We start from the raw sequence: 191,372 nt of genomic DNA, 5'->3' as shown, positions 1-191,372 counted from the left end.
AGAGTCACGGTTGTGTCACGCGTGACATCAGTGTGACTCTCTTTACCTTTCTTAGCATTCTCGCGTGACTTCCGTTTCCTTTCCTTGTTCTTTTCTCGATTGTCCACCAGACGTCCCGCATAATCGAACCAATCGTGAATAGTGACACACCGTTCCACTCTATCGATAAACTCAGCATCCTCAAGGGCTTGCAAGAGTTTGTCTGCGTTTTCTATGGGCCACTCTATTGCTTCCGCAATGTCCTCTGGATCATAGTCGGATATATTGCCGTCTTGGGCATAATCAACAGCCCACCACCACAACATATGTAAATGACCGATAGCTGCCGGGACGCTAACGCCTAGCTTTCGTGACAAACGCTTTGTTTTCGGATGCCTTGCTAGTTCTTGATGACTCTCTATCCATGCCAAAAACTCCCACTCCTTTCCTTGCTGGCTCGATTTCGTTTTAATACCTCATTAACCTCCGAGGCTTGCAGAGGAATGGATGCACCGTCAGAATCGCGTTTAAAGGTCATAAACGGTCTAGCTCGTCCCCATAACTCGATGACGATTCCTGTTTCACCCGAAGATAAACGAACCGAATCATCCTTTAACACAATCATCCGTGCACCTTCCCCCTGTGTTGATACCTACTTGCTCTGCATCGTCGGAAGCCCCCAGCTAACGCTCAGGACACCCGACGATAAAGGCAATCGCCTAAATCGTCTAACTCTTACAATCTCTCAGACTGTCTCTTGTGGATGTGCTATAATAGACAAAACGAGATTCCTTAGTCGGGTCCGTAACTATGTCCGTCCTAGCCGACGGGCATTTTTCATTTCTTGATACCTTGATTAGATTTCTGACAATAACCTCATGCTGCAGCGGACTTCTGTCAAACCATATCCTCGCCATTGCCTCAAGCGTCATAACAACTCACCTCTCCGATTAAGCTGCTCCCGAAATTTGTAGAACTGTTTGTAAAATGGATGCTGGATCGACTCCATACAGGAATGCTATCCCCGCCTCTGCTTGGTTTGTAATTTTGGTCCAATCCCTAAACGTATGTATGTCCCATGTCTTCTGATCTTTTTCAAGTTTGCTTATGCATGACTGTGTACGGTTTAGGAGTCTAGCAAGCTTTACTTGGCTAATCCCTGCTTGCTCACGGCAAATTTTCATAAATGTTCCGGCTGTCATTTAATATTCACCCCCATCTATTCCGATTTAGAATATATTCCATATTAGAATCTCAGAATGATGACGTGGCATTACAATACAGATATACCGTTACTGTTTGCCTTGCCAACGTTCCCCTCAACTAGCCCGACATCAGCGCACCCGATGTCGGGAAATTTTTTAACTGGCAACATTTTTAAAAATTTGATTAAATCTTTTATCAAGGAACTCAGCCATTTTCGAAGCCTGGAAGCTCCATGTTTGACCTTTAACCTTTGGATAAAATACAAAACCGCCCTGATCTACGTCTAAAAACTTTCTAAACTTTGAAGGGAAAAGAATATTTTCTTTAATCCATTCGCTTTTGCGATTTATGCGAGCTTCAATATCTTTCATTGTCCAATACACACCAGATAGTTCCGTTTTCTTGAGTTCGTCCAACTCAACTTTACTAATCAAGACGGAGTCGGACGGAATAGGTATTGTGATCTGAACATTAAGTCGTTGTTCCATTTTCATCTCTCCTTCCAGCTAAATACGGATACTTACTATCACAAAATTTTCAAGCACCCTTGTCTGTGATCACTATGTTCATATTTCGAACATCTTTTTCAAAAAAAATCGAATCCGTACCTATACCAAGATGTTTTGATATAGATTGCGCTACTTTTAGCGAAGGATCGTGTTCACCCCGCTCGATATTAGCAAGATATGCTCGTGAAATACCTACCATTTCTGAAAGATCGCTTTGGGTGTATCCCTTGTTTTTTCTAGCTTTTATGAGTTCTATTCGTTTGATTTTCATATCTTGCACCACCTCCAATGCTCGTTTTACGAACGTTATATCCACATTATATGTTCATATTATGAGCGTGTCAATACAAAATGTTCGTTTATTGAACGTTTATTTTACGAACATTTTCTATTATCATTAATGTAGGTGGTGATACCGTGAATTTTCAAGAAAGATTGAAGAAACTAAGGTTACAAAAGGGTCTTACGCAGGATCAATTAGCAAGTGCCCTTGATATTCCTGCAACTACTATTCGAAGATTAGAAACAGTAGATTCGCTTCCTAGAAGAGAACGGTTAGATAGAATCGCGGATTTTTTTAATGTGAGTATCGATTATTTAACAGGTCGAACAGATGAACCTGAGCCTTCTGTACGAAATCATCATGTTCCAGACAGTGAAATTTATATTGCTTATTTAGGCGGCCCACCTGAAGAAATCAACGAAGAAGAAGCCGAACATCTGAAGCAACAACTTGAAATGTTCCGACTACATAAAGAGAAACGTAAGAAAGAACGTGAACAAGAAAAAGATAATAAAAAATAATAGCCTCTTCTCGGGCTATATTTTTTACCCTATAATACGAACATACATTCTCATTTTAGGAGTGGTACATTGCATCTTTTTAACCTGACACTATACAAGCCTACAGATTTGGAAATACGGATTTCAAATATTTATAGAGAAAATGGAATACTATCCGCTTCTGATTTGGACCTGGATGTAATCGCTTCGTTATTCGATGCCTATATTGTCTATGCTGACGGGAACACAAAAGTAATTTTCGATGATGATGGCGACTGTCTCATGTTCCTCAATATCCATGATAACGAGCCTGAACAACGCGAAGATTTTTTCCATGAACTTGGTCACCTAACAAGACATGTAGGTAATCAACGTAAGCTGCCACCTTCATTTGTGGACCTGCAGGAGGCTCAGGCGACACTTTTTCAAATGTACTCGGCAATGCCTGCTTACATGTTGGAAGAATTTAATGTTAATCAATATCAATCAAACTATCTTAAAGTGCTGTCAGAGGCCTTCAGATTGACCCAGGAACTCGTTAATCGCAGAATTGACCAAATATACGGGCGGATTAAACAAGAACGTTATGACCGCAATCTGCGCGCTAGAACGACACCTAGACCAACAATATACAGCTATTCTGACTCCACGATGAAAATTCTGGATCAATTAAATCGTCAAGTTGCTGAAAGGAAGGTATAGTAACATGTTGAACGTCAAGGTCGTGTATGAAGAATCAGGAGAGGACAGACGAATGACACCTATTTGGATGATCGTTGACAGCTCATTCTATGATTGGGAAAAAATCTTATTTATTGATATTCAAGCTCCGTTCGAACGGTTAACTTTTGATGAGATGTATTCTGAGCGTGAAGCAGTTACTGTCCCGGATATTGCTTATACTCGACATATAGACAATGAGCATTTGCTCGGGATCTCACTCTCAATTGTTCGAGAAGCTGTTATGAATTCTATCCAACCAAAACCAACCTCTCTAGACCTCTCAAGCATCCAACGCATTGTTCTACGTATTTGCGATATTGAGGATACATTACAATATAGTCTTCGTGGATTTCTGACTTATTAAATAGCGAGGAGGATTCTTATGGCTAGTTTCGTGAAGCGCGGAAAGACCTGGCAATACACTATCAGTCGGATGATTAAAGGCGATTCTAAACCAATACGCAAGGGTGGTTTCAATACTAAAAAAGAAGCACAGGTAGCAGCTGCCGAGATCGAAAACAAGCTCAGGAAAGGAATTACTCCTCATCTACGTTTAGAGCCCTTTGACCAATATTTTGAAGAGTGGCTAAAAGTATATAAACCTAACATTGCTAATAACACGAGGGAGCGTTATTTAAATACGCTCAAAACAATTCAAGAACAGTTTGGCGGTATACCTATTCAAAATATAACCAAACGCTCCTATCAGGCATTTTTGAACGAGTACGGGGCTAGTAGGGCTAAGGACACCACAAGGAAGATCAACACTCATATACGAGCTTGTGTTAAAGAAGCAATAGACGAAGGCATTATTCATTCGGATTTTACTCGTAGAGTGACTTTTTCAGGATCTGTTCCGTCAAAACGTCCCGAAGAAAAACATTTGAACTATTTCGACAGCAAACGTCTGCTAAAGGAGTTAACTGATAATCTTAATACACTTACTAATTATTTGATCTTATTAGGTCTTACATCTGGGATGAGATTCGGTGAACTAGTCGGTCTGACAAGGTCATCCTTCTCTTTTAAAACGAATGAAATTATTATTAATAAGACTTGGGGTTACACCAATAAGATGCATGAGGGATTCGGACCTACAAAAAATGAACAGTCTAATCGAACGATTACAATGGACAAAAAAACCATGGACTTGTTTATGGAGCTCTTCGAGCGTACACCGGAAAATATTCATGGACTGGTATTTCACAGCCCTCAATCAAAATATAAAGTAATTAGTAACAACGGAGCTAACAAAGCATTAGGTTTGTTGCTTGAAAAGCTCAAAATTGATCCAATAACTGTTCACGGCTTGAGACATACGCATGCTAGTATATTGTTGTACAAAGGGGTTTCAATTTATTACGTCAGCGAGAGGCTAGGTCACGGCGACATAGAGACAACTATGCAATATTATGCACATATCGTCAAAGAACTTCGTGAGCGCGATGTACAAAGCACAATTAAGACATTTGAGAATATGGTCGTATGACTTCAGTTGTACTCAGGATCATTAAACTAACGGGCAGTATTTCTAAACAAATCTGTCCATTGATAAAGACACCATTCTTGAGAAATCCTACACGAATAAACGCATGCGGGGTGCTAATGGTGGTTCTGAAAAAACTAGTCCTAATTTTGTTCTTAACAACAATATCGTTGTTAAATCCTATAATTGCTTTTGTTTGAGCAACTACCGCAGCTCGATGATCCGAAAAATTCGGAAGCGTTGGATCGTCAGCTTCCGTGGTCGGTGACGTTACCGTTAACCTGCCGAGTGTTTATATCTTAATACCAGTATAGCTTAATCCCGAGTAGGTCAGGATAAACCGTGTTAAATGGTAGTACCAGCGAAGTTGACAACACCCGCAATAGTTATTCCATACTTACATGGACCTGAAAATTCACTTTTAACTTAGGATAATATTCTTCTCTCCAGTCTTTTAGTTCATGATATGGAATCTGATGACGGAAATGTTGGCCAAAGCCGAAAATATCCGTTTTGTTTCTTTGGGCTTGTTCGAACATATCGTTAAACCGCTTTTCCATTAGCTTCTCGAGTTCCTTTAATATCCGGCTATTCGTCACGCCCTCTTCTCTCTCTAAAATGTCTATTTTTACATTTAAATCGCTTGAAACCAGCGGTTCATTATTTTTCATTGACGGTCTAATTTGCAAAGAGCTGTTTATTACCCTGATGCTGGCAAAGCCCAGACTCTCATTCTGTCCTCGTGCATTACGATTTTGAAACAAATTAACTAATAGATTTTCGCTTGGGCTGATTCTTCCCGTTATTTTTCCATTTTTCAAAACTGCCAAATCCTCGAAGATAAAAACGGTATCCTTTCCGGATTTAACGACCGGAACGGCTATATCTTTCGTATAGGAAAACAAACTCCGATAAACTTCCCATACGCGGGTAATCGAGAACTCCGGTGCCCAACCGGCCCCTTTATAAAAATAGTCATATATAGAGGTTGCACGGAAACCCTTTTTTTCGTTAATAATCGCAAACATTTTCTCAATATCGTCTTCTGTAATGGCTAGCAACGCGATTGACGGTATTTCCCTTGATTTCATTAAATACTTAATCAATTTACTCCATTCTTGATTGTTATTTGCCAAATGGTTTTGGATGACAATAAATTGTATTTTTGAGTAGTCCAAGGCACCTTCAGAGTTTGTCCGCATTCGTCCCAGAACGCTTGAAACGGATTCACCTTTTTCCGTTACAATTCTTGTTTTGCCTTCTACCGATGTTACTGGAATATACAGTGTCACTTTGAATTCTTCCTCGTTTTCCTTGGAAATCCCGATGGCCAAAGGAAGGGCACGCTGATTGATTTCATTAACATTCCAACACCCGCAGAGAAAGGTTAAAAACATAAGTACAACAATAATTTTTATAAGATTAATTTTTTTCATAACCCGCCATCCTCCTTCTAATTAAAACACCATAGATAAAAATGGCAGATGGAAGGATAATGATAAAATAAACGTTAGCACCGTTACTCCACTCGAGGAGTTTTACAATCCAGGAACGGTTCGGGACAGTTACTGCGAATATAAATGCGATAAGAGAGAAAGCACTGATCCAATAAGAGGCTTTGCTTCTCTGCCATTTGAGCGTTTTCTGCATGATTTGTCCGATCATCCATAGCAAAACGGCATTTAATATGATCGTAAACCCGATCAACGACAGCCCGAAGAACATCGTTTGCCGGCTGAACACAAACCACCTCATGTCGACTGTATCCGCTGCTTCTCTTGCAGGAAAATGAATCGTAACGACTGTTTCTTGTCCAAATATTAAAAGCGGCACATACACGGAAGTTAGAAAGGAGAATATCACATAAACCCATGCCGCAAATAGTCGACCGAACTTTAAATTGGTTTCGGCAGGTACGAATCCTAAAAAGATAATCGCCGAATATCCCATAAGATAGAAAAAATTGTCTTTCAATAAGAAATTAAAAGAGGAAGGCCAAGCCGGCGCAGCGTTCTGAAAATCAAAATTTATAGTCGAGGAAGCAATGACTAACACCACCAAAAAATTAATGATGAAGAAAATAAATGCCGAGGAACGTAAAATCGTGCCTAAACCTTTAATAGCTGTATAAGTTGAAATGAAGAAGAGAAGGACCAATACCGCCCAATAAGGCGTCCGAATCAAAAAAACTGAAACAACGTCTTCAGAATGGGCGCGAAGAGTGATCGCAACAAACACAGTCAGATTGATAACATAGGGGATAAAAAAAATGAATGCTGCCCATCTTCCCATTTGCAAACAAATATCGATAACATCTTTTTTTGGAAAATAATCTAATCCTTTCTTGAAGATCATCATTAGAATCAGTTGCAGCAATCCGTAAGAAAGAACCACTGCCCAATGACCGGAATTCGATAACGTATATATGAGATGAGGATACATCAAAAAACCGAAGCCCATATTCATGATGATAAAAACTAACCAAATCTGTAGCCTTTGAGTCACTTTGTGTCTCCCTTTCCTTTCATGCGAAATGTCATATAAGGAATATCGCATGTCGTTAAACTCGCCAAATATATGCATATTAATATTAATCCGGTAAATAAACCCACAATACCGTAAACAGATGCCAAAATTAAAACAGGGTATTTTAGGACACGAAGGTACATGGAATTTTGCACTCCTATTACGACAGAACTTCCAATCAACATTATTGTTGTCACGATGACTAATAAATTACTGACTAATTTCGCTTCAACCATCGCTTGGCCAAGTATGACTCCGCCAACCATTGTAACGGTAGGGCCTACGCTTTTAGGGAGTCTCACGATCGCTTCAGTTATTAAATCAACCAATCCGACCATTACAATCGTTTCAAGTATGGATGTTAATGGAACGCCTTCTCTGCTTTCTGCGATAAACAAGGCGAGATCTGTTTTTAATATTTCAGGGTTAACTGACGTTAAGGCAACATATAAAGCGGGAAGGATAAGTGTGACCAAAGCTCCTAATCCCCTTAGGGTTCGAATCATGAGTGACAACCCAATAGGGAAATTTCGATCGTTTGCAGTACTCAACATATCCCCAAAAAGGTGAGGAAAAACAAACGCGAAGGGATAATTGTCCAAAAAAAGAACGATTCTGTTCTTTTTTAACGAATCGACAGCTTGAATCGGAATCTCAGTTGAGAATAGATGACTGACAGGATTGAATTTACGATGACCAAAATGCTTATTCAGGTCATCAATCGTATCGATGTCCGATTCAATTTGTTTTAATTGCCGGTCAACTTTTTCAATAAGAACACTTGAAGCTTTTCCTTTAATATAAAGCATTGAGATCTTTCGGCTTGTTAACTCCCCAACTTGGTATGAACAATGGCACAGTCGTTCAGTGTCCAGTCTCTTTCGGATGAGCCCTATGTTAATATCTATATCCTCTCCAAAGGCGTCCAAAGGACCATGAATGGGACTTTCATTTTGGGGCTCACCAATGCTTCGCCTCAGGTTGCTGTGGACGGGTTCCACAATAGCGTTACGTTTGCTTTCTGAGACAACCACTAATTTGCCTTCTAAAATGGCTTTTTTGATCTGTTCAGCATTAACGTCAAGCTGGTCGCTAAGGTTTATTAATAGTTCATTAACTGAAGCAGATACTTGAGCCATTTGTCGAACATATAAATTTGTCTTTGTAAAATCAATAAGCGTGTCAAATCCTATAAGATAAATGGCTGTTTGATCAAATTGCTCTTCATGAATGAAAAAATCATCATGATCAGCGAACGTGGTTTTCATTTCCTGGACTAAATTATCCATATGAATTTGCCCCTTATAATTGATGTAATTATTATTAGCGGCATATGGAATTTATATACTGTTCAAAAGGCTTGATGAAAAGCTAATCCTTTGAAGCAATCCTATAATTGCAAGCAAGTGTAGTGCCGCTATAAAACTCTGGACTTAACGGCAGAAAGACAACGAATTGACAGTAGATGCTAGCGCCAAAAAATGGAAGGTTATTTTGCCAAGATCGTTGATGGGCTGGCAGGTTGAAGGCGCGAGGTACTCGGAGGACCGGCTGATCATCCGTTTTGGCAAACAGGATTTGACTGAACGGGAAAGGGGAAAAGATCAATGAGAGGAGCGCGCGAGACATGATGTTGGAAAATTTGGCTTCGCGGAACTGCTGCAGATAAAAATCTAAGTCATTTTACACTCGTTTTACACAATTCTAATTAAAATCGTTGATGTATAAAGGATTTCTCCTTGAAACCTACGTCCTTCCGGGACGCCATTAAGAATTACCTAGATCATTTTAATGATTTACATAAACCCGCTAAAACCTTGGTTAACAAGGATTTAGCGGGTTTTTTTTGTTTTGCTGATCGCGAGAATACGACAGTTAATATCCATAAACGGAATTTTGATCATATTCCCATAATTTACTACATGAACCGACTTTGTTCGCAAGTCCATCTTCGTTATTCCTCCTTGTACTGTTTGACCCTAATTCCACACAGTTACTATCAAGTCTGGATGCATTAAACTTCATTGTTGAGTGTTATTATTAAAAACTACTAATATACCTATTTTTTTATAGTCCCTGGGACAGATGCACTTACCTCTAATAGATAAAAGACATAGTATACAAAAATTTATTTGGAGGTGCTTTACTTTTGAATTGTCCTAAACCCCATCGAAAAACAAAAGTTTCTAAAAAAGAAACAGACGTTTGTAAAAACGAAACAAAAATATTTAACTCTAACCAAACTAGCATTATTATCGTCAATAGAAAAATGAAAAAGAAAGTTAGATGTAGACCGAGACGATTGCTTAAATGGTACGATTTTATAGAAGTTCCTAACCCTATGATTCCTGGAGGCCCGGCTATTACAACATTTCCGCTTCCAACCCCGCCTGACAGTTTCGGTTCAGAACTTCCTATAGATGGATTATTCATCACCTTAAGTCGTATTGATAGAAATGACCGCGAAGAGTTAAAAGCGACAATCGTTTGGAATTTTGGCGTTACAACCATTAATCCAGGACCTGAAATCACGATTTTTTCGCAAAAAATGCAATTTAGTATTTGGCGTGATGCCCCGTTAACCGGAACTCGCCTTTGTACAGTCGTTGATTCCGGTCATATAACAGAGTTGTCAGAGACTGCACCTGCTGGTACTCTAATGACTAATACAGTGACAACATCTTTTGCATGTACGGATACAAAAATTTTTGGTAAAACACACCGATATTTTTTAACTGGTGCAGCAGGAGTGGCTAATGGTTTTTTTGTAGCGGCAGGCGATGGAGACGATGGACCAACCCCTATAACAACCTTCATCAACCCAACAGTTACCGAAGTTCATTTTAGCGGTTCAGTTATTGACCGAAACTAAGCTTAATTAATAGACCCTTTCATCATGTTACAGCTGCTGACCCACATTCATTACACACTGTGGGTCTTTTTATATGTTCAGACAAATTTACAAGTAATGTTTAGCACAGCATAATCCTAATTCGACAATATTTGCTAATTTATTCACACAAGATGCGACAAATATTTTCACCCAATGAGCATATAATACTCCCTATATATTATTTCATTAGGAGAGACAAAGATGCCCAACTACTATTTCAAAGAAATATGGTCTCCCTTGAAATTGATCGGGATCCGTTTTTACCGTGATGACGAAGATCAAGTGTGGATCAAAATGTGGTCTAAGGCAAGACGACGTCTTAAACGAGATTAGTTGACCATGTTATCCAATCTACGCATGTAAAATGCGAAACACTAAACGGAGCAGAACGAGTCCTTCCGGGACGCCATATGATTATCCATTAACGCCGCCTAATCAGGTGGTTTTTTATTTTATACTCATAAATTCAAACAAGGCCGATCCCGGTAATTACCATTTGGATCAGCCTTGTTTTTATTTCTCTGACTTTAAAATTGCTGTTTTGGTCGCTAATAGCTTCCGATAACCATATGCGGAAATCGCAATCAGCACCGCTCCAAGCAGTACCGGGGTAAACAAATAGGACCAGCCAGCGCCGCTGAGCATTACAACGAGCGGATCAGCACCTGCAGGAGGATACACCGTCCGCGTAAGCTGCATTAGTAGGATGGATAATCCAACAGAGAGTGCGATTGACCAAGTAGAATCACCGAATATGTGCAGCATCACTAAACCAACTCCCGTACTAATAAGGTGGCCTCCAACAACATTCCTTGCTTTAGCAAGCGGACTATCCGGCAAGACGAATACGATAACGCAGCTCGCCCCAAACGGAGCCATCATCAGCGTAATCGACATTTTATCCCCCATCATTAGCAGCAGTGCTATAACGATTGTTCCTCCTGCCGCTGCTGCCAGCGGCTTCCAGCTTACATTTTTCAGCATCTCTCATCCCCCGTTTTTCTATGAATGACATTATGCTATCATAAGAGAAGCCATTCGAGAATTGAATGTTTACGATGTAATCCATTTCAAATGGTGATATCAAAGGAGGACTACCATGCTGGAGGCTTGGGAAGGACGTTTTTTCATTACATTTGCTGCCGTGCTGGAGGAGAAAAGCTTCAGCGGCGCCGCGGATCGACTCGGCTACGTGCAATCGACGGTAACCTCTCATATTCGACATTTGGAAACAACGAGCGGCAAGAAGCTGTTTCACCGTTTGCCGCGTGGCGTAGAACCAACGGAAGCAGGCTTGCAGTTAGCTCCCTATGCATATCAATTTATCCAGCTCGGGCAATCTCTCCAGGATGCGCTTTCGACATCCGACATGCCGTCCGGTATCGTTCGAATTGGAGCTTTGGAGTCGTTTGCCATCTCTCATTTACCGCATTTTTTAACCGGCTTCCTAAAACAATTTACTAAGATTAAGCTGCATTTAAATCCCGGCCTGCAACATGATATTACTGCGCAAATCGTGAATCATCGCGCTGACTTAGGCATCGTGCCTCAGGCACCAGAACGCGATGACCTTCTATTCACGCCTCTAATAGAAGAGAGTCTCGTGCTGATCTGTGCTCCTGCTTTGCAAGAGCGATTTGAGCGATTAGGATGGCAATCCTTACACGAGTGCGCCTTCATCAGCTTCGGAGACCAATGCATCTATCACACGTACGGACGCGATGTACTGAGAGAATTCGATGTTGAGCTTGCCGATCAGCTGTCATTTTCCAGCATCGAGCTTATAAAGCAGACGGTCGCGTGCGGCATGGGCATCGCCTTCGTACCGGAATCGAATGTAACGCAAGAGGTAGCTGCGGGCACATTGCTGTCACTGCCCTTGAAGCAAGAGTTAACAATGACACATGGCATTATTACACATAAATCACGTGAGCCTAAGGCAGCGGCACAAGCTTTTATCCAGCATTTGAAGTCCTTCTATGCAAAGGTATAATTAAATCCTTACAAATAAAAAGGCGGCATCAACGGTTATTTACCGTTTGAAGCCGCCTTTGCTTATTTAAATGTTTTCAAACCCGACCGTATTAGACCGAAAAGGATGCCTGCTTTTCATTAACGAATTGGAATAATTGCTCTGATTTCTCGTCTGTAAGCTCTCCACTATTATCAAACACAAGAATCGAGGAGCTTGGAATGTCCCAATTGATTTGCGGTACAAATTCAATACGCTTCTCAAAATCGCCCCAGTTGTTCAGTTTCCACTGGTCGCGTTCCGTTTGACGACCAACGATACGATTTTTTTGCAACTCCATATCCAGCAGTGTTACGACAACAACTTTAATGTCTACTTCACTCATCGTTAATCCAGCTGCTTCAACAACCTCTTCAATCCACTGTTTGTTTTTCAGCTCTGCTGTAAACGGTGAAATCATAAATACGTTTTGTCCTGCTGCCAAATTTTCGATACATACGTCCTTTGCAGTATCATATTCCAGATCACGCAAATGCTTTTTGTAGTAATCAGAATCTCGATCTCTTTTATCCAACCCGTTTATCTCCAAAATAGCCTCAACAAATCGACCGCCAATTGTATCACGGTCAAGAAAAGCAGCTGGAATGCGAGCAGCTAGCTTTCTAGCTACCGTTGTTTTACCCGTCCCTGCTACTCCGACAAAAAAAACTAACTTTTGCAAAACGAAAACCCTCCACTATTTTTTGTAGAAGTATATCATTTTTTGTACCAACATAATAGAATTGATTGCTCAAAAACAGCGATATAATAGGAAAAAACATTCTTATTTCATTTTTTCAGTATCATCTATGTTATTTTCTGTACAATTATCGATCTTTTATAAAATAAAACAGGATGTTGCAGCAGCTATTACGCTTCTGCAACATCCTGTTTACTGTGCCTAGCAATACTCATCCCGCTCATTAAAAAAACTGCATTGATTCGATATGCTGCTTAGTCGTGTCCGTTCCGAACTCATACAATTGCCTGTAGATTCGCTCAATCAACTCATCATAACCAGCATTGATTTCGCTGTCGCTTGCTGAACCAAACGGACTGTGCGAGAAATGAAGCATTTCCGCTTCATCCATGCTTGATAGCTCATCAAACAGCTCTCTAAGCTTCGTATGCTCATGCTCATTCACTATTATCTCAAGCTCATACGCAGCTGCTTGCGGATCCTCTAATATTTGTCCCGCCTGAACCGAAACGTAATAATGTTTGCGTTCTTCATTTCCGGCTTTCTGTTCAACCATCAATCGCACACTCCTTCCTGCGTTTAAAACTTTTCACAGCCACCTCTAGCATCCCCCGTCGGACAGACATTTTATCCCTTATTCTGCATATAACTGATATTATCGCTACATTGAGAACAGCAAAAGAGAGGAATGAGATCGATGTGTGGAATTACCGGCTGGATCGACTGGAACCGTGATCTGACTAAGCAAAGTGAAAGCTTAGAGAAGATGACAGACACCCTTGCACCGCGCGGTCCCGACGCTTCCGGTACGTGGATATCAGCGCATTGCGCTTTAGGCCATCGACGTTTATCCGTCATTGATCCGGAGAACGGGGCACAGCCAATGATTCGCCATACCGGCGATGACAAATATGTGGTTGTCTATAACGGGGAATTGTATAATGCACCAGAACTTCGCAAGGAATTGGAAAGCAGGGGCAGAAACTTTACAACAAATTGTGACACTGAAGTGCTTCTGGTCGCTTTTATGGAATGGGGCAAGGCTTGTGTAGAGCGTTTTAATGGAATATTTGCATTTGCAATATGGAATGTGGCAGAGCAAGAGCTCTTCTTAGCTCGTGATCGGCTTGGCGTTAAACCGCTGTTCTATAGCACACAGGACGGTTTATTTATTTTTGGCTCCGAACAAAAATGTATATTGGCACACCCTGCTGTACTGCCAGAAGTTGGCGCGGAAGGTCTTGCTGAAATTTTCATTTTAGGACCAGCACGCACTCCAGGCCATGGTGTATATAAACAAATCAGCGAGCTTAGACCTGGTCGGTGTATGACGGTCAACCATGCAGGCGTAAAGACAATTACGTACTGGCAGCTAGAGAGCAGTCCTCATGGGCAAAATGTAGATGAAACCGCAGAACATGTGGGAGGGCTGCTAAAGGATACGGTTGAGCGTCAGCTCGTTTCCGACGTTCCTGTATGCACCTTGTTATCTGGCGGCCTCGATTCCAGTGCGCTAACTACACTTGCCGTCAATTATTACAACGAAAACGGGCAAGGGAATGTCCATACGTACTCTGTGGATTACGCAGATAACGATAAACATTTTAAGGCGCATGCCTTCCAGCCTAATAGTGATGCTCCATGGATCGAGAGAATGACGTCGCATCTGGGTACAATCCATCATCCCATACAGTTCGATACGCCAGATTTAGTCGGCGCTTTAAAAGCGGCTACCTTCGCTCGCGATCTACCGGGCATGGCCGATGTTGATGCTTCACTTCTGCTGTTTTGCCATGAAATTAAAAAAGATGCAACCGTAGCGATATCTGGCGAAGCTGCCGATGAAATTTTTGGCGGCTATCCTTGGTTTCATCGCGAAGAAGCTTTGAATGCAAATACCTTTCCATGGTCGCTTGCTTCCACTATGCGTGCCGATTTGCTCGCACCTGACGTTGCCGCATGGATTAAACCGCTCGATTACATCGGGGACCGTTATTCACAAGCGATAGCGGAGGTGCCTCATCTGGATGGGGAATCTGAGCAGCTGCGCAAGATGCGGCAAATGTCTTATTTGAATATTACCCGCTTCATGCCAACGCTTCTAGACCGCAAGGATCGAATGAGTATGGCAGCAGGCTTAGAGGTTCGTGTCCCTTTCTGCGATCATCGGCTAGTCGAGTATGTGTGGAACATTCCGTGGGAGATCAAGACATCCGGTGATCGGGAAAAAGGAATATTGCGCAAGTCGCTGCGCGGTATATTACCTGAAGACGTATTGACTCGCAAAAAAAGCCCGTATCCTAAAACGCATAATCCAAACTATTTGGCCGCCGTCAAAGGACTGTTGCTCGATGTACTGAATGATTCCAGCTCTCCGCTCCTTCCGTTAATCAATGTGGAAAAGATCAGAGCGCTAACCGAGTCGGAATCCGCGAGCTCGAATACGCCTTGGTTTGGTCAGCTGATGTCTGGTCCGCAGCTGTTCGCTTATTTATATCAGGTAAATTTATGGTTAAAGCAATATAAAGTTGTTATAAGCTGACCAAACTTATGTACTTCTCCTCATCACAAAAAAAAAAGCACCCCTAACTGCTTGAAGCCAATGCAATCGGCTGCTTGCGGATGGGGGTGCTTTTTTAAAATTATTGCCCTTGCTCAAGCAGCGGAAGCAGCTTTCTTAATGCGTCACCGCGATGACTGATTTGCTGCTTCTCTTCCTGTGACAACTCAGCCATTCCGCGATTCAAGCTTGGAAGCCAAAACAACGGATCATAACCAAAACCGCCAATTCCGTGAGGCGTATCTGTAATGAAACCATCTACAGTGCCTTCCGCTTCCAAAAACAAGCCGGTTGCTGGATCATACAGCGCTAACGCGCATACGAACTGCGCCTTGCTCATGATTTGTGAGCCATCAGTCAAATGCCCTAAATCTTCTCGTTCAACATTATCCCCAAGTCGCTGAAGCTCCTGAATGAGCTTGGCATTGTTTTCACCGTCAGTCGCATCCTCACCTGCATAACGTGCCGAATAGACACCTGGATCGCCATTCAACGCTGTAACGCGCAAGCCCGAATCATCAGCCAGTACAGGAACGCCTAGCGCGTCTCCCGTCGTCTTTGCTTTGATTCGTGCATTAGCGGCGAAAGTATCGCCATCTTCCACGATATCTGGAATTTGCGGATAATCCAGCAGGCTTTCAACCGATTTATCAAGCTTCTGGAGCGCATGTGCGAATTCCTTCACCTTGCCGGCATTTTTGGTAGCTATAACAATAACGTCATGATTTAAAATGGAATGTCTCATCCGAATTATTAACCTCCGATACGCGCCGCCAAAGGACCGAGAACATCCTTTTGCTTGCTGATCAACTCGAGAATACCCTCTTCTCCGAGTGCCAGCAATTGATTAAGTTCTTCACGTGAAAACGGAGCTTCCTCGCCTGTTCCCTGCACTTCAACAAACTTGCCGCTGCCTGTCATAACAACGTTCATATCAACCTTTGCCTTGGAATCTTCCTCGTAATTCAGATCAAGCAGCGCTCTCTCTTGAATGACGCCTACACTTACCGAAGCCAAGAAATCTGTAATCGGGTATTTGGCAAACTGCACCTTCTCCGAAATTTTATTGATTGCAATTGAAAGCGCAATAAACGCACCTGTAATTGATGTCGTGCGCGTACCGCCATCAGCTTGAATGACATCGCAATCAAGCGTTATCGTCCGCTCACCTAATGCTTGCAAATCAATGACTGATCGTAATGCACGGCCAATAAGGCGCTGTATCTCCATCGTCCGGCCTGTCAGCTTCCCTTTAGCGGCTTCACGAATATTGCGTGTATGTGTTGCGCGCGGCAGCATGGCATATTCAGCTGTAATCCAGCCTTTGCCTTGTCCCTTCATGAATGGAGGTACTCTGTCCTCTACACTCGCCGTACAAATGACCTTCGTCTCTCCGACCTCGATGAGAACCGATCCTTCTGCGTATTTATTGACACCTGTCGTTATGGTTACCGGCCGAAGCTGGTTCGGTTGCCGACCATCGTTTCTCATGCTAATTTCCTCCTGAGTGTTGCGTTTTACGATTAGAAAACAAATGTATCCTATCCTGCAATCTTTCCTATTTTAACAAAGTAACCTGTGAATTGCATCCGCCGCTCGTGAAAAAGAAAACTGTAGCGATTGTACATGTACTCCTTCGCTCAAGATTAGGAACAATTTAGTATGCCGGCTTCTTTATAACTTGATCGGTTCAGACATTATAAATGCACAAAAGAGGCCTTTCAAAAAGCATTCGCTTTTGAGCAGCCTCTTCGTACACACCATAGTTATTTATTATGACTTCATTGCATTGACGTGATGCGGTCTGCCCACAGGCTCGCTGTATGAGTTGTTGGCATCGTCCACAACATTAGTTTCTCCGTTCAACTTGATTTGAACGGTTGCTGCGTCCGTATTTTCCGTGACAGAAAGTACGAGTGCTTGGAGCATTTCAGACGGAAGCTTTTGACCCTTTTGATAAGCTTCATCCTGCAAATCGACAGTAACTACATCACCTTCCTGCACAACGTTTTTCACTTGTACATCTGGAAGGATTACACTCGTCAATTCTTTTTTGTTAAGCGGACCCGAAATGAGCTGTTCAAGTGCCGCTTGAGCTGGAGACTCCGAACGAGCGACTAGTCTTGTAACTGGAACGTAATATTGTTCGTCGTTTAACGTTTGAGCGGAGAAGTAGAGCGTTACAGGTGTCGATTGCGCATAATTCACACCATCAGCCGCCTCAATATTAATGCCGACCGACCTTGTCAGCTTGTTGTCAAGCGGGAAGCCGTCTTGAGGCATTTCCGGCAGTTTGGCGCCTTCGTACCAGATTTCAACCCCTTCAATTCCAGGCATAGCTGTCAAAGTCCAAGTGATGGCTTCAACAATCGTGCGCTCGTCCTGCGGGTTGTAATCACTGAACGGTTCAGAAAACTCTACCGTTGCAAGCTTTTGCTCTTTATCATATTTATACGATTTAATTTGAGTGCCTTGCGGGATAACAGCGCGGAAGTCCTCTGGCAGTTGATTCGCATACGTGCCATTCTCAACCATCATCTCGAGTGCCTTTTGTGCGGCTGCTTCATTTTTGCCAAGGGTAGTTTGAAGTGAGATTGGAGCCAAATAACCGTTACGATCTTCGAGATATACCGTCATTTGTGTGCCGTCACCTTCTCCGACTGCCTGTCCAGTTTCTGCACCTTCTACCCCGTCCTTAACTTCCACCTGTGGCGGATCGATTGGCTTGCTTGTCTGCTGGGAAAACAGACCACAACCCGAAGTAAGAATGGGCAACACGAGAACCCCCGAAAGTACAGCACCCCTAATCCATCTTTTTTGAATCATATTGACCTTTCCTCCCTAATCAAGTTTTGCCTAGCGGCTTTGTACAACTCCTTATTTGTAGTACTATGTATACGAGCCCTTCCCTTTTTTAGACCAGTTTTGTCCATAAAATCATAAGGGGGAACAAAAACATGTCCAATCCCGAAATTTATAGCCTCAATAGCCGCAAAGTGGCTGAAGCTACAGACGAATGGCTCCTCAAACGCGGAGTAACAAAGATGGCGATTGCCGAGCTTGTGCATTTTTTGCAAAAAGACTATTTCCCAGGCTTAACGCCTGAGGATTGCATTGTCCATATTGATGCCGTCCTATCGAAGCGCGAAGTACAAAATGCTGTTCTGACCGGGATACAGCTCGATATTCTCGCTGAGGAAGGCAAGTTGATGCCCCCGCTGCAGGATATGATCAAGCATGACGAGAGTCTTTATGGATGCGATGAAATTTTGGCACTGTCAATTGTCAACGTATATGGGAGCATCGGCTTTACGAATTTCGGTTATGTCGATAAGCTGAAGCCCGGTATTCTGGTCAAGCTCAACGACAAAAGCGACGGAGAAATCCATACGTTCTTAGATGATATCGTCGGGGCTATCGCAGCATCAGCAGCAAGTCGGATGGCCCACCGCAGACAAGCAGAGCGTGAAGGTGTCACACAGCCTCCACTCGACTAAACAGAGATTACGAAGCGAGGTTTTGCATTTGCAAAACCTTTCTTGCTTACGAAGCAGGATTTTGCGCTCGCAAAACCTAAGTCTGTGCTTACGAAGTAGATTTTGCGCTCGCAAAACCTAAGTCTGTGCTTACGAAGTATATTTTACTTTCGCAAAACCTAGGTCTATGCTTGCTAAGTTGATTTTGCTTTCGCAAAATCTAAGTCCATGCTTACGAAGTATGTTTTGCGCTCGCAAAACCTAAGTCAATGCTTACGAAGTAAGTTTTGCGCTCGTACAATCTAAGTCATTGCTTACGAAGTAAGTTTTGCGCTCGTACAATCTAAGTCATTGCTTACGAAGTAGATTTTGCTTTCGCAAAATCTTTAGGGAGGTTAATTCATGAACTATGATATTTTTTATAAAGGCGCATTTGCTATGCTGAAGGTAAAGCTCAATCCGGGTGAGAGCGTAAAAGCCGAAATGGGCGCTATGGTGTCCATGTCCCCGAGCATTGATCTTAAAGGGACAACCGACGGCGGGTTTATGCGAGGACTCGGAAGAATGTTAAGCGGAGAGACGTTCTTTTTCCAAGAGATGACCGCGAATCGAGGTCAAGGTGAAGTCCACCTTGCCCCTCCTTCTCTTGGCGATATTGAAGCGATTGAACTCGACGGTTCTTATAAGCTGTATGTGCAAAAGGATGGTTTCTTAGCTGGAACCAGCGGCATAGAGGTCAATACAAAAATGCAAAACCTAGGCAAAGGACTGTTGTCCGGCGAAGGTTTCTTTATTGTAGAAATCAGCGGCAGAGGCACCGTGTTTCTCTCCTCCTATGGTGCGATCCATGCGCTGAACCTGAGCCATGGCGAAGAAGTCATCATAGATAACGGTCATTTAGTTGCTTGGCCTGGTTATATGAATTATACAATTGAAAAAGCATCAAAGGGCTGGTTATCCAGCATTACGAGCGGCGAGGGTCTCGTATGCCGCTTCCGCGGTGAAGGTGTTGTTCTTATCCAAACCCGCAATCCAGCAAGCTTTGGAGCTTGGTTGAAAAAGTTTATTCCAGGCGGCAACTAACTACCAGAGTAACGACATTCGCACTTTTACTCAGCTATGGAAATCATTTTAACGAAGCAACTCCTTCTAATGTGTGAACATTTACAATCAGATGAAGTATTCAGCAAAAGCTGCTACCACTCAGGAAAATTTATCAAAAAAACTCCATCTCATCTCATGAGTGTTGGACTTTACACCGGTTTACATGAAAAAACTCCCGCTAATTCGTCATCATTTACTCTAATGGAGTAGATATGCTCAAATTAACGGGAGTTTTTCCAGTTATATGCCCCTATCACTCCCAGTTTATTAAAAATAGCAGGAGTTTTTCCTGTTCACTAACAAATTCTGCGTTTGACGGGTATAGGATTGAACCTAACGGACATAGAAGCCGCTATTATGATGATTAAAGCTCAAACTAGATTCTAACGGACACCAAATACGCTATTGAGGTAAAATGGCGACCAATTTGAACACTTGAAGCCATATAAAGGCCTCTATGTCCGTTAGATCTTCAAATGAGGCTAATTGTGGTGAATACGGGCTCTGATGTCCGTTACGTGTAAACTAATGCAAAATTAGCGCTTAACGGCTTTAGGCTTGAAGCCCTAACGGACTTAGAAGCCGCTATTACGATGATTCAAGCTCAAACTGGATTCTAACGGACACCAAATACGCTATTGAGGTAAAATGGCGACCAATTTGAACACTTGAAGCTACATAAGAGCCTCTATGTCCATTAGATCTTCAAAAGAGGCTTATTGTAGTGAATAAGGGCTCTGGTGTCCGTTACGTGTAAACTATTGCAAAATTAGCGCTTAACGGGTTTAGGCTTTAGGCTTGTAGCCCTTACGGACATAGAAGCCGCTATTACGATGATTCAAGCTCAAACTGGTTTCTAACGGACACCAAATACGCTATTGAGGTAAAATGGCGACCAATTTGAACACTTGAAGACATATAAGGGCCTCTATGTCCGTTAGATCTTCAAAAGAGGCTTATTGTAGTGAATAAGGGCTCTGGTGTCCGTTACGTGTAAACTATTGCAATGGAGGCAATTGTTTATTTATGATTATTTAAAAATGTTTTATTTGGTAAATAGTGCATAGCGCGCACGAAACGGATCGTTTTGGTCTTAGCACGCATCACGATGGAATGTGTCTCTGCCCTCTCGTCAGGAAAATACTGAACTCCGCCCAAAAACTCACCTGGCGTTACGCCTGTTGCTGCAAAATAGACATCACCCGTTCCAATCATATCCTCCATCGTAAGCACCCGATATGGATCTGCAATGCCCATTTGAACACAGCGATTGTATTCATTGCTATCCGCCGGCATCAACCTTGCTTGCAGCTCGCCACCTAAACATTTCAACGCTGCCGCGGCTAATACGCCCTCCGGTGCGCCTCCAGAACCCACATATAAATCAATGCCTGCCTCAGGAAAAGCAGGTGCCATCGCGCCTGCAACGTCACCATCTGACAAAAACTTTATGCGCACACCCACCCTGCGCAGCACCTTGACGATTGCTTCATGACGCGTCCTATCCAAAATCATAACGGTTAAATCAGAAACCTTCTTGTTTAAAGCGTCTGCCGCTTTGCGTAGCGTTACATCCATCGGGTCAGTTATCGACAGCTTGCCAACAAGCGCTGGACCAAAAGCAAGCTTCTCCATGTACATATCAGGAGCATGCAGTAGCTGGCCTTTCCCTGCTACTGCAAGCACGGACATCGCATTGTTAAGTCCTTTGGCTACAATTTCCGTACCTTCCAGCGGATCAACAGCTACGTCAACCTCAGGACCATTCAAGCTGCCTACTTCCTCACCAATGTATAACATCGGCGCTTCATCCATTTCCCCTTCGCCTATGACGACAGTACCGCGAATGGACACCGAATCAAACATTGAGCGCATCGCAGAGGTTGCCGCTCCATCAGCACTGTTCTTATCGCCTCTCCCCATCCAAGGCGCGGATGCGAGCGCAGCCAACTCCGTTACACGTACAAGCTCTAATGCTAATTCTCTCTCCATAATCCAGTCTCCCTTTGCTTTCATATGACGGAATAAATAATTAGAACACATGTTGAGGTCATTTCCGTTATTTAATATGTATCATATATTTATATATGTCGCAATATATATTTATATCCCTTCATTAAATCATCATTAATAATTGAAACATTATTTTGATATCAACTATTTTTCGTTAAGACAACAAAAGAGCATACCTTCACAGGTGTTACCTGTAAAAGTACGCTCTATTGATCAATCTAAAAGAATAGCAACAAATGAAAGCAGTTATTCATAAAGCTCGATTTCAAAAAGCGAAGGACCATATGGCGGCAAGCCTTTATCTGTCACCCATATACGTACATACCTAGCTTCAGTTATTTCATCAAAGTGTTCAAGGATAGTTATGGCATTACCCCGCAGGAATTTCGCGATCGTTAAGCGATGATTGCAGAATAATAATAAATGCCTTCTCTTTCATCTGATGAGATTCGAGCTTGACGTTCTAAATATACCAAATGCGCTAGCGTCTCCGACATCGCGAATCTCAATTGATGTGCATTCCCATTCAGTCGATTGCCGAATAGAGCCTCGCACATGCCAAAGGCGGTGAGGGGCTCTTCTTCGAGCATCCTAACCATCTTGTCCAATCTGCGAATATGATGCTGCTGAAGCTCCAAGATCCTGCCTTGGAAATCACTAAAAGGATCACGATGTCCAGGAAAAGCTAATTGAACCTCATAATTTGCGAGCTCCTGCAAGCTGCCCAGAAAAGCATCCAACGGATCACCGTCCTCACCAGGCACGATACTTACATTCGGGGTAATATGAGGCATGACCTGATCACCGCACACCATCCATTTCCGTTCCTTCTGATAAAAGCAAAGTTGTCCGTTTGCATGACCAGGCGCGTCTAATAAGAGCCAGCTCATACCGCCGATCATAATTTGATCTCCCGCTTCGAAATAGGTTACCTCTGGCTGCGGAGACACCATATCCACAAATGTTTCAAGATTTAGCGCAATTGCCTCTCTATGCTGGGTTGGCATGCCATGCATCGCATAAAGAGCTTGCAGTTGCTCGGCGAATTGGCTTTCCTTTCCCCAGAGCCTAATCGCGTAGTCATGTGCCCTGCGTGACATAAACACTGGCGCGCCGCTTTTCTCCTGCACATAACCAGCCAGCCCATAATGATCGGGATGCTGATGCGTCAGGATGATTCGTGAAATATTATGCCACTCAAGGCCATGATAATGTAAGACCTTATCCCACACCTGAATAGCCTCGTCCGTTCGTAGTCCCGGATCAATGAGTGTATATCCATGTTCTTCAGGTATAAGATAGCTGTTTACCCACTTCAGCGAAAAGGGAACAGGCACCTTTACCTGCAGCCATTCTTCCTGCAATGAAACCGTATGTATAGACGCTTCTTCTTTTGTATGCGGCAAGCTGCTTAACTCATCCTTGTTATCAAACATTGTCATTTCGCCCTCCCTGTCATAATCATACGAGGAGAAGCTTCTGGATCATATTTTGAGCCATCATAATTCCCATACAACTTTTCTAATCTAAGACTGCAAGCTCCAAGATTATGTTCAAACCAATCCAGCTTGTACAATCTAACTTGCTCTAAGTATTGTCTTGGCTTCTCCTCTCTTCGCGGATTGAAAATGGAAATCCCCTTCTGTACCCATCCATTTGTAATGGAACGTGCCTCTTGTATAAGCAAGCCTGTCTCCTCATCTAAACGCTCCGATCGGGGCACTAAGGTTTGAGCCACATATATAGGATTAAGGAAATCTATAAGAAAAGAACCGTCTGGACGCAGCACCCTCCGAATATGCCGAAGCACATTCACATTATCTTCCTCCACTGTGAAATAGCCAAATGAGGTAAATAAATTGACCGTTGCATCAAAACACTCCGCTTCAAACGGCAGCTCGCGCATATCCCCTTTAACCCATTCAACAAGCCCGTCTTCATCATGACGATGAGCCTCATGAAGCAATATATCAGATAAATCCATACCGGTTACGGAATACCCTAAGTTTGCTAAGGCAAGTGAATGCCTTCCCATTCCACATCCTATATCTAGTACATGAGAACCTTCCGTCAGCTCCAGCCAAGCGATCATTTTGGAAGCTTCTTTATTTGCATTTTCCCAATCGCGATGTTTGTAGACAAGCATATAATCGGAGCCAAAGCTCTGTTCGTACCATGGTTTCATTTTAATGCTCTCCTTCATAAAGGTCATGCGAATTGCCTGCTAAATATGATCACTTCATTGTACTTTAATTCCAACATACTGGCAAAAACCGATTCCAATAAGCATAATTTTCATTTATACGTGCAAACTATGGAAGCTTATCCAGATTTTTTATTTACTTATGAGCAGCTTAAGAAAGGGGGAAGACGTATGAATGACCGTATCCGCTTATTATTTGCAGAAGCAATCGATATTAAATTAGAAATTTTGAAAAATAGCGAAATGACAATAGAAATTGCCTATATCGTTCCTTTATGCGAAGAAGTGAAAATAAGTGATTTCATTATCGTCCCTTTTACAAAAGAGGAATATTCTTTTCAATCCCAGTTGGATACAAATCCCGATTACGAAATACTTGAAGATGTCGCTAAATGGCAGGATCTTCTGCTGCGTGGCCATGTGCTGATTGAGGCAAATGGCATCATATATTCATTCAAAGCTGAACGCATTATATGTATTGAAAATTCACAAACACAAGTGGAAAGCGCTATTCAAGGCCCACAAATCGCGTTAAGCGAAAATATATATATATCGCTCAACCTTATCCGCAGCATGTATCCGTCTCCAGATCTCTCTGTGGAAGAGCATACGATTGGCTCATTGTCCAAAACACCTGTTTTCGCCTTATTCGACCAGCGGCGTGTAGATCCCTCAGTACTCGACAACGTACGTACAAAGTTAGCAACAATTAACGTGGAAATGCTTCATTCCTCAGGTGAGCTTGAGAAGCTCTTGGTCGGCAATCGCAAGCATTTGTTCCCTACTGTCCTTATCACAGAACGTCCTGACCGCATTACTAGTGCGATCTCCAAAGGGAAAATAATCATTCTCCTAAAGGGAAACATGTTCGCTATTATTTTGCCGTCAACCTTTTTTGACTTCATGCATGCGGTAGAGGATGATTACGACTCCTATTGGATGACTCGTTTTCTTATCTTCCTTCGGTATATGTCAACTTTGCTGACGATCACCTTGCCTGCTCTCTATATTTCCGTCGTCTCCTACAATCCAGAGCTGTTTCGCGTACAGCTTGCTTTCTCGATTGCAGGCAGCCGTTCTGCTGTCCCTTACCCATCGTTCATCGAGGTATTTATTATGCTCTTTATGATCGAAACACTAATTGAGGCAAGCATACGCTTACCTCGTTACATCGGTTCTACAGCTACGACTGTCGGAGGGCTTATTCTCGGACAAGCCGCGCAACAGGCCGGTCTCGTAAGCAGCATTATGATTATCGTTACGTCCGTAGTAGCCATTTCAAATTTTGTTATTCCTGTCAATTCGTTGTCATTTGCAGTCCGCTTCTTAAAGTATCCACTAATTGGAATCTCTATTTTCTTTGGCGTCACCGGCGTTGCCGTTGGTATGTTTATGTATGTCACGTATTTATGCAGCCTAAGGAGCTTCGGAAAGCCGTACATGCGTATTTTCGGAAAATTAAGACCGTTAGAAGGCGATGTTGGGCAGGTGAAGATTGAGTGAACCGTTATTTTTTTTACAACTTTACACTTGCCAGCTTCATTAATTTGATGCTGTATGTCCCGCATATACTCATACAGTTTCGCTATACGGGTGCGGTATCGTCCATGCTGGTAGGCATTGTTATCGGTACGATACTCGTCTATATGTACACAAGCGCAATGGCCCGTTTTCCCGGTAAGGGCTTGCCAGAAATATTAAAGCTGTATTGCCCGCAATGGCTCGTAACGATCTCCATGCTGTTTTTTACAATTTTGTGGTGGTTTGCAACTACGATTGTTGTTGTTGCTTACGCCATACTTATCAATCGTTTTTTCAATCCGGATGCAAATGCGATAGTTATTTTGACAATGCTCGTAATTGCCTGCGGTTATGCCGCCACACGCTCCACGCTCTCGGTAATGTTCATCATTGAAATCGGCTTTATCGTAAATGCTCCAATCATCATCTTTATATTGTTTAAGGCGGTGCGAAGCACACAGCTTAATTGGGATGCGATTCATGTCATAGCCAATTACGTAACGGAAATGCCTACCTTGGCCTGCGTAGCAGCCTCTACCCTTATTTTTACCGGTTACATCAATCTCTCGTTGTTCAATCGGCTCTTCCCGCCAAATTTCCGCTTTAAATTCCGCTTCGTATATCCGATATTCGGAGCCGTCATATTATTGATTACGTTTTTTGTGCCGATTGGCTTTCATGGAACGGAAGGAGTGAACCAATACGTCTATATTTGGAGCCAAACCGCAGACTCCCTGCTTATGCAATACGGTTTTATTGAGCGTGTGTTGTTTCTATTTTTAATTGTTTTCTTGAATCTGACTCTTGTGTACACGATGTCCGGATGGCATCAAGCGATGGAGTTTTTGAAAGCTTGCTTCCCGAACTATAAGCCGGAGTTCGACAGTCTCAAAACGCCGATATCCAACTACGTCATCGTCGGTATTTTTGCATTGCTCACCATCTTGTATCTCTTGGTGACGAATGAAAAGATGAACATGTACATCACTACCTATTGGCTCATTATCCGATTGTTCGTTGAGATTTTAATCGTCGTTTGGGTATTCGTGCTTAGCAAAAGGAGGTCCAAGGCCGTATGAGCATAACCCTTCGAGTCTTTTTGTTAATCCTTACTCTTGGTTTACTCGGCGGCTGCGGGTTCAAGGATATTGACAAACGATTCTTCGTGGTCGCCTTAGGCATAGATGCATCGGAAAATGAGAAAAAACCTTATCGTCTCACACTACTGCTTGCTGTTCCTTCTCCAAAGATCGAGCCTGGTGCTTCAAAAACGCAAATCGAAAGCATTGATACTGAATCGATCGCAGAAGGGGTTCGCATGTTGAAAGCCTACGTCGATAAGGAGCTTGATTTCGGACATTGCAAAGTGTTTCTGATTGGCGAGAAAATTGCCCGCCAAAATTATAAGGACATTTTGCAATGGATGTCTAGGAGAAGAGATATTCAGAGCGTGGCCGACATTGCAATTGGTAAACCAGACGCTGAAACAATCCTCAATGTAAAGCCTGTATCAGAGCGTTATCCTGGCAACACACTTTTTTTGAGTTTCGGAGCAGATGGAACCGAGTCATCCTATACATACGTAGAATCTTTGTCGGACTTTGCTAGGCGTGCCTCGGAGAAAGGTCTTGATCCGTTGATGCCTGTAATCATTAAAGATAGCAAGGAGAGCTTCATTATCAACCGAACAGCTCTGCTTGATAAAAAAAGGGTAAAGCTTATTTTATCACCGGCTGAATCACAGCTTTATAATCAAATCGCTGAAGATTTCACGAAATCTTCCATGCATGGTATGTTTCAAGGTTTGGATTTAGTCGTTGCCATTACTGAGATGCACTCCAAATTTCATCTTGGCAAGGAGAACGGTCAAGATACGATTATACTGGATATCATGATTAAAGTCGTATTTGAGGAGGCGCCTAAAGGCATTTATGAAGACCAGTGGTTGCCTATCGAGCAGGAATTAAATAAGGAATATGCTAAAACCTGCCTTGCCCTTCTCAAAAAAATCCAAAAGGCTAACGTTGATCCTATGGGTTTCGGGTTGCGTTATCGTGCCACCCATCCCGGAAACGATGCTTGGAAGCAGTGGCAGTCCATCTATCCCACTATTAAATTTGTGGTCAATCCTAATATCCAAATAGAAGGTACAGGTATTATCAAATAAAGGTCTCACTGCGCAGCAAAAAAGAGGTGACCTAGAAGCAAAAATATCGCTTCGGGTCACCTCTTTTTTAAATTACTATTTTATTTAAGGATTAATCGATTCGTTTGACTCAGCTCATTGATGGTTCCAACACCAATTCCAAACATCGCGGTACGCAGTTCAAATTCAATACGCTCGAATTGCTGCAGCAATTGTTCCTGTGAAATTTGGTTGCTGCTGTTAGCCGCTTGTGGCAGCAATACACGTCCAAAGCCTGCAAGATTCGCGCCAAGTGCGATTGCTTTCGCCGCATCAATGCCTGTTCGTAATCCACCGCTTGCAATAATATTAGCGTGGGGAAGCATTGCACGGATTTCCGTAACACTATCAGCGGTAGGTATTCCCCAATCGGCGAATGACTCGGCAGCTTGCCTTCTCAGATCATCCGTGGAACGAAACTTCTCGACCTGACTCCATGACGTACCACCCGCACCAGCAGCATCAATAAACGAAACGCCTACCCCTGCAAGCGCTGCTGCTGTCTCTGCATCAATGCCCCAGCCAACTTCCTTTACGCCTACTGGGACATCAAGCGACTTACAAACCTGCTCAATCGCAGACAATAAATTGCGAAAATCTGTATCTCCCTCAGGTTGGAACACCTCTTGCATGCTGTTGAGATGAAGGACTAGCGCATCCGCTTCAGCAATATGTACCGCTCTGCGGCAGGATTCCACTCCAAAACCATAGTTCAGCTGAACCGCACCAATGTTAGCAATGACTGGTACGGTAGGTGCATCTTTTCGAATGGAAAAAGAAGCTGCAAGTTGTTCGTTTTCTATTGCTGCACGCATGGAGCCTAGACCAATCGCCCAGCCTCTCGTCTCTGCAACAACCGCCAATCGACGATTAATGGCCCCTGCTTCATCCGTTCCACCCGTCATGGAGCTAACGAGAAGTGGTGCGCCTAGTTTTTTGCCGAACCATTCCGTATTCAAACTTACTTCAGCGAAGGAAAGTTCAGGCAGCGCATTATGCTTAAAGCGGTATCGCTCCAAGCCCGTTTCAATGCCAACGCTGTTTACTTGCTCCTGCAAGCAAATACGTATATGCTCTCCTTTGCGCTTTGCAGTTGCTGCTTGCTGATCTACTGACATGCTTGTTCCTCCCAAGCTTAAACGGCTAACGCCTTCTATAGCAACGCAGCTCACGTTTCGCTTCTCTATCTTCTTCATTCGTTTACGACTTGCTAAATTCCTCAGCAATATGCTGAACATATATGTAAGGATTATGTCTGCTTGTACAATACGAACCATAACCATTTCAGCTAAGTGACTACGTACTAGTTTAGCATAATTTTTTGATTCACGCTCTCAACTCCACGACATTGACACATAAGAAAAACCCATCGACAAAAAATAAGCGGGTTGCCCCTAATATTGGATAAATGCAACATTAAACTTTTAAAATTGAGCCGGTAAATCAGCTAGGTTTCAAATGGTACGAATCGGATCTCTGTGCTTTCCGCCTAGAATAGTTCTTCTAATAAATGTGGCATGATAAAGAAAAGTGTCCCCCTTCAAACAAATATGAGCCTAACTTGTTAGTTAGAAGTCACTGATCTCATATTAGACAAATGATTTTTACAATCATTTAATTGAATTTTACAATCATTTTATCTTGTTAAACCGTCGAAACTCATATAAAATATAACTAACAAAAGCCTTATAGGGGGAATAAACATGGAAATGATTATATTTGATACACAACAGGAATTAGATGCTTATGCAGCAGAGCTATTTGTAGGTATCGTTAACGAGAAACCAGACGCCGTACTAGGCCTTGCTACAGGATCGACACCCATTGGAATTTATGACAAAATAGTAGAGCTATACAATCAAAAAAAGGTTAGCTTCAAAGATGTGACAACGTTCAATTTGGATGAATATGTCGGAGTAAAACCTGATAACGACCAAAGCTACGCCTACTACATGAACCAGCATCTATTTTCGCACATCGATATTCCCGCAAACCAGATCCATTTGCCAAATGGCATGGCTTCGGATGTCGAGCGAGAATCCAATTCTTATGATGCAATGCTAGAAGCTAGTCCGGTAGATGTTCAGTTGCTTGGTCTGGGCCACAACGGTCATATTGGATTCAATGAACCTGATGTTAACCTTTCGGGCGGAACTCACGTTGTTAAGCTAAAAGAGGAAACGCGTGAAGCAAACGCTCGTTTCTTCGATTCTATGGATGAAGTACCTGAGTATGCGATTACGATGGGTGTTGGCTCCATTTTGAAAGCTAATACGATTGTGCTTGCTGTTCGTGGTGCTGATAAAGCGGAAATTGTAAAAGAAGCATTGACTGGTCCGATTACGACTAATGTGCCGGCTTCATTGCTGCAAACACATCCGCGCGTCATTGTTCTACTAGATCGCGAGGCAGGAAGGATGTTGAGTTAAATGACCACAAACTCTGCAAACTGGTTCATCCACAACGTAAATATCGTGCTTGAAGACGGGGTAGTTAACGGCAGTGTTTTCGTACAAGATGGAAAGATTACAAAGATTATCACTCAAGGTGACAATGAAGCAGCAGAGGCTTCGGATGCACAATCCGCGATAGACGGACAAGGAGGTTGGCTTCTTCCTGGCTTTATTGATGTGCATGTTCACGGCGGTTTCGGAGCTGATTTTATGGATGCCAACCGTGAGAGTTTCGACAAGATAACCAAATTCCACGCCTCGCAAGGCACAACAGGCATGCTGGCTACAACGATGACGGCTTCCAAGGAAGCGATCGAAGACGTATTGCATGCCGTAGCTGATTATCGCATCAGCGAAATGCCTTACGCAGCTTTATATGGTGTGCATTTGGAGGGGCCTTTCATAAGTGAGGTATGGCCTGGCGCTCAGAACCCTGCCTATATCAAGACCCCGCAGCTAGAGTGGATGCAGCATTGGCATGCCAAATGGCCCGATCTTCTTCGGCAGCTTACACTAGCTCCTGAGAAAAGCGGTGCAATCGAGACCATTTCATGGCTAGCTGAGCAAGGGATCAACACAGCTTGCGGGCATACGGATGCAGTCTATGATGAGGTGATCGCTGCGGCAGATGCCGGCCTCTCGCAAGCTGTCCATACGTACAATGCTATGCGTGGTCTCCATCACCGCGAGCCAGGTACACTTGGTGCTGTACTGACCGATGACCGTATTGTGGCCGAGCTTATAGCGGACGGCATACATGTGCATCCCGCAGCTATCCGACTGGTGCTCGCTGCTAAGCCTTCAGACAAAGTGATACTGATCACGGATGCGATGGCCGCAGCCGGCATGCCGGAAGGCGAGTATAGTCTTGGCGGCTTAGCCGTTATCGTTAAGGACGGCGAAGCAAGATTGCGCGAAGGCAATGCCCTTGCAGGCAGTTGTTTAACGATGATTGGTGCAGTACGCTTTATGCTTGAACAAACTAAGTTATCACTACCAGAGATTAGTCGTTTGGCAAGCGGCAATGCAGCGAAACAGCTTGGCATTATCGACCGTACCGGTACAATAGCAAGCGGCAAGCAAGCAGATCTTGTATGGGTTGACTCGCAAATGCAAGTACAGCAGACATGGGTACAAGGCCGTTCTGTATATGAAGCTCAGCGCTCATAAAATAAATACAACCAAAATAGAGGTTCCGTCTCAAAAGGTATATAACCTTTTGAAGCGGAACCTCTTTTGAATATCATGTTAATCCGTTACATGCACAGAAATGCCAAGCTGCTTCATTTCAGCCGCAAGCTCTTCGGTGAGCGGGACATCTGTAATGACACCCCGCAGCTCGGATAAGGAAGCAATGGAAAATAACGAGGTACGATCTGTCTTCGTATGATCGAATACGGCATATGCCGCTTGTGAACGCTTAATGAGTGCTTTAGCGATTTGCGCTTCTTGCTCGGAGTAGGTCGTAATACCGCCAGCGGCAGAGATACCATCGACACCGATGAACATCTTTCCGATATGCAAATGTGCTACCATACCCTCGCCTAAAGGACCACACAGCTCAAAGCTGTTATGCCTCATGATGCCGCCGGTAACGACAACCTGAATATCGCTGCCCGCCAGCTCCATCGCGATATTAACCGCATTGGTCACTACCGTGATGCCTCGTCTGGACTTTAACATCTTGGCAATAAGGAAGTTGGTCGTACCGCCGGAGAGACCGATCACATCGCCTTCCAAAATTAATGAGGCTGCTAATTCCGCGATATGTTCTTTCTCCAGGATCGACAGCCCTTCCTTCTCCGAGAAAGGTAAATCCCTTACCGAGTTCATTCCATCGTACATCGCCCCGCCAATCGTCCGAATGACCGGATAATCGGCTTCCATTTGCTCAAGATCACGACGTGCCGTCGCTTCTGAGCAGCCGAAGCGCTCAACCATTTCCAAGATCGTCACCCGTCCCTGCTGCTTCAATAGCTGCAGTAGCGCTTCACGGCGACGCTGCCCCTTGTTTCCGATCAATTCTGCCATTGTCAGCGCTCCACCCAAGCCTTGGCGGACATCCGCTGCTGGACGACACTCCATTCCGGCAATGCTTCCCAGTCGCCACGCATTTGCACGACTAATGATCCGTTAATGCTCGCAAGGCGTACCGCTTCTACAGGGGATAAGCCCTTCATAATTCCTGCCAAGAACCCGGCGCAAAAACCGTCTCCCGCACCTACTGTATCCACTACCTGCTCGGCTGGATAGAAAGGCAAGCTTTCTTCCTGCCCTTTGTTCAGAACGATCGTCGTATCGCCTCTGCCTTTAATGATTGACACCGCTTTTAGCTCATTCAGCTGACCTTTAATATGCTCGTAATCATCTGTATCGTACAATAATTTAAGCTCGTCCCATCCTGGCAAAAAGTAATCCGCATCTGCCGCAAGCGGCAGCAGTGTTGCGCGTGCTTCTTCAATTGACCACAGCTTAAGCCGCAAGTTCGGATCAAAGCTGACAAGCACACCAGCTTCCTTCGCAATATCTATAGCGCGGCGAATCGTTTTGCGGCAATCTTCGCTGAGCGCTGCTGTGATACCGGTTACATGAAGCAGTTTAGCACCGCGAATGTAATTCTCATCAAGCTGCTCAGGCAGCATCCGACTAGCAGCCGAATGCTTTCTGAAATAATGTACTGCCGTTCTACCAGCTACATGCTCACGAAACATCATGCCAGTAGGAGCTTCCGAGCTAAGCTGAGCGCGAGATACGTCTACACCCTCTCCACGCAGCGTTTTCAAAATAATTTTGCCAAACGGGTCGTCGCCGAGAGCACCGAACCAGCCAACAGAGGAGCCTAGACGTGCAAGTCCAATTGCGACATTGCTTTCCGCTCCGCCAAAGCTTTGTTCCAGCGTAGCGGCGCGTTCGATTGACTTATGCTCCTGCGGCATAAACAAAGCCATTGATTCGCCAAACGTTACAATTTGCGGCGATGATTCTAACACGTAAAAATCCCCCTATAGCGTTATATATTCGGCGTTATCAATATTAGCCTTCAATCATCGGAAACTTCATGAAGTAAATAATAGCGATATAAAGCACCAATACGATGATGCTCATCACGCGAGCTTTGTTAATATGCGCGGTTGCACTTTTGCCTTCTTGAATGGAAGCAACAACAAGCTTAAGCGGCTTGGAAATAATTCCGCCTAATGCAGCTATGCCTAAGAATAGCAAAACAATAAGAACCATCCATGTTACGGTGTAATCAGCTTGAGACATCAAATATCCGCCTGTTAGCAACTGCAAAACTAGAAAATACTGTGCAATTCGATTCGCCGAACGCAAGCCGTCAGCTAGTCCGCCTTGTCCGACTCCAGCAAGCTTAGTAGCTCTTCCCAGCATGATTGGAAGAACGATATAAAAACCCATCCCTACTGCACCAATCACGTGCAAAAATAACATTACTTTAAACATTTTAACTCCTCCTGTTTTGGTAAAGCGTAATCAACGATTCGCAATTGCCAAAATTGATTCTATGAATAGTTTATCAGAAACGAGATTTTTTTCAAATGACTATGCTCCTGAACCGAAGCTTTATACACTTTTTTGTTGAATTAGTTCTTAATCGTTCCCGAAATTTTCACACATTAATAAGAAAGCCAACTCCTATCGAATGTCTCTCGGATTTAAGATTTGAAGCCATATTTACTCATAACCCCATGAATTGCAAAATAAGTAACTTCCTCAGGCAAAGCATCCTTTATGGGACGCAGCTTATCAATCCCTTGCTCGCCAATCGCTTGGACGATCAATTGTTCATATTCTGCCGGGATGATTCTGCTCCAATCTATTTCTTCGCCTTCATCCGCGCAGCGAATGATATGTCCTTCAACCGTTACTTTGCTTAATCCGCGTTCCTTCGCTATTTCACCCGGCTCCAACCCCGTTTGAAACAATTTGAGCGTAGCGAAGTGACTCGGCTGCTCATCACTAGATTCAATCTTCTTGGCAGCTAAAGGACCTCTAGCCGCAGTTGTAACCATTCCTTCGGTTTGACTCTCGCCTGCGAACGAATGAATAATGGAGAGCAAATCTTCTCCGTATTTCTCCGCCTTCGCTGAACCAATCCCTTTCACGCTAAGCAGTTGATCTTCGTTTTGCGGACGAGCCATTGCGATTTCCCGCAGTGTTGCATCAAAGAACAACATAAATGGAGGAACACCTTCTGTTGCTGCTTTCTCTTTACGCCATTGCTTGAGCGCATCGAATAAAGGTGAAGAAGCTGCCGTATCATTGGAGGCTGCCTGACGAACGATTGCCCTAACTCTCTGCATGATTAATTCACGGCCTTCCAGTACCGGCAGCGCGTTCGCAGTTAGGGAGACAACTGGATATTGCCCTTCGCTGAGTTTTAAGAATCCTTCAGCAACGAGCCAATATAGCCAATCTGCAATTTCTTTCTCGGGCAAATGACGCATTAAACCGTAGGTAGATAAACGATCGAGCCCAAATTCGAGCAAACGTTTATCACGTGATCCCTTCAATACTTTGGCAGCCATCGTTACGCCAAATCGACCTTTCATTCGACCAACGCAGGAGAGCGCCATCTTCGCTTCCTCCGTCCGATTAACTGGCTCACTCTTATCGAGACAGCTGCTGCATTTTCCGCATGCTACAACGTCCGTCTCACCGAAATAATCGACGATAAACTGTTGTAAGCAACGCTGCGTCCGACTGTAGTTCATCATGGTATGAAGCTTAGAGAGCTGAATCGACTTACGCTCTGAGTCCCCAGTGCCTTGTTCAATCAGGAAGCGTTGTACCTGCATATCAGCAGGCTCGAACAAAAGGATGCATTCGCTCTCCTCACCGTCACGGCCAGCACGTCCCGCTTCTTGGTAGTAGGATTCAATATCGCTTGTCATTTGCCAATGCAGCACATAACGAACGTTTGGTTTATCGATGCCCATTCCAAAAGCGTTCGTTGCGACCATCACACGAATCTCATCGAATCGAAACTTCTCCTGTGTGTCGGCACGCTCAACATCCGACAATCCTCCGTGGTACTTGCCTGCTTGAATGCCTCTGCGCGTTAGCTGCTCATATACATTCTCGACTTCTTTTCTAGTTGCTGCATATATAATGCCTGATTGCTCCTTGCGCCCCGCAATAAAGCTCTCAAGAAACTTTTTCTTATCCACACCTGTAACGACGGAGAGAGACAGATTCGGTCTGGCAAAGCCGGTAACAAAGATACTTGGGTCACGCAGCTTGAGCATTTCTGAAATATCAAGCGCTACCTCTGTTGTAGCCGTAGCCGTAAACGCCGCAACGAGCGGCCGATCCTTCATTCGAGCAATCCATCCTGCAAGCTGACGATAGCTTGGACGGAAATCATGCCCCCACTGCGATACGCAGTGAGCTTCGTCTATCGCAATGAGCGGGATAGAGAGTGCCTCAGATAAGGATTGGAACATAGGCGCATCAAGGCGTTCAGGCGCAACATACAGCAGCTTATACTCTCCCATCATCGCGTTTCGCATCACATCTCGATATTCAGCTGCTCCTAACGAGCTGTTAAGAAACGCTGCTGATACCCCAACCCGCCTAAGCGCATCAACCTGATCCTTCATGAGCGAGATGAGCGGCGAAATAACTAGAGACGTTCCCGGCAGGAGCATGGATGGAATTTGATAACATATCGACTTTCCGCCGCCGGTTGGCAAAATAGCAAGTGTATCTTGTCCATTCATAATTCCCGATATAATGTCTTCTTGTCCTTTGCGGAAAGAGTCATAGCCATATACCTGTTTCAAGGTTTGTCTCGCTTGTTCGATCAACCTGTACCCCTCCCAAAGTATTTTTTGCCTTAAACATAAACAGGAGGACCCTGGCAGCATTCTGTCAGGGTCCTCCCAAACGCATTCATTTATAAAAGCAGCAATTTAGCTTGCTTACTCGCCTGTTACTACTTGGATAACGTTGCGTACGGACTGAGCGGATTTATCAAGAGCAGCCTTCTCATCAGCAGTCAAATCAAGTTCAAGCACTTTCTCTATGCCGTCGCCGCCAATGATTGTTGGCACACCCATAAACAAGTTTTCATAACCATATTCGCCTTCAAGCAAAGCGATAACCGGAATAATCCGTTTTTTGTCCTTTAGGATGGCTTCTGTCATTTGAACTAGCGAAGCTGCTGGCGCATAATACGCGCTGCCGTTGCCTAGCAGGTTCACGATTTCGCCGCCGCCAAAGCGAGCGCGTTGTACGATTGCTTCAATACGTTCTGCAGAAATAAGCTTCTCGATTGGAATGCCTCCAACGTTCGAGTAACGAACGAGTGGAACCATATCGTCACCGTGTCCGCCAAGCACGAAGCCGCGAACATCTTCAACGGATACGTTAAGCTCTTGCGCAATAAATGTGCAATAACGAGCGGTATCAAGAACACCTGATTGACCGATTACACGGTTCTTAGGGAAACCAAGCGTTTGGAATGCAGCATAAGTCATTGCATCCACCGGGTTGCTTAAAATAATTACATAAGCATTTTGGCTTGTTTTTTTGATGTTTTCACAAACAGATCTTACGATGCCAGCGTTCGTGCTAACAAGGTCGTCACGGCTCATGCCTGGTTTACGAGCGATACCAGCCGTGATGATTACAACATCTGAATCTTTTGTATCTTCATAGTTGGCAGTACCGATAATGTTTGCATCTACTCCAAGTACAGGAGTTGCTTCAAGCATATCAAGTGCTTTACCTTTAGTCGGGTTTTCAAGCGGTTCGATATCAACAAGAACAACATCGCCTAGTTCTTTTTGAGCTAGCATAAGTGCAGTAGTAGCGCCTGTGAAGCCCGCTCCTACTACGGTAATTTTTTTACGCTTAATCGCCATTTGTAAAACCTCCCGTAAAACTTATTTTGAAGGAGAGACCCTGAAGGGGAGACCCCTTTGACCCCCATTTTCACTTTACAGCCTCTCAAGTGCGTTTTCGAACCCACCTAAATCCTCCCTTCCAAGGGAGGACCCCAAGGCGCTGCGCCCTCTGGACACCTGCGAATTAGACTAACGTAGGAGGGGCAGAGGACGCACCTTAGCAACTGTTGAGCGTGGCTCGCTTTCGTCCCTGCGGGACACGCTCAACAGTTGCTCGCATGGGGAATGTGTCCCTGCAGGACGCCATTCACGGTGCGAAGAACAAATGAATATAAGATGAGGGGGGCAAATGCCCCCCTTATGTTTGGGAAAAAGACTACATGTTTTTGATGATTTCGTCTGCGAAAGCGGAACATTTTACTTCTGTTGCGCCTTCCATCAAGCGAGCGAAGTCATAAGTTACTGTTTTGTTGTTGATCGATGCTTCCATACCTTTATAGATAAGGTCAGCCGCTTCTTGCCAGCCTAGGTGCTCAAGAAGCATTACGCCGGAAAGGATCACGGAACCTGGGTTTACTACGTCAAGGTCAGCGTATTTCGGAGCTGTACCGTGAGTTGCTTCGAAAATTGCGTGTCCAGTCAAGTAGTTGATGTTCGCGCCCGGAGCAATACCGATACCGCCAACTTGTGCTGCAAGAGCATCGGACAAGTAGTCGCCGTTCAAGTTCAATGTAGCGATAACATCAAAGTCAGTCGGACGAGTAAGTACTTGTTGCAAAGCGATATCCGCAATTGCGTCTTTAACGATTAGCTTGCCAGCTGCTTCTGCATCTTTTTGTGCTTTGTTTGCAGCGTCAGTGCCTTCTGCTTCTTTAATGCGGTCATATTGACCCCATGTGAAAGTCTCGTTAGCGAATTCTTCTTCAGCCACTTCGTAGCCCCAGTTTTTGAACGCGCCTTCTGTGTATTTCATGATGTTGCCTTTGTGTACAAGAGTAACTGATTTTTTGCTATGTTTGATCGCATACTCGATAGCTGCGCGAACAAGACGTTTAGAACCTTCTTTCGATACTGGCTTAATGCCGATACCGGAAGTTTCTGGGAAGCGGATTTTGTTAGCTCCCATTTCGTTTTGCAGGAATTCGATTACTTTCTTCACTTCTGCAGAACCTTCTTGGTACTCGATGCCTGCATAGATATCTTCTGTATTTTCACGGAAAATAACCATATCAACAAGCTCAGGACGTTTTACTGGTGAAGGTACGCCAGTGAAGTAACGAACAGGACGCAAGCAAGTATAAAGGTCAAGTTCTTGACGTAGTGCAACGTTCAATGAACGAATGCCGCCGCCGATAGGCGTAGTCAATGGTCCTTTAATTGCAACGATATATTCGCGGATTGCTGTCAATGTATCAGCAGGCAACCACTCACCGTATGCATTGAATGCTTTTTCGCCAGCAAATACTTCGTACCAAGCGATTTTTTTCTCGCCGTTATAAGCTTTTTCTACCGCTGCATCAAGTGCGCGTTTTGAAGCTTTCCAAATGTCGCGGCCAGTACCGTCGCCTTCGATGAAAGGAATAATTGGGTTGTTAGGAACTTGAAGAACACCGTTGTCAATTGTGATTTGTTCGCCTTCTGTTGGAAGCGCGAATTTTTCGAACTTAGCCATGAATAAAATCCTCCTTAGAATTGTACTTGCTTAATAGCAAGTATGAGTTGATATGATGTCGTTTTGAAATATAATCTTGGTTGTAAAAGTAGACTTCCAACTGATTATATTTAGAGAACAGAGAGCGACGAGCTTGTTCGCTCTCTTTCCATTGTAACTTATTTCACGAATTAACGCTTTTCAATCGGAATGTACTTCGCATTAACCGGACCCACATAGTCAGCACGTGGACGAATCAAGCGGTTATCTTGATACTGCTCAAGGATATGTGCACTCCATCCGGATACCCGGCTGATCGCAAAAATTGGTGTAAACAAGTCACGTGGAATTTCAAGCGTTGTGTAGACAGATGCGGAGTAGAAGTCAACGTTTGGCTTCAAGCCCTTTTGTCCAGTTACCAACTCTTCAATTTTAACAGACATTTCGTAAAGCTCCATATTGCCTGTCAGCTTGCCAAGCTCGCGGGACATTTTTTGCAAATGTTTCGCACGTGGATCGCCGTTTTTGTATACGCGGTGACCAAAGCCCATAATTTTGTGTTTGTTCGCAAGCGCGTTGTTAATAAAGCTTTCAACGTTAGCAGTTGAACCGATTTCTTCAAGCATAACCATAACTGCCTCGTTCGCGCCGCCATGAAGAGGACCTTTCAAAGCGCCAATCGCGGACGTTACGCCCGAATAAATGTCAGACAAAGTTGCTACCGTTACACGAGCAGCAAATGTCGACGCATTCAATTCGTGGTCAGCATGAAGAACGAGCGCTTGATCAAGTGCCTTAACAGCAACTTCAGCCGGCTCGTTTCCAGTAAGCATATATAAGAAATTATAAGCAATAGATACACCTTGCTTTGGAGCTACAGGCTCTTGTCCCAGGCGGATACGTGCAAATGCAGCAATAATAGTTGGCAGTTGCGCCTGCAATTTAATTGCTTTCAATTGATTCGCTTCAGGTGACATATCGTTTGCAGAGTCATCGTACAATGCTAGGCTAGATACTGCCGTACGAAGCGCAGCCATCGAGTTTGTGTTTTTTGGATATAGCTTGATTTGATTAAGCACGCCTTCTGGAAGCGCTGCAAATTGATCCAATTGCTTTTGCAGTCCATCAAGCTCAGAACGATTAGGTAGTTTACCGTACCATAGCAGGTAGGCAACCTCTTCAAAAGTAGCGTTTTCCGCAAGATCGTCAATATCTATACCGCGGTATGTCAATACGCCATCAATAATTGAGCTGATGGAGGACGCCGCTGCGACAATTCCTTCCAGACCTTTAGTTGCTGTCATCGTTCTCTCTCCTTTAACGTGGTTATCGTAAACAATAAAAGGGGTTCGTTTTTTGTACCATCGCCTTTAATCATAAATGATTTTGGCAACTATGTGAACAAATACGGACATAAAAATGCTTTATCAGCATCATTAATATTTTTTTCGCTTATTATTTCACCGCTTCACGTCGTATGCTCAAACTGCATTTTTCCCTATTCGCACCATTTTTAGCCGCTGCATAAACTATTTTTACAGAATCGGATAAAGTGGTAAAATGTCAAAAAGAGAACTTACGGAGCAAAATTTGCCGTATTGGAGGCGCTACATGACAGGACAACGCATCGGAATTATTGACATAGGCTCCAACTCTGTCCGTCTCGTTGTTTATGAGAGGACTGCAAATGGCGCTCATCGTGTGGCGGATAGCAGTAAACGGCCTGCGAGACTAAGCGAACGTATCGATGAAGACGGATGTCTTCCAGGTACAGCGATCGACGAACTAATCGACACGCTGAATCATTTTACCATGATTTGCACACATAATCATACTAGCCATATTCGTGCAGTCGCAACTGCGGCTATTCGAAATGCAAATAATCGTTCAGAAATCCTTAATCGTATTAAAACGGACACAGGTTTGTCCATCGAATTGCTCACCGGGGAGGATGAAGCCTCGTACGGTTTTCTCGGCATGATTAATTCGCTCAATATACGCGACGGCCTTCTTATTGATATTGGCGGCGGAAGTACCGAACTGTCTTTATTTCGCAACCGCGTACTCGTTCATTCTGTATCCTTCCCTTTTGGATGCGTAAGCTTCAACAAACGTTTCGGTACAAAAGGCATGCTCCAAGATGATGACCTGAAGGCGCTTGAAGCCATCGTTGCTGATGCTGCTAGAAACGAGACCTGGATTGGAGAAACAACAGGATTACCGCTTGTTGGTGTCGGAGGAACGGTGCGTGCGCTAGGAAAAATGCATCAAGCGGCACTTAAATACCCATTTCCGCAAACGCATAATTATCCGGTTACGAGCGAGCACGTCGATGAGCTTTTTCATCAAATGCGCAAGCTTCCACTTGATAAAAGACGCAAACTTCCAGGCTTGTCCAAAGACCGAGCCGATGTCGTTGTGCCCGGTGTAGCTATTTTACGCGTATTATTCCGTGCAACAAAGGCATCTTATTATCGCGTTTGCGGTGCTGGCCTGCGTGATGGCTTGTTCCATGCGACGAGGTTCCCTAATCGTCCAAAACTCGATGATGTGCTTAAATATAGCCTAACGAACTTAAGTGCCCTGCACCCGGAAGCGCCAAAGCAGCATGTGCAGCAGGTCAATCGAATTTCGCTCGAGATCTATGACGTCCTGAACTATGTCCATCCATTGACGCCTCAATCAAGAGTGCTGCTTGATACGGCATCTCAGTTGTTCCGAATCGGCGCATCCATCGATTATTACGAATATGCGAGACATTCCTTCTACCTCATTATCAATTCCCAGTTGAATGGGTTGACACATCGTGAAATGATTATGACAGCGGCTATCGCATCATACAAAAGCAAAGGCCGGGCTCGTCAGCACATTTCCGAATATAAGGAGCTGCTTAACGAAACCGACCTTGATGTTATATATAAGCTTGGCGCATTGCTGCAGCTATCGACCGCGCTTGATCGAGGGGAAACGCAGGCCATTGCTCAGCTAAATGTTCTATTATCCGGCACTCAGCTGCTGCTCCGGCCAATCCAGCCGCGCAGCACGCTTGCTGTTGAGCGCCGTGAAGTAGAAGAGTTCGCCGGCGAATTCAAGAAACTTTGGGGATTCACACCGAGTCTTGACTATTCGGCTACGCAAGTCCCTTCCAAGACGCTATAACCTTAGCCTCGAATTGACTGCGGAACGGCTGCTTATCAACACTAGAAATGTGTTCGTAAGTACCGTTCGGCTGCAATTCGCGAGCTTTTACATTATCATCGATATTGAGCTGAAGCATTTTGATTAATATTTGTCTGAGCGTCGGATCAAATACTGGACACATGAGCTCGATCCTTCTTGTAAGGTTACGGGTCATCCAATCCGCACTCGACAAGTACACCTCTTCTTCCCCGCCGTTATAGAAGTACATAATCCGCGCATGCTCCAGAAAACGGTCAACGATGCTAATAACCTGAATATTTTCACTTCGTCCAGGAACACCCGGCCGCAAACAGCATACCCCGCGGACGATTAGAATGATTTTCACCCCGGCTTGAGAGGCTTCATAAAGCTTATCAATCATTTCTTGATTCGATAATGAGTTCATTTTGGCAATAATGCGTGCTGGCTTTCCAGCTACTGCATTCAGTCTTTCTCGATCGATTAGCCGATATAGCTTTTCCTTCAAATCAGAAGGTGCAACTCCAAATGCTTTCCACTCATAAGGTGATGAATAACCCGTAACTTCGTTGAACAATGCTGAAGCATCGCCGCCGATTATCGGGTGAGATGTAAAAAGTCCAATATCCGTATATAAAGTTGCCGTGCTGTCATTGTAATTTCCTGTTCCTACATGCACGTAACGACGCAGTGTACCTTGCTCACGCCTTACGACTAACAAAATTTTTGCATGTGTTTTCAGACCAACAAGCCCATAAACAACATGACAACCAGCTTTCTCCAGCTGGCGTGCCCAAGCGATATTCCGCTCCTCATCAAACCTCGCCTTTAGCTCTACAACGACCGTTACCTGTTTTCCAGCTTCACCTGCCTTTGCAAGTGCTTGAACGAGCGCAGACTGGCCGCTCACACGGTATAACGTCATTTTTATCGCAAGCACGTCGGGATCATATGCAGCCTGCATGACAAAGTCATTAACGGCGTCAAATGATTCATAAGGATGGTACATCAATACATCCCGCTGACGGATGACCTCAAACATATCGTCGGTGTGGTCAAACTCTCTTGGATAAATAGGCTCAAGCTTCTCGTACCGCAAATTATCATTGCCCGGTACTGCACCTGCAAACTTCATCAAAAAACTTAGATCAAGCGGACCGTCGATTTCAAATAAATTATCTTCGATTTCGAGCTCTTCCGTAAGCATTTCGAGCGCATAAGGATGCATCCCCTTGGAAACCTCTAGCCTAACAGGAATTCCCCAGCGACGGCGACGCAGCTCCTTCTCGATTTCCTCAAGCAGATCCTCTGCATCCTCCTCATTGAGCGTAATATCTGCATCCCTTGTTAGACGGAACGGATTAACGGAGAACGGGATATATCCATTAAATAAGGTATCTATGAACTGTTCAATTAAATCCTCAAGAAGCACAAACTCCGTTTTCTTGCTGTTAATCCGTCCAGGAACGGGTACGAATCTTGGCAAAATAGAAGGTACCTGCACAATCGCAAATAATGGCTCTTCTTCAGCAGGATCTCCCTCTTGCCTTAAAAGCACTGCTAAATACAGCTCTTTTGTATGAACGAGTGGGAACGGTCTGCTCTGATCAACAGCCATAGGAGTAAGAACTGGAAATACGATTTCATGAAAATAATCCGAGACTGCCTTCGTCTGCGTTACATTAAGCTCATCAAGCGAACGAATAAAAATTCCCTCACGGCTCAAACTGCGGAATACTTCCCTGTATGTACGGTATTGATCGTGTACCATTTGAGTAGCACGCTTAATTAGCCTTTTCCATAGTCCTGAAGGCGTATAGCCCGTAAAATCAATTTTGGACAAGCCAGCTCTCATCTGCATCTGTATGCCAGCAACACGCACGCTCATAAATTCATCCAAATTGCTTGAGACGATGGCCAAAAACTTTGCTCTCTCAAGCAGCGGATTGCTCGGGTCCTGCGCCTCTTGAAGAACTCTTCGGTTGAATTCGATCCAACTTAAGTCACGATTTACATAGTTGGACAAAAGCTTGGTCATTTCTCACGCCTCCTGAGTAATTTTGCAAAATAAACCTGATTTTTTTTAGCTTATTCTTCCTATTGCATATCAAGAATACTAATATTAACGACAGGAAACGACTTGTGTCTATGTCATTATGACGCATGACTATTATTGCCATGTTAACCTTTTGTAAATGTCACGTAAAAATTAGAATCTTCCGATCTTGAAGTTGCCGTTTCGTATTCTTTTTTCTATTTCACGCAGCATGATTTGTCTATAAAAGACTCTTGTGAACGGAATGAGCAATGAAATGCCTAAGATGTCAGATAAAAACCCTGGCATCAGCAGCAAAATGCCTCCTGCCAGCACACATAATCCATCTAAAAGCGACTGTCCTGGAATTTGTCCGGCTTGCATTTGACGTTGGGCCTCTCCCCATACTCTACGGCCTTCCATTCGAGCCAAATAAGCACCTGCCAAACCCATGAGGATCAGTATAAAAAAAGTGTTCCAGCCCCCGATCCAGCTGCTCACCTGAAAGATACCCCACAGCTCAACTAAAGGAACAACAATAAAAACCGCCAACAGCCATTTATACATGATTGGACCTCCTCCAAAGTTTGCGTTGCAAACTTACTTCGTAAGCACAAGCTTGGTTTGCGTAGCAAACTTACTTCGTAAGCATAAGCTTGGTTCGCGTAGCAAACTTACTTCGTAAGCATAAGCTTGGTTTGCATTGCAAACTTACTTTGTACGCAGCAATTCGTATAACTCAGGCATTACTTTGTTTAAGCGCGCTGGGTGCCACGCCTCGTTGACCCATACATGCTTTGTTCCGCCCTCTACGAGCAGCTCGCCAGGCAGTGATTCACCTTCTAATCGTACTGAGGCATGGAAATCATCCAGCGTTACCCTTCTAACTTGCGATTCAAAGGATACGCGTAATGGAGTGCAATCAGCAATTCGAGTACAAACGACTACAGTATCGTCATAACGGGCTGGCTGTACATATCGGCATTGCAAATCTATAACCGGCAGCAGCAACCCTTTTTCTTCGATCGTTTTATAGTCATAACCCGCATTTCTTATCCATTCAGTACGTCCAATCTCGAACCAAGTTACATAATTCCCATGAAATACAACACTCATTTGATCGGTTTCCTGATAACGAACACGCAGCGGATGCAGATACCAAGTGGAAGCTGAAATCATAAATGTCCCCCCAAGTCTTTTACAACTAACTTGCTATGACTAACAGATTAGCAAAAAGCGACGGTGAGATCACCATCGCTTTTTGTTTTTGTACTATATTGTTGTTAAGAAAGGCACTGTTTTATTACAGTACTTTTGATTGGCCGTGATAGATAACGCCAGTTTCGCCATAGATGGTTACTTCCATGCCATCTTGCAGCAATTCAGTCGCATTTTCAATTCCAAGAATAACTGGGATTCCAAGATTAAGGCCAACCACAGCAGCATGACTAGTAATTCCGCCTTGCTCTGTAATAACCGCGCCAGCTTTCTCAAATGCAGGCATATATTCTTTATCTGTGGAGATCGTTACCAAGATAGAACCTTGAGTTGTTTTTGCGATTGCTTCTTGTGGTGTACGTGCTACAACAATTTTACCGATAGCAGTTTGGCTGCCGATACCTTGTCCTTGTGCCAAAAGCTCACCAATGTGGTGGATTTTGATAAGATTTGTAGTGCCCGCACGACCAACTGGAACGCCAGCCGTAATAACAACTGTATCTCCCAAGCTTAGGAAACCAGTGCTCATGCCGCCTTTTACAGCATTTTCGAACATTTCATCCGTTGTATCCGCATCTGGACCAAGTACTGCAAATACGCCCCAAATGAGAGATAGACGACGCAATACCTTCTCATCAGTTGTTACAGCAATGATTGGAGCTTTAGGCTTGTACTTCGAAACCATGCGAGCCGTAAAGCCGCTTTGTGTCGATGTGATGATCGCTTTTGCACCAAGATCAAGAGCCGAGTTAGCAACAGCTTGGCTGATTGCTTCCGTAACGGAAACTTGTTGTGCATTGGCTTGTTTTGTGAAAATTTCACGGTATTCCAAAGCTGCTTCAGCACGCTCAGCAATACGAGCCATTGTTTGTACCGATTCAGTTGGATATCTACCAGCAGCTGTTTCGCCGGAAAGCATAATCGCATCTGTACCGTCAAAAATCGCATTTGCAACGTCACTCGCTTCTGCGCGAGTTGGACGTGGATTGCGCTGCATGGAATCGAGCATTTGTGTTGCTGTAATGACAGGCTTACCTACACGGTTACCTTTTTTAATCATATTTTTTTGTACGAGTGGAACTTCTTCAGCTGGAATTTCAACGCCGAGGTCGCCACGCGCTACCATAAGACCGTCTGAAACCTCAAGAATCTCATCGAGATTGTCTACGCCTTCTTGGTTTTCGATTTTGGAGATGATTTGAATGTGACCAGCATTGTGACGCTCAAGCAATTCACGAATTTCAAGCACGTCGCTTGCTTTACGTACAAAAGATGCTGCAATGAAGTCTACGCCTTGCTCGATACCGAATACGATATCATTTGCATCCTTCTCCGTAATACCAGGCAATGAAATTTTCACGCCAGGAACGTTAACGCCTTTTTTACTTTTAATTGGACCGCTGTTTACGATGCGGCAAACAATTTCGGTGCCATTAACCTCTTCAACTGTCAATCCGATCAAACCATCATCAATTAGGATAGTCGAACCGATTGTTACATCGTTTGGAAGGTTGTTGTAAGTAATTGGAACACGGTTGCGATCACCCAAAATTTCTTCTGTAGTAAGCGTAACGAGTTCGCCTTGATTAAGTTCAATAGGCTCTTCTTTCAGCTTGCCAAGACGAATTTCCGGACCCTTCGTATCTAGCAAAACCGCTACCGAAGTACCAAGTTCTGCATTTGCAATGCGGATGTTTTTAATACGGTTGCCGTGCTCTTCAAAATCTCCGTGTGAGAAGTTAAGACGGGCAACGTTCATCCCTGCATTGATTAGTTTTTTTGTATTTTCCAGTGATTCGCTGGATGGACCGATAGTACAAACAATTTTCGTTTTACGCATGTTAAGTTTCCTCCGTATACTGCCTGATATTCTTTACTATACTGACATGACAACCCACTGCTTGTACAGTGAAATAATCATTTTTACATATTATTCACTATTGAACGGTCGGAGTTGCTTCCGGCGCTTGTTCCTGAGAAACATTTACCGCGTCCGCTTTTATACCGATATTCGTATCAGCAACTGCTCCGTTCGCCACATCTCCGGGCTCTTCAACTATCTTGAATTGACCGACTTTACGGAATTTATTATACCGATCTTCGATAAGCTGCTCAGCACTCATTTTCATAAGTTCTTGTAAATGCTGCCACAGCTTTTCCTTAATTTGCTCCGCTTGAAATGCCAAGTCCTTATGTGCGCCGCCCTGCGGCTCCGGAACAATGTCCTCAATTACACCAAATTCTAACAAGTCTTTGGCTGTAATCTTCATTGCTTCAGCTGCTTGATCTGCCCTGGAAGCATCTTTCCACAAGATGGATGCAGCTCCATTTGGCGAGATTGCACTGTAAATCGCATTTTCCAACATTAATACACGGTTTCCTACGCCTAAAGCGAGTGCTCCCCCGCTGCCGCCTTCACCAATAACGATACAAATAATAGGCACGCCGAAGCCGGCCATTTCCCGCAGGTTGCGCGCAATCGCTTCCGATTGACCTCGCTCCTCGGCGGTTTTGCCCGGATAAGCACCCTTCGTATCAATAAAAGTAATGATTGGCCGCTTGAATTTGTTCGCTTGCTCCATTAGTCGAAGCGCCTTGCGGAAGCCCTCAGGATGAGGACTGCCGAAGAAACGAGCAATATTCTCACGAGTATCCTTGCCGCGCTGGTGTCCAATAACAGTAACTGGAACACCGTTTATCTTAGCTAGGCCACCAACGATGGCAAGATCATCTGCAAACAGACGATCTCCATGAAGCTCCATATAATCGGTAAATACCGTTTGAATGAAGTCTAACGATGTCGGACGCTGATGATGGCGCGCCATATGCATCTTTTGAGCCGGAGTCAGCTCACTATACAATTCTTCTTCCAGCTGCTTGCACTTAAGCTCAAGACCTCGAATTTCTTCCGTGAAGTCGATACCCTTCTCCACGCTTAAGGTCTTAAGCTCAGTTACCTTCTGCCGTAAGTCGTTCAACGGTTTTTCAAAAGGCAGCTCACCCGCCATAGGATGTTTCCTCCCTTACGCAATGCATATCGAGCAGCTTTGCTAACGTAGGTTTCATATCTTTGCGGTGTACGACTTTATCCAATTGGCCATGCTGCAAGTTAAACTCAGCCGTCTGGAAGTCATCAGGCAACTTCTGGCGAATCGTTTGTTCGATAACAATTCGTCCGGCAAAACCGATCAACGCGCCAGGCTCGGCCAAATTGTAATCGCCCAAGCTCGCAAAGCTAGCCGAAACCCCGCCCGTAGTAGGATCGGTAAAAATCGAAATAAACAAACCCCCGGCACCTTGAAACTTTGAAAGGGCCGCGCTCGTTTTGGCCATCTGCATTAAGCTTAAAATACTTTCCTGCATCCGGGCACCGCCGGATGTAGAGAAAATAAGAAGCGGCAGTTGCTTCGCATGAGCCGCTTCGATCGCTCTTGTAATTTTCTCTCCAACTACGGATCCCATACTGCCAGTGAAAAAATCAAAGCTCATGACTGCTACGACGACAGGAAAACCACCAATCGTACCTTCTCCTGTTACAACAGCTTCGCGAAGACTCGACTTGCTCTTCTGCTGCTCTAGCTTGCTCGCGTAACCTGGAAAGTTTAGAGGATCGATGGATTCCATATTGGCATCGTATTCTACCAGATGCCCTTCATCGAGCGTTAATGCAATACGCTCCAATGCGCTTAGCCGGTAATGATGGCCGCAGGAGGAGCATACCTTTAAATTCTTTTCCAACTCTTTGCTATACTGAATCGTGCCGCATTTGGAGCACTTATTCATCAAGCCCTCAGGAACTTCACGCTTGCGTGGTTCCGAAGGTATCGTTGCATATTTTTTCTTAGTAAATAAATCTTTTATTTGCACGTGTGACACCTCTCAAGGCGCAATAGTATAGAGCAGTCCATCATAAAGGCCGCATAATGGAGTTGAACACTTCTTGAACTTCCTCCAACTCACCTGACGGAACTAGTATCTCGTATTGCTGTTTGGACAGATTGACGGAGCGGATTTTCACCAAAAACCCTTCATCCGTTAGCCGCTTCTGGATGTTATCTGCAATTTTTGCTGTTGGTGCGATATAAATGACCGTCCACATCATGGTACCTCCTGAAAACTTTGCTTCCGCAAAGCTCACTTACTAAGCATAGCTATCCCGGTAACAGGCCATATGATGTCACAATGATACCATAGTCAAGGGGAATCCGGCAAATCATATTGGATCGCTTTCGGGTCTTGATGTGCAATTCGAGCAGATGCAGCAGCGGCTAATCCAGCAACCAGGTCATCCAAAAAGACATGAATACGTGCGCCCTTTATATTTAATTGACGAATAATACCGGGTTTTACTTTATCCAAATATCCGAAGCTCGTCAATCCAATCATGCCGTAAACATTCGTTATGCCGAGTGCAAGCGTTTCATCAACGCCGTAAAGCGACTCATCATTTTCCATAATGGATTGTAAAGGCTCAGGCAATAATTTCTGCTCCGCTAGTTCATCAAGGGCTATGCCTGTATACATTACGTATTGGACCTCTCGCTTTTCAAGCACTGCTCTTACGCTTTCCTCGCACTCTTCCATCGTCAAATCACCGTTATAGGGACGCTGCAGTGTATAAACGATTTCTGTTACATCGTCGATAGAAACCCCACGTTTTAAGAGCCATTTCTCGATTCCTGTCATCGGACTCATCCCTCCCGTAACTGCTTGTACGTTTAACTTGGAAACATAAGCGTGAGCAGACGACAATGTCCTCAGGCGGCGCTCGTACTCCACGAGCTCCTTAGCCATCTTCACATGTATCTCTAAACATATGCACATATAAGGGCTGACGTGCATACGAAATGCTGTAGTTTGCAAGATATTGCGGGAGGGTCGAAAACCAAATCAACTACGATTGATTGTGCAAGACATAAAAATCATTTTTCTCTCTTTTTTTTGCAGAATCTCACTATCATCTAACGACGATCGAACCGTCGCCCATGAGCTGCTCGACCGCGGCAATAAGCTGAGCAGACGGATTAACACGATAACTATCACTAAGAGCAATCGATTTTTGTCCTTGTACATAAAATAACACGGTATCTAGCTGACCAGAATGTTTGGCTAGAATCATTTTAAGCTGTTCAAGAACAGCAGGCTGTTCATTTTCTGAAATGATTTTTATATACACGCGCTGCGGCTTAAGCTTATCTACGGCGGGCAAAACCGGGTTGCTTTCGGGTTGTACACTGGGTCTGCCGCTATTTTTATCCGAAGGATATTTTGCCTGGTACGTTGGCTTTTTGCTTGATGCAGTCGTTCGTTGATCTTGGCCTTGCGTTTTCTGAGAGCTTCCTTGAGCAGCAAAGCTGCTGCCCCCGGTACGTACTGCACGTGCCCTCGCCTGCTTCTGCAGCCGTCCTACGTGATCCGCAAGCTCCATATCCGCATGCTCAATCGGCACACAATCCTCAACGATGAGCTTATAATCATCATCCTGCTGCTGAACGGTTGCTTGTATAATCGCTAAGCCGCCCTTTTTGAGCTTGCTTTCAATTCGCTTCCAGATCGTTGGAAACACGACTGCTTCCACACGCATTATGCGATCCTCAAGTTCTAGGAAACCCATGGAGAGACCTTTTTTATTCGTGAAAGGTTTGATTGATACGATCATGATGCCAATAATGGCAATCGCGCCATCCTGCGCATCCGTCAGCTCAACCAACCGATCAAGACCTAACGTTGCGAGCTGCTGCTCGGCAGCATCCAGCGGATGACCGGATAAATAAAGCCCAAGCAGGTCTCTTTCGAAATCGAGCTGTTGCCCGGTCGTATACGGTCGAATGTCGGGCAGCTCAACATCCCAGTTCTGTACCTCATCTAACCCAAACATTTCAATTTGCAGCTCTTCACGTTCCTTGCGCCATTTGACTGCTGTCTCCACCGTCTCCTCTAGTGCAGCAAGCAGTTGAGCTCGATGTCCCGGCAAAGAATCCATAGCACCCGCTTGAATAAGCGACTCCAGCACCCGCTTGTTCACGACGCGCAGGTCTACTCGTTGGCAGAGATCAAGAAGACTATCGAAGGAACGCTCCTTGCGCTCTTTCAAGAGCGCTTCGATGGCTTGTGTGCCGACGTTTTTGATAGCCGCAAGCCCGAATCGTACCGATTTCTCAACAGGTGTAAAGGATACGCTGCTTTCATTCACATCAGGCGGCAGCACAGCAATGCCCATTCGCCGACATTCATCCACGTATTCCGCTGTCTTCCGTTGATTGCCTGTAACCGATGCGAGCATCGATGCCATAAACGGTACGGGATAGTTGGCCTTGAGCCACGCGGTCTGAAAGGCGAGCACTCCGTATGCTGCCGCATGTGCCCGTGGGAACCCATAATCGGCAAACCGAACGATCATGTCATAGACATGATTGGCATCCGTATCGGAGTACCCCTGCGCAAGACTTCCCTTCACAAAATGGGCCCGTTCTTCGTCAAGCACTTCACGTTTCTTCTTGGATACAGCACGGCGGAGCAAATCCGCTTCTCCAAGCGAGAAACCCGCCATTAATGATGCAATTTGCATAATTTGCTCTTGATAGACAATGATGCCGTACGTATCAGAGAGAATAGGCTCAAGGGACGCATGCGGATATTCGACGGATACGAGCCCGTGTTTACCTTGAATGTATTTCGGAATAAACTCCATCGGACCGGGACGGTAGAGTGCAAGGACGGAGACGATATCCTCGAATTCTGTTGGCTTCATTTCTTTCAGCACCCGCCGCACACCTGCAGACTCCAGCTGAAAAATACCTGTCGTATCGCCGCGGCTTAACATTGCGTACGTTGCCGGATCATTATCGCTAATCGTATGAAAGTCGATCACTTTGCCGTGCTGCTCCTTCACAGCATGCAGCGCCCGCTCTAGTATTGAGAGTGTTCGAAGGCCTAGGAAATCCATTTTCAGAAGCCCGATCGCTTCTAAATGCTCCATTGAATATTGGGTGAGCGGTATTCGCTCGCTTCCTGTCTGTATAGGCGTATAGTGCGTCAGCGGCTCTTGCGAAATCACGACACCCGCAGCGTGAGTGGAAGCATGCCTCGGCATGCCCTCTACCTTCAAGGCCATATTCAGCATAGCTGCCGTCTTCGGCTGACGCCCACTCGCTTCGCGCAGCTCATTGCTCATGCGTAGCGCTTCCTCAATCGTGATGCCCAGCTGGTTTGGTATAAGCTTCGCCGCACGATCGACCTCTTGAAACGGAACATTCATGGCTCTTCCTACATCCCGAACAGCAGCCTTGGCAGCCATGGTACCGAATGTAATAATTTGTGCAACATGATCTTCACCATATTTGGCTGCGACGTAAGCAATTACCTCATCACGCCGCTCGTCATTAAAGTCAATATCAATATCGGGCATAGAAATCCGCTCAGGGTTCAGGAAACGCTCGAACAATAGCTTATATTTCAGCGGATCCACATCCGTTATTCGAAGCGTATACGCAACCAAACTGCCCGCGGACGAGCCCCTTCCCGGCCCTGTTCTAATACCGGATTCATGTGCAAAGCGAACAAAATCCCAAACGATCAAAAAGTAGTCGCTGAAGCCCATCTTCTCAATGACAGCTAGCTCATATTCGAGACGTTGTTCTGCCTTTTGTCTGTAATCAGCATCCGCGACCCATTCTGGAAGTCCGCCATATCTAGCGACTAAACCATCTCGACATAATGTAATCAAGTAGTCGGCAGAACTCATACCAGAGGGTACCGGACGAAAAACGGGAAGCGCGGCGCGGCCGAGCGTCAGCTCAAGATTGCATTTATCCGCGATCTCAACTGTATTCGCAAGCGCTTCCGGTACATGTCTGTACAAAAGGGCCATCTCATCCGCGCTCTTCAGATACATCTGATCTGTCAGCATGCGCAAGCGATCCGTATCATCGGTCGTTTTGCCCGTTCCGATGCATATGAGCACATCCTGCATGGCAGCGTCTTCCGCCTGCAAGTAATGAACATCATTTGTAGCAACTAACTTAATACCCGTTTCATTTGCAAGCTTTATCATATCAACAGCTACTTTTTTCTGGTCAAGAAGACCATGATCCTGCAGCTCTAAGTAAAAATCATCTCCGAAAATATCTTTATAACGCAATGCGCTGCTTCGCGCTTGCTCTATGCGGTCATATAGCAAATGCTGAGAAATCTCACTACCCAAACACGAGCTTAAACATATCAGCCCTTCAGAGTACTCTCGCAGCATCTCCAAATCAACGCGGGGCTTATAGTGAAAACCTTCTAGATGTGCTATGGAACATAGCTTCATTAGGTTTCGATAACCCGTTTCGTTTTTGGCAAGCACAATTAAATGATAAATCGGGTTTTCCTTGCGCGCCCCCTTCTCAAAGCGAGATCCTGTCGTCATATAAAGCTCGCACCCAATAATAGGTTTTATGCCTTGGGCACGGCATGCCCGGTAGAACGGAATAGCTCCGTACATGACTCCATGATCGGTGAGCGCAAGTGCCTTCATGCCGAGGTTCGCAGCTTTAACCGTAAGGTCTTTAATTCTGGCGGCGCCGTCGAGCAGGCTATATTCACTGTGGACGTGCAAATGCACGAAAGATTGTTCGTTATGGCCGCTCATCGCATCGGTTCCTTTCCGCTTCGTCCAAAATAAGATAATTCTATTTTATCATAATAGCGATGGACACGCCCATAGAATGGTAGCAGGGCATACAAGCTTGCGACGCTAATCTATAAGATTATATATTTGGAGGGATACAGGTGAGCTACTTTTTGTCCAAAGCAGGACTTGATTTCTTTATTGCGTTTGGCGTTGTGTTAGGGGGATCTACGCTTGCGGGAGTTGGATCGGTGTTTATGCTGATGCCGCCTGCACATACAATGCTCGATACAGCCATGAGGCTGAAAATATGGGCGATCGTAGCAGCGATCGGAGGATCGATTGATCCCGTTCGAGTCATTGAAAGCAATATTATGGACGGTCAATTATCGCCCGCAGCGCAGCAAATTTGTTTTATTATTATCGCTTTTCTGGGTGCTCATTTAGGGACAGAGCTGGTCCGGCTTATCTGCAAGGGGGCCACCTAAGCGATGCGTATGCCGCCGTTTAGCCGATTCACGAGAGGACTGCAAATGGTTGGGGTATTGACACTCGGGATGATCATTGGCGCAATCGTGTACAATTCGCTCTATTTGGCGCAGTTTGAGGCTTTAATAACCTTAAAGAGTGAGCTGGAGGTTAAACTGGAGCAATACGAAACGGATCTAAAGCATTTAAATGAATTCAAGGATCAACATACCGTTATAAAAAGCATCCTGCCCCGTGTTGAGAAAGAAGCCGGCCAAAATACGGGAAGACCCCATCTTGATCAAGTTACAGAGGCGTTGATTATCAAGCGGATTAAAGGGGATTTGAGCGTCTTCCTTGGGCAAAGCATTTATGAAATTGACTCTGACGCAAAATTCGCACGCAACCTCCTCGAGAAGAAGGTCTATATGGATGTGTATAACAAGGACTATACCATTGAGGTTAAGACCATTCTCGTCGTTGATAACGTACTGCATGTCTGGATTAAGGTACGCGATTATGCAAAGCCTCCTTCTTAAGCATACAGCTACGATTCGTGATACAATAGAGCCTGTCTATTCACGAGATCGAAGCTGTACCTACATAATTTAAAGGAGTTGCTTTTTTATGGATCAACTGATGCAATGGCTGCTCATGCCGGGCATCCTTGTTACACTCGTGCTTTCGGCTGTATTCAGCTTTAAATCACGCCGCTCCTCTGATACGAGAACTAGGGGCCTCTTCACAGCTAGAATGAATATTAGCATGGGAGCAATGCTGTTGTTTATCGCTCTCGTTCAGTTGTTTTTGTCCGGAGAATCTACGCTTCGTATCGTTATTGGAGCTATATTCCTAGTGATCGGCGTATTCAACGTGTTTGCCGGTCTTCGCAATCTGAGCGCGTATAGCTCGACAAGAAATTAAATCCGCTATTAATAGGGATCAATCATTTGGGCCGTCAGCATCGCTTTGGCGGCCAAACCTTGTTTGTCCTTAACTTCGATTTCCAGCTTCGTGAACTTTCGGCTCATCTCAAGCGCCCTAGGAATAATCGTAACCTCGCTATCAATTTGAACCGGCCTAACAAAAAAAGTCGTCATGCTCTCTAACAAATAATCTCGCTTGGCCGTTTCTCGAATCATTCGGCGCGCCGCTTGTGTCATTAAAGTTGAAAGCAGTCCTTCCGAAACCATTCCCAGCGCACCTGACATTTGAGGTGTAATGATTCCTTTGTAAGCAATGCCCAGCTCATCCTGTCCCATTGCGTTTACGTTTGCCGTAGCCATAAAGCCCGTCCACATCAAATCCTCGAAGGTCTCTCCCGATTCAGGCTGCTTCCCTGCAAATCGCATGGCATCAAGCACTTCCTGCCTCGTTACGACGCCTAACAGTTTGCGATGTCTATCAACAATAGGCAACAAATCAATGCCCTCTGCAGCCATCGTATGAGCAGCAGAAGTGACGGTGATATTCGGAGCCGCCGTAATCGGATTTTTCGTCATTACTTTGTCTACCGTACTATCCTCGGGAGATCCAACCGCATCCTTGGTTGTCATCATACCAACGACCTTGCCCCTCACATCTACAACCGGAAATCTGGAATAGCCTGTTTCACTCGATATTTTATGGAAGTCCAAAACGGTTTGTCCGATTCGCAGCACATCAGCAGGTTTACTGAAAGTCACAATGTCTTCAATCAGCATGATTTTCCGCTTAATAAGCCTGTCGTACATGGCACGGTTGATCATTGATGCGACTGTAAACGTATCATGACGCGAAGAAATAATGGGGAGAACGCGCTCGTCAGCGAGCTTAATTACTTCCGCGCTCGGTTCAAATCCACCGGTAATCAAAACGCCAGCTCCCTCCTCAAGCGCACAGCGATGTGCCCCGATTCGGTTACCTACAATCAATAAACTACCCTCGTCAATATAGCGCAGCATCGCGTCCAGCTCCATCGCGCCAATAACAAATTTATGCAGCGATTTATCAAGGCCAGCTGCACCGCCGAAAAGTTTTCCTTCTACGATTTCGGCAACCTCGCCGAAAGTAAGCTGGTCAAGCGCCTCTCGCCGTTTCCGATCAATTCGCACCGTTCCGATGCGCTCCTTTGTGCTGACCAGACCTGAGCTTTCCGCTTCTTTAAATGCTTTATAAACCGTGCCTTCGCTGACACCTAATTCCTTGGCAATCGCGCGAACTGATATTTTTGTTCCAATCTTTAAGCTCTGTATATAAATCAATATTTGTTCATGCTTCGTGCTAGTCTCGTTCCCTCGTCCGATTGGAGCCACTTCATATCCTCCGTCCACTTACCATTGTTTCTCCCTATTATAGGAGAAAGCGAGGAACAAGTCATGCCCACCCAAGATTGGGGTCTCTTCTAGAGCTGCCACTGCAGTAGTACCTGATTCGTCCGCAGTCTGCCATCTACCAGCTGACCCTCCAAGCCCTTGAACCGCCACTTTTTGAACAGTTGCTGCACCGTTTGCACGTTAATGGCATCCTCTGCGCCAGACATAATAAACGCTTGCCAGTCATAATCAATCGGAAGCGGATAGCGCAGTGATTGGATGAGGAATTGATTCATTTCTATTACTTGTGCTGGAATTTCATCGTATATGCTAGAGAACAAAAACGAGCTTTGCTCGCTGTGCGGCCGAGAGATGGGGTCTGATTTTAAGTCAAGCACATATTCAACGATTTGGGTATGCGGATTAACCCGACAGCTAAATGAGCCACGAGCAGCCAAAGCCTTATCGACACGGTGAGACAAGCGGTATGTGAACTGAACAAGGAATGGAACATTGTTATAATAAGCACGAACTTTTCTGAAAAATTCGAATTCGTCAACCACTTTGCATCCTCCTCGTGTCCACTATTTTTGCCCTTATACATCCTACCACTTTTATTTAAAATGGTAAATTGATCCTTTAAAGGCAATGATAATAATAGAATGATACTTTTTTACACAATTATAGTAAAGAGACCATCTATTAGTCAATGACTATAGTCGCTTTTTTTAATACGCTCTATAGAATGTTGTTGATAGGCTAGTAAAGTTTTATCGTTAGGCTGAGGTGAACCAATGAGTGGGATTGCAGGACTTGTGGGAGAGAACATTCGACTGCTGCGCAAAAAAAGAGGGCTTAGTCAAGAACAGCTTGCTCTTCGCGCTGATATAAATGCTTCCTATATGGGACAGGTTGAGCGTGGAGAAAAAAATCCAACGATTGACGTGCTAAGTAAAATCGCGATTGCGCTTCAAACGCCGCTCGAGAGAATCGTGAACGTTGTTTCCAGCCCTCATGCTGCAGTTGATACTGACGATGAAGGCTATGCCTCTAAAGTTGCCCATCAAATGAATGGCTTAAGCTTGAAGGAGCAGGAAGCTGTATATAAATTCGTTAAGCAGCTTGTTCAATTTAAAGAAATTCAATAAGAGAGCATCGCCCCATATGCTTATAAACAAGAAAAAGATCCGTAGGTATAGTACCTACGGATCTTTTTTTCTATTGGACATCAATAATTAGAATCGCAATGAATCCTAACCTCGAGCCCTTCGAGAAGCTGTCGCCTTCTGCATAAGCTTCTGCTCCCATAGCACCGCCTTCGCTCTCTTAATGCGAGCCAGCTCCTTGCGTCTCTCGTCTTTCATAAAAAGCGCGTTGACATGTGACGTTATGATGATTAACGAGAACAAAATCCAAACTAATCCAAATACACTCATCAAGCTCCACGGCGCATTCAGCTCGAGACGCGGCAACGCATATATGAGCATCGCTAGCGCAATAAGCAAATACAATACATGACGGCCTTTTCCGGCTAACATTCCCTTCAGCTCCTTCACACGGTCATAAGCGGTTTATGATCTTGTCCGCATAATCATTCTATGAGGGAGGGACAGGGTATATGTCTCCAATTAGTCTACAATGGACTTCAGTACATCGGACATAATGCGGTTAACGTCCTCAAACACGACTGCAAACCGGCGCTCCGCTTCGAGCAGCTTGCCAATCAACGGATTGAGCGTAATTACTTCATAGAGCTTGCTCATTTTTTCCATATCTTCCGCAGAAGGCTCTTCTCCAGCCATCATTTTTTGCTGCAAAAAGTTTTGCCGCTCGCGAAAATCATCCAGCATCGCCTTTGCATCTGGATCAGCATCAGCCTCCTGCTTCGCTGCCTTCAATAGCATGGCTTCTTCGCTTTCCTTAAGCGCCTTCGCTAATTCATAAGCTTTGTCATAAATATTCATTCGTCTCTCTCCTATTCATCTAGCACTCATTTGTTATTCTATATGTCCAATAATACCCCTAATTTAGAACAAGAACCAACCCCTTGATGGAAAAGCATGCAAAACAACACAAGCTTCAAGTTCGTTTCTGATTCACAAAGGGATAGATGTCCTCATATGCTGAAGTAATTCGTGTAAAACACCTTTAGGCCGCTAACCTCTTATCGTCATCCTCCTGCTTGGAAGGAGATTTATGATGTTCAAATCGAAAGTAGCCGTACAGGTGATCAGCTCCGGCATGCTTCCGGAGGATACGCTCATGCTTGGCGAAGCACAAGTAAAGCAGTGGAAAATCCCTCAAGGCCAGCACATCCTCGTAAAGTTCGGTGCTTTTCGGCAGCATGTAAAGGTTATTCCTGTCGCGAAGTACGACGGAATGAGGATGAGTCAAAGCTTAGCCAGACAGATGGGATTAACAAATGGCACATCAATCCGTCTGCAATACAAAGCCGGCACTGCCACACTCGTTTTTGGACCTTTAATCGGCGTTCTCATAAGCCGTGATTATCCGCATATGCCGGATAAACCATTCGGATCCATTACTATGTTTTGCAGGGAGCTTGTTGAAGCCTGTACTGCGCAAGGCGCGTACGTTTATTTTTTCACACCTAATCATATCGGCACAAGTATTGACAACATTGATGGCTGGATCTATTCAGATGGCTGGCGTAAGGTCACTATGCCTGTTCCTGACGTCGTCAATAACCGTTTAACCTCACGGAAATTGGAGAACAGACCCAGCGTACAAGATTTCATGAAAGAAGTAAAACTACACCATAAGACGACCGTTTTCAACGAAAAGTTTTTGGATAAAACCGAGGTTTTCGACGCGCTTAAGAAAGATGAAAGCTTGGTTCGTTATTTGCCTGAGTCGCACTCGCTGCGCAACTATACGATGCTGAAATCAATGTGCTCACGGTATAGCAGTGTTTTTCTCAAGCCCGTTCGCGGCAGCTTAGGCAAAGGAATCATTTGTATCACTCATCTGGAATCCAACAACTATCAAGTGATGTACGCGACTTCGGCAGGCACTCGCAGGCAGCAGTTTACGAGCTTAGTAAAGCTCTTCTCAACGATATCCACGAAGATGAAAACCGTGAGGTACCAAATTCAACAGGGATTGCAGCTCATAGAAATCCAGAAGCGGCCAGTCGACTTTCGCGCACTCGTCCAAAAAAATGCAAGCGGCAAATGGGCGATTACGTCCATTGTAGCCCGGACGGCAGGAAACCATCATTTTGTTTCAAACTTAGCGCGCGGCGGCACGCTCAGCACGGTTGGAGAAGCTGTTGCAAAGTCAAATCTGCAGGCAGGGGTTAGCAGGCAAGAAGCAGCGCAGCGGCTCCAACAGGCAGCGCTAAATATCGCACGCGGCGTAGATGCACAAATTCCAGCACATTTTGGTGAGCTAGGCATCGATCTTGCAATGGATACGGCAGGTCGTGTATGGCTGCTGGAGGTCAATTCAAAACCATCCAAAAACGACAACACACCACTAAATGACAATAAGATACGTCCATCCGTCCGCATGATGATTCAATATTCCCGTTTTTTAGCGGGCATTTAATGGAGGCTCCTATGCAGACTCAAAAGGTCAAACTTGGAATCCTCGTTGCTTCAATTAACCATAATGCCATGGATAGCGCATTTATGCCGGTATTGCCAGAGCCATCCTTCTATCGTGCGCTTTGCATTGCCGGCAGCAAGTTTGGCATTGACGTCTATGTATTCACTGCGGATGGCTTTCAGCAGCATTCGGAGTCACTCTTTGGCTATCGATTGGAGCACGAGCACTTTGTTAGACAACTCGTTCCATTGCCGGACATCATCTATGACCGCTGTTTTTTCACAGAAGCCAATCAGCGAATAAACTGCCGCCGCATGCTCAGTTACCTTGCTCTAGCCAAACCTTTCCAGCTGCTGAATGGAAAGCTGCCTGGAAAGCTTGATGTTTATGAAGCGCTCAAAGAAGACCATATGCTGAGCAGCTATTTGCCCCTCACGTTTTCTTTGCAAACTTCACACCAGCCTCTTGAACTAGCCGATCGATTCAGAGGAGGCATCATCCTGAAGCCCTCCTCTGGCATGCAAGGCAGAGGCATCCTACATGTGAAGCGCTGCGCGTCCCAGCAATCACTGCAAGTAAAGGGTCGAACCCGTAATAACCGCTCTTTTACGGCCGCTTTTAAGGAGGATCTAGCTTTTGAGCAATGGATCGATCGCTTTATTAAACGAACCTCCTATTTGGTACAGCCATATTTAGAGCTTAGCGGTCATGACGACAAACCATTTGATTTACGAGTACTCATCCAAAAGGATGAGAAGAGCAGATGGTCGATCTCGGGAGTCGCTATTCGCACAGGGCAAGCGGGCTCCTTAACGTCCAATCTACACGGCGGCGGCGGCGCCTCTCCGGCAGTGATGCAGCTTTCAGCCAAATTTGGGGAGCCAAAAGCCGAACGTTTGCTAGAAATGATCCATACAATAAGCAAGCAAACGGCAGAACGACTGGAAAGCAAATTCGGCAGACTTGCCGAGCTTGGGTTAGATTATGGCATTGATCAGAGCGGCCGAATATGGCTGCTCGAAGCGAATTCGAAGCCTGGCCGCTCTTCCTTTCGAATCATTAGCGACCATGAGGCCGAGCGGCTTTCCATTGAAAGACCGCTTATATATGCACGAATGCTGTCTAGGCGACTATCACCGTCCTTTGTAGCCAATGAATTCGCAAATGGCCGTCGTCATCATTCAAGTTCCAACAACCAAATACGGCCTTTCAACGTTCAGGAGGTACATCGATGAGTTTGACAACTTGTAACGTACATTTCTCACAGCAATCGAATAAAATCGTATATTTATCTAGCCCTCTGTTAAAACAGCTCAAGCTCTCCGGCAAAAAATCAGTTCACTTCAAGCTAGGAAATGAGGTCATCGTAGCTGAAATCAAGCAATTGAAGCGGCCGGGCAATCATTTGTACTTGTCAACTGCCATCCGCCAATCGATTAGAGTACCGAAATCCGGCAACATTTTAGTGCTTAATTCTGGTGAAAATGAAGTTCAACTCGGACCGCTGGTCGGCATATTAAGTGACAATCCGACACATTCCGAAAGTAACCCTTTCGGTGCGCGAACCGGTTTTATCAAGCAAGTCATTCGGACAGGTGAACATAAAGCTTACCTATTCGGCTTTACACCAAGCGACATCAACTGGCAGCAAGAAACAATCAATGGCTATTTCCTTAACCCGCAGGGGGGCTGGTATCGTAAAATCGTGCCACTCCCGGACGTCATATACAATCGCCTTCCTAGCCGCAAAGCGGAGACATCCGCCTCCATTAATGCGCTGCGCGAACGCTTCGTGCGCCGCAAAATCCCTTTTTTCAATTGGAGCTTCTTCAACAAGGCCGATGTCTACAAGCTTCTCGATAATGACCCTGAAGCGCTAACCCATTTGCCAGAATCGGTCTCCGATCCTTCTGCGGAAAAAATTAAGGAAATGCTGGAGAAACATCAGTTTCTTTATTACAAACCTACCGCTGGAAGCCTTGGAGCAGGCATCTATCGGCTGACCTATCACCCGAATCGCGGGTATTTCGCACGCTATCGCAAGGGCAGCCAAAACGTGCTGCTTCGATTTAAGCAATTCAGCAGTCTAATGCGGTTGCTTCAGGCAAAGCATGGCAGCAGCTTAAATCACTATGTCGTTCAGCAGGGTATTCGCTTAGTTGAGATCGACAGCTGTCCGCTCGATTTCCGTTTCCACATGCATAAGAACGGCAATAACGAATGGGTTCCCGCGGGCATAGGAGCCAAAAAAGCAGGTCGGGGTAGTGTAACGACTCATGTAAAAAACGGCGGCTCACTTATGACGCCTGAGCAAGCACTTGGCAAAACGTTCGGTGCGCAAGCGGATGCCGTTCTTGAAAAAGCGAAACTAGCAGCGATCAAGTTATCGGAAGCGATTGAACGCAACTACCCTCATAGGCTTGGTGAACTGGGTCTGGATCTCGGCATTGATAAGGATGGAGATGTATGGATGTTCGAAGCCAATGCCAAGCCCGGCCGATCTATCTTCAAGCATCCGGCTCTTCGCTCTGAGGGGAAAGCCTCGCTTTCTTACATTTTAGATCATTGCATGTATCTCAGCCGCTTCCAAGATCAGGGAGGTAATAGCTGATGGACAGCATACTTCCCGATAAACCAGAATTTAGAGGGCAGCGTGCTGGTAGAACCGTACTGGCTATTTTGACAATCGAAGATGAGCTTCAGCTTTTTCGCGGCAATCGAAGCAACTTTGCCGATTTGATCAGAACAGGTCAATCCATGGGTTTTATCGTCTATGTCCTCACCGTAAAAAACCTGCTGCTCACAAGGAGCAGTTTAAAAGGATACGTCTTAAATGAGGCTGAAGACAGTTGGCAGCAACGATTGCTGCCGTTTCCAGACGTTATTTATAATCGAATTCCGTTGCGGGAGGATGAAATTCAACCGTCTGTAAGGCAAAAGATTAATGCCTGTCGTAAGCACCCGCGTGTCACGCTGTTTAACCCGTCCTTCTTCAACAAGTGGGATTTATTTGAATGGCTTCGTTTATCGAAATCGACCAAACCTTTTATTCCAACAACACGTAAGCTCGAATCGGTGATGGGCCTTGAACGCATGATGCGGAAGCATTCTTATCTCTATTTAAAGCCAGAGAGCGGTAAAGCGGGAAAAGGCATTATGACAATTAAGGTCAATGCTGAGAAACAGCTCCCTTATCGGCTAAAAATACAAGAAAACAAAAAAAGCACTACCTACAATTGCTCTAGCCTTAATAAGCTTTGGAGTCATATTCAGAAACAAAGCGGCAACGAAGCCTATATCGCTCAGCAAGGCATCAAGCTCGCCTCCTTCAACGAGCGAAGATTTGACCTCCGCGCGCTTGTTCAAAAAAACCAGCGAGGTCAATGGGATATTACCGGAATAGGCGCTCGAATAGCCGGAGCTTCTAGCATTACGACACATGTTCCGCGCGGAGGTATGATCGAAGACCCTGAGAAGCTGCTCATTAATTCATTTAATCAGCAGCAGGCGCGTAAACTTCTAATAAAAGCAAAAAATGCGGCCGTTCTAATAGCCAAGCAGATTGAACGCGCCTCCGGGCAGTTACTTGGCGAAATGTCGATGGATATTGGCGTAGATAGTACTGGGAACATGTGGTTCTTTGAAGCTAATTCAAAGCCTATGAAATTCGATGAGCCTCATATTCGGCAAAAATCGTTAGAGCGCGTATTTCATTATGGAGCTTATTTAGCTAAAACCAAATTAGAAAAAGCAGGAGGCGCGTAGCGTGGAACTAGAGTTGCTTACACCGGAAGTATGGTTAGCGGAACAAAAAAGACTCATCGGCTTTGCCATTCGCTTCGGGGATAAGCGACTTGCAGTATCGACTATACATGCGCTTAGAAAGCTCGATGCCTCATTATTACAAGAAGGAGTGAACCGCCTATGCAGCGCGGTCGCAGTTGTCGCCAAGCAGGGAAGCCGCGTCGTCGGCTTTGGCTTTGCAGAAGACGGAGGCGAAGCCGCTTGCATGGTCGTCGTTCATCCCGAAGCTAGAAGCCTCGGGATTGGCAGTTCACTCGTCAAAGCCATGATTCAGCGTTTAGGCAAGCTCACTTGCAATGTGGCAACGGACAACACCGCAAGCATGGCATTATGTTTTCGTTTAGGAATGACTGCGGTATCCATGCATAGAGGTCCTACAGGCAAACCGACGCTACGCTTTGAAAGGAGAACCACAAATGAAACAGCCTGTCCTAGGCATCCTGACTCTATACCTCAATGAAGCCGGCTTACTGGAGGAACGTTCCATTTATCAGAAAATGACTTCCGCTGGACGAAACCTGGGACTAAGCGTCTTTGTGTTTACGCCAAAGGACGTCAACTATAAAGATAATAAAATTCATGCACAGTTCTACAATCTTGACACAAAAACGTGGTCACGAAGATGGACATCGTTTCCAAATATGATTTATGATCGCTGCCGTATTCAACGAACCTACCGCTTTGAGCAGCTCAAGAAGTTTCGCGAACACTATGGGCATCTTACGTTTCTTAATCGCCCACTTCGTAACAAATGGACGATCCACAGCATATTAACGAAAGATTCTCGTTATAAGAGCTATCTGCCTGCCACGAAGTATGTGAACGACAATCAAGAGATTACCGACATGATCAAGAAATACACTCGCGTGTACCTCAAACCCATCAATGGAACCGGCGGCAGAGGTATCTTGCGAATCGAGAAAGGCAAGGACGGACAGCTTCACATTCAGGGCCGCGACCAATCCAGGCGCATTATAAGGCCGCAATTTATTTCGACTGCAGAATTAAACAGCTATTTGGAACCTTGGAATTTGAAAGGCAAACGCTATATTGCCCAGCAGGGCATTCAAATAAAGCTTGCTAGCGGACGTGTGCATGATTATCGGATGCTGGTTCAAAAAAACAGAGAAGGCAATTGGGAAGTCACCGGATGTGCAGGAAGAATCGGAGCAGCAGGCAGCATTACTTCTAATTTACATGGCGGCGGCCATGCAGCTACAATGAGCGCCTTGCTAAAGGAATGGCTACGTGATGAGAGCAAAGCAAAGCAGGTCAAGGAAGAAGCGGAGAAGATCGGGGTCGGCATTGCCGCTTATTTAGAGCAAAATTGTGGAAGACTTTGTGAACTAGCTCTCGATTTGGCGATTGATCGAAAAGGCGGTATTTGGCTGCTCGAGGTTAATCCGAAGCCAGCTAGGGAAGTATTTGCACAGGCGGGAGAGAAGGAGGTTTATCGCAAAGCGATTATTCGGCCTCTGGAATATGCACTCTGGCTTTATAACCAGAAGAAGCGAAGGAACGGAAAAGAGGTTCATGTTACCGCAGCGGATATGGAGTAATGATATGGCCGAACGTTTGAAAATCATAGCAGCAAAGCTCACACCTGCAAGGGACTGCGCCTACAAGAGGCCTCCCCTAACAGGTGTTTTTTTGCTATACATAAGCTTTAACTCAGAAAAACCGATCGTTATTGTACCAGCAAAGGAAGAAGCTCGCGGAAATCGCTAATCAGCACATCTGCTCCCTCGATCTCGGAAGCACGTCCATATGTCGCATACGCACACCCGATCGTTTGGAGACCGTTACCTTTTCCCGCTTCTACATCGGAAGATCGGTCTCCTACCATCCATGCCGATTTAATATTGTGATCTTTAAGCAAGCGTGCTACTAAATCGACTTTGCTTGAAGTCTCATATTCTCCTGCACTATATAAACCATCAAACAGAGGTGCAATACCTTTAAACTCAGCGACACCCTTCACATATTCCTCAAGTCCATTGCTCGCCACAAACAGCTTGATCCCACGCGTATGCAGCTCACGCAGCGTTTCCTCTACGAATGGGTAAAGCTGACCTTCACCTTTTTCCAAACCTTCGAGCTCGTATTGTAGCAGCAAGTCATCTGCACGCTTCCGCGCTGCCTCTGTGCTATCCGGCATTACCTGCCGCCAAATATCTTCCAGCAGCATGCCTAAGCAACTAAGCAGACGCTCCACTGGCGGCATCTCATGCTCATAGAGGCCTTCTTTCCTAAGCGTCTCGAAAACGCGGTGATGAACAGGTACTAGCAATTTATCCGTTTCAAACAATGTTCCATCCATATCAAAAATGACAGCTTCAGGCTTACGCAAATTATGTTCACTCATCGCTTTATCCTCCTTCAAAGTCTGCTCTTATCATAACGGAATTCAGGAAATGATCGCAAGACTTGATGAGTCTTAATGACGTGCTTCGTCTACCTCGGAAGCTCGTTCGTCATTTCCGACTAAACATAGAAGCAGGCAGCAACGCTATTCTCGCTAGCGCATAGGGGCCAAGATAGGCGCCGCTGGTCAAAAAAAACATATTTTCGAGCACACGATGCACCTCCGTCATAAACACCGTATCATCAATGAGAGTTTGTGCAATGGCATCCGCTGCTGTTACAAAAAATAAAAATATGGCCGCTACCGCAAGCCCATCCAAAATACGGCTTACTGTGACACTCATTCGACTCAACCAGCCAATGAGGACTGCTCCAACTGCTAATGCAGCACCAATTAAAATGATCATTCGTCATCACCTCATGTGTTAGGTTCGGTCATTTGTTGTGCTCTTAAACCTCGCATTGACTGTTGGAATAAGAATAAGGCGAATTGGCATCTTAACGGCAGCAGCCATCGGCATTTGGGTTCAAACATGGAAAGGAAAGCAGTTGCATATTGAAAAATAGAACCGGATATGTCACACTGTGTGGTGGGTGTGAGGATGAATACCTCCTTGCAGGAAAGGACGTGACAGTTCACGTATGATAAAATGGCTGCTTCGTTCCATGACAGAATTAAGCTCGCGCAAATGGATATCCCGCATATCCGGAAGATTCGCGCAATCGGCTGCCAGCCGTCGATTTATTGCCCGTTTCGCTGCGACATACGGCATAAAGATAGAGGAAGCAGAAAAACCTCTAGCCCAATATAAAACGTTAAACGAGTTTTTTACAAGGCGATTAAAACCTGGGCTGCGTGATGTGCATGCAGATGAAGACTCACTAGTCAGCCCTGTTGATGCCCTCATTACTGGAGTGGGTGCGATAAACAGCGGCACGATTGTTAACGTAAAGGGGCAGGACTATACGATCGAGGAGCTCCTTAACCGATCTCCACGAACTGCGAATTATATGAACGGCTATTATATCGTTCTTTATTTGAGTCCGACAGATTACCATCGCATACATACGCCAGTCAGCGGGCGTGTAGTGGAGCGCGAGCATATCGTCGGCAAGGTTTATCCAGTCAATGACTTTGGCCTCCGGCATATGCGCAGAGTGCTTAGTCGCAACGAGCGGCTAATTACCTATATGCAGCATCATGCAGGGGAAACAGCCGTCGTCAAAGTCGGTGCAATGAATGTAAGCAGCATTCAATATGTACAGCCACTCAAGGAGGAACTGTTCAAGGGAGAAGAGCTCGCTTACTTTGAGTTCGGCTCTACCGTTGTGCTGCTGCTTGAAGATGGAACCTTTACACCGCGTGACAACAACTTGCTTGGCACAAAGGTGCGTATGGGTGAGAAGCTCGGCTCGCTCCACGAAAGCTAGCCGAAGCAGACTAGCTTCAAACCAAAAACCCCGAATTCCTCAGCGATGAGTGAATTCGGGGTTTTTGGTTAATAAGCCTATCTTATCTCCGAGGGGCTTCGTCCCGTATATTGTTTAAATTGCCTGCTGAAAAAAAAGATATCCCGATAGCCCAGCGCATCCGCTACCTCGGTCACATTCATACCCGCGTGCATAAGCAAATGCTGTGCCCGTTCAATTCTCGTGCGAATCATGTAGGTTTGCACAGACATGCCGATCAGCTCTTTGAATTTCATTGAAAAATATCGCGGTGACAGCTGTGCCCGCATCGCTAAATCCTCTACACGATGCGCAATACTTGGATTTTGCCGAACAAAGTTGGCCACCTCATGAATAGCCTCAGTCAATTGGTTGCTTGCCTTCTTCTCAACTGGCAGCTGCTTGTCCTCTCTAAGCAAATGAATCATCAGCTGCTTAAGAACGAGCTGCGCTTCCTCTTCCGCTGCATAAGTCTTCACAAGAAACAGCCTTACATATCGTGAGAGCATATATTCAAAGTCGACCGTGTCATTCAATTGCCTATATCGACTCGGCACAGCATCTATCGTTTCGTTAATCGCAAAATGAATATAGGATAAAACGAGCGGCCGTTGCGGGATATGAGTGGCGCTTGTGTAATCGCCCGGACGAAACAGGAAGCAGCTTCCGGGTCCTACGTCATAGTGAGTACCGTTGACTTCGACTTCCCCTTCTCCGCTCCAAACATAAAATAAATCAAAATTGGCCATCGGCTTCTCGCGTCTCGCCCATCTCCAACCTGGCTCGCATACGATTTTGGCAAACGCAGGTAACAGGATGAACGAATTAGGCGAAATGTGCAGCATAAGGAAACCTCCTGTACAAATCTATGCCGTCATCATACAACAGGGAGAAACTATTGCGCAAGCCAGATAATGTTACGAAAAAATTTGCTTTGTGAATGGTTTCCATCTCTAAAAAAATGTTATAATAGCACCCGACAAGCGTAAACGGCTAACGCCTAATTATACTAAATTCAAATGAATGATTTCGGAAGGATGGAATAAAGTCCATGAACCCACTTGCTCAGCAATTAAACGAGACGTTACAAGCAGAAAGCCCTAACGTCTATGCGATGTTGTCAGACTTAGGCAAAGCGATTTATTTCCCGAAGGAGGGCATTCTCAGCCAGTCCGCCGAAGCAAAAACGAAAGCAACGAAATTTAACGCTACTATCGGAATAGCAACAGAAGGCGGACAACCGATGCACCTTAAGGTCATCCAAGATACCCTCTCTGCTTACAATCCGAAAGATATATATGAATACGCGCCTCCTGGCGGTAAGCCAGAGCTTCGCGCTGCTTGGCGTACCAAGATGATCAAAGACAATCCTTCTCTTGAATCAAAGGGTTTTGGCACGCCAGTCGTTACGAATGCATTGACGCATGGTCTTAGCATCGTGGCTGATCTATTCGCTAACGCTGGTGACGCTGTAATTATTCCCAACAAAAACTGGGAAAACTACGAGTTGACATTCGGTATCCGCCGCGGTGCTGAAATTGTAGAATACCCGCTTTACAATGATCAAACACGTTTCAACAGCGCTGGCCTTCGCGAAGCGTTGCTTGCTCAGAAGGATAAAGGGAAAGCCATCGTAGTACTGAACTTCCCGAATAATCCTACTGGCTATACGCCTGGTCCACAGGAAGGCGAAGAAATCATCGCTGCCATTCGCGATGGTGCGGAAGCTGGAATCAATGTAGTCGTCGTAACAGACGATGCTTATTTTGGTTTGTTTTTCGAAGATTCGTTGCAAGAATCGTTGTTCTCCAAACTCGCTGATCTGCATCCGCGCGTGCTTGCTGTTAAAGTTGACGGGGCAACAAAGGAAGAATATGTATGGGGCTTCCGCGTAGGCTTCATTACTTATGGCTCAACTTCCGCGCCTACATTAAACGCGTTGGAGCAAAAAACGATCGGGATTATTCGTGCGACCATTTCCAGCGGCCCTCATCCATCACAAACGTTCGTATTGCGCGCCTTGACGTCGCCTGAATTCGAAGCTCAAAAAGCAGAGAAATACGATATTATGAAACGCCGCGCTAATCGCGTGAAATCATTGCTCGACAGCGGCCGTTATGGCGATGTTTGGGGGTATTACCCGTTCAACTCCGGCTACTTTATGTGCCTGACCCTAAGTGGTGTTACGGCTGAGTCCGTACGTGTACACTTGTTGAACCAATACGGAATCGGTACGATTGCTCTAGGAGAAACGGATCTACGCGTTGCTTTCTCTTGCATCGAGGAAGAAAATCTTGAAGAGCTGTTCGATACGATTTTCAAAGCGGTTAACGATTTGATTGCTCAAAAAGTATAATAAACACTCGCACTTCATTCGCGAATAATTGCAAAAAGAACCCCTGAGTCAGCATTTCTTTACGAATGCTTCTCTCAGGAGTTCTTTTTTGTATTCAGTCTGCTCTGCTTAGTCTTCATCCTCATCTATCGCAAGCTTCTTGCGCAAACGGGCTGGACGAATGCCGATATACATGACGGCAAGAACAATAGCTATGAGCGAAGGGACGTATACGCCGCCCGCCAAAGCCAGCGGCAAAGCAACAAACAGCCACAGCAGCAGCGTGCACAGCACCATCGCCAAACGATCGATTTTCAAATATTGCTCGATTCGCTGTTTTTCCGGCAATGGGTACACATGCTTCCAAACCGAATAACGATGGATATGACGCAAGCCGCCTAATTGAACAGCAATGAGTCCCATAAAAATAAAAAATACGAGAACACTGCCATAACCAGATAGCGATACGGCTTCAGCAAACCAATAGGTGATGAGGCAGCCGAGAATAAGCAGCCTTAGTATAATTCCGCCCATCTCGGTTCTAAGCATAGATGCCGTATAGAGATAAACGAATGTATTGCAATTCGAATACGGTATCGTACGCAGAATCCAACTTAAATAAGATCTTCTTGCTATACTCGATGGGAGTGTAGGTACATCGATAAACAATCCAAAAAAAACATAATACCGTTTGCGTGTCCTTGCTTCCTCTTCAATCAGCCTTTCCCAAGGAAAAGGATGTTTTGTTGGAAGACGATAAAGTAGCATAGACAATATACCGATGAGCAGTGTAAACCCTGCAGCCTGCCAAGCGGTACAAGTAAGCCAAGCAGCCAGCGTCAATGCTGTCATTGCCCAGCGCAGCACACGCATTAGACGTCGCATGCCAGCCCAAGTCATTCGGCGCTCTTTCCATGCTCCCCATACATTACCCGCCTTCAGAGCGGCAGCTACGACTGCAAGAAGCAATGCGCCGTTAATGGCTGGGCCTTGGTTATAGATCGGCAAATAAAGAAGAAACACAATGGCAGCTAGTATCGAACAAGCAATTGAAGTATGACGGAACGATAAGCGCAAATAACCGGCCATCTCTGCCTCACGCGGCATCATAAAGACGACGTCTCCGGCCCCAAGCCACGTACGAAGGGGACTCCAACATAACACCAGAGTTAATGCAATAACACCGACCGTCGCAAAGGGAAAGCTGGCTGGCATATGACGAATTAAATTTATGTATCCAATCGTGGAGGAGATCAAGATTAAAGACATAAAAGCTGGGAAGCCGCTTTGCCCCATATACCGAAAATAAGGCAGCGTTTCCCCTCGGAATGCCTTTGCTCTTTGCTGCCACATCATCTCCAGCTTGCGAACATGACTCATCAAACGTTGCCCCCAGTAACTAGCTTATAGAAGGCATCCTCCAGAGAACCACCGCGCATCTCCAAGCCTGCAGCTTGTCTGATATCATCGAGTGTGCCTATAGCGACGATTTTACCGTGATGCATGACGATAAACCGGTCACAATATGCTTCGACTGTGGACAGGATATGCGAGCTCATAAGAATGGCCGCTCCCTTTTGTTTCACTTCAACCAGCCGCTCGAGCAAAGAGCGTATACCAAGCGGGTCAAGCCCTAGAAAAGGCTCATCGATGATGTACAGCGGCGGCTCTGCAAGCAGCGCATTCATGATCATGACCTTTTGTTTCATGCCTTTGGATAAGTGAGCCGCAAAGGCTTTACGCTTTGGCGCCATCTGGAATTGCTTCAGCAGCTCTTCCTCGCGTTCCTCATAATGCTTATCCTTTACGCTGTAGGCCATACCCGTTAAGCGTAAATGCTCCTCAACTGTCAGCTCATCAAATAGTACAGGCGTCTCCGGTACATAAGCAAATGCACTTCTATATCGCTCTGTTTCTTCCTCCAGCGTAACGCCATCAACCTTTACTTCTCCAACCTGCGGCTTCATTAAACCTAAAATATGTTTGATAGTCGTGCTCTTTCCAGCACCATTCAGACCGATTAAACCTACCATCTCACCGGCTTTCACCTCAAAGGAGATGTCATGCAGTACGGGTCTTCTCGGGCTATAACCGCCGATTAATCCACTCACCTGTAAAATAGACTCCATCCTATCACCTTCAACCATACAAATTAGTTTATCTAGTAAACAGCATACCGAATTATCGGACTAATATCAAAGAAAGCAATGATTTGTGTTCGAATGGATCATTCTCCAAAACGAAGAAATGGGCAGCCAGAGGCTGCCCATTTCTTTACTGTTGGGATGAATACTACTTTGAAAGCAGATTATACAATACTTGTGCCACTTGAGCTCTTGTGGACACATCCTTAGGACTCAGCTTCGAATTGCTTCCAGTAATAATGCCGCCTTCAAGCAGTACCTTGAACGCATCGCCTGCATAACTTGCGATCTGACTTGCATCACTGAAGTTCGATACAGAATCATTGGTTTGTGCTTTAGGTAGTTCACCAAGCACTTCAAGCGCACGATATAGAAGTGTGAATAAGTCTTGACGTGTAATTTTGCTGTCAGGCTCAAATTTATTGCCTTCTACACCTTTCGTTATACCAAGGCGCTTCGCAGCTCCCAAGTAATTCGTGTAGTAGGTATCGCCTGCATCATCAAAATTAGCTGTCTCTGTTTCATTAGGCGCGATGCCGTATGCTTTCAATAACAAGACGATGAATTGTCCTCTCGTTACTGTCGCATTCGGGCTGTAATGGTTCTCGTCTGTACCTGTTGTAATGCTTCTTGCTGCAAGGAATCCAACTGCATCCTTATACCAAGCGGCACCCGATACATCCGTAAAGTTTACTTTATTGTATCCTACAATGTACTGGGAGAAATGTGTCGTAACAAAGTTTACCGTTCCTGTGCCCGCGTTGTATTTCCCGCGGATCGTTTCCAAGCTGCCGGAATCCGTTACATAGTAGACCACTACAGCATTTGGATCTTCTCCGGCTTTTAAAGTATAAGGCACACTAACTTGCACATTGCTGCCGCCAAAGCTTGTAAGCTGGGTAGTTCCTGCGAATACGGAGAAATCATAAACCGGTCTGTCACCCAAAGCTTCCTTGCCCTCGTCAGTCAGCTCTACTTTCGTAATAATAATGCTGATGTCACCCGCTTCAGCCGAATTGCTGATGCTTTCAATTGCTTTTGCGTCAAAAACGACAGTGCCAACGCCAAGATTGACCTTCACACCCGCATTTGTGCTTGAAGCTACTTCATTAAACGATTTTCTAGGAATGCTCAGCTCTACAGATTTAGTTTTAGCTGTAGCTTCAACCTTAAGCTCAACGACAGAGGTTTTGCCTGCTGCTTCCGCTTTCTTAGCAAGCTCAACCAGGCTTGTAATAGAAGCTGCGGTTGCTTTCGCTACGGTTGCTCCTGTCGCAGCATCGGTTGTTGCTGTTATCGTTGCTGTTGGTGCTGTACCATCATTATCTCCGCCTGCTGGAGGTGTAGGTGTTGGCGTTGGATTTGGGCCATTGTTTCCACCACTTGGAGGGGATACATAATTAGGTACAATGACATCTAGCACTGCGCCGGCATTATAGCCTTCTTTAGCCGCAAACCTCACGTTGTAAGTGCCTGATGATAAACCAGTAATAGATGGCGCTGTAGCCGCTTGATAGGACTCAGCTCCTGACAGCTTGTATTCAAGTGCTGTCGTTGTTCCTGTAATTTGTCCATCATTATTAGCTGAAGAGGTAGGAGCTACACCCGTCAAGCCAGATGGTTCTAGCTGCTCTTGTAGAGCAAACGCTTTGATAACGATATCAATTGCTGGGCTTGCACTGAATCCAGGTTTAGCTGCAAATCTGATATTGTAGGTGCCTGCTGCGAGACCAGTGATCGCTGGTTCTGTTGCCGCTTGATAAGTATCCGTTCCATCTAATCTGTATTCTAGAGCTGCAGTCGTTCCTGTAATTTGTCCATCGTTATTAGCAATCGTTGTCGGTGATACGCCTGTTAAGCCAGTCGGCGCTTCTTGCGCTTCCTCGCCATAAGCCGGAATAACAACCTCAACTCTAGGACTTGGGCGATATCCCTCTTTTGCCGCATAACGAACATCATAAGTACCGTAAACAAGATCTGTAACAGACGGTTCTGTTGCACGAATATAATCGGATAACGAATTAGACAACTTGTATTCAAGCGCTGTCGTCGTTCCAGTAATTTTACCGTCATTGTTAGCTGCCGTCGTTGGTGCAACGCCTGCCAGCCCTGTTGGTGCAGCTTGGTCTTGAATAAAGGATGGAACCACTACGTTTACAGCTTCGCCCGCTTTGTACGAAACAGCTGCGGGAATTCCTGCTGTATGAGGACCATTGTATCCAAGCTTGGATGCATATCTAACATTGTAAGTACCTGGCACTAAGTTAGTTATTGCATCACCAGTTACAGCCTTGTAATCCGTTTCACTTTCAAGCTTGTATTCAAGCGCTTTACCTTTCGTTCCTGTAATTTGACCATCATTTTCATCGGATGAGGTTGGTTTAACCGCTGTCAGCCCTGTTGGTGTAGCCTCAACTCTTGCGAATAGGCTGTTCAAAGCATTCGTATAGTTATTGTAATTCACACCAGTAAGCCCGCTGCTTACATAATCAGGTTGAATATTGGTCCAAGAATACATCAATTCAATATGCCCAAGAATCGGAGCTCTGTTGCCATCAGCATCCTTGTTGTCTTTGTTATATTGAAAGAGGTAAGGAACCTGAGCTTTGCTTGCGATTACTTCTACGCCGTTCTCATTCGTATACTTTACATTGTTGCTTGCTTTTACATATTGTGTTTTGATATCAGGCAAATATTTGTTAATCAAATCTACATACAGATTGGCGTAAGGATGATTCGTATCTCTTGTTTGAAAGAATGTTCCGTTATGCGGGTCAGCGTTCTCGTCTTTATTAAGATCCAGAATCGAAATTCCTGAATCCAGCTTGGTGTCCCAAAAATAAACTTTATCAATATTATTTTTTTTCGCATACTCGTTAATAAACTTAATGGCTGCTTGCGTATTCGGGCACCAAGAGCCGCCGAATAAGATCGTATAATTCCCTTCGCTCTCGAGAATCTTCGTCAATTGGTGATAGGTTACATGTTCAAATACGAGCTCGCCATCCGATTCGTCAAAAATAACTGTTTCTTTTTTATTGATGATTGATCCGTTTCTAATGAAAGCTGCTTTGATAGAATTCGAACGGTTAATCGTATCAAATGAAGTGATTCCTTCAAATACTTGACTCACTTTTGCTTTGTAAGCATCTACTTTGCCCGTGTCCAAAACACCATTTGTTAAGTAATCGTTCCATACATTCGTTGAAGCCAAAGAGGAAACAATTTTCTTTTTGTTATACACAAACAGGAATGGTGCTTCAATTTTTTTCGCTGAGCCTTCTGAAATTACTGTGCCTTTATTGTCTTTTTTCGTATAGCTGACGATATCTCCTGCTGGAAGTACTTCATCGAGGTTCGTTAAATATTTTTTGACCAGCTCGACATATGCTTCTGCAAAATCAAAAGTGTTGCTGCCAACTTTGATTTCTTTCGTTTGCGTTTCAGCAATTTCTAGTGATTCGCCATCTAACCTCGTGTCAAAGTTATAAATGGTTTTCACGCCATATTGCTTCGCCACCTGATTAATAAATCCTATATTCGCTTGCATTTTATCGCTCCAAGCCCCGCCAAACAGAACAACATACGTCCCTTCGCTGTCAAAGAGATTAATAATATCTTCATAGGTTACGGTTTGAAGAATATGGTTCTCATCCTCCAAATGATCATACACATTATTAAAATAGTTATAATGGCTGGCGCCGCTATTTACTAGAGTTTCCGAAGCTGGATTGGCATTAACAATATTGGCAGCTGGCAAAATTAATAACGCAGCCAATATAAGGGCTAACCATCTTTTGGATGCATTTAATTGTAATTTCATGTTCATTCCTCGTTTTCATCAAATTTTGTCGTTGTGCCAAGTGTGAAATATGTATTCTCCACTAGTCGCTTCAAGATTTCGTGCAGGGTGCCGGTCATACGAGGCTGATCTTCCTCGTATGACCACCCCCATCTCATAACTCATGATACGTATTTCTTGTTTCTAGCAGATTTCTTCTTCCGTCGTCGATGGTGCTGACTGTTGACCTTCGGAAGACGAGGATGATGATGAAGAGGCTGGAGCCTCTGAGGATGAGGACGATGCTTTCGGCTGTACCGTATCTTTTTTCACGAATGAGACCGAATTAGATGATTTCTTTTCTTCTTTCGCAGCTGGCTCCGCTGGTTTCGATTGCGTTTCTTCTTTCACAACAGGTGCTGATGCTTTTGGTTCCTCTTTTACAACGGCTGCTGCTTTAGGCTGGCTTTCTTCTTTCACAGTCGTTGCTGCTTTAGGCTCGACAGCCTTTTTCGGCTGTGTTGCTTCTTTTTCTACCGATGTATTTGCTTTAGGTGCTGCCTCTTCCTTTACTGCTGCAGTTTTGGTTGCCGGCGCAACTTCCTTTTTATCTACAGCAAGGCTAACTTTTGGCTTATCCTCTTGTTTCGTTTCAGCTTTTTCTGCTTCCGGTTGACTAACCTCTATCGATTCCGCAGTACTTGCTTGCGGTTGTTTTTCACCTTCTGCTGCGCTTGTGCTTACCTCTGGTTTTTTCTCATCTGTCTCAGCAATAGTAATGATTTTGGATTGATTCTCTTCTGTTGCTACGGTAGTAATTGCAGGATTGTTCTTCACTGCAGGAGCACCTTGTGCCTGTTTGGCAGATACGACCACATAGGTCAAGGCTGAGAAGGCTATTGTTGCAGAAATTAATGTTAGTGTTAGTTTTTTCATGATTGTAAACATCCCTTTCGTTTCGCTCATTGAGCTTTTTTTGTTTTTTTTGGATAAAAAAAGGAGACCCAACAAGGCGCAGAACTGCGCTCCTATTGAATCTCTGGTGGTCCAGTAGATTATCTTCTTTTGTCATCCCACAAAATGGTTCTTCAACTCACTTTGAATATATTCCTATATTATTCCTCAAAAACAGCCCTGTCAACGATTTTTTAATTTTTCCCATCGTTTTTGTCGGAATTAATGATATTGATATTAAAACGTCTGATTCTTATTCATTATTTTAAATTCTGCCGTACGATCCTGCGTACTAATGAACTTTATAAGCAGTGAGATTTTATTGTCGACATTTATGTTGCTCCAGTAAAACTGAGCAGTTTCATCCATTGAATCAAATAAAGGCACCTCTAGCGGTTCTCCATCGAAAGGTCGAAGCACACCTTTTCCCTCACCTTTATAAGTGTGAAGGCAATGACCTGTTCCTTTTGTAAAAGGATTATAATGAAAGAAATGACGTATGCATACGGACGGATCATTTTGTCTAGTTTTCAAGATGGACAAAATGTATGTTTCCGATTGCGTGTCTATTACACCTGAAATACGAGGCGTATAATGGGGTGCATCCGGTTCAAACTCTCTGCTTTTCAACGAGTCTTCAAACGACTTTCCTTTGACATAACCTGCATAGATAGTGTCGGTCTGATCTCCATTGGAAATGATGTGCATCCCATTTATATTCTTTATAGGATAATAGATAATCAATGAAGGGTCTTCCATTTTCGCGGCATCATATGCTGTGTTTCTTACAAATTGCTGATCACGCTCGAAGATTCGGTTACGACTGTTCGCACTTCTTCCCATTATCCAATAAACTTGTACATAGTGTTTCCCTGATGGGCTCATCCCCACAATTATGGTCCTGCCAGGATACGGATCATCAAATAACTGATTTTCAAATGAATGCAATGTACTCACCTCAATTTTTTTTTTTTCAAAAAATACTAAAGCTTCTTTGAAAATAAAAAAAGCATCTGATCATAGATCAAATACTTTGCCCAGGCGTACGACATATGAAATATGTGCTCCCTCGTGGTCATCCACGTTTACGCCAGTTGCACACACCTAAAAAATTACATTTATTATAGTTCGATATAACAATTAAAATCAAGCTCTTTTTAGCAGCCTGTCTGTAAAAGCACTTTGTTCATATGTATCAAAATGAAGTAAAACTGAATATTTTGCTTGATTTCAAGTAAAAACAAAAAAGGCATCATCGCAGTGGATGATGCCCATCTTATTCAAAACTTATTTCACTTCAATTGATTTTACCGTTCCGTTGTCGCCTTTCACTTGTACAGATTGACCTACCTTCAGCTGAGAGGAATCACCCGTAATCGCTACGCTCGAATCAATGTTGAATTCCGAGACAACTGGATTTGAATTTTCATAACGAGTAATAAGAGAAACCTTCGTCAGTTTTGCCTCATTATTGAACGTTAATGTATTAATAATTCCAGTCGCCGAGAAAAATGTACTAACAGGAGCAGACTTTATGACTTCAATAAATACGATGCGATTGAGATACGTGCGAACGAGTACCTCGTCACCTGCTCGAAGGGCGCTTACAGGCGATTTCTTATCATCGCGGAAAATAAACACATTCGAGTCTAATGCTAGTGAAACCTCAGTGTTATCTCCTTTAACTACCGTCAGCTTACCATCAGCAGGAGCTGCTTTGAGCTTGCCAGTAATTGCTTGCGCATCATGATCAGGCATTTCAGTATCTGTACGATCTAGAAGCGCCGCTAGCTCTGCACGTGTCACAGGCTGATTAGGACGGAACGTTTTTCCATGCTTATCATCGTAGCCAGTAATAATACCTTTCTGCAAAGCAAGAGCAACGTAACCGACAGATCCTGCAGGAATCTCTTTTGCATCCTTGAAGTCAAGCTTCGTATTGTTAAGCGCCTTCGCTTCATCTTCCAGTTTAAGCGCTTTTACGAGAAGGATCGTGGACCATAATCTGGTTGCGTTCACTTCCGGTTTCACTTCTGATTCTGTCTCGGAGAATAGATCGTTCTCTAGCGCAACCGCAACGTAACCAACCGCCCACGGATATTTTTTTTCAATTTTATCAGCATCTTTAAATTGCAATTCTGTTTTCATTTCCTCTGCTGATTCCGCTTGTGCGCGTAGGCCCATCAATCTAACAGCAGCAGTCAACGTTTCAATCCGACTGATCTTCTTATTCGGCTGAAATGTACCATCCTCGTAGCCAGTAAATACACCCTTCGACGCAAGTCGCATAATGTACTCCATTGCCCATTTCAGATCGTCTTCATCTTTGAATTGCCATGTTACTTTATTTTTATCATCCTTGTCATTCTTATCATGCTTGTCCTCATTGCGACCCTTATCATCATCACGATCGCCTCCATGCCCTTTGCCTTTACCACCATCTGCAAAAGCTGACGTCGCACCGCCTGCAAGCATTAGCAGCGCAAGCGAAGAAATTGCTGTCTTTTTCCACACTGTTTGTTTCATCAAGAAAGCCACACTCCTTTTTCGATTGCGGGTTTTGCCGCATGTTTTACCTTCGCCCATACGTTTCGGGTAAGGTAACTCGATTTAAGAGGGTGGCTTTCAAAATAAATTTTTTATTGTTGTTCTTTCTCGGCCTCACGTTTAGCTTTCAACCACTTAGGAGCACCTTTGTTTTTGCCTTCTCGCTTGCGCTCCACTTTCTTAGGAGCAGGCTTCACCGCTGGCTTTGGTTTTGGCGGAGCAATGATCGCTTTCGTTTCTACAAGTTTCGTTTGCTTCTCTGCTGCTGGTTTACCTTTGCTCTCCACTGCCCGCTTCGACTGCAAAGACTCCGAGCGATCTGCAAGCTTAGCTTCATGACGAGCCGCAAACGGTTTTGTCGCTTCTCTTAGCTCTTCCTCGCTGAGCAGCTTTCCTCTAAACATCGTCCGCTCTGTCAATTCAATGCCCAGCTGCTTACGGAATTTCTCCATGATAAACAGTTCTTGCGGCGTAACAATGGAAACAACCGTACCAGCACGTCCCATACGACCCGTACGTCCTGCACGATGCACATAATGATCCGCATCAGATGCAGGATCAAGCTGAATAACGAGCGGCAGACCCTCAATATCAAGACCCCTCGCTGCAACATCCGTCGCTAGCAGCAACTGGCAACGACCCTCGCGAAAACGTGTCAACGTTGCTGCGCGGCGCTGTTTATCAGCATCACCATACAAAGCCTCGACAGTAAATCCTTCATAACTAAGCTTCGATTCCCAGTTGGAGATATTGTCAGTATCATTTAGGAAAAGCAGCGCTGATGATGGGTTCAGCAAGCGAACAAGCCTTCTCGCCGTATCTGTCTTATCACGCTTGTCGCTCACGATAAAATAGTTGTCGATCGTTTGTGATACGGTATGCTCCGGCGTAACTTGAATACGTTCTGGGTTTTTCATCCAGCGTCCTTCAAAACGAGCCATTTGATCAGGATAAGTCGCGGAGAAAAAAGCAATTTGGTGTTCTTTACCGACGCTGTGCAAAATGATCTCGACCTCTTTCGTCGAGCCAAGCTGAAATACTTGATCCGCTTCATCAACAACAACATTTTTCACATCATTCAACTTCAGCTTGCGCAGCTTTAGCAATTCATGAATGCGTCCTGGTGTTCCAATGACAAGTTGCGGGCGCAGCTTCAATTTCTCTACCTGCCGCTTTAACGCAGCGCCACCGATTAATTGCTGAACACGAATGTTCAGCGGCTCCGCATACACTTCCGCTACACGAACAATTTGCATAGCAAGTTCCTGCGTTGGAGCCAAAATAATCGCTTGAATCGCACTCGAATGCGAATTCAGCTTCTGCAGCAACGGCAACAAATAAGCGAGTGTTTTACCAGTGCCCGTCTGCGACCTCGCCGAAACATCGCTGCCTCCAAGCAAAATCGGTATCGTATTTGCCTGTACATCCGTTGGTTCAATAATTCCATTTGCTGTGAGCTTATTCGCCAGCAGTTCATTAATGCCTATTTCATACCATGTGTGCTTACTCATCTTTAATCCTCTCTCATTTAAACCTTTATTTTCGATTTAACATACCGCCGAATAGCCGATCGATCGTTCGCGGCAGTAATTGATACAGCTTTATACCTAAAGCCGCTGTATTTGGCAGGTCAAGCTCGGCTTTTCTCCGCTCGATTAAACGAATTATTTTTTTCACAACATATTCTGGCTTCATCATAAACCAATTGACATTTTTAACGTAAGAGCCGGAAGGATCAGCGAGCGAGAAAAAAGGAGTATCGATCGGACCTGGATTAACCGCAGATACTTGTATTCCCTGCTCGCGAAGCTCCATTCGAAGCGCGTTGGTAAAGCCGAGTACCGCATGCTTAGTAGCCGTATAGCTGGTTGATTTGGCAGTACCTATTTTGCCTGCTAAAGATGCTATGTTTACAATATGTCCGTTTCCTTGCTTCACCATATGAGGGACAACAGCCTTCGTACAGCGTACAATTCCCAAGTAGTTCGTATCCATCATTTGCTCAAAGCTTTCCACATTCATGCTCATAAAATTCTCGAATTTTCCGTAGCCAGCGTTGTTCAGCAATACATCTATTTTACCATATTCCGCTATGACAGCTTCCACTGTTCGCTTCACCTGTTCATTATCGGTCACATCCATCTGGTAGAACGAGCTTTTCCCTTTTATTGCAGCGGAAATCTCCTTCAACTTCGAGATGTTGCGTCCAGTCAATACAGGGATCGCACCTCGCTCAGCCAGCATTTTAGCCATTAAAGCTCCGATTCCACTTGATGCTCCGGAGATGAAAATCACTTTGCCTCTTAACATCCATCATCACCCATTTACAATTTTACTTGATTGGTATTGCAGACGCAAAAAAAGCTCCCTAAGGAGCCATTTCTATGCTAAGATGCGATTAAAACTTGGATGTCAAGCTCTCCAATGCCTTCCATTATAAGTGGAATCGTCAATGCTTTTTGTGCGGTGAAGCCTGCTGATTGAGCAGACTGGATAACCTTTGGCGGCGTAATGTCTACTCTTACCCCTTGATTAAACAGCATCGTACTTGCATTTCCGCTAATCATATTGCCAAGCTCAGAAATAGCACTCTTTACAATTTCGTCGATTTCAGAAATTACGTATCCGCCCATCATCGCAGAAACCATTTTCATAGCTACTTCTTCACTAAGCCCGAATACAATGTCACCGTTCATCTGTCCGTTGAGTCCGATTTGAATCCAAATATAGTTCTCAACAAACTTGATATCCTTGAGACCTAGTTCTCCAGTCGCTGGACGTATTTGAACGACTTGCTCAATCACGATTTTTGCGGATTCAAGAAACGGGTTAATGTACTCTGCCTTCATTATGAAGATACGCTCCTTCTCGACAAAATTCGCGGTTTGTCTTATTTATTTTATATTATACTTAATTCAATAGGACAAGTATACTATAAATAAAATATATGTACCCAAAGCACTATTTTTTAAAGCGAAAACTGTAGAATATTGATAGGAATGGAGGTCCCTCTTCTATGCCTAACGTATGGGCTCATTTCATATTTGGACAACTTGTATTAGAAAGGCTTGGCGAAAGTACGCTTATTGAATCAGACGAGAAAAAAAATATATTTAATATGGGATGCCAAGGACCTGACTTTTTGTTTTATCATCGTTTTTTCCCTTGGCAGCGTAGTATAGCCTTAAATCGTTTAGGAACTGAAATGCATAATCGCAATTGTGGTCCCGTGCTTGTCGAAATGCTGGATAGTGTCGTTGGCAGATCCGCCTGCCCGAATCGTCCTGATTCCTCTATCCTATACACGCTTGGATTTGTTTTGCATCACATTCTGGATCGAAATCTTCATCCTTATGTATTTAGCAAGTCTGGCTTTCGCAAATGGGACCATCAACGTTTTGAAATTATGATGGACACTTTAATTGCGCGTGAGCTATGGGGTATTGAAACGTGGAAAACCGCAGTCTGGAAGCATATTGATATGAAGGGAGCTTTTCCTCCTCCGATCGTAGACGCTTTCGAGTCGATTGTTGCCATCTATTATGAAGAGCTGGCTCCGCTCATTAAACGTGAGGATTGGAACCAGGCGTATCGTGATTTCACAGCAGCACAGCGCTTATTCCATGATCCGACTGGCATTCGTCAAAAACTAACATTTGGACAAATTGAGCCTTTCATTTATAAAAGAGGAGCAATGCCCTTTGATGTACTAAATCTACAGGAACAACCTTGGCTTGATCCTGTAGATGGCTCTACCTATCACTATGAGAGCGTATGGCAATTATGGGATCAAGCTATAGAAGATGCTATTGAAGTTGTAAGCGCTATCCTGACTTGGTTAAGGGCACATGAGAGTCCACAATTCACAAAGGAGGAGCGTTATCATGTACGTCTCCTGCGTGAAGACGCCATCGCCTTCATTGACAATCGTTCCTATGAAACGGGACTTCATTGCGATTCTGGTACAACGATCCGCTTTGCGGATACGGTTTGGGCTGACCAAATTGGGATTATGAAGGCTCCTTGAATTACAAGGAGCCTTTTCCATCTTTTTAATTCCTTTTTTTAACTATACCGCCTTGCTCGTCAAGCTTCTTCTAAAACGCAGCCTAATCAACCTCAAGCGCTCATAAAGCACATCAACAGGCCTATCCAACTGCGATGCTTCCAAAGTCCCATATACTTGCTGCAATACCGGCTTCAAGTATTTATCGCCGACGAGAGAAAGAGCTTCCCATACGAGCTGCTGCTCATCCTCTGGCATCTCTACCAGCTCCCTCGTTATTAGCGATTCCATATCATAGCCCTCTTGTTCTAATTGCTCGATTCGGTCCATTAATTCGCGCCTTGATAGCTCTAGTTCCGCGCCAAGCTGTTCAAGCGACCCGCCCTGCTGCACCATGTTCAAAATATGCTTTTTCGCCTTTTGACGATCCATCAGAGATTTATATCTTGATTCCTTTTGTTTGTACAGCCATTGTGTATAAGCCGCAGTGTCCAATTTATCGTTCACCCATTGCAGTGGAAATTCTGTTTCACGGTTAGCTTCACACGTAATCGCCAGAACCTCTAATCCATATGACATATGTTTTGCGCTGCCCCATCCAGGAATTTGAGTCAATTCCTCTGCTGTCATCGGAACAAAAGCACTGATCATCCATAACATACGATTGGTTGCGATAAGATAAGCGGAACGCTTCTCAGCAATCGCTTTCGTACGTCGCCATTCACGAAGCTGTTGGAAGAGCTCCTGATTGGCGTGGAGTTCACCGTAGCACTGAAGCATCGTTACGAAGCTGCCGGTTGTAGAGCGGCGATCGTCCAGCATGCCATCGAGAATTGGTGCGTACCCTTCCCCCATGACCCTTGCAATTCCGTGACGGAATGCCACGATCATTTCCTCCCACGACGTCCCTTCAAACCAAGTTATCGGATCTTCGCTTTCCTCATTCAACTCCACCCACAGCACTGCCCAAATGCCTTGACTCTCACAGATGGATAGCTGCGCGCTATCAATGTGCTGACCTTCACCAAGCTTCTCGAACGTGTTCAAAAATACGATTTGCATGTTTTCTCAATCCTCCAATAAATAGATGTGGTCACGAATCGGTTGAAGGCAAGGAAAGCGTCCGAACAAGAAAAGAGAATGTCGGAAAACAACAAAAAGCACCTCCTCTGCCTGTGGCAAAGGAGGTGCTTCCTCACGTTTAATGATTCGATTGCTTTCATGCTATCATAATGATTTCTTTATTACAAGCATTTTGTTGATGCATAATCACGCTTGATAAATAACTATTAACTAGGTTATCCAGTATCGTTTTAATCATTTGTTATTGTCCAATTTCTTAAGGCAGACTTTGTTAATAAGATCAGATCTTTAATAATTACAGTACTCTATAAACTTTATAGGGTAGGAACTCTGTAAGGTAAAAGGTAAAGTTTTGGTGAAGTCCATTTAACAATTTATCCATGCAATAGAAATTTTAATTAGGGGGAGCGAGTGGAGATGTCGGTTAAGCTTGGAACAGGCGCTTTTTTCACAGGAAAATACCGGAATCTGTTTAAGATGTACGGTTACAGCCAAGAAGAAATTTGGGGACGTGTCGAGGATACTTGGGAGAACATGTTCAACGGTAATGATGATACGCGGATCTATTTCGAGGCCGGCAGCGATATGGGCTATCTGTTAGATACCGGCAATCTCGATGTACGCACCGAAGGCATGTCCTATGGCATGATGATGGCCGTGCAGATGGACCGCAAGGATGTTTTTGACCGGATATGGAATTGGACGATGACCTACATGTACATGAGTGAAGGTGAAAATGCCGGTTATTTCGCTTGGTCATGCAATACCGATGGCACCAAAAGATCAAACGGTCCTGCGCCGGACGGCGAGGAATATTTCGCCCTTGCCCTCTTCTTCGCATCCCACCGATGGGGCGATGGTTCTGTTCCCTTTAATTACGCGGCTCAAGCACGGAATCTGCTCCACAGCTGTGTGCATAAGGGTGAACATAACGAAGGTTACCCGATGTGGGAACCTTCCAATAAATTGATCAAATTTATTCCTAATTGCAATTATTCTGACCCCTCCTACCATTTGCCGCACTTTTACGAGCTTTTTGCACTGTGGGCCAATCCGGAAGACCGTAATTTTTGGAAGGAAGCTGCTGCTGCGAGCAGAGATTATTTGAAGCTTTCATGTCATCCCATTACTGGACTGGCACCCGAGTACGCCTATTATGACGGCACTCCGAACAACGAACGGGGATATGGTCATTTTTACAGCGATTCGTACCGTGTGGCCGCTAATATTGGACTCGATACGGAATGGTTCGGCGTCGATGCGTGGCAGCATGTGGAAGCGAACCGGATTCAAGCGTTTTTCTCAGGTATTGATCCGTCTGATTACAGACGCTATACGATAGCTGGCGAGTCCTTTGAGGAAAAATCACTTCATCCCGTCGGGCTGCTTGCGACAAACGCGATGGCCTCGCTTGCCAATTTCGACGGACCGCATGCCAAAGCTTGTGTTGATTTGCTCTGGAACACACCGCTCCGCACCGGTGACCGCCGCTATTACGACAACTGTCTCTATCTTTTTGCTATGCTTGCGCTTAGCGGCAACTTTAAAATCTTTATGCCTGCTGAAGAGGGGACCTCCTCGGATTGACATTCCTTCCTGCAGCAGTCGCGTGAAACAAAGAACGGCCACCGCTCCTTCATGGCAGATGGCCGTTCTTTTCATTCCTTACGGATTAGCAGTTCACACTTTAACAAATATTTCGTCGTCAGTACCCGCACGAATTGAAAGCTTGAGCGATTCGTCAAACGCCATATCGGTTGCCTCCTATTTGCTTTCTCCACTTACCGTAATTTGATTGCTGCCGAATGCTGCAACGGAGTTTTTCTTCTCATAGAAGTGGGTCGCTGACGCCATGATTCCTTCCCGTGTATAAAATGGGCTGTCTGGACGTATAGGCAGCTCTACCGCAGCTCCTGTGCTGGATGCTTGATAAATGGCGGTTATAAGCTCAAGCGTTTTTCTTCCTTCCACCCCCGTTACGAGTACATCACCGCTGCCGTTCTCAATCGCGGTTATGACATTATCCAACTGACCTTTGTGCCCTACATAGGTTAAGGAAGCAACACCATCCGCAACAGCTGCAATTTGCTGCTCCAATTCCGGGTTTTCTATAGGAAAACCGTTTTCCTGCGCAGAAGAAGCTGTCACCTGCCATGGCATGGATACCCGCGCTTTCTCCCCTTGAAAAATGAGCTTCTGCTCCTGTCCGTGATGAACGACAGAGCTTGTGATTTGAGCGAGCGCTCGCGGGTAGGACAGAATGGCAACCGACAAATCCTCAACTTCCGCATTATCATGAGAAGTATTAGCCATAATTGCCGTAACTTTATCCGGCATTCCCATCATCCATTGGAACATATCGATATGGTGAACAGCATGGTTTAGTGTGCAGCCCCCGCCCTCCTTCTCCCAAGTTCCGCGCCACCATAAATCGTAATATGTATATCCTCGCCACCAAAAGGAATCAACCTGCGCATGCACAATTCGTCCTGCAAGCCCTGAATCAAGCACGCTCTTAAGCTTCATGATCGCATCGCCGAAACGATTCTGACTTATAACGGAAAGAATTTTTCCTGATGCTACAGCGGCTTCGTTCATTCTATCGCACTCAGCCAGCGAAGATGCCATTGGCTTCTCGACAATGACATGTTTTCCTGCTTGCAGGAAGTCTACCGAAAGATCGGAGTGTGTATACGGTGGTGTGCAAATTGAAACCAAATCGATATCATCACGAGAAAGCAAATCTTTGTAATCGTTTACAATTTCACTACTCAATTGAAACTTCGTTTTCTTGTCTTGCGCGCTTGCAGCATTAATATCGTATAATGCAACAATACTGCAGCGGTTTCCTAATGCCAGATAAGCATCGATATGAGCAGACGATATAGAGCCGGTTCCAATAATCGCAACACGAATCATATAATTCCATCTCCTTAGTCTTTTTCCTTAACTGATAATACTAGTATACAAATAAATCATATGAGTGCATATGACTATTTTTAATAGAAGTAATCACCCATGCTCACATAAGAATATGTACCACAAAATCAAAAAACAGCCGACACCTGCCGTAAGGTTGCCTGCCGTTTCATTGCACAATACTACTTAAAATACGCGGGATATTTCTCTTTCAACTCATCCTTCTCCAGCTGAAATCTATTCAAATGCTCATGCATAACTTTTTCCGCCGCGTCTGGATCCTTTTCCTTAATTGCTGTTACTATCGCACGGTGCTGACTCAGAATAATATGCCAATCATCGTTTGCAGCAAGGCGCAGCATCCTCACCCTCTGGTAATGGGCGCTTAGTTCTTGAAGCAGCTTCCATGTTCGGAGCTTCCCACATCCAATGATGATCGTTTTGTGAAACTCGTCGTCCAGCTCAAACAAACGCTTGTAGTTTTTCTCTTCGATACAGAGCTCTTGCAAGGCAATCAAATTTTGCAGCTGCAGCACTTGTTCAGCCTTCAGCTGCTCGCATGCCAGCCTGACGATCGTACTTTCCATCGTTTCCCGTACGAATCGAGACTCCTCCACCATATCTAGATCGATATGAGAAATAAATGAACCCCGCTGGGGAATCGTTTCAATAAGCCCCTCTTGTGAAAGCTTGACGAATGCCTCCCTGATGGGTGTTCTGCTCACCTTCAGCATCTCGATTATATCTTTCTCTGAGATAAAACGGCCCGGCTCCAGTTTCAAATCCAATATATCTGCTTTTAGTTTATCGTATACAAAGTCGCGGATTGATCCTTTTGCATCACGCGACGTTTCGGATTTGAAGTTCATATCATTGTACCCCTCCTGATGGCATGGCTCTGCTATTAATAATGTACCATAGCTCGTATAAACTGCAATAAGCCAAAGCAGAACATAATATTGTATAATGATTGTATTATTGAATTGGAGGCTATACCCTATGCTGTTGCCTGATTTTGATTTTATGTCTGATTCCACGGAAGAAACGTCTACCAGATACGTCACTTTTATCGGACCCAGCTTGAAGCGTTTCGATCTTGCTATTACCTCTACAAGCCGTTTTTACGGCAAGAAGCTGATAACTGACCTGCAGTTCGGCAAAACAGCGATTATCGGCCCTGATGACCTTGAAGAGGAAGGTTATCTTGAACATACGTTTAAGCTAACAGAAGAAGAAGCGGCTGAGCTCGCTCAGTTCTTATACTTTGTTGTCGGTACGGTGCATTTTACCGATTAATAAGGGTACACTGAAATGGTAATCCAATACCATTTGAGAGGAGTCTGCTGATGGATCGATTTATTCCTGAAAATCGTCAGCCCTATACAGATGTATCGACAGTTGAATCGCAACGTAACGATCTAATTCCGGAGGAGTTTCCAGATGGACCGTACGGCTCCGATCTGCTGATGGCATTTCTAGGAAAAAGTACGCCTTGGCGAATCGATCAGCGTTCATTGGGCAACTTTAATTATGAGAATCGAGCGCTCCATGCAGGATTGCCTCGTGACTATCCCGGTGAAGATGAGTATGACCATTCGTTCCCTGAAGTACACGATGAACCATAAACAAACAAAGCCCTTGGGTAAACACGTTATATCACGTGTTTGTCCAAGGGCTTTTTTCTAAGCTTCTACATTCATTGATTTATGCAGGATTAAGTTCTAGGTCATCTTCCTCACCACGGTTAAATGCTTCACGGTCGAATTCACCTTCAGAATTCGCAACAAGCAATGCTGTAACCGTAGTACCCGTTGCATTAACAGCCGTACGACCCATATCAATTAGTGATTCAACGGCAACAACTAGTGCAATACCTTCAAGTGGAAGTCCTACTGCTGTCAGTACAACTGTTGTCGAAATGGATGCTGGTCCTGGTACGCCTGCAACACCGATCGAAGAGATCACGCTAACAAGTACGATAAGTACATAATCTGTTGCAGTAAGCGATACGCCATAAACCTGAGAGATGAATACTGCTACCACTGCTGGCCAAATGCCGCCGCAGCCGTTAAAGTTCATTGTAGCGCCAAGTGGAGCTACAAAGCTGGCGATTTTCGGTGAAACGCGAAGGCGCTTCGTAATAACTTCAAGATTGACCGGAAGCGTTGCAAAGCTGCTGCGCGTTGTGAACGCTACTGCTACCGTAGGATATGCTTTTCTGAAAAATTTCAAAGGATTAACCTTTGCAACAAAAGATACTAGACCACCAAAGACGAATACAAAATGCAAAAGTAGTGCGATATAAGTTACAAGGATTAGCATGGCAAGTGGTTCAAGTGTTTCCCATCCGTATCTTGCAGCCATAACTGCAATCAAGGCATACACGCCATACGGTGTAAAGCGAAGAACAAACTTAACAACCTGATGCATAATAACAGTTGCAGATTGAATGAACGCTTTGAATGGTTGAACGGAATCCGGATTTTTTGCTCCTACCTTAACGATTGCAACAGCAATGAATAAAGCGAAGATAAGAATTGGCACTACTTTACCTTCTGCAGCATCGTTAATCGGATTAGAAGGCACTTGATCCAAGATTACTTTGAAAAAGCTAGGCACTTCACGTGCTTCAAAGTTTTCAGGTGTTTTCATTTCGAAGCCTGCACCAGGATTAATAGCGGATGCAACTAGAAGTCCGATAATTGCTGCTACCCCTGTCGTTGCCAAAAACCAACTGATGGTCTTAACGCTAAGCTTGCGTAGAAACTCAAGATTCGTGATCGAGATAATACTGTTAATAACGAGAACAAAAACGAGTGGAATAACGATCATCTTTATTAAATTAATATAGATGGATCCAATTGTACCTACGCCCTCAGTGTCTAGTTTAAAGTTGTTAAAAATAATACCTGCAACAAGGCCAAGCCCTAGTGCGACCAATACCCTCGTTCCGAAGCTTACACGTTTTTTGGCCATAAAATAAAGACCGCCAAGTATTATTGCTGATACAACTAAACTGATCCAGTTTGTTTCGATTGCTGTCAATAAATTATTTTCCATAATACATTAATCATCCCTTCTGTCTCTACACACCTATGATAAATAGCACAAATTAACTTTTAAAATTAATCGCACTTTAATTCCGATAAGAATACTCCACTTTGCAGAAACAATATATCATCGTTGTCAAACTTATGTCAATATGATTTTTCCATACCTGCCAAATAAATATTCGAATTACTTTTTCCGAGTTGCCTTACTATAAATATGTAGAGCGCTTCCAAGTATTACTTCTCACAAAAAAGAGACGCACATCAACCTTTTGAAGCCGGTTGTTATGCGTCTCGAACTGGCGTAACCTTAGAATAACGAGTTACTCCGTAATTTGAAATTTTGGTTTTACGTTGTTGAAGTCGACGTTTTCCCCGCTAACCATGAGGCCCATGCCCCAATCAAAATGAGTATTTTCCGTCGGTTTGTCTGCAGCATCACGATATTGAAACAATACATTTCTTCTTGTTCTGTCACTGCGGTTAACATCCGATCCATGAATCGTCAAGTAATTGAAGAACAGCACGTCCCCTGCCTTCGCAGGACAAAGCGTTCCAGATGAGATTGGATATTCCTTATGATTGAGATAATGCCTTCCCACATGATTCAGCGGTCCTTCCAAATGAGAACCAGGGATCACCGCTAAGCAGCCATTTTCTGCATCGGCATCGTCAAGATGAACGCTTGCAGCCAGCATCGAATGGTTGTGGTGAGGAAAATAAGGATAATCCTGATGCATAGGAAACGCTGCTCCATTAGCAGGCGGCTTCACAAGCATTTTCGAGTGATGGAGCTGAACATTGGGACCAATTATTCCGTTCAATACGGCAACCATATTCGGATGAATGACTGCCCTTGTAAATGATGCATCATGATAATGCACATCATGGAAGCCTTTCAGAACTAGCTTCTTAAGCTGCTCAGGCGGCAAAAAATCTCCTTGCCATGCGTGGTTATGATCAGCCTGAGCCAGTGCCGCTCGCTGAATGACACGCTCAACCGCAGCTCTCATCTCCACTACCTCTTCATTGTTAAACACGCCTCTAGCTAGAAAGTATCCATTTTCTTTATAAAATTGCACATCTTCGTTAGTGATCATGTTCATTCCCCTTATCGTATAATTAGTATGAATATGGTTTAATTATAGATAGGATATAGTGCTATCGTATTTACCTGTTAACGACATTTTTTTGCATTATTACGCCATAGGAGCTGATCGTTCAAATGTATGTTTGGTCAAAAAGCGAAGAACGCTTGAATCGATATGCAAGATTACTGCAGGGGGAGAGCTTGACCATCCATGTCTATTACTGGGGAGCGGTGCCAAAGCTAGTCGCAAATGCTGTTCATAAGCATTCTTTTTTTGAGGTATGCTACGTGGCTGGAGGTACGGGTATTTATGAGGAGGGCGGAACGGCTTATCCTTTGCATGAAGGTGTGCTCTTTTGCTCGCGGCCAAATGTCCGCCATCAAATTAGAGACGTAGACCAATTGGATTTATTATATGTTGCCTACGAACTTGATGAGAAGCTTTCGAAGCCTGATGAATTCGAATATTATAATCAGTCTTTAAACAGCGGTCCTATATGGATGGAAAACCAGCATCATTCTCCTACTGCTCAAATTTGGCGATCACTGCTCATTCCAAGCGATGAAATCTTCGCTGTGCCGATTTCATTATTGAATCAACTTGCGCATGCCCTGATCCTTACCTTTCCTATCATTGTAGGCGGGAGGAACAAAAACACTGAAATCATTTTGCCCGCTTCAAATGCTGCTATTCTCATCAGCCGCGCCAAGCTTTACATACGCGATAATTTAGGCGCCAATTTGAGCCTGTCAGAGGTTGCCCGCTACATTAATGTATCCGAGCGCCATCTATCCAGACTGTTTGCGCAAAGCGTGCATGAGTCCTTCTCCATGCTCGTTAGAAACGAGCGAGTCCGAGTTGCAGAGCAGTTGCTATCGCAAACATCAACGCCGATTAAGACCATTGCTGAGCGCTGCGGATTCTCGTCTGTACATTATTTCTCTCGAACCTTTGCCGATGCCAAAGGTATTCCTCCAGCTGCCTTTCGAGAGGCAAGCCGCAGAAATACCGAAGTTGACTAGCTCCTGCCATAGATTTATAGGTCATGAATCGTTATTTCACTTCTGACCATAAACCTTGCGTTAACGCCTGCTTGACCGATACCTTTGGAAATATAGAAGGTGCCATCCTGATTGTTATGAAGGCCTTTGTAGATCCCTTTCACGGAAAGTGGACCTTTTGGCTTTAATGCAAAAAAGAACGGCACGTTCAGCTGCTTTCCATGCAGATGACCAGCCATCAAATAATGATAAGGGTGATTAATTTTCAGAACGACATTCGGATCATGCGTCATAATGACGATGGGCTTGTTGTTTTCAATTCCTCTGAACGACGGCCTGATGCGGCTATGATGAGAGCAGTCATCATCGATTCCAATAAGTTGAAAATCATCGAGCACGACATTTTCGTTGCGGAGCACTTGAATGCCATACACATGAAATAGATCAAGCAGATTCTTTAAACGCGGAAGCTCATAATCATGGTTTCCAAGCACCGCATAGACGGGTATTCCGCTATCTGAAATAGCCTTTAAGTAATAGCCTACCCGCGGAAGATAGTGTTCTTTATAGGTATAGTCGCCAGTCAGAAAAATGTAGTCAGGCTTCGCAGAAGCAATGATATTCTGAATTCGCTTTGCGCTTATGCGCAGCCTGTCTACATGCAAATCACTAATTTGCAATATGCGTTTGTTAATGCCGATTGGGTGGGTTATCTTTTCGATTTTTAGCCACTGGGTTGGGAGGATAAAGAACAGGTACAAGAGAAGCACGGATATTGAGAGCGTTATTATAATAGCCAAATATGTCCTCCTAATCACTGAAACAATGTCTGAATTAATCTATCCCATAACAGTATAGTAAAGTTTCGTCTATAAAGCTACTTGCAGCTGATTGCCTAGCAAACGGCTGAACAGTCCTTTCTTGTCCTCGGCGAGCATCATGAAATGGCCTGTTTGTACGATTTTCCCATTTTCTAATACAATAACCTGATCTGCATTCCGAATGGTCGATAGTCGATGAGCCACCACGATAACGGTCATTTTCCCCTTTAGTCGCTCAATGGCTTCTTGAATTTTCGTTTCGTTTAAGCTGTCCAGTGCGCTCGTAGCCTCGTCTAATATAAGAATTGATGGCTGCCTGAGTATAGCTCTAGCTAAAACAAGTCTCTGGCGCTCCCCGCCCGATAACCGAATACCCCGATCACCGATAATCGTATCTATTCCTTGTGGGAGTTTTCGAACAAATTCAGCTGCAGATGAGAACTCCAACGCTTCCCATATTTGCTCTTCCGTTGCATTAGGATCGATTAGTATCAAATTGTCTCTAATTGTACCATGGAAAAGAAATGGTTCCTGCGGGACATAACTGATGGATCTTCTTAATGATAATAAATCTTCATCCGTAAGCGTCTTCCCGTCAATGAGCACAGAACCTTGATCAGGCTTCATAAGCCCCATCATCAAATCAATTAAGGTGCTCTTTCCAGCGCCTGATTGTCCAACAATTGCTGTCATGCCATTAGCAGGGATGCGCAAATTAATAGCTTCCAGCGTAAACTCTGGCTGCTGCTGATCATAGCGGAAATAGACTTGGCGGCATTCGAGCTGATGGTTGAGCTTAAGTGGCAGGATAAAATCTCCGCCCAAGCTCTCGGCTTCCTGCAGTTCCCTGTGGCTTAAACATTGTTCTTGAAGTTCCATCAACGTTTTGAAGGCAGGCAGAGCTGAAGCTATTTGCTCAATATTTGATTGGATTCCTGTAAAACGCGGCCATAATCGCGAGAAAATGACCATGATCAGCAATAAATAGCCCCCTTGGCTCTGAAACAGCATCACCGAACCAAATACAAAACCGGCGATCATGATAGCCGAGAACAGCTTGTAAAAAAGCTGCGAGTTGCTTCGCACTTTTGAGCTTTCATACCTTTCCTGCGCAATCTTCTCCGACCAGCCGAGCAGCCAGCGATAACGTGAGGCTTCGAGCAAATTGCTTTTAATATCCTTCATCCCATTAAAATGATCGGTGATGCCGGCCATATAGCTTTGAGCTAGCTCCGTTGTTGCGGCTCCAATCATCCTGGATTGCTTGATAAATCTTCTGGAGAGAAACGCAATAACTAATCCGCAACCCAGAACAAACAATGTCATTTTGACAGAAACAAACAAAGCAATTCCAACTTGAATAACCGTAAATACAGAGGACGCGATAAGTTGAAGAGAAAGAAAAGCGCCGTTAGTCACACGTCCCAGCTCGCCTGTCAACGAATTGATAAGATCCGTCTTTCTCTTCTTTAAAAATAACCCCCAATTCGCTTGCAGAAGCGCTCGGTAAAGCTCCAAACGTATATTATTCACAAAACCTGTATGTATCCGAATTTCCCTAAGACTTAAATTACGTCCGATTATTCCCTGTAAAGCAACAAGCCCAACATAAAATAATAAGATAATGAAAAGAGCTCTCTCTTTCGGAAGCTCTTGCAGTGACGACAGCCATGCAATATCGGGGAATGATGACAGCGGAATATTGACGATACCGATAACGCTAAGCAAAGGCGCTAACAGCAATATACTTGCTCCGTCAAGTAATCCGACAAGCATCATCCCGAAGAGATTCAAGTAAAGCACCTTGCCGCCGTATGCATGCAGTTTTTTGGAGAAATACATGAGATGATTCATCGCTTCATCACTTTCCGTAACTAATAATAGGTTGCTTGGGCAAACATGCCCGTGACCGTAAACCGATGCATTTCTTCGGCTCCGCTTACATAGAAGGAACCGCTTCGCAGCCAAGCATGCGCGATCAGTTTACCCACTTCGTCCTTTGTCGTTCCTAAGTACAGCGTACTGCTTATACCCCGCCTTTTCAGCATTTGCATGCCTGTCATGGCTCGGGCAAGACATTTGCTATCCCAAGGAGTATGTCTGCTGGCCAAATGGATAACAGTCCTAATATCAACCAAGATTTCTCTGTGCTCCGCCGATGATTCAGTCACGGTCTCTTTCATATATTCCCCTAGCGAAGGAGCTATTTTGCCAAATGGCTGATAACGTATGCGAAGTCGTGCCAAGCCCAGTAAAAGGGTCGCTTCTATTAATAAAAGTATCGTCTTGAAATCCAGTGAGAGCAGCACTTTCAATCTCATCAGCTTTCCCATCATATCACCGCTTAACTAAGCTTTAATATGAACGAGTCGTTCTTCCAGCAGATGGGACAAAAAGGAGAGCACCTGCTCCTCGCACACTTCTTTAGCTACTTCAAATTGCTCCAGCAATGCCTCTACGACAACTGAAATCACGACAGGCTCTTTTATCAAATCCCAAATTTGGCTTCCCATCATTCCGAGATTATAATATTTGCCGTTCTCTATGCTCAAAATCACTTTTTCCCCACCCATATCGCTAACGATGTTGTTGCTGTCTTGTACAATGAGTTGCTCCAATAATAAAGTATGAATGGTAATCGCTTGGCTCTTTGTCATCTTCTAATCCCCCGTAGAAATCGTATTTATAATGAGATCGACCAGCTCCGGTGCCGTAAAACCCGACGTCGGTCTCTGCAGCTGATACATATGCAAATCCATCGCAAGGGCGGCTGAGCGTTTAAAATGCCAACGCGTTAAATCAAGCTTTTGTACCAAAAATTGCCGATATGTATGCTGAAACAGAATATCCAGACGAGCAAGCTTTGGAATAGAACAAATACTCACCTGCGTTAAATCGGTCTTTGTAAGCTCAAACACCCCTGCAAGTGGCAAAGCCATAGAGCAAAAGTCGGCTTCGACAGGAATGCAAAATTTAGTTTCTCTGCCATAAATCGTCCTGAGCTTATCGTTGCTAAGCCCAAAAGCATCCAAGCTTTGCTGCCACAGCTTCTGCTGGGGATACGCTGGAATAACAAGCGGTACAGGATCTGCTGCAGACTGCGAAACGGCAATAACATCATCGCTTAAAAGCTCGTAGCCTTTTTTAATGAAGGCGGATGCCAGCGTTGATTTACCTGCACCTGAGTGGCCAACGAATGCGTATGCTTTGCCATCAATTGCAATGGCACTGCCGTGGAGAGGATAAATGCCGCGCTGCAACAGCAAGGCACCAATACAGGTTCCGAGCACGTAGAGCCGAATCAAATCCTCGTCTGCGCCTTCATTGGGAGCAAGGATAATTCTGTCGCCGTTTTCAATCCGAAAAATTCCCGCATCCGGCATGTTTACGGTTACGATCTGATTCTCAACAACAAAGTCATAAGGCACTAAATCCTTTTTCTTCGATAGAGAACAGTCGATTACGATCTGAATATCGATATACTCGCTTTCTCCAGAAATACAGGACAGCTCCGGCAGCGCAAGCTCGCTAGCTATCGTTAGACCAAATGCTTTGTACACCATCTTAGTTTCTGTTAGTAACAATGTCCTCACTCCGTCAATTCCTTGATAATAGCTAGAAAGCCCATATACACCAAATGTATAAGGGCTTTCTTTTTCATAACATTCATAATGCCTTAGCTAGTGAAACGAGGATCTTCGGAATATTCACCCGGCACGTATGCCTCATCAGTATAAGGACCGGTTTTAGTGGAAGCCGCGGTCATATGTACATGAAGGACTTCTAGTTCAGGTTTGTTCCATTGTTTTTTCACTTGCATTGATTGTCACCTCCCTTCAAATCATTTTTTTAAGAAATCGATAAACAATTAGGGTTCGCATAAGCAATCTAAAGTTCGGATCAATGGCATGCATTGGCTGAGCGCCTTTCAGTAAATGTGAAAGCGATGTTCGCAGAACTCTGACGTCTACGAACGTCATGAACGCTCGATCCTCGCTCATTTGTCGCAGCTCATCGGTGAACGCTTGCCACTTCGGTAGCATACGATGTACCCAATCTGCCCCTTGTACTCCTCTAGTACGCTGGTTTAGCCTTACCTGATCGGGTAAAAGCTTATCGGTTGCACGCCTAACCAGCGCGCGATCCATTCCGTTCTGAACGTATTGACTCTCCGGAAGAGACAAACAAAACCGAATCACCCTTATATCATTGGTCGGATCGCGTTTCCATAAAGAGTGTCTTAATGAAAGCTTTGTCGATAATGTATTGCCGGCATTCCAATGAAAGACTTCGTCAAAATGGCTTCTTCTTTCTTCGTATACATTTTTGGCTGCAAACCATCCCGTTCCATCAAAACCGTGCTCTCTAAGGCGATGAAACACATCCGTTCGTTTAGCGAACTCAGGATCAATAATAGTCGGATAATGATATAACTCTCTATGAGGTCGAAGCTGCTCAATGATCGGAAATGCGGCACGGCGGACGTTTGAAAATACATGCGCGCGACCTGAACCAATATTCAAACTGTACTGACGCATTTCGCGAAGCAGCTTGATCCATTTCATTTTTTTCAACAGTGTTGCGTAATAAGGAATGGCGGCTCCCCATGAAATAGATAAATTCCCTCTGCCCCCATTAAGCAGTACGCCCACGCCCTGCTCCTCGGCCTTCTCGAACATCCCTTTCATCCAGAAAGAGTTCTCAAAAAACTTGTAGGGCATTTCCATAATCTCTAGAAAATCGTCAATCTCGGAATAAGAGTCTCTCCCATGAAAATCCAGATAGTGATCCTCAATACCCCCAACGTACTTAACTGTTGACTCAATATAGGGTCTTTCATTTGGTATCATGTTTTTTGATGTGTAATCAACGAAATCACTTGTTGGTACAAAGCTAAACGTATGCAGCTTTTTATTATTCGGAAGTAATGCCTTTGATGCGAAACTTACGATAGCTCCAGAGTCTAAACCTCCACTAAGTTGTGCCCCGACATGCCGATATGTCCTTAGTCTTGAAGCCACAGCTTGCTGAAACACATCTTGGAACGCTTCAACATATTCATTATTCGATTTGAAACGAATGCGCTCATCAGCTTTAAGCTGGTGATATCTTTCAAGTGTGATTCGCTCTGCTTTTATTGTAATTGTATGAGAGGGGGGAAGCTGCTCGATATTTCTATATGCCGTTTGTGAAGCATCCGCAACGTCTACCATCCCGGAAATTGCTAGAAACTCGGCAAGCCATTGCTCATTTAACATTCTTTTATTTCCAGATAATGAAAGGAGTGGCTCAATCGTCGTGCAAAAGGCGAACCGTTCAGCATTCCGATGATAATACAAAGTGCGACCGCCAGAGAAATCTCTTGCACCAAACAGCTGACGATTTCTTCGATCCCAGATTATAAATGCAAAATCGCCTACCAAATATTTAGGAGTTTCATTGCCCCACTTATCATAAGCGAGCAGAATCAACTCACTATCCGACATTCGCCCTCTTAACTGGTGTTCTACCAGCAGTTGGTTAAACAACTCTTCACGGTTATCAATAATAGCATCTGCGGTTATGACAAGGTCTCTTTTGGAATCAAAATAAGGGTTGCGCTCGCCAATTGACTCTGGTGTAATCCACTGGTTATGGCAGCCTAGAAAAATATCATCCTCATGCCAAGCCTGTGCTGTATCACAAGGATAATGAGATAAAGCTTCCATCAATCCGCTGCCTTGCTTACAAGCATTACTTCCTTTGTCAGTTTGTAAAACTCCTGCGATAGCGCTCATTATTTCCTCCGTTGGGACATCAAATACCGTTCTACATAATGAACAATATTCAAAATCATTTATTCACCAATCAGTTCTTAATAAAGAACATAACTGCATATTACATCGTAATTTCGCCTTTGTCAACAACTCCGAAACGTTTTTCGCAAAATATTCAATGTTTTTTGTTCTTTATAAAAAACAACAGACCAAAATACCCACTTATTGTTAATAATAAACGGTTTCTATTTTCTGTATAAAAATTAATGTGAGTTATAACATACAAGCTTTCGCAATTAAGAATTATTCGTTATAATAGAAATTGTCTACAACGATGTGATAACGGAGGAGTTTGTTATGATCGGAGAACGCATTCAAATGCTGCGCAAGAGAAAAGGCCTATCTCTCACTGAGTTGTCTCAACGAGCGGGCGTCGCAAAATCTTACTTAAGCTCCATTGAACGAGGGCTCCAGCAAAATCCTTCGATTCAATTTCTCGAAAAGGTAGGCACCGTCTTGAATGTAACGGTTGAAGAGTTTCTCAATAACGACGAAAAAACTGATCGCAAGCCTGACCATTTAGACACTGAATGGGCTGAGTTAGTAAGAGAAGCCATGGCATCTGGCGTGAGCAAGGATCAGTTTAAAGAGTTTTTAGAATTTAATAAATGGAAAATTAAGCGCGAGTAGCGCTTTTTTTTACTTTTATATGGCAGTTTCTTGGATATCGTCTTTCTTGCTTTCCTCAAGGCATAGCAATACCTTTCGCACATCTTCCTTGCTAAACCCCAAAGAACGTGCATTCATGATTAATGCTACCCACTCCATATCCAAGTCCTGATTGTCTTCTGATTTTACAAGTACCATTTTCCCATGTCCCCCATTCATTTTGGGACGGTTGCACCACTGACTCCATGCGTTTAAGGTGCCCAGATACTAAACGCATTTCAACGTCTCCCTATGCTTGTCATTCGTTTATATGTATTATAGACCATTAAAAATGCGCATGCTGTCGCTTCATGTCTCACAAATATGATAGATAAATACAATTTTTGTCGAATTTCTTTAATCATTGTTAAATATAGAAAGATCGAACTAATACTTGATTTACCTTCAAGCACTCGAACCAGAGGGGAAAATACGAACATAAGTAGTAATTCCGTTTATCAAAAATTTGGGAAGAGTTCTGTTATCGGATTGAAAATTGAATTTTTGACATGATACGATTAAGCTTCCATGCAAAATAATGACTTTTTTTAATATGATGGCCATCAACTGCGATTAACCATTGATGATCATTAAGTTTTATTTGATCAATATGGTGCATTCCATCTTTTCTCCAATCGTTATCCATATTTGAGCCTTCAAGAACTGTATTCACTTTCTCCTCTTCGAAATGTTCCTCTGACAGCTTGGTTATTTTGAACAAACTCACCGAATGTCCATAGTACGGCAGACCTTCTTGCGTATATCTGTAAATAAGATCGTCATCTACAATTATTCTGCCTCCAGGTCTAGTTATATGGATATTATTTCGAATAAGCGGACTTTGCTTATGCTCCGTCCAATTCTCTTGAAGATTGTTCGCATAAAACAGATGCAATTGCCCATCTGTTGCAGCAAACATCCACCACTTGTCTTTGTATTGAAATATGGATGGATCTACGTATTTACCGCTTAATAGCTCCTGGGCAATCTCCCATTGATAAGGAAAGTTTTTGGCTTTATACAAAAGAACCTTATTAGCGCCAATAGATTCTGGTATCATATAAAATTCATTTTGAAATTTAAACACTTGAGGATAAGATAAATGAAATTTCTCAGTTAAAATTATTTTTTGATAGCTCCAATTCTCACCATCTCCGCTAGTCGCTAAGCCTATTTCCCCTTTTTCTGTAACCTTATTGTAAATTTCAAAAAACAAGTAGTAGTCCGACCCTTCAATGAATAGAAATGGATCCGCAACAAGTTCAGCAATGACATCAGTTATGTCCGAAGCCTGCAAGGTTGGTTTAATAAAGATACTATCATTAGGGACTTCATGAATAAAAGTATTATGGCTAAATACCCTGATAGACCACAAAAATGAATCCATTTTTTTGTTGTATCTCATATTAATTAATAGCAACATTGCAATAAGAATAGCTATAATTAAAATAATCTCCACTCTACATACCCCTTTATGTTCTTATAAAGACATCCACGCAATCCTTGCGGAGCTAAGTCTCTCTTAAAAAACTAAAAAAATCATAATTGTGCCGGTATTTTATACGAAGTCTCTGCCTGTTCGGATTTTAAATATGATTCCTCCTCATAGCCGTTCGGATTTGAATTTTGCCACCGCCAGGAGTCCCTGCACATCTCTTCAATTCCCCTTGTCGCAGCCCAATTCAGTTCTTCATTCGCCTTAAGCGTATCCGCATAACAAATAGCAATATCGCCTGGTCTTCGATTAGAGATTGCATATGGAATGCTGCGCTCCGAAACCTTTTCAAATGCAGCGATCATTTCTAGCACGCTATAACCGCGTCCGGTACCAAGATTATATATATCCACGCCTGATTTATTCATGATTTTCTCTAATGCCCGCAAATGCCCGAGCGCAAGATCCACGACATGGATATAATCTCTTACGCCAGTGCCATCTAGAGTAGGATAATCGCTGCCAAAAACGTTTACCTGCTTGAGCTTGCCTACAGCTACCTGCGATATGTAAGGCATCAGATTATTCGGAATACCACTGGGATTCTCACCAATTCTACCACTTTTATGCGCGCCAATTGGGTTAAAGTAACGTAAAATGGATATCCCCCACCTCTCGTTCGAATGGGCTAAATCCTCCAAAATTTGCTCCATCATGAGCTTCGTCCTTCCGTAAGGATTCGTAGCTCCAAGTGGAGAGCCTTCTGCAATCGGTATCTGCTCAGGCGTGCCATATACGGTTGCCGAGGAACTGAATACAAGCTTATGTACTCCAAATTTCTTCATGACCTCACATAGTATTAAGGAACTTGTAATATTCGTATGATAATAAGACAACGGCAGTTGTACAGATTCGCCAACAGCCTTTAGACCTGCGAAGTGTATAACCGCATCAATCGGATGTCTAGCAAAAACACCCTCCAGCCCGTTTCGATCCAAAAGGTCCATTTTGTAAAACGTAAATGTTTTGTTCGTAATTTCCGCTACTCTTTCTAAAGAGATATGACTGCTGTTTGACAAATTATCGACGATAACTACCTCATACCCCGCATCAAGAAGCTCTACACATGTATGACTCCCGATATAACCGGCACCGCCTGTAATTAAGATCGCCATTCCATTAACTCCTCTCCAGATATTCATTATATGAAACGTTTTTATTCTTTATTAAGAACATTATATCAAATAAATTCCCTGCAGCGTAATTTATCTCCAGGGATGTATTATTTTTTTAAAAATTCATTTATTAAACGCTTCCTAAGTCCGTATTTTCTATCAGTCTTACATATGGAGCAGTACCGGCTACCGTGACTCCTCTGAATACAGACTTCGTTATGGTGACAGATTGATTTTGGCGCAGCCAATAGAAGTTCATTTTACTGTTGTCAAAGTAAGACTGAGAAATAAATGCTTTTTTTGCATTGTCTGCTTTTACAACGGAAGCATTTATAAATGTCGTTCCGGTTACCAGTGAATTTCCGTCCAACACAAGTCCCAGGTTGTGAAATAACCCATTCCGAAACGTAACCTGCCTCGTATACTGGGTATCATTTGAGCCAAGCTGAATATCGGTATTGCCTAAAAGAGGGGTCTTTGTTCTAAGAAATTCACTATCACTTATATGGCAACCTTCAAATTTAGCGGTACCTTCGATTAGGGTGAGTCCATCTACTATGTTCGGGCGACCAGCATAATCTTGAGGAACCAGCACGGACACATCATAATTTTTAACGGTTACATTTTTAATAACAGCACCTGCAGCCAAAATATTAAAGTTTGGTGTCAGCGCATTATCCGAACGCCAATCTCGCTCCACGGTAATATGATCTAGATAGCACCTGCCGTAATTGTACCTTCCAATATTGAATCCCAGCACCCCAGCATCGCTAATAATTAACGGCGCACCTCCCAGAGACTCTGAAACCTGAAAACCAAGCGAAGAAACATTTACGGTGTAATACAATTTATCTGCACTGATTCCAGTCGGAATCTTACCGATCCATTGCTCAAACGATACTTTGGCACCGTTGCCCATTCCATGCGCCGTTTTAAACGTAAAGGTACCAGAAGAAACATTTACAGCAGGTGATCCAAAATAGCCATACACGCTTGAACCATAGACCGAGCCATTTTTCACCTGACAATTTTGAACGACTGCTCCTCTTACATCTAAAAGCTTTAAATTCCCATTCTGGAAAACAGCTCCATTGACAAAGTTATCTCCTTGAACCCATAGCTCGCACCCATTGAATGTATTATTCGTAAATTTCACGTTCGGGAAATTTGGGTTTGAGCTCACTCCTCCGACATTGGTTCCTTCAAAGGTATTTCCATCTAATACGATATGAGTACCGTCAGAATTAACAAAATGACCTCTTACGTTTTTATAAATATAATTATCCGATATATAAATTCGGTAGTTTAGCTCCAATCCATTTGGACGTTCTTCTGTTTTATAAGGAATATTTGTTTCACCATACATGGATTCGATATCAATACCAAACATTGGAGGCGTACCGTTTCTGAAATTCATTGTTACCCCATCATCATCATAGCCAATATGATGAATTTTGTTTCTGTAAATATGAGTGTCGTTTGAAGCACAGATCGAAATCCCTTGCCGTCTGCAATGATGAATATGACAATCATGAATAAGGACATCCTGCCCCATCTGCTCTTGCGTGTATGATGCTGGATCTATCTGGTACTTCTCCCACCCCGTTAAGATTCCATCCCCAATGCAATCTAATATTTCGATTTTGCTTATTTCTATATAATTTGAGCCAAATGATCCAATTCCGTACCCGTTTTCATGAGTATAAAATGAATTATCGACCTTAGCCCTAATATCAGCAATTTGATTGTCTGTTAGAGGGGCTGCAAGCGATATCGCAAATATCATTTTATTATTTTTACCTAAGTCATTCTCTTCATTAAGAAACCATCCTCTTCCTGCTGAGCTAGCAGGTGCGAAGATACCATTCGTCCGAGAACCTGCAAGTGTTTCTTTTGATATAGTGTCTTTATATTGATAGAACTGATAAGAAGTCGCACTCACGCCCGGTATACTCCAGAGCCTAAAATTTGCAAGAAGTCCTGGATTGGCATAACGGTCAATAACTTCGCTGCGAATCCAGTTGGGATTATTGTTTGGCGTACCGTCAGCGTTCACACCGCCTCTGACAAACTTTATAAAAACCTCGTATACATGCTCTTTCTTGTCTCCAATTAGCTTGCCACCAGTTATTTTGGCGTGGCTAATCCCTCTCATTTCAATGATAGAATAATTTGGAGATGAATTGCCCTCTAGCTTGATCACACATCCTTGATCAAGCTCTAAATGAATACCGCTCCGCATATGGATTGCGACTAGAGAACTTGGATCAATCCTGACATTATAGGAACCCTTTGGTAGAATAATATGGACATAACCTAGAGATTTAGCCCAATTAATAGCATCATTGATTCCTTTTGTCGTCTCCGCTGCATTCATACCTGTATTGCTGATATTAAAACGATCTAGTTCTATTCGGTAAGACCCTTGTTGATTCATAGCCGTCACCTTCCTTTTACTCTCATCGTATGTAGCTTGTCAGTAAAAGGTTACTTATTTCCACCCGTTTCCAGTCTATGATTGCGCTTAAATGCCTTCCCGAAAATTGTACCTCCAGGTAACTTGTTTAATAGGTTTCGAATAATACCGAGCAAATATTTGAATTGTTCCGTTCTCTGGAACACACCAATATAGATTACGTTTACTAGTACGAGACAGATGATCCCTTTGAGTACTAACCATAATAAATTGCCTGAAGGCAGAAAATGATTAACAAAGCCTACAATTCCACAGGTTACTATTCCAATTACGGTATAAAGCATGTAACTGATGAAATAATGTCGAACAGGCTGAAGGAACACTTTTCGGTAAACAAGCATGGGAGTATACCAAAAAGGAACCACTAATGCGCTAACCAATGTTCCTATGAATATGCCTGCAATGCCCATATATTGCACTAAAACCAGTGATATCCCAAGATTAATTACAGCCTGACCTAATGGAGCAAAACGATCTTCGTGAAAAATTCCAGCAGTCGTTTTCACCGCGCTTAAGGAGTTGCGCATACCTCTTTCATAGAATGATATGACCAGAATAAGCAGCACAGCATTCGTCATTTTAAACTCTGAACCTATCCAAATATCTATCAAAGGCTCAATTAATAAATAAAGACCAATCGATAATAGAGAATATAACCAAAAGTTAAGAAGATACGTAACCTTAAATATGCGATAGACAGCCTCAGGACTTTCCTTGGCCACTAAATTCCCTAAGCTGTGATACATATTGGCAAATACCTGGTTAAGGAATGTTCGGCATATATCAATAAGCATTTTATAATTGGAATACAAGCCTACGGCCGCTATGCTTACAAATGAAGAAATAAGAATACTGTCCACTCCAAAAATAAAATAATTTCCGACATTTTGAAGAATTATTGCTTTCATATTCTTTATAAAATTAGCTTTGACTTCGGGATCCAGCTTGCTGTTTATCTTCTGTTTCAGGTAAGGATAAAGCCTATCTGCAATAATGGCTAAAATAATCGATGTCATAACGGAAAGCGCGCTCTCTACAGCAAGATATAAAAGGTAATTTTCTGTGTAATGCAGAATTGCGATCTTCATGCAGGTGGAGATAATGGCGGAGATTGAAAATACAGCTGTTATTATGTAATTTTTTTGGCTTACATTTAGAAAAGATTGTTTGGAAACAAATAAATAGGGAGCAGCTGTATTAATAAGAAATAGAATGTATATTAAATTGAGGTTTTCAACACTGGTTTCCTTGATGAATAAATCCAAAAAAGGCATAAGAACTAACCCTAGCAGCAGCACCACTCCTGCTATGACATAATAAGCTTTTTTGTATAGCTCCATTAGAGCCATTATTTTAGGCCGATCATTATCGGCGACAGGCTTATATAGATTATAGATAATGCTTGAACCAATTCCGGCCTCAGCCAACGTGAGCATAGCAAGTATGCTAGTGAATAATCCATTAATACCTAAGTATTCCATTCCTAAGCTGTTGATAAAGACAGTCCTTGAAATAAAACTTAAAATCGTTATAATGAGTTGATTACCAAGACCCACAGTAATATTCAGTATAGAGCTTTTTACTCGCATGCTAATCTCCTATCTATATAGAATGAGCTTAAGAATTTCTCTTGAGGTGCCTTGCGTAACTTCAGAGAAGGTTTGAACTTCCGACTGCTACTGTATTCAGATTTCTTTTATTATTCCGCCCTTCTCGGTAAAAATCCAAAGACAAATGCGGTCGCATTCGCTCCTCTAGTTCCAAAACTCCCCTTTATCCCTTTTACCCTTATGTTCGTTTCTATTCTTCAAGATGGGATATTATTTATATAAATGAAAATGGCTTTTCTTACTCGTCATAACCAAAATCAGAATCTAGTTCTTTTTTTATTAATTCAATCTGATCCTTTGTCTTATAAGGCCAATATGTATCATAAACAGGCTTTTCATTCAAAAAAACTCTATGTTTTTCAATATAATCCTTAGTATTCCCAATAATTTTAGCAGGATTTCCAGCAACAATAGAATTATCGGGTATATCCCTCGTAACAATAGAACCTGCTGCAACAATTACATCATTTCCTATTCGCACATTGCACAGTATTAAGCTGTTATAACCTATAAATACTCTATGTCCGATCTTGACCCTTCCAATCTTTGATTTTCCAAAGTGTAATTTAGTGCTGGCATCATGTGCTAGTATCGTGCTATTCGTTATCGTAACATCATCTCCAATTTCAACTAACCAACAATGCCCGTAGTCGATATGGCTATTAAAAAAATTAAAATTTTTCCCATAAATTAATCCTCTTTCTTTTAATATCTCCAGCTCAGTTTTTGGATTCAATTTGTTTTTTATTCGAACTGATAAAGAATTTATAATTCTTTTTATCATCTAATTATCACCTTCCTATTGCTTTGTGTTGAAATTCGCTATTCGAATGCAAAAACCTTGAGTGAAAGGAAGGATATTAAATAACATTGAATATACGCCTATATCCTTTGTATCTCCTTGTGAAAAATCAACCGCACCGCTTCTTCTTGTTACCTTCATAAGATATTGGACAGCCCGCTCTGCTCCTTCTGAGCATTCCTCTGCAAGCTCTTCTATCTGAGAAGCTTGAAGCAAAAACCAGCCTAAAGTAGCTGTCGTAGACGAATCAGCCCTAGTCTCATTTCGTGTAACCGTCCAATTCCAATTCCCTTCTGGTCTTTGAAATACTAAGACAGCCTGTGCGAATTTCTTCATAAACTGCTCTAGCTTCGGCTTCAAATAATGCCCGTCTGGCAATTCTCGCCAAGCATCGCTAAGACCGATTGCCAGCCAACCCAATCCACGACCCCAGCCAAATAATCCTAATGGCAATGCATTTTCCATATGATAGGCATGGCTAGGTATATAATGGTCATCGAGCATACCGTATGTTTCATATTGTTCCAATTGCTTGGCTGCTAACTGTACGCATTCCTGTTTGTTATATTTTATTCCATACGCAACCAAAAACGGACATATAAAGCCTATCGTATCGACATATCGGTAATTTTTCATATACTTTCGATATTGAACGGTACCATCCTCTCCGATATGTGATTGAATAAGCTCCCAGATGCTGTCAAGCGCTGGCTTATATTTCTCAATGTCTATCCGTTCAAGCTTCATGACTCCGTAGGCAAGAATAGCTGAATCGATATAAACAGGCAATTCTCTCCATTGCCCCTGTGCATCAAACTTTGTTTTTAGAAAGTGTTTGATTTGGTTTTCCATGTCTTTACTACCTTCATTTTTCAAACACTCGGACAATCCTAGTAACAAAGATGCTTCCTGCCAGTGCTGTATGACACTCTTAGAATAGTTACCTTTCAGCATGTCGATTGCCACCAGCCTCATATTGTCTGTTACTTTGATTTTGGGTGTATGATTAAGCCAATTAACGCCGATATGCGTAATCGATTGATTCCATTTTTGTTTGTCTCTATATCTCCCTATATGTATTCTACTGAGCCAATCCTTACTGATTGGCATAATATCAATGGAAATAATAATGATGACAACTCCCATAAAAATAGCAGCAAAAACTTCTAACATTTTATTCGCTCCTCCATGAACACTTAAATCAGTGCATATAACTTTTCAATTTCCGATTCGGTTCCAAAATGTTCATTAGAAAGCTGCTGCACAAAATAATCTCTAAGAGCTTCATCCTCTATCAACTGCTTAATTCCTTCGAATATCGCTGTTGCATTCATTTGAACAATCAACCCATTTTGGTTATGTACGATTTGATCCTTTGCCGTACTAAAATCAGTAATAATAATCGGCTTATTCAAGATCTTTGCCTCGTCAATTGCTATGGATTTCCCTTCGAACCGTGATGGTTGAACATAAATATCCGCCTCATGAATATAAGGATACGGGTTTTCTTTCATTCCAATTAAATGGAAATTTCCACTGAGCTTATACAGTTCGATTAGCTTCTCCAGCTTACTCCTTTCTTCTCCTTCACCTATTACATACCAATTTACGTCGTACCCTTCTTCCACTAAAGTTGCACATGCTTCTATTGCTAGTTCAAATCCTTTCTGGTAATTCAAACGGCCGATCGAAACAATAGTAGTACCCTTATTCTGAATTAGTTCTGCTTTCTCTTTTGACATTTTATGAATCATTGAAGGTGATACAATATTATGAATGACGCTAACCTTTTGTTTGTACTGCGGAAAACGTTGCTTTAATACCTCCCCACACCTGTCTGAAACGGTTATAAGATGATCCAATTGTTCAAAGTAGGGAGCATCAAGATTAGGATCCATCTCAAGCTTGTCATAATCATTATGAATAAATCCAAGCTTTTTAGCTGCATTCACCTTTTCAATGCTGAAATAAACCGGATTTTTTTCAAGAAACCCTATAACCGCATCATACCTTTTATCAAGCGCCGGAAAAGCTAAAGATAAATATTTCCAAACTTTTTGCTCGCGTATAGCTGGATTCTTCTCTGTATGAAAGATGTATCCCGCTCTCAGTCTAGCGTAAGCCAATTTTATACTTCCCTCTTTTAAGCACTGAATGATCGCTGATTTTATAGACATATCAAAGTAGTTATAGTGATGAACCTCATGAAGCACTGTCACCTCATTTGGAATTTGACTATAAAATATCCCCTCATGCTTGAACAAATACAGATCTACTTCAAATCTTGAATAATCAATGGTTTGAAAAATGGAAATCAGCGCTTTCTCTGCACCGCCGCAATTTAAATTACTGAGTACAAACAGTATTTTTTTTTTCATATTCTGCCACCTATGCAAGGAGTTGATATAGCTTGATTATTTCCTCTTCTGTCCCTAGCTTTTGCTTCGATAGTTGCTCTACCATCATTTGGCTTAAATTTTGATCAGTTATCAACTTCTCGATACCTGAGGCGACAGCTTCAGCGTTCATGTCTACAATAAGTCCATCTATCCCATCGTTTATTTGATCTTTTGCAGTATTAAAACACGTAACAACGATTGGCTTATTCAAAATTTTGGCTTCATCAATCGCAATTGATTTACCTTCAAATTTAGAGGTCTGCACATAAATATTGGCTTGTTTAATATAAGTGTAAGGATTGGTCTTTAGGCCTAAAAGCTTAAAATGATTAGCTAGTCCATTCTCAGCTATTAGACTTAACAACCCTTCTCTTTCTTTTCCTTCACCTATTATGTTCCATTGGACCCTAAAGCCACGTTCAACTAAAATCTTACAGGCTTCTATGGCCATTTCAAAGCCCTTCTCATGATTAAGCCTTCCGATGGATAAGATGACTACCTCATTACCGTTTCGTTCATATACATCCTTTTTCTCTTGGTCCGCCATTCTTTCAATAATAGAAGGAGAAACAATATTGTAAATGACATTAATCTTAGCTTCTTGCTCGGGGAATCTTCTTTTCAGAATATTCGAGCATTCCTCGGATACGGTTACGATATGATCCAACTTTTCAAAATAACTAAGATCAAATTTAGGATTCATTCCTAATTTGTCATAATCCGTATGGATCCAGCCGATTTTCTTAAGGGCATGAACCTTTTCTACACAAAAGTAGATGGATGTTTTTTCAAGAAAACCTATTGCTACATCATACTGTTTACTTAATCGCGGTAAGGATTTAGATAAATATTTCCAACTATACTGTTCTCCTAACGAATCATGCCTTACAATTCTATTCTTGACGCTGAACATGATTCTGCTTAAAGCGAGCAATAGATTTCCCCTACGTAAAAATTGTTGAACGGAAGCTGGGAGTTTTAGCACGAAGATATCAAATACGTCTGGCAATGGCAATAAATGAACCCGTTTAGGCAACAAATCCATAAATAATCCTTCATGATTCAGTAAAAACAAGTCCACATCATATTGGGTATAGTCGATCTGGCTTAACAAATTCACCAAACTTTTTTCTCCACCGCCCGAAGTTAGACTAGGAATAACGAAAAGTAATTTTTTTTTCATTCCGTCCTCCTAGGCCAACTCTTTAATATAATCAACTGCTCTATAAGACATTTTTTTTATGTCAGGAATGGATTGCTTGAGCAGCTTGATTAAAGCATCCTCTTCATTAATCATTTCAGTAAATTTCTCTATTAATCGTTTGCTATCTGATATTTCCTCAATACTCAAAACCAGCTTCTCTTCGCCAAAGATATCTTTCGCAATTCCTTTTGACTTAACGCTATAACCAAGCACCATGGTTGGCACAGAATTAGAGTAGGCCGCAATTGTCGCATGTGTACGTGCACCTATAAAAAATCGCATTCTGGCAATAAAGCCCTTGTATTGTATGGCTGTAAGGTTATCCGGCAATAGAATCACCCTGCCTGTATGCTTATGTCTCTCGTAGTAACTGCTTAATACCTCGTAATCATTATTACCGTTTATGATGACATGAGGAGTTAATGCAATCGTCATATCCGTTTTGCTTAAAATATGCAGAATCAATTCATCGACCGCAGCTTGAGATTGCTTATTCCGTTTCCACACCAAGGGACTAAAGTTAAGCCCGATCGTATTGCCTTCCTGCCATCCCTTAGGAAGCTCCAGTTCTTCCTTTTCCATCGTAAATGCCGGATCTGCGCAAAGCTTTACATTAGTAAGACCTTTGCTAAGAAGCATGTGATAGGTAAGTGATTCACGGGACAGAATCAGATCGAAAAGCTTAAGATCCTCCAGCTTTCTCTCGGTCATATCCTCTTCTCCAATAGAACATCCCCATAACACAAGCTTTTTCCCCTGTGCTTTAACACGCCTGTCTATTTCGTACCAACCAGGCTGCTCCCCATAGCAATAATTATCCCCGCCTATGGATAAACAAACGTCCATATCCTTAATATTTTTAATAATATTATGATGAATTTTTCCAAGTGCGAATGATTCGTCCTGGAATAGCTTTACTTTCATTGAGGATAAAAACCAATCAAAGGAGTATTTTTTTATGGTTAATGTTGAACCGTCATAGACGCCATCTAGTTTAGCGATGATTTTATCGCTTTCAGGCTGTGCTGACGCCAAATATACTTTTGCTCCATCAATCTTCTCTTTTAATATTGCCGTTGATGACCGAACGATTGCTTCGCAACCGCGATTTTGACTGCCTTCATGTGCAAACATCAAGATTCTCAAAGAAATGTCCTCCAATATGTTTAATTTCTAAACCGACTGTATGCCGTCATACAATATAGCCCCATCCAAGACCTTATGCTTATAAAATAAAGCATTAATCTTTGATAACGATTAAGTGTAAGCTCCATTTCCTTCTTATAGAGCGGAAGTGCAGCTTTAACTTCCTGGCATTCGATCATTGTACGTATGTATTTAATTTGTTTACTGACGCTCAAGCTATTTGTCGGTTTCAAATAAATATGGACATATGCGATTACGCTATGGATTAACTTGATTGCTTTTAAATGGATAATCATTTCTTCTTCTAATAAATCCTTATAATAGGCCGGAGGCTCCGTGCGATAAACTTCCAAGGCTCGGTGAAAATAATCTTTTCGAATAATATCCCTGGTTGCACTTCCACTTGTCTCACGATAGTGGTACCCCGTATAATCAATATATTTCAAGCTTGCTGCACGGCTGAATGCTTCCATATTGAAAAGCCCATCTTCGCCTAAGACTACATTTCTCGGAAATCTGATACCCGAATGCATAACAAGAGATTTACGGTACAGCTTGTTGCACGCCGTATTTAATTCGTCTGATTTAAGAAAGAACGGCAATACTGCCTGCGCAATGAAATCGTCATTGAGCAAAGCATTCACAGGAAACGGATACTTTGTTAGAACGTAATTGCCTTCAATTTCACTTTCAAAATTTGATAGAACAATATCACATTCATCTTTATTCGCCGCATCATAGAGTCGTTTATACATATCCGCTTCAATAAAGTCATCTGCGTCAACAAATCCAATGTATGCTCCCGAAGCAGCCTCCAATCCCTTGTTTCGAGCCATGCTTACGCCTTGGTTGGACTGCTGCAGCAAAATAATTCTTGAGTCTAATTGTCTGTACCTTTCAATAATAGAAGTGCTGCGATCCGTGGATCCGTCATTCACAAATATAAATTCGCATTCTCGGATCGTCTGGCTAAGCAAGGATTCAATACATAGTGCAATATAAGGCTCAGCATTGAATACAGGCACAATGACACTAACCTTTATATTCAATTTCGTAACTCCTCTCTAGTGCAATCAGCTCATACAACTTTTCGAGCTCATTACTATTGCTATAATCGGAGTTTTTACAATGAGTCGCCAGTCGTTCTCTCAGCTCGTGATCCTTGTATAGTCTCTCAATCCCATCGGCTACGCCTTTAACGGATAACTCTGTAATAAATCCATCCGTCATATGATCAACCTGACTTGGAGCCGTCGAATAATTGGTAATCACGATGGGTTTTCCCAATATTTTCGCTTCGGTAACGGTAACTGCCTTTCCCTCGTATCTAGATGGTTGAACATATAAGTCACATAAGCTTATATAAGGATATGGATTGGTTTGCTTACCCAATAAAATAAATTTCCCAGCCAGCTGATTTTGCTCAATTAGAGTTTTAAGCTTCTCTTCATCTCCGCCATAACCAACGATATACCATACGAGATCGTCGTACCCTTGCTCTACCAACTGCTTAAACGCCTTTATGGCATTGTCGAAGCCTTTCGCATGGCTTAATCTGCCTACTGAGAGCAGCTTGAAACGCGAATCATGAAGCATAGGATTATTGTCTATAAGCTCGCAGGCCATACTTTGAATAAAAATGGGAGACACGATATTTTCCATAATTACAACCTTTCCCCTTAGCACTTCGTAACGCTCAAGGAAAGAATCGCGGCAAGCTTCGGAAACGGCAACAATGTAATCAAACTTATTCCACATTTTCAAATCCAGCTTATGATCTGCGGAAATCGTTGAATAATCGGTATGAATCCATGCAATCTTCTTTTTAGCGGAAACCTTTTCAGCGACAAAGTCATGCGGCCATAGGTAGCTGATTGCAACATCATATTCATTTTTTAAAGCGGGCAGAAACGGCTTTGCGTACTTCCAAACCAGCTGCATTTGAATATAACCGGCTTCTTGAACTCCGTTCATTTTGCTTAAAACAGAAGAATGAAATTTCGCTACTAGGCGAGAAGCTCCGATAGGAAGCTGCTTATCTCTCAATGTTTCAAGAATAGACTTTCTGAAGGAAGTGTATTGCGGTATTTCCCGAAGCAAATTCACTTTGTCCGTCAAAAGACTCATAAAGTCACCTTTATGCCGATACAGCATCAAATCGATGTTATATTCGATAAAATTGAACTCATCCAGCATACTCGCCAGGCTTCTCTCAACCCCGCCGACCTCCATATCGTAAGAGGCTATCAATACTTTTTTCATTTTGCACTCCTAGTCAATTATAGGTTTCGTTATCTTTAAACGTTTTTCGAAGCTTTCTCCACCCCCATATGAATGGTCGAAGCGGAAAATAGAGAAAGTGCAGCGGTTTTGGAAGCGGCAGCGTCTTCGCATCTTCTGGATATGGATAAAGAAAGCTTGCGATAAACATAACCTTTTGTCTAAAGGTCAATAGACCAAATAAATACTTTCTATGATAGCGGTCGACTTCTTCCGATATAGGAGGACTATGAAGATTTATCATTCTATGTACGTAGAACATGGCATCCTCCGCCGACCATTCTGCTCTTCTATCGTTTAGTATCGGCTTCATTTCCTCACGCAAAGGAACTGCGAACAGTTTCGCTAATAATAGTAATGCCTGACCGCCGATATGTGTAAACTGATGCTTTCGAAGAAGAACAATCAGCTTGGGCCAATCTAACTTTTGATCCGACAGCTGCTTAATATCAAGTAACCAACGAAGTCTTGACCAGCCGTGACGAGCGCCATGAGAGACCAAAAACATAAATAAGTCTTCTCTCCCCAAATAATAGATAGGTCGTGTGATTAACGAGCTTTGTCTTCTTCTCTCCCATAGATCATCAAATCTCGGTTCCTTCGCCGGAGCAGGATTGAGTCTCCAATGAACCTCGACTTTGATTCCCTTTTCAGGGTGTATAAATGAAGTATGATGATGACGCCATTTCCAGTCGTTCAGTACGGAGACAATATATTCATCCTTTTCATACCCGCAAGAGAGGAGAAGGCTTTCCGTTCGCTCTAAGTCTTTCAGCGGAATAAGCAGATCCAAATCGCATGAAGTCCGAAGGGATACGTCACCGTAAAGATCTGCAGCAATGACTGGCCCCTTTAAAAACAAGGATCTTATACCGTTGTCAGAAAATAATTTAGCAATCTGCTCCATCTCGCCGCTTAAAGCAAGCATTTGCAGCGTATTCCGATAATAGTCGCGATGGAACATTTGGGATACAAACGTAGGAATCCCAATCGTTTTTAATTTTTGCATCTTGTGATTGAGCGAAGGAAAGACTCTATGGTGTCTCGCTAATTCAATAAACCGGTCCCAATCCGCGTGATGAATGAGTTCCTGTAAATCAAATGTGATCTCAGTCTTGTTATCCATGGCAAGAATGGAGAGCATTAGTCTCAATTCGTCAGATAAGTCTTCCTTATGGAGAGTGACATCGTTATTCATGAATATCTCCTTCATGCTAATTAGCCAATAACGAACAAATTATTTATTTTGTTCTATAAAACGAACACAAGTACAGGTTAACACCATACCTAATATCTGTCAATCATCATTCCATTTGTTCGCTATTCTTTTAGAAAAAAAGGATTCGATCTGCTAGAATGAATAAGTAATGTGAAACGTTGTTACGAATAAGGAGGGTTTAATCCTATGAAAAAAATAATCGTATACGGAGCCGGAGGCCATGCAAAGGCTGTTATAGATACAATTGAAAAAGCCGGTTTGTATCAAATCGCAGGCATCCTTGATGGTTATATGCCAATCGGCTCAACCTTTTACGGCTATGATATTTTAGGCGATGAAAGCTGGCTTACAGCCAATCTTTCAACCGTCAGCAGCGGCATAGTAGCCATTGGAGATAATTGGACCCGTGCATCTGTCGTCGCAAAAATGATAGAAGCACATCCTCATTTTACTTTTATCACTGCTATTCACCCAACTGCTTCTATCGCTAAGGGCGCACATATCGGCGTCGGAACAGTCATCATGGCAGGATGCGTCATTAATAGCGATACTCAGATCGGCGAGCACTGCATCATGTATACCCAATCTTCTGCTGATCATGACTCTAAGCTAGGCAGCTTCGTTACCTTTGCCCCAAAAGCCTGTACGGGAGGCAACGTAAGTTTTGGAGATTATTCCGTTCTATCTTTAGGTGCAAATGTTATTCATGGCAAAAAGATCGGCGAACACACTGTAATCGGTGCCGGCTCTACCGTTTTAACCGATATCCCTGCCTATACCATTTCTTACGGGACTCCAGCCAGAGTTGTACGATTAAGAGAACAAGGCGAGCGTTACCTTTAATTGACTTCCTAGGCCGATTGCGCGCTCTTTACTGCCGCTTTCTCGAACACATCGTTTATACAGTCCACGACTCTTACCTGATCAACAATGGTCATACTCGAACCCGAGGGCAAACAAATTCCGCTTTGAAATAAACGCTCACAAACGGATACATCGCTGGTGTGGGCATAGAAACGAGTACCTTCAAACAGCGGTTGCAAATGCAATGGCTTCCAAAGCGGGCGGGCTTCAATATTGGAGGCCGCCATCGCATCCAGCAGCTCCGTTATCGTTGTGTTCGTTTCGTTCTTGTCCATAACGAGCGTCGTCAACCAACGATTCGATCTGGTATTCTGTAGCTCAGGCATAAAATGAATACCAGGCCGAGCCGAGAATGCCCGTACATAGTTGTCATATACCGCCCTCCTAGCTGCAACCCGTTCGTCCAAGACCTCCAGCTGGGCTCTACCAACACCGGCTAAAATATTGCTCAATCGGTAATTAAAGCCCATACTGCTGTGCTGATAATGCGGAGCCGCATCCCTTGCCTGCGTTGCAAGAAAGCGTGCTTTGTTTAGAAGCTCCACATCGTCGGAAACGATCATGCCGCCGCCCGAGGTCGTAATGATTTTATTCCCGTTAAAAGAATAAATACCGAACTTCCCGAAGGAACCGCTCTGCTTTCCATTGTACGTGGACCCCAGCGATTCAGCAGCATCCTCGACTAAGGGAACCTCGTATTGCTCACACAAAGCAACGAGCTCATCCATCTTAGAAACCTGACCATACAGATGTACAACAATTACCGCTTTAGGGAGCTTTCCTTGGTGGTCGGCTTCCTCAAAAGCTCTTTGAAGTGCAATAGGCGACATATTCCACGTGTCCGGTTCAGAATCAATAAACACAGGCTCTGCACCGCAATAACGAATGGGATTGGCACTTGCTACGAATGTGAAGCTTGAGCAAAATACCGTATCCCCTGTGCCTACTCCAAGCAATTGCAAGGAAAGATGTATGGCAGCCGTACCGGAACTGACAGCAACCGCATCTGCAGTTCCCGTGTATGCTGCAATTTGTTTCTCAAAAGCATTTATATTGGGGCCTAACGGCGCGATCCAATTCGATTCAAAGGCATCATTAATATAACTGCGCTCCTTCCCGCTCATATGCGGAGGGGATAAATAAATTCTTTTCATATCACTTTCTGACAATTTGCCACACATCCTCTTCAAATATAATAAGCCACTCCTCAAGCAAATCTAATGCTTGAAAAATGGCTTTATCCCTCGCTATTGGTCGTCGTTCCTTGGAATACAGGCATCGTCACGTGATTGCCATTAGATACCCCTTCGGATTTCAGCACCTTTTTTACAGTCAGGAGCAATATTTTAATATCCAATAAGAGGCTTTGATTTTCTACATACCAAACATCATGCTCGAATCGGGATTCCCATGAAACTGCGTTCCGGCCGTGAATCTGTGCCCAACCCGTTATGCCGGGACGGACGAGATGGCGCTTCGCCTGCTGTTCATTATAAAGCGGTAAATACTCCATAAGCAGCGGCCGCGGTCCAATTAAGCTTAGCTCGCCCTTGATTACATTAATGAGCTGAAGAAGCTCATCAAGGCTGAACTTCCGCATTAGGCTTCCAAAAGCGGTCAGTCTCAAATGATCGGGCAGCAGCTTGCCCATACTGTCTCTCTCCGAGGTCATTGTGCGAAATTTATACATATAAAATGGAACACCATGCAAGCCTGGACGCTGCTGCTTGAATAAAATAGGCGACCCTAGCTTTAATCGAACTAAAATTGCGGTTACTGCAATAACGGGCGATAGTACAATCAATAACAAGCTGGAAATGGCCAGATCAAACATTCGTTTTATCATCCGTATGGGCTCCTGTAATTCATTTAACTGCATTTAGTTTGGAGATAGCAGCTTTCTTATTTTAGAAATGACAGTCGGGCCGACGACTCTGCTTGCAATTCTTTTCAGTTTACTATTCACTCGAACATGTAGAGGTAGCCATGATTTGGCAAAATGGTGAATGGTAAAACTATTTACTGTTATGTAATTCCCGCCGTTAATGTAGTCATATGGACTAAAGAAGGCTCTTGGATAAAAGGTCACGCCATTCGCCAATACCTGGTATTCTCCATTCAAAATCAGTCCGTGCTTCTTGCATAGATCCGTAATGACTGTCGTATTTGTAGTCAGGTCGTAAATGCCATCAGGCTGTAAGAAACTTCTGCTATCGTAATTTTCAAGCAGCTCCCTCATCCATGAATGCCCTTTAACCGCTCCCATTGTAGCCGACTGAAGATAGGTTTGATCCTCAAAACCGGAAAAAGCCTCATGATGCAAAAACGAATCAAGCGGCTTTAGTACTTCGACATCGGTATCCAAATAAATGCCTCCGTGATGATATAACGCGTGCAAACGTACATAATCACTAACAAAAGCAAATTTTCCGGCCAAATAAGCCTCTTTAACATAACGCTTTGAGTAGATGTCAAAATTATCCTCGTTCCATTCTATAATGGTATATTCGCTTAAATGCCTTTTCCAGCTATCCATGCATTTTTGAATCTTATTTGATTTTTCTCCGCGCCCAAACCAACAATAATGCAATATGCGAGGAATTTGATCGGTTGTACCCACAACTTCACCTCCCTTAGAGTGGCCAAACTAAATATTTACTTAAATATTGAATATCTAAAATAATGAAATTTTCATAAAAGAAATAAATTAAGTAGAAAGCTATCACAGTCAAATAAACAAACTTCTGATCTTTCTCACGAAATAGTTTAACGATCCATCCAAACAATAAAAGCTGATATAAACTGAAATAGATACTGAGACGTGCAAATATCCAGTTTTGTGTAGATATGATCATTAGCACTACTCCAAGAATAGAAAGATTGACTACTATATCACCATGTGGAAATATCTTTCTAAGATTCACCCTGCCAAAAAAGGCGATTACAACGGGAATTGCACTAATTATAACTCGTAAGTAATTAGCGCCGCCCTCTTGAAAGCTTTCATAATGCCCATACTGGGTATCCTTAATTGCAGAAAATAAGAGTTCTGAAAATTGATTGAAGCCCACCACGATAAGAACAGCCAGTGCAAGGAAAGTAAATGTCATCCCTGTCCATGCTTTCCTTCTCACGATAAAATAAATAGGGATCATAACGAGCGCGCTCTGATGAAAAACGGAAGCAAACAATACAACCGCTAAATACCTCTTCCAGCAACCTTCAAAAATATATTTGGTTGCAGCAAATACAACAGCTGCTGCCAAAAATTGTCTTATACCATTCATCGATACAATGAATGCTCCTGTTGTTATGTATAAATACATACTTAATTCGTAGAGTCTTGCATATTTAAACATCACGCCTGCAACAAGTAAATTCGTTGCTAATGCTGTCGTGAATATCAAAATTTGCGGGTCGTCTGATATCTGCTTCAGAAGCATTTGCAATATGTTGAATCCAATATCCTTTCCATGAATGATTGTCCCCCATGTAAAATCATCAATGAGATAGCTATGTTTATAAAAAAATGTATCACCGATGTTATCTCTAAGTCCTGAGACGATGACGAGGGACGAAGCTGCGAGAATTGCCAAAAACTTATTCGGGCTAATGAATAAAGGACCTTTTACTGTTGCAACAGAAAAATATCTGGCCATCCATGCCGTTATTGAAACAAGAACTAACGTAAACCAGAGGATCGTCATTTCTCTGTTCCTTTCTATTATTAATTCGATTGCTTCATTAAGGTAGGCCTACTCGTATTCTGTATATAGAGATAAAGCATGATTCCCATCGGAATAGCGAGAAGCGTTGTGAACTTGCGAGGAGATTCCAATAAAAACCTCCCATTCCTTAACATCATGCTGCTTGAGACATAATGAGTAGCCTCCCGAAGTCTATCTTTATAAGTAGGCGAATATGCCATAGCGGTTTTCCGAAAAAATGCGAAACCCTGCGGGTTCTTTCGGTATTGATTAATAATGTTTAAGCTTGAGCCATCAGCCAAATACTCAACAAAACAAAGCACATGATTCATGATGAGGAGCGGCTGTTCCTGATCGATCAGAACGTATTTATAGGACAACGGACAATATTTTTCTCCTGGAAATAGTGGGTAAGGCGCCACCTTTTGGGCCAGTTCAGTTCGATAGACAATTTTTTTATCGCCTTTAACATTATGCTTTACATATAGATCTGTGAATGGAGAGTCCTTCATATCACTTGGTAATAAAGTCCCAATGACGTCTCCATTATGGTAGGCATCTAAACCAATAATTCCAGCGTAGCGATTACTGCCTTCCTGCCTCCAGAAGGTCGTAATTTTTTCAACTGCATCATCCGCCAAATAATCATCCGAATCTATGCAGACATTAAGCTCCGTCTCAATATGTTCGTAAGCTGTGTTGTGTGCACCATGCATTCCTTGATTTTCTTGGTAAACATAACGAATTGGTATTTCCGCTTCATTTATCCAACTCTGTACCAATTCACTTGTATTGTCCGTTGAACCATCATCAACAATAAGCCACATAAAATCTTTGCACTTCTGCCTCTTCAAACTTTCATAGCAAAGGTGGAGTGTATAGGCCCGATTGTATGCAGGAGTAAATACAGTCAACATGGGCTTTAAACTTTCACTAACCGTTTTCCGTTCCAAGTTTTATTCCCCCTGTATTCTTTTTCCGTATCCAATTCATACCTAATAACATGAAATAGATGGCTGAAGAGAGTTTTAGCTTTGCACATAAAAAAAACGTCTTCCAAATAAATGGACAATAGTCCAATTGAAATCGCCTGAGCGAATAGCTTGTATTCTCATTGTTTAACAATTTTTTGATTAAGCGTAATCTTTCTCTCATGGATAAATTCGCTTGATGATTCATTATATTTAATCCTTGCCCTAGTACGTTCATACTAACTCGGTTGGTTAGCGCTAGTCCATAATCATTACTCAGACTTTTTTCTATCAAAAAACTTTGCATTGCAGCATATAGCTTTTCAAATTTCTCAACTAAAAACGGGTTGTACTGGGATGTAATGGAGGCGTCATTCGTGCGCCAATAATGATAAAAAGGACGATTAAGAAATACAAAAGACTTAGCATAATAAAAGACATGAATATTGAAGAGAGTATCCTCGTTGCTGCCTATAATGCTTAGATCTTTAAACTTCGCCTCATTCTCTTTCAGCAACGAAGCACGATAAAGCTTCGACCATACCGTCCCCCAAGCATCCAAAAACTCGGGATTCGCAACCTCTTCCTTTAATGGACCGACAAGCCGCCTAAGCATATGAGTTTGTACTTCATCCATAAGATACAATTGCTTATCAGGCATATTGAATCGTTTTTCCTTCGAGTGTGTCCCGAACTCTCGGATATATGTGCACATTACAATATCAACGTTTTCTTCCAATGCGCACTCGTACATTTCTTCATACATACTTACATTTACCCAATCATCCGGATCAACGAAGCCGATATACTCCCCATTTGCTGCCAGCACACCATCATTTCTGGCAGCTGACACACCTTCATTTTCCTTATTAATAACAATGATTCGTGAATCCCGCATTGTATATTCCTGAAGAATCTTTAGGCTGGCATCCGTAGAGCCATCGTTCACCGCAATAATCTCAATATCCGTTAAACTTTGTCCAAGCAAGCTTTTAAAGCATCTATCTAAGTAATCTTCCATATTATATATAGGCACTATGATACTGACTTTGGGATTCATTTTGTTCCCCCAACATAAAGGACTTGTAAATTTCTTTTAGCTCTTGCTTCACCTGAAGCAAACCATATTTCTGCACCATTTGCAGGCTTAACGTCCCCATCCGCTGCCTAAGCTCAAGCGATTCACTCAGCTTCCTTAATCGGTCAGCAAATAATTCCATATCGTCCGGCTCAAGAACATATCCGTTCTCGCCATCCATAACGAGCTCCGAATGTCCTCGATTCCGCGTTGCGACAATGGGCAGCCCGCAGGCCATTGCCTCCATTAAGTTGACCGGCAGCCCCTCACGCAAGCTGGATGCTACTGCAACGTCGCACATGGGCAGCAGCCGATCGATATCTGTCCGATAACCAAGAAAATGCACCATCGAACCAATACCTAACCGTTCTGCCAGCGCCTGGCTTTCCTCTAGCAGAGGGCCTTTTCCAGCAAGAAGAAGCCTCGCATGAGGCACTGCTTCTTTGATAGCGGCCAATGCGTGAATGAGCAGTTGGTGGTTTTTGTTTTTGTTAAATTCAGCGGCATAAAACATAAGGAAATCATCCGTGCGATAATCGTGCTCCTGACGCAGTCGCCATTTATCAATCTTTTGCAAAGGCTTGAAATGAGCCGTATTTACGCCAACGCCATGAACATGGGTGATCTGCTTTGCTTTGAATTCCTTGTTAACCGCAAGCTGATAATCCTCTTCATTGATCGTAATTAAACAGTCAGTTATGCTGGAAAGTCTCTTCTCGATTGGATAATAAAGCATCCAGTTCAGGAGCGAGCCTCCCTTGCAGAAATGGAAACCGTGTGCCGTATAAATGACCTTAGTTCCTTGTTTTCTAGCCGATTGTGCCGCAAGCCTCGCAAGCACGCCGCCCATTGGCGTATGACAATGAATGATACTATAATCCTGCTGCTTAATGATTGACTTCAGCTCTCGGTACGCTTTGACATTGTTAGAATGAATGGGTGAGCGCTCAATGGATATATTAAACTTCCGGTCAACAAAAGGGAGCTCCAGCTCGCCCTTCGCGGCGATATGGACCTCCCACCCTTGCTGCTTAAACCATTCCAGAACAGGCATATGAAATGACTTAAAATGATAATCAACCGTTGCGCAAAATAATATTTTATTTGGCATGCGTCTACCATCCTATACTAGAATTATTTTCTAGCAGATTCTTTTTCAACCATTTGAGATAAATAGTTTAATAGCTCATAACGCAAATCCTCGCGCTGAAGAGCAAATTCAATCGTTGTCTGAATAAAGCCCATTTTCTCACCAACATCATGACGCTTGCCTTCAAATTCATAGGCGTACACAGCTTCCATTAGGTTTAAGGCAGCTATCGCATCTGTCAGCTGTATTTCTCCGCCCGCTCCAGGTTTCTGATTGCCTAAAATGTCGAAAATAGCAGGGTTCAAAATGTACCTTCCCATAATCGCCATATTCGATGGCGCTAACTCTTTGGATGGCTTCTCAACCAAATGTCTAATACGGTGGAAAGAATCCTCCATAAGCGTGCCATCTACGATTCCGTAACGAGAAACAGCTTCATCCGCTACACGCTGTACGCCGATAATGGAAGTGTGATACTCTTCGTATTTTTCAATCATCTGCTTAATACAAGGCTTCTCCGCTGAGATAATATCATCGCCAAGTAATACAGCAAACGGCTCGTCGCCAATAAACTTGCGAGCACACCATATCGCATGCCCAAGCCCTTTTGGTTCCTTCTGGCGAATATAATGAATGTCCACCATATCAGCTGATTTGCGCACTTCACTTAATAAATCGTATTTATGTTTGGCGGTCAAAATTTGCTCTAGTTCAAGCGAATTGTCAAAATGATCTTCGATTGCCCGTTTTCCTTTACCCGTCACAATAATAATGTCCTCGATGCCTGATTCAATCGCTTCTTCCACAATGTATTGAATAGTCGGCTTATCGACGATGGGTAGCATTTCTTTTGGCATCGCTTTTGTTGCCGGAAGAAACCTAGTACCTAGACCGGCAGCTGGTATAATTGCTTTTCTAACCTTCATAACCTTAGCAACTCCTTCGTTTTTTAACCTGTTACAGATGCAAATCCAGGAAGTTCTACGACATTATTCGCTAGATCCAGCAGCCTAGTACGTAATTCTGCTTTGCTCATTCCGCCGTGAAGGGCAATGATTTCTTCAATATGGTCAAAATAAATCTCAGATGATTTGCCTATGTAAATTTTCGGATAAACCTGCTTTTCATTAATTTCTTCATCCTTAAGCATTTCTTCAAAGAGCTTCTCGCCTGGGCGAATACCCGTGTACTCAATGCCGATTTCCTCGACAGAGTAGCCTGACATCCGAATAACGTTTTGTGCGAGATCGGTAATATTGACGGGATCCCCCATGTCTAGGACGAATATTTCGCCTCCCCTAGCAAGTGCCCCTGCTTGAATGACTAACCGTGAAGCCTCAGGAATGGTCATAAAATAGCGAACCATATCCGGATGGGTAACCGTCACGGGTCCACCCTTCTCGATTTGCTTTTTAAACAGCGGAATGACGCTGCCGCGGCTGCCAAGTACATTGCCGAATCTTACCGCCACAAATTTGGTGTTGCTGAATCGATCCATATGCTGAATAACCATTTCCGCTATTCTTTTTGTCGCACCCATGACACTGGTTGGATTAACCGCCTTATCGGTTGATACCATGACAAACGTATCCACGCGAGCTTGGCTGGCTGCTCTAGCCGCATTCAATGTTCCCATCACATTGTTTTTGAATGCTTCTTCCGGATTTCTCTCCATCAATGGAACATGCTTATGAGCTGCCGCATGATAAACAACCTGTGGACGATGAGTCTGCATGACTGCCAGCATTTTAGCAGCGTCTTGCATATCTGCAATTTCAGTCACAAACTCTATTTTCGTATGTCCGTATAGCTCGTTAAGCTCCATCTCAATCGAGTAGATGCTGTTTTCTCCATGCCCAAGCAAAATAAGCTTTTCCGGCAAAAATCTCGAAATCTGCCGGCATACCTCAGATCCAATCGAGCCTCCGGCACCAGTAACCATAACGACCTTTTGGGTGACATAACCCGAAATACTCTCAATATCCAGCTCTACGGGCTCGCGTCCCAATAAGTCCTCCACCTGAACATCACGAAATTGACTAACCGACACTCTGCCCGTAGCCAAATCCTCAAGCATCGGAATGATTTGCGTTTTCGCTTTTGTTTTGGCGCATTCGCTAAAAATCGTGTTGAGCTGTTTTTTGCTGAGCGATGGTATCGCAATTACGATATTGTTAATTTCATGGTCAAGCGCAACCTTCGCAATGCTTGCAACGCCGCCCATGACCGGTATGCCCATAATATCTAGATTATGCTTGTTCACATCGTCATCTATAAACGCAGTCGGCATTAGCTCTGTATCACTGTTACTGAGGAGCTGACGGGCAAGCATCGTTCCGGCAGAACCTGCGCCGACAATTAACGTACGCTTACGCAATCCGGCGTTTTTCTGATAGCTCCCGCGAAATATTCGCCAGCAAAGCCTCGATCCTCCGATAAGCAGCATATGAATCATCCACGTCACCGCCAGCAGTCGAAAGAACACATCCTGCATCACAATTTGCTGAATAATGGCTGCCGCAAAGATCGAGAAGGTTACCGCCTTTGTAATAATCAGAAGCTCCCCAACACTCGCGTATTCCCATGCCTTCTTATACAAATTGTAATAAAAGGAAAAGAAATGATGACTTAATAACAGAGTAATCGAGCTGATTACAATCGGTAGAGTCACCACATCAAGTGAAGCGCTAAGTAATAACCTGCTAAAAAAGATGGCGGTAAAAACGATAATGGAGTCGATCAAAATCAATAAAGACAATCTTTGCCGATAAGTCAAAATGAGTTCACCCTTTCTTCAGACCTATGAACTAAACGAGAAATGAATGTAAAAATAAGCTTAAGAGAATCACACTTAGTGCTGCGACACTCTTAGAGTGTTTAACTAAAAGGCTTTTTTGCAAAACCATTTAGTTAAAGACTCTAATATAGAGTCTTGGGGCATCAAACCCCGCCTCACACCACACTCTTGACGACTCGCGTCTAAGGTTTTTCGTAACCCACAGTATGGCCGAGTGCCTCCATTGATAACGGTGAGGAGACATTACCGAATGAAATTGTCTTTACAAACACTTAACGTGCTTTATAAAGAACAATAGTCCGTAAAAAAAGCGCTATCCGATTGATATCATCAAACGCTCTACTTATTTAGTATGACACCCAAAATATTGGCTTTCGCAAACAACAATGCACGTTTCGCTTCGATCGCATGCTCCTGCTGCGTCTTCTCCTGTTTCAAAAGCAAGAGCACGCCATCGCATTTGCTGACAAGCGCATTCGTATCCGGCACACCAAGTACCGGAGGGCAATCCAGCAGTACCATGTCGTAATGCTCAGCAGCAAACGACATGACATCTACCATCAGCTGAGAATCAAGTAGTTCTGTCGAATTATAGAGTCGCTGCCCGTTAGGCAAAATATCGAGACCCTCGACCTCCGTATTATAAATCGCTTCTCGAATTTCCAACTGTTGTCCTAAAACATTCGACAAGCCTGGCGAGGTTTGTACATTAAAGATTTTGTTGATAATCGGATTTCGGAAATTCGCATCGATAATGAGGACCCTATCGCCACGCTGTGCCATACATACGGCCAGATTAACGGCTGCTGTCGATTTCCCTTCGCCCTCTGAGGGAGAAGTGACAAGTAATGAACGCACTTTGCTGCCGCCGGCTGCATAATGAATGTTGTTGCGAATGGTTCGATACTGTTCAGAAATCATGCCGTGCGGATTGATATAGGCGAGCAAGCTTTTGTTCACATAAGACTTTGACACCTTTTGACGTTCACGAACCAATCGTCTCACCTCTTACTGAAATGCTTTTTTGTTTCTTCAATCGTCTGCTTGCATAATCTTTACGTTTGATTTTATTGACTTGACCAAGCATCGTCAGGCCAAGCAGCTCTTCCACTTCGCGTTCTGATTTGATAGAATCATCAAGTGAATCTAGCAGGAAGACTAAGCCTACGCTCAAAATCATGCCAAGCAAGAAAGCAATGTACACGATGCGATTGCTTTTCTCATTAATAGGGAAAGGATTTTCTTCTGCCGTCGTTAACAGGCGAATGCTCGTTATGCCGAGCACTTCCGACGCTACCTGCCTGTAGGTCTCTACTGCCGTATTCGCAATCTCGGCCGCAAGCCTTGGATCGCTATCCACAACAGAGACTACTGTAACTAGTGAGCCATCCACACTGTCGACTCTAATTTGGCTTCGTAATGCTGCTGCAGAAAGATTAAGACCTAACTTTTCAATCACCTTGTTCAAGACGATTGGCTCGCGAACCAATACCCTCACTGTACCCATCATATCCGAGGAGGCAGCCACTATAATCCGCGTGCTTGATAAATACATTGGCGTTTCAGGTCTTGAATTGAACAAGCCGGCAACGAATGTAAAAAGGATAGTGATCAGCACGACTATCCACAATCGTTTTTTTACTGTGAGGTATAACGATTTTAGATTAATTTCCTTGATCTTCAATTTTTCGTGATCATGATGCGATGTTTGCGAATCCTCTTGCCGTTTACCTTCCATTTGCACACCTGCTTACTATGTTTGTTATAAAGAACAATAACACAATTTTAGTTCTTTATATAGAACATGTCAATACACTTTCCCTACTTTTTATTCAGCGTCAGTTATCGATATGAAGAATAATAATATTTGATGATTTCTTTTTGTCGGCAGAATAGACACTAGTATCGGTTCTGCTTTCCTTCCACATATTTGAACGGATCAAGTCTTTTAAAGCTTGGAAATCACCCTTGCTCATACCTTCATCAACCGCATTTTTAATAATGACTTGCCATTCCTCATCTAACGTTTCATCCATATGAATCTTTGGTAAATGCTCTTCTCCAAGTAAATATTCAATGTTTGAATCCAAAGGAGCTGCTATTTTTGCCATTACCTGAAGAGATGGGTTATTCTGCATATTGCGTTCAATGTAGCTCAAGTAGGACTTGGATACGCCCGCTAGGTCAGCAAGCTTCGTGATCGAGTAGCCCTTTTTTTCCCGTAGACTTTTAATCCGTTCCCCTATCATAATATTCTCCTTCGGCCAGTTTAGATCTAAACGTAAAGCTTAACAAAAACAACACAAAACAAAGACGTTATAACAGACAATATGTATATTTTAGTTCTTTAATGAGAACAGGTCAATAGCATTCCATTTTTTTCTATGCAATGGAGCAGCAAAGATGTACAATTTTTGCAAAAGAAAACCCTATAATGATTCGCTGAAAGGACGATTACTTATAATAAATTCGATAAAATCAATGGAATGGATGGCGAAAAATAAAATCATCGATCAAGACCTGATGTTGGTTTTCAGTTCTATTTATTGAACGCACTTTTTGATCGTGGATTAGCCGTGTCTAGGCCACTCGGTTGGGGGATTAACGCTAATAGCGAAAAGGTATTGTTTACATCGTTTGATGGAGAAGCCGTTAAGAAAGTAAATAAAAAGAAAGTGTCCGATCTTGCACTCCTACTATCAAGCATTCATCAAACTCCGATGGAAGAACTCCAACATGTACAGCTTCCAAAGTATGACTTCATCGACTATTTTTATCCTACGATAAAGGAACATTCTGATCTATTTCATGCATTAACGCATTTTTTAAGTAAAACTCAGATCAATCAAGAACAACTTATTCAAGGTGATTTCCATTTAGCAAATATACTCGAGGATAATGGGAAGTATACCGTCATTGATTGGACCAATGGGCAGTTAGGGGACAATAGATATGATTTTGCGTGGTCGTTCGTTTTAAAGAGCATTTATGTGTCTGAGCAGAATACTTCTGCATTTCGTACTGCTTACCTAAACACAAATCCGATTTCGCAAAATGACGTTCAGCTTTTTGAAGCAATCGCTTGCCTCAGATGGATTTTGCTCAGCAGATATGGCAATGTGCCCAAAGCGCCTAATACCAATGATAGAGCGCTAAGCTTAATCACTAGAAATCCTTATCTACGAGAGCTGGAATTGTACGATTTTTCAACGATTTAGAAAATAAGAAACCGTTATTTATTCCATTATAAGAAAGTATATCAGCTGCTCCTACTTATCTTATATTTCTCCGTCAAAAATGCATCAATTTAAAAGAAAAGATCTCCACACTACGGCAAATAACCGTAATAGGAGATCTCTTTCGCTTATCCAATAAGAGAGATTAAACTTTTAAACTCAAGCTCTTCAAACTTCAGCAATACGCTTTCGCGTTTATATGCCCAGCAGCAGCCATCCAGCTCGGCCGATACAGGTACATCACAGCGAATGGTCGCTAAATCACGGGATAGATGAAGCATATCGAGATCCGCTTCAATTTTGATCCGGATCGTTTTGGATACCGCCTCCAAATTAGCAAGCAAACCCTCGATGGAGCCATGCTCCTGAATGAGCTTATGAGCCGTTTTCTCTCCGATACCCTTCACGCCAGGGTAATTGTCCGCTGTATCTCCCATAAGCCCTTTGATATCGATAATTTGAATAGGCGTAAGCTGACGTTCTTCCATTAACGTTTCTGGGGTATACACCATGTAGTTTCCGATGCCCTTCTTCATGATCGCAACCGATACCCGGTCGTCCACCAATTGAAGCATGTCATGGTCACCCGTCACAACAAAAATTTGCGCTTGATCCTTGAGTGCAGCAGCGAGCGTTCCGATGCAGTCATCCGCCTCATAACCTGCTATTCCAATGTTCGGAACATCGAAGCTGGCTACAACCTCTTTCACAAGATCAAACTGTGGAATTAAATCCTCCGGCGCAGACGGACGGTTAGACTTGTAACCATCATACTGCTCCGTTCGAAATGTCGTGCTTCCCATGTCCCAGCAACAAACGACATGCGTTGGATTAAAAGTGTTGATTGCATCCATGAAGTAACGAACAAAACCATGTACCGCATTAACAGGTACGCCAGCGCTTGTTTTACGAACGCTTCCTCCGAATGAAGTAGCGAAATAAGCCCGAAATAAAATAGCCATACCATCAACCAACAGTAAACGTTGTTCACTCATCGTTATAAAACCCCTCTCAAACATAAAAACTCTTATTTACATTTATTGCCCGCGAATAAATATTCCAATCCGCTTAGCAGCTTCCTTCAAACGTTCTTCGCTTTCAACCAGCGCTATTCGCACATAACCTTCACCCTCGGAGCCAAAAGCTTCCCCAGGCACGACGGCAACTCCTGTTCGGCGAAGCATTTCCTGGGAAATTCGCCTTGATGTCCACGGCTCATCCAGCGACCACTCCATAGGAGGCAGCTGCGCCCAAACGAACATCGTTGCCCTCGGTGCTGCAACTCTCCAGCCTTCTGCTTGAAGTGCATGTAGGAACGTATTTCGCCGCTGCTCATAAAGCTTGCCCGCCTTTGGCAACTCCACATTCGCTATTGCTTCCTGCAGCGCAACCATTCCTGCCTCTTGAATAGGGTCAAACACACCATAGTCAATATTAGCTTTCAGCTCACGAAGAGCGGCCACTGCCGCTTTATTTCCAGCCAAAAAACCGATTCTGCAGCCGGCCATGTTGAAGCTCTTGGACAAGGAATGAAATTCAACTGCTTGATCGATTGCACCTGGCACCTCAAGAATGCTTGGAGGCTCGCAGCCATCGAAGCCCATCTCAGAGTAAGCCAGATCATGAACGACCAATACACCGTGACGCTTAGCCTTTTCAAGCAGTCGCTCAAAAAAGGCGATGTCCGCTACAGCTGAGATCGGGTTGTTCGGATAATTGAGCAAAATAAACGTTGCTCGATCCCACTCCGAATCCGGTATCGCCTCCAGATCGGGCATAAATTCATTTTCCTCGCGCAGCGGCATCAATACGGCCTCCACTCCCGCAAGCGCTAAAGATGCAGCATAAATGGGATACCCCGGGTTCGGCAGCAATACCATATCGCCTGGATCACAAAGCGCCATGGCAAGATGGGCAAGCCCGTCTTGTGAGCCAAGCAGCGTTACGATCTCATCCCCTGCATCAAGCTCCACGTTAAAACGATGCTTCATCCATTTCGCTGCATGCTCTCGAAAAGGCAAGCCGCTTTTTATTGCTGGATATGCATACATATCACTGCGCAATGCCGCTTCGCTAAGCGCCTGTCTAACGGCAGCCGAAGGCGGCTGGTCTGGGTTTCCGATACCCAGATCTATAATATCGAGACCGCTCTCCATGGCTGATCGCTTCCAGGCAGAAACTTCTGCAAATATGGATGAGCCTAGCTGCGACAGCCTCTTGGAACGCCATTTGGTTTGAGACATTCGTCCATTCACCCTTTTCCATTGTTCCAAACTTGCTTGTATTGTTCTTCCTTATATCCAACAGTAACCTTCTTGCCATCGGTTACGATAGGCCGCTTAATCAACATGCCATTCGAAGCAAGAAGATCATATTTTTCATCTTCTGACATGGCAGCCAGCTTGTCCTTCAAGCCAAGCTCTCTATACACATCGCCAGAAGTATTAAAAAACTTCTTCAGCTCCAGACCGCTGTTCTTTACAAGTTCCTTCAGCTCCGCAGCTGTTGGCGTTTGCTCAACAATGTGCCTGGACGCTACGTCATTTCCTTTGTTTTGCAGCGATTTTAGCGCAGATCGGCATGTTCCGCATTTTGGATATTGAATAATTGTTAATTCATTTCGTGTCGTCATCGTGTTGAATCCTCCAATATACGGGTAACTATATCCTTTTCATTCCGATAGATTCCGTTCTAACCATTCAAGTTCTGGTGGCAAATCCGCACGCCATTCCATCCATTTTTTTGTAATCGGATGAGTAAATCCCAGTATCTCAGCGTGGAGTGCTTGACGACCGACTGCGGCTTCCCACTTCTCCTCCACATCTTGCTCCGTTCCATACATTTTGTCTCCAATAAGCGGACAGCCAATATGCTTCATATGAACGCGAATTTGATGCGTCCGTCCCGTTTCCAGCTTCAAGCGAACAGCCGCTGCAGCAGGCTTGTCCGATGAAGAGCTAAAATGCACAAGCGTCTCATAATGCGTAACGGAAGGATAACCCTCAGGCGTTACGATTCGAACATGCGGCTGATCAGGGTCGCGGTCAATCGGCGCATCTACCGTTCCAGAAGCTGGCACAGGGCATCCATAAACATAAGCGCGATATAGCTTCAAAATACCGTTTGCCTGCATTTGTTCCGAAAGCTGTTGATGCACATATGAGGTTTTTGCAATAGCGACAAGTCCAGAAGTTTCTTCATCAAGGCGATGTACGGGACGGAAGCGTACCCGCTCTCCCATTGCTTGCCAATGATAGACGATACCATTAGCAAGCGTACCTGTGTAATGACCATGGGTTGGATGGACGATCATGCCCGCAGGTTTATTTACAATGAGCAGATCCTCATCCTCGAATACGATTTGCACAGGAATGGGCTGAGGCAAAATATCTTCTGAAATTTCCCGCGCCATGCGAACGCGAATAACATCGCCGGCTGCAACGGGAGCAGTCGTATAGGCACGACTTTCATTGACAGTCAGTCCATGCTCCGTTTGCTTCACTTGAGACAACAGCTTACGCGATACGCCCAGCTGACGCTCTAGAACCCGCCGGACAGTCATCCCATGCTCGGCCTCGCTAACGATAGCAACTAACGGTCGGTAATATAATAATTCTAGTCTATCCATCATTTTTTCGGCTTCCGAAACACTTCAGCGCTGCGTACATACTCCGTATCCGGTACGCCTAGTTTCGCGTTTGCAACTCTAGCAGCGGCGAAGAAAAAGTCGGACAAACGATTCAAATAAATTTGCACCTCAGAATTAATTGGGTGCTCCGCTGCAAGTGTTACAACGCGGCGCTCTGCCCGGCGGCATACCGTTCGACATACGTGCAAAAGCGCGGAAACCGAGCTGCCTCCCGGCAAAATAAATCTCGTAATATCCGGTGCTTCGGCCGTATACTGATCAATCCAACCTTCCAGCCTTTCAGACGGCTCAGCCGTTATTTTTAATGGAGCTCCTGGGGCTGCGTATGCAAGATCTGAGCCGCAGTCAAACAACTCCTGTTGAATATCAACAAGCCAAGCAGCCATTTCTGCAAGCTCATCGTGTTTAGCTGATTCAGCCGCTGCTTGCCCTACAAAACAATTCAATTCATCAATGGTTCCATATGCCTCAACCCGAATATCATCCTTGCGCACGCGACCGCCAATTAAAGATGTCTGCCCGCTATCGCCTGTTCTTGTATATAGTTTCATCGGCCTTGCCTCCTTTTTTCATCCGCTCATCTGTATTCATGCAAACAGCAGGTCGGATACGCTCCTGACCTGCTGTTTTTAAAGGCGCTAGATTACCCTTCTTGCTTCAATCGATGAACGAAGCCGCCTATACGTTCAAGCGCCTCAGTCAGGTTCGTGACAGAAGTCGCATAGGAGCAGCGAAGATGGCCTTCGCCTCCTAGACCGAATACATCGCCGGGAACGGCTGCAACATTCGCTTCATCGAGCAGACGCTGTGCGAACTCTTCACTCGTTAAGCCTGTGGATACTATCGAAGGAAATGCATAAAATGCACCCTGAGGCTCATGGCAATCAAGTCCGATCTCTCTAAAACCTTTTACAACAAGACGTCTACGCTGATTGTAAGCCTCCACCATGCGGTCCTTCTCTTCCAAACCATGTTGAAGTGCTTCCAGCGCCGCATATTGTGCCATAATCGGAGCACACATGACCGTATACTGGTGAATTTTCAGCATTGCTGCAATAAGATCGGGATGACCGCAAGCATAACCCATCCGCCAGCCTGTCATCGCGAAGGCTTTCGAGAAGCCGCTCACGAGAATGGTCCGATCCTTCATCCCCGGCATCGCTGCAAAACTTACATGCTTCGAGCCGTAAGTAAGCTCCGCATAGATCTCATCAGAAATAACAATCAGATCATTCTCTTCCACTAGCTTGGCGATAGGCAGCCAATCCTCATAAGTCATGGTGCCGCCTGTTGGGTTGCTTGGATAACATAAAATAAGTACTTTGGATTTTGGCGTAATTACCGCTTGAAGCGACTCGGCCTTCAGCTTAAACTCATCCTTGGCGAACGTTTCAATGCCAACAGGCTTTCCTCCCGTGAGCGCTGTAATCGGTGAATAGGAAATATAACAAGGCTCAGGAATCAATATTTCATCGCCTGGCGCAATAAACGCACGAAGTGCAAGATCGATTGCTTCACTGCCGCCAACCGTTACTAAAATTTCGTTCGCAGGGTTATAAGGCACGGCAAATTGATCGTTTAAGTATTGCCCGATTGCTTCGCGCAGCTCAGGCATACCTGCGTTTGACGTGTATTGCGTTTTCCCCATTTCAAGCGCATATACAGCAGCTTCCCGGACATGCCATGGCGTAACAAAATCGGGTTCGCCTACTCCTAATGTTATAACATCCTTGCGCGTGCTGACTAAATCAAAAAACCGACGGATTCCCGACGGTTTGATGCCCCGAACGAGCGGGGACAAATAATCAGCCATCGATTGACGCTGCACAGGTGTGGTGGGTTGTTTCTCTTCATCTTTAATCATTGCCATCACCCTTTTTTCACGGCGAAACCATCAACCGATGATCACCTTCATGCTCCTCGAAGATAATGCCGTCTTGTTTGTATTTTTTCAAAATAAAAAATGTTTTTGTCGATAATACTGCGTCAATCGGCGATAGTTTATTCGATACAAAAGAGGCAACCTCTTTCAAGGTTTTTCCTTCAACCTCAACGAGCAAATCGTACGCGCCGGACATCAGGTAAACTGATTTTACTTCTGGATATAAATAAATGCGCTCGGCGATTCCTTCGAATCCGCGACCGCGTTCTGGTGTAATTTGTACCTCAATAAGTGCAGTTACCTTCTGGTCGTCAATCTTGCTCCAGTTTACGACTGTCGCATACTTTACGATAATATGGTCTTTCTCAAGCTCGGCGATTGCTTGCTTCACTTCCTCGGTCGTTACGGCTAGCATGGTTGCAATTAGATCAGCATCCCTACGCGCGTCTTCCTGCAGTAGTTCAAGCACTTTCATCTGTAATTCGGTCATAGTATTGCTCCTTCCAGTACAACTGCAATTATAAAGAATATTTTACAACTTTTTTGAATCTCGCGCAATCAAAGTGTAAAAGGCCGAAGCCTTTATATGGACGGCTTCAGCTCTTCTGACGGTGAAATATTAGCATGATATGTAAATACTGCTCAACCTTCCTTTTCCTTATAAAAACGAAAGACCCCTAAGGGGTCTTTACATGTAATGCGTTTGTGAGCCTTGTTGATATTGGCCGGACTGCTGCATTTGCGGCGTATACATCGTTTGGCTTTGTTGCTGCCCTAGATTTTGCTGCAAAAACTGGTTCGTTTTTTGCTTGGTTTGTTGATATTGCTTCGCTTGCTTGTCGAGCTCCTGACGAAGCGCAGGCGATGATGTATTATACATATTCGCTTGATTCATCGCATTAAACAGCTGACCTTGAAGAGCCAATGTGCTGTCTGTTAATTTCGTAAATAGCTGGCGAATATCAGGACAAGTGGACTCCGTTGCCGCTGTTACATATTCGCGAACGACTCTTTTTAAATCAGCAAGGATCGTACCGGCCAAATCTTCCTCAGTCAATATCGACTGCTTTTGTTGTTGCTGATGCATAATGACTGACCTCCTAAACATTTTTTTATTTCCTACTGAATTTCATTATTGCTGCGGCTGTGTCGGAGCCATTTGCTGATGGTGCGAGATGGCATGCAGCAAAGAATCGTAATGCTGCTGATGTGTTTGAATCATTTGAGAACATAAATTTACGAGCGCTGGCGTAGTACCCGTAGCAACAAGCGTTGCACATTGCTTAATTAATAAATCCTCGTTAGACATGGAGTCCGCAATGTACTCCAGCTCTTTCGCCGTCATTGGCTGAATCATATGGTCTTCCTCCTCTTAACTTGGTTCGAAAGCACTATTTGGTCCATTTGTTTCGTGCCTAACGTATTATGAGCTAATTTCCCTTTATTTATGTGCCTATATTTAAATCGAAATTGCCGGTATGAATCAATTGAAAATCCACCTCTATTTTTAACTGATCCGGCTTTGGAAGCCAATTCGTTCCCTTACATGCCTGTTGCCAAAATGCTTGATGGTAACGATACAAATGATGCTCCAGATGGAAAAACCCTATTTTCTTCGTGAGCCCTATGCGAAATGTATTCTCGATCTCCTGCTTGATCCGCGTTTCAATTGATGAGACAATTTCTTGTTCCTGCATGCTGCCATCCATTTCAGCTACATTTCCTTCCAGACGCACCTTTAACGCAAAATAAGGCTTGCCTTCTTTAAAGCTTGCCTGCAATCGGCTTTTGGAAGAAGTGATGGATATTGCCGATTTCCCTTGTTTCCCTTCCGCTTTCAACATAAAATGCTTGAATTCAGGATCAACCCATCTGAGCCCAGAAGCTTCCGTCTCCGTGAGATAACCAAGATATTGGTGATCTTTGAATACGAATATCCCTTCTATTAACTGAATTTGCAGCGCCTGTTTCTTCCGCTTCCAATATTCTTGATTAGCATTCAAAGCAGGGAGAGTGGTTAACATGGCCGGCTCATTCAGAGTCTGTACAGCTAACTGCATAGCATAAGGACGAATGAAGCTCCTTTGACTGTCGAGAGGACCCGGCATATACATAATACTGTTAAGCGGAGATTGATCGAAAAAGGTATCGCTTGTAAAAATCTTTTCAATTGGCGCTTTTGTTCCGAAAATCAAAGAAGTATACCGGGATGCCCGTTGACGATTCAGCCCATCCATAATATCATTGATTTTGATCATCGCCCTCTCCTGCACGATAACCGTTTTCAGATGCTCCAAGCTCAAAATCGTTTGTCCAGACCGAGCTAGATCATTTACCGCAAGCAATACGGTATCTCCCTCCCCTTTTCCGATCCAAACCGGGTTTGGATCAGGTTGAAGAGATTCGGTTTTCGCAATGAGCCCAAATTTAATCGTTTGTCCATAAATCTCGTAATGGCCATCTATATAATCGATGCCGAATGCTGAAATATAGCTCACATCCTGCAAATTGACCTCATCCCAGCAGCCCTGCAGCAGTGCTGACATGACCAAAATACAAATCAGTGCTATACCCTTCCGCCATAGGCGACACCATCCTTCAAACCATGCAGCAACCATCATTTATTCCTCCGTGTACTCTTAAGCTTCCACGGCATCTGTATAAGCGCTGGCAGAAGTTCCTTAAAGCGCAGCGGCGCAAGCGGATATAAGTAAGAACGCCCAAATGATTCAAGAGTGCACATGTAAATGAGAACAGCAAAACTTCCGATAAAAAACCCAAAAATGCCTAGTACAGAAGAAAAAATGAGGATAAGGTAGCGAATTAAGCTGACCGAACCAGTTAATGACTGATTAACGAGAGTAAAAGTTGATACGGCTGTGACCGCGGCCATCACAAGCATAGTCGGCGAAGTCATTCCCGCACGGATGGCTGCATCCCCTACAATCAGTCCACCTACGACCGACACCGTTTGGCCTACTGCTCTCGGGAGCCTTATCCCAGCTTCGCGAAACAGCTCGAACATCGTTAACATCAGAAACATCTCCATCGTAGCTGACAGCGGCAGGCCGATTCGTGACATCGTAATGGTGGCTAGCAGTGTAAACGGAATTTGGTCCGTATTGAAAGCCGACAGTGCTATCCAGAAGCCCGGCAAACAAATGGACAATATTAGTCCAACTAGACGTAGCAGTCGTTCTAATGAAACATAATAATACGGTAAATGTGCATCCTCCGGCGATTTGATCAGCAGCAACAGATTTCCTGGAGCAATGATTGCAGAAGGTGATCCGTCGACCATTATCGTTATCCTACCTCGCAGCAAGGATTGAACGACATAATCTGGTCGTCCTACATATTCAACAAGCGGAAACAAGGATAAGCGCCGGTCGGATAAAAGCTCCTCCAGTTGGCTTCCTCCGACTAGAGCGGGGATATCAATGTTATCTAATCTCCTTTTCGCTTCCTTTATAAGCTTGGCGTCAGCTTTGCCTTCCATATAAATTAATGCAACATCCGTCAAAGATTCGGTACCGATCTTGCGATATTCCACATGCATATCTGGTGTTTTTAGCCGCATGCGAACTAACGCAACATTCGTTGAAAGCTGCTCAACGAATCCATCGCGCGGTCCCCTGATCGATACTTCCATCGTCGATTCTTCCGGACTCCTGCCCGGTTGGTTAGCTATATCAAATTCGAATAACCCTTCTATTTTGGCAAACGATAAAATGACGCTGCCCGAAAAAAGACGCGAATATAAGTAGTTGCCATTGTCTCCCGGCTGGACTTTACTAAATAGCATGCTCGGTTTATGTTTTTCACCTTGCTCCGTAGCTAGTGTCGATCTGAATTGCTCAGCCCATTTCTCCAACAGTGGCAGCAAGCCTAATTGCAATTGTTGATTGTCGATTAATCCATCGCAATAAAATAAAACAACTTCCATTGGTCCATCTACATTGAGTGTAAGCTTATATTCAATGACATCATGACAGTCTTTCAAATTTTTCCTTAACTGATCTAGCGAAATATCATTTTGATCTGTCTCTCCATTCCATTCATCATGAATCATGACTGCTCTGCCTCCTCGGAACCGATAATGGCTGCTCTTTTCTGATCTCCTTGTTTTTTTCTAAGTAACGACACGACCCAAATGATTATCGTTAAGACGATAACGACAACGCCCGTGTACTGAAAAGATGTATGTAATACGGTCCTTACCTCAAGCATATTTTTGATGCCAGCGCCCGAGATGACTAAAATGATCGCGCCCAGTACAGTCGGTGAAACCCATTTCCATTTTAGACGTCGCAATGGCCAAAACTCAGATAAAATGTGAATCGAAATGGCTAACCGAATAAGTGCGCCAGACATCCACTGGAAAATAGCGAAAAAATCAACATGTTCAAAATAATTTCCGATGGAGACTAGTCTCCATTGCGAAAAAGCAGGATAACGCATTTTATCTGCTTCTACTGGTCCAAATTCTACAATCGCACCCATTACAGGGCCAAGTGTCAGTAAGGATAAGAACAGTACAAGCACGATGAAATGCCATCTTTTGAATTTTCCGTGAATATGATGCTGAATAAACATGAATCCAAAAATCTCGCATGACGAGGTTAACACATAATAAATGCCTTTCATGACTGGGCTCATCCCGTTCTCAAACAGCGGCAGCAAATAGTGATAATCTTTGTGTGGCATGTTCGCAGACATAACAAAATCTCCTAACAGCACAACAATTGGCAATAGTATGCAGCTTACATAAGCAATCGTTCGAAGCCCAGAGACCGATGCAAACATGCAAAGTCCTAGAAACACCGTACAAACGACGATGGAGGGTGTATTGGGCAAATAGGTTGTCGCAGTCCAAGAAGCTGTAATAATAAGCGATTCAAAAGCAATAAAAAACTGTATTAGCAGAAAAATGCTCATCATAATCCAAACCAAAAATCGCGGTAGGAGCTGCAATAACCATTGATCAAGCGGTGTTCCGTCCATACGCGTTATTATTCCATAAATAGTAAAAAACGCCCATGGAAGAACAATTACAAGACCAAAAATCACACAAAGCCATGCATCACGCTTAGCAGCATCAAGCAGTAAAGGCACTACGAGAACATGATTAACAAGCCCAACTGACAACACCATCATTAACATAGAGGGTAAAATACCAAATGGTTTCACTTTCATATTCTTGTCACTTCCTTCCAAAGATAATGTTTCCAGATCCACGCATCTAAATGCATCCTGCCATTCATTTATTTAAAAGATTCAAAAAAAACTATGCTTAAGCCCTTTATTGGCTTAAAGCATAGTCATCTTTCTTACGGGATATGAACCGTCTTCACATGATCAAAATGCAAGAAAACGGGGTTACCACTTACAGTCGCAAGCTCAATCATACTTTGATCGACGTTTTTCAGAACGCCGATTTTGTTTGAATTTTCGCCTAGATCAAGCACGACGAATTCACCGATTAATTTGCGCAGTTGCTGATCAAAAGTTCTTGCTAAGGTTAACGGGGATGGCTTGAGGGGGAATTGTTCTGGCGTTAACGTGTACGGAGTTACATTTGGATTATACGGAATTAAATATTTCATATGATGAAGTGATATGATTACCGTATGATAGACAGGAGAATAGAAGACAAAGAAATCATTCATAACCGTTGTCAAATAGCCATGAATGGATTGATTCCCTGTAATGTAAACTTCAGAGAACATACCTTTCGCGTTCATTAATATTTTGCGGTACGAGATGGGCTCGTTATAGGGCTCGAAGGGCATATCTGGTACCTCGTACACTTCAGTTTCTTCTTCTCGCGATGAGATGCGAAGCTGCTGCAGGTGAATAAGCGGTATATACAAAAATTGTGTTCCATTATGCAGCACTAATATATCTTGACCAAATTCGATCAATTTACCACGTATAGGCGCTGCTTTCCCTGAAATCTCCAATTCGACCTGCCGATCCAGCAGCGGATGACGGTTTTTCAAGCGATCAACCTCCTTTCATCCGGATAGATAGTATAATCGGGCAAAAGCTCTAACCTTTGCCCGATAGGCCAAATAATCTTATTTCACTGAACTACGTGTTGCATTACCTCTGCCGCCGCTGCGATTGCCTTGTGTTTTGTTTTTGTTGTTGTTTTTGTTGTCGCTTTTGTTTTTGTTGTCGTTTTTGTTGTCGCTTTTGTTTTCATTTTTGTTGTTGTTTTTATTTTCGTTTTTGTTATTGTTGTTTCCGCCAGATTGGTTGCCCGCTGCTTTAATTGATTTGATGTGGAAGTTTTGGATTTGCATAACTTCTCTACCGTTTACGAGCAAAACTGAGCTATTACCCGCTTGTGCAAGAAAACCTTCCACTTTCTCTGGTCCGCCTGAGTTAAGTTGGACAAAGGTTTGATTTAACGCACGAATGACTCCATTAAAATTGTTCGCATTAACAATCCCAAGATTGCGGCCACCGCTTCTGTTGCCGTTTCCACTTTTGTTGCCGCCGCTTGTATTTTTACCTCCCACTTCAGTAACACTCTTAACATGGCTGTTTGCAATATAAACGACACCTTCATTTGTGACTAATACAAGATAGTCGCTTTTTACGGAGTGAAGCTTGCCTTGAAGTGATTCTGGACCGCCGCGATTAACCTTTACATTTTTACCTACCAAGCTTTGAACAAAGTTACTATCATTGCTTCCGCTTTTGTGGTGATTATAATCATTTGAACCAGATTGACCAGTAGAATAACGATTGTTATACCATAGACTCATAAAAAAATCCCTCCGATAATTTCATAGTTTGTTGTCTGTAGCCTGTCTTCAAATACGTCCTGACGACCTATTCATTTTCAGCACATTGTTTTGGTGCTTCGCATCCCTCCTTCAATCATTCACTCCATTTATCATGAGATACGAAATGTAATATATTTATATGTATACCGTATGGTAGTGGTACTAGATTGCTATCTATTTATAAAAGATTGAGCAATTAACCTTTACGATAATAGAGTATATTCATAGGCTGTTGAACCATTTTGCTAAAAAATGGAGTTTGTATTTGGAGTTTGGGTACAGAAAGCAGTCCTTACTAAATAATCGTGACCATCTGGGCATTTGCTGAATACAGTAAAAAGATCAAAACGCCTATCGTATAACGGTAGGCTTTATCTTTTGCTTCGGGAGATGGTTAGATGGATACTGAAGTCTTGCCGACACGTTCCATACGCATAAATGCGTCTGATTTCCAAGAGATTCAAGGCGACGCTTGGGGGCGGTCCTTCAAGCCAGCACAGCTCGAGATGGAGGGACAAACCTATACTGCTGAGTTTGGCTTGCGGGGAGGACATACGCGTAATTATTCCAAAAAATCATATGAGGTTCGACTTGAAGGCGGCAAAACGCTTCATTGGAATGCAGAGTATGACGATCCGTCTATGATGCGGAACGCGCTTTCCTTTTACTTTTTTAATAAAATAGGAGTTCCATCACCTCAAACCAACCACTTCTGGCTCATTATAAATGACGTGCCTAGGGGCGTTTATTTGGAAATTGAAGCGGTTGATCGACTTTTTTTCGAAAAAAGAGGCATCGGCTACCGTTCACTTCTATATGCGGTCAACGACAGTGCCGACTTCAGCTTAACGGACCCCATCTCAAAGTATACAAAAGCTTCGTTATTTGATGGTTATGAACTGATGATGGGAAAGTCGGGGACAAAAAAAAGGTTGGTATCGTTCGTTCGAAATATAAATCGATTGTCTGGAAGTAAACTGAGCGTACACAATGCAAAGCGCCTTGATGTATCTCAATATTTATTATGGCTTGCCGGGGCTGTATTGACTGGAAATTACGATGGATTTGATCAAAACTATGCACTGTATGAGCATCGTACAAATGGAAAATATCGAATCATTCCGTGGGATTACGAGGGAACTTGGGGCAGAAATTGTTATGGGAAACCTTGTGGGAGCGATCTCGTCCGTCTTCAGGGCTACAATAAGCTAACGGAGAAGCTTTTTACTTTTCCTTCATGCAGACGGAAATATCGCGCCATCATAAAGAAGCTTCTATTATCCGCATTTACCGTCGAGAAGCTGGAGCCCGTTATCTCGCAAATGCATTCGCGACTATCACCAGCCATACGTAACGATTACACGCGTAAGGCAAGCTATGACACCTTTTTAACAGAACCATCCTTTATCCATAACTATATTCATGAGAGACGAACCCTATTGCAGCAATCACTAAGGGAGTGGGTTTAACCCGCTCCCTTAGGCTGTTTAAAAAATATCCATGCTCATATACCGCTCGCCTGTATCTGGCGCAATGCACAAAACTCGCTTCCCAGCACCAAGACGCTTCGCGATTTCCATCGCTGCCCATACCGAAGCACCTGAGGATGGACCTAGCAGCAATCCTTCTTGAGTCGCTAAAGCTCGCATCGTCGTTAGTGCATGCTCATCAGACACCTGAATGATTTCATCATATATGGATGTATTAAGAATAGCGGGAACGAAGCCTGGACTCGTACCGACAAGCTTATGCGGCCCTGGTATTCCCCCAGATAATACGGGCGACCCTTGCGGCTCAACTACCGCTACATACAAATGAGGGAGCACTTCTTTAAGCGCTTCACCTGTTCCGGTAATCGTGCCGCCTGTTCCAGCCGTAGCAACAAATGCGTCAAGCTTGCCGCCTGTTTGCTCGATAATTTCAACCGCAGTCGTCATTCGGTGAATTTGCGGATTGGCATGATTCTCGAATTGATTCGGAATGTAGCTGCCCGGACGCTCAGCGCGAAGCTCCTCTGCTTTGCGGATTGCTCCCGGCATTCGCTCAGCAGCAGGTGTTAGCACAACCTCTGCTCCGTATGCTTGCAGCAGTTTAATCCGCTCAGCGGTCATGTTGTCAGGCATAACCAATATCATTTTGTAGCCCCTAGCTGCTGCATTCATCGCCAGACCTATGCCTGTATTTCCGCTTGTTGGTTCAATAATCGTATCGCCAGGCTTAATCAATCCACGCTGCTCTGCATCATTAATGAGCGAGAAAGCTGCACGATCCTTTACGCTGCCGCTTGGGTTAAAGCGCTCCAGCTTAACGCATACTTCAGCGCTGCCTTCCGCTGGAAGACGATTTAACGTAACGACCGGTGTATTCCCAATCAATTGCGTAATGTCTGTCACTATTCTCGGCATTCTTTCACTTCCTTTCTAAATTAGGTTTGAACTTTCTGTTCTGTAAGAAAAGGCTTCATAAACCACCAACCGACAATCGGAAAGATGCCAACTGCAAATAAGAGCCAAGTAATCGCAACTGCAGAATGATTCAGCGGCAATACAATTAAATATGATGACAAGCCAATGACTCTGCCCGTTACTAATCCCGCTTCACGAAGAACAATAAACTCCTCTCGTTCCCGTGCGCTTTCCTCGGATTGACCAATCAGGTCAAATACTCTGGAGGTCATAGGAATAATATAAAGCGGCATAAACAATGATGTTCCGATACCGAACATGAGCAAGGTAGCATAAGTCACTTTCCAGAATAGCGGTAATATTACAATTCCAATCATGATAACTCCGATTAGCATCGCTAGCTTGCGATTGTTTTTTTTGAGTATTTTGCCAACAATCCAGAAGCTAAATAAAGCGACTAAAGAAGTAATGAGTGAAAAGGTTCCTAGTTTACTTTCGTTTTGTGTAGCAACGTATACCGTTAGGCCAACAAGAAACATAAAAACGCCTTCTCGCACGCCCTGCGCCGCAATGGCTGGAAACATGCGACGCCACGGATTCCCTTTTTGCATAAGCTGCTGCAAGCCATGCTTCCAATTATAGCTGCCTTGACCATGCCGCTTCTTGAGCCAAAAGCTGAGCACAACACTTATAGAAAATATGACTAAAGATAGGGAGAAAATAAGCCGGTAGCCCTTTTCCCCTTGCATCGACGTGATAAGTAAACCTGAAACCCATGGCGCCACGATACCTGCCGCAGAACCGAGCAGGCCCGACCAGCCGTTGAATCGATCCCGGTTATCTGGATCTGTGATCTCGAAATAAATAACATTATAAGCGATCCAAAAAAAACCGAGCGCCATCCCATTTAAAAGGCCAAGCGGCAAATAATACACTTTCGCTTGAGTGCCAAGCAGCAATACTGTGCAATAAAACACGCCTGACAAAATGATGCCAATGCGCAGACTATTCATTTTGTTATGCTCTTTCACCCATTTTCCGACAACCCAGAAGGTTAATCCACTCATTACATATTGACCCATAGTAAACCATCCGATCAACATGTAGGACTGGCTTGCTTTCCACAAATATACGGGAACAAACGTCCCGGACAGCGCATTTGCTATCCCGTAAAGCGCCTGAACAATGAGTAAAAGGGCTGCTTGTCCATTTAAGGTTTTTGCCAAAACGATTCCTCCTGCCGCAGGTTAGAACATGCTATCTCATGTCTAACCTTTTACGTATCAGAATTACGTTTTGTAAGGTTCCCTTATTGGATGCAACCCATGCCCGTCCATTATTACCAGTTCTCTGTTACTCTTCTGGCGTTAGACGATTGATCATTTGCTCGCGATCACCTGAACTCAGCAAGGACGAGGTGTGATAGCAAGCCGGACAAACGTAAAGTGTAAGTTTAAAAGGAGTTGGGAGAACCGCTTTCCCTAAAGATGGAGCGATTCTAGACTCAAATTGCTGCTCTACTAACGTCTGCGTACCTGCTTCTATCATATACGCCCGACATGACGGACATTCTGGCACTTCATCTTGATCATCGAGTACACGCTGAACAGTCTCTTCAACTGCAAATCGTGCACTGTCCGCATTACGAAAGCCGTCACCCTGCTCAAGCCAGCGCTTATGATTCGGATCATTGGAATCGTCTTCTTCCGCTTCTTCCTCTAGTTCATCCTCTGCCCAATCGTCTTGCTGTGATTCTGAACCGTGCTGCTTCGTAGCTCTACGTGCATCATTGATTTTTAGCGCTTGAACGGATCTTTCATGCTCATCAGCTTCTACTTCCTCTTCATCGTAACCTAGCTCTATCGTACGATAAGCACTTAATTCATTGTCGCAATGTGGACAATGCGACTCCGCTCCAATTTCTTCATCCCATACAATTTCAGTCAAACACCACGGACATATCAAATGCTCTTCCATTCTTTTAACTTCCCCTCTAATGATTCATTAAATAAACGATACCAAAAGCAAAAAACAAAACAGCGACAACCGCTAGTATTCTCCATAAATATTTCATATGGCTACACCCCGTTTAAATAATTACAGTTGCTCCAATAACGTAAGATAAAGATACAGAAATAATCATCGCAATAAGCCCTACCGCGCGGTTATCACGAGCAATTTCGTCGTCAATTCGAAATACAGGCGTTAGAAATTCAAATAAAAAATACGCTGCCATTAAAATGACGAATCCGAATGCACCCCAGATAAGGCTTTGATACACAGAGTCATTCGACTCGATGGAAAACCTGAAAATATTACAAATACCGAATATTTTACCGCTTGTCGCCATAGCAACAGCAACGTTTCCTTTTTTAATTTCACTCCAGCATTTATATTTGGCTACGAGCTCAAAACAGGATAAAAAAACGATGAGAGACAGCACCGCAACCGACACATAAACAAGTGAAGCAGCGTACGGATTGCTAAGCAACTGATCGACTTCATTACTCATTTAAAGACCCCTCCATCATCTGCCGTATTCGATTGCGCATTTGCTGTTTGCTATTTAAGCTCCACAACCGTCACGCCAACGCCGCCCTCGCCATAATTGCCTAGTCGAAAGCTCTTCGCATGGCTGTGTCTACGCAAATATTGCTGTATCCCTGTACGAAGCACACCCGTGCCTTTGCCATGAATAATAGCAACTTGAGCTAAGCCTGATAAAAAGGCCTCATCAAGAAAACGGTCAACCTCAAGAATCGCTTCTTCCAAATTTTCTCCTCGAAGATCAAGCTCCATCTTAATATTTTCTTCTCTAGAACGTTGCAAGCTGGCTGCTTGCTTCGGCTGTTGTGCCTTAGCTGCATTTCCTGAGCTTCGCAGCTCCAAATCATCCAGCGCAACCTTCATTTTCATAATACCCAGCTGAACCGTAGCATCGGAACCATGAACTTCCACAACCGTGCCTTTCTGATTCAAGCTATATACAGTTACTTCGTCGCCAACTTCGATCTTGGCCTGCTTCGTTGCTGTTTTTGAAGCTCCTCGTTTGGACTTCTGAAGTTCAGGAGCCGCTTCATCCAGCTTACGACGTGCCTCAATGAGCTTATGCTCCTTGACCGAGGCACCCTCCTCCATAGCAAGCTTTCTTAAATCAGCAATAATTTGCTCGGCCTCGCGTTTTGCTTTGACGACAGCTTCGCGCGCCTCGTCTTGTGCTTTTTGCAGCAGCTTTTCTTTCTGCTCTTCAAAGCGCAAACGCTCTGCCTCATGGCGTGCTCGCAGCGTCTCCATCTCCCGGCGGAGCGACTCTGCCGTTTGACGTTCAGTTTCAGCGCCTAACCGATTCTCTTCAAGTGATGCGATCATGTTTTCAACACGTTGATCCTCTTCGCTTACTTCTCCTCTTGCATGGTCGATGATCGAACGAGCAAGACCTAAGCGCTCAGCGATGGCAAATGCATTGCTTCGTCCAGGAACGCCTACAAGTAATCGATAGGTTGGGCTTAATGTTGCAACATCAAACTCCATGCTCGCATTAATTACTCCCTTGCGATTATATGCATATGCTTTCAGCTCGCTATAATGCGTCGTCGCTACAATGCGGCTATCCATCGCATGAACATGCTCCAATATGGCAATCGCAAGCGCGGAGCCTTCGGCCGGATCTGTCCCAGCACCAAGCTCATCAAGCAGCACTAAGCTCTTGGAAGTCATTGAGCCTAATATGCGAATGATGTTTTTGAGATGACTGGAGAACGTACTGAGGCTCTGCTCAATGCTTTGCTCATCGCCGATATCGGCGTAGATCGCATCATATACACATAACTGACTTCCATCCTCTGCAGGTACAAATAAACCCGACATCGCCATCAAACTGAGTAATCCAATTGTTTTTAGGGATACGGTTTTACCACCTGTATTCGGTCCAGTGACAATAATCGCCGTATATTGATTGCCGAGCTCTACATCAAGGGGAACGACTTGTTCTGCAGCAATTAACGGATGACGACCACGCTTCAGCTTCAGAAAGCCACGGTCATTCATACGAGGCAGTGTAGCCTTCATGCCATGAGCAAGACGAGCTTTTGCATAAGCAAAGTCAATTTGGCCGAGCAGATCCAAGTTATAAATAAGATCTTCAACATAATCGGATGCCAAAGCGGTAAGCTTCTGCAAAATTTTCTCAATCTCCCGCAGCTCGCCTGCCTTCAGCTCCCGAAGCTTATTGTTCATAGCGACAATAGCTTCGGGTTCGATAAACAACGTTGCGCCAGATCCCGACTGATCATGCACGATACCGCCAAAGTGAGAACGGTACTCTTGCTTGACTGGAATAACATATCTATCGTTACGTAGTGTAACGATGGAATCCTGCAGCATTTTTTGGACGGACGAAGAGCGAATCATTTGATCCATTTTCTCCCGAATTCGTGATTCGCCATTTCTAAGCTCTCGCCGAATAGAAGCTAATTCAGCACTTGCACTGTCCATAACCTCTGCTTGATCATCAATGCAATCAAATATCGCATCCTCTAGCGGCTTATGTTCACTTATTTGATCTGCAATTTGCTGCAGCATAGGAATTGGATTATCTTCATGTAACAGGCTAATATGCTTCTTTACTCGTCTTCCGCCCCGTGCGGTATTCGCAATATCCAGAAGCTCAGCCGGATTAAGAGTGCCGCCAATGCGAGCACGATGAAGAGGCGACGAAATGTCGACTATTCCGCCAAATGGCGCACTGCCTTTCAAGCGATCAGCTGTGTAGGCTTCATCGGTAATTTGCAACGAATGTTTTACCGATTCCAAATCAGAAACCGGTTGCAGCGACTCTGCAATGGTTTTCCCAAGCGATGTTGCTGCATGCTGGGACAATCTATGTATGATTTTAGGATATTCAAGTGTCTTCAAAATTTTAGTGTCCAACAATTAACACTCCTCTCGCCTTCTTATTATAGCCGAATCACGACTTTGATGCACGAACTGAACCATGGTTACATACATAAATGATGCTCAATTGGTCACAATATAAACGAACGAGCCGTCTAACGACGCAATTTTTGCAATACCGTACGGAAAGTAACAAAAAAGAACTGCGGACGTAGGCGTTTATAAGTTACATGACGAAACAAAAAGCTCCAAACACGTTTTCCATTTGTAAAACTTAAGGGAGGTTTATCCAATGTCTTTTTTGGGACATGTCGTCAGGTTTGTCGTAGCCGCGCTAGTGCTAATGCTTGTTGGGTTTATCGTTCCACAATTCAGTGTCGGCGGATTTTGGAGCGCATTCTTCCTAGCGCTTGTCATTGCTGCACTTGGTTGGGTAATTGAAGGCATATTCGGCAAGAGGGTCACACCCTTTGGCCGCGGAATCGTCGGCTTCATTGCGAGCGCAGCCGTCATCTGGATTGCCCAGTTTATCGTAGGCGGCGTGACTGTAACCTTGCTTGGCGCTATATTGGCTGCTCTTGTCATCGGGATCATCGACCTGTTCATACCGGTCAGCACTCCTTATGAAGCAGGTAGAAGCGATCGCAATTAAATGTAGGCTTCGTGCAATACAAGCCCTTGATTGCCTAAGATGGCAGTCAAGGGCTGATTGTTGCGTTCTGCCAAGCATTCGCGAATACGCTTGTCTATTTAATTTCACAAGATAATTCATGAGTTTGTCATACGCTGTCACTGCAATTGAAAGCTGGTTAAGGTACAATAGATACAATTCAATTAAGTATACTTAAGTTGGATAATCGAAAGGGGACGCTTTACAAATGAAAAAATGGTTATTATTTGCAAGCGCAATGTGTTTAGTCGTTGTCATTGCAGCCTGTGGCACGAACACAGCCAAACCAGAAAATAAAGAAACAAATACAACGGTTGCCGATAGCGGAGCATCTTCATCCGACCTTGTCATGACAGCATCTAACTGGAAATTTGACAAGAAGGAATATAAAATCAAAGCCGGCGAGACGGTTAATCTCAAGCTTGATTCGGTTGACGGCATTCACGGCGTTCAGATCAAAAAAACCGATTACAAACTTGCAAATGGCGACACTATCGCTGTAAACATTAGCGAGCCGGGAAGCTATGAAATGATTTGTTCCGTTCCATGTGGAGCAGGACACAGAGAAATGAAAGCTGTTTTAGTCGTTGAATAAACGATTGAAATTTGCTGGGATCTTCTCCTGAAAATGAACAACCCTTAAAAACAGCCAAGCCAGATTGAATAAATCTGCTCTGCTGTTTTTCTTGTTTTCTGCTCTATTTTACTTTGGAAATAGATCATATAGCAGGTGAAACTTTCGTTATATTTATTTTCTACCTAATGAACATGCTAATTATGACCAAATTAAAGCAGGGAGCACCTTTGGGATAACCTCATTTATTTGCTCACTTAACGAAATTAAACTACATATATTTTTCTTTTATCGCATATATCATTTTTATTTAACAATCGGGTAAGAAAATCTGATGACCTACCTCTTTCCCCGCCCTGTTCCCTCTGATAAAATATTTACAAACGCATAGCGAAAGGAGAAATGGTGATGGGAATTTTACAAAATCGAGTCGCCATTATTAGCGGAGCTGGTACAGGACTTGGACGCGCAGCTTCAATCTCGTTTGCAGCGGAAGGCGCTGATGTCGTTCTGCTTGGGAGAAGACTAGCTAAGCTTGAGGAAACTGCTTCGATCGTAAAAGCAAAGACAGGGAAAGAAGCTTTGGTATCTCAAACGGATGTATCCGACGAGCAGCAAGTTCAGGACACGATTTCAGCAGTCCTCCAGCAATTTGGACACATCGATATTATATTGAATAATGCAGCGGTTCTGGAGGCAGGCAGTGTGCTCGAGCTAACCTCTGAAGAATGGCAAAATCAAATCGCAATCAACCTAACAGGACCATTTTTGCTGACAAAAGCTGTTTTGCCGACTATGCGAACAGCAAAATACGGACGAATCATTAATATCACCTCTGGACTATCTTGGAACGGAGCAGGCGGTTATGCAGCATATAGCGCTGCCAAGGCTGGACTGGAGTCGTTAACGCGTACCTTAGCGGATGAGGAGTATGAACATGGTATTTTAGCAAACCTCTATAATCCCGGTATGCTCCGTACAGAAATGCATGCTACAGGCAAAGATCCTGCAATCGTTACGCCGGACTTGATTCGATTAGCGAGCTTATCCGCCAGCGGACCTACAGGCACAATCGTTTCTTATGGTTAAGATAACTCTCGTGAATCTACAGCAACAATAGTAAACGACAAAATGAATCATTTATCCATAAAAAACCGCAGGAACAAACGTCGGCAAATTGCCTAAGCATGTTCCTGCGGTTTTTGCTATCTCTCTTCGGATTAGCTGTGCTCGATAAGCTCAATCCATTCGTTGTATTCGGTTTGCAGCTTCGAATATTCATTTTTCAGCTTATGATGCTGTTCTAGCAAATCAGCGTGATCCTCGGCAAGCTTCTCTGCAGAACGTGCCGCTTCATCGCGCTCATAAGCAAGTGACTCCAATGCGCTCGCTGCCTCATCACGCTCACCCGCTAATCGCGCTGCATGACGAGCTGCTTCGTCTCGCTCAACCGCAAGCTTAGATGAATGCTCACTAAGCTCTTCCTTCAACTCGGATGCCGCCGCTGCTTCGTGCATCGCTCTTTCTAGACGCTCGCGCAGTTCCTCTTCCGCTGATTCTCGCAACTGCTTCTCCAGCTCATACTGCTTCGCTTCAGCAGCCACCTGTTCCGCGTGTTGCTGCTGGGCTTGCAATCGTTCGCTAAGCTCCCGTTCGCGCGCTGATGCCGCTTCTAGCTGCTGCGCTGCAATTCGCTCTCTAGCTGCCGTCCATTCCAGCTGCTCAGTTAGCTCTTGCTCATTAGCTTGCATCTTCTCCAAATCAGCCTTGTAGACTTGCTCTCCAATTGCAGCAGATGCAGCTATTTTCTCGATTTTGTCCAGCTGCTCTTGCAGCTTCTGAATGGCCGTCTCGTAGTCGTGCTGTTGAAGCAGCAACAGCTCCTCTTGATCCGCAGTTAGCTGCTTCAATTGCTCGTCATGCTCAGCGGCCAATTGCTGCAAGCGATCGTCTCGTTCATTAACCAGCTGCCTGCGAACCTCATCCTGCTTCGCAGCAAGCTCGTTATATCGTTCTTCATATTGGTCAACCAGCTGCTCGGAAATGGATGCTTGCTCAATAGCGATCGCTTTGGACTGAGCTTCAAAATCAATGACCAGCTTATTATGATGATCTTCATATTGAATAGCTTGCTCTAGAAGCTTCTCTTCGTATTGATGAATAAGCTCGCTATACCTTGCTTCATACTCGGCTGCCTTTTGCTTAGCCTGCTCATTATAATCATGAACCATCTGCTTATTTTGCTCCTCATACTGCACAGCCTGCTCTAGCAGCTGTTCTTCATGATGTGAAGCCATTGTTCTGTTATTTGCTTCGTGCTCAGCCGCTTTTTGCTTGCTCCGCTCCTCATATTCAAGGACAAGCTGTTTGCTTTGCTCCTCATACAGCAGAGTCTGCTCCAGAAGCTGCTCTTCATGTTGATTAGCTTGCTCTTGAAGCTTTTCTTCATATTCTCTAGCAAGCTTCTTATTCTGTTCCTCATGGCTCGCTGCAAGGTCCGTGTAACGAGCATCTTTCTCGGCTGCCAGCTGCGCGTACCGCTCATTGCTTTCTGCGGTCATTTGTTTAAACAACTCATCATTTTCAGCTTCGACTACTCTCAGCTGATCTTCCTGCTCCTCACGCAGAGTCCTTGCAAGCTCACGCTTCTCGTCCTCAAGCATTTGTATTTTCTGCTCATGCTCTTCTTCCAGCAATTCCTTCTGATTTCCAAGCTCAATACGAAGCAGTTTATGATGTTCTTCTGTCTGTTGCTGACTCATCAACTCATACTCTTCCAGCTCAATCTGAAGCTTTAATAGCTGCTCTTCAACCTCATGCTGCTTCTGTTCCTGCTGCTGCTCGCGTTCAGCAGCTTCTTTCAAACGCATTTGCAACTCCGTTGCTCTCTTATCCGCAGCCGACACATGGCTGCGTTCATGAGCGAGCTTCTGCTCCAGCTCTTGAATTTGTGATAAGGACTGGCTGCTCTGTTCCTGCAGCTCTTCGATCTTGCTGCGGGTTTCACTCAAATCGTTTTGCAGCAGTTCCCATTCATTTTCTTTTTCACGGAGCTCCTGTTCCAGCTGCGCATAGGATGTGCGGAAGGACTCCTCCTGCTCCATGGCCTGAACAAGCTGCTCGTCAGCTGCATTTATGCGATTCTCAAATAATTCCTTGTCCTTCTTCCAGCCTTCTTGAAGCTCAGCAATCTGGGTTTGCAGTTTGCCCCGCTCCTCCAGCCAACCGTTTCTACGACGCTCAAGATCAGCTCGAAAAGCTTGTTCCGCTTTAACGGTTTCAGCCTTCCAAGACTGCTCACGCTCTTCACTCTGGCGGGCAATTTCTAGCTGTGAGGTTTCAGCATGAGCTAGCCAGCTCAATTCGCGCTCATCCCATTTGTTCTGCCAGCTTCCCTCAAGCTCAGTCAACTGTGACTCTTTCTCCGCCTTTATAGTTGAAAGCACTTCGTCATGCTCAGAGGCTAAAGCATTCAAATGAGCTTCTTTTTCTTGTCTTAGTGAAGCCAGTTCATCAGCCTTCGCACGTTCTAGCTTCAATCGCAGTTCTTCCTTCTCAAGCTCCAGCTCAAGCTGCTGATTGTCCTTGGCTAGGAGTAATTCAGCCAGCTCATCTTCTTTATGTTTTCTCAGAACTACCTGCTCCGCTAGTTCTGTTTCCTTTTGACTTGCCAGCTCAGCCAGCTCTGCTTCCTTCTGACTTGCAAGCTCAGCTAGCTCTACTTCTTTCTGATTTGTCAGCTCTGCCAGTTCTGCTTCCTTCTGATTTGTCAGCTCCGCTAGTTCTGTTTCCTTTTGACTTGCCAGCTCAGCCAGCTCTGCTTCCTTCTGACTTGCAAGCTCAGCTAGCTCTACTTCTTTCTGATTTGCCAGCTCAGCCAGCTCTGCTTCCTTCTGATTTGTCAGCTCCGCTAGTTCTGTTTCCTTCTGATTTGTCAGCTCCGCTAGTTCTGTTTCCTTCTGATTTGTCAGCTCCGCTAGTTCTGCTTCCTTCTGATTTGCAAGCTCTGCCAGTTCCGCAGTCTTCTTGCTGCTGAGCTCCTCTATTTTTGATTCCATGACGTGCTTCAACTCATTCAGCTCCGAATCCTTCCGAGCTTGGAGCTGCGCAAATTGCTCATCCTTCTTCGTTCTAAGCGCTGTAATCCGTTCCACATTTTCTTGTGTCAGACGGATAATCGTTTCCTCTTGCACCTTCATCGCTTCGGCTGCTGCAGCTTGCTGTGCTGTAGACTGCTCTGCGGCAAGTGCCAGCATTTCGGATAGCTCCGCTTCTGCTGCTGCTTTAGCCTTTTGCAATTGTTCGCTTGCCATGCGCTTGGTCTCAGCAAGCTCAGCTTGCAGCGAGACCGCTTGCTCACTGATTTGCTCCAGCTCTCTGATCAGGAGATTAAGCTTTGCTTCCTCCTCCAGAAGTCTTGTATTGTCGCGGCGCAATCTAAATACTTCCTCTGTTATTTGCACGGCAGAGAGAACGGCCAGCTTCGGCATATCGAGACGCGGATAACCCTTCGCTAGCTTCTTCATGCTCTCGTCAATAGCCGCTGCAACCCTTTTCATATATTCTACGTTGGAATGACCCTTAAGCTTATATTGAACTCCATATATATCAACCGTAACTACCGTTTGTTCAGCATCCATTAAGGCGAATCCTCCTATTATACAAGTAGAGCTAGCGTAAACGGCTGACATCATCCTTCGGGGGCATACGCTGTTTGCGTTCATAACCGCTGCCGTCCCGAAAAGAACTGCTTTCGTTTCGCCTAGAAATATAAGTGCATGATCGTTGAAAAAAAGTAATCATTCCTTATATTTACAAGGGAAAAGCCGCATCAATAGCTCACTAGGAACTATTTCGATGCGGCTTTGAAGGTTTCCTGCCTACTTGCGTAATTCTGCTGCAAAAGATTGTTCTAATTGTAAAACTACCTTGCCATGAAGCTCAGTTACTTCTTCATCCGTCAATGTACGCTCACCATGACGGTAAACAAGCGATAGTGCAACGCTCTTCTTGCCAGCTCCCAGCTTCTCTCCCGTGTAGACGTCAAAGACGCGCACGGACTCAAGCAATTCGCTTGCAATCTCCCATGCCACGCCAGTTAACTTGGCAGCGGCAACCTCTTGATCAACGACTACGGCAATATCGCGCTGCATAGCCGGATAACGAGGCAGCACCTTATATTCGATTGCCGAATCGGCTTGCTCATAGATCAGATCAAGTCCAATTTCCAGCACGTACGTATCAGCTAGATCCTCTTCCAATTGAAGAGCAGGATGCAGTTGACCGACATAACCAATCACTTCATTGCCTTTAGGCGTGTGAAGAAGAACGGCAGCCGTTCTGCCTGGATGGAAATGCTCAGGTTGAGCCGCTTCGTACGATACGCTGGCTGTTAAGCCAAGAACAGCAAAAACGGTTTCCAAAATGCCCTTCGCATCATAGAAATCAACTTGCGCCGATTTAGCATTCCATTGCGCCTCTGAACGATTGCCTGTCAGAAGAGCCGCAAAACGATGCTTCTCATGAGGCAGGCGAGTCAGCTGCTCTTCATCCGTATGGAATACGCTGCCGATTTCAAACAGCGCCGCTGATTCGTTTTTACGGTTGCGGTTATAAGCTGCCGTTTCTAGCAGTTGAGCGATAAGTGACGTACGAAGTACGCTGCGATCCTCGCTCATAGGCATTGCAAGGCGAACCGGATTCGTATGCTCAGCCAGTGCAGGAAATAGCTTCGTCCGCTCAGGTCCCGTGAAGGAATAGCTAACGACCTCATGCAAACCCGCATCCGACAAGCGTTTGCGAAGCTCGCGGCGAATGGCTTGCGGCTTCGTTAGTGACCCTGGCACAACATCACCATGAATTAGCGTAGTAGGAATTTCATCGTAGCCGTGCAAACGAGCTACTTCCTCGATTAGATCTACTGCCCGCGTAATGTCACCGCGGCGTGTAGGAACATTTACAGTAAATACATTGTCGCCTGACAGCTCGTATTCAAAGTGCAAACGACCAAATATCGTTTGAACTTCAAGTCTGGAAAGTTCCGTACCAAGATAACCGTTAATTTTATCTAATGAAACGGAAACTTTGGCTGGTTTCACTTCTCCCGCATGCACTTCTACAATACCTTCAGCAACTAAGCCTTCAGCAAGTTCTGCGATAAGGGAAGCCGCACGATCAAGCGCAGGAATGACTCTTGCAGGGTCTACCTCTTTCTCAAAGCGAATGCTTGATTCCGAGCGAAGCCCTAGTTGGCGTGAAGTTTTCCGAACTGTGCCGCCATCGAATTTTGCCGACTCCAGCAAAATATTGACTGTCTCACCCTTAACCTCGGTGCTTGCTCCACCCATCACGCCCGCAAGCGCTATTGGCTGCTGACCATCAGTAATGACGAGCATATGTGGCTCTAACTTGCGCTCTTGATCATCCAATGTAACAAGCGTTTCGCCAGCTTTCGCAAGTCGAACATCAATGCGGCCGCCAGGCAAACGATCTGCATCAAAGGCATGAAGCGGTTGGCCATATTCCAGCATAACAAAGTTTGTAACGTCAACGACGTTATTGATTGGACGAACACCCGCAGCGATTAATCGGTTTTGCAGCCACAATGGGGACTCTCCGATTTTCACGCCTTTAATATAACGAGCCGAATAATGCGAACAATGCTCAGGTGCACTAATGCTGACCGATGCAAGGCTATCCGCACGTACTGTTGTATGATTAATAACAGCGTTTGGCAAACGAACCTCGCGGCCTGTTAACGCACCAATCTCATAAGCAACACCAATCATGCTGAGGCAGTCTGAACGGTTTGGCGTCAAATCAAGCTCAAGCACCTCGTCGTTAATGCCAAGCACATCGCCAATAGGCGAACCGATCTTTGTAGCAGCGGGAAGAACAAGAATGCCTTCCTGCTGTTCTTTTGGCAGAAGCTTTTCGTTCAAGCCAAGCTCCTTCGCCGAGCAAATCATCCCTTGGGATTCAACGCCGCGAAGCTTTGCGCGCTTAATTTTGAAATCGCCAGGAAGTACAGCACCGATTACTGCTACCGGAACAAGCTGGCCTGCATCAACATTTTTGGCTCCACATACGATTTGCAGCTCTTCGCCAGTGCCAACGTCAACTTTACAAACGTTAAGCTTGTCTGCATCAGGGTGTTTTTCTTTCGATTTCACATAACCAACAACGACGCCGGTCACGCCTTTATTCCGGGACTCAACGACGTCGATTTCAATGCCGCCGCGCGTCATTTTCTCCGCTAGCTCCGCTCCGGTGAATCCGGATAGATCGATATATTCATTTAACCATTTATAGGATACGTTCATCTCTTTTCTTCCCTTCTCTCATTGCTAAATTCTTGCGAATTGGCTTAAGAACCTCAAATCGTTCGTATAGAAATGACGAATATCGTCAATGCCGTATTTTAACAACGCGATACGCTCAACGCCCATGCCAAAAGCAAAGCCGCTGACTTCTTCTGGATCGTATCCGCCCATCTCGAGAACGCGAGGATGCACCATGCCGCAGCCAAGAATTTCGAGCCAGCCCGTATGCTTGCACATCCGGCAGCCTTTGCCGCCGCATTGTACACAAGTAACGTCAACCTCAGCGCTCGGCTCTGTGAATGGGAAGAAGCTTGGACGGAGTCTAATTTGCGCTTGCGAGCCGAACATTTGCTGTACGAATTGCAGCAATGTTCCTTTCAAATCGCTCATGCGAATGTTTTTGCCGATGACAAGACCCTCGATCTGATTGAACTGGAATGAATGTGTCGCATCGTCATCATCGCGGCGGTATACCTTACCTGGGCAAATCACCTTAACAGGAGTCTGACCGTTCATCGCTTTCATTGTGCGAACCTGAACGGGAGACGTATGTGTACGCATAAGGATGTCATCCGTTACATAAAACGAATCCTGCATGTCGCGCGCCGGATGGTTTTTGGGCAAATTCAAAGCCTCGAAGTTATAATAATCTTCTTCAACCTCTGGTCCCTCGGCAATCGTATAACCCAGACCGATAAACACATCCTCAATTTCTTGCGCTACCTTGTTTAAAGGATGCACGGAGCCTGTTGGCAGCTGTTTGCCCGGAAGCGTAACGTCAAGCGTTTCCGCTAGAAGCCGGTTATTTGTTTCCGCTTGCTGGAATGCTGCTTGCTTCTCGTCAATAACGGTTTCGATAGCTGCTCGAACATCATTTGCTACTTGACCAATTACTGGACGTTCTTCAGCGCTTAGTCCACCCATGCCGCGCAATATTTCAGTCAAAGCCCCTTTTTTACCTAAATACTTAACGCGCAAATCATTTAGCTGCTGTGGTGTATCCACATGTTGAAGCTCCTGCAATGCTTCAACGCGCAGTCCTTCCAATCTTTCCTTCATTTTTCTTCGCCTCCATATCATCATCCTTAAATCATGACACAAAAAAAAGCCCTCTCTCCCTAAAGGGACGAAAGAACCGTGGTACCACCCTAATTCGGATTGCTCTTCAGCCAGAACACATAACCAAGTTTGGTTAACGTTGCCCAGTGGCGGCGAATGACAATCCCTTAGCCCCATAACGGCGGGAACCGGACCTTCCCTACACGCGCCGTACATCATGGCGTTTCAGGTGTCTGCTCAGGAGTGAACTTGGGCAGCCTATTTTCACAAAAACGCTCTCAGTCTACGGCGTCTTCTTCCTGTGCGAAAGCACTGCTTACTCTTCTCCATCATCGCTTTACTTCGAATATGAAATGATAATCTATATTATATGCAATCTGAAGTAGCGTTGCAACCGAAAAGCTCGCTTTCTTGCTACGAATCGATGCGATTAACCGAAAGCAACAGATCAAGCAGTAGTTGTTCCTTCGGCTTCGCCGGAAAGCGTAAACCTCCAAATTCCATAACGAGTAACCAAAGGCAATCACTCGAGTCGATGCAAATAGAGCCTCTGGTGTCCGCTCATCCCTCTTAAGGCTAACATTGTCTCACTCTGCATACTGCCTAATAAAAGCTAAAATCGGCTCCGGCTGCTCTAAGCTATGCGGGTGATGACCGACTCCAGGCTTCACAATGAGCTTAATCGTCCCGCCAAGTTCACGATAACGTTTCTCGAATGGCAGTGTATTCTCTGCTATAGGCAAAGGAATATCAGCATCACCCGCAACAATCAACACAGGAATGCCACCAGCTGCGAGCTCCTCCACTCGTTCCAGAGGGGAGCTGCCCTTAAGTGCAGATGTATCCTCTATCTCACCATATACAGCTAGACACTCCTCCCATTCCGCTGGTCCTCCTGAACCTTCGCCTTTTCCGCCTGGCCAGCTGCGCATATCCAGTACAGGAGCATCAAGGTACAGCAGCTTCACTTGATCCGGATACTTAGCCGCATAGTTGAAAGCATATAGTCCGCCGCGGCTGAAGCCGAAAAGAACCGTTTTTGAAGCGAGCTCATAAGCTCCCGTCACATAGGTTTGAAATGTTCTCATCCGCTCCACAGCACCCGGGCAACCATACATATTGCTTATTCTATAATAGGCAATTGCCCAGCCCTGCTCCAGTAAAGCCATATCTGCATAAGCAAAAGCATCAAAAAACTCAGCGCGCCATATCCACGGCCTGCCAACTGCAAATTTCTTAGGAAAAATAATTAAGCCTTCTCTTCCCTCCAGTATAAAATCAACACGCTCGTAGCCCTTCCAGCTCGAAACATGGCTTTTATTTTTGTTCTCTGGCAGCGCAGCTAGTGTGTGGATTAGGCTCGCAAGAGCTTCGCCCTCCTTCAAAGCCAGCTCAAGCGGCTGCGCTTCCGCTTTATTCGGATTCGTATGCCCAACATGCTCCTTCCAAGCCGAGCTAAGCAATCTATGGCGCTGCTGAACGGCTGTAAATAGAGCTGATTTGTCTGGTTGAAGTACGTATTCAGGCGTTTGCTCAAGCGTAATATTAAACAGCACGCGAAGAAGATTCGCCGCGATAAGCCAGTGTCCTTCAGCATTCGGATGTATTCCGTCTCCAGTTACATACTGTTGATTCGTCTTACGCTTCCTCTCCCACTCGCGAAGCATCGGCTCATGAATGGAAACGAGCGCATCTGCGACATCTTCCAAAGTCAGCACCCAGTCTGCATATCGCTTCAACACATCCTCATACTCAGCAAAAGGTTCAGCATAGCTGTAGGCTGGTTGATCCGCAGGAAGCAAGCTGCCACCTGTGAACGATGCAGTATCAAATGGAGGCGGCGTGATGAGGATTACTTTGGCTCCCGCTTGCTTAATCACATCAACAGCGCGTAAAATTCCTTGCCGATAAGCTTCGAACCTATCTGCGGAATAGGGGTAATATATGCCGTCATTCATGCCGTAACATACAACGACCCAGTCCGGATTGCTTTCCGCAAGAGCCTTGCCGAGCCTATCATGCACGCATGGACGAGGAAAAGGATGCTCCGGTTCGCTTAGACCAGATGCTGTCTCACTGCTTACACCAAGGTTAATGAGTGTGATTTGATTAGTCGGCATATGCTGCAGGAAATAAGCATCCATGTAGGCAATGAACATGCCATCATCCGTGATGCTGTCTCCAAGAAAAACGATCTTTTTCTTATCTGGAATAGCAGAATCCTTCTCGTACAGTGGCTTCATAAAGTTGTCCTCCCTGTATTCATTCGAACCGAATATTGATGCATCGCACCCGGCAGCCCTCTAAAAGCTAAGTAACCATCGCTTATTAACGTCCATAGCCGATATTCGGTAAAACGAAAGTCGATTAGCTGAAAATAGTGATCCTGTAATTCTCCGATAACAGCTCCAGCCTTAACAAAACCATCCTCGGTTTCGATCGCAAGCTTATCAACGACAGCCATAAGCTTCCTATCAAGCGCCTCTTCAGCAGCATGCTCAATCTTGCCATCCACCCATAAACGCAGTGTATGCTTGTGCTGCTTAAGCTCCAACCACTCAGCTTCAAAGCGTCGTCTCTCACTATCTACTAACGGTAAAACATGTTCATATTCTTTAACGATATTCAAATAAACATCCTCCTCTAGCAGACCTTGCGCATAGTGAGGTATGTTCTCATGAGTGCTTGGCATGTTAAGCCGAAAAAGCTCTGAAACATTCATAATATGTACGCTATTACTACGATTCTTTAGCAAATGCATAACAAAACGCAGTCCCACCTGATCATGCGCGTTATCGGCACACCAGATAATGATGGATTTATGCTCAGCTATGGCAGATATTTTCTCGATCACTCTCTCTATTTGATGCTCACGATTCATTAGGTGATTAAACATAGAACCAGATAACTTCTCCATTTGCCAAAACTCTCTTGCTCGCTGCCCTTCCGCCCGATCAAGATCCTTGATTGGACCTACTGAGAAACAATCATTAAACGTAAGAACCTCATTATCAGCGCGTTTTCCTAGTTTGCTAAGGGCAACTTTCAAAGAGCCTGCATCCGACATACTGAATACGAGATGAACCGTACGTTTGCGCTGCTCAGCTTCAAGTCGCGAAGAATGTGCTCGCTGCACCTGCATTTCATACATTTGTACAATAGAGTCGGCCAAAGCCTTCTGCTCCCCATCTCCTTGTTCCGAAAATGGCACTGTCAGCTTTAGAAGGTCATTCAGAAGGTTTCTAACCTCACCCTCACTCAGCTCCCTTAAACGCTCATAAAGGTCTTTCAAATCAAGGCCTCCTTCTTGAATATACAAACTAGTTTATCCCTTGTATACAAAAAAAGCTGCCCAGCAAGATCATCGTACTTATCGACCTTCTGAACAGCTTATAATAGCTTAATCCTGCTGCGCAGATTAAAGTGTATCTTCAGCGCCAGATCTAACGTTCAACAAGCCCCTGCTCAAAAGCGTAAATGGTCAGCTGCACTCGATTAGCAAGATGAAGCTTTTGCAAAATATTTTTCAGATGGTTCTTGACCGTATGCTCTGACAAGCACAGCTCGCCTGCAATCTCGCGATTGGAAGCACCCGTTGCCACTCGCTCAAGCACCTCTTTCTCCCGATCGGTCAGCGGAGTCGTAATAATAGCTGCATTTTTGTCCAGCGCTTGAGATTTGTTCACGAGGGTTTTTGTCTCCTGCGGCTTCGTTACCGAGAATTCCTGCAGCAGCCGGAAGGCAAGCTCCTTCGACATCGGCGCTTCATCCAAGGATATAGCACGTAAATATTCCATCCATGAGGAAGGAGCTAAATTTTTGAGCAAATAACCTTGTGCTCCGCGCTTTATCGCCTCGAATAAATGAGTAATGTCATCTGAGACCGTAACCATTACAATTTTTAAGGAAGGCATGAGCAGCTTGAGGCGCTGCGTCGCTTCCAGCCCGCCAATACCAGGCATATTGATGTCCATAAGCACCAAATCAGGCTGTAATTCTTCTATCGCTACTATTGCTTCCTCGCCGCTTGCGGCTTCTCCTATTACGTCAAAAGAGTCATCGCCGAGGACAATATCGCGCATGCCTTCCCGTCCGTGGGGATGGTCATCTACTAAAAACACGCGTACCTTAGCCGTTTTATCAGTCATTTGGAATCACTCCTTCCGATGATTTCGACGATTGTGCCCTGGGGCTTAGCCTGCTGCACTGTCATCGTCCAGCCCATCGCAGCCGCACGATCCTGCATCATTTTGACACCGTACTGCCCTTTCCCATGAAGCTTCTCTTGCGCAGCCCCGATACCATCATCAACAATGGAGCAGCGGAACACATTTTGTGTCCGATCTGAACTCCTATCGCCTTCACCTTGAATAATGATATGTTTTGCTTTTGCATGTTTCTGTACGTTCATAAGCGCTTCACGCATAATTGCCAGCAGTTCCACCTTCTGCTTATAAGATAACAAACCTTCCTGTACATGCCATTCAACTTTTGTATGAACGCCGGAGGTCTGTTCCATCTCAGCCGTTAAATGATGGATGCTTTGCATCCACGACATATCCGCAGGTAGTGGGGAATCTTGTAAATTGGCAATGGATTGCCTTACGTCATCATAGACATGCCTCACGGTTCTCCTAATTTGGTCCGTCGTTTGCTGTGCATCGGAAGCAGACTGCGCCCGTTCCAGCTTGTCCAGCTTAACAGATAACATGAACAACGATTGTGATATGCCATCATGAAGCTCGCGCGCCAGCTGCTCACGTTCCTCGAGGGCAGCCTTTACAATACGCTCCTTTTGCAGCGTCTCTTGCGTTTGCTCTAGCTTAGCGAATAACGCACGGAGCAGCGTTAGTGAAATAATGAAAACAAAGACGGGAGCGAGCAAATTGCCCAGATCCATGGAAATGAACGGGAGAAGCAGCGTATGGCGCAAATATTCCCATAGACCGATAGCGACCGTCGGGATCCATAATATTAGCCATTTCAGCCATTTGTAAGACATTTGTCCAACTCCCTTTCTACCCACTAATCATTCCGAAATGGAATCAGCTGCTTCGTTTCTGCTCCGGTCTGATCGATAATAATCAGTTCAGCCTCCCATGTGCCGCGTGTAGGCAGCTCGAACTTGTCCGATTCATAATCTGTTTCTAGAAATCCCGGAAAAGCTAAGTAGTTCTCCCCGCTGGCGCCACGTAATGGAACTTTAATATCCGCTCGCTTCGGATTGTCCGGTGTACGAAGCAGAAATTGTACGGATGCCGGCGTGCCAAGCGTCTTAGGCAGCCAAATTTTAAGTTTCAAGTAATTTGGACCTGGCCCATTTGGCGTTATCATAACCGTGTAATGCAGCGTATCGCCCATTTTATGATAGGATAGAGGCTCTGTATCGGGAACAGGACTAATATAAGTGAATATACTTGCAAGAACCAGTACGATTGCCATCAAAAGTCCGTCTAGCTTCAGCAGCATGCCGCTCGGCAGCTTTTGCTGTTTGGCACGCCTATGCAGCACAAAACCAACACAAGCAATGAACAAAACCAGTCCTGATTTGGCGAGCAGCATGATCCCCCAGCTTGTATAAAACAAATAGCTCCAGGTTGGCAGAATTAGAGCAGTCATGCCGATTCCACTTATCGATAGAAGCACAATCGTCAGCCAAGCGACCTTTGTAAATCGCTCAGCGAATCTCCCTGCCTCCTTGCGATCAGTCCGCCACAACAGCAACAGCAGCATCAATCCGCCAGCCCATAAAGCGGAGCACACGATATGTATGAAGTCGAACACGATGGCCATAGTATTGTTTGGGAGCGCATTGACATGTCCATTAAAGCTTTCTACCGAAATGAGCAGCAGCGCCCAAATGACTTTAAATGAATCATGCAATCGCAGAACGGTAAATCCAAGCAGGGAAAGTACAATCAGTGCAAGCCATGACTGTCCGGTGGACGTCTCCGTCATCAAGCGGATCCACTCATTCGAGCTGCCTCCGTCATAACCTTTCATTAATTGGCTGGCATGGACAAAAACGAATAACAAAGTGGCAAGCAGCAGCGCTCTAAGCGAATAGATGCCCCATTTTTTCGCGAGCTTGCTCAGTATGGATTCTGCATCCTTTGGCAGAGTTAAGGACCAAAGCATTAATCCAGCTGCGAACATAAATGCAACATAATAAATGGCTCTAACTGCAAAAAATAAAGCCTGCTGCACAGTAATCCCTTCCTCGGACTGAGCATCGGTCGAATGATCATGACCGACCTGCTTATGAGGATCAAAGTCTGTTTCTTCCATGCCGGAATGCAAGTGCGCAAAAGCCTGCGGTGGCGATACCCACAAAGCAGCAGAAGCCGCGATAAGGAGAAACAACAGTACCATTGCCGTATATTTCGCCCATCTGCCGGACGTAGCTTGTTTCATTTGGAGCAAAAAATTTCCCATAGATGTCACATCCCTTTATGTCATACTGCTTTAGTGTACTAGACCGTCGTCAAAAGAACAATTACAGAACGGTCTAGCAAAAAACGCCTTCAGCATCCTCTGGATGCTGAAATAGCTTAGAACCTGACAACTTTATGGTCTAAAACGTATAGCAACATACATTAAAGCCCATTCTACTAATAAAACCATGGATAAAAGGACGTGAACAATGATGATGGACAAGGATTATCATCTCGCCGAGTTAAACAACCAAAGCGATGCGCTCGATGCGATTCGCAAGTTGGAGCAGCAATTAACTGAAGCATATGGCTCGGAAGTTGCATTAATTGCTTATGCCGCAGATAACGAAAAAGATAAAGCTTAAACAACGTTTCAAAGCATGATTAGAGGCATGGCTCCTGTGCAATTCACATAGGGCTATGCCTTTTTTTATAAATGTCCTTCATCTTGCGAGCGAAAAAATCCGGCCAATATTCATCCGATATATCCGCGCAGCCTCTGCTTGATTCCCAAACGTACACCCATCCTGAAACACGGTTATCTTTGGCGTCAGCAACCCATATCCTTTCATAATCATTCCACTCCTCGAGACCATAAAATTCCTCCAGCACATCCATAGAAGCCAGCCCTTCTCTATCGACGACTATCCAATGACCGCGTATAATACTATTGCACTCTTTGGCAAATGCATCGCGAACGGCTGCCGGATATGCGCCGCAATCAACCAATCTCCCGGCAATTTGGCCTGATCGAATCGATTGTATATAGGATGCAACGATATGGTGATTGCTTTGGCCTGGGAGTAAAGTGCCGTATATAAAAACAGTTATCTGATGCGTTTTCCTCAGCCCCTTTCGTCATGAATGATAGATTGAAAATCAGGCTTTGCTTCGAGGTGAATATTGTAATGATAATAAATCAGCCCTATGGCGTATATGGATACCGATTTCAGGACCCGCCGCAGCTTCCCATCTATCAGCTATTTGCGACTGGCTACCAGGAAGTAACAGAGTCTGACTACTACTGGGACGGTATGAAACGAATTGACGGTCCACTGTACTTATTTCAATATACCGTCTCCGGCTTTGGTCAGTTCAGACTCGGAGACGAAACACATGACTTATATGCCGGCTCTGCCTTTCTGGCGGAGATTCCCGGAGATCATCACTATTGCTTGCCGAAATCCAGCGACCATTGGACTTTTTATTTTGTATTATTCCGCCAGCAGCATCTGCAAGCGCTTTGGACAGAACTGCTGCAAGCCGTCGGCGCCACGCCAACGTTTGAGCCATCGTCCGCTGTCGTTCGTACCCTTCAAAGCTTATATACAGAGGCTCGGAGCAATCGTATTCAGAACAGCTATCAAGCATCGTCGCTTATTTACCGCTTCATGATGGAGTTGCTGCAATCAAGCACCTTGCAGCAGCAGGAGAAAACAAATTGGCCGCTGCAAATTAAGCAGGCTACAGCTTATATGGAAGCTGAATTCCATCGTTTGCAAAGCTTAGATGATGTCGCGGATGTAGCTGGACTGTCTAAATATTATTTTACGCGAATGTTCACGAAGACGACAGGTATCTCACCTATGGACTATGTAACCAAGCTCCGAATCGAGAAGGCTGTCCAGCTGCTCCGGAGCAGCTGTCTCCCTATCGAAGAAATCGCATATGCGGTTGGTTACTCGAGCGGCAGTTACTTCAGTAAAGTATTTCGAAGCCGCATCGGCTTTCCGCCCGCTGATTTCCGCTTAGCCAAAGAGCTGCCCTCAATCGATCGTTTACAGTTTGACTAAAGAGCAATATTTTACATATATACGCAATAAATTACGCTAGTCACCGACTAACGTTTCGTTTTACGATTATCGCATAGAGCAATATTACGATAAGAGAGGACGAAATAATATGTCTACAACTTCCAAGCATCACCAATATGCAGCAGCACCGACTATGGGCTGGAACAGCTGGGACTGCTATGGCGCAAGTGTGAGAGAGGACGAAGTTCGCGGAAATGCGGCATATATGGCCGAGCATCTGCGAGCTTTTGGCTGGGATTATATCGTTATCGATATCCAGTGGTATGAGCCTGGTGCGAATTCATCACAATACCGCCCTTTCGTTCCGCTTGAGATGGACGAATATTCCCGCTTGCAGCCTGCAGTTAACCGATTTCCGTCCGCTGCGAACGGTCAAGGTTTTAAACCTCTAGCCGATTACGTTCATTCTCTGGGACTCAAATTCGGTATACATATAATGAGGGGTATTCCGCGTCAAGCCGTTCATGCGAACACCAAGCTGCTCGGAACAAACGTAACCGCTCGCCAGATTGCACATCCGAACTCGATTTGCCCATGGAATACAGACATGTACGGCGTAGATGCTTCTAAAGACGGCGCACAGCAATATTATCATTCGTTATTCGATTTATACGCTTCATGGGGAGTGGATTTCGTTAAAGTAGATGATATTGCCGCTTCCAGACTTTACGGCATTCATTTGGATGAAATCAAACTTATTCATAACGCTATTGAGCAATGCGGCAGACCGATGGTGCTTAGCTTATCGCCTGGTCCGGCTCCCCTGGAACATGCGGGTCCGCTCTCGGAGCATGCGAACATGTGGCGAATGACGGATGATTATTGGGATTTATGGCCTCTGCTTCACGACATGTTTGAGCGCTGCGAGAAGTGGGCGCCGCATGTAGGAGAAGGATCATGGCCGGATTGTGATATGCTCCCGCTTGGGCATTTAGGCATTCGTTCTGTCGATGGCGGAGGCAGCGATCGCTGGACGAGATTTACACGTGACGAGCAGGTGACGATGATGTCGCTATGGGCTATTTTTCGATCGCCGCTTATGTTTGGTGGTGAAATGCGGGATAACGACGAATGGACGTTGTCATTGCTGACTAACGAGGAGGTACTATCTCTTCATCGAAATGGACGCGGTGCCCGCCAGCTTTATCGTGAACAGGATCGTATTGCATGGACAGCACAAGGCGAAGATGGCTCGTTGTACGTTGCATTGTTTAATGCGGGCGAGCAGGAGAATACGGTTACCGCGACGCTTAGTCAACTTGGCTTAAACGATGCTCCGCTTGTGCGTAACCTTTGGTCGCGCGAGAATCTCGGGAGCTTGAACGAGCTATCCTTCTCGCTGCCTCCTCACGGATCGCTATTGCTCAAATTAACTTAGCACGAGGATTATGTGTTCACTTATCGTTAATCAAACGTTCCCCTGTTTTGGCTTAAACGTTCCAATATGTTACAGTTAGAGTTCAAGTGCTGGCGTATCTGTCTCATACCCTTTGGCAATCGTACGTTTCGCCTTGAAAGAATCTCATTCCTGAATACATAGGAGGTCGTTTAGTTATGGCAAGCCAAACAGGAGCCATCGTACAGCAATCCTTACACGCATTAATGGGAGACCCTGCTTTTTTACCAAATTTACAAGATCAATCGCGTGAGCAAGCTTTCTTATCACTTGCTGCTATTTTATCCACACCAAATAAAGTTCATAAAGCTTTTTTGCGCATTACAGTAGACAACGGCAATGTCGTTCGAATTCCAGCCTATCGCATTCAGCATAACGATACACTCGGGCCTTACAAGGGTGGGATTCGGTTTCACGAATCAGTAAGCGAGGATGAAGTCACGAATCTAGCTGCGCTTATGACGCTCAAGAACGCACTTCACGAAGTGCCTTTCGGCGGCGGCAAAGGCGGTGTCGTTATTAATCCACGTTCCTATTCCGCTAGAGAGCTTTATCTGATTTGCAAAAAATACGTGCAATACTTCAGTGATGTGCTCGGTCCTGACAAGGATATTCCTGCCCCTGATATGGGGACAGGCGAACGTGAAATGGACTGGATGATGGCCGAATACAAAAGCATTCATCCCGGTCAGCCTTACCTAGGCAGCTTCACCGGCAAAAGTGTCATTAATGGCGGTTCACTTGGACGCAGAGAAGCAACTGGAAAAGGCGTTTATTTCACCTTCCGTTATATGCTTCATGATTTCCTTAAAGAGCAAAGCAGCTGGCTTGCCGGCAGCACGAATCCATTTGTGCAAACCGCGCTGGCTCATGCGGACAGTCCACTATCGATCGCCATTCAGGGCTTCGGCAACGTTGGTTCAGTCGCTGCAATGGAAGCTTATAAATGCTCTTATTTAAACAATAAAGTAGTAGCTGTAAGCGATCGCAACGTAACGTTATACAATCCGGACGGTCTTTCCATCCCTGCTCTGCTTGAATATGCTGCTCTCCATCAGGGCGACTTGCCTACAGACGAAGCTGTGCTGTCCGAGCTTGATCTGAAAGCCCAAATTCTTAGTCGTGAAGACGTCCTCTATTTGAATGTTGACGTGCTTATCCTTGCCGCGCTAGAGGAGCAGGTTCACAAAGATAACGTCGATCAAGTAAAAGCCCGTATCATTGTGGAAGGTGCGAATGCTCCAGTCACAGGCGAGGCTGACGAGGTGCTAACTGCAAAGGGCACGATCATCATTCCCGATATACTTGCCAACGCTGGCGGTGTTATCGTCTCTTATTTCGAGTGGCTGCAAGGGAGAGAAACACAATTTTTCACCGAAGAACAGGTATATAAGATGTTGTATGAGAAAATGCAAAAAACGTTAAACGGCATCCTGCCAGCTTTTTTTGGCGATCCATTGCCACTCCGTCAAAATTGTTATAATCACGCGGTTATGAAGCTATCAACCGTGCTGTATCGTCAAGGCAAGCTTTATTGACAAGCCGTTCTGACTAAACATAAAGGGCAATTCCTTAATCAGCTTTGGCTGCCAAGGAATTGCCCTTCTTTATTTCAAGACTACTGCTGAACGTAACGATTAATGACCTCAACAAGCAAATCATTCAACAGCTTAACCTCATATTCACCTACAGCTGGCTCTAGGTGATCGCTGCCGATACCGCTGTCGTCGGTCAAAAACAAATACGTGCCGCCCGTAGCTGTTGCCATGAAACGCATCAAATACTCCGTTTCCACACTCACTCCGCTCGAAGCTACAGGTATAATTCTTACCCCTTGCTCCGCCGCATCCTCCGTCAGCTGCTTCATCTCGTCGATAACCTGTGCTTCATCATGCGGCGGTGCATCAAGAACGAGAAACAGCAGGCGGGCTCTAGCATCCTCGCTCCACTTATGCTCATGAAGTGCATCGCGCAGCGCCTGATCAACAGCCTCGGGGTAATCTCCTCCACCATCCGCCTTCTGCTTGCTAAATTGATCCGTTACTTTATTCATGTCCGTAGTGAATGGATACGGTTTGACGATATAATCATCAAACCTATCTTTGTAAAAGTTTGCGCTAATACGAATGCCGAGCTGATTCGCATGCTCATCGGACACACGCTTCACAACGTCCTTAAGCTCTGCTTCCAAATAATTCAGTTCATCCTCCATGGAGCCTGTCGTATCGACAACAAACATAATATCTACTTGATCTGATAGCGCTGCATTTTTACCCAAATCGACCTTAACGCTGCCTTGCTCTGGAATCTTCAGCTCCTGCGTCGTTTTGCTTTCTTGTCCCGATTGCACTTTAACGGTATACCGACCTAAATTCGCCGTATCCCTCTCAAATAGTCCTGCATAGACGAAGGCTCTGCCCTCCGTGTTCGTGCGCGCCTTCCATATCGACTGCTTGCCGGCCAGCAGCTCCACCTGTGCATCAGACACTGCTTTTCCATCAGCCGTTACGATAACCTCGAGCCGATTAAAGTTCCAGAACTGCCAGACACGCTTGCTGCTGTCGCCTTCTTGCGTGTTGAGTAAATTACCGAAGCGCTCCCAAGCAGCCAGATCATCCCATTCGCCAGCTGTTAATTGCCCAGCCTGCTCTATTTTATCCGAATTCGGATAAGCGCGTTTGCCGCCCTCTTTCTCTCTTATAGGCTCCTCACTAATTGGTTTACGATCATCACGATTGGTGGTCGATTCTTCTTTACCCGGTGAGTTGCTCGTCGAGTTCCCTTTAGCTGAAGAATCCCGATCCCCGCTGTTTGAGACATCATTCATTGATGAAGAGCAAGCGCTGAGTACAAGAAACATCGTTAGCAAAACAAATGTAATCCAGCCAAATCTTTTTCTTTGTCTAACAGCCTTGTTGAGAGAATGACCCAATTTCATTCCTTCAGCCCCTTTTATTTATGTTTCCTAATCTGACGATTATTGGAAGAGGAATGTTGCATTAATAAGCCAGTAACATTACAATCGGTAACAGACATGCTGCGAGTCCCATGATCGACTGCATGAAGCAATTATTCAGGAGGACTTCACCTTGGAAACATTCGAATTAATCGCGTTTGAAATGACATATCAGCAAAGGACGGTTCAGCTTTCTTTTACTTCCGCCAAGCTGGTTCGAGTTACAGAGTATGGAGATCGACTGTGGTATGTCGATATAAATGGCGTAGGTGATCGTGAGCTATTAGCTTGGTTTGGCAGAAATGAGGACATTGGAATCGAGCTTATTGCTGTCGCTAGCAGCGGTCAAACCTTCCGTGGCAAAGGGTATTTCCATCCCAATGAGCCTCATCAAGCCGCTGCCGTTCGAGGAGATGGCGAGCTGCTTGAGCAATAATCTACAAAAAAAAGAAGCTATGATAAGTCATGTTGGTGACTTACCTTAGCTTCTTTTGATTTATTATTATTTGCCGTGAGCAACTTCAGGCGTTGTAAGGCGGTCATAAAACTCTACGCCTTTATCTTTGTCTGCTGAATCACGAATCGCCATAGCGGAACGTGGATGCTCATCCAAGATACCTGTGATCATGTAAGGAATGATATAACCCCACTCTTCCTTCTCGCGAAGCGGTACCATGTACTTCTCGATCATATCGAGTACAGGACGGATGTTGTATTTCGTGTTTTGAAGCTCAGATACGAGCAGCTCCGTGTTGCAGTTACCTGCAGCTCGGCCCATGCCATATACAGATGCATCAAGCAGCTCTACACCATGTTCAGCTGCAAGCAGCGTGTTAGCGAATGCAAGCTGTAGATTGTTGTGTGCGTGAACGCCTAGGCGTTTGTTAGGCAAGTGCTGACGGAACTTGTCAACAAGGTAGCTCATATCGTTAGGCTTCAAGCTGCCGTAAGAGTCAACCACGTATACGACATCAACAACACTCTCGTTGATAAGCTGGAACGCTTCAATAAGTTGGTTCTCCATCACGTTCGATAGAGCCATAATGTTAATTGTCGTTTCGTATCCACGATCGTGGAATACTTTAACAAGCTCAAGCGCTTTGTCTACATCTTGGATGTAGCAAGCAACGCGAATCAGATCAAGCATGCTCTCGCTGCGCGGCAAAATATCGTTCTCGTCAACACGACCGATATCAACAAGTGCGGAAAGCTTCGTATTGCCTTTGTTAGGGATGACTTTTTTCAAGAAATCATCATTTAGAAAACGCCAAGGGCCTGCATTTTCAGCACCCTTAAGCAGTTTTGGAGAGTTTTTGTAGCCGATTTCCATATAATCGACGCCGGCTTCGTTCAAGCTTTGGTACAAATGCTGAACAAACTCGACACTAAAATCCCAATTATTTACGAGTCCGCCATCGCGGATCGTGCAGTCAACAATTTTACAATGGCTTGTTTTTGATTGCATGCTATGTTACTCCTTTAATGTGAACATGAGTTCATTTTATCTCATCATACTTGAAAAGAATGAGGAACGCAAAATAATTTTGTCGTTTTATGGTTGATTTAGAAGCATTTTTGTCTACTCTGCAAACACTTTCCAAAACTGCGATTTGGCTTTTACTCTGTCTATTATGACCATTGTTCAAACAAAAAAGCCGTCTCAACGATTTAACGTAGAAACCGGCTTCCTTTACTGCTTTTACAAAAAAAAATTATTTAACCAGCGTATGAGGCTCTTGTCCGTAATGACCCGATCGCTTCATTTTTGTTTGTATATATTTTTCATTATAAGTGGAGGAATTGCCCCATAATGGCACTCTTCCCGCCACGTTCATGCCCGATTTACGCAGTGCATCCACTTTCCGCGGATTATTGGTAATAATCGATACTGGCAGCTTCCGAAGCAGCTTAAGCACTGCAATCGCATCGCTGTAATCACGCGCATCGTCTGCGAAACCCAGCTCTGTATTCGCGTCAACCGTATCAAGTCCATCCTCCTGAAGTAAGTAGGCAATCGCTTTACTGAACAAACCGATTCCACGACCCTCGTGATTCGCTAAATAAAAGAGCGCCCCCGTGCCGTGCTCCGTAATGATGCGCATCGATTGTTTCAACTGAAAGCCGCAATCACATCTTGCGCTTCCGAAGATATCCCCTGTATGGCAGATGCTGTGCATCCGAATAAGCGCATCTTCACTATTTTCAAAATCACCATATACAAGAACACTGGATTGTTGAAGATCCGCATACGAGAATCGATTTAAATCTTCAACGAGCTGCTCAGGAGACAACTCCTCGCCTGCTTCTTTGCGAAGCCAGCTATACCAATGAAATATCTTGGTTTCTCCGTCGAGCTCGACGGGCAGCTTAACGGGGCCGATCACATAAATATCATCATTACCGCTTTGCGTACGTTTTAGTTTATTTTTAATAAGTGCTGCTATATTAGGTTTAATCATGCTTGTTCACCTTCTCTATAAGTATAAGCAATTAAAATTGCATGCATAAGTAGCTGAGCGTACCGAATTCATAACTTCGATAAATAACCTTTGGAGATGTATCTGGACTGCCGCTTCCTAAAGCTATATATAAAGGCACAAAGTGTTCCGCGCGTGGTACTGCCATTTTAGCATGCGGAGCAAGTTGTTCATACTGAAATAGCGAATTTTTATCCTTATTATTCATTTTCTCTATTAACCAATCATCGAATTGGACAGCCCAGCTCTCCGGCTCCTTCTGTCCCCAGTTTACCGCCCTAAGATTATGAACGGTAACGCCACTGCCAATCAGCAAAATATTTTGTGAGCTCAAGCTGCGCAGCGCCTCGCCAATTCGGAACTGCTCCTCCGCAGCACGATATGGATTTACAGAAATCTGCACGACTGGAATATCTGCTTTCGGGAACATATGCTTCAACATCGTCCACGAGCCGTGATCCAGCCCTCGTTCTTTATCATATGCTACTGGAATATTATTTTCGCTCAGCAAATGGCCAACATGCTCAGCGATCCTTACGGACCCTTTAGCAGCATATTTAATTTGATAGAGCTCATCGGGAAAGCCATAAAAGTCATAAATCGTTTCATATTCATCATCTTTAGATGATATCGTAACGGTATCCGTCTCCCAATGCGCGGTGAAAATAACGATAGCATCTGGCTTCAGATTCGCTCCCGTTTGCTTTAGAAATTCACTATATTCATTTTGCTCGACAGCGAGCATCGGTGATCCATGCGCTAAAAATAAGGGATTCATAGGGGTGCCTCCTTTATTCCACTTACTATTTGTAACTAATTATAATTTTATAACTAAAGATAGTCAAGTAATTAACAATATTCAGGTGTGCTTGTATAAATAAGATATTGGAGTTATACTTATTAGAAGTAAAAAGAGGTGATACGCATGGATCAATCTAACCTTTGTCCCCGTTTTCAGAAGGGAATGGAACTCATAAGCAAACGTTGGACCGGCCTTATCATATTCCAGCTTTTGTCGGGCCCGCAGCGTTTCAGCGCCGTTCAGTCCGCCCTGCCGATCAGTGGCAGACTGCTGTCCGAACGATTCAAAGAGCTCGAGAATGAAGGTATTGTCGACAGACATGTTTACCCCGAAATACCCGTTCGAATAGAATATTCATTAACGGAAAAGGGCCGCGCTCTTGAGCCGATTATCCGTGAAATAGTCGTGTGGTCTCAAGACTGGATAGAACCAATGACACAAGCCTAATCAACCCTACACTGCATAAAAGGGATGATCTGGTCAGCGACAATAAGCGCTGACTAGATCATCCCTTTTTTTAATGTTTATCTGTCATTCGATTCGCTACAATGAGCATATCAATATGGCGGCCTGCTTGCAGAAGTTCACGCACAATATTACCGCGAAAGCTTGCATACCACGCCTTTCTACAAGGCTGCCCGATGATAAGCTGTGTAGCTTTGGCGCGATTGGCCGCCGTCAGAAGAGTACCTGCGATATGATCTCCGCTCTCGGCTTTGGACATTTCGAACACACCGCCCAGCCTCTCGGTCAGCTTCATTAATCCATCACGTTTGGCTAATGCTTCATCTGTCCAAGGAGAACCAGCTTGCACATGATGTACATGCCACTGAGCCTTTAGCCGATAAGCGATTCGGAAACCTCTGCGTATAAGCCGCTCTGCGTCGGCAAGAATATCTATGCCAACAAAGATTACTTCTCTTCTGCGCAAAGTTCCGCGCAGCGTCTGATTGCGATCCCACGATTCAAGGCGCTCATCCACGTCATCAGCAAGCTCGCGAAGAGCAAGCTCACGCAGTGCAATTAAATTGCCAGTCGTGAAAAAAGCACCGAGCGCTTGCTCCACTTTGGCCTTGGCGTAAATTTTCCCATCTCTCATACGCTGCTGCAGCATTTGCGGCGTCACGTCAATCAGCTCCACTTGATCTGCCAGCCGTATGATCGCATCGGGTACCGTTTCTCTTACTCGAACACCAGTTACCTGCTCAATGGCATCATTTAAGCTTTCAATATGCTGCACATTCATCGTGGAAATAACCGATATGCCTTTTTCGAGCAGATGAATGACATCCTCATAACGTTTTTTCCTTATACTGCCCGGTACATTCGTATGGGCTAACTCATCCACCAGCACAACATCTGGATTTCTGCGAACAATCGCTTCAACATCCATTTCTTCCAGCTGCGTCCCGCGATATTGAATCGTCTGCCGCTCAATGATGGGCAAATCTCCAATTTGCTTCAACGTTTCCTCACGTCCATGCGTTTCTACTAAGCCAATAACAACATCTATTCCTTTGAGAAACATCATGTTTGCTTCAGCGAGCATTCGATACGTTTTCCCTACGCCTGGCGCTGCCCCGATGTATAGATTAAAGTTGCCTCTGCGGATCGATTCCATTTGCTGCTCTCGCTCATCCTGGCTGAACCTCCGAAACAAGGCTTTCCGCGAATCACTTCTTTGCTTCACCGGCAAAATCCGCTCGCCTTCATGTTCCGACCGATCTGCCATCAGAAATAAATCCATCTGTTTGAGTCTGCGAAGCACACTGTCGACGATCGAGCCTTGCTTTATCTGCTGCCATCTGCTCTGCTTGGAATGGCCCATAACGATGCGAGTAACCTGATGCTCCTCTGCATACCGCACTAGCGCTGAAGGAAAACGACGACGACGGGGTAACGACATCTCCTCGAACATGCCTCCTACTTTAACCGTGAGCTTTTTAATAGAAGCTTTAAAGGCCTGTTCTTCCTTGGACAGCTTTTTTTGCGGATCTATAAAAGAGACCACCACGACATCTCCATTAAGCCTGCGGGCAATTTGCTGTCCTCTTCTTACATATAAAGAGCCATTCCAATGATATTGAGCAGTCACCAGAATGCGCTCGGAAGCGCCTGACGGACCTGTCAGTCCCAGCTCCTCCCGATGCTTCTCTAGCGACTCGTTGACTCCTTCCGCTACAAGGCGCAGGGACAGCTCGCGCAGCACCGCGAGATTACCGCGCAGCGCAATTGCTGGATCAGGCTGAACACCTAAGGTGCCATCTTCAAACCGCTTAAGCATCGTTTCTGGCGATACATCGATCAGCCTAACCTCATCGGCAAGCTCAAGCGTATGAGCAGGTACAGTGCAGGAGGGACGAATACCCGTCCATTTGAGAGCCGCCTGATCCACGCCCTCCAGCTCATATACATTGATCGTCGTAATGACGCTAATACCTTTGCCAAGGAGAAATATGACATCTTCAAACCGCGTCTGAAACCTCGCATCTTCTCGATTACGATGGGCGAGTCCGTCAATGAGCAGCACCTCGGCGTTTCTCTCTACCAAAGCATCCAGATCAAGATCCTTCTGCTCTGCACCCTCCTTCCACCAATGGATGCTGGGCACACGCTCAAAGGGTTCGATCAATTCAATCGTTTCCGGACTCTGCAGCCTTGGAACCGCGCAAAGGACAACATCAATACCATCACGCTTCAGCTCTGTTCCTTCTCGCAGCATATGATACGTTTTACCCGAACCGCTCACTGCGCCTATTAGTATTTTCAGTCGTCCTTGATGCAGCTTAGCTATGGAGAGCAGCAGCTCCTCTGGCGTTTTCTTTTTCAGCGGAGCCATATGGCTATTCCCCCAACATTTTAGACAATGCGATATTCAGCTTCAATACATTAACCCGTTCGTCACCAAAAACGCCTAAATCGCGGCCTTCCGTATTTGCTTTAACCAATTCCTCAAGCTCTGCTGGAGAAACGCCGGACAGCTTGCTAATTCTTGCAATCTGTACTACAGCCGACTGCGGTGTGATATGCGGATCAAGACCTGAACCTGAGTTGGTAATTAAGGCGATCGGCAGCTGTGCAACCGGTACATCAGGGTTCTGCACGTTCCATGCCTCTATGGAAGCCTTTGTTCTTTCAATTAAAGCTGGATTGGACGGTCCAAAATTGTTAGAGCCGGAACTAGCAGCATTATAGTCAATGCTTGATACACGTCCTTGAAACCATTTAGGATCAATAAAGCTCTGGCCGATCAACTCTGATCCCACAACTTGGCCAGAGCTATCTTTTATCAGGCTGCCATTCGCTTGCCTCGGGAACAGCAGCTGAGCTGCTCCCGTGCTTGCAAGCGGGTAAATAATTCCGCAAATAATCATAAATATTAAGCTGATTCGTAAAGGTATCATTAACGAAGATAATTGGAATCGTGAAGCGTTTTTCGTTTGATCGTTCATATGGTAGGCCTTCTTTCGTGAATAGTTATATTAAATCCATAAATGTACGGCAAAGTCGATGAGTTTAATACCAACAAACGGAACGATGACACCACCAAGACCATAAATGAATACGTTGCGGCTAAGCAATTTGGCACCGCTCATCGGTTTGTAAGCTACGCCTTTGATTGCAAGCGGTATGAGCAGCGGAATAATAATCGCGTTAAAAATAAGCGCCGATAGTATAGCAGACAATGGAGAGCCTAAATTCATTATATTAAGGACGCCCATCTCTGGGATCGCAAGCATGAACATCGCAGGAATGATAGCAAAATATTTAGCGATATCATTTGCGATACTAAATGTAGTCAGTGCTCCTCTTGTCATAAGAAGTTGCTTGCCAATTGCGATTACTTCTATGATTTTGGACGGATCCGAATCCAAGTCAACCATATTGGCTGCTTCTTTAGCGGCAATCGTCCCGCTGTTCATTGCAAGCCCAACATCCGCCTGGGCAAGTGCAGGAGCATCATTCGTGCCATCTCCTGTCATCGCAACCATTTTTCCCTCAGCTTGTTCACGGCGTATAACAGCTATTTTATCTTCAGGCCTGCTCTCCGCAATAAAATCGTCGACACCCGCCTCATGAGCAATTGTTGCTGCCGTAAGCGGATTGTCCCCCGTACACATAATCGTTTTGATGCCCATCTCACGCAGCTGATCAAATCTTTCCTTCATTCCTGGTTTGACGGTATCTTTCAGATAGATAACGCCAAAGATTTCGTTATCGACAGCTACAGCGAGCGGCGTACCGCCTAATGTAGCAATTGTATTTGAAATATTTTCTAAGTCGGACGGGATTGTGCCTCCCTGTGCTGCCACCCACTTGCGAACCGCATCGACAGAGCCCTTCCGAACTCGGCGGCCCTTTGCCAGATCAATACCACTCATTCGCGTCTCTGCTTTGAATTCGATAAATTCGCCGCCTTCGGCAAGTGACGCATCATAGCTTAAGCCTTGCTTCTTCATCCATTCAAGCACAGACCGGCCTTCAGGTGTTTCATCTTTAAGTGAGCTAATAGCTGCCCAACCCGATAAAGTCTGAAGGTTACTGCCTCCGACTGGCACAATCTCGCTTGCCATCCGGTTTCCGAAAGTTATCGTTCCTGTTTTATCCAAAATCATTGTATTAATGTCGCCCGCTGCCTCAACAGCCTTGCCCGACATTGCCAGCACATTAAACTGGGTAACTCTGTCCATCCCAGCAATACCGATTGCTGATAATAGCCCGCCGATGGTCGTCGGAATTAGACATACTAGCAACGCGATTAATACTGGAATTTCTAAATGGATATCCAAGTAATTAGCGATAGGAGCCAGAGTAACAACAACGATCAAAAATATAATGGTTAAGCTAGTCAAAAGTGTATTGAGCGCTATTTCATTAGGCGTCTTTTGACGCTTAGCCCCTTCAACGAGCGCAATCATACGATCGATGAATGACTCTCCTGGGTCACTCGTCATGCGCACCTTAATTTTGTCACTCACAACCCTTGTGCCGCCTGTTACAGAGCTAAAATCTCCCCCAGCTTCTTTAATGACCGGAGCCGATTCACCCGTTATAGCTGATTCATCTACTGAAGCCAGCCCTTCAATGACCTCGCCATCACCAGGAATCATCTCGCCTTGGGAGACGATGAAAATATCGCCTTTACGGAGCTCTGTTGACGATACAACGACAATAGCGCTGCCTACCAGCTTGTTCGCGCTCATATCTTGCTTTGATTTTTTGAGTGAATTGGCTTGCGCCTTGCCTCGGCCTTCTGCAATGGCTTCAGCAAAGTTTGCGAACAGCAGTGTTAAGAGCAAGATGACAAACACGGTAATATTAAAGCCTATGCGCTCTTGCGAATCAAAGTACTGAGGGAATATAGTCATTAGCAGTACGATAACCGTGCCCACCTCGACAACAAACATGACAGGGTTTTTCATCATAACTACTGGATTTAATTTAACAAAGCTATCGATTACAGCATGTTTTACCGCATCTGCCGACAGCAGTTTATTCGTCTTATTTCTACTCATTATCGTTCACCTCATCCGTTAGCGGAGTGTCAAATATTCTGCAACTGGTCCAAGCACGATGACTGGCAAGAAGGTTAAAGCGCCAATCAAAAGAACGGTACCGATTAATAATCCTGTGAAAAGCCCATTATCTGTACGGAACGTACCGATCGTTTCCGGAACAGGTTGCTTGCGTACAAGAGATCCTGCAACCGCCAGCATCGCAATCATCGAAATATAGCGACCGAGAAGCATGACAAGTCCCGTGCTTATATTCCAGAAAGGCGTATTGTCGCCTAATCCCTCAAAGCCGGAGCCATTATTCGCTGCTGACGACGTATATTCGTAAAGCACCTGACTTATACCGTGGAAGCCTGGATTCGTTATCACGCCGTGACCCAAATCTGTCAAAAAAGCGATGGCGGTGGGCACTAATATAATGAAAGGATGAACCAGTATCGCTATCGCTATGAGTTTCATTTCTCGCGGCTCTACTTTTCGTCCAAGAAACTCTGGCGTTCGTCCAACCATCAGACCGCATATAAACACAGCCAGAATGGCGTACATGAGCATATTGATAAGCCCTACTCCCTTGCCTCCAAAAACGACATTAAGCATCATTTCTGCGAGTGGAACCAAGCCGCCGAGCGGCGTAAGCGTATCATGCATATTGTTGACGGTACCCGTCGTCGCTGCAGCTGTCACTGTTGTGAACAATGCCGATTGCGCGATGCCGAACCTTACTTCCTTGCCCTCCATGCTTCCTTGCGTAGCATCGATGCCTAAAGCGCTCATTGCGGGATTTCCTGTTTTCTCAGATGTGTAAGCAAGACTTAGAAACACAAGAAATAGACACATCATTGCTGAGAATACAACCCAGCCTTGCTTTTTATTTTTAGCAAAAAGACCAAATGCATAAGGCAGCGAGGCCGGAAGCGCCCACATGGACAAGATTTCAATGACATTCGTCAACGGATTCGGATTCTCAAATGGATGAGCCGAGTTGACTCCAAAAAATCCACCGCCGTTTGTCCCCAAATGTTTGATTGATTCAAGTGAAGCTACTGGACCAATGGCAATTTGCTGCATCGCACCCTCAAGCGTCTTTATTGTAAATGTCGGATCAAGCGTTTGCGGCACTTGAAGCGCAACTAGCACAAGTGTGATGATAAAGGAAATGGGAAGAAATATTCTCGTATGCGCCTTGACGAAATCTTCAAAGAAGTTACCGATCGTATTTCCTTTGCTCGTAATTCCACGGACAAATGCAATGGCAACCGAGAAGCCCGTCGCCGCTGATGTGAACATCATCATCATGATGACAGCCATTTGCGAGAAATACGATAAGGCGCTTTCGCCGCTGTAATGCTGGAGATTCGTATTTGTTATAAAGCTGATTACTGTATTGAAAGTGAGTGTAGGTTCCATGGCTGCCATACCATTTGGATTAAACGGCAGCGCATTTTGCAACCGCAATATCACATAGCTGAAAGCTACTAAAATCAGATTTGTTGCGACAAAGCTGAGCGCGTATATTTTCCAGCTCATGCCCTCTCGTTTTTTAAGACCGATTAGCTTAAATATGAGCCGCTCCGGTCCGCCGAATACTTTATCTAAACGATTGTGTTCATTTGAGAACACATGATAGACATAAGTGCCTAACGGCTTTACGAGCAGCATAAGAATTGCAATGACGATAAGCAATTGTAAAATATCCATCTTGTAAATCCCCCTTTTTTAAAACTTCTCCGGATGAATTAAGGCATAAATCAGATAAACGAAAACAAATACGGCCACTATCGATATGACAGTCATTCGCCCTCGCCCCCTGTTTTCTCGATTACGCTGGCACACCAAGTTAAAAATCCGTAAAATAAACCGAAACAAGCCAGCAACGCGCCGATCATATAAAAATCCTGCATGTAAACCCCTCCTGCATCATTTGTTGCTTAATAGAAAACCGACTTCACCGGTATGAGAGAAAATGATATGGTCCGCACCGAGTCCCTTGTAAATAGCTCTTGGATTCCACTGCTGTGTGATGACGTAAATGGACTTTGAAGTCCAAGCTCTGCAGCATTGTACAAATCGGCAGCTAAGCGCAAGGCTGCTCTCGAATATGAATACCTCACGAATGTCCAAAAATGGAGGATTCCAACTTTTACGATCATTAGTATTGACGTACATGACATGGTTGATTCCCTGCTTGCGGAGCTGTTTTTCCTCCTGCTTGCTATTTGTCAGTACGATAAAATTTAATTGATGAAACTGCAAAGTTCGAATAAAGGATTGGCCAGCCTCGTTTAGACCAGCAACGATAATATACTCTTCCTGCAATCTGTTTCTCCTCCATATGGTAAAAAAGGCAACAAAAAAGAAGCCTTGGGATAAGAGGAACTTTTCCCGCGGCTTCTTTGCCCGCAGCAGAATAAGCCGCAGGAAGCACGATGGCTGTTGCCTCTCTCGAGTACGCTTACGAGGTTAGCTGTCGGATTCGGGCCTTGAGAGTTGCCCTACGCTTGTTAATGACAAGCGATTCACCCCATGAACGAAAGCGTGTTTGCACACGAATCGTTCGTTGGTTCCCCCGTTCCTGCTGCTGCAGGACTCAGCGTTATCTTACATTTTGTAGCAAATAACTCTTTTTTAGGCGCAAAAAACCACAGAGGTCTATGACACTCTGCGGTCGAGGTTAATCGATCACAAGCTTCATCATTCCTCTCCAGGTCCACGCTTACGAGGTTAGCTGTCGGATTCGGGCGGTGAGAGTCGCCCTACTTTGACCGGTATCCATGGCACCTGTCAAAGATTCACCCCTGCTCTGCGTTTGTCCGACTCTCACATCGAACATGCGCTTCGCGTCATTATTGGTTCCCCCGCTTCCGCTTTCACGGAAACTCAGCGATCAGTAAATCGAAACTTATTTATAAATCCTGTATCGAATATTACTCCTCGCTATAAATACTGTAAAGGCAGTCTGCTACCTAATTTAGCCAGTTTCAGGCTTGCAGGACGACTCGTAACGCTTACATTCATTCCGATCTCTCGATTCCTCACTATTTCTCGATTTTACTCATCTTTTCAAAAATACCATTACTCTCCCCTATACCGTTTTTTAGCGTGAATAATCAGATTTCTCTATAATCGAGTATCGCAGAGAATGAATGAGATTTTCGAAGAATAAACCTTTTTTTGCTGACATAACGAATGGATTTCTTTTAAAATGGCAGATGGTTGCCTTATCACGATATACCACAGTTTTACAATTATGCTTTTCGGGTTTACCATAGACGGCAAGCCAATGTGGCTAACGATTATCGGTGAATTATTCAAATCGAGGAGAGATCTCATTGATGTCCACACCAATTGAAGTACCCTTACCAAGCTTAGAAAATCATCCTGCTGCCCTTTTTCAAATAAAACGAATTCAAATGTTTGTGCTGCCGGCTTCAATGCTTGACTTGAATGGTTACCGTGTTTGTCTCCGCCTCTCAACTGCTCGAGGTCACGGCTGGAGTGAGCTATTTATTAAAAAATCCGAGAAGCCTGGCGACTGGATCAGATGGAGCAGTATGCTGCTGAGGTTTATCGGCACACTTCCTCATACGGCTCCTTTTGCCTTTAAATCAGATCCATTGATGAAGGACGAGCGTATATATCATTTGTTTGCAGCAGCCGCTTTGCACATAGAACACGATCCTTACTCTCATCCAAACAGCGAATATGACCGAGAAGAGAATGCTTTATTTAAACATGCTATCTCGTATATATCGTTATTTTGAGGCCATTTGATTTACAGATACGCGATTGAAGGGTATAATTAAGAGTAAACTATTCACGCTGAATTTTTCGAATGAAAAAGCGGGGGAACCATCGCGATCGATTTGAATCGATTCGCAAGGGGTGAATCCAGGGATTTGTAACCCTGGTAGGGCATTCTCTCTAGCCCGAATCCGACAGCTAACCTCGTAAGCGAACAAAGGAGAGATTTAATAATGTTGACAAATTGTGCACGCAATCTGCATCTTTTTACGGAACAGACCCCTTATTTATCCGTCACACGAATCGAGCTATTCGTCATTCCTGCTCTTGCCGTCGATTCTGCAGGCCATCGCGTATGTCTTCGTTTAACTAGCAATCAAGGCTTCGGCTGGAGTGAACTATTTGCCAGTGACACAGAAGATTCAATTGACTTGGAGCGATGGAGCGATCTGCTTCAGTCCTTTATCGGTAGCATCCCACTTCCACCTCTTAACCAGTATCACTACGACAAAACGGATCAGGACGGGCGCGTTCTCGACTTATTCGTCGCCGCCGTCAAGCATGTCCTAGCTCAATCCGCCGATGCAACCCCGTACAGCAACGACCATGAAGAGTCTGTTTTACGTCAACGTTCTGTCTCCTACATCTCTTTGGATTAAATGAGAACATAAAAAAAAAAGGCAGTCCAGAACAGATAACCTAGTTCTGGACTGTCTTATTGTATTTTAAAAAGATAAATATGATCCAGTGCTGCAAGGGAAAAGCCTCATTAATTTTTCTCTGCCTACCTAACCAACCAACCGCCGTCAACAGCCAATATGTGGCCATTCATATAATCAGAGGCTGATGAAGCTAGGAACACCGCTGGTCCAATCAAATCCTGCGACGTTCCCCAGCGTCCCGCTGGAATACGCTGCAAAATTTGAGCACTGCGAACCGGATCCTCACGCAGCGCTTCTGTGTTATCTGTACTCATGTAGCCTGGGGCGATAGCATTTACTTGCAAGCCTTTGGCAGCCCATTCACTCGCAAGCGCTTTGGTAAGTCCGGCTACAGCATGTTTGCTTGATGTATAGCCAGGAACGTTAATCCCGCCTTGGAAGGTTAACATCGATGCAATGTTAATAATTTTGCCCGAGCCCTGTTCAATCATATGCTTCCCAGCCAGCTGGGAGAGGAGAAATACAGAATTCAAATTAACGTCGAGTACATCCTGCCAGTCCTCATAACTGTGCTCTGCAGCTGGAGTGCGGCGAATGATGCCAGCGTTGTTGACCAAAATATCAATGCGTCCCAGTTCATCTACTGTACGATCAATGATACCAGCAAGCTTCGTCCGGTCAGCAATGTCCGTCTGAATCGTAATTGCTTTGCGTCCAAGCTCTCTGATAGCTGCTGCCGTTTTATCGGCAGGCGTTTGGTTCGTGACAAGCGCAATGTCCGCACCCGCTCGTGCTAGTCCAAGCGCAATCGCTTCCCCAAGGCCGCGTCCTGCACCTGTAACGACAGCTGTTTTTCCCGTCAAATCAAACAAACTCATAAGCTCAGCTCCTTCCTCTTGCACGCTTCCCGTTCTCCGAAAGCGCTGCTTTCATCATCTTTATATTTTGCGACTCATACCGAGCCGCTACGTCCGAATCTATGCCTTCGTCTGTAATGATATAGTCAATTTCATCCAAGCCGGCAAACGTAATTAATGCACCCTTATCGAACTTGCTGTGATCAGCCAGGCAGTAGACCACCTTGGCATTGTCCATATAAAGTTTCTTCAGCTTCGTCAACTCTTCTGTGAATATGGTAAGTCCATATTCCATATGAATGCCGGTCGTGGACAGAAACAACTTATGGACATTCAATCGTTTAATCCACTCCTGAGATTCTGCGCCGATAAGTAAATTATTATGTCGGTAGCCACCGGGAATAACGAGCCTTACCTGATCCTTCGCAGTTAACTCACGAATGATAAGCAGATCGTTCGTAAGCACCGTAACAGGTATGTTTGGCAGTCGCTTAGCCATTTCCAGCGTTGTACTGCCCGCATCAAGCGCAATGATATCATTAGGCTCAATACAGGAAAGCGCTATTGTGGCAATCGCCGCTTTCTCCCGTTGATGCTTGCTATTTGGGAATTGCAGCGGGAAGAGGCTATCCTCGCCTCCCTGCTCAAGCACGGCTCCGCCATGGATCCGTTTCAGCAAACCCTTCTCTTCCAGCTTCTCTAGGTCTTCACGAACCGTTTTCTCAGTTACTTGAAACAGCTCGCTTAGCTCGGAAACTTTAACCGCGCCAAGCTGCTCCAATTTATCTATAATCTTACGATGCCGTTCGGCAGCAAGCATAGTGCACCCCCTGTAGCGAATGTTTCTATTTTAGCTCGCTTGCAGGTACGGCGTCCATATCTGTAAATGTATAGTTCTCGCCTGCCATTGACCAGCAGAATGTATAATTGCTTGTGCCAACACCGGAGTGGATCGACCACGGCGGTGAAAGAATCGCTTGCTCGTTCCCGACAACAAGATGTCTTGTTTGCGAAGGCTCACCCATCATATGGAATACACGTGCATCAGCATTCATGTCGAAGTACAAATATGCTTCCATGCGGCGGTCGTGGACATGCGAAGGCATCGTGTTCCAGACGCTGCCCGTTTTCAAGCTAGTTACGCCAAGCATAAGCTGACAGCTTTGAATGCCATCTGCATGGATATATTTATAAAGGATACGTTCGTTGGAAGTCTCCTGCGAGCCAAGATGCGTTGGATTCGCTTCCTCCATCGTCATCTTGCGTGTTGCAATCTCAGCATGCGCAAGCGCGGAACAAAAGTATAACTTTGCAGGGTTTGCTTTATCGACACTTGAAAGCAGCACTTGACGTTTTCCTTTGCCTACATAAAGCACGTCAAGCTTATTTAACTCGTACACTTCCCCATCAACGGAAATCGAGGCAGGGCCGCCAATATTCAAGAAACCAACCTCACGGCGCTCCAAGAAATATTCGGTTTTTAGCGTAGCCGCATCCGCAAGCTCTAGAGTCTCGTTCACGGGTAATGCTCCGCCTACAACCATTCTGTCATAATGCGTATATGTCATCTTTAATTGATCTTGCTCAAACAGACTTTCAATCAAAAACTCGCTGCGCAGACGTTCCGTATCATATTGCTTCACATCAGTAGGGTTTGTAGTATGACGTACTTCCATTGGATAAAAGCCTCCTAAAAGTTTTTAGCGTAAAACTCGACTCGCAAGATTACGCTTATGTTTGTTATTGTTCGTTTTTATATTAACACACATTTACGAACATAAAAAGAACATTTTAAACATTGTGTTATGGCAGGCTATTCCATCTTGTGAGAAGATTGTACAACAAAAAAAGACCTCCGTACGTATCAACTACGAAGAGGTCATTTGTTTTTTTAAGGTCATTTAATGGAGTTTCCAGCGACGATAGGCATAAAGAGATACAATCAGAAACAGTCCGTATACCAGAACCGTAACGAATAGATTTCTAGGGTCTGTCATAAGCGTATCGCCTATCATGGCGAACAACAGCATCGCCGGGATTTTGCCGATCGATGAGGCGACTGCGTAAACGGTAAAGGAAACACGGCTTAGCGCCGAATACATGTTGACTGCAATGGATGGAATGAATGGAATGAATCGAGCGAACATTATCGTCAGAAAAGCGTTCCGCTCAAACATCACTGTCAACTTGTTGATGCTTGAATAGCGGCCTAGAACCTTCAACCCCCACTCTTGATAACCGTAGCGGATAAACAGAAACATAATGATCGATGCTGTCGCCGAACCTGTCCAAGTCACTGCCGCGCCGAGTACAGGACCGAGAGCAGCGCCAATAAGTCCACCGATTACCGGATACGGAATGACAGGAAATAGTGCCACCAATGTCGCCATAATGACGACCAGCAAAACATTGTCCGCTTGTTGGAACCACGTCATTATCGCATCACCGTAACGGTATATGAGAAAAGCAATACTGGCATATAATACGGCTAAGCCTGTTTTTTTGAGCATAGAGATACCCCTGAGTAGTAGTGATCTCCAGCTTATCATTATTGAAGGTAAATACGTCCAAAACATTGTGTCGAATTTGAGATCTCCATTGTTTACGTTTCATCACTTGTCCTATCCACCGACGATTCCATCGTCCAAACGCTGTCTAGCAGCTGCACGCGCGACAACGTTTGCCCCGCATTGCCGTATAAGTAATACAACAGTGCATGCTCCTTCGGAAGCAGCACAATCTTCTAGCCTTTCCATGTAACGGTATAGGAACCCGCATCCCATTCCATAGGTCTCAACCTCTATTCTTTTGTGCTGCTGTGCTGCGCGCTGCGACCTCAAAAAAGTAGGATAGACGATAGAATGCGTGCATCCGGGTTAGCTACCATATAGATAGATTGATGAAGCAGCTGCCCTCATTTACATTGCACTTTGTGCAATATATTCCTCATTAGAAAGTGGTTCTCATTGCTTCGTTGCAGTTTATGCAGCAGAAACCACCATTTTCAGCTAGCTAAACATACTTTAGGCCTTTTCTATTGCATTTCTGCAATGTAGCTCTGCTATCCGAGTGTCATGATAGGTATCTAGTGTAGTTTGTGCAATGTAGCGGAGTTGAGCTACAACATCCAATGAAACCAGCGGCCATGACCATCTGTTTCCGCTACTGTTTCCTTATATTCCTTGCCATCCAAATAATAATCAAGGTGAAGATTCGAATCCCACATATTATTGTATAGGTGAAAAATATCTCTTTCTTGCCCTATTTTCTTAATACGATCTGTTAATTCAACTTTGTCTTCATGGGTCATTTGATTAGCTACATGTGTGTGAAAAACACCAATGACACCATCCTCTGTTATTTTCGAAGCGATTTCAGCAAGTCGTTTCACACCATTCCCCTGAATGAGCTCTATAGATTGCCCTCTTAAACAAGCCCCCGCTTTTTCAAAATTCACAATCCGCTCGTTATGTTCAGGCCATATCAACGATTTTAGCCACAGATTATCCTCTGGGTCTTCTAGATTGTTGACGTGTAAGTCTATTCCAATCCTTGCGATCACTGGCGGACTATGCTTAAGGAGATACGGCCGAATGTCACCGTGAACTTTCGAGTGAAGCACCAGTTCAGCATCTATATTTCCATATCTTTCACTTGTGTTATATTGATAACCATACTTATCCCAAATAAGCTGCAGTCCCGCACTTGTTCCTATTTCGATTAATGCCAATGGTTTTTTTATTTTTTCATACATAGAGCAAAAAGCTGGATATAAGTAGGCACATCGTCTAACCTCGTTCGTCTGTACAAGCTTGCTTTGGACAATTGGAATAATCTCATTGTTATGCTGAAGACAAAAAAGTCTGAAATAGGGGAATGCCGCTTCAGCCTCCCTCGGATGGTCAACCAAACTTCCGTAAAACTCTTGCAATTCGTGGTCAGTCCCTTTTAGTAATAAGTAGTGAACCGCAGCGAAAAAAAGATTTGGGACAGGCTGACCTTCTCCACAATAAGATGCGATATGAAGCAATTCATCATCAGCAGCAATAGCTAATGACAGCTGTTCATATAAGCGGCTTGAGCCTTTGCATTCCGTTGCGAACACCTTGAACCGCTCAGATAATAAATTGTTCATCAATGCCACCCCTTCATTTTCCCACTTAATGGCATTGTATCACTACTTGAGATAAAAAATATTTCAATGATTTTATTAACTATATAAAAATCACTTATCGATCGTGAGAAGGTCTATTTAGAATGAAAACAACTATTTCCCTAAAAACCCGCCTTCAGATTTTATTACTTGCCCCGTAATCCATTGCGATTCATCACTGGCCAAGAAGCTAATCGTTTTAGCTGCATCCTCAGGCAATCCGATTCGCCCCATTGGAAACATAGGCATAAAACCTGCTTTCATATGTTCGTCCATCCAACCTGAATCCGTGGGACCTGGATCGAACCCATTCACCGTAATTTGGAGAGGTGCCAAACCTACAGAGAGCGGCTCGATTAACCCGATCAAAGCGCCTTTCGTTGCGATATAAGCCAAATTATTCGGATCAGGTCCTTTTGAAACCATAAATATAATTCTCCCGGGTGTCCCCTTTATTTGGTTTTTCTCAAATCTGTTCGCAAATTCTGTGCTTAGCAAAATTGGACCACGGTTATTCACAACAAAATGTTGATCGAGCATTGCTATATTCAAACTCTTATAATTGGTAGGTACGCAATAGGTTGCGTTGTTAATCAAAATAGTCGCGTAGCCTAATGACCTTTCTACTTGTTCCATGATAAGCGCAGGCGTCTCCGGGTTCGCAAAATCCGCTTCCATATGACTTGCTCTCGCGCCTAAGTCTACTAATTCCTTGCGCAGCTGCTCTGGCCAATCCTTCTCTCCGCCATTGCCTTCCTTTTCATCAAAGGTGTGCCAATGCGTAAAGAAAATGTCTGCTCCTAAGCGTGCAAGTGAACGACAAATAGCTGTTCCAATGCCCGTTGACCTGCTGGCTCCTGTAACGATTGCTATTTTATTTTTTAATGAGATCATTCGTCATTCCTCCATACGTCCACTAGATTAGCATTTAGCTTCCTATTATTTCTACTCTAATTGTCATAAACCTATAGCCTATCTATTAAAGATAATACATGTTGTTTAACCTGTTTTTTCTCCTCGTCTGAAAGGCTTCCTGATCGAAAATTTTGTAAATTATCATCAGGTACTATAATGGTTGATGGCTCGTGAAGCTCTTTTTTTAGATCATCTCCATCTTCAAACATCGTAATATTTGATTTACTGTGTGTGGAATGTACGATTTCTGAATGAAGATAGTTTCCATCCAGATCAAAATAATCCACGATCATTTTGACTTCAGATTTTATATAATTTTTATTCTCTGCCAAAGCAGTAATGGCGTTGACCTTCTTATAACCTGATAATTCATAAACTCCATCTTCGTTTTCCTCTAAAATTTCTATGCTAAAAGCCTCGATATGCTCGACCTTAACAGTGTCACCGCAAGCGCTTAACAATACAAAAAAAGCAGAGATCACAAATAATCTCATTACAATTGCTGACGAATCTAATCTTCTATTTACTTGCACAACCTCACTCCTCATCGTAATGGAATTTCAAAGCGATCAAAAACTGCAATTGCCGCCAAAAGCACAGCCATGATTAGAGAAATCCGTACCATTCCCAATAAGATACCAATACTTTATGATTGCAAACCTTTACAAATTTGTAAAGGTTTGTTCAAGTTGATGAAAAACAGCCCTTCACCGTCACACGGTAAAGAGCTGAAATATTGCACACCGCTATCTGAGGCTATTTCACCACTTTAGCAGCAAATAAGCACGTATATGCTCTTACAGACTCCAAACTAACCCTGATTCGCCTCTTTAAGAACATATATGTTCTTAAAGACCGTTATCTGATGCTGTTACACCGCTATAGCAGCA

The 191,372-nt window shown here is 44.2% G+C and carries 178 protein-coding genes, 3 pseudogenes and 5 riboswitches; of the genes and pseudogenes, 48 read left to right on the top strand and 133 right to left on the bottom strand.

The features are described 5' to 3' along the window. The 5 genes and pseudogenes from AC787_RS29930 to AC787_RS29910 form a co-directional block, all read right to left on the bottom strand. A pseudogene (locus AC787_RS29930) lies at nucleotides 1-410 on the bottom strand (hypothetical protein); the annotation flags it as partial. Beyond that, nucleotides 398-604, bottom strand: coding sequence for a hypothetical protein (locus AC787_RS29925; protein ID WP_054028613.1), 207 nt, complete (start codon nucleotides 602-604; stop codon nucleotides 398-400). The pseudogene AC787_RS29930 and the gene AC787_RS29925, both read right to left, overlap by 13 nt. Before the next feature lie 325 nt (nucleotides 605-929). Next, complete coding sequence (locus tag AC787_RS29920) at nucleotides 930-1,181, bottom strand: helix-turn-helix domain-containing protein (RefSeq protein WP_054028612.1); 252 nt, start codon at nucleotides 1,179-1,181, stop codon at nucleotides 930-932. Between the two features lie 159 nt (nucleotides 1,182-1,340). After that, on the bottom strand, nucleotides 1,341-1,673 hold the full coding sequence (locus tag AC787_RS29915; RefSeq protein WP_054028611.1) for a DUF771 domain-containing protein: 333 nt from the start codon (nucleotides 1,671-1,673) through the stop codon (nucleotides 1,341-1,343). A 49-nt stretch (nucleotides 1,674-1,722) separates the two neighbouring features. Beyond that, the gene (locus AC787_RS29910; RefSeq protein WP_054028610.1) at nucleotides 1,723-1,965 is read right to left on the bottom strand and encodes a helix-turn-helix transcriptional regulator; all 243 of its coding nucleotides are present in this window, start codon (nucleotides 1,963-1,965) and stop codon (nucleotides 1,723-1,725) included. A gap of 146 nt (nucleotides 1,966-2,111) precedes the next feature. On the opposite strand from AC787_RS29910, the gene AC787_RS29905 reads away from it, so the two are divergent. The 4 genes from AC787_RS29905 to AC787_RS29890 all read left to right on the top strand — a co-directional run bounded on the left by AC787_RS29905 (nucleotide 2,112) and on the right by AC787_RS29890 (nucleotide 4,689). Further along, on the top strand, nucleotides 2,112-2,498 hold the full coding sequence (locus tag AC787_RS29905; protein ID WP_054028609.1) for a helix-turn-helix domain-containing protein: 387 nt from the start codon (nucleotides 2,112-2,114) through the stop codon (nucleotides 2,496-2,498). A 69-nt stretch (nucleotides 2,499-2,567) separates the two neighbouring features. Further along, nucleotides 2,568-3,179 (top strand): ImmA/IrrE family metallo-endopeptidase, encoded by a 612-nt coding sequence (locus AC787_RS29900; RefSeq protein WP_054028608.1) that lies wholly within the window; start codon nucleotides 2,568-2,570, stop codon nucleotides 3,177-3,179. Nucleotides 3,180-3,183: 4 nt separating this feature from the next. After that, nucleotides 3,184-3,564 carry a hypothetical protein gene (locus AC787_RS29895; protein ID WP_054028607.1) on the top strand — a complete coding sequence of 127 codons (381 nt, stop codon included), beginning with the start codon at nucleotides 3,184-3,186 and terminating at the stop codon, nucleotides 3,562-3,564. An 18-nt stretch (nucleotides 3,565-3,582) separates the two neighbouring features. Then, nucleotides 3,583-4,689 carry a site-specific integrase gene (locus tag AC787_RS29890; RefSeq protein WP_054028606.1) on the top strand — a complete coding sequence of 369 codons (1,107 nt, stop codon included), beginning with the start codon at nucleotides 3,583-3,585 and terminating at the stop codon, nucleotides 4,687-4,689. A gap of 383 nt (nucleotides 4,690-5,072) precedes the next feature. Here AC787_RS29890 and AC787_RS29885 read toward each other — a convergent pair whose 3' ends face one another. The 3 genes from AC787_RS29885 to AC787_RS29875 are packed head-to-tail and all read right to left on the bottom strand — an operon-like array spanning nucleotide 5,073 to nucleotide 8,501. Further along, complete coding sequence (locus AC787_RS29885; RefSeq protein WP_054028605.1) at nucleotides 5,073-6,122, bottom strand: Ger(x)C family spore germination protein; 1,050 nt, start codon at nucleotides 6,120-6,122, stop codon at nucleotides 5,073-5,075. Then, on the bottom strand, nucleotides 6,109-7,191 hold the full coding sequence (locus AC787_RS29880; protein WP_054028604.1) for a GerAB/ArcD/ProY family transporter: 1,083 nt from the start codon (nucleotides 7,189-7,191) through the stop codon (nucleotides 6,109-6,111). The genes AC787_RS29885 and AC787_RS29880 overlap by 14 nt, the downstream gene beginning before the upstream one ends. Beyond that, the gene (locus tag AC787_RS29875; RefSeq protein WP_054028603.1) at nucleotides 7,188-8,501 is read right to left on the bottom strand and encodes a spore germination protein; all 1,314 of its coding nucleotides are present in this window, start codon (nucleotides 8,499-8,501) and stop codon (nucleotides 7,188-7,190) included. The genes AC787_RS29880 and AC787_RS29875 overlap by 4 nt, the downstream gene beginning before the upstream one ends. Before the next feature lie 163 nt (nucleotides 8,502-8,664). Between AC787_RS29875 and AC787_RS33925 the strand changes: the two are divergent. Beyond that, nucleotides 8,665-8,823, top strand: a pseudogene (locus AC787_RS33925) (ArsA family ATPase); the annotation flags it as partial. Between the two features lie 538 nt (nucleotides 8,824-9,361). Further along, entirely contained in the window at nucleotides 9,362-10,084 is a 723-nt protein-coding gene (locus tag AC787_RS29870) for a hypothetical protein (RefSeq protein WP_054028602.1), read from the top strand. A gap of 534 nt (nucleotides 10,085-10,618) precedes the next feature. On the opposite strand, the gene AC787_RS29865 is transcribed toward AC787_RS29870, so the two are convergent. After that, nucleotides 10,619-11,089 carry an HPP family protein gene (locus AC787_RS29865; protein WP_054028601.1) on the bottom strand — a complete coding sequence of 157 codons (471 nt, stop codon included), beginning with the start codon at nucleotides 11,087-11,089 and terminating at the stop codon, nucleotides 10,619-10,621. 115 nt (nucleotides 11,090-11,204) lie between these two features. On the opposite strand from AC787_RS29865, the gene AC787_RS29860 reads away from it, so the two are divergent. After that, nucleotides 11,205-12,098, top strand: a complete 894-nt coding sequence (locus AC787_RS29860) for a LysR family transcriptional regulator (RefSeq protein WP_054028600.1) — start codon at nucleotides 11,205-11,207, stop codon at nucleotides 12,096-12,098. A gap of 91 nt (nucleotides 12,099-12,189) precedes the next feature. Here AC787_RS29860 and AC787_RS29855 read toward each other — a convergent pair whose 3' ends face one another. Then, nucleotides 12,190-12,798 carry an AAA family ATPase gene (locus AC787_RS29855; RefSeq protein ID WP_054028599.1) on the bottom strand — a complete coding sequence of 203 codons (609 nt, stop codon included), beginning with the start codon at nucleotides 12,796-12,798 and terminating at the stop codon, nucleotides 12,190-12,192. A 241-nt stretch (nucleotides 12,799-13,039) separates the two neighbouring features. Then, nucleotides 13,040-13,372, bottom strand: coding sequence for a hypothetical protein (locus tag AC787_RS29850; RefSeq protein WP_054028598.1), 333 nt, complete (start codon nucleotides 13,370-13,372; stop codon nucleotides 13,040-13,042). Nucleotides 13,373-13,513: 141 nt separating this feature from the next. On the opposite strand from AC787_RS29850, the gene asnB reads away from it, so the two are divergent. Next, nucleotides 13,514-15,358, top strand: a complete 1,845-nt coding sequence (gene asnB, locus AC787_RS29845) for an asparagine synthase (glutamine-hydrolyzing) (protein WP_054028597.1) — start codon at nucleotides 13,514-13,516, stop codon at nucleotides 15,356-15,358. 100 nt (nucleotides 15,359-15,458) lie between these two features. Here the strand turns inward: asnB and rdgB are convergent, their stop codons facing one another. The 3 genes from rdgB to AC787_RS29830 all read right to left on the bottom strand — a co-directional run bounded on the left by rdgB (nucleotide 15,459) and on the right by AC787_RS29830 (nucleotide 18,202). Continuing rightward, nucleotides 15,459-16,121, bottom strand: a complete 663-nt coding sequence (rdgB, locus tag AC787_RS29840) for an RdgB/HAM1 family non-canonical purine NTP pyrophosphatase (protein ID WP_054028596.1) — start codon at nucleotides 16,119-16,121, stop codon at nucleotides 15,459-15,461. A gap of 8 nt (nucleotides 16,122-16,129) precedes the next feature. Then, nucleotides 16,130-16,867, bottom strand: a complete 738-nt coding sequence (gene rph / locus AC787_RS29835; protein ID WP_054028595.1) for a ribonuclease PH — start codon at nucleotides 16,865-16,867, stop codon at nucleotides 16,130-16,132. Between the two features lie 282 nt (nucleotides 16,868-17,149). Continuing rightward, nucleotides 17,150-18,202: a GerMN domain-containing protein gene (locus tag AC787_RS29830; RefSeq protein WP_054028594.1), complete on the bottom strand. Its 1,053-nt coding sequence runs from the start codon at nucleotides 18,200-18,202 to the stop codon at nucleotides 17,150-17,152. Between the two features lie 131 nt (nucleotides 18,203-18,333). Between AC787_RS29830 and AC787_RS29825 the strand changes: the two genes are divergently transcribed. Together AC787_RS29825 and AC787_RS29820 are read left to right on the top strand one after the other, a co-directional pair. After that, complete coding sequence (locus AC787_RS29825) at nucleotides 18,334-18,873, top strand: phosphatidylglycerophosphatase A (RefSeq protein WP_054028593.1); 540 nt, start codon at nucleotides 18,334-18,336, stop codon at nucleotides 18,871-18,873. Nucleotides 18,874-19,254: 381 nt separating this feature from the next. Next, nucleotides 19,255-19,935: a TIGR00266 family protein gene (locus tag AC787_RS29820; protein ID WP_054028592.1), complete on the top strand. Its 681-nt coding sequence runs from the start codon at nucleotides 19,255-19,257 to the stop codon at nucleotides 19,933-19,935. 1,041 nt (nucleotides 19,936-20,976) lie between these two features. Here the strand turns inward: AC787_RS29820 and glpX are convergent. From glpX to AC787_RS29805, 3 genes are all read right to left on the bottom strand, one after another. Further along, a complete protein-coding gene (gene glpX, locus AC787_RS29815) occupies nucleotides 20,977-21,948 on the bottom strand; it encodes a class II fructose-bisphosphatase (protein ID WP_054028591.1) in 972 nt (323 codons plus the stop codon). A 416-nt stretch (nucleotides 21,949-22,364) separates the two neighbouring features. Further along, entirely contained in the window at nucleotides 22,365-23,411 is a 1,047-nt protein-coding gene (locus AC787_RS29810) for an MBL fold metallo-hydrolase (RefSeq protein ID WP_235561158.1), read from the bottom strand. Further along, entirely contained in the window at nucleotides 23,408-24,172 is a 765-nt protein-coding gene (locus AC787_RS29805; protein WP_321166187.1) for a class I SAM-dependent methyltransferase, read from the bottom strand. Before AC787_RS29805 ends, AC787_RS29810 begins: the two co-directional genes overlap by 4 nt. Before the next feature lie 171 nt (nucleotides 24,173-24,343). Between AC787_RS29805 and AC787_RS29800 the strand changes: the two genes are divergently transcribed. From AC787_RS29800 to AC787_RS29790, 3 genes are read left to right on the top strand one after another with little or no spacing between them, the layout of a single operon-like run. Further along, entirely contained in the window at nucleotides 24,344-25,675 is a 1,332-nt protein-coding gene (locus AC787_RS29800; RefSeq protein WP_054028590.1) for a spore germination protein, read from the top strand. Beyond that, nucleotides 25,672-26,772, top strand: coding sequence for a GerAB/ArcD/ProY family transporter (locus AC787_RS29795; protein ID WP_054028589.1), 1,101 nt, complete (start codon nucleotides 25,672-25,674; stop codon nucleotides 26,770-26,772). The genes AC787_RS29800 and AC787_RS29795 overlap by 4 nt, the downstream gene beginning before the upstream one ends. Beyond that, nucleotides 26,769-27,860: a Ger(x)C family spore germination protein gene (locus AC787_RS29790; RefSeq protein WP_054028588.1), complete on the top strand. Its 1,092-nt coding sequence runs from the start codon at nucleotides 26,769-26,771 to the stop codon at nucleotides 27,858-27,860. The genes AC787_RS29795 and AC787_RS29790 overlap by 4 nt, the downstream gene beginning before the upstream one ends. Before the next feature lie 80 nt (nucleotides 27,861-27,940). Here the strand turns inward: AC787_RS29790 and fni are convergent, their stop codons facing one another. Further along, nucleotides 27,941-28,996: a type 2 isopentenyl-diphosphate Delta-isomerase gene (gene fni / locus AC787_RS29785; RefSeq protein WP_054028587.1), complete on the bottom strand. Its 1,056-nt coding sequence runs from the start codon at nucleotides 28,994-28,996 to the stop codon at nucleotides 27,941-27,943. A 585-nt stretch (nucleotides 28,997-29,581) separates the two neighbouring features. Here fni and nagB point away from each other — a divergent pair. After that, nucleotides 29,582-30,307, top strand: coding sequence for a glucosamine-6-phosphate deaminase (gene nagB / locus AC787_RS29780; RefSeq protein WP_054028586.1), 726 nt, complete (start codon nucleotides 29,582-29,584; stop codon nucleotides 30,305-30,307). Then, nucleotides 30,308-31,501, top strand: coding sequence for an N-acetylglucosamine-6-phosphate deacetylase (nagA, locus tag AC787_RS29775; protein ID WP_054028585.1), 1,194 nt, complete (start codon nucleotides 30,308-30,310; stop codon nucleotides 31,499-31,501). It begins immediately after the preceding gene. Nucleotides 31,502-31,579: 78 nt separating this feature from the next. Here nagA and AC787_RS29770 read toward each other — a convergent pair whose 3' ends face one another. From AC787_RS29770 to citZ, 7 genes are all read right to left on the bottom strand, one after another. Continuing rightward, entirely contained in the window at nucleotides 31,580-32,362 is a 783-nt protein-coding gene (locus AC787_RS29770) for a DeoR/GlpR family DNA-binding transcription regulator (RefSeq protein ID WP_054028584.1), read from the bottom strand. A gap of 2 nt (nucleotides 32,363-32,364) precedes the next feature. Next, nucleotides 32,365-33,321, bottom strand: coding sequence for a sugar kinase (locus AC787_RS29765; protein ID WP_054028583.1), 957 nt, complete (start codon nucleotides 33,319-33,321; stop codon nucleotides 32,365-32,367). A 43-nt stretch (nucleotides 33,322-33,364) separates the two neighbouring features. Further along, nucleotides 33,365-33,793 carry a hypothetical protein gene (locus AC787_RS29760; protein ID WP_054028582.1) on the bottom strand — a complete coding sequence of 143 codons (429 nt, stop codon included), beginning with the start codon at nucleotides 33,791-33,793 and terminating at the stop codon, nucleotides 33,365-33,367. A gap of 212 nt (nucleotides 33,794-34,005) precedes the next feature. Then, complete coding sequence (gene recQ / locus AC787_RS29755; protein WP_054028581.1) at nucleotides 34,006-36,159, bottom strand: DNA helicase RecQ; 2,154 nt, start codon at nucleotides 36,157-36,159, stop codon at nucleotides 34,006-34,008. A 114-nt stretch (nucleotides 36,160-36,273) separates the two neighbouring features. Beyond that, the gene (gene mdh, locus AC787_RS29750) at nucleotides 36,274-37,218 is read right to left on the bottom strand and encodes a malate dehydrogenase (protein ID WP_054028580.1); all 945 of its coding nucleotides are present in this window, start codon (nucleotides 37,216-37,218) and stop codon (nucleotides 36,274-36,276) included. Between the two features lie 358 nt (nucleotides 37,219-37,576). Continuing rightward, nucleotides 37,577-38,872: an NADP-dependent isocitrate dehydrogenase gene (gene icd, locus AC787_RS29745; protein WP_054028579.1), complete on the bottom strand. Its 1,296-nt coding sequence runs from the start codon at nucleotides 38,870-38,872 to the stop codon at nucleotides 37,577-37,579. Between the two features lie 170 nt (nucleotides 38,873-39,042). Further along, nucleotides 39,043-40,155, bottom strand: coding sequence for a citrate synthase (gene citZ, locus AC787_RS29740; RefSeq protein ID WP_054028578.1), 1,113 nt, complete (start codon nucleotides 40,153-40,155; stop codon nucleotides 39,043-39,045). Nucleotides 40,156-40,462: 307 nt separating this feature from the next. Between citZ and AC787_RS29735 the strand changes: the two genes are divergently transcribed. Then, nucleotides 40,463-42,010: a Ppx/GppA family phosphatase gene (locus AC787_RS29735; RefSeq protein ID WP_054028577.1), complete on the top strand. Its 1,548-nt coding sequence runs from the start codon at nucleotides 40,463-40,465 to the stop codon at nucleotides 42,008-42,010. Here the strand turns inward: AC787_RS29735 and ppk1 are convergent. The 9 genes from ppk1 to AC787_RS29690 all read right to left on the bottom strand — a co-directional run bounded on the left by ppk1 (nucleotide 41,982) and on the right by AC787_RS29690 (nucleotide 53,895). Continuing rightward, nucleotides 41,982-44,048: a polyphosphate kinase 1 gene (ppk1, locus tag AC787_RS29730; protein ID WP_054028576.1), complete on the bottom strand. Its 2,067-nt coding sequence runs from the start codon at nucleotides 44,046-44,048 to the stop codon at nucleotides 41,982-41,984. The genes AC787_RS29735 and ppk1 overlap by 29 nt on opposite strands. A gap of 171 nt (nucleotides 44,049-44,219) precedes the next feature. Beyond that, complete coding sequence (locus AC787_RS29725) at nucleotides 44,220-44,612, bottom strand: FxsA family protein (protein ID WP_054028575.1); 393 nt, start codon at nucleotides 44,610-44,612, stop codon at nucleotides 44,220-44,222. Nucleotides 44,613-44,756: 144 nt separating this feature from the next. Continuing rightward, on the bottom strand, nucleotides 44,757-45,224 hold the full coding sequence (locus tag AC787_RS29720) for an acyl-CoA thioesterase (protein ID WP_054028574.1): 468 nt from the start codon (nucleotides 45,222-45,224) through the stop codon (nucleotides 44,757-44,759). Nucleotides 45,225-45,348: 124 nt separating this feature from the next. Beyond that, entirely contained in the window at nucleotides 45,349-47,103 is a 1,755-nt protein-coding gene (gene pyk, locus AC787_RS29715) for a pyruvate kinase (protein WP_054028573.1), read from the bottom strand. Nucleotides 47,104-47,200: 97 nt separating this feature from the next. Further along, a complete protein-coding gene (locus tag AC787_RS29710) occupies nucleotides 47,201-48,271 on the bottom strand; it encodes an acetyl-CoA carboxylase carboxyltransferase subunit alpha (RefSeq protein ID WP_082361268.1) in 1,071 nt (356 codons plus the stop codon). Continuing rightward, nucleotides 48,261-49,130 (bottom strand): acetyl-CoA carboxylase, carboxyltransferase subunit beta, encoded by an 870-nt coding sequence (gene accD, locus AC787_RS29705; RefSeq protein WP_054028572.1) that lies wholly within the window; start codon nucleotides 49,128-49,130, stop codon nucleotides 48,261-48,263. The genes AC787_RS29710 and accD overlap by 11 nt, the downstream gene beginning before the upstream one ends. 40 nt (nucleotides 49,131-49,170) lie before the next feature. Then, the gene (locus tag AC787_RS29700) at nucleotides 49,171-49,362 is read right to left on the bottom strand and encodes a hypothetical protein (RefSeq protein WP_054028571.1); all 192 of its coding nucleotides are present in this window, start codon (nucleotides 49,360-49,362) and stop codon (nucleotides 49,171-49,173) included. Between the two features lie 95 nt (nucleotides 49,363-49,457). Beyond that, entirely contained in the window at nucleotides 49,458-49,949 is a 492-nt protein-coding gene (locus tag AC787_RS29695) for a phosphatidylglycerophosphatase A (RefSeq protein ID WP_054028570.1), read from the bottom strand. Nucleotides 49,950-50,220: 271 nt separating this feature from the next. Further along, nucleotides 50,221-53,895: a DNA polymerase III subunit alpha gene (locus AC787_RS29690; protein WP_054028569.1), complete on the bottom strand. Its 3,675-nt coding sequence runs from the start codon at nucleotides 53,893-53,895 to the stop codon at nucleotides 50,221-50,223. A gap of 140 nt (nucleotides 53,896-54,035) precedes the next feature. Between AC787_RS29690 and AC787_RS29685 the strand changes: the two genes are divergently transcribed. From AC787_RS29685 to AC787_RS29675, 3 genes are all read left to right on the top strand, one after another. Next, entirely contained in the window at nucleotides 54,036-54,362 is a 327-nt protein-coding gene (locus tag AC787_RS29685) for a YtrH family sporulation protein (protein WP_054028568.1), read from the top strand. A 3-nt stretch (nucleotides 54,363-54,365) separates the two neighbouring features. Then, nucleotides 54,366-54,881: a hypothetical protein gene (locus AC787_RS29680; protein ID WP_054028567.1), complete on the top strand. Its 516-nt coding sequence runs from the start codon at nucleotides 54,366-54,368 to the stop codon at nucleotides 54,879-54,881. 88 nt (nucleotides 54,882-54,969) lie between these two features. Continuing rightward, nucleotides 54,970-55,266, top strand: coding sequence for a YtpI family protein (locus AC787_RS29675; protein ID WP_054028566.1), 297 nt, complete (start codon nucleotides 54,970-54,972; stop codon nucleotides 55,264-55,266). An 8-nt stretch (nucleotides 55,267-55,274) separates the two neighbouring features. Here the strand turns inward: AC787_RS29675 and AC787_RS29670 are convergent, their stop codons facing one another. Both AC787_RS29670 and AC787_RS29665 read right to left on the bottom strand, forming a co-directional pair. Next, complete coding sequence (locus AC787_RS29670; protein ID WP_235561157.1) at nucleotides 55,275-56,654, bottom strand: DRTGG domain-containing protein; 1,380 nt, start codon at nucleotides 56,652-56,654, stop codon at nucleotides 55,275-55,277. 71 nt (nucleotides 56,655-56,725) lie between these two features. Continuing rightward, nucleotides 56,726-57,199: a hypothetical protein gene (locus AC787_RS29665; RefSeq protein ID WP_054028565.1), complete on the bottom strand. Its 474-nt coding sequence runs from the start codon at nucleotides 57,197-57,199 to the stop codon at nucleotides 56,726-56,728. 231 nt (nucleotides 57,200-57,430) lie between these two features. Here AC787_RS29665 and AC787_RS29660 point away from each other — a divergent pair, with 231 nt between their 5' ends. Then, a complete protein-coding gene (locus AC787_RS29660; RefSeq protein WP_054028564.1) occupies nucleotides 57,431-57,784 on the top strand; it encodes a helix-turn-helix domain-containing protein in 354 nt (117 codons plus the stop codon). Between the two features lie 105 nt (nucleotides 57,785-57,889). On the opposite strand, the gene AC787_RS29655 is transcribed toward AC787_RS29660, so the two are convergent. Together AC787_RS29655 and AC787_RS29650 are read right to left on the bottom strand one after the other, a co-directional pair. Beyond that, nucleotides 57,890-58,174: a hypothetical protein gene (locus tag AC787_RS29655; protein ID WP_054028563.1), complete on the bottom strand. Its 285-nt coding sequence runs from the start codon at nucleotides 58,172-58,174 to the stop codon at nucleotides 57,890-57,892. Nucleotides 58,175-58,264: 90 nt separating this feature from the next. Beyond that, a complete protein-coding gene (locus AC787_RS29650; protein ID WP_054028562.1) occupies nucleotides 58,265-58,600 on the bottom strand; it encodes a YlbF family regulator in 336 nt (111 codons plus the stop codon). A gap of 235 nt (nucleotides 58,601-58,835) precedes the next feature. Between AC787_RS29650 and AC787_RS29645 the strand changes: the two genes are divergently transcribed. The 6 genes from AC787_RS29645 to AC787_RS29620 are packed head-to-tail and all read left to right on the top strand — an operon-like array spanning nucleotide 58,836 to nucleotide 65,569. After that, nucleotides 58,836-60,206 carry a YheC/YheD family protein gene (locus AC787_RS29645; protein WP_054028561.1) on the top strand — a complete coding sequence of 457 codons (1,371 nt, stop codon included), beginning with the start codon at nucleotides 58,836-58,838 and terminating at the stop codon, nucleotides 60,204-60,206. 11 nt (nucleotides 60,207-60,217) lie between these two features. Further along, on the top strand, nucleotides 60,218-61,441 hold the full coding sequence (locus AC787_RS29640; protein WP_054028560.1) for a YheC/YheD family protein: 1,224 nt from the start codon (nucleotides 60,218-60,220) through the stop codon (nucleotides 61,439-61,441). Next, nucleotides 61,438-62,817: a YheC/YheD family protein gene (locus AC787_RS29635; protein ID WP_054028559.1), complete on the top strand. Its 1,380-nt coding sequence runs from the start codon at nucleotides 61,438-61,440 to the stop codon at nucleotides 62,815-62,817. The genes AC787_RS29640 and AC787_RS29635 overlap by 4 nt, the downstream gene beginning before the upstream one ends. Then, a complete protein-coding gene (locus AC787_RS29630; protein ID WP_054028558.1) occupies nucleotides 62,817-63,971 on the top strand; it encodes a YheC/YheD family protein in 1,155 nt (384 codons plus the stop codon). Before AC787_RS29635 ends, AC787_RS29630 begins: the two co-directional genes overlap by 1 nt. 1 nt (nucleotide 63,972) lies before the next feature. Beyond that, nucleotides 63,973-64,470 (top strand): GNAT family N-acetyltransferase, encoded by a 498-nt coding sequence (locus tag AC787_RS29625; protein WP_054028557.1) that lies wholly within the window; start codon nucleotides 63,973-63,975, stop codon nucleotides 64,468-64,470. Continuing rightward, entirely contained in the window at nucleotides 64,427-65,569 is a 1,143-nt protein-coding gene (locus tag AC787_RS29620; RefSeq protein WP_054028556.1) for a YheC/YheD family protein, read from the top strand. The genes AC787_RS29625 and AC787_RS29620 overlap by 44 nt, the downstream gene beginning before the upstream one ends. A gap of 128 nt (nucleotides 65,570-65,697) precedes the next feature. On the opposite strand, the gene AC787_RS29615 is transcribed toward AC787_RS29620, so the two are convergent. After that, nucleotides 65,698-66,375 carry an HAD family hydrolase gene (locus AC787_RS29615; RefSeq protein WP_054028555.1) on the bottom strand — a complete coding sequence of 226 codons (678 nt, stop codon included), beginning with the start codon at nucleotides 66,373-66,375 and terminating at the stop codon, nucleotides 65,698-65,700. A gap of 109 nt (nucleotides 66,376-66,484) precedes the next feature. After that, a complete protein-coding gene (locus AC787_RS29610; protein ID WP_054028554.1) occupies nucleotides 66,485-66,781 on the bottom strand; it encodes a hypothetical protein in 297 nt (98 codons plus the stop codon). A 235-nt stretch (nucleotides 66,782-67,016) separates the two neighbouring features. Between AC787_RS29610 and asd the strand changes: the two genes are divergently transcribed. Then, on the top strand, nucleotides 67,017-67,805 hold the full coding sequence (gene asd, locus AC787_RS29605) for an archaetidylserine decarboxylase (RefSeq protein ID WP_054028553.1): 789 nt from the start codon (nucleotides 67,017-67,019) through the stop codon (nucleotides 67,803-67,805). 77 nt (nucleotides 67,806-67,882) lie between these two features. Here the strand turns inward: asd and AC787_RS29600 are convergent, their stop codons facing one another. Next, nucleotides 67,883-68,668, bottom strand: coding sequence for a helix-turn-helix domain-containing protein (locus tag AC787_RS29600; RefSeq protein WP_054028552.1), 786 nt, complete (start codon nucleotides 68,666-68,668; stop codon nucleotides 67,883-67,885). Nucleotides 68,669-68,874: 206 nt separating this feature from the next. Between AC787_RS29600 and AC787_RS29595 the strand changes: the two genes are divergently transcribed. Next, on the top strand, nucleotides 68,875-70,179 hold the full coding sequence (locus AC787_RS29595; protein WP_054028551.1) for an aminotransferase class I/II-fold pyridoxal phosphate-dependent enzyme: 1,305 nt from the start codon (nucleotides 68,875-68,877) through the stop codon (nucleotides 70,177-70,179). 108 nt (nucleotides 70,180-70,287) lie between these two features. Here AC787_RS29595 and AC787_RS29590 read toward each other — a convergent pair whose 3' ends face one another. The 9 genes from AC787_RS29590 to AC787_RS29550 all read right to left on the bottom strand — a co-directional run bounded on the left by AC787_RS29590 (nucleotide 70,288) and on the right by AC787_RS29550 (nucleotide 82,433). Continuing rightward, nucleotides 70,288-71,538 (bottom strand): ABC transporter permease, encoded by a 1,251-nt coding sequence (locus AC787_RS29590; RefSeq protein WP_054028550.1) that lies wholly within the window; start codon nucleotides 71,536-71,538, stop codon nucleotides 70,288-70,290. Then, a complete protein-coding gene (locus tag AC787_RS29585) occupies nucleotides 71,538-72,287 on the bottom strand; it encodes an ABC transporter ATP-binding protein (protein ID WP_054028549.1) in 750 nt (249 codons plus the stop codon). Before AC787_RS29585 ends, AC787_RS29590 begins: the two co-directional genes overlap by 1 nt. A gap of 163 nt (nucleotides 72,288-72,450) precedes the next feature. Beyond that, nucleotides 72,451-76,125, bottom strand: a complete 3,675-nt coding sequence (locus AC787_RS29580) for an S-layer homology domain-containing protein (protein WP_054028548.1) — start codon at nucleotides 76,123-76,125, stop codon at nucleotides 72,451-72,453. Between the two features lie 162 nt (nucleotides 76,126-76,287). Then, nucleotides 76,288-77,019: a hypothetical protein gene (locus AC787_RS29575; RefSeq protein WP_152970802.1), complete on the bottom strand. Its 732-nt coding sequence runs from the start codon at nucleotides 77,017-77,019 to the stop codon at nucleotides 76,288-76,290. A gap of 255 nt (nucleotides 77,020-77,274) precedes the next feature. After that, the gene (locus tag AC787_RS29570; protein WP_063847718.1) at nucleotides 77,275-77,985 is read right to left on the bottom strand and encodes an IMP cyclohydrolase; all 711 of its coding nucleotides are present in this window, start codon (nucleotides 77,983-77,985) and stop codon (nucleotides 77,275-77,277) included. An 80-nt stretch (nucleotides 77,986-78,065) separates the two neighbouring features. Next, a riboswitch (ZMP/ZTP riboswitch) is annotated at nucleotides 78,066-78,145 on the bottom strand. A gap of 179 nt (nucleotides 78,146-78,324) precedes the next feature. After that, nucleotides 78,325-79,563, bottom strand: coding sequence for an S-layer homology domain-containing protein (locus tag AC787_RS29565; protein ID WP_054028545.1), 1,239 nt, complete (start codon nucleotides 79,561-79,563; stop codon nucleotides 78,325-78,327). A 113-nt stretch (nucleotides 79,564-79,676) separates the two neighbouring features. Continuing rightward, nucleotides 79,677-81,095, bottom strand: a complete 1,419-nt coding sequence (locus AC787_RS29560) for a DEAD/DEAH box helicase (protein WP_054028544.1) — start codon at nucleotides 81,093-81,095, stop codon at nucleotides 79,677-79,679. 25 nt (nucleotides 81,096-81,120) lie between these two features. Further along, on the bottom strand, nucleotides 81,121-81,894 hold the full coding sequence (locus AC787_RS29555) for an SDR family NAD(P)-dependent oxidoreductase (RefSeq protein WP_054028543.1): 774 nt from the start codon (nucleotides 81,892-81,894) through the stop codon (nucleotides 81,121-81,123). A gap of 77 nt (nucleotides 81,895-81,971) precedes the next feature. Beyond that, nucleotides 81,972-82,433 (bottom strand): chemotaxis protein CheX, encoded by a 462-nt coding sequence (locus AC787_RS29550; RefSeq protein ID WP_054028542.1) that lies wholly within the window; start codon nucleotides 82,431-82,433, stop codon nucleotides 81,972-81,974. A gap of 167 nt (nucleotides 82,434-82,600) precedes the next feature. Between AC787_RS29550 and AC787_RS29545 the strand changes: the two genes are divergently transcribed. After that, a complete protein-coding gene (locus AC787_RS29545) occupies nucleotides 82,601-83,611 on the top strand; it encodes a zinc dependent phospholipase C family protein (protein ID WP_054028541.1) in 1,011 nt (336 codons plus the stop codon). A gap of 42 nt (nucleotides 83,612-83,653) precedes the next feature. On the opposite strand, the gene AC787_RS29540 is transcribed toward AC787_RS29545, so the two are convergent. After that, nucleotides 83,654-84,652, bottom strand: a complete 999-nt coding sequence (locus tag AC787_RS29540) for an HRDC domain-containing protein (RefSeq protein ID WP_054028540.1) — start codon at nucleotides 84,650-84,652, stop codon at nucleotides 83,654-83,656. 438 nt (nucleotides 84,653-85,090) lie between these two features. Here AC787_RS29540 and AC787_RS29535 point away from each other — a divergent pair, with 438 nt between their 5' ends. Then, nucleotides 85,091-86,260, top strand: a complete 1,170-nt coding sequence (locus AC787_RS29535; RefSeq protein ID WP_200930786.1) for a glycosyl hydrolase family 8 — start codon at nucleotides 85,091-85,093, stop codon at nucleotides 86,258-86,260. 177 nt (nucleotides 86,261-86,437) lie between these two features. Here AC787_RS29535 and AC787_RS29530 read toward each other — a convergent pair whose 3' ends face one another. Both AC787_RS29530 and AC787_RS29525 read right to left on the bottom strand, forming a co-directional pair. Beyond that, entirely contained in the window at nucleotides 86,438-87,592 is a 1,155-nt protein-coding gene (locus tag AC787_RS29530; RefSeq protein ID WP_054028538.1) for a Gfo/Idh/MocA family protein, read from the bottom strand. Nucleotides 87,593-87,774: 182 nt separating this feature from the next. Then, nucleotides 87,775-88,461: a GntR family transcriptional regulator gene (locus AC787_RS29525; protein WP_054028537.1), complete on the bottom strand. Its 687-nt coding sequence runs from the start codon at nucleotides 88,459-88,461 to the stop codon at nucleotides 87,775-87,777. A 130-nt stretch (nucleotides 88,462-88,591) separates the two neighbouring features. Between AC787_RS29525 and AC787_RS29520 the strand changes: the two genes are divergently transcribed. Next, nucleotides 88,592-88,888, top strand: coding sequence for a DUF3055 domain-containing protein (locus AC787_RS29520; protein WP_179089790.1), 297 nt, complete (start codon nucleotides 88,592-88,594; stop codon nucleotides 88,886-88,888). Between the two features lie 50 nt (nucleotides 88,889-88,938). After that, a complete protein-coding gene (locus AC787_RS29515; protein WP_054028536.1) occupies nucleotides 88,939-89,217 on the top strand; it encodes a hypothetical protein in 279 nt (92 codons plus the stop codon). A gap of 79 nt (nucleotides 89,218-89,296) precedes the next feature. Here AC787_RS29515 and AC787_RS29510 read toward each other — a convergent pair whose 3' ends face one another. After that, nucleotides 89,297-90,652 (bottom strand): dicarboxylate/amino acid:cation symporter, encoded by a 1,356-nt coding sequence (locus AC787_RS29510; protein WP_054028535.1) that lies wholly within the window; start codon nucleotides 90,650-90,652, stop codon nucleotides 89,297-89,299. A 313-nt stretch (nucleotides 90,653-90,965) separates the two neighbouring features. Beyond that, a complete protein-coding gene (locus tag AC787_RS29505; RefSeq protein WP_054028534.1) occupies nucleotides 90,966-91,742 on the bottom strand; it encodes a phytanoyl-CoA dioxygenase family protein in 777 nt (258 codons plus the stop codon). Nucleotides 91,743-91,867: 125 nt separating this feature from the next. Between AC787_RS29505 and AC787_RS29500 the strand changes: the two genes are divergently transcribed. Further along, nucleotides 91,868-92,755: an AraC family transcriptional regulator gene (locus AC787_RS29500; RefSeq protein WP_054028533.1), complete on the top strand. Its 888-nt coding sequence runs from the start codon at nucleotides 91,868-91,870 to the stop codon at nucleotides 92,753-92,755. A 14-nt stretch (nucleotides 92,756-92,769) separates the two neighbouring features. Here the strand turns inward: AC787_RS29500 and AC787_RS29495 are convergent, their stop codons facing one another. The 7 genes from AC787_RS29495 to AC787_RS29470 all read right to left on the bottom strand — a co-directional run bounded on the left by AC787_RS29495 (nucleotide 92,770) and on the right by AC787_RS29470 (nucleotide 99,332). Beyond that, entirely contained in the window at nucleotides 92,770-93,534 is a 765-nt protein-coding gene (locus tag AC787_RS29495) for a metallophosphoesterase (RefSeq protein ID WP_054028532.1), read from the bottom strand. Between the two features lie 69 nt (nucleotides 93,535-93,603). Further along, on the bottom strand, nucleotides 93,604-95,409 hold the full coding sequence (locus AC787_RS29490; RefSeq protein ID WP_054028531.1) for an ABC transporter ATP-binding protein: 1,806 nt from the start codon (nucleotides 95,407-95,409) through the stop codon (nucleotides 93,604-93,606). Between the two features lie 20 nt (nucleotides 95,410-95,429). Beyond that, the gene (locus tag AC787_RS29485; RefSeq protein WP_054028530.1) at nucleotides 95,430-95,888 is read right to left on the bottom strand and encodes a lasso peptide biosynthesis B2 protein; all 459 of its coding nucleotides are present in this window, start codon (nucleotides 95,886-95,888) and stop codon (nucleotides 95,430-95,432) included. A gap of 15 nt (nucleotides 95,889-95,903) precedes the next feature. Beyond that, nucleotides 95,904-96,212, bottom strand: a complete 309-nt coding sequence (locus AC787_RS29480) for a lasso peptide biosynthesis PqqD family chaperone (protein ID WP_054028529.1) — start codon at nucleotides 96,210-96,212, stop codon at nucleotides 95,904-95,906. Between the two features lie 3 nt (nucleotides 96,213-96,215). Further along, on the bottom strand, nucleotides 96,216-97,148 hold the full coding sequence (locus AC787_RS29475; RefSeq protein ID WP_321166185.1) for an aldolase: 933 nt from the start codon (nucleotides 97,146-97,148) through the stop codon (nucleotides 96,216-96,218). Nucleotides 97,149-97,231: 83 nt separating this feature from the next. After that, nucleotides 97,232-97,375, bottom strand: coding sequence for a paeninodin family lasso peptide (locus tag AC787_RS33920; protein WP_235561156.1), 144 nt, complete (start codon nucleotides 97,373-97,375; stop codon nucleotides 97,232-97,234). Between the two features lie 16 nt (nucleotides 97,376-97,391). Next, on the bottom strand, nucleotides 97,392-99,332 hold the full coding sequence (locus AC787_RS29470) for a lasso peptide isopeptide bond-forming cyclase (protein WP_054028527.1): 1,941 nt from the start codon (nucleotides 99,330-99,332) through the stop codon (nucleotides 97,392-97,394). 336 nt (nucleotides 99,333-99,668) lie between these two features. On the opposite strand from AC787_RS29470, the gene AC787_RS29465 reads away from it, so the two are divergent. Next, nucleotides 99,669-100,001 carry a helix-turn-helix domain-containing protein gene (locus AC787_RS29465; protein WP_054028526.1) on the top strand — a complete coding sequence of 111 codons (333 nt, stop codon included), beginning with the start codon at nucleotides 99,669-99,671 and terminating at the stop codon, nucleotides 99,999-100,001. Nucleotides 100,002-100,016: 15 nt separating this feature from the next. On the opposite strand, the gene AC787_RS33915 is transcribed toward AC787_RS29465, so the two are convergent. The 13 genes from AC787_RS33915 to AC787_RS29405 all read right to left on the bottom strand — a co-directional run bounded on the left by AC787_RS33915 (nucleotide 100,017) and on the right by AC787_RS29405 (nucleotide 115,744). Further along, nucleotides 100,017-100,178, bottom strand: a complete 162-nt coding sequence (locus AC787_RS33915) for an anti-repressor SinI family protein (protein WP_152970801.1) — start codon at nucleotides 100,176-100,178, stop codon at nucleotides 100,017-100,019. An 18-nt stretch (nucleotides 100,179-100,196) separates the two neighbouring features. Then, nucleotides 100,197-100,278, bottom strand: a riboswitch (cyclic di-GMP riboswitch). A 222-nt stretch (nucleotides 100,279-100,500) separates the two neighbouring features. Then, complete coding sequence (locus tag AC787_RS29460; protein ID WP_054028525.1) at nucleotides 100,501-101,478, bottom strand: family 43 glycosylhydrolase; 978 nt, start codon at nucleotides 101,476-101,478, stop codon at nucleotides 100,501-100,503. Between the two features lie 80 nt (nucleotides 101,479-101,558). Next, complete coding sequence (gene galE / locus AC787_RS29455) at nucleotides 101,559-102,629, bottom strand: UDP-glucose 4-epimerase GalE (RefSeq protein WP_054028524.1); 1,071 nt, start codon at nucleotides 102,627-102,629, stop codon at nucleotides 101,559-101,561. A 130-nt stretch (nucleotides 102,630-102,759) separates the two neighbouring features. Beyond that, nucleotides 102,760-105,066, bottom strand: coding sequence for a right-handed parallel beta-helix repeat-containing protein (locus AC787_RS29450; RefSeq protein WP_054028523.1), 2,307 nt, complete (start codon nucleotides 105,064-105,066; stop codon nucleotides 102,760-102,762). 50 nt (nucleotides 105,067-105,116) lie between these two features. Next, a complete protein-coding gene (locus AC787_RS29445) occupies nucleotides 105,117-106,694 on the bottom strand; it encodes an oligosaccharide flippase family protein (protein WP_054028522.1) in 1,578 nt (525 codons plus the stop codon). Nucleotides 106,695-106,953: 259 nt separating this feature from the next. Beyond that, complete coding sequence (locus AC787_RS29440) at nucleotides 106,954-107,499, bottom strand: acyltransferase (protein WP_054028521.1); 546 nt, start codon at nucleotides 107,497-107,499, stop codon at nucleotides 106,954-106,956. Nucleotides 107,500-107,514: 15 nt separating this feature from the next. After that, on the bottom strand, nucleotides 107,515-108,690 hold the full coding sequence (locus tag AC787_RS29435) for a glycoside hydrolase family 88 protein (RefSeq protein ID WP_054028520.1): 1,176 nt from the start codon (nucleotides 108,688-108,690) through the stop codon (nucleotides 107,515-107,517). A gap of 23 nt (nucleotides 108,691-108,713) precedes the next feature. Then, nucleotides 108,714-109,895: a glycosyltransferase gene (locus AC787_RS29430; protein ID WP_054028519.1), complete on the bottom strand. Its 1,182-nt coding sequence runs from the start codon at nucleotides 109,893-109,895 to the stop codon at nucleotides 108,714-108,716. 10 nt (nucleotides 109,896-109,905) lie between these two features. Continuing rightward, the gene (locus AC787_RS29425; RefSeq protein WP_054028518.1) at nucleotides 109,906-111,099 is read right to left on the bottom strand and encodes a glycosyltransferase; all 1,194 of its coding nucleotides are present in this window, start codon (nucleotides 111,097-111,099) and stop codon (nucleotides 109,906-109,908) included. A 9-nt stretch (nucleotides 111,100-111,108) separates the two neighbouring features. Next, nucleotides 111,109-112,266, bottom strand: a complete 1,158-nt coding sequence (locus AC787_RS29420; protein ID WP_054028517.1) for a polysaccharide pyruvyl transferase family protein — start codon at nucleotides 112,264-112,266, stop codon at nucleotides 111,109-111,111. Between the two features lie 20 nt (nucleotides 112,267-112,286). Then, nucleotides 112,287-113,315 carry a glycosyltransferase gene (locus tag AC787_RS29415; RefSeq protein WP_054028516.1) on the bottom strand — a complete coding sequence of 343 codons (1,029 nt, stop codon included), beginning with the start codon at nucleotides 113,313-113,315 and terminating at the stop codon, nucleotides 112,287-112,289. Further along, nucleotides 113,299-114,528 (bottom strand): glycosyltransferase, encoded by a 1,230-nt coding sequence (locus AC787_RS29410; RefSeq protein WP_054028515.1) that lies wholly within the window; start codon nucleotides 114,526-114,528, stop codon nucleotides 113,299-113,301. Before AC787_RS29410 ends, AC787_RS29415 begins: the two co-directional genes overlap by 17 nt. A 13-nt stretch (nucleotides 114,529-114,541) precedes the next feature. After that, complete coding sequence (locus AC787_RS29405) at nucleotides 114,542-115,744, bottom strand: nucleotidyltransferase family protein (RefSeq protein ID WP_054028514.1); 1,203 nt, start codon at nucleotides 115,742-115,744, stop codon at nucleotides 114,542-114,544. 207 nt (nucleotides 115,745-115,951) lie between these two features. On the opposite strand from AC787_RS29405, the gene AC787_RS29400 reads away from it, so the two are divergent. Beyond that, nucleotides 115,952-116,608 (top strand): acetyltransferase, encoded by a 657-nt coding sequence (locus tag AC787_RS29400; RefSeq protein ID WP_054028513.1) that lies wholly within the window; start codon nucleotides 115,952-115,954, stop codon nucleotides 116,606-116,608. An 8-nt stretch (nucleotides 116,609-116,616) separates the two neighbouring features. Here the strand turns inward: AC787_RS29400 and AC787_RS29395 are convergent, their stop codons facing one another. The 12 genes from AC787_RS29395 to AC787_RS29340 form a co-directional block, all read right to left on the bottom strand. After that, on the bottom strand, nucleotides 116,617-117,783 hold the full coding sequence (locus AC787_RS29395) for an aminotransferase class I/II-fold pyridoxal phosphate-dependent enzyme (protein ID WP_152970810.1): 1,167 nt from the start codon (nucleotides 117,781-117,783) through the stop codon (nucleotides 116,617-116,619). Nucleotides 117,784-117,866: 83 nt separating this feature from the next. After that, nucleotides 117,867-118,472: a sugar transferase gene (locus AC787_RS29390; RefSeq protein WP_054028650.1), complete on the bottom strand. Its 606-nt coding sequence runs from the start codon at nucleotides 118,470-118,472 to the stop codon at nucleotides 117,867-117,869. A 36-nt stretch (nucleotides 118,473-118,508) separates the two neighbouring features. Then, complete coding sequence (locus AC787_RS29385) at nucleotides 118,509-119,249, bottom strand: glycosyltransferase family 32 protein (RefSeq protein WP_054028511.1); 741 nt, start codon at nucleotides 119,247-119,249, stop codon at nucleotides 118,509-118,511. A 13-nt stretch (nucleotides 119,250-119,262) separates the two neighbouring features. Continuing rightward, nucleotides 119,263-120,336, bottom strand: coding sequence for an EpsG family protein (locus AC787_RS29380; RefSeq protein ID WP_054028510.1), 1,074 nt, complete (start codon nucleotides 120,334-120,336; stop codon nucleotides 119,263-119,265). Nucleotides 120,337-120,356: 20 nt separating this feature from the next. Further along, on the bottom strand, nucleotides 120,357-121,253 hold the full coding sequence (locus AC787_RS29375) for a glycosyltransferase family 2 protein (RefSeq protein WP_054028649.1): 897 nt from the start codon (nucleotides 121,251-121,253) through the stop codon (nucleotides 120,357-120,359). A gap of 16 nt (nucleotides 121,254-121,269) precedes the next feature. After that, the gene (locus AC787_RS29370) at nucleotides 121,270-122,367 is read right to left on the bottom strand and encodes a glycosyltransferase family 2 protein (protein ID WP_054028509.1); all 1,098 of its coding nucleotides are present in this window, start codon (nucleotides 122,365-122,367) and stop codon (nucleotides 121,270-121,272) included. Next, on the bottom strand, nucleotides 122,330-123,496 hold the full coding sequence (locus tag AC787_RS29365) for a glycosyltransferase family 4 protein (protein ID WP_054028508.1): 1,167 nt from the start codon (nucleotides 123,494-123,496) through the stop codon (nucleotides 122,330-122,332). The genes AC787_RS29370 and AC787_RS29365 overlap by 38 nt, the downstream gene beginning before the upstream one ends. A 23-nt stretch (nucleotides 123,497-123,519) precedes the next feature. Continuing rightward, entirely contained in the window at nucleotides 123,520-124,401 is an 882-nt protein-coding gene (gene galU, locus AC787_RS29360) for a UTP--glucose-1-phosphate uridylyltransferase GalU (protein WP_054028507.1), read from the bottom strand. A gap of 23 nt (nucleotides 124,402-124,424) precedes the next feature. After that, the gene (locus AC787_RS29355; protein WP_054028506.1) at nucleotides 124,425-126,251 is read right to left on the bottom strand and encodes a polysaccharide biosynthesis protein; all 1,827 of its coding nucleotides are present in this window, start codon (nucleotides 126,249-126,251) and stop codon (nucleotides 124,425-124,427) included. A gap of 360 nt (nucleotides 126,252-126,611) precedes the next feature. Next, a complete protein-coding gene (locus tag AC787_RS29350) occupies nucleotides 126,612-127,268 on the bottom strand; it encodes a CpsD/CapB family tyrosine-protein kinase (RefSeq protein ID WP_054028505.1) in 657 nt (218 codons plus the stop codon). Next, the gene (locus tag AC787_RS29345) at nucleotides 127,258-128,010 is read right to left on the bottom strand and encodes a YveK family protein (protein WP_054028504.1); all 753 of its coding nucleotides are present in this window, start codon (nucleotides 128,008-128,010) and stop codon (nucleotides 127,258-127,260) included. Before AC787_RS29345 ends, AC787_RS29350 begins: the two co-directional genes overlap by 11 nt. Nucleotides 128,011-128,110: 100 nt before the next feature. Next, a complete protein-coding gene (locus AC787_RS29340) occupies nucleotides 128,111-128,521 on the bottom strand; it encodes a helix-turn-helix domain-containing protein (RefSeq protein ID WP_054028503.1) in 411 nt (136 codons plus the stop codon). Between the two features lie 276 nt (nucleotides 128,522-128,797). Between AC787_RS29340 and AC787_RS29335 the strand changes: the two are divergent. Next, nucleotides 128,798-129,490 (top strand): annotated as a pseudogene (locus tag AC787_RS29335) (phosphotransferase); the annotation flags it as partial. A gap of 146 nt (nucleotides 129,491-129,636) precedes the next feature. Here the strand turns inward: AC787_RS29335 and AC787_RS29330 are convergent. From AC787_RS29330 to AC787_RS29265, 14 genes are all read right to left on the bottom strand, one after another. Beyond that, nucleotides 129,637-130,503: a 5'-3' exonuclease gene (locus AC787_RS29330; protein ID WP_054028501.1), complete on the bottom strand. Its 867-nt coding sequence runs from the start codon at nucleotides 130,501-130,503 to the stop codon at nucleotides 129,637-129,639. A 42-nt stretch (nucleotides 130,504-130,545) separates the two neighbouring features. Then, nucleotides 130,546-131,751: an aminotransferase class I/II-fold pyridoxal phosphate-dependent enzyme gene (locus AC787_RS29325; RefSeq protein WP_054028500.1), complete on the bottom strand. Its 1,206-nt coding sequence runs from the start codon at nucleotides 131,749-131,751 to the stop codon at nucleotides 130,546-130,548. Nucleotides 131,752-131,759: 8 nt separating this feature from the next. Beyond that, nucleotides 131,760-132,140: an arsenate reductase family protein gene (locus tag AC787_RS29320; RefSeq protein ID WP_054028499.1), complete on the bottom strand. Its 381-nt coding sequence runs from the start codon at nucleotides 132,138-132,140 to the stop codon at nucleotides 131,760-131,762. Nucleotides 132,141-132,179: 39 nt separating this feature from the next. Continuing rightward, entirely contained in the window at nucleotides 132,180-133,139 is a 960-nt protein-coding gene (locus tag AC787_RS29315; RefSeq protein WP_235561154.1) for an RluA family pseudouridine synthase, read from the bottom strand. Further along, on the bottom strand, nucleotides 133,136-133,708 hold the full coding sequence (locus tag AC787_RS29310; RefSeq protein WP_054028498.1) for a cob(I)yrinic acid a,c-diamide adenosyltransferase: 573 nt from the start codon (nucleotides 133,706-133,708) through the stop codon (nucleotides 133,136-133,138). The genes AC787_RS29315 and AC787_RS29310 overlap by 4 nt, the downstream gene beginning before the upstream one ends. A 92-nt stretch (nucleotides 133,709-133,800) precedes the next feature. Further along, nucleotides 133,801-135,021: an aminotransferase class I/II-fold pyridoxal phosphate-dependent enzyme gene (locus AC787_RS29305; RefSeq protein ID WP_054028497.1), complete on the bottom strand. Its 1,221-nt coding sequence runs from the start codon at nucleotides 135,019-135,021 to the stop codon at nucleotides 133,801-133,803. Nucleotides 135,022-135,037: 16 nt separating this feature from the next. Further along, nucleotides 135,038-135,529, bottom strand: coding sequence for an Lrp/AsnC family transcriptional regulator (locus tag AC787_RS29300; protein WP_054028496.1), 492 nt, complete (start codon nucleotides 135,527-135,529; stop codon nucleotides 135,038-135,040). Nucleotides 135,530-135,727: 198 nt separating this feature from the next. Beyond that, a complete protein-coding gene (locus tag AC787_RS29295) occupies nucleotides 135,728-136,126 on the bottom strand; it encodes a spore coat protein (RefSeq protein ID WP_054028495.1) in 399 nt (132 codons plus the stop codon). 45 nt (nucleotides 136,127-136,171) lie between these two features. Beyond that, on the bottom strand, nucleotides 136,172-136,396 hold the full coding sequence (locus AC787_RS29290) for a hypothetical protein (RefSeq protein ID WP_200930785.1): 225 nt from the start codon (nucleotides 136,394-136,396) through the stop codon (nucleotides 136,172-136,174). A gap of 88 nt (nucleotides 136,397-136,484) precedes the next feature. Beyond that, the gene (locus AC787_RS29285) at nucleotides 136,485-137,660 is read right to left on the bottom strand and encodes a Ger(x)C family spore germination protein (protein ID WP_082361258.1); all 1,176 of its coding nucleotides are present in this window, start codon (nucleotides 137,658-137,660) and stop codon (nucleotides 136,485-136,487) included. Continuing rightward, a complete protein-coding gene (locus AC787_RS29280; protein WP_054028493.1) occupies nucleotides 137,657-139,111 on the bottom strand; it encodes a spore germination protein in 1,455 nt (484 codons plus the stop codon). Before AC787_RS29280 ends, AC787_RS29285 begins: the two co-directional genes overlap by 4 nt. Then, on the bottom strand, nucleotides 139,108-140,235 hold the full coding sequence (locus AC787_RS29275) for an endospore germination permease (RefSeq protein ID WP_063847733.1): 1,128 nt from the start codon (nucleotides 140,233-140,235) through the stop codon (nucleotides 139,108-139,110). The genes AC787_RS29280 and AC787_RS29275 overlap by 4 nt, the downstream gene beginning before the upstream one ends. Nucleotides 140,236-140,369: 134 nt before the next feature. Next, on the bottom strand, nucleotides 140,370-141,041 hold the full coding sequence (locus tag AC787_RS29270; RefSeq protein WP_054028491.1) for a hypothetical protein: 672 nt from the start codon (nucleotides 141,039-141,041) through the stop codon (nucleotides 140,370-140,372). Nucleotides 141,042-141,119: 78 nt separating this feature from the next. Then, the gene (locus AC787_RS29265) at nucleotides 141,120-141,815 is read right to left on the bottom strand and encodes a DUF6897 domain-containing protein (protein WP_054028490.1); all 696 of its coding nucleotides are present in this window, start codon (nucleotides 141,813-141,815) and stop codon (nucleotides 141,120-141,122) included. Nucleotides 141,816-142,234: 419 nt separating this feature from the next. Here AC787_RS29265 and AC787_RS29260 point away from each other — a divergent pair, with 419 nt between their 5' ends. Continuing rightward, the gene (locus AC787_RS29260; RefSeq protein ID WP_054028489.1) at nucleotides 142,235-143,305 is read left to right on the top strand and encodes a CotH kinase family protein; all 1,071 of its coding nucleotides are present in this window, start codon (nucleotides 142,235-142,237) and stop codon (nucleotides 143,303-143,305) included. An 18-nt stretch (nucleotides 143,306-143,323) separates the two neighbouring features. Here the strand turns inward: AC787_RS29260 and cysK are convergent, their stop codons facing one another. The 5 genes from cysK to AC787_RS29235 all read right to left on the bottom strand — a co-directional run bounded on the left by cysK (nucleotide 143,324) and on the right by AC787_RS29235 (nucleotide 149,170). Further along, the gene (gene cysK / locus AC787_RS29255) at nucleotides 143,324-144,241 is read right to left on the bottom strand and encodes a cysteine synthase A (RefSeq protein WP_054028488.1); all 918 of its coding nucleotides are present in this window, start codon (nucleotides 144,239-144,241) and stop codon (nucleotides 143,324-143,326) included. 20 nt (nucleotides 144,242-144,261) lie between these two features. Further along, nucleotides 144,262-145,467: an MFS transporter gene (locus AC787_RS29250; RefSeq protein WP_054028487.1), complete on the bottom strand. Its 1,206-nt coding sequence runs from the start codon at nucleotides 145,465-145,467 to the stop codon at nucleotides 144,262-144,264. A 127-nt stretch (nucleotides 145,468-145,594) separates the two neighbouring features. Then, entirely contained in the window at nucleotides 145,595-146,218 is a 624-nt protein-coding gene (locus AC787_RS29245; protein WP_054028486.1) for a hypothetical protein, read from the bottom strand. A gap of 112 nt (nucleotides 146,219-146,330) precedes the next feature. Next, a complete protein-coding gene (locus AC787_RS29240; protein WP_054028485.1) occupies nucleotides 146,331-146,753 on the bottom strand; it encodes a DUF350 domain-containing protein in 423 nt (140 codons plus the stop codon). A gap of 50 nt (nucleotides 146,754-146,803) precedes the next feature. After that, nucleotides 146,804-149,170: an endonuclease MutS2 gene (locus AC787_RS29235; protein ID WP_054028484.1), complete on the bottom strand. Its 2,367-nt coding sequence runs from the start codon at nucleotides 149,168-149,170 to the stop codon at nucleotides 146,804-146,806. Between the two features lie 256 nt (nucleotides 149,171-149,426). Here AC787_RS29235 and AC787_RS29230 point away from each other — a divergent pair, with 256 nt between their 5' ends. The 3 genes from AC787_RS29230 to AC787_RS29220 all read left to right on the top strand — a co-directional run bounded on the left by AC787_RS29230 (nucleotide 149,427) and on the right by AC787_RS29220 (nucleotide 151,467). Continuing rightward, a complete protein-coding gene (locus tag AC787_RS29230; RefSeq protein ID WP_054028483.1) occupies nucleotides 149,427-149,786 on the top strand; it encodes a phage holin family protein in 360 nt (119 codons plus the stop codon). A 226-nt stretch (nucleotides 149,787-150,012) separates the two neighbouring features. After that, the gene (locus AC787_RS29225; protein ID WP_054028482.1) at nucleotides 150,013-150,399 is read left to right on the top strand and encodes a hypothetical protein; all 387 of its coding nucleotides are present in this window, start codon (nucleotides 150,013-150,015) and stop codon (nucleotides 150,397-150,399) included. 387 nt (nucleotides 150,400-150,786) lie between these two features. After that, nucleotides 150,787-151,467: an SDR family NAD(P)-dependent oxidoreductase gene (locus AC787_RS29220; protein WP_054028481.1), complete on the top strand. Its 681-nt coding sequence runs from the start codon at nucleotides 150,787-150,789 to the stop codon at nucleotides 151,465-151,467. A gap of 131 nt (nucleotides 151,468-151,598) precedes the next feature. Here the strand turns inward: AC787_RS29220 and AC787_RS29215 are convergent, their stop codons facing one another. The 8 genes from AC787_RS29215 to AC787_RS29180 all read right to left on the bottom strand — a co-directional run bounded on the left by AC787_RS29215 (nucleotide 151,599) and on the right by AC787_RS29180 (nucleotide 165,194). Continuing rightward, a complete protein-coding gene (locus tag AC787_RS29215; RefSeq protein ID WP_054028480.1) occupies nucleotides 151,599-155,018 on the bottom strand; it encodes a cell division protein ZapA in 3,420 nt (1,139 codons plus the stop codon). A 240-nt stretch (nucleotides 155,019-155,258) separates the two neighbouring features. Continuing rightward, nucleotides 155,259-157,700: a phenylalanine--tRNA ligase subunit beta gene (gene pheT / locus AC787_RS29210; protein WP_054028479.1), complete on the bottom strand. Its 2,442-nt coding sequence runs from the start codon at nucleotides 157,698-157,700 to the stop codon at nucleotides 155,259-155,261. A 24-nt stretch (nucleotides 157,701-157,724) separates the two neighbouring features. Beyond that, nucleotides 157,725-158,759 carry a phenylalanine--tRNA ligase subunit alpha gene (gene pheS, locus AC787_RS29205; RefSeq protein WP_054028478.1) on the bottom strand — a complete coding sequence of 345 codons (1,035 nt, stop codon included), beginning with the start codon at nucleotides 158,757-158,759 and terminating at the stop codon, nucleotides 157,725-157,727. Between the two features lie 587 nt (nucleotides 158,760-159,346). Then, nucleotides 159,347-161,002, bottom strand: a complete 1,656-nt coding sequence (locus tag AC787_RS33445) for a GDSL-type esterase/lipase family protein (protein WP_082361256.1) — start codon at nucleotides 161,000-161,002, stop codon at nucleotides 159,347-159,349. Continuing rightward, entirely contained in the window at nucleotides 160,999-162,051 is a 1,053-nt protein-coding gene (locus AC787_RS29195; RefSeq protein WP_054028477.1) for a DUF1835 domain-containing protein, read from the bottom strand. Before AC787_RS29195 ends, AC787_RS33445 begins: the two co-directional genes overlap by 4 nt. A 151-nt stretch (nucleotides 162,052-162,202) precedes the next feature. Next, on the bottom strand, nucleotides 162,203-162,907 hold the full coding sequence (locus AC787_RS29190) for a response regulator (protein ID WP_054028476.1): 705 nt from the start codon (nucleotides 162,905-162,907) through the stop codon (nucleotides 162,203-162,205). After that, nucleotides 162,904-163,761, bottom strand: coding sequence for a sensor histidine kinase (locus tag AC787_RS29185; RefSeq protein WP_054028475.1), 858 nt, complete (start codon nucleotides 163,759-163,761; stop codon nucleotides 162,904-162,906). The genes AC787_RS29190 and AC787_RS29185 overlap by 4 nt, the downstream gene beginning before the upstream one ends. A gap of 23 nt (nucleotides 163,762-163,784) precedes the next feature. Then, nucleotides 163,785-165,194, bottom strand: coding sequence for a copper resistance D family protein (locus AC787_RS29180; RefSeq protein WP_054028474.1), 1,410 nt, complete (start codon nucleotides 165,192-165,194; stop codon nucleotides 163,785-163,787). 208 nt (nucleotides 165,195-165,402) lie between these two features. Between AC787_RS29180 and AC787_RS34240 the strand changes: the two genes are divergently transcribed. After that, the gene (locus AC787_RS34240; RefSeq protein WP_161807584.1) at nucleotides 165,403-165,558 is read left to right on the top strand and encodes a hypothetical protein; all 156 of its coding nucleotides are present in this window, start codon (nucleotides 165,403-165,405) and stop codon (nucleotides 165,556-165,558) included. A gap of 43 nt (nucleotides 165,559-165,601) precedes the next feature. Here AC787_RS34240 and AC787_RS29175 read toward each other — a convergent pair whose 3' ends face one another. Next, nucleotides 165,602-166,012, bottom strand: coding sequence for a gamma-glutamylcyclotransferase (locus tag AC787_RS29175; protein WP_268760216.1), 411 nt, complete (start codon nucleotides 166,010-166,012; stop codon nucleotides 165,602-165,604). 89 nt (nucleotides 166,013-166,101) lie between these two features. Here AC787_RS29175 and AC787_RS29170 point away from each other — a divergent pair, with 89 nt between their 5' ends. The 3 genes from AC787_RS29170 (at nucleotide 166,102) to AC787_RS29160 (ending at nucleotide 169,941) form a co-directional block, all read left to right on the top strand. Further along, nucleotides 166,102-166,986 (top strand): AraC family transcriptional regulator, encoded by an 885-nt coding sequence (locus AC787_RS29170; protein WP_054028472.1) that lies wholly within the window; start codon nucleotides 166,102-166,104, stop codon nucleotides 166,984-166,986. A gap of 109 nt (nucleotides 166,987-167,095) precedes the next feature. After that, nucleotides 167,096-168,385, top strand: a complete 1,290-nt coding sequence (locus AC787_RS29165; protein ID WP_054028471.1) for a glycoside hydrolase family 27 protein — start codon at nucleotides 167,096-167,098, stop codon at nucleotides 168,383-168,385. 176 nt (nucleotides 168,386-168,561) lie between these two features. Then, nucleotides 168,562-169,941, top strand: coding sequence for a Glu/Leu/Phe/Val family dehydrogenase (locus tag AC787_RS29160; RefSeq protein ID WP_054028470.1), 1,380 nt, complete (start codon nucleotides 168,562-168,564; stop codon nucleotides 169,939-169,941). 80 nt (nucleotides 169,942-170,021) lie between these two features. Here the strand turns inward: AC787_RS29160 and AC787_RS29155 are convergent, their stop codons facing one another. Then, nucleotides 170,022-171,341, bottom strand: a complete 1,320-nt coding sequence (locus AC787_RS29155) for a VWA domain-containing protein (protein ID WP_054028469.1) — start codon at nucleotides 171,339-171,341, stop codon at nucleotides 170,022-170,024. 151 nt (nucleotides 171,342-171,492) lie between these two features. Here AC787_RS29155 and AC787_RS29150 point away from each other — a divergent pair, with 151 nt between their 5' ends. Further along, nucleotides 171,493-171,795: a hypothetical protein gene (locus AC787_RS29150; protein WP_054028468.1), complete on the top strand. Its 303-nt coding sequence runs from the start codon at nucleotides 171,493-171,495 to the stop codon at nucleotides 171,793-171,795. A gap of 66 nt (nucleotides 171,796-171,861) precedes the next feature. Here the strand turns inward: AC787_RS29150 and AC787_RS29145 are convergent, their stop codons facing one another. The 3 genes from AC787_RS29145 to AC787_RS29135 all read right to left on the bottom strand — a co-directional run bounded on the left by AC787_RS29145 (nucleotide 171,862) and on the right by AC787_RS29135 (nucleotide 174,614). After that, nucleotides 171,862-172,824: an aldolase catalytic domain-containing protein gene (locus AC787_RS29145; RefSeq protein ID WP_054028467.1), complete on the bottom strand. Its 963-nt coding sequence runs from the start codon at nucleotides 172,822-172,824 to the stop codon at nucleotides 171,862-171,864. 247 nt (nucleotides 172,825-173,071) lie between these two features. Continuing rightward, the gene (locus AC787_RS29140) at nucleotides 173,072-173,818 is read right to left on the bottom strand and encodes a GTP cyclohydrolase II (RefSeq protein ID WP_054028466.1); all 747 of its coding nucleotides are present in this window, start codon (nucleotides 173,816-173,818) and stop codon (nucleotides 173,072-173,074) included. Between the two features lie 31 nt (nucleotides 173,819-173,849). Continuing rightward, entirely contained in the window at nucleotides 173,850-174,614 is a 765-nt protein-coding gene (locus AC787_RS29135; protein WP_054028465.1) for a DODA-type extradiol aromatic ring-opening family dioxygenase, read from the bottom strand. A 147-nt stretch (nucleotides 174,615-174,761) separates the two neighbouring features. On the opposite strand from AC787_RS29135, the gene AC787_RS29130 reads away from it, so the two are divergent. Then, nucleotides 174,762-175,085: a winged helix-turn-helix transcriptional regulator gene (locus AC787_RS29130; protein ID WP_054028464.1), complete on the top strand. Its 324-nt coding sequence runs from the start codon at nucleotides 174,762-174,764 to the stop codon at nucleotides 175,083-175,085. A gap of 70 nt (nucleotides 175,086-175,155) precedes the next feature. Here AC787_RS29130 and AC787_RS29125 read toward each other — a convergent pair whose 3' ends face one another. The 6 genes from AC787_RS29125 to AC787_RS29105 all read right to left on the bottom strand — a co-directional run bounded on the left by AC787_RS29125 (nucleotide 175,156) and on the right by AC787_RS29105 (nucleotide 182,470). Beyond that, on the bottom strand, nucleotides 175,156-177,477 hold the full coding sequence (locus tag AC787_RS29125; protein WP_054028463.1) for a histidine kinase: 2,322 nt from the start codon (nucleotides 177,475-177,477) through the stop codon (nucleotides 175,156-175,158). A gap of 4 nt (nucleotides 177,478-177,481) precedes the next feature. Further along, entirely contained in the window at nucleotides 177,482-178,090 is a 609-nt protein-coding gene (kdpC, locus tag AC787_RS29120) for a potassium-transporting ATPase subunit KdpC (RefSeq protein ID WP_054028462.1), read from the bottom strand. A 30-nt stretch (nucleotides 178,091-178,120) separates the two neighbouring features. Then, nucleotides 178,121-180,154 (bottom strand): potassium-transporting ATPase subunit KdpB, encoded by a 2,034-nt coding sequence (gene kdpB, locus AC787_RS29115; protein ID WP_054028461.1) that lies wholly within the window; start codon nucleotides 180,152-180,154, stop codon nucleotides 178,121-178,123. A gap of 18 nt (nucleotides 180,155-180,172) precedes the next feature. Then, nucleotides 180,173-181,852, bottom strand: coding sequence for a potassium-transporting ATPase subunit KdpA (gene kdpA, locus AC787_RS29110; protein WP_054028460.1), 1,680 nt, complete (start codon nucleotides 181,850-181,852; stop codon nucleotides 180,173-180,175). 18 nt (nucleotides 181,853-181,870) lie between these two features. After that, on the bottom strand, nucleotides 181,871-181,948 hold the full coding sequence (gene kdpF, locus AC787_RS35475) for a K(+)-transporting ATPase subunit F (RefSeq protein ID WP_152970809.1): 78 nt from the start codon (nucleotides 181,946-181,948) through the stop codon (nucleotides 181,871-181,873). A 123-nt stretch (nucleotides 181,949-182,071) separates the two neighbouring features. Beyond that, nucleotides 182,072-182,470, bottom strand: coding sequence for an NAD-binding protein (locus AC787_RS29105; protein WP_054028459.1), 399 nt, complete (start codon nucleotides 182,468-182,470; stop codon nucleotides 182,072-182,074). Between the two features lie 118 nt (nucleotides 182,471-182,588). Further along, nucleotides 182,589-182,757, bottom strand: a riboswitch (cyclic di-AMP (ydaO/yuaA leader). Nucleotides 182,758-182,846: 89 nt separating this feature from the next. Continuing rightward, nucleotides 182,847-183,047, bottom strand: a riboswitch (cyclic di-AMP (ydaO/yuaA leader). 439 nt (nucleotides 183,048-183,486) lie between these two features. Here AC787_RS29105 and AC787_RS29100 point away from each other — a divergent pair. Then, complete coding sequence (locus AC787_RS29100) at nucleotides 183,487-183,915, top strand: hypothetical protein (protein WP_054028458.1); 429 nt, start codon at nucleotides 183,487-183,489, stop codon at nucleotides 183,913-183,915. A 46-nt stretch (nucleotides 183,916-183,961) separates the two neighbouring features. Next, nucleotides 183,962-184,123, top strand: a riboswitch (cyclic di-AMP (ydaO/yuaA leader). 5 nt (nucleotides 184,124-184,128) lie between these two features. Then, nucleotides 184,129-184,554 carry a hypothetical protein gene (locus tag AC787_RS29095; RefSeq protein WP_054028457.1) on the top strand — a complete coding sequence of 142 codons (426 nt, stop codon included), beginning with the start codon at nucleotides 184,129-184,131 and terminating at the stop codon, nucleotides 184,552-184,554. 125 nt (nucleotides 184,555-184,679) lie between these two features. Here AC787_RS29095 and kduD read toward each other — a convergent pair whose 3' ends face one another. From kduD to AC787_RS29060, 8 genes are all read right to left on the bottom strand, one after another. Then, complete coding sequence (kduD, locus tag AC787_RS29090; RefSeq protein ID WP_054028645.1) at nucleotides 184,680-185,435, bottom strand: 2-dehydro-3-deoxy-D-gluconate 5-dehydrogenase KduD; 756 nt, start codon at nucleotides 185,433-185,435, stop codon at nucleotides 184,680-184,682. A 4-nt stretch (nucleotides 185,436-185,439) separates the two neighbouring features. Continuing rightward, complete coding sequence (locus AC787_RS29085; protein ID WP_054028456.1) at nucleotides 185,440-186,234, bottom strand: DeoR/GlpR family DNA-binding transcription regulator; 795 nt, start codon at nucleotides 186,232-186,234, stop codon at nucleotides 185,440-185,442. 25 nt (nucleotides 186,235-186,259) lie between these two features. Further along, nucleotides 186,260-187,090, bottom strand: coding sequence for a 5-dehydro-4-deoxy-D-glucuronate isomerase (kduI, locus tag AC787_RS29080; RefSeq protein ID WP_054028455.1), 831 nt, complete (start codon nucleotides 187,088-187,090; stop codon nucleotides 186,260-186,262). A 225-nt stretch (nucleotides 187,091-187,315) separates the two neighbouring features. Further along, entirely contained in the window at nucleotides 187,316-187,924 is a 609-nt protein-coding gene (locus AC787_RS29075; protein ID WP_054028454.1) for a TVP38/TMEM64 family protein, read from the bottom strand. 92 nt (nucleotides 187,925-188,016) lie between these two features. Beyond that, on the bottom strand, nucleotides 188,017-188,151 hold the full coding sequence (locus AC787_RS33435; RefSeq protein WP_268760215.1) for a helix-turn-helix domain-containing protein: 135 nt from the start codon (nucleotides 188,149-188,151) through the stop codon (nucleotides 188,017-188,019). 381 nt (nucleotides 188,152-188,532) lie between these two features. Further along, nucleotides 188,533-189,549, bottom strand: coding sequence for a DUF2332 domain-containing protein (locus AC787_RS29070; protein ID WP_054028453.1), 1,017 nt, complete (start codon nucleotides 189,547-189,549; stop codon nucleotides 188,533-188,535). A 132-nt stretch (nucleotides 189,550-189,681) separates the two neighbouring features. Continuing rightward, on the bottom strand, nucleotides 189,682-190,461 hold the full coding sequence (locus AC787_RS29065; RefSeq protein ID WP_054028452.1) for an SDR family oxidoreductase: 780 nt from the start codon (nucleotides 190,459-190,461) through the stop codon (nucleotides 189,682-189,684). Nucleotides 190,462-190,532: 71 nt separating this feature from the next. Further along, the gene (locus tag AC787_RS29060) at nucleotides 190,533-191,015 is read right to left on the bottom strand and encodes a hypothetical protein (protein ID WP_054028451.1); all 483 of its coding nucleotides are present in this window, start codon (nucleotides 191,013-191,015) and stop codon (nucleotides 190,533-190,535) included. Nucleotides 191,016-191,372: the final 357 nt, after the last annotated feature.

Source organism: Bacillus sp. FJAT-28004 (assembly GCF_001280845.1).
Lineage (GTDB): Bacteria > Bacillota > Bacilli > Paenibacillales > Paenibacillaceae > Pristimantibacillus.
The sequence above is the reverse complement of the archived record's forward strand: the minus strand, read 5'-3'. Positions and strand labels throughout refer to the sequence as shown.

Excerpts from the sequence above, each read along its gene's own strand:
- AC787_RS29925 (WP_054028613.1), bottom strand. The coding sequence starts at position 604 with ATGATTGTGTTAAAGGATGATTCGGTTCGTTTATCTTCGGGTGAAACA.
- AC787_RS29920 (WP_054028612.1), bottom strand. The coding sequence starts at position 1,181 with ATGACAGCCGGAACATTTATGAAAATTTGCCGTGAGCAAGCAGGGATT.
- AC787_RS29915 (WP_054028611.1), bottom strand. The coding sequence starts at position 1,673 with ATGGAACAACGACTTAATGTTCAGATCACAATACCTATTCCGTCCGAC.
- AC787_RS29910 (WP_054028610.1), bottom strand. The coding sequence starts at position 1,965 with ATGAAAATCAAACGAATAGAACTCATAAAAGCTAGAAAAAACAAGGGA.
- AC787_RS29895 (WP_054028607.1), top strand. The coding sequence starts at position 3,184 with ATGTTGAACGTCAAGGTCGTGTATGAAGAATCAGGAGAGGACAGACGA.
- AC787_RS29890 (WP_054028606.1), top strand. The coding sequence starts at position 3,583 with ATGGCTAGTTTCGTGAAGCGCGGAAAGACCTGGCAATACACTATCAGT.
- AC787_RS29885 (WP_054028605.1), bottom strand. The coding sequence starts at position 6,122 with ATGAAAAAAATTAATCTTATAAAAATTATTGTTGTACTTATGTTTTTA.
- AC787_RS29875 (WP_054028603.1), bottom strand. The coding sequence starts at position 8,501 with ATGGATAATTTAGTCCAGGAAATGAAAACCACGTTCGCTGATCATGAT.
- AC787_RS29865 (WP_054028601.1), bottom strand. The coding sequence starts at position 11,089 with ATGCTGAAAAATGTAAGCTGGAAGCCGCTGGCAGCAGCGGCAGGAGGA.
- AC787_RS29860 (WP_054028600.1), top strand. The coding sequence starts at position 11,205 with ATGCTGGAGGCTTGGGAAGGACGTTTTTTCATTACATTTGCTGCCGTG.
- AC787_RS29850 (WP_054028598.1), bottom strand. The coding sequence starts at position 13,372 with ATGGTTGAACAGAAAGCCGGAAATGAAGAACGCAAACATTATTACGTT.
- asnB (WP_054028597.1), top strand. The coding sequence starts at position 13,514 with ATGTGTGGAATTACCGGCTGGATCGACTGGAACCGTGATCTGACTAAG.
- rdgB (WP_054028596.1), bottom strand. The coding sequence starts at position 16,121 with ATGAGACATTCCATTTTAAATCATGACGTTATTGTTATAGCTACCAAA.
- rph (WP_054028595.1), bottom strand. The coding sequence starts at position 16,867 with ATGAGAAACGATGGTCGGCAACCGAACCAGCTTCGGCCGGTAACCATA.
- AC787_RS29830 (WP_054028594.1), bottom strand. The coding sequence starts at position 18,202 with ATGATTCAAAAAAGATGGATTAGGGGTGCTGTACTTTCGGGGGTTCTC.
- AC787_RS29825 (WP_054028593.1), top strand. The coding sequence starts at position 18,334 with ATGTCCAATCCCGAAATTTATAGCCTCAATAGCCGCAAAGTGGCTGAA.
- AC787_RS29820 (WP_054028592.1), top strand. The coding sequence starts at position 19,255 with ATGAACTATGATATTTTTTATAAAGGCGCATTTGCTATGCTGAAGGTA.
- glpX (WP_054028591.1), bottom strand. The coding sequence starts at position 21,948 with ATGGAGAGAGAATTAGCATTAGAGCTTGTACGTGTAACGGAGTTGGCT.
- AC787_RS29810 (WP_235561158.1), bottom strand. The coding sequence starts at position 23,411 with ATGACAATGTTTGATAACAAGGATGAGTTAAGCAGCTTGCCGCATACA.
- AC787_RS29805 (WP_321166187.1), bottom strand. The coding sequence starts at position 24,172 with ATGAAGGAGAGCATTAAAATGAAACCATGGTACGAACAGAGCTTTGGC.
- AC787_RS29800 (WP_054028590.1), top strand. The coding sequence starts at position 24,344 with ATGAATGACCGTATCCGCTTATTATTTGCAGAAGCAATCGATATTAAA.
- AC787_RS29790 (WP_054028588.1), top strand. The coding sequence starts at position 26,769 with ATGAGCATAACCCTTCGAGTCTTTTTGTTAATCCTTACTCTTGGTTTA.
- fni (WP_054028587.1), bottom strand. The coding sequence starts at position 28,996 with ATGTCAGTAGATCAGCAAGCAGCAACTGCAAAGCGCAAAGGAGAGCAT.
- nagB (WP_054028586.1), top strand. The coding sequence starts at position 29,582 with ATGGAAATGATTATATTTGATACACAACAGGAATTAGATGCTTATGCA.
- nagA (WP_054028585.1), top strand. The coding sequence starts at position 30,308 with ATGACCACAAACTCTGCAAACTGGTTCATCCACAACGTAAATATCGTG.
- AC787_RS29770 (WP_054028584.1), bottom strand. The coding sequence starts at position 32,362 with ATGGCAGAATTGATCGGAAACAAGGGGCAGCGTCGCCGTGAAGCGCTA.
- AC787_RS29760 (WP_054028582.1), bottom strand. The coding sequence starts at position 33,793 with ATGTTTAAAGTAATGTTATTTTTGCACGTGATTGGTGCAGTAGGGATG.
- mdh (WP_054028580.1), bottom strand. The coding sequence starts at position 37,218 with ATGGCGATTAAGCGTAAAAAAATTACCGTAGTAGGAGCGGGCTTCACA.
- icd (WP_054028579.1), bottom strand. The coding sequence starts at position 38,872 with ATGGCTAAGTTCGAAAAATTCGCGCTTCCAACAGAAGGCGAACAAATC.
- citZ (WP_054028578.1), bottom strand. The coding sequence starts at position 40,155 with ATGACAGCAACTAAAGGTCTGGAAGGAATTGTCGCAGCGGCGTCCTCC.
- AC787_RS29735 (WP_054028577.1), top strand. The coding sequence starts at position 40,463 with ATGACAGGACAACGCATCGGAATTATTGACATAGGCTCCAACTCTGTC.
- ppk1 (WP_054028576.1), bottom strand. The coding sequence starts at position 44,048 with ATGACCAAGCTTTTGTCCAACTATGTAAATCGTGACTTAAGTTGGATC.
- AC787_RS29725 (WP_054028575.1), bottom strand. The coding sequence starts at position 44,612 with ATGTATAAATGGCTGTTGGCGGTTTTTATTGTTGTTCCTTTAGTTGAG.
- AC787_RS29720 (WP_054028574.1), bottom strand. The coding sequence starts at position 45,224 with ATGATTTCAGCTTCCACTTGGTATCTGCATCCGCTGCGTGTTCGTTAT.
- pyk (WP_054028573.1), bottom strand. The coding sequence starts at position 47,103 with ATGCGTAAAACGAAAATTGTTTGTACTATCGGTCCATCCAGCGAATCA.
- AC787_RS29710 (WP_082361268.1), bottom strand. The coding sequence starts at position 48,271 with ATGGCGGGTGAGCTGCCTTTTGAAAAACCGTTGAACGACTTACGGCAG.
- AC787_RS29700 (WP_054028571.1), bottom strand. The coding sequence starts at position 49,362 with ATGTGGACGGTCATTTATATCGCACCAACAGCAAAAATTGCAGATAAC.
- AC787_RS29695 (WP_054028570.1), bottom strand. The coding sequence starts at position 49,949 with ATGACAGGAATCGAGAAATGGCTCTTAAAACGTGGGGTTTCTATCGAC.
- AC787_RS29690 (WP_054028569.1), bottom strand. The coding sequence starts at position 53,895 with ATGAGCGGCCATAACGAACAATCTTTCGTGCATTTGCACGTCCACAGT.
- AC787_RS29680 (WP_054028567.1), top strand. The coding sequence starts at position 54,366 with ATGCGTATGCCGCCGTTTAGCCGATTCACGAGAGGACTGCAAATGGTT.
- AC787_RS29675 (WP_054028566.1), top strand. The coding sequence starts at position 54,970 with ATGGATCAACTGATGCAATGGCTGCTCATGCCGGGCATCCTTGTTACA.
- AC787_RS29660 (WP_054028564.1), top strand. The coding sequence starts at position 57,431 with ATGAGTGGGATTGCAGGACTTGTGGGAGAGAACATTCGACTGCTGCGC.
- AC787_RS29655 (WP_054028563.1), bottom strand. The coding sequence starts at position 58,174 with ATGTTAGCCGGAAAAGGCCGTCATGTATTGTATTTGCTTATTGCGCTA.
- AC787_RS29650 (WP_054028562.1), bottom strand. The coding sequence starts at position 58,600 with ATGAATATTTATGACAAAGCTTATGAATTAGCGAAGGCGCTTAAGGAA.
- AC787_RS29645 (WP_054028561.1), top strand. The coding sequence starts at position 58,836 with ATGTTCAAATCGAAAGTAGCCGTACAGGTGATCAGCTCCGGCATGCTT.
- AC787_RS29640 (WP_054028560.1), top strand. The coding sequence starts at position 60,218 with ATGCAGACTCAAAAGGTCAAACTTGGAATCCTCGTTGCTTCAATTAAC.
- AC787_RS29635 (WP_054028559.1), top strand. The coding sequence starts at position 61,438 with ATGAGTTTGACAACTTGTAACGTACATTTCTCACAGCAATCGAATAAA.
- AC787_RS29630 (WP_054028558.1), top strand. The coding sequence starts at position 62,817 with ATGGACAGCATACTTCCCGATAAACCAGAATTTAGAGGGCAGCGTGCT.
- AC787_RS29620 (WP_054028556.1), top strand. The coding sequence starts at position 64,427 with ATGAAACAGCCTGTCCTAGGCATCCTGACTCTATACCTCAATGAAGCC.
- AC787_RS29615 (WP_054028555.1), bottom strand. The coding sequence starts at position 66,375 with ATGAGTGAACATAATTTGCGTAAGCCTGAAGCTGTCATTTTTGATATG.
- AC787_RS29610 (WP_054028554.1), bottom strand. The coding sequence starts at position 66,781 with ATGATCATTTTAATTGGTGCTGCATTAGCAGTTGGAGCAGTCCTCATT.
- asd (WP_054028553.1), top strand. The coding sequence starts at position 67,017 with ATGATAAAATGGCTGCTTCGTTCCATGACAGAATTAAGCTCGCGCAAA.
- AC787_RS29600 (WP_054028552.1), bottom strand. The coding sequence starts at position 68,668 with ATGCTGCACATTTCGCCTAATTCGTTCATCCTGTTACCTGCGTTTGCC.
- AC787_RS29595 (WP_054028551.1), top strand. The coding sequence starts at position 68,875 with ATGAACCCACTTGCTCAGCAATTAAACGAGACGTTACAAGCAGAAAGC.
- AC787_RS29590 (WP_054028550.1), bottom strand. The coding sequence starts at position 71,538 with ATGAGTCATGTTCGCAAGCTGGAGATGATGTGGCAGCAAAGAGCAAAG.
- AC787_RS29585 (WP_054028549.1), bottom strand. The coding sequence starts at position 72,287 with ATGGAGTCTATTTTACAGGTGAGTGGATTAATCGGCGGTTATAGCCCG.
- AC787_RS29580 (WP_054028548.1), bottom strand. The coding sequence starts at position 76,125 with ATGAAATTACAATTAAATGCATCCAAAAGATGGTTAGCCCTTATATTG.
- AC787_RS29575 (WP_152970802.1), bottom strand. The coding sequence starts at position 77,019 with ATGAAAAAACTAACACTAACATTAATTTCTGCAACAATAGCCTTCTCA.
- AC787_RS29565 (WP_054028545.1), bottom strand. The coding sequence starts at position 79,563 with ATGAAACAAACAGTGTGGAAAAAGACAGCAATTTCTTCGCTTGCGCTG.
- AC787_RS29560 (WP_054028544.1), bottom strand. The coding sequence starts at position 81,095 with ATGAGTAAGCACACATGGTATGAAATAGGCATTAATGAACTGCTGGCG.
- AC787_RS29555 (WP_054028543.1), bottom strand. The coding sequence starts at position 81,894 with ATGTTAAGAGGCAAAGTGATTTTCATCTCCGGAGCATCAAGTGGAATC.
- AC787_RS29550 (WP_054028542.1), bottom strand. The coding sequence starts at position 82,433 with ATGAAGGCAGAGTACATTAACCCGTTTCTTGAATCCGCAAAAATCGTG.
- AC787_RS29545 (WP_054028541.1), top strand. The coding sequence starts at position 82,601 with ATGCCTAACGTATGGGCTCATTTCATATTTGGACAACTTGTATTAGAA.
- AC787_RS29540 (WP_054028540.1), bottom strand. The coding sequence starts at position 84,652 with ATGCAAATCGTATTTTTGAACACGTTCGAGAAGCTTGGTGAAGGTCAG.
- AC787_RS29535 (WP_200930786.1), top strand. The coding sequence starts at position 85,091 with ATGTCGGTTAAGCTTGGAACAGGCGCTTTTTTCACAGGAAAATACCGG.
- AC787_RS29530 (WP_054028538.1), bottom strand. The coding sequence starts at position 87,592 with ATGATTCGTGTTGCGATTATTGGAACCGGCTCTATATCGTCTGCTCAT.
- AC787_RS29525 (WP_054028537.1), bottom strand. The coding sequence starts at position 88,461 with ATGAACTTCAAATCCGAAACGTCGCGTGATGCAAAAGGATCAATCCGC.
- AC787_RS29520 (WP_179089790.1), top strand. The coding sequence starts at position 88,592 with ATGCTGTTGCCTGATTTTGATTTTATGTCTGATTCCACGGAAGAAACG.
- AC787_RS29515 (WP_054028536.1), top strand. The coding sequence starts at position 88,939 with ATGGATCGATTTATTCCTGAAAATCGTCAGCCCTATACAGATGTATCG.
- AC787_RS29510 (WP_054028535.1), bottom strand. The coding sequence starts at position 90,652 with ATGGAAAATAATTTATTGACAGCAATCGAAACAAACTGGATCAGTTTA.
- AC787_RS29505 (WP_054028534.1), bottom strand. The coding sequence starts at position 91,742 with ATGATCACTAACGAAGATGTGCAATTTTATAAAGAAAATGGATACTTT.
- AC787_RS29500 (WP_054028533.1), top strand. The coding sequence starts at position 91,868 with ATGTATGTTTGGTCAAAAAGCGAAGAACGCTTGAATCGATATGCAAGA.
- AC787_RS29490 (WP_054028531.1), bottom strand. The coding sequence starts at position 95,409 with ATGAATCATCTCATGTATTTCTCCAAAAAACTGCATGCATACGGCGGC.
- AC787_RS29485 (WP_054028530.1), bottom strand. The coding sequence starts at position 95,888 with ATGGGAAAGCTGATGAGATTGAAAGTGCTGCTCTCACTGGATTTCAAG.
- AC787_RS29480 (WP_054028529.1), bottom strand. The coding sequence starts at position 96,212 with ATGACAAAGAGCCAAGCGATTACCATTCATACTTTATTATTGGAGCAA.
- AC787_RS33920 (WP_235561156.1), bottom strand. The coding sequence starts at position 97,375 with ATGCAAGTGAAAAAACAATGGAACAAACCTGAACTAGAAGTCCTTCAT.
- AC787_RS29470 (WP_054028527.1), bottom strand. The coding sequence starts at position 99,332 with ATGAGCGCTATCGCAGGAGTTTTACAAACTGACAAAGGAAGTAATGCT.
- AC787_RS29465 (WP_054028526.1), top strand. The coding sequence starts at position 99,669 with ATGATCGGAGAACGCATTCAAATGCTGCGCAAGAGAAAAGGCCTATCT.
- AC787_RS33915 (WP_152970801.1), bottom strand. The coding sequence starts at position 100,178 with ATGGTACTTGTAAAATCAGAAGACAATCAGGACTTGGATATGGAGTGG.
- galE (WP_054028524.1), bottom strand. The coding sequence starts at position 102,629 with ATGGCGATCTTAATTACAGGCGGTGCCGGTTATATCGGGAGTCATACA.
- AC787_RS29450 (WP_054028523.1), bottom strand. The coding sequence starts at position 105,066 with ATGAATCAACAAGGGTCTTACCGAATAGAACTAGATCGTTTTAATATC.
- AC787_RS29445 (WP_054028522.1), bottom strand. The coding sequence starts at position 106,694 with ATGCGAGTAAAAAGCTCTATACTGAATATTACTGTGGGTCTTGGTAAT.
- AC787_RS29440 (WP_054028521.1), bottom strand. The coding sequence starts at position 107,499 with ATGATAAAAAGAATTATAAATTCTTTATCAGTTCGAATAAAAAACAAA.
- AC787_RS29435 (WP_054028520.1), bottom strand. The coding sequence starts at position 108,690 with ATGTTAGAAGTTTTTGCTGCTATTTTTATGGGAGTTGTCATCATTATT.
- AC787_RS29430 (WP_054028519.1), bottom strand. The coding sequence starts at position 109,895 with ATGAAAAAAAAAATACTGTTTGTACTCAGTAATTTAAATTGCGGCGGT.
- AC787_RS29425 (WP_054028518.1), bottom strand. The coding sequence starts at position 111,099 with ATGAAAAAAAAATTACTTTTCGTTATTCCTAGTCTAACTTCGGGCGGT.
- AC787_RS29410 (WP_054028515.1), bottom strand. The coding sequence starts at position 114,528 with ATGAAAAAAGTATTGATAGCCTCTTACGATATGGAGGTCGGCGGGGTT.
- AC787_RS29405 (WP_054028514.1), bottom strand. The coding sequence starts at position 115,744 with ATGAATAACGATGTCACTCTCCATAAGGAAGACTTATCTGACGAATTG.
- AC787_RS29400 (WP_054028513.1), top strand. The coding sequence starts at position 115,952 with ATGAAAAAAATAATCGTATACGGAGCCGGAGGCCATGCAAAGGCTGTT.
- AC787_RS29395 (WP_152970810.1), bottom strand. The coding sequence starts at position 117,783 with ATGAAAAGAATTTATTTATCCCCTCCGCATATGAGCGGGAAGGAGCGC.
- AC787_RS29380 (WP_054028510.1), bottom strand. The coding sequence starts at position 120,336 with ATGACGATCCTCTGGTTTACGTTAGTTCTTGTTTCAATAACGGCATGG.
- AC787_RS29375 (WP_054028649.1), bottom strand. The coding sequence starts at position 121,253 with ATGTTGACTGTATTTACTCCTGCATACAATCGGGCCTATACACTCCAC.
- AC787_RS29370 (WP_054028509.1), bottom strand. The coding sequence starts at position 122,367 with ATGAATCCCAAAGTCAGTATCATAGTGCCTATATATAATATGGAAGAT.
- AC787_RS29365 (WP_054028508.1), bottom strand. The coding sequence starts at position 123,496 with ATGCCAAATAAAATATTATTTTGCGCAACGGTTGATTATCATTTTAAG.
- galU (WP_054028507.1), bottom strand. The coding sequence starts at position 124,401 with ATGAAGGTTAGAAAAGCAATTATACCAGCTGCCGGTCTAGGTACTAGG.
- AC787_RS29345 (WP_054028504.1), bottom strand. The coding sequence starts at position 128,010 with ATGGAAGGTAAACGGCAAGAGGATTCGCAAACATCGCATCATGATCAC.
- AC787_RS29340 (WP_054028503.1), bottom strand. The coding sequence starts at position 128,521 with ATGATAGGGGAACGGATTAAAAGTCTACGGGAAAAAAAGGGCTACTCG.
- AC787_RS29330 (WP_054028501.1), bottom strand. The coding sequence starts at position 130,503 with ATGAGTGAACAACGTTTACTGTTGGTTGATGGTATGGCTATTTTATTT.
- AC787_RS29325 (WP_054028500.1), bottom strand. The coding sequence starts at position 131,751 with ATGTCTCAAACCAAATGGCGTTCCAAGAGGCTGTCGCAGCTAGGCTCA.
- AC787_RS29320 (WP_054028499.1), bottom strand. The coding sequence starts at position 132,140 with ATGACGACACGAAATGAATTAACAATTATTCAATATCCAAAATGCGGA.
- AC787_RS29315 (WP_235561154.1), bottom strand. The coding sequence starts at position 133,139 with ATGATGGATAGACTAGAATTATTATATTACCGACCGTTAGTTGCTATC.
- AC787_RS29310 (WP_054028498.1), bottom strand. The coding sequence starts at position 133,708 with ATGAAACTATATACAAGAACAGGCGATAGCGGGCAGACATCTTTAATT.
- AC787_RS29305 (WP_054028497.1), bottom strand. The coding sequence starts at position 135,021 with ATGATTAAAGATGAAGAGAAACAACCCACCACACCTGTGCAGCGTCAA.
- AC787_RS29300 (WP_054028496.1), bottom strand. The coding sequence starts at position 135,529 with ATGACCGAATTACAGATGAAAGTGCTTGAACTACTGCAGGAAGACGCG.
- AC787_RS29295 (WP_054028495.1), bottom strand. The coding sequence starts at position 136,126 with ATGCATCAGCAACAACAAAAGCAGTCGATATTGACTGAGGAAGATTTG.
- AC787_RS29290 (WP_200930785.1), bottom strand. The coding sequence starts at position 136,396 with ATGATTCAGCCAATGACGGCGAAAGAGCTGGAGTACATTGCGGACTCC.
- AC787_RS29285 (WP_082361258.1), bottom strand. The coding sequence starts at position 137,660 with ATGATGGTTGCTGCATGGTTTGAAGGATGGTGTCGCCTATGGCGGAAG.
- AC787_RS29280 (WP_054028493.1), bottom strand. The coding sequence starts at position 139,111 with ATGATTCATGATGAATGGAATGGAGAGACAGATCAAAATGATATTTCG.
- AC787_RS29275 (WP_063847733.1), bottom strand. The coding sequence starts at position 140,235 with ATGAAAGTGAAACCATTTGGTATTTTACCCTCTATGTTAATGATGGTG.
- AC787_RS29265 (WP_054028490.1), bottom strand. The coding sequence starts at position 141,815 with ATGAGTCTATGGTATAACAATCGTTATTCTACTGGTCAATCTGGTTCA.
- AC787_RS29260 (WP_054028489.1), top strand. The coding sequence starts at position 142,235 with ATGGATACTGAAGTCTTGCCGACACGTTCCATACGCATAAATGCGTCT.
- cysK (WP_054028488.1), bottom strand. The coding sequence starts at position 144,241 with ATGCCGAGAATAGTGACAGACATTACGCAATTGATTGGGAATACACCG.
- AC787_RS29245 (WP_054028486.1), bottom strand. The coding sequence starts at position 146,218 with ATGGAAGAGCATTTGATATGTCCGTGGTGTTTGACTGAAATTGTATGG.
- AC787_RS29240 (WP_054028485.1), bottom strand. The coding sequence starts at position 146,753 with ATGAGTAATGAAGTCGATCAGTTGCTTAGCAATCCGTACGCTGCTTCA.
- AC787_RS29230 (WP_054028483.1), top strand. The coding sequence starts at position 149,427 with ATGTCTTTTTTGGGACATGTCGTCAGGTTTGTCGTAGCCGCGCTAGTG.
- AC787_RS29225 (WP_054028482.1), top strand. The coding sequence starts at position 150,013 with ATGAAAAAATGGTTATTATTTGCAAGCGCAATGTGTTTAGTCGTTGTC.
- AC787_RS29220 (WP_054028481.1), top strand. The coding sequence starts at position 150,787 with ATGGGAATTTTACAAAATCGAGTCGCCATTATTAGCGGAGCTGGTACA.
- AC787_RS29215 (WP_054028480.1), bottom strand. The coding sequence starts at position 155,018 with ATGGATGCTGAACAAACGGTAGTTACGGTTGATATATATGGAGTTCAA.
- pheT (WP_054028479.1), bottom strand. The coding sequence starts at position 157,700 with ATGAACGTATCCTATAAATGGTTAAATGAATATATCGATCTATCCGGA.
- pheS (WP_054028478.1), bottom strand. The coding sequence starts at position 158,759 with ATGAAGGAAAGATTGGAAGGACTGCGCGTTGAAGCATTGCAGGAGCTT.
- AC787_RS33445 (WP_082361256.1), bottom strand. The coding sequence starts at position 161,002 with ATGAAGCCACTGTACGAGAAGGATTCTGCTATTCCAGATAAGAAAAAG.
- AC787_RS29190 (WP_054028476.1), bottom strand. The coding sequence starts at position 162,907 with ATGACTGATAAAACGGCTAAGGTACGCGTGTTTTTAGTAGATGACCAT.
- AC787_RS29185 (WP_054028475.1), bottom strand. The coding sequence starts at position 163,761 with ATGTCTTACAAATGGCTGAAATGGCTAATATTATGGATCCCGACGGTC.
- AC787_RS29180 (WP_054028474.1), bottom strand. The coding sequence starts at position 165,194 with ATGGGAAATTTTTTGCTCCAAATGAAACAAGCTACGTCCGGCAGATGG.
- AC787_RS34240 (WP_161807584.1), top strand. The coding sequence starts at position 165,403 with ATGATGATGGACAAGGATTATCATCTCGCCGAGTTAAACAACCAAAGC.
- AC787_RS29170 (WP_054028472.1), top strand. The coding sequence starts at position 166,102 with ATGATAATAAATCAGCCCTATGGCGTATATGGATACCGATTTCAGGAC.
- AC787_RS29165 (WP_054028471.1), top strand. The coding sequence starts at position 167,096 with ATGTCTACAACTTCCAAGCATCACCAATATGCAGCAGCACCGACTATG.
- AC787_RS29160 (WP_054028470.1), top strand. The coding sequence starts at position 168,562 with ATGGCAAGCCAAACAGGAGCCATCGTACAGCAATCCTTACACGCATTA.
- AC787_RS29155 (WP_054028469.1), bottom strand. The coding sequence starts at position 171,341 with ATGAAATTGGGTCATTCTCTCAACAAGGCTGTTAGACAAAGAAAAAGA.
- AC787_RS29145 (WP_054028467.1), bottom strand. The coding sequence starts at position 172,824 with ATGCAATCAAAAACAAGCCATTGTAAAATTGTTGACTGCACGATCCGC.
- AC787_RS29140 (WP_054028466.1), bottom strand. The coding sequence starts at position 173,818 with ATGATTAAACCTAATATAGCAGCACTTATTAAAAATAAACTAAAACGT.
- AC787_RS29135 (WP_054028465.1), bottom strand. The coding sequence starts at position 174,614 with ATGAATCCCTTATTTTTAGCGCATGGATCACCGATGCTCGCTGTCGAG.
- AC787_RS29130 (WP_054028464.1), top strand. The coding sequence starts at position 174,762 with ATGGATCAATCTAACCTTTGTCCCCGTTTTCAGAAGGGAATGGAACTC.
- AC787_RS29125 (WP_054028463.1), bottom strand. The coding sequence starts at position 177,477 with ATGGCTCCGCTGAAAAAGAAAACGCCAGAGGAGCTGCTGCTCTCCATA.
- kdpC (WP_054028462.1), bottom strand. The coding sequence starts at position 178,090 with ATGAACGATCAAACGAAAAACGCTTCACGATTCCAATTATCTTCGTTA.
- kdpB (WP_054028461.1), bottom strand. The coding sequence starts at position 180,154 with ATGAGTAGAAATAAGACGAATAAACTGCTGTCGGCAGATGCGGTAAAA.
- kdpA (WP_054028460.1), bottom strand. The coding sequence starts at position 181,852 with ATGGATATTTTACAATTGCTTATCGTCATTGCAATTCTTATGCTGCTC.
- kdpF (WP_152970809.1), bottom strand. The coding sequence starts at position 181,948 with ATGACTGTCATATCGATAGTGGCCGTATTTGTTTTCGTTTATCTGATT.
- AC787_RS29100 (WP_054028458.1), top strand. The coding sequence starts at position 183,487 with ATGTCCACACCAATTGAAGTACCCTTACCAAGCTTAGAAAATCATCCT.
- AC787_RS29095 (WP_054028457.1), top strand. The coding sequence starts at position 184,129 with ATGTTGACAAATTGTGCACGCAATCTGCATCTTTTTACGGAACAGACC.
- kduD (WP_054028645.1), bottom strand. The coding sequence starts at position 185,435 with ATGAGTTTGTTTGATTTGACGGGAAAAACAGCTGTCGTTACAGGTGCA.
- AC787_RS29085 (WP_054028456.1), bottom strand. The coding sequence starts at position 186,234 with ATGCTTGCTGCCGAACGGCATCGTAAGATTATAGATAAATTGGAGCAG.
- kduI (WP_054028455.1), bottom strand. The coding sequence starts at position 187,090 with ATGGAAGTACGTCATACTACAAACCCTACTGATGTGAAGCAATATGAT.
- AC787_RS29075 (WP_054028454.1), bottom strand. The coding sequence starts at position 187,924 with ATGCTCAAAAAAACAGGCTTAGCCGTATTATATGCCAGTATTGCTTTT.
- AC787_RS29070 (WP_054028453.1), bottom strand. The coding sequence starts at position 189,549 with ATGAACAATTTATTATCTGAGCGGTTCAAGGTGTTCGCAACGGAATGC.
- AC787_RS29065 (WP_054028452.1), bottom strand. The coding sequence starts at position 190,461 with ATGATCTCATTAAAAAATAAAATAGCAATCGTTACAGGAGCCAGCAGG.